This window comes from Hymenobacter sp. R533113 (genome assembly GCF_056835965.1).
The window spans coordinates 1083276-1313961 of the sequence record NZ_JAKWBD010000013.1 but is presented as its reverse complement, the minus strand read 5'-3'; the positions used below and the strand labels follow the sequence as shown (position 1 = coordinate 1313961).

194 protein-coding genes, 5 tRNA genes and 7 pseudogenes (2 of these 206 only partly in view) are annotated in these 230686 nt (G+C 55.6%); 106 read left to right on the top strand and 100 right to left on the bottom strand.

Translation table 11 applies throughout. The features are described from left to right. Window positions 1-546, bottom strand: partial view of a dihydropteroate synthase gene (folP, locus tag MKZ35_RS15010; RefSeq protein WP_482514764.1) — the 5' portion only. 15 nt of this gene lie to the left of the window's left edge; 546 of the gene's 561 nt are visible here — the first part of the coding sequence; its start codon is at window positions 544-546; the stop codon falls past the left edge of the window. Further along, the gene (locus MKZ35_RS15005; protein WP_482514032.1) at window positions 516-869 is read right to left on the bottom strand and encodes a dihydropteroate synthase; all 354 of its coding nucleotides are present in this window, start codon (window positions 867-869) and stop codon (window positions 516-518) included. Before MKZ35_RS15005 ends, folP begins: the two co-directional genes overlap by 31 nt. 189 nt (window positions 870-1058) lie before the next feature. On the opposite strand from MKZ35_RS15005, the gene MKZ35_RS15000 reads away from it, so the two are divergent. From MKZ35_RS15000 to MKZ35_RS14980, 5 genes and pseudogenes are all read left to right on the top strand, one after another. Next, on the top strand, window positions 1059-1616 hold the full coding sequence (locus MKZ35_RS15000) for a DUF1599 domain-containing protein (protein WP_482514763.1): 558 nt from the start codon (window positions 1059-1061) through the stop codon (window positions 1614-1616). Window positions 1617-1838: 222 nt separating this feature from the next. Beyond that, window positions 1839-2945 (top strand): BT_3928 family protein, encoded by a 1107-nt coding sequence (locus MKZ35_RS14995; protein WP_482514031.1) that lies wholly within the window; start codon window positions 1839-1841, stop codon window positions 2943-2945. Window positions 2946-3112: 167 nt separating this feature from the next. Next, entirely contained in the window at window positions 3113-4171 is a 1059-nt protein-coding gene (locus tag MKZ35_RS14990) for an ABC transporter permease (protein ID WP_482514030.1), read from the top strand. 65 nt (window positions 4172-4236) lie between these two features. Then, window positions 4237-4766 (top strand): annotated as a pseudogene (locus MKZ35_RS14985) (shikimate kinase). A gap of 70 nt (window positions 4767-4836) precedes the next feature. Continuing rightward, the gene (locus MKZ35_RS14980) at window positions 4837-5514 is read left to right on the top strand and encodes a sterol desaturase family protein (RefSeq protein ID WP_482514029.1); all 678 of its coding nucleotides are present in this window, start codon (window positions 4837-4839) and stop codon (window positions 5512-5514) included. Between the two features lie 78 nt (window positions 5515-5592). On the opposite strand, the gene MKZ35_RS14975 is transcribed toward MKZ35_RS14980, so the two are convergent. The 5 genes from MKZ35_RS14975 to pheS form a co-directional block, all read right to left on the bottom strand. Then, window positions 5593-5763, bottom strand: coding sequence for a hypothetical protein (locus MKZ35_RS14975; RefSeq protein WP_482514028.1), 171 nt, complete (start codon window positions 5761-5763; stop codon window positions 5593-5595). A gap of 134 nt (window positions 5764-5897) precedes the next feature. Then, a tRNA-Asn gene (locus MKZ35_RS14970) sits at window positions 5898-5974 on the bottom strand. Window positions 5975-6069: 95 nt separating this feature from the next. After that, window positions 6070-6522: a hypothetical protein gene (locus MKZ35_RS14965; RefSeq protein ID WP_482514027.1), complete on the bottom strand. Its 453-nt coding sequence runs from the start codon at window positions 6520-6522 to the stop codon at window positions 6070-6072. Next, window positions 6506-7420: a 3-hydroxyacyl-CoA dehydrogenase NAD-binding domain-containing protein gene (locus MKZ35_RS14960; RefSeq protein WP_482514026.1), complete on the bottom strand. Its 915-nt coding sequence runs from the start codon at window positions 7418-7420 to the stop codon at window positions 6506-6508. Before MKZ35_RS14960 ends, MKZ35_RS14965 begins: the two co-directional genes overlap by 17 nt. 84 nt (window positions 7421-7504) lie before the next feature. Beyond that, window positions 7505-8551, bottom strand: coding sequence for a phenylalanine--tRNA ligase subunit alpha (gene pheS, locus MKZ35_RS14955; protein WP_482514025.1), 1047 nt, complete (start codon window positions 8549-8551; stop codon window positions 7505-7507). 204 nt (window positions 8552-8755) lie between these two features. On the opposite strand from pheS, the gene MKZ35_RS14950 reads away from it, so the two are divergent. The 4 genes from MKZ35_RS14950 (at window position 8756) to MKZ35_RS14935 (ending at window position 10795) form a co-directional block, all read left to right on the top strand. After that, window positions 8756-9310, top strand: coding sequence for a hypothetical protein (locus MKZ35_RS14950; RefSeq protein ID WP_482514024.1), 555 nt, complete (start codon window positions 8756-8758; stop codon window positions 9308-9310). Between the two features lie 138 nt (window positions 9311-9448). Next, window positions 9449-9763, top strand: coding sequence for a hypothetical protein (locus MKZ35_RS14945; RefSeq protein ID WP_482514023.1), 315 nt, complete (start codon window positions 9449-9451; stop codon window positions 9761-9763). A 94-nt stretch (window positions 9764-9857) separates the two neighbouring features. Then, window positions 9858-10238, top strand: a complete 381-nt coding sequence (locus MKZ35_RS14940; protein WP_482514022.1) for a hypothetical protein — start codon at window positions 9858-9860, stop codon at window positions 10236-10238. A 137-nt stretch (window positions 10239-10375) separates the two neighbouring features. Beyond that, the gene (locus tag MKZ35_RS14935; RefSeq protein ID WP_482514021.1) at window positions 10376-10795 is read left to right on the top strand and encodes a hypothetical protein; all 420 of its coding nucleotides are present in this window, start codon (window positions 10376-10378) and stop codon (window positions 10793-10795) included. A gap of 87 nt (window positions 10796-10882) precedes the next feature. Here MKZ35_RS14935 and MKZ35_RS14930 read toward each other — a convergent pair whose 3' ends face one another. Both MKZ35_RS14930 and MKZ35_RS14925 read right to left on the bottom strand, forming a co-directional pair. Next, entirely contained in the window at window positions 10883-12151 is a 1269-nt protein-coding gene (locus MKZ35_RS14930) for a M16 family metallopeptidase (RefSeq protein WP_482514020.1), read from the bottom strand. A 72-nt stretch (window positions 12152-12223) separates the two neighbouring features. Further along, a complete protein-coding gene (locus tag MKZ35_RS14925) occupies window positions 12224-13714 on the bottom strand; it encodes an ArnT family glycosyltransferase (protein WP_482514019.1) in 1491 nt (496 codons plus the stop codon). Window positions 13715-13983: 269 nt separating this feature from the next. On the opposite strand from MKZ35_RS14925, the gene MKZ35_RS14920 reads away from it, so the two are divergent. The 4 genes from MKZ35_RS14920 to ytxJ all read left to right on the top strand — a co-directional run bounded on the left by MKZ35_RS14920 (window position 13984) and on the right by ytxJ (window position 17413). Beyond that, entirely contained in the window at window positions 13984-15984 is a 2001-nt protein-coding gene (locus MKZ35_RS14920) for an alpha-ketoacid dehydrogenase subunit alpha/beta (RefSeq protein WP_482514018.1), read from the top strand. A gap of 342 nt (window positions 15985-16326) precedes the next feature. Continuing rightward, entirely contained in the window at window positions 16327-16608 is a 282-nt protein-coding gene (locus MKZ35_RS14915) for a hypothetical protein (protein ID WP_482514017.1), read from the top strand. A gap of 129 nt (window positions 16609-16737) precedes the next feature. Next, window positions 16738-17112, top strand: coding sequence for a hypothetical protein (locus tag MKZ35_RS14910; RefSeq protein WP_482514016.1), 375 nt, complete (start codon window positions 16738-16740; stop codon window positions 17110-17112). Next, entirely contained in the window at window positions 17069-17413 is a 345-nt protein-coding gene (gene ytxJ / locus MKZ35_RS14905; protein ID WP_482514015.1) for a bacillithiol system redox-active protein YtxJ, read from the top strand. Before MKZ35_RS14910 ends, ytxJ begins: the two co-directional genes overlap by 44 nt. 70 nt (window positions 17414-17483) lie before the next feature. Here the strand turns inward: ytxJ and MKZ35_RS14900 are convergent, their stop codons facing one another. Beyond that, window positions 17484-17726, bottom strand: a complete 243-nt coding sequence (locus tag MKZ35_RS14900; RefSeq protein WP_482514762.1) for an OsmC family protein — start codon at window positions 17724-17726, stop codon at window positions 17484-17486. Window positions 17727-17752: 26 nt separating this feature from the next. Next, window positions 17753-17887, bottom strand: coding sequence for a hypothetical protein (locus tag MKZ35_RS14895; RefSeq protein ID WP_482514014.1), 135 nt, complete (start codon window positions 17885-17887; stop codon window positions 17753-17755). A gap of 150 nt (window positions 17888-18037) precedes the next feature. Between MKZ35_RS14895 and MKZ35_RS14890 the strand changes: the two genes are divergently transcribed. Together MKZ35_RS14890 and lipA are read left to right on the top strand one after the other, a co-directional pair. Continuing rightward, on the top strand, window positions 18038-18787 hold the full coding sequence (locus MKZ35_RS14890; protein WP_482514013.1) for a hypothetical protein: 750 nt from the start codon (window positions 18038-18040) through the stop codon (window positions 18785-18787). A 214-nt stretch (window positions 18788-19001) separates the two neighbouring features. Continuing rightward, window positions 19002-19895 (top strand): lipoyl synthase, encoded by an 894-nt coding sequence (gene lipA, locus MKZ35_RS14885; protein WP_482514761.1) that lies wholly within the window; start codon window positions 19002-19004, stop codon window positions 19893-19895. Between the two features lie 82 nt (window positions 19896-19977). Here the strand turns inward: lipA and MKZ35_RS14880 are convergent, their stop codons facing one another. Then, complete coding sequence (locus MKZ35_RS14880) at window positions 19978-20586, bottom strand: DUF4136 domain-containing protein (RefSeq protein WP_482514012.1); 609 nt, start codon at window positions 20584-20586, stop codon at window positions 19978-19980. A gap of 217 nt (window positions 20587-20803) precedes the next feature. Between MKZ35_RS14880 and MKZ35_RS14875 the strand changes: the two genes are divergently transcribed. After that, a complete protein-coding gene (locus tag MKZ35_RS14875) occupies window positions 20804-21103 on the top strand; it encodes a hypothetical protein (RefSeq protein WP_482514011.1) in 300 nt (99 codons plus the stop codon). Between the two features lie 79 nt (window positions 21104-21182). Here the strand turns inward: MKZ35_RS14875 and gcvP are convergent. Continuing rightward, a pseudogene (gene gcvP / locus MKZ35_RS14870) lies at window positions 21183-24099 on the bottom strand (aminomethyl-transferring glycine dehydrogenase). A 177-nt stretch (window positions 24100-24276) separates the two neighbouring features. Here gcvP and MKZ35_RS14865 point away from each other — a divergent pair. Continuing rightward, entirely contained in the window at window positions 24277-25449 is a 1173-nt protein-coding gene (locus tag MKZ35_RS14865; RefSeq protein ID WP_482514010.1) for an NAD(P)-dependent oxidoreductase, read from the top strand. 160 nt (window positions 25450-25609) lie between these two features. Here MKZ35_RS14865 and MKZ35_RS14860 read toward each other — a convergent pair whose 3' ends face one another. The 5 genes from MKZ35_RS14860 to MKZ35_RS14840 form a co-directional block, all read right to left on the bottom strand. Beyond that, window positions 25610-26446: a DUF1206 domain-containing protein gene (locus tag MKZ35_RS14860; RefSeq protein WP_482514009.1), complete on the bottom strand. Its 837-nt coding sequence runs from the start codon at window positions 26444-26446 to the stop codon at window positions 25610-25612. Window positions 26447-26490: 44 nt separating this feature from the next. Beyond that, entirely contained in the window at window positions 26491-27072 is a 582-nt protein-coding gene (locus MKZ35_RS14855; protein ID WP_482514008.1) for a hypothetical protein, read from the bottom strand. Window positions 27073-27205: 133 nt separating this feature from the next. Then, the gene (locus MKZ35_RS14850) at window positions 27206-27409 is read right to left on the bottom strand and encodes a CsbD family protein (protein ID WP_482514007.1); all 204 of its coding nucleotides are present in this window, start codon (window positions 27407-27409) and stop codon (window positions 27206-27208) included. 80 nt (window positions 27410-27489) lie between these two features. Continuing rightward, the gene (locus tag MKZ35_RS14845; protein ID WP_482514006.1) at window positions 27490-28104 is read right to left on the bottom strand and encodes a hypothetical protein; all 615 of its coding nucleotides are present in this window, start codon (window positions 28102-28104) and stop codon (window positions 27490-27492) included. A 38-nt stretch (window positions 28105-28142) separates the two neighbouring features. Then, complete coding sequence (locus tag MKZ35_RS14840) at window positions 28143-28892, bottom strand: hypothetical protein (RefSeq protein ID WP_482514005.1); 750 nt, start codon at window positions 28890-28892, stop codon at window positions 28143-28145. Window positions 28893-29093: 201 nt separating this feature from the next. Here MKZ35_RS14840 and MKZ35_RS14835 point away from each other — a divergent pair, with 201 nt between their 5' ends. Further along, on the top strand, window positions 29094-30647 hold the full coding sequence (locus MKZ35_RS14835) for a hypothetical protein (RefSeq protein WP_482514004.1): 1554 nt from the start codon (window positions 29094-29096) through the stop codon (window positions 30645-30647). Window positions 30648-30718: 71 nt separating this feature from the next. On the opposite strand, the gene MKZ35_RS14830 is transcribed toward MKZ35_RS14835, so the two are convergent. Beyond that, the gene (locus MKZ35_RS14830; RefSeq protein ID WP_482514003.1) at window positions 30719-31003 is read right to left on the bottom strand and encodes a hypothetical protein; all 285 of its coding nucleotides are present in this window, start codon (window positions 31001-31003) and stop codon (window positions 30719-30721) included. A 231-nt stretch (window positions 31004-31234) separates the two neighbouring features. On the opposite strand from MKZ35_RS14830, the gene MKZ35_RS14825 reads away from it, so the two are divergent. Continuing rightward, window positions 31235-31636 (top strand): hypothetical protein, encoded by a 402-nt coding sequence (locus MKZ35_RS14825; protein ID WP_482514002.1) that lies wholly within the window; start codon window positions 31235-31237, stop codon window positions 31634-31636. Between the two features lie 160 nt (window positions 31637-31796). Continuing rightward, entirely contained in the window at window positions 31797-32813 is a 1017-nt protein-coding gene (locus MKZ35_RS14820) for a hypothetical protein (RefSeq protein ID WP_482514001.1), read from the top strand. A gap of 43 nt (window positions 32814-32856) precedes the next feature. Here MKZ35_RS14820 and MKZ35_RS14815 read toward each other — a convergent pair whose 3' ends face one another. Then, window positions 32857-33375 carry a hypothetical protein gene (locus MKZ35_RS14815; protein WP_482514000.1) on the bottom strand — a complete coding sequence of 173 codons (519 nt, stop codon included), beginning with the start codon at window positions 33373-33375 and terminating at the stop codon, window positions 32857-32859. A 408-nt stretch (window positions 33376-33783) separates the two neighbouring features. On the opposite strand from MKZ35_RS14815, the gene MKZ35_RS14810 reads away from it, so the two are divergent. The 5 genes and pseudogenes from MKZ35_RS14810 (at window position 33784) to odhB (ending at window position 40648) form a co-directional block, all read left to right on the top strand. Further along, window positions 33784-34968, top strand: a complete 1185-nt coding sequence (locus MKZ35_RS14810; RefSeq protein ID WP_482513999.1) for an L-dopachrome tautomerase-related protein — start codon at window positions 33784-33786, stop codon at window positions 34966-34968. Between the two features lie 217 nt (window positions 34969-35185). Beyond that, entirely contained in the window at window positions 35186-38047 is a 2862-nt protein-coding gene (locus MKZ35_RS14805; RefSeq protein ID WP_482513998.1) for a 2-oxoglutarate dehydrogenase E1 component, read from the top strand. Between the two features lie 48 nt (window positions 38048-38095). Then, window positions 38096-38422: a nucleotidyltransferase domain-containing protein gene (locus MKZ35_RS14800; protein ID WP_482513997.1), complete on the top strand. Its 327-nt coding sequence runs from the start codon at window positions 38096-38098 to the stop codon at window positions 38420-38422. 31 nt (window positions 38423-38453) lie between these two features. Continuing rightward, window positions 38454-38810, top strand: a complete 357-nt coding sequence (locus tag MKZ35_RS14795) for a HEPN domain-containing protein (protein WP_482513996.1) — start codon at window positions 38454-38456, stop codon at window positions 38808-38810. Window positions 38811-38849: 39 nt separating this feature from the next. After that, a pseudogene (odhB, locus tag MKZ35_RS14790) lies at window positions 38850-40648 on the top strand (2-oxoglutarate dehydrogenase complex dihydrolipoyllysine-residue succinyltransferase). A 102-nt stretch (window positions 40649-40750) separates the two neighbouring features. Here odhB and MKZ35_RS14785 read toward each other — a convergent pair. The 3 genes from MKZ35_RS14785 to MKZ35_RS14775 all read right to left on the bottom strand — a co-directional run bounded on the left by MKZ35_RS14785 (window position 40751) and on the right by MKZ35_RS14775 (window position 42431). Continuing rightward, on the bottom strand, window positions 40751-41104 hold the full coding sequence (locus MKZ35_RS14785) for a group III truncated hemoglobin (RefSeq protein WP_482513995.1): 354 nt from the start codon (window positions 41102-41104) through the stop codon (window positions 40751-40753). A gap of 347 nt (window positions 41105-41451) precedes the next feature. Beyond that, window positions 41452-41892: an EamA family transporter gene (locus MKZ35_RS14780; RefSeq protein WP_482513994.1), complete on the bottom strand. Its 441-nt coding sequence runs from the start codon at window positions 41890-41892 to the stop codon at window positions 41452-41454. Continuing rightward, window positions 41817-42431, bottom strand: a complete 615-nt coding sequence (locus tag MKZ35_RS14775) for an EamA family transporter (RefSeq protein ID WP_482513993.1) — start codon at window positions 42429-42431, stop codon at window positions 41817-41819. The genes MKZ35_RS14780 and MKZ35_RS14775 overlap by 76 nt, the downstream gene beginning before the upstream one ends. A 214-nt stretch (window positions 42432-42645) precedes the next feature. Here MKZ35_RS14775 and lpdA point away from each other — a divergent pair, with 214 nt between their 5' ends. Beyond that, window positions 42646-44052: a dihydrolipoyl dehydrogenase gene (lpdA, locus tag MKZ35_RS14770; protein ID WP_482513992.1), complete on the top strand. Its 1407-nt coding sequence runs from the start codon at window positions 42646-42648 to the stop codon at window positions 44050-44052. 86 nt (window positions 44053-44138) lie between these two features. After that, a complete protein-coding gene (locus MKZ35_RS14765; RefSeq protein WP_482513991.1) occupies window positions 44139-45257 on the top strand; it encodes a PD-(D/E)XK nuclease family protein in 1119 nt (372 codons plus the stop codon). Between the two features lie 76 nt (window positions 45258-45333). Here the strand turns inward: MKZ35_RS14765 and MKZ35_RS14760 are convergent, their stop codons facing one another. Further along, window positions 45334-46101, bottom strand: coding sequence for an IS5 family transposase (locus tag MKZ35_RS14760; RefSeq protein WP_482513990.1), 768 nt, complete (start codon window positions 46099-46101; stop codon window positions 45334-45336). 105 nt (window positions 46102-46206) lie between these two features. On the opposite strand from MKZ35_RS14760, the gene MKZ35_RS14755 reads away from it, so the two are divergent. Then, complete coding sequence (locus MKZ35_RS14755) at window positions 46207-46578, top strand: HEPN domain-containing protein (RefSeq protein WP_482514760.1); 372 nt, start codon at window positions 46207-46209, stop codon at window positions 46576-46578. After that, complete coding sequence (locus MKZ35_RS14750; protein WP_482513989.1) at window positions 46557-46895, top strand: nucleotidyltransferase family protein; 339 nt, start codon at window positions 46557-46559, stop codon at window positions 46893-46895. Before MKZ35_RS14755 ends, MKZ35_RS14750 begins: the two co-directional genes overlap by 22 nt. 98 nt (window positions 46896-46993) lie before the next feature. Here the strand turns inward: MKZ35_RS14750 and MKZ35_RS14745 are convergent, their stop codons facing one another. Continuing rightward, window positions 46994-50071: a type ISP restriction/modification enzyme gene (locus MKZ35_RS14745; RefSeq protein WP_482513988.1), complete on the bottom strand. Its 3078-nt coding sequence runs from the start codon at window positions 50069-50071 to the stop codon at window positions 46994-46996. A gap of 208 nt (window positions 50072-50279) precedes the next feature. Between MKZ35_RS14745 and MKZ35_RS14740 the strand changes: the two genes are divergently transcribed. Then, window positions 50280-51410, top strand: coding sequence for a putative sensor domain DACNV-containing protein (locus tag MKZ35_RS14740; protein WP_482513987.1), 1131 nt, complete (start codon window positions 50280-50282; stop codon window positions 51408-51410). A gap of 294 nt (window positions 51411-51704) precedes the next feature. Continuing rightward, entirely contained in the window at window positions 51705-52949 is a 1245-nt protein-coding gene (locus MKZ35_RS14735; RefSeq protein WP_482513986.1) for a PQQ-dependent sugar dehydrogenase, read from the top strand. 94 nt (window positions 52950-53043) lie between these two features. On the opposite strand, the gene MKZ35_RS14730 is transcribed toward MKZ35_RS14735, so the two are convergent. The 4 genes from MKZ35_RS14730 to MKZ35_RS14715 form a co-directional block, all read right to left on the bottom strand. Further along, window positions 53044-53802: a hypothetical protein gene (locus MKZ35_RS14730; RefSeq protein ID WP_482513985.1), complete on the bottom strand. Its 759-nt coding sequence runs from the start codon at window positions 53800-53802 to the stop codon at window positions 53044-53046. Window positions 53803-54035: 233 nt separating this feature from the next. Continuing rightward, window positions 54036-55013, bottom strand: coding sequence for a 23S rRNA (adenine(1618)-N(6))-methyltransferase RlmF (gene rlmF, locus MKZ35_RS14725; RefSeq protein WP_482513984.1), 978 nt, complete (start codon window positions 55011-55013; stop codon window positions 54036-54038). A gap of 262 nt (window positions 55014-55275) precedes the next feature. Then, complete coding sequence (locus MKZ35_RS14720; RefSeq protein ID WP_482513983.1) at window positions 55276-55734, bottom strand: cold-shock protein; 459 nt, start codon at window positions 55732-55734, stop codon at window positions 55276-55278. 191 nt (window positions 55735-55925) lie between these two features. Then, the gene (locus MKZ35_RS14715) at window positions 55926-56522 is read right to left on the bottom strand and encodes a pseudouridine synthase (protein WP_482513982.1); all 597 of its coding nucleotides are present in this window, start codon (window positions 56520-56522) and stop codon (window positions 55926-55928) included. A 289-nt stretch (window positions 56523-56811) separates the two neighbouring features. On the opposite strand from MKZ35_RS14715, the gene MKZ35_RS14710 reads away from it, so the two are divergent. Further along, window positions 56812-57480, top strand: coding sequence for a T-complex 10 C-terminal domain-containing protein (locus MKZ35_RS14710; RefSeq protein WP_482513981.1), 669 nt, complete (start codon window positions 56812-56814; stop codon window positions 57478-57480). A 291-nt stretch (window positions 57481-57771) separates the two neighbouring features. On the opposite strand, the gene MKZ35_RS14705 is transcribed toward MKZ35_RS14710, so the two are convergent. Then, window positions 57772-58938, bottom strand: a complete 1167-nt coding sequence (locus MKZ35_RS14705) for a hypothetical protein (protein WP_482513980.1) — start codon at window positions 58936-58938, stop codon at window positions 57772-57774. Window positions 58939-59190: 252 nt separating this feature from the next. Here MKZ35_RS14705 and MKZ35_RS14700 point away from each other — a divergent pair. From MKZ35_RS14700 to MKZ35_RS14665, 8 genes and pseudogenes are all read left to right on the top strand, one after another. After that, window positions 59191-60644 (top strand): annotated as a pseudogene (locus MKZ35_RS14700) (aldehyde dehydrogenase family protein). Window positions 60645-60899: 255 nt separating this feature from the next. Beyond that, a complete protein-coding gene (locus MKZ35_RS14695; protein ID WP_482513979.1) occupies window positions 60900-62945 on the top strand; it encodes an FAD-dependent oxidoreductase in 2046 nt (681 codons plus the stop codon). 139 nt (window positions 62946-63084) lie between these two features. Further along, the gene (locus MKZ35_RS14690; RefSeq protein ID WP_482513978.1) at window positions 63085-63480 is read left to right on the top strand and encodes a hypothetical protein; all 396 of its coding nucleotides are present in this window, start codon (window positions 63085-63087) and stop codon (window positions 63478-63480) included. 494 nt (window positions 63481-63974) lie between these two features. Beyond that, the gene (locus tag MKZ35_RS14685) at window positions 63975-64691 is read left to right on the top strand and encodes an ABC transporter ATP-binding protein (RefSeq protein WP_482513977.1); all 717 of its coding nucleotides are present in this window, start codon (window positions 63975-63977) and stop codon (window positions 64689-64691) included. Between the two features lie 80 nt (window positions 64692-64771). Next, complete coding sequence (locus tag MKZ35_RS14680) at window positions 64772-65266, top strand: hypothetical protein (protein WP_482513976.1); 495 nt, start codon at window positions 64772-64774, stop codon at window positions 65264-65266. A 116-nt stretch (window positions 65267-65382) separates the two neighbouring features. Further along, window positions 65383-66624 carry an ABC transporter permease gene (locus MKZ35_RS14675; protein ID WP_482513975.1) on the top strand — a complete coding sequence of 414 codons (1242 nt, stop codon included), beginning with the start codon at window positions 65383-65385 and terminating at the stop codon, window positions 66622-66624. A gap of 108 nt (window positions 66625-66732) precedes the next feature. Beyond that, window positions 66733-67974: an ABC transporter permease gene (locus tag MKZ35_RS14670; protein ID WP_482513974.1), complete on the top strand. Its 1242-nt coding sequence runs from the start codon at window positions 66733-66735 to the stop codon at window positions 67972-67974. A 238-nt stretch (window positions 67975-68212) separates the two neighbouring features. Then, the gene (locus MKZ35_RS14665; protein ID WP_482513973.1) at window positions 68213-69328 is read left to right on the top strand and encodes an efflux RND transporter periplasmic adaptor subunit; all 1116 of its coding nucleotides are present in this window, start codon (window positions 68213-68215) and stop codon (window positions 69326-69328) included. A 61-nt stretch (window positions 69329-69389) separates the two neighbouring features. On the opposite strand, the gene MKZ35_RS14660 is transcribed toward MKZ35_RS14665, so the two are convergent. Then, a complete protein-coding gene (locus MKZ35_RS14660; RefSeq protein ID WP_482513972.1) occupies window positions 69390-70304 on the bottom strand; it encodes a DUF5694 domain-containing protein in 915 nt (304 codons plus the stop codon). A 224-nt stretch (window positions 70305-70528) separates the two neighbouring features. Here MKZ35_RS14660 and MKZ35_RS14655 point away from each other — a divergent pair, with 224 nt between their 5' ends. From MKZ35_RS14655 to MKZ35_RS14630, 6 genes and pseudogenes are all read left to right on the top strand, one after another. Further along, complete coding sequence (locus tag MKZ35_RS14655) at window positions 70529-71557, top strand: sensor histidine kinase (RefSeq protein WP_482513971.1); 1029 nt, start codon at window positions 70529-70531, stop codon at window positions 71555-71557. A 238-nt stretch (window positions 71558-71795) separates the two neighbouring features. Then, window positions 71796-72512, top strand: coding sequence for a LytR/AlgR family response regulator transcription factor (locus tag MKZ35_RS14650; RefSeq protein WP_482513970.1), 717 nt, complete (start codon window positions 71796-71798; stop codon window positions 72510-72512). Window positions 72513-72521: 9 nt separating this feature from the next. Then, a complete protein-coding gene (locus MKZ35_RS14645) occupies window positions 72522-73019 on the top strand; it encodes a DUF3616 domain-containing protein (protein ID WP_482514759.1) in 498 nt (165 codons plus the stop codon). After that, window positions 72913-73418, top strand: a pseudogene (locus tag MKZ35_RS14640) (DUF3616 domain-containing protein). The gene MKZ35_RS14645 and the pseudogene MKZ35_RS14640 overlap by 107 nt, the downstream one beginning before the upstream one ends. Window positions 73419-73541: 123 nt before the next feature. Then, window positions 73542-74060, top strand: coding sequence for an acyl-CoA thioesterase (locus tag MKZ35_RS14635; protein ID WP_482513969.1), 519 nt, complete (start codon window positions 73542-73544; stop codon window positions 74058-74060). A 140-nt stretch (window positions 74061-74200) separates the two neighbouring features. After that, a complete protein-coding gene (locus MKZ35_RS14630) occupies window positions 74201-74770 on the top strand; it encodes a type 1 glutamine amidotransferase domain-containing protein (RefSeq protein WP_482513968.1) in 570 nt (189 codons plus the stop codon). A 138-nt stretch (window positions 74771-74908) separates the two neighbouring features. On the opposite strand, the gene MKZ35_RS14625 is transcribed toward MKZ35_RS14630, so the two are convergent. Both MKZ35_RS14625 and MKZ35_RS14620 read right to left on the bottom strand, forming a co-directional pair. After that, the gene (locus MKZ35_RS14625; protein WP_482513967.1) at window positions 74909-75439 is read right to left on the bottom strand and encodes a DUF6992 family protein; all 531 of its coding nucleotides are present in this window, start codon (window positions 75437-75439) and stop codon (window positions 74909-74911) included. A 74-nt stretch (window positions 75440-75513) separates the two neighbouring features. After that, complete coding sequence (locus tag MKZ35_RS14620; RefSeq protein WP_482513966.1) at window positions 75514-76194, bottom strand: porin family protein; 681 nt, start codon at window positions 76192-76194, stop codon at window positions 75514-75516. A gap of 201 nt (window positions 76195-76395) precedes the next feature. On the opposite strand from MKZ35_RS14620, the gene MKZ35_RS14615 reads away from it, so the two are divergent. Next, window positions 76396-76470 (top strand) — tRNA-Val (locus MKZ35_RS14615). Between the two features lie 187 nt (window positions 76471-76657). After that, window positions 76658-77563, top strand: a complete 906-nt coding sequence (locus tag MKZ35_RS14610; protein ID WP_482513965.1) for a histone deacetylase family protein — start codon at window positions 76658-76660, stop codon at window positions 77561-77563. Between the two features lie 234 nt (window positions 77564-77797). Here MKZ35_RS14610 and MKZ35_RS14605 read toward each other — a convergent pair whose 3' ends face one another. The 3 genes from MKZ35_RS14605 to MKZ35_RS14595 form a co-directional block, all read right to left on the bottom strand. Next, complete coding sequence (locus MKZ35_RS14605) at window positions 77798-78496, bottom strand: methyltransferase domain-containing protein (protein WP_482513964.1); 699 nt, start codon at window positions 78494-78496, stop codon at window positions 77798-77800. 244 nt (window positions 78497-78740) lie between these two features. Next, complete coding sequence (locus MKZ35_RS14600; RefSeq protein ID WP_482513963.1) at window positions 78741-79859, bottom strand: type III polyketide synthase; 1119 nt, start codon at window positions 79857-79859, stop codon at window positions 78741-78743. Window positions 79860-80013: 154 nt separating this feature from the next. After that, a complete protein-coding gene (locus MKZ35_RS14595; RefSeq protein ID WP_482513962.1) occupies window positions 80014-81123 on the bottom strand; it encodes an NAD(P)/FAD-dependent oxidoreductase in 1110 nt (369 codons plus the stop codon). A 168-nt stretch (window positions 81124-81291) separates the two neighbouring features. Between MKZ35_RS14595 and MKZ35_RS14590 the strand changes: the two genes are divergently transcribed. After that, on the top strand, window positions 81292-81669 hold the full coding sequence (locus tag MKZ35_RS14590; RefSeq protein ID WP_482513961.1) for a T9SS type A sorting domain-containing protein: 378 nt from the start codon (window positions 81292-81294) through the stop codon (window positions 81667-81669). Between the two features lie 390 nt (window positions 81670-82059). Here the strand turns inward: MKZ35_RS14590 and MKZ35_RS14585 are convergent, their stop codons facing one another. Further along, window positions 82060-83166, bottom strand: a complete 1107-nt coding sequence (locus MKZ35_RS14585) for a flavin-containing monooxygenase (RefSeq protein ID WP_482513960.1) — start codon at window positions 83164-83166, stop codon at window positions 82060-82062. A 351-nt stretch (window positions 83167-83517) separates the two neighbouring features. Here MKZ35_RS14585 and MKZ35_RS14580 point away from each other — a divergent pair, with 351 nt between their 5' ends. Together MKZ35_RS14580 and MKZ35_RS14575 are read left to right on the top strand one after the other, a co-directional pair. Continuing rightward, window positions 83518-84330 (top strand): DNA/RNA non-specific endonuclease, encoded by an 813-nt coding sequence (locus MKZ35_RS14580; protein WP_482513959.1) that lies wholly within the window; start codon window positions 83518-83520, stop codon window positions 84328-84330. Window positions 84331-84679: 349 nt separating this feature from the next. Next, window positions 84680-86428: a lysophospholipid acyltransferase family protein gene (locus MKZ35_RS14575; protein ID WP_482513958.1), complete on the top strand. Its 1749-nt coding sequence runs from the start codon at window positions 84680-84682 to the stop codon at window positions 86426-86428. Window positions 86429-86501: 73 nt separating this feature from the next. On the opposite strand, the gene MKZ35_RS14570 is transcribed toward MKZ35_RS14575, so the two are convergent. Continuing rightward, the gene (locus MKZ35_RS14570) at window positions 86502-87086 is read right to left on the bottom strand and encodes a DUF4468 domain-containing protein (protein WP_482513957.1); all 585 of its coding nucleotides are present in this window, start codon (window positions 87084-87086) and stop codon (window positions 86502-86504) included. Between the two features lie 726 nt (window positions 87087-87812). Between MKZ35_RS14570 and MKZ35_RS14565 the strand changes: the two genes are divergently transcribed. The 13 genes and pseudogenes from MKZ35_RS14565 to MKZ35_RS14505 all read left to right on the top strand — a co-directional run bounded on the left by MKZ35_RS14565 (window position 87813) and on the right by MKZ35_RS14505 (window position 102795). After that, entirely contained in the window at window positions 87813-88841 is a 1029-nt protein-coding gene (locus tag MKZ35_RS14565; protein WP_482513956.1) for an amino acid--tRNA ligase-related protein, read from the top strand. Window positions 88842-89041: 200 nt separating this feature from the next. Next, window positions 89042-89920: a dihydroorotate dehydrogenase gene (locus tag MKZ35_RS14560; protein ID WP_482513955.1), complete on the top strand. Its 879-nt coding sequence runs from the start codon at window positions 89042-89044 to the stop codon at window positions 89918-89920. Window positions 89921-90006: 86 nt separating this feature from the next. Beyond that, window positions 90007-90774, top strand: coding sequence for an orotidine-5'-phosphate decarboxylase (pyrF, locus tag MKZ35_RS14555; RefSeq protein ID WP_482513954.1), 768 nt, complete (start codon window positions 90007-90009; stop codon window positions 90772-90774). After that, on the top strand, window positions 90767-91399 hold the full coding sequence (gene pyrE / locus MKZ35_RS14550; RefSeq protein ID WP_482513953.1) for an orotate phosphoribosyltransferase: 633 nt from the start codon (window positions 90767-90769) through the stop codon (window positions 91397-91399). Before pyrF ends, pyrE begins: the two co-directional genes overlap by 8 nt. 116 nt (window positions 91400-91515) lie before the next feature. After that, entirely contained in the window at window positions 91516-94551 is a 3036-nt protein-coding gene (locus tag MKZ35_RS14545) for a phosphoribosylformylglycinamidine synthase subunit PurL (RefSeq protein WP_482513952.1), read from the top strand. Next, window positions 94548-95314 (top strand): annotated as a pseudogene (locus MKZ35_RS14540) (phosphoribosylformylglycinamidine synthase subunit PurQ); the annotation flags it as partial. The gene MKZ35_RS14545 and the pseudogene MKZ35_RS14540, both read left to right, overlap by 4 nt. Window positions 95315-95323: 9 nt before the next feature. Then, window positions 95324-95884, top strand: a complete 561-nt coding sequence (locus MKZ35_RS14535) for an endonuclease domain-containing protein (protein WP_482514758.1) — start codon at window positions 95324-95326, stop codon at window positions 95882-95884. A 142-nt stretch (window positions 95885-96026) separates the two neighbouring features. Beyond that, window positions 96027-97427, top strand: coding sequence for a phosphoribosylaminoimidazolesuccinocarboxamide synthase (locus MKZ35_RS14530; protein WP_482513951.1), 1401 nt, complete (start codon window positions 96027-96029; stop codon window positions 97425-97427). A 3-nt stretch (window positions 97428-97430) separates the two neighbouring features. Beyond that, window positions 97431-97817, top strand: a complete 387-nt coding sequence (locus MKZ35_RS14525; protein WP_482513950.1) for a hypothetical protein — start codon at window positions 97431-97433, stop codon at window positions 97815-97817. Between the two features lie 7 nt (window positions 97818-97824). Continuing rightward, window positions 97825-99120, top strand: coding sequence for a phosphoribosylamine--glycine ligase (gene purD, locus MKZ35_RS14520; protein WP_482513949.1), 1296 nt, complete (start codon window positions 97825-97827; stop codon window positions 99118-99120). 12 nt (window positions 99121-99132) lie between these two features. Then, entirely contained in the window at window positions 99133-99891 is a 759-nt protein-coding gene (gene purN / locus MKZ35_RS14515) for a phosphoribosylglycinamide formyltransferase (protein WP_482513948.1), read from the top strand. A gap of 1 nt (window position 99892) precedes the next feature. Continuing rightward, on the top strand, window positions 99893-101395 hold the full coding sequence (purF, locus tag MKZ35_RS14510; protein ID WP_482513947.1) for an amidophosphoribosyltransferase: 1503 nt from the start codon (window positions 99893-99895) through the stop codon (window positions 101393-101395). 299 nt (window positions 101396-101694) lie between these two features. After that, window positions 101695-102795, top strand: coding sequence for an AIR synthase-related protein (locus MKZ35_RS14505; protein ID WP_482513946.1), 1101 nt, complete (start codon window positions 101695-101697; stop codon window positions 102793-102795). A 235-nt stretch (window positions 102796-103030) separates the two neighbouring features. On the opposite strand, the gene MKZ35_RS14500 is transcribed toward MKZ35_RS14505, so the two are convergent. The 7 genes from MKZ35_RS14500 to MKZ35_RS14470 form a co-directional block, all read right to left on the bottom strand. Further along, entirely contained in the window at window positions 103031-103249 is a 219-nt protein-coding gene (locus MKZ35_RS14500) for a heavy-metal-associated domain-containing protein (RefSeq protein ID WP_482513945.1), read from the bottom strand. Window positions 103250-103395: 146 nt separating this feature from the next. Beyond that, the gene (locus MKZ35_RS14495; RefSeq protein WP_482513944.1) at window positions 103396-103656 is read right to left on the bottom strand and encodes a hypothetical protein; all 261 of its coding nucleotides are present in this window, start codon (window positions 103654-103656) and stop codon (window positions 103396-103398) included. 216 nt (window positions 103657-103872) lie between these two features. Continuing rightward, window positions 103873-105357 carry a nicotinate phosphoribosyltransferase gene (locus tag MKZ35_RS14490; RefSeq protein WP_482513943.1) on the bottom strand — a complete coding sequence of 495 codons (1485 nt, stop codon included), beginning with the start codon at window positions 105355-105357 and terminating at the stop codon, window positions 103873-103875. A 264-nt stretch (window positions 105358-105621) separates the two neighbouring features. Then, window positions 105622-106023 carry an STAS domain-containing protein gene (locus MKZ35_RS14485; protein ID WP_482513942.1) on the bottom strand — a complete coding sequence of 134 codons (402 nt, stop codon included), beginning with the start codon at window positions 106021-106023 and terminating at the stop codon, window positions 105622-105624. Window positions 106024-106468: 445 nt separating this feature from the next. Further along, on the bottom strand, window positions 106469-107986 hold the full coding sequence (locus MKZ35_RS14480; protein WP_482513941.1) for an FAD-dependent oxidoreductase: 1518 nt from the start codon (window positions 107984-107986) through the stop codon (window positions 106469-106471). A 152-nt stretch (window positions 107987-108138) separates the two neighbouring features. Continuing rightward, window positions 108139-109059, bottom strand: a complete 921-nt coding sequence (locus tag MKZ35_RS14475; RefSeq protein WP_482513940.1) for a cyanophycinase — start codon at window positions 109057-109059, stop codon at window positions 108139-108141. Window positions 109060-109546: 487 nt separating this feature from the next. Further along, complete coding sequence (locus MKZ35_RS14470) at window positions 109547-110194, bottom strand: response regulator transcription factor (RefSeq protein WP_482513939.1); 648 nt, start codon at window positions 110192-110194, stop codon at window positions 109547-109549. 611 nt (window positions 110195-110805) lie between these two features. Between MKZ35_RS14470 and MKZ35_RS14465 the strand changes: the two genes are divergently transcribed. Further along, window positions 110806-111456 (top strand): response regulator, encoded by a 651-nt coding sequence (locus MKZ35_RS14465; RefSeq protein WP_482513938.1) that lies wholly within the window; start codon window positions 110806-110808, stop codon window positions 111454-111456. A gap of 195 nt (window positions 111457-111651) precedes the next feature. On the opposite strand, the gene MKZ35_RS14460 is transcribed toward MKZ35_RS14465, so the two are convergent. Further along, window positions 111652-112386 (bottom strand): TIGR04283 family arsenosugar biosynthesis glycosyltransferase, encoded by a 735-nt coding sequence (locus MKZ35_RS14460; RefSeq protein ID WP_482513937.1) that lies wholly within the window; start codon window positions 112384-112386, stop codon window positions 111652-111654. Between the two features lie 122 nt (window positions 112387-112508). Next, window positions 112509-112583 (bottom strand) — tRNA-Arg (locus tag MKZ35_RS14455). 128 nt (window positions 112584-112711) lie between these two features. On the opposite strand from MKZ35_RS14455, the gene MKZ35_RS14450 reads away from it, so the two are divergent. Beyond that, complete coding sequence (locus MKZ35_RS14450) at window positions 112712-113893, top strand: DUF2652 domain-containing protein (protein WP_482513936.1); 1182 nt, start codon at window positions 112712-112714, stop codon at window positions 113891-113893. A 264-nt stretch (window positions 113894-114157) separates the two neighbouring features. On the opposite strand, the gene MKZ35_RS14445 is transcribed toward MKZ35_RS14450, so the two are convergent. Beyond that, on the bottom strand, window positions 114158-115384 hold the full coding sequence (locus MKZ35_RS14445; protein ID WP_482513935.1) for a Pycsar system effector family protein: 1227 nt from the start codon (window positions 115382-115384) through the stop codon (window positions 114158-114160). A 326-nt stretch (window positions 115385-115710) separates the two neighbouring features. On the opposite strand from MKZ35_RS14445, the gene MKZ35_RS14440 reads away from it, so the two are divergent. The 3 genes from MKZ35_RS14440 to MKZ35_RS14430 all read left to right on the top strand — a co-directional run bounded on the left by MKZ35_RS14440 (window position 115711) and on the right by MKZ35_RS14430 (window position 121815). Then, window positions 115711-119589 carry a bifunctional metallophosphoesterase/BamA family protein gene (locus MKZ35_RS14440; RefSeq protein ID WP_482513934.1) on the top strand — a complete coding sequence of 1293 codons (3879 nt, stop codon included), beginning with the start codon at window positions 115711-115713 and terminating at the stop codon, window positions 119587-119589. Between the two features lie 167 nt (window positions 119590-119756). Continuing rightward, window positions 119757-120863 (top strand): DUF6268 family outer membrane beta-barrel protein, encoded by a 1107-nt coding sequence (locus tag MKZ35_RS14435; protein WP_482513933.1) that lies wholly within the window; start codon window positions 119757-119759, stop codon window positions 120861-120863. A gap of 172 nt (window positions 120864-121035) precedes the next feature. After that, window positions 121036-121815, top strand: a complete 780-nt coding sequence (locus MKZ35_RS14430; protein WP_482513932.1) for a hypothetical protein — start codon at window positions 121036-121038, stop codon at window positions 121813-121815. A gap of 122 nt (window positions 121816-121937) precedes the next feature. Here the strand turns inward: MKZ35_RS14430 and ppk1 are convergent, their stop codons facing one another. After that, window positions 121938-124085 (bottom strand): polyphosphate kinase 1, encoded by a 2148-nt coding sequence (gene ppk1 / locus MKZ35_RS14425; RefSeq protein ID WP_482513931.1) that lies wholly within the window; start codon window positions 124083-124085, stop codon window positions 121938-121940. A gap of 122 nt (window positions 124086-124207) precedes the next feature. After that, window positions 124208-124702 (bottom strand): SixA phosphatase family protein, encoded by a 495-nt coding sequence (locus tag MKZ35_RS14420; RefSeq protein WP_482513930.1) that lies wholly within the window; start codon window positions 124700-124702, stop codon window positions 124208-124210. 468 nt (window positions 124703-125170) lie between these two features. Between MKZ35_RS14420 and MKZ35_RS14415 the strand changes: the two genes are divergently transcribed. Next, window positions 125171-127294 carry a T9SS type A sorting domain-containing protein gene (locus MKZ35_RS14415; protein WP_482513929.1) on the top strand — a complete coding sequence of 708 codons (2124 nt, stop codon included), beginning with the start codon at window positions 125171-125173 and terminating at the stop codon, window positions 127292-127294. Between the two features lie 215 nt (window positions 127295-127509). On the opposite strand, the gene hflX is transcribed toward MKZ35_RS14415, so the two are convergent. Together hflX and MKZ35_RS14405 are read right to left on the bottom strand one after the other, a co-directional pair. Beyond that, window positions 127510-128832, bottom strand: coding sequence for a GTPase HflX (gene hflX / locus MKZ35_RS14410; RefSeq protein WP_482513928.1), 1323 nt, complete (start codon window positions 128830-128832; stop codon window positions 127510-127512). A 147-nt stretch (window positions 128833-128979) separates the two neighbouring features. Then, complete coding sequence (locus tag MKZ35_RS14405; protein ID WP_482513927.1) at window positions 128980-129372, bottom strand: c-type cytochrome; 393 nt, start codon at window positions 129370-129372, stop codon at window positions 128980-128982. Window positions 129373-129481: 109 nt separating this feature from the next. On the opposite strand from MKZ35_RS14405, the gene MKZ35_RS14400 reads away from it, so the two are divergent. After that, window positions 129482-130603, top strand: coding sequence for a glycosyltransferase family 4 protein (locus MKZ35_RS14400; protein ID WP_482513926.1), 1122 nt, complete (start codon window positions 129482-129484; stop codon window positions 130601-130603). Between the two features lie 119 nt (window positions 130604-130722). Continuing rightward, window positions 130723-131211 carry a dTDP-4-dehydrorhamnose 3,5-epimerase gene (gene rfbC / locus MKZ35_RS14395; RefSeq protein WP_482514757.1) on the top strand — a complete coding sequence of 163 codons (489 nt, stop codon included), beginning with the start codon at window positions 130723-130725 and terminating at the stop codon, window positions 131209-131211. Between the two features lie 201 nt (window positions 131212-131412). Here rfbC and MKZ35_RS14390 read toward each other — a convergent pair whose 3' ends face one another. Together MKZ35_RS14390 and MKZ35_RS14385 are read right to left on the bottom strand one after the other, a co-directional pair. Next, complete coding sequence (locus MKZ35_RS14390) at window positions 131413-131718, bottom strand: glutamate ligase domain-containing protein (protein ID WP_482514756.1); 306 nt, start codon at window positions 131716-131718, stop codon at window positions 131413-131415. Beyond that, entirely contained in the window at window positions 131621-132658 is a 1038-nt protein-coding gene (locus tag MKZ35_RS14385) for a UDP-N-acetylmuramoyl-tripeptide--D-alanyl-D-alanine ligase (protein ID WP_482513925.1), read from the bottom strand. The genes MKZ35_RS14390 and MKZ35_RS14385 overlap by 98 nt, the downstream gene beginning before the upstream one ends. Window positions 132659-132715: 57 nt before the next feature. Here MKZ35_RS14385 and MKZ35_RS14380 point away from each other — a divergent pair, with 57 nt between their 5' ends. Next, window positions 132716-135013, top strand: coding sequence for an FG-GAP-like repeat-containing protein (locus tag MKZ35_RS14380; protein ID WP_482513924.1), 2298 nt, complete (start codon window positions 132716-132718; stop codon window positions 135011-135013). Here MKZ35_RS14380 and MKZ35_RS14375 read toward each other — a convergent pair. From MKZ35_RS14375 to msrA, 3 genes are all read right to left on the bottom strand, one after another. Then, window positions 134951-135862, bottom strand: coding sequence for an amidohydrolase (locus MKZ35_RS14375; protein WP_482513923.1), 912 nt, complete (start codon window positions 135860-135862; stop codon window positions 134951-134953). The two genes, MKZ35_RS14380 and MKZ35_RS14375, sit on opposite strands and share 63 nt — an antisense overlap. Window positions 135863-135976: 114 nt before the next feature. Then, the gene (locus MKZ35_RS14370) at window positions 135977-136852 is read right to left on the bottom strand and encodes a methionine aminotransferase (protein ID WP_482514755.1); all 876 of its coding nucleotides are present in this window, start codon (window positions 136850-136852) and stop codon (window positions 135977-135979) included. 500 nt (window positions 136853-137352) lie between these two features. Beyond that, window positions 137353-138018, bottom strand: coding sequence for a peptide-methionine (S)-S-oxide reductase MsrA (msrA, locus tag MKZ35_RS14365; RefSeq protein WP_482513922.1), 666 nt, complete (start codon window positions 138016-138018; stop codon window positions 137353-137355). A gap of 616 nt (window positions 138019-138634) precedes the next feature. Between msrA and MKZ35_RS14360 the strand changes: the two genes are divergently transcribed. Together MKZ35_RS14360 and MKZ35_RS14355 are read left to right on the top strand one after the other, a co-directional pair. Further along, the gene (locus MKZ35_RS14360; protein WP_482513921.1) at window positions 138635-139057 is read left to right on the top strand and encodes a hypothetical protein; all 423 of its coding nucleotides are present in this window, start codon (window positions 138635-138637) and stop codon (window positions 139055-139057) included. A gap of 121 nt (window positions 139058-139178) precedes the next feature. Next, window positions 139179-139598, top strand: a complete 420-nt coding sequence (locus tag MKZ35_RS14355; RefSeq protein WP_482513920.1) for a hypothetical protein — start codon at window positions 139179-139181, stop codon at window positions 139596-139598. Between the two features lie 18 nt (window positions 139599-139616). On the opposite strand, the gene MKZ35_RS14350 is transcribed toward MKZ35_RS14355, so the two are convergent. Next, window positions 139617-140060: an META domain-containing protein gene (locus tag MKZ35_RS14350; RefSeq protein WP_482514754.1), complete on the bottom strand. Its 444-nt coding sequence runs from the start codon at window positions 140058-140060 to the stop codon at window positions 139617-139619. A gap of 254 nt (window positions 140061-140314) precedes the next feature. On the opposite strand from MKZ35_RS14350, the gene MKZ35_RS14345 reads away from it, so the two are divergent. Both MKZ35_RS14345 and MKZ35_RS14340 read left to right on the top strand, forming a co-directional pair. Beyond that, window positions 140315-143221: a TolB family protein gene (locus tag MKZ35_RS14345; RefSeq protein WP_482513919.1), complete on the top strand. Its 2907-nt coding sequence runs from the start codon at window positions 140315-140317 to the stop codon at window positions 143219-143221. Window positions 143222-143628: 407 nt separating this feature from the next. Further along, window positions 143629-143790 (top strand): hypothetical protein, encoded by a 162-nt coding sequence (locus MKZ35_RS14340; protein ID WP_482513918.1) that lies wholly within the window; start codon window positions 143629-143631, stop codon window positions 143788-143790. An 82-nt stretch (window positions 143791-143872) separates the two neighbouring features. Here the strand turns inward: MKZ35_RS14340 and MKZ35_RS14335 are convergent, their stop codons facing one another. Next, window positions 143873-144274 carry a hypothetical protein gene (locus MKZ35_RS14335; protein ID WP_482513917.1) on the bottom strand — a complete coding sequence of 134 codons (402 nt, stop codon included), beginning with the start codon at window positions 144272-144274 and terminating at the stop codon, window positions 143873-143875. A 692-nt stretch (window positions 144275-144966) separates the two neighbouring features. Here MKZ35_RS14335 and MKZ35_RS14330 point away from each other — a divergent pair. Further along, the gene (locus tag MKZ35_RS14330) at window positions 144967-147426 is read left to right on the top strand and encodes a TonB-dependent receptor plug domain-containing protein (RefSeq protein WP_482513916.1); all 2460 of its coding nucleotides are present in this window, start codon (window positions 144967-144969) and stop codon (window positions 147424-147426) included. Window positions 147427-147665: 239 nt separating this feature from the next. Here the strand turns inward: MKZ35_RS14330 and MKZ35_RS14325 are convergent, their stop codons facing one another. Beyond that, window positions 147666-148172 carry a hypothetical protein gene (locus MKZ35_RS14325; protein WP_482513915.1) on the bottom strand — a complete coding sequence of 169 codons (507 nt, stop codon included), beginning with the start codon at window positions 148170-148172 and terminating at the stop codon, window positions 147666-147668. Between the two features lie 256 nt (window positions 148173-148428). On the opposite strand from MKZ35_RS14325, the gene MKZ35_RS14320 reads away from it, so the two are divergent. Next, entirely contained in the window at window positions 148429-149118 is a 690-nt protein-coding gene (locus MKZ35_RS14320) for a DsbA family oxidoreductase (RefSeq protein WP_482513914.1), read from the top strand. Window positions 149119-149337: 219 nt separating this feature from the next. After that, complete coding sequence (locus tag MKZ35_RS14315; RefSeq protein WP_482513913.1) at window positions 149338-149946, top strand: DUF4136 domain-containing protein; 609 nt, start codon at window positions 149338-149340, stop codon at window positions 149944-149946. Between the two features lie 285 nt (window positions 149947-150231). Here MKZ35_RS14315 and MKZ35_RS14310 read toward each other — a convergent pair whose 3' ends face one another. The 3 genes from MKZ35_RS14310 to MKZ35_RS14300 all read right to left on the bottom strand — a co-directional run bounded on the left by MKZ35_RS14310 (window position 150232) and on the right by MKZ35_RS14300 (window position 151598). Then, complete coding sequence (locus MKZ35_RS14310; RefSeq protein ID WP_482513912.1) at window positions 150232-150672, bottom strand: DoxX family protein; 441 nt, start codon at window positions 150670-150672, stop codon at window positions 150232-150234. Between the two features lie 39 nt (window positions 150673-150711). Next, complete coding sequence (locus MKZ35_RS14305) at window positions 150712-151089, bottom strand: VOC family protein (protein ID WP_482513911.1); 378 nt, start codon at window positions 151087-151089, stop codon at window positions 150712-150714. An 80-nt stretch (window positions 151090-151169) separates the two neighbouring features. Then, window positions 151170-151598, bottom strand: coding sequence for a DoxX family protein (locus tag MKZ35_RS14300; RefSeq protein ID WP_482513910.1), 429 nt, complete (start codon window positions 151596-151598; stop codon window positions 151170-151172). Window positions 151599-151731: 133 nt separating this feature from the next. On the opposite strand from MKZ35_RS14300, the gene MKZ35_RS14295 reads away from it, so the two are divergent. After that, window positions 151732-152241 (top strand): GlxA family transcriptional regulator, encoded by a 510-nt coding sequence (locus MKZ35_RS14295; protein WP_482513909.1) that lies wholly within the window; start codon window positions 151732-151734, stop codon window positions 152239-152241. Between the two features lie 5 nt (window positions 152242-152246). After that, the gene (locus MKZ35_RS14290; RefSeq protein WP_482513908.1) at window positions 152247-152714 is read left to right on the top strand and encodes a GlxA family transcriptional regulator; all 468 of its coding nucleotides are present in this window, start codon (window positions 152247-152249) and stop codon (window positions 152712-152714) included. A 9-nt stretch (window positions 152715-152723) separates the two neighbouring features. On the opposite strand, the gene MKZ35_RS14285 is transcribed toward MKZ35_RS14290, so the two are convergent. The 3 genes from MKZ35_RS14285 to MKZ35_RS14275 all read right to left on the bottom strand — a co-directional run bounded on the left by MKZ35_RS14285 (window position 152724) and on the right by MKZ35_RS14275 (window position 154524). Beyond that, entirely contained in the window at window positions 152724-153272 is a 549-nt protein-coding gene (locus tag MKZ35_RS14285; protein ID WP_482513907.1) for a GNAT family N-acetyltransferase, read from the bottom strand. A 66-nt stretch (window positions 153273-153338) separates the two neighbouring features. Beyond that, window positions 153339-154061 (bottom strand): DUF6624 domain-containing protein, encoded by a 723-nt coding sequence (locus MKZ35_RS14280; RefSeq protein WP_482513906.1) that lies wholly within the window; start codon window positions 154059-154061, stop codon window positions 153339-153341. A gap of 64 nt (window positions 154062-154125) precedes the next feature. Beyond that, complete coding sequence (locus MKZ35_RS14275; RefSeq protein WP_482513905.1) at window positions 154126-154524, bottom strand: hypothetical protein; 399 nt, start codon at window positions 154522-154524, stop codon at window positions 154126-154128. 224 nt (window positions 154525-154748) lie between these two features. Between MKZ35_RS14275 and MKZ35_RS14270 the strand changes: the two genes are divergently transcribed. Continuing rightward, a complete protein-coding gene (locus tag MKZ35_RS14270) occupies window positions 154749-156371 on the top strand; it encodes an amidohydrolase (protein ID WP_482513904.1) in 1623 nt (540 codons plus the stop codon). 219 nt (window positions 156372-156590) lie between these two features. Here MKZ35_RS14270 and MKZ35_RS14265 read toward each other — a convergent pair whose 3' ends face one another. Continuing rightward, window positions 156591-157217 carry an OmpA family protein gene (locus tag MKZ35_RS14265; RefSeq protein ID WP_482513903.1) on the bottom strand — a complete coding sequence of 209 codons (627 nt, stop codon included), beginning with the start codon at window positions 157215-157217 and terminating at the stop codon, window positions 156591-156593. Further along, on the bottom strand, window positions 157214-157783 hold the full coding sequence (locus MKZ35_RS14260; RefSeq protein WP_482513902.1) for a hypothetical protein: 570 nt from the start codon (window positions 157781-157783) through the stop codon (window positions 157214-157216). The genes MKZ35_RS14265 and MKZ35_RS14260 overlap by 4 nt, the downstream gene beginning before the upstream one ends. 601 nt (window positions 157784-158384) lie before the next feature. Between MKZ35_RS14260 and MKZ35_RS14255 the strand changes: the two genes are divergently transcribed. Next, window positions 158385-159191: an SfiI family type II restriction endonuclease gene (locus MKZ35_RS14255; protein WP_482513901.1), complete on the top strand. Its 807-nt coding sequence runs from the start codon at window positions 158385-158387 to the stop codon at window positions 159189-159191. On the opposite strand, the gene MKZ35_RS14250 is transcribed toward MKZ35_RS14255, so the two are convergent. The 5 genes from MKZ35_RS14250 to mfd form a co-directional block, all read right to left on the bottom strand. Beyond that, window positions 159188-160498, bottom strand: coding sequence for a DNA-methyltransferase (locus MKZ35_RS14250; RefSeq protein ID WP_482513900.1), 1311 nt, complete (start codon window positions 160496-160498; stop codon window positions 159188-159190). The genes MKZ35_RS14255 and MKZ35_RS14250 overlap by 4 nt on opposite strands. 42 nt (window positions 160499-160540) lie before the next feature. After that, window positions 160541-160696 carry a hypothetical protein gene (locus tag MKZ35_RS14245; protein WP_482513899.1) on the bottom strand — a complete coding sequence of 52 codons (156 nt, stop codon included), beginning with the start codon at window positions 160694-160696 and terminating at the stop codon, window positions 160541-160543. Between the two features lie 25 nt (window positions 160697-160721). After that, on the bottom strand, window positions 160722-161093 hold the full coding sequence (locus MKZ35_RS14240) for a helix-turn-helix domain-containing protein (RefSeq protein ID WP_482513898.1): 372 nt from the start codon (window positions 161091-161093) through the stop codon (window positions 160722-160724). Between the two features lie 17 nt (window positions 161094-161110). After that, a complete protein-coding gene (locus MKZ35_RS14235; RefSeq protein WP_482513897.1) occupies window positions 161111-161434 on the bottom strand; it encodes a hypothetical protein in 324 nt (107 codons plus the stop codon). A gap of 74 nt (window positions 161435-161508) precedes the next feature. Further along, on the bottom strand, window positions 161509-164982 hold the full coding sequence (mfd, locus tag MKZ35_RS14230) for a transcription-repair coupling factor (RefSeq protein WP_482513896.1): 3474 nt from the start codon (window positions 164980-164982) through the stop codon (window positions 161509-161511). 170 nt (window positions 164983-165152) lie between these two features. Between mfd and MKZ35_RS14225 the strand changes: the two genes are divergently transcribed. From MKZ35_RS14225 to MKZ35_RS14215, 3 genes are all read left to right on the top strand, one after another. Continuing rightward, window positions 165153-165494, top strand: a complete 342-nt coding sequence (locus tag MKZ35_RS14225; protein WP_482513895.1) for a hypothetical protein — start codon at window positions 165153-165155, stop codon at window positions 165492-165494. A gap of 70 nt (window positions 165495-165564) precedes the next feature. After that, window positions 165565-166305 (top strand): metal-dependent hydrolase, encoded by a 741-nt coding sequence (locus MKZ35_RS14220; RefSeq protein ID WP_482513894.1) that lies wholly within the window; start codon window positions 165565-165567, stop codon window positions 166303-166305. Between the two features lie 536 nt (window positions 166306-166841). Beyond that, window positions 166842-167837 (top strand): NYN domain-containing protein, encoded by a 996-nt coding sequence (locus tag MKZ35_RS14215; protein WP_482513893.1) that lies wholly within the window; start codon window positions 166842-166844, stop codon window positions 167835-167837. Between the two features lie 384 nt (window positions 167838-168221). Here MKZ35_RS14215 and MKZ35_RS14210 read toward each other — a convergent pair whose 3' ends face one another. Together MKZ35_RS14210 and MKZ35_RS14205 are read right to left on the bottom strand one after the other, a co-directional pair. Next, the gene (locus MKZ35_RS14210; protein ID WP_482513892.1) at window positions 168222-168689 is read right to left on the bottom strand and encodes a PaaI family thioesterase; all 468 of its coding nucleotides are present in this window, start codon (window positions 168687-168689) and stop codon (window positions 168222-168224) included. Window positions 168690-168807: 118 nt separating this feature from the next. After that, on the bottom strand, window positions 168808-169251 hold the full coding sequence (locus MKZ35_RS14205; protein WP_482513891.1) for a GNAT family N-acetyltransferase: 444 nt from the start codon (window positions 169249-169251) through the stop codon (window positions 168808-168810). 240 nt (window positions 169252-169491) lie between these two features. Here MKZ35_RS14205 and MKZ35_RS14200 point away from each other — a divergent pair, with 240 nt between their 5' ends. Both MKZ35_RS14200 and MKZ35_RS14195 read left to right on the top strand, forming a co-directional pair. Continuing rightward, entirely contained in the window at window positions 169492-169983 is a 492-nt protein-coding gene (locus MKZ35_RS14200) for a YajQ family cyclic di-GMP-binding protein (RefSeq protein ID WP_482513890.1), read from the top strand. A 131-nt stretch (window positions 169984-170114) separates the two neighbouring features. After that, complete coding sequence (locus tag MKZ35_RS14195) at window positions 170115-170879, top strand: TerC family protein (protein WP_482513889.1); 765 nt, start codon at window positions 170115-170117, stop codon at window positions 170877-170879. An 80-nt stretch (window positions 170880-170959) separates the two neighbouring features. Here MKZ35_RS14195 and MKZ35_RS14190 read toward each other — a convergent pair whose 3' ends face one another. The 3 genes from MKZ35_RS14190 to MKZ35_RS14180 form a co-directional block, all read right to left on the bottom strand. Further along, window positions 170960-171781: a J domain-containing protein gene (locus MKZ35_RS14190; protein WP_482513888.1), complete on the bottom strand. Its 822-nt coding sequence runs from the start codon at window positions 171779-171781 to the stop codon at window positions 170960-170962. After that, window positions 171778-172236, bottom strand: coding sequence for a hypothetical protein (locus MKZ35_RS14185; RefSeq protein WP_482513887.1), 459 nt, complete (start codon window positions 172234-172236; stop codon window positions 171778-171780). The genes MKZ35_RS14190 and MKZ35_RS14185 overlap by 4 nt, the downstream gene beginning before the upstream one ends. An 88-nt stretch (window positions 172237-172324) precedes the next feature. After that, window positions 172325-172804 (bottom strand): DUF6438 domain-containing protein, encoded by a 480-nt coding sequence (locus tag MKZ35_RS14180; protein WP_482513886.1) that lies wholly within the window; start codon window positions 172802-172804, stop codon window positions 172325-172327. A 143-nt stretch (window positions 172805-172947) separates the two neighbouring features. On the opposite strand from MKZ35_RS14180, the gene MKZ35_RS14175 reads away from it, so the two are divergent. After that, the gene (locus MKZ35_RS14175) at window positions 172948-175518 is read left to right on the top strand and encodes a T9SS type A sorting domain-containing protein (RefSeq protein ID WP_482513885.1); all 2571 of its coding nucleotides are present in this window, start codon (window positions 172948-172950) and stop codon (window positions 175516-175518) included. Between the two features lie 265 nt (window positions 175519-175783). Here MKZ35_RS14175 and MKZ35_RS14170 read toward each other — a convergent pair whose 3' ends face one another. Further along, window positions 175784-176320 carry an RNA methyltransferase gene (locus MKZ35_RS14170; RefSeq protein ID WP_133271541.1) on the bottom strand — a complete coding sequence of 179 codons (537 nt, stop codon included), beginning with the start codon at window positions 176318-176320 and terminating at the stop codon, window positions 175784-175786. Between the two features lie 147 nt (window positions 176321-176467). Here MKZ35_RS14170 and mutS point away from each other — a divergent pair, with 147 nt between their 5' ends. The 7 genes from mutS to MKZ35_RS14135 all read left to right on the top strand — a co-directional run bounded on the left by mutS (window position 176468) and on the right by MKZ35_RS14135 (window position 186340). Next, on the top strand, window positions 176468-179005 hold the full coding sequence (mutS, locus tag MKZ35_RS14165; protein WP_482514753.1) for a DNA mismatch repair protein MutS: 2538 nt from the start codon (window positions 176468-176470) through the stop codon (window positions 179003-179005). 41 nt (window positions 179006-179046) lie between these two features. Beyond that, window positions 179047-179178: a hypothetical protein gene (locus tag MKZ35_RS14160; RefSeq protein WP_482513884.1), complete on the top strand. Its 132-nt coding sequence runs from the start codon at window positions 179047-179049 to the stop codon at window positions 179176-179178. 184 nt (window positions 179179-179362) lie between these two features. Continuing rightward, window positions 179363-179438: transfer RNA gene (locus tag MKZ35_RS14155), tRNA-Gly, on the top strand. Window positions 179439-180046: 608 nt separating this feature from the next. After that, window positions 180047-180129: transfer RNA gene (locus MKZ35_RS14150), tRNA-Leu, on the top strand. A 146-nt stretch (window positions 180130-180275) separates the two neighbouring features. Then, complete coding sequence (locus MKZ35_RS14145) at window positions 180276-184310, top strand: PAS domain-containing protein (protein WP_482513883.1); 4035 nt, start codon at window positions 180276-180278, stop codon at window positions 184308-184310. 137 nt (window positions 184311-184447) lie between these two features. Next, a complete protein-coding gene (locus tag MKZ35_RS14140) occupies window positions 184448-185446 on the top strand; it encodes an AAA family ATPase (RefSeq protein ID WP_482513882.1) in 999 nt (332 codons plus the stop codon). A gap of 78 nt (window positions 185447-185524) precedes the next feature. Continuing rightward, window positions 185525-186340 carry a class I SAM-dependent methyltransferase gene (locus MKZ35_RS14135; protein WP_482513881.1) on the top strand — a complete coding sequence of 272 codons (816 nt, stop codon included), beginning with the start codon at window positions 185525-185527 and terminating at the stop codon, window positions 186338-186340. 46 nt (window positions 186341-186386) lie between these two features. Here the strand turns inward: MKZ35_RS14135 and MKZ35_RS14130 are convergent, their stop codons facing one another. The 4 genes from MKZ35_RS14130 to MKZ35_RS14115 all read right to left on the bottom strand — a co-directional run bounded on the left by MKZ35_RS14130 (window position 186387) and on the right by MKZ35_RS14115 (window position 193489). Continuing rightward, a complete protein-coding gene (locus MKZ35_RS14130) occupies window positions 186387-187661 on the bottom strand; it encodes a lipopolysaccharide biosynthesis protein (RefSeq protein ID WP_482513880.1) in 1275 nt (424 codons plus the stop codon). A gap of 17 nt (window positions 187662-187678) precedes the next feature. Beyond that, complete coding sequence (locus MKZ35_RS14125; protein WP_482513879.1) at window positions 187679-188932, bottom strand: glycosyltransferase; 1254 nt, start codon at window positions 188930-188932, stop codon at window positions 187679-187681. 91 nt (window positions 188933-189023) lie between these two features. Then, a complete protein-coding gene (locus MKZ35_RS14120; protein ID WP_482513878.1) occupies window positions 189024-190586 on the bottom strand; it encodes a hypothetical protein in 1563 nt (520 codons plus the stop codon). A 44-nt stretch (window positions 190587-190630) separates the two neighbouring features. Beyond that, a complete protein-coding gene (locus tag MKZ35_RS14115; RefSeq protein WP_482514752.1) occupies window positions 190631-193489 on the bottom strand; it encodes a TonB-dependent receptor in 2859 nt (952 codons plus the stop codon). Window positions 193490-193765: 276 nt separating this feature from the next. Here MKZ35_RS14115 and MKZ35_RS14110 point away from each other — a divergent pair, with 276 nt between their 5' ends. Beyond that, complete coding sequence (locus MKZ35_RS14110) at window positions 193766-194656, top strand: YicC/YloC family endoribonuclease (protein WP_482513877.1); 891 nt, start codon at window positions 193766-193768, stop codon at window positions 194654-194656. Between the two features lie 330 nt (window positions 194657-194986). Next, window positions 194987-195526: a hypothetical protein gene (locus MKZ35_RS14105; protein WP_187309761.1), complete on the top strand. Its 540-nt coding sequence runs from the start codon at window positions 194987-194989 to the stop codon at window positions 195524-195526. A 3-nt stretch (window positions 195527-195529) separates the two neighbouring features. Here the strand turns inward: MKZ35_RS14105 and MKZ35_RS14100 are convergent, their stop codons facing one another. The 14 genes from MKZ35_RS14100 to MKZ35_RS14035 all read right to left on the bottom strand — a co-directional run bounded on the left by MKZ35_RS14100 (window position 195530) and on the right by MKZ35_RS14035 (window position 215940). After that, window positions 195530-196237: an IS630 family transposase gene (locus tag MKZ35_RS14100; RefSeq protein WP_482512256.1), complete on the bottom strand. Its 708-nt coding sequence runs from the start codon at window positions 196235-196237 to the stop codon at window positions 195530-195532. Next, window positions 196137-196694 (bottom strand): helix-turn-helix domain-containing protein, encoded by a 558-nt coding sequence (locus MKZ35_RS14095; RefSeq protein WP_482511251.1) that lies wholly within the window; start codon window positions 196692-196694, stop codon window positions 196137-196139. Before MKZ35_RS14095 ends, MKZ35_RS14100 begins: the two co-directional genes overlap by 101 nt. 267 nt (window positions 196695-196961) lie before the next feature. Continuing rightward, window positions 196962-198176 carry a M28 family metallopeptidase gene (locus tag MKZ35_RS14090; RefSeq protein WP_482513876.1) on the bottom strand — a complete coding sequence of 405 codons (1215 nt, stop codon included), beginning with the start codon at window positions 198174-198176 and terminating at the stop codon, window positions 196962-196964. A 189-nt stretch (window positions 198177-198365) separates the two neighbouring features. Continuing rightward, window positions 198366-198773 (bottom strand): VanZ family protein, encoded by a 408-nt coding sequence (locus MKZ35_RS14085; protein WP_482513875.1) that lies wholly within the window; start codon window positions 198771-198773, stop codon window positions 198366-198368. Window positions 198774-198791: 18 nt separating this feature from the next. Beyond that, window positions 198792-199172: a glycine cleavage system protein GcvH gene (gene gcvH / locus MKZ35_RS14080; RefSeq protein ID WP_482513874.1), complete on the bottom strand. Its 381-nt coding sequence runs from the start codon at window positions 199170-199172 to the stop codon at window positions 198792-198794. A gap of 124 nt (window positions 199173-199296) precedes the next feature. Then, window positions 199297-206685 (bottom strand): T9SS outer membrane translocon Sov/SprA, encoded by a 7389-nt coding sequence (gene sov / locus MKZ35_RS14075; protein ID WP_482513873.1) that lies wholly within the window; start codon window positions 206683-206685, stop codon window positions 199297-199299. Window positions 206686-206780: 95 nt separating this feature from the next. Next, window positions 206781-207386, bottom strand: a complete 606-nt coding sequence (gene ruvA, locus MKZ35_RS14070) for a Holliday junction branch migration protein RuvA (RefSeq protein WP_482513872.1) — start codon at window positions 207384-207386, stop codon at window positions 206781-206783. A gap of 87 nt (window positions 207387-207473) precedes the next feature. Next, a complete protein-coding gene (locus MKZ35_RS14065; RefSeq protein WP_482513871.1) occupies window positions 207474-209285 on the bottom strand; it encodes a DUF885 domain-containing protein in 1812 nt (603 codons plus the stop codon). Between the two features lie 95 nt (window positions 209286-209380). Continuing rightward, window positions 209381-211651 carry an NADP-dependent malic enzyme gene (locus tag MKZ35_RS14060; RefSeq protein ID WP_482513870.1) on the bottom strand — a complete coding sequence of 757 codons (2271 nt, stop codon included), beginning with the start codon at window positions 211649-211651 and terminating at the stop codon, window positions 209381-209383. Window positions 211652-211816: 165 nt separating this feature from the next. Continuing rightward, entirely contained in the window at window positions 211817-212314 is a 498-nt protein-coding gene (locus MKZ35_RS14055) for a LysM peptidoglycan-binding domain-containing protein (RefSeq protein WP_482513869.1), read from the bottom strand. 125 nt (window positions 212315-212439) lie between these two features. Next, window positions 212440-213864 carry a lytic transglycosylase domain-containing protein gene (locus tag MKZ35_RS14050; RefSeq protein ID WP_482513868.1) on the bottom strand — a complete coding sequence of 475 codons (1425 nt, stop codon included), beginning with the start codon at window positions 213862-213864 and terminating at the stop codon, window positions 212440-212442. Then, the gene (gatA, locus tag MKZ35_RS14045) at window positions 213864-215303 is read right to left on the bottom strand and encodes an Asp-tRNA(Asn)/Glu-tRNA(Gln) amidotransferase subunit GatA (RefSeq protein WP_482513867.1); all 1440 of its coding nucleotides are present in this window, start codon (window positions 215301-215303) and stop codon (window positions 213864-213866) included. The genes MKZ35_RS14050 and gatA overlap by 1 nt, the downstream gene beginning before the upstream one ends. 13 nt (window positions 215304-215316) lie before the next feature. Next, a complete protein-coding gene (tatA, locus tag MKZ35_RS14040; RefSeq protein WP_482513866.1) occupies window positions 215317-215709 on the bottom strand; it encodes a twin-arginine translocase TatA/TatE family subunit in 393 nt (130 codons plus the stop codon). Window positions 215710-215718: 9 nt separating this feature from the next. Then, a complete protein-coding gene (locus MKZ35_RS14035) occupies window positions 215719-215940 on the bottom strand; it encodes a Sec-independent protein translocase subunit TatA/TatB (RefSeq protein WP_482513865.1) in 222 nt (73 codons plus the stop codon). Window positions 215941-216280: 340 nt separating this feature from the next. Here MKZ35_RS14035 and MKZ35_RS14030 point away from each other — a divergent pair, with 340 nt between their 5' ends. Together MKZ35_RS14030 and MKZ35_RS14025 are read left to right on the top strand one after the other, a co-directional pair. After that, window positions 216281-217249, top strand: coding sequence for a LytTR family transcriptional regulator DNA-binding domain-containing protein (locus MKZ35_RS14030; protein ID WP_482513864.1), 969 nt, complete (start codon window positions 216281-216283; stop codon window positions 217247-217249). 444 nt (window positions 217250-217693) lie between these two features. Next, complete coding sequence (locus MKZ35_RS14025; protein ID WP_482513863.1) at window positions 217694-218596, top strand: S66 peptidase family protein; 903 nt, start codon at window positions 217694-217696, stop codon at window positions 218594-218596. Window positions 218597-218674: 78 nt separating this feature from the next. On the opposite strand, the gene MKZ35_RS14020 is transcribed toward MKZ35_RS14025, so the two are convergent. The 3 genes from MKZ35_RS14020 to MKZ35_RS14010 all read right to left on the bottom strand — a co-directional run bounded on the left by MKZ35_RS14020 (window position 218675) and on the right by MKZ35_RS14010 (window position 222785). After that, window positions 218675-219694: a M28 family peptidase gene (locus MKZ35_RS14020; RefSeq protein ID WP_482513862.1), complete on the bottom strand. Its 1020-nt coding sequence runs from the start codon at window positions 219692-219694 to the stop codon at window positions 218675-218677. 166 nt (window positions 219695-219860) lie between these two features. After that, complete coding sequence (cysS, locus tag MKZ35_RS14015) at window positions 219861-221366, bottom strand: cysteine--tRNA ligase (RefSeq protein ID WP_482513861.1); 1506 nt, start codon at window positions 221364-221366, stop codon at window positions 219861-219863. Between the two features lie 309 nt (window positions 221367-221675). After that, window positions 221676-222785 (bottom strand): endonuclease/exonuclease/phosphatase family protein, encoded by a 1110-nt coding sequence (locus tag MKZ35_RS14010; protein WP_482513860.1) that lies wholly within the window; start codon window positions 222783-222785, stop codon window positions 221676-221678. Window positions 222786-222966: 181 nt separating this feature from the next. Here MKZ35_RS14010 and MKZ35_RS14005 point away from each other — a divergent pair, with 181 nt between their 5' ends. The 5 genes and pseudogenes from MKZ35_RS14005 to infB all read left to right on the top strand — a co-directional run. Further along, a complete protein-coding gene (locus MKZ35_RS14005) occupies window positions 222967-225615 on the top strand; it encodes a DUF7948 domain-containing protein (protein WP_482513859.1) in 2649 nt (882 codons plus the stop codon). Further along, the gene (locus MKZ35_RS14000) at window positions 225528-226427 is read left to right on the top strand and encodes a T9SS type B sorting domain-containing protein (protein WP_482513858.1); all 900 of its coding nucleotides are present in this window, start codon (window positions 225528-225530) and stop codon (window positions 226425-226427) included. Before MKZ35_RS14005 ends, MKZ35_RS14000 begins: the two co-directional genes overlap by 88 nt. Window positions 226428-226643: 216 nt before the next feature. Continuing rightward, window positions 226644-227117: a ribosome maturation factor RimP gene (locus MKZ35_RS13995; protein WP_482513857.1), complete on the top strand. Its 474-nt coding sequence runs from the start codon at window positions 226644-226646 to the stop codon at window positions 227115-227117. A gap of 170 nt (window positions 227118-227287) precedes the next feature. Then, window positions 227288-228571, top strand: coding sequence for a transcription termination factor NusA (nusA, locus tag MKZ35_RS13990; protein WP_482513856.1), 1284 nt, complete (start codon window positions 227288-227290; stop codon window positions 228569-228571). A 122-nt stretch (window positions 228572-228693) separates the two neighbouring features. After that, window positions 228694-230686, top strand: a pseudogene (gene infB, locus MKZ35_RS13985) (translation initiation factor IF-2); it runs 1111 nt beyond the window's last position.

Genomic DNA, 230686 nt, shown 5'->3' with positions numbered 1-230686 from the left:
AATGAGGGTTTGCTGCACGAGCCGCACAGTGTGCACGGCTTCCGCTACATCATGTACGCGCAATAAACGCGCACCGTTGAGTAGAGCGACAGTATTAACGGCAATTGTGCCGGTAAGTGCGGTATCAGGCGAGAGGCCTAGTGGCTTGTATACCATCGACTTGCGTGAAAGCCCAGCTAATATCGGCAAGCCCAGCAGCGCTAGCTCGGGAAGGCGGCGCAGTAGCTCATGGCTTTGAGCCGGGGTTTTAGCGAAGCCATAACCAGGATCGAGGATTACATCCGTCACGCCGACGGCATATAAGGCAGCCAGCTTGTCGCGGAAGTAGCGCACGAGTTCCACTACGATGTCGCCTTCATAGTGCGTTTGCTGAGCCATGTTTTGGGGCGTGCCGCGCATGTGCATGAGCACGTAGGGAACCCCAAGCCGGCCCGCCGTAGCAAACATATCGGCATCGAGTGTGCCCCCGCTCACGTCGTTGATAATATCGGTGCCAATGGCTACAGCCTCGGCGGCTACATCGGCCCGGAAGGTATCAACGGACAGAAAGGCTTCGGGAAAAGCCCCCGCACTGCCTCCAGGGCCGGCAGTACGCGGGCTTTTTCTTCTTTGGTCGAAATATCCTCGGCGCCCGGCCTCGTAGAATAGCCCCCCAGATCGAGAATAGCCGCCCCTGCCCGTAGCATCGCTTCGGCCCGCCGCAGCAGGTCGTCGGTGGTGGCGATGCGGTTGCCGGCGTAGAAAGAGTCGGGGGTCAGATTCAGAATGCCCATGACCTGCGGCCGGCCCAGATCCAAGACGCGTCCGTCGCGGCAACGCAGGGTTTGCCTCGGGGAAAAACACGTATCTTTCGCGGCGGTCTGGAGCATGATAATCTAGGGTCTGAGCGCTTAGGGACTTGGTTTTAAGCAAAAAGCTGCATGGTTTCGGGCTTCTTTCAGCAGAAGTCAAAGCGAAACAAGCTTGCGCCACACTTGGGCCTAGTTCTCACTGCCCACCTACCTTCCAGGTGCCCACGTTTCCACGATTTGAAGTTCCTTAAATCTAGAGTGAAAATCTTGCAAACCCAAACCCAGCAGGAATACAACCAGATTATTGAGCAGTGCCGGGCGCTGTTTCTGGCCAAAACCCACGACTACGGCACGGCCTGGCGCATCCTGCGCTTACCCTCCGTCACTGATCAGCTGTATATCAAAGCTCAGCGCATTCGCTCCATTCAGGAAAAGGGCAAGCAGCTGGTGGCCGACGGTGTGAACGAGGAGTTCATTGCCATCATCAACTACTGCGTTATTGCCCTGATGCAGCTGCACTTGCCCGCTGAGTCGCCCCTGGATTTGCCCCCCACGGAAGTGGCCGCTGCCTACGACCGCGAAATACAAGCCAACCGGGATTTACTGTTCGCCAAAAACCACGACTACGGCGAAGCGTGGCGGCAAATGCGCGTGCCCAGCATCACCGATATTATCCTGATGAAGCTGCACCGTACCAAGCAGATTGAGGATCTGGGGGGCAAAACGCAAGTGTCGGAAGGTGTGGAAGCCAACTACCGCGATATGCTGAACTATGCCGTCTTTGCTTTGATTAAGCTGGAAGGCGAGAAAGTTGAACGAAAATAAAAGAACGTCATGCTGACGAAGGAAGCATCTCGCGTGCTGATGTAGAAGTACTATTCTTAACTACCGCGAGCGAGATGCTTCCTTCGTCAGCATGACGTCCTTTCACTTATTTCAGTTGCTACTTCCCCACCCTTTTTGTTGGTGTATGGGCTTTTAACTCCCAACTTAGTAGCCGATACCTAGCCTCTTAGCACCTTGAAGCCTGCCAGATCCAACCAATTCATGAAACTTCTCACGCGTATCTGCTGGGTGCTGCTCGGCGCTGTCTTTATTTTTTCGGGATTAATAAAGCTCAACGACCCGGTGGGCATGGGCTTGAAGCTGGAAGAGTACTTCGACGTATTTGCCCAGGATTTTGGCTCTTTCTTTCTCGCTTTCAAAGGCTTTGCCCGCACCATGGCCATTCTGCTCAGCTCCCTGGAAGTGGTGCTGGGCGTGGCCTTGCTGCTGCGCTGGCACCTGCGCAAAACCCTGCTCACGCTGCTGGTCCTGCTGGTTTTCTTCGGCTTTCTGACATTCTATTCTGCCGCCTTCAATAAGGTAACCGACTGCGGCTGCTTCGGCGACTTTATCAAGCTCACCCCTTGGCAGTCTTTCTCTAAAGACTTGTTTTTGTTGGGTTTATGGGCCGTCGTGTTCTTCAATATTCGCTACTTGCGGCGGGTGTTTGCCAAAGGCACCCTAGGCGTAATGTACATTACGGTAGCTTCGGCCGTGGCTATCGGTATTGGGGTGCGGGCTCTGGGCCACTTGCCTTACTTCGATTTTCTGCCTTATAAAGTGGGCAGCGACATCGGCGCCCTGATGAAACCGAAGGAGCAGGCGCGCTACAAATACGTGTTGGAGCGCAACGGGCAAACCCAGGAGTTCGACCAATACCCCACTGATACCACCTGGAAGTACAAAAGCATGGAGGTGCAGAACCCCGAGGCTTCCCGGCCCATCATTACCGACTTCGCCATCTTCGACGCCGACGGTAAGGACCACACCCAGGAAATACTGAAGGGCAATAAGCTGCTACTGATTGTGCAGAACACGAATAAGTCGGACCGCGACCGGTACGACCTAATTAACGCGTTGATTGCCAGCGCAAACAAGTCGTCTAATAAGCTTGAGCCGCTAGTAATTACCAGCAGCAGCCCCGCCGATATCGACGATTTTCGTCACGATGTAAACCTGTCTGCTCCCATTTATTACGCCGACGCTACCGTGCTCAAGTCCATGATCCGCTCCGATCCGGGCATTATGATTCTGCAAAACGGCGTAGTGAAAGGCAAGTACCATTACCACGACATCCCGGACCAGGAAACCGTCGATCATCTCCTGTAAGGCCGGTACTACCTTGCCACTACTCCTTGTCATCCTGAGCTTGCGAAGGACCTTATCGGATACGAACGCTTAGCGTCACAACTACTTGTTCAAGCGTGAGAAGGTCCTTCGCAAGCTCAGGATGACAAGGAGCACTCTGCACAACCTTCAAATTTTGCCCCCAGCCTATGGTTTCCTTTATACTGCGCCGTTTAGGACAAGGGGTGCTGATACTGGCCGGCGTAGCGCTCACCGTATTTTTCCTGTTCGCGGTACTGCCCGGCGACCCGGTAGCGCTGCTCGCCGGCCAGCGCTCCGACGTGGCCACCCGCGCTGCCATTGCCGCCGACCTGGGCCTTGATCAGCCACTAGCTGCGCAGCTCGTCGGGTATCTCAACGATGTGTCGCCCCTGGGCCTGCACCCGCGCGACTCGGCGGGTATAGCCAAGTACGGCGGAACGGCCTTGGTGCCGCTGGGGGGCAAAAATGCGCTGGTGCTTAAAACGCCCTATCTGCGCCGCTCGTTTCAAAGCAACAAAGACGTACTGAGCATTCTGCTCGACCACTTTACCGGCACGCTGTGGCTGGCGCTGGCTGCCATGCTGATTGCGGCCGTGCTGGGTATTCTGTTTGGGGTACTAGCCGCCGTGCGCCCCCATTCCTGGCTCGACCGCACGCTGATTACTACTTCTGTGCTAGGCATCTCGGTGCCCTCGTTTGTGGCCGGTATCCTCATCGCCATGACCTTTGGCTTCTACTGGAGCCACTGGACCGGTCTCAATCTGACCGGTCAGCTCTACGAAACCGACCCGTTCACGGGGCGCCATTTGGTACTGCGCAACTTGCTGCTGCCGGCCTTTGCGCTCGGTATTCGTCCCCTGGCCGTGATTACCCAGCTCACTCGTTCCTCTATGCTGGACGTATTAAGCCAGGATTATATCCGCACGGCGCGTGCCAAAGGTCTTTCCAGCTACCAGACTATCGTGGGCCACGCGCTCAAAAATGCGCTCAATCCGGTTATTACCGCTGTGTCGGGCTGGCTGGCTTCCCTGATGGCGGGGGCCTTTTTTATTGAATATATCTTCAACTGGAAAGGCTTAGGCACGGTAACATTACGCGCCGTCGAAAACCTTGATTTTCCGGTTGTGATGGGTGCCACCATCTTTATAGCCTTTCTCTTCGTCGTCATCAATATCGTCGTCGATGTGCTTTACGCAGTCCTTGATCCACGGGTACGATTGTCCTAAGGGGTGAGGTATCGCTTTGCTTGGGATAGTCCGATGACTATTCTCTGTATTACTTCCTTCGCTGCATGATTTCAGACACTAGCATTTACCTGATTGGCATGCCGGGCGCGGGCAAAACAACGTTGGGTAAGGCGCTAGCTACGCGCTTAGAAATGCCCTTCCGTGATCTGGACCAGGAAATTGTAGAACAAGAGGGGCGCAGTGTTCCGGAGATATTCGCAGCGGAGGGGAGACTTACTTTCGAGCCACCGAAGCGGCAGTCCTGCGGTCCTTGATAGCCGCGCAGCCGCGCATGGTGCTGGCTACGGGTGGTGGTACGCCTTGCTTTCATCAAAACTTAGACGTGCTTCTTGCCACCGGCACTACCTTTTACTTGGCTGTTCCAATATCAGAGCTGGTGCAGCGTTTGCTGCGAGCAGCTGGTACCCGTCCACTTCTGGCAACTATTCCTGACGAAACAGCCCTTTTCACCCGCTTATCTGAAACCTTAGGTTCCCGTAGTCAGTTTTACGGCCAAGCGCCATTGCGTTGTGAAGGTGTCTGTTCTGTGGATGCTGTGCTGAATATGTTGGTACGCTACCACACCACGGGTTAATCGACTGCCAAACGCGCTTTATTTGCGTTGTGGTTTGTACTTTTGCTCTGAATAAGAAGCTTATTTGTATATGAATACCGCACCCGCTACCCCACCTGATTTGAAGCCTACGCCGGTGAAAACCCCGGATGCCATCAAGCCCAAGCATAAGGGCTCGGCTCGGTTGTTTGAGAACCCGGTACTGGAAAGGCTTACGCATACCCACATTGCCCTGCCCGTGTCTATATTTATGATTACGGCGCTGGGCAGCCTGTACTACGGTCTTACGCACAACCTGATTGCGGGCGTTTCAGCCTTTGGCCTGTTTCTGCTAGGCTGGTTTCTGTTCACCTTCGCGGAGTATGCCATGCACCGCTACCTCTACCACCTGCCGGCCACTACCCCTAAGCGGGCGAAGCTGCAATACACCATGCACGGTGTACACCACGAGTTTCCGAAGGATAAAACTCGCCTGGCTATGCCGCCCATTGTGTCGGTTTTTGTGGCTTCACTGCTATTCTTCGTGTTTCGATTTGTGTTTGGCAATGCTGCTTTCGGCATCTTATCGGGCTTTATCTTCGGCTACGCCCTATACCTGTTTGTGCACTATGCCATTCATGCCTATTCCCCACCCAAGAACTTCCTGAAAGTGTGGTGGCATCACCACGCGCAGCATCACTACCGGCAAGATGAAATTGCCTTTGGCGTGAGCACAACTATATGGGACCACATCATCGGGACCATGCCCGAGCAGAAAGCCAGCAAGTAGCGTCCTTAACGATAGCTTCATCACAAAAAAGCCCCCCAATTAAACACTGGGGGGCTTTTTTGTGTAAATAAAAGACGATTAACGGCGCATCTTCCGCACCAGAAAGGCGATGAGAACTACCACGATAAACACGCCGATGAGCGCAGTCCAAGCACCGGCTTCAAAAATATCGCCTATCAGGTCGCAGCTGCTTAGTGAAAAGGTGAGCAGAATGAGAAGGCCGAAAAGAAAAGGACGGAAAGTTTTCATAGAACATTAGGCAAAAGAGGAGGAAAGCCAGCGCAAGGCCGGACCGTCTGATGATACTGTCTTAACCCGCAAAAGGTTGAGAGGTGGCCTGAAAACCAAAAATGCCCGCCGGTAAGGGCGGGCATTCTAGGTAGTGGCGCTCCCTCCTGGGCTCGAACCAGGGACCCTCTGATTAACAGTCAGATGCTCTAACCGGCTGAGCTAAGGAAGCGGTTATGGCGACTTAATCAGTCGTTGCGGGTGCAATGTTAGGGCAAAGCCATAGAAATCGCAAATGCTTTCTGCTTTTTCTTTCAGATGAATTTGCTAATTCGTGATTGTCAGCAAATTGCCAGAGAGCGAAGTAGCATATTGACGGAGCGGTCGCGGAGCGGGGCCGCCACGCACCTGGCCTTGCAGCGTGAATTGTGAGCCGCAGCAGTCATCGACCAGAAATAAGCGCGAGGCATCTACGCTCACTGTAGCGCACGCGGCATCGTAAGGACGATAAGGGCAGTTGCGCTCAAAAGCTAAGTACGTGCTGGCATTCTGGCGCACAATAATAAGCCCTCGTACGCCGCCTGGTATTTCTACGGCGCCGTTGTCGGTGCGCAGCTGTGGGTAACGTTGGTCCAGAACGCTTATGCTCTCAATAAAGCTTACAAATGGGATTAGCGGCTCCGCGCTGCTGGAATCACCGCAGCCGCCCAAGCCGAGCACAACGGTAAGCGCTAAGCTCATAAGGAGGCGCTGGGGGGCTTTTTTAGCTTGAATAGTCATAGAATCCCTTCCCCGTTTTGCGACCATGATGGCCCGCGTCTACTTTCTGCTGCTGAATACGGCTAGGCCGAAACTTGGGGTCGAAGTGAAATGCCTCGAACATAGCGCTAGTCACCGAAAAGTTGGTGTCAACACCAATCAAATCCATAAGCCGAAACGGCCCCATCCGAAAGCCGGTAGCTTCCAGCAGTTCATCTACTACGTCAAACGGTGCCACCTGCTCCTCGACCAGCTTCAGGCTCTCGACATAAAAATGCCGGGCCACCCGATTCACAATAAAGCCAGGGGCGTCGGCGGCCCGCACGGGCTGTTTGCCTAGCTTTTCAGCCAGGGCCTGCACGGCATCAGCCACGGCTGGGGCCGTAGCCACGCCGCTAATGACCTCCACAAGCGCCATAAGCGGCGCCGGATTAAAGAAGTGCATGCCCACGACGCGCTCCGGATGAGGAACTGCCGCCGCTAGCCGCGTTATTGGCAGCGATGAAGTATTGGAGGCCAGAATGGTTTGAGGGGCATTTTGGGTAGCTAGTTTCTGAAAAAGCTCATGCTTTATATTCAGCTTCTCCACCACGGCCTCAATAATTAAATCGGCCCGTACAATGGCTAAATCGGTGGTAGGACGGAGGCGGGCCAGGGCAGCTTCGCGTTTTGCGGGGGGCATTTTTCCTTTCTCCACCAGCTTGCCCAAACCGGCCGCAATGGCTGCCTCTGCCTTAGCCAGAATATCGGCGTTCAGGTCAAATAAGATGGTTGGGAAGCCGTGCTGTACGCAAAGCTGCGCGATGCCCAGCCCCATCGTGCCCGCCCCCACTACTGCTATTGTCCTGATCTGCGGCGAAACCGATGCGCTGGCCACCGGCTGCGTGGATGCTGCGGCATTTTCGGGGGAAGTTGTCATAGCGAGTCGGGCAAAAGTAGGGGAGAGGCGGGCGTACAATCTGAGCGGATATTACAGCCCAACGATTTAGAAGTCAGTAGTTTACTAAGAGATGATTCCCTCAAACTGTCGCAGAAACCGCAGGTCATTCTCCGTGAACAAACGCAAATCCTTGATCTGATATTTTAGCATCGTAATGCGCTCAATGCCCATGCCCCAGGCATAGCCAGAGTACACTTCGGGGTCGATGCCGGAGTGCTGGAGCACGGCGGGATCGACCATGCCGCAGCCGCCAATCTCAACCCAGCCCGAGCCTTTGCAGATGTTGCAGCCCGTGCCTTTGCAGATCAAGCAGGTGATATCAATTTCGGCACTGGGCTCAGTGAAGGGGAAAAACGACGGCCGGAAGCGGATATTGATATCGGCCCCAAACATCTCCTGCACGAAGTAATACACGGTCTGCTTCAGGTCGGCGAAGCTTACGCCTTCGTCAATAAAAATACCCTCCACCTGATGAAACATCATATGAGCACGGGCCGAAATGGCCTCATTGCGGTACACGCGGCCGGGCATGATGCTGCGAATCGGTGGCGCCTGCGACTCCATCACGCGCACCTGCACGGTGCTGGTGTGGGTGCGCAACAGAAAATCCTCCTTCGGCTCGGCGGGGTTGCGGCGCACAAAGAATGTGTCCTGCATGTCGCGGGCCGGATGGTTTTCGGGGAAATTCAGGGCCGTGAAGTTGTGCCAGTCATCTTCAATTTCGGGGCCTTCTGCCACGTTGAAGCCAATGCGGGCAAAGATGCGCACCATTTCCTCACGCACCAGGCTCAGCGGATGCCGCGTACCCAATGCTTGTGGCACGGCGGGTAAAGTATAGTCGAATTTAGGGTTCTGGGGGGCATTTTCGCGGGCCGCTTTCAACTCCTGCTGACGCTGGGTAAACCGATCCTGAGCTAATTGCTTAAGCTGATTCAGCTCCTGGCCAACGGCGCGGCGCTGATCCTGGGGCACGGTTTTGAGCTGGTCGAACAGATCGGCCAGCTGGCCCTTACGGCCGGTGAAGGCCAAGCGAAACTGCTCTAGTTGCTCGGGCGTGGAAAGATCGTGGGCTTCAATGGCCGCCCGCAGCTGGGTGATGGTCTCCTGCATAGTATAGCAAAGGTACGCGTCCGGCTCAAAATCCGGTAGGTCCTATTTTGCGGCGTATCAAATCCGGGCTTCGCGAAAATTGGTACGATTGCTGCAAAAAGCTAGACAGAAACGGTATAAGACTAAACGTGGGGCGCCACCCGTTTGTCTTCCGACGGTGGCCAGAGGTTCTGGTCCGATACTCATCGCCAACTCACCCTTCCTATGAAATCTCTCTTGTTATCTGCCCTGGCGCTGGTCGCCATCTTCCATACTTCTGCCCAAGCGCAAACCAAGAACAGCACCCAGTCAACAACCAATGAGTGGTTTGAGCCAGAGGCTCCGGCTGCTCCAGTCTCTGCCGATGATGATGCTTGGGGCAGCACTACGGCCGCTCCGGCAGCCGCTGCTGAGGAAGTAACTGGCTACCGTACCGGCTGGATGAGTGCCCCCGGCATTAGCTTGAGCACCCACCAAAAGCCCACTACTGATTATTGGGGCCGTCCCTTGAAAAAGCAGGCGAAGGCCGCGAAAAAAGCCGCTACTACCGTTGCTGCCAACACGGAAACGGAAGCCGCTGCTGAAACCGACCCAATGATGCGCTCTTCCGGCGTAATGGTGGCGCCTGGTATGAGCAGCTCGCCTTACCGCGGCGTGAGCACCGATTATTGGGGTCGGCCGCTGAAGCGCAAAATTCGTCGCTCGGCATCCTCCTCTTTGGCCGCTCAGCCTGTTCCGACTCCCGCCAACGCCGACGACGATACGCCTGCTTCCTGGTAAGAATGGCAGCGCTTAAGCTTGTTGGGATTTAAGTGAGCGGAGGTTTTTTTAAATTTAATAATCCGTAGCAGCGAAGATGACCGTATAAAGAATATTATCAACTGTTTATGCGCGATGTTGCTCTCGGTCAAATCCCTTTTGTCTGTTGGCTTAATCGTGGCGCTAGGAAGTTTGCCTGCTGCTGCCCAAGCCACTAAACCCGCTAGCAGGGTGGCCGCTCGTGACACAACGCCCGCGGGGCTGAGCGAACAACCGCCCCTGCTGGATACGCAGGGCGCCTACGTGGCCCCCGGCATGACCGGCGCACCTAAGCAGGATGTGCTAACAGACTATAGGAACAGACCAATCAAAAAGAGGATTCGGGCACTGAAAAAAGAGCGTGCTATGCACAAAAAGGAAGGTTCAACCCTGTCTTCGCCCGATGCCCCCGCAGGCGGCGCGCCGCGAGAATGATAGTTTGTATTGAACCGTAATTTGAAGTGGCAGGGTGGAGTTAAAGGCTACTGTCCTGCCACTTTAAAGTATAGTCACTCTTATCCCTTGCCCAATGAAAATCAGTTTACTTACCGTCGTGGCCCTCGTGTTTATGTTTGTGGCTGAACCCACCCAGGCTCAGACTCAGACTCAGACAAAGAAGCGCACAACTACAACCACCAAAAAAACCGCCAATGGCTACCACCGTACCAGCAATGTGCGCGCGAAGCCCCGCTCCGGTGCCTACTCCCGCTACGACCGATCGGGTCGGCGCAATGAGGAAACGACAAAGCTGGCTCCCGGCATGCGCCTGAACATGCCCAGCCCGCCCACTACCGATTATATGGGACGGCCATTGAAAAAGCCCGTTGCGAAGACTGCCTCCAGCTCCTCAACGCTTTCTTCGGAGAAGACACCCGTGAAAAAAACGACGAAGGCTACTACAAAAAAGTAGCGCCAATCGCCTGATTCTCAAAGCTAAAGTTGAAGGTGTCTGAATGGTTTTTCGAATAATCGGTTACTATTCAGGCACTTTTGTGCGCGAAATCGTATTAGGGCCGTTACAACCTGTAACAGCTAACCACCTTTGCCATGCTTCGACTTGCTTTTTCAGCCCTGGTTTTAACTGCCTGTTTGGGTGGAACCAACGCGTTGGCCCAACAGCAGCCTGCTCCGGCCGCGCCCCAACCTGCTCAGCCGGCACCTAAAGCCGATGCGCCTCCCGCCACCTGGATTGCGGCGGCGGCTTACGTAGATGAGGCCGAGAGCGACCCAATATCGCGTAGTGGGGGCCAGCAGATAGCCCCAGGTTTCACGGCCGCCCCATCCCGCCGCGTAACCACTGATTACATGGGTCGGCCACTGAATAAGCCATTTAAGCGCGTACGCCGCGCAGATGCTCAACCTGCGCCGGCACCCGCCCCGGCTACCAACACGCTGGGTAACCAAACGACCACTCCGGCTCCAGCCCCCGCTCCCGCTAAGGCAACGCAGTCGGGCAGCGACTGGTAATAGCCGAAATAATTTCACAAAAAAGCCCCCCAGTGATGTATCTGGGGGGCTTTTTTGTGAAATTATTCTCTATCATCAACTAAGCATCTATTCAGCCACCGCCAGTTCCTCAACGGCTTTAGGCTGAGCCCGATAATACAGCGTGCTACAGTTCTCAGGCCGTAGAGTTTCGCGGGCGGCTTCCAGCACATGCTCGGGCGTAACGGCTTGAATACGGGCGCTTTCCTCGTTTACTAAGTTGGCATCGCCTATAAGCTTGCTGTAGGCTAGGTTCATGGCGCGATTGAGAAGCTCAATTTCGCTGAATACAATGCTGGCTTCGGCCTGGTTCTTAACTTTCTCCAGCTCCTCGGCCGTTACAGGCGTAGCTTGCAGTTCAGCTACTACGGCTTCCACGGCGGCATCGGCTTCTTCCAGGCTCACCCCGGCGTTGAGTTTGCCACTAATAACAAGCAAGCCAGGCTCCAGTGAGCCCGTGCAGGACGCGGAAATGCCATTAAATAACTGCTGATCCTTGACCAGCCGCTGATAGAGGCGTGAGGACTTGCCCCGACCCAGCACATCCGAAAGCAAATCGGCGGCGGTGTAGGCCTCATCGGCGCGGCCAGGCATGTGGTACACTTTGTAAAAAGCGCTCAGCGGCACATCGGCCGTGATTTCGAGAAAGCGCGCTTCGGTCTGGCGAGGTTCAGCTGGCAACTGACGCTCATAGCGTGGGCCGCCGGGAATGGGGCCAAACCACTTTTCGGCCAGTCGTTGAGCTTCGGCCAACGACACGGCGCCCGCAACCACCAGAATAGCGTTTTGGGGGGCATAATGCTTGGCGAAAAAGTTGCGCACATCGTCCATCACCGCGTTTTCGATATGGCTGATTTCTTTGCCAATAGTCGACCAGTTATAGGGGTGGTGCTGATAAGCCAGCGGACGCAGGCGCAGCCACACGTCGCCGTAGGGCTGGTTGAGGTAGTTTTGCTTGAACTCCTCTACTACCACTTTGCGCTGCACTTCTAAGCCATTATCGGAGAAGGCCAGGCCCAGCATCCGGTCTGATTCGAGCCAGAAGCCGGTTTCGATGTTGGCGGCGGGCAGGGTAAGGTAATAGTTGGTAATATCGGGGGAGGTGAAGGCATTATTTTCGCCCCCCACACGCTGCAAAGGCTCATCGTAGCTCGGAATATTCACTGAGCCAGAGAACATCAGATGCTCAAATAAATGGGCGAAACCTGTATGATCGGGGTCTTCATCGCGGGAGCCCACATTATAGAGCACGTTGAGCACGGCCATCGGCGTGGAGTGGTCTTCATGCACGATGCAACGGAGGCCATTGGCGAGGGTAAATTCCTGGAAGAGTATCATTAAAACCTAAGCTAAAGTCGAGTAAAAGGTAAATAGCAAACCACCAGCTGAGCTATTCGGTTCGGGTGGCTATCAGCGGCGGGCTTCCAGCCGAAACGTTACGCAGGAGTCGGTGCGGAATAGAACGCGGGTTTGGTAGTACTGTTGCCATGGCCGCCAAGCTTTCGTTCCGCAAGTCGTGACTACGCGGGGCGGAGTGGCCCACCCAACCTGCCAGGGACCCACCCGTGTAATGCGGTGGCCGTATTGCATCGTCGTGGCAGCCATATAAAACTCGGGGCTATCGTTAAACACACCGTTGTCGCCCAAGATGTACTCGCGCAGGTGGGGAAGCTGCTTGGCCTGGGCCCGCAAATGACGACCATATAACAGGGATGAATCACGCAGGGTCATATCCGTGGAGCGCCGGATGAGCATCACTTGTACGCCGTAGGGCTGCGCGGCTACCAGCAGCACCGCAGCCAGGCGCGCCGCTGCCGCAGGGCGACGGTGGTAATGAGCCGCCACGATGCGGCCCACCCAAACCAAGCCGCCGGCAGCCAGTAAGGCCAGCAACGGATACACCGGCGCATCGTACCAATCAAGCTGCGTTTTTACAAGTGATATAACCAACAAAAACATTCCGGCCACAGTGCTCAGCACCCGACTCAGCCACCAGCCTCGACTGCGGCGCGGTAGCCACCAACCTAGCCCTATACCGCCTAGCGCTGCCACCAGCCAAGCTCCAAATTTGGTTTCGGCCAGCTTACTTATATACCAGAAAAAGTGGTGGCCGTGGCCTTCCAGTTCTTCCCCGGCTGGCCCACCTACCTCATACTGCCACACGCCAGCCAGATAGCCAGGCGCAACCAGCTCACGCACAGTATACCAGGTGACACCAACCCCGATAATCAGCAAAAAAGCCCCCCAGGGAGCCACCTGGCGCAGGCGGCGGACTTGGCCTGTCAGCAAAGTAGCTAGGATGATACCCGGCCCGAATAGCAGCCCCGCAATGCCCTTCGTCAGGACGGCCAAAGCGAAGGCGGCCCCCGTTCCCCAGGCGTGGCGGGCGCGGCCGGTAGCCAGATAAGCCAGCCAACTCAGCGTGCCCAGGGTAGTCCAGAGAGTGAGCAGTGCATCGAAGTCGCCGGTGCGCGAGACGTGCAAGGTAACGTAGCCCTGCGTGGTCAGCAGAACTAAGGCGGCAAGCAAGCCTGCCCGCCAGCTGCCCAGCCAGCGGCTGCCAGCAAAGTACACGACAAGTACCGTAGCCAGGGCCGCAAGGGCGGAAGGCAGCCGCAGGGCTACTTCTGTGGCCCCTAGCAGCTTAAAGCTGAGGGCCATGAGCCACGGAGCTAAGGGCGGCTTGCTGTTCCAGAGGTCGGGCTCGCCTCGGTGGGTGAGCACCAGCCAGTTGTTGCTCCGTAGCATCTCGAGGGCATTAAGGCCGGTGCGGGCCTCATCCCACTGTTGAGCGGGTAAGCTGCCCAATAACCAGAACAAGGGTAGAGCAGAAACCGCCAGCACTAGCAGGAGCCGGGCCAGTTGGTGCGGGATGGTGGGAGCGAAGTGGGAGCGTGGCAAAAAGAATAGCTGATACAGCGTTAGTACTTAGCCGGAAAGTTGGTGAAAAACCTGGAGTTGAAAATCGTGCTGTACATAAAGACACTAAAGTCCTGATACAAGCTTTGTTACTGAACAATAGCCTGCATCAGTAGCTGCTTCAGGCCAGCATTCAGGCTCAATTTGGGTGAACTGAGGGCAAAGATAAGGGAGACTAATAGCAGGATAGCGTGCTCTTGTGCCCAAACCCGTACTTTTGGCCCCCGCTATCATTCCCTCCGTTCCCTCCCATGTCAGTAGCTACCCCCGCCCTTCAGTTCGACCGGAAAGAATATACCCAAGATGTGCTGCTGCACCTGTACCAAGGCCTACTGAAACCACGCCTCATTGAAGAAAAAATGCTTATTCTGCTACGCCAGGGCAAAGTAAGCAAGTGGTTTTCGGGCATTGGGCAGGAAGCCATTTCGGTGGGCAGCACGCTGGCGCTGGAAGCCGACGAATATATTTTGCCGCTGCATCGCAACCTGGGCGTGTTTACGGGGCGCAATGTGCCACTGGATCAGCTGTTTGCGCAGTGGCAAGGCAAAACAACCGGCTTTACTAAAGGCCGCGACCGAAGCTTCCACTTCGGTACCAATGAGCATCACATTGTGGGTATGATCAGCCATTTAGGCCCCCAGCTGGCCGTGGCCGATGGTATTGCGCTGGCCGATGTGCTCGATAAAAACCCCAAAGTGACGCTGGTATACAGCGGCGACGGTGGCGCCTCGGAGGGCGACTTCCACGAGGCGCTGAATGTGGCGGCGGTGTGGCAGCTGCCGGTCATTTTTATGATCGAAAACAACGGCTACGGCCTCAGCACCCCTAGCCGCGAGCAATTCCGATTCGGCTCGTTCGTGGATAAAGGACCCGCTTACGGCATGGAAGCCGTGCAGGTGGACGGCAATAACGTGCTGGCCGTGTACGACACAGTGCGCCGCCTGGCCGAGGATCTGCGTCAGAATCCGCGCCCGGTGCTGGTGGAGGCCCTCACCTTCCGCATGCGCGGGCACGAGGAAGCGTCGGGGACCAAATATGTGCCGCAGGAGCTGTTTGAGGAGTGGACCAGGAAAGACCCGGTAACTACCTATGAGCAGTGGCTACTGCGCGAAGGCATTCTGGATGAGGAAGCCAAGATGCGCTTTCGCGAAACCATTAAGCGCGAAATAGAGGAAGGCCTGCGCGTGGCCGATGCCGTACCCATGCCGACAGCTAACGTAGCGGAGGAAATAGCCGATATGTACCGCCCCTTTGAGGCCCCGGCCCACGAACCCGCCGAAAATGCCCCCCAGACCGACAAGCGCTACGTGGATGCCATCAGCGACGCGCTGCGCCAGAGCATGGAGCGCTTTCCCGAGCTGGTGCTCATGGGCCAGGATATTGCCGACTACGGCGGCGTGTTCAAAATAACCGATGGATTTGTGGCGCAGTTTGGCAAGGAGCGGGTGCGTAATACGCCGCTGTGCGAGTCGGCCATTCTCGGGGCCGGGTTGGGGCTTTCCATCAAGAAGAAAAAGGCGATGGTAGAAATGCAGTTCGCCGATTTTGTGACTTGCGGCTTCAACCAGATTGTGAATAACCTGGCCAAAAGCCACTACCGCTGGGGCCAAAATGCTGATGTGGTGGTGCGCATGCCTACCGGAGCCGGCTCGGCGGCGGGGCCGTTTCACTCCCAAAGCAACGAAGCCTGGTTTGTGCACACACCGGGCCTGAAGGTGGTTTTTCCGAGCAACCCCTACGACGCGAAGGGCCTGCTGAACGCGGCCATCGAAGACCCGAATCCCATCATGTACTTCGAGCATAAGCTGCTCTACCGCTCCGTGAGCGGCCCTGTGCCGGATGAGTATTACACGGTGCCCATTGGTAAGGCCAAGCTGGTACGTGAAGGCGATACGCTCAGCATCATCACCTACGGCCTGGGCGTGCATTGGGCTACTCGCCTGGCCGAAGAAATGAACCTCGACGCCGACATCCTCGACTTGCGCACGCTGTTGCCTTGGGACGAAGAAGCCGTGCGCCAGACGGTAGAAAAGACCGGCCGTGTGCTGCTGCTCCACGAAGACACGCTTACCGGTGGGCTGGGGGGCGAAATTGCGGCTTGGATAGCCGAGCATTGCTTCGAGCACCTCGATGGCCCCGTGCAGCGCGTGGCTTCTCTGGATACCGCTATTCCGTTTTCGCCGCCCTTGGAACAGGCTTTCCTGCCGCAGCAGCGTCTGCGCGAACGGGTAGAAAAGCTGTTGGCTTATTAAAGTGTATAGATAGCTGATAAAAGAACGTCATGCTGAATCTGGCGTCCGCTTGTCGAAGCATCTGGCGTGCTGACGTGGGATTAGTAACCTCTCATCAGCACGCGAGATGCTTCGACAAGCGGACGCCAGATTCAGCATGACCGCCTTTTTGCTTACAGTCCATACACACTAGGAAATCGATGGAAAAAACATAGTCGCCATGTTCATAATGGTGGCTGCGCTTCAGGGCGCGTAGCATGCTTGAGTTGCGTTGGATTAATAATTGAGAGGGAAAGGGTGAAAATCCTGCCTAGGTCGGTTGCCAGTGGCCGGCTGATAGCGAATATTCTTACGTATTTAGCCATGTTTACTCCTCGCTGCCGCTGGCTGTTTGTGCTTGCCGCTCTGACTTTTGCTACCGCCTGCCGGCCCTACCGCCTGCCTAACCCATCGGCCCCGCCGCAGCCCAAAGCGACTACCAATACGGGCGACAACGGCGGCGCAGCCCCAGTTATGGCGCTCAAAGGCCAGCGCAATAGCTACGACAAAAACGGCTTGTTAAAAAAGAAAAAGTATGAGCGACGCCGCATCAAGCGTAAAGTAGGGCAGCTCATGCTCTTTGGGCGGCCCCTGCCATTTCAGTAAGTTGGGCCCAAATTGCCTGACCAGTATTGCTTTACGTATAGTTGAATACGAATAGCAAACTCCTCGGTGCCAGCGCGTCTGGGGGGCAAATTTATCAGGTTCGACTACTGACTCTTATTAATTACTTCCATGCGTCTTGCTATCCTGTTATTCATCGGATTTGCACTCAGTTGCTCCGCATCTACCGCTTCGGCCCAGACGGTGGAAACCAGCCCGGCTAAGCTGCGCGCCGAAAACCGCAAAGCCCTGCGCGAAGCTCGTAAGTATAAATCTGAGTATAAAGAGTCGCACCTAGCCGTGAACCGGGACGACCTGCACCGCAGCCAGCCCCGGGCACTTCCTCACGATGGCAGGGGCCGTCTGCAATTCGACCACACCGGTACCGCGAAAGTAAGCGAACCATCCCGCGTGAATCTGCGTCTGGGAAAGAAGAAAAACCCATTCAACCTTCCTCCGAACTATGATTCCTTGGCAACAGCTCACCCAAGCAGACCAACTGACTGACATTGCCCGCGAGTCGCACAAGCAGCCAGTTCTTATTTTTAAACACAGCACTACCTGCTCGATCAGCGCGGCCGCGAAAAGCAAATTAGAGCGCCAATGGGCCGAAGCCGGCCTCAGCGACGCTAAAATCTACTACCTCGATTTGCTGCGCTTTCGCCCCATTTCCGGGGCCATTGCCGAAATGTTTGGCGTGCGCCACGAGTCGCCTCAGCTACTGCTTATTCAAGACGGCGAGTGTAGCTACAATGCCTCTCACATGGGCATTCGCCTCAGTGAGGTGAAGAGTATGCTCAGCGCGTAAGTAAGCATCTTAGATAAAAAAGAACGTCATGCTGAGCTTGTCGAAGCATGACGTTCTTTTTACTTGTATGCTACTCGTAAGAGAACTGAACCTGCTGGCGAATTTCAGGATTCAGACTGAGCGCCACGGGGCAAGTACGCGCTGCGTTTTCGAGCACAGCACGGTCTTTAGCCGAAAGCGTAGCGGGCATCCGAAAGTCAACATCAATCTGAGCGATGCGGCGTGGCTCGCTAGCCATGTGCTTGGTCACGGAAAAGGTAGTCGAAGTCAGGTCGAGGCCGCTTCGCTGGGCTACGATTCCCATGATGGTCATCATGCAGCTGCCCAGCGCCGTGCTTACTAAGTCGGTGGGCGAAAACCCTCGCCCCGACCGTGGTTATCAAGGGGAGCATCCGTAAAAATGACGTTGCTGGAGGCGCTGTGCGTGGCTTCGGTGCGTAATTGGCCGGTATAGCGGGCGGTGGCAGTATTCATAGTCATATAGTCAGGAAGGGTGCAATACTTTGAGCGCAAATTTACGTACTTTCGGTGGGGCCGCTGTCAGGGGGCCAATTTCGTTTGAATTTCTCAGTTGTATAGCTGTGTTGCTACCCATACGACCTCTGTTTTTTCGGCCTCGTCCTGTTGCTGGGAGTTGCCTCAGCTGCCCAGGCCCAGGATGCCACCCCCAATGAGACGCCTTCGTATCGGAAGGAGTTTACGTATGGCGTGAACTTCAACACCCGAGGCGGCCTGATTGGGGGCGTCAACGTGCGCTCTACCCGCGTGCTGGACGATAAATGGTCGCGCTTCTGGAGCCTTGAGGGCGTGGAGGTGAAGCACCCCAAAGAGCAGCGCGTCGGCAATCAGTTTACGGGTGGCACGTATGTGCTAAACAAGTCGAACTACATGTTCGTGCTGCGGCCATCCTTTGGCGCTCAGCGCGTTATCTTTCGTAAAGCCCCGGAGTCGGGTGTGCAGGTGAACGCCTTACTCGGTGGCGGCCCATCGGTGGCTTTGCTGATGCCTTATCAAATCTACTACGACTACACGACACGGGATGGCAGCGGCCGCCCCGTTGGAACAGAAGATATCCGCAACGAGCAATACGATCCTGCTATTCATGGCCAAGCCGCCTTGCTCGTCGATCGGGCCCCACTATTTAGTGGAGCCAGTAACGTGAAGCCGTCTGCTGGGGTTCATTTGCGCGGCGCCCTTAGCTTTGAGTATGGCCGCTACCGCGACGCCGTGGCGGGTATCGAAACCGGCTTTTTATTCGAGTATTTCCCCAGCCGCCCTACTATTCTGCGGGCTACCGGTATTTCGGATAAATCGCTAAATGAAACATTTTTTCCTTCCGTATATCTGACTATCTACTTGGGAACCCGCAACTAGCCCTGTTTCTGCATTTAGAATGGGTGGATAGCGGCTTAGAAAAGCCCCCCAGCGTACTGCCCTGCAACGGTAACCAAATCGGTACACCGTTGCGGGGCATCTTTATTTCCTTCTTGTTTGTTATACCGGCTGCTGTGCGCGTAGGGTGCGCGGCTCAAGCCCGATATGCGGCTAACTCCTGCCTGACCCTTACCTTTGTACTATGGACGAACTGTTGCTGACCTTACCCATTATTCAGCCCGAGCCGGCGGCTCCAGCCCGGCCGCGCAAGCCCGATTGGCTGCGCGTAAAGCTGCCCGTCGGCCCCGAATATGCTAAAGTTCGTCGGCTAGTAGATGAGCATAAGCTGCATACCATCTGCGAGAGCGGCAATTGCCCCAATATGGGCGAGTGCTGGGGAGCGGGCACGGCTACCTTTATGATTTTGGGCAACGTGTGCACGCGCTCCTGCTCGTTCTGCGCCGTGGCCACCGGCCGCCCCAATGAGTTTGATACCGACGAGCCACGCCGCGTAGCCGAAGCTATTCAGCTGATGGGCGTGAAGCACGCCGTGATTACCTCCGTGAACCGCGATGAGCTGAAGGACCGTGGGGCCAGCATCTGGCTCGAAACGGTGGTGCGGGTAAAGCAATTGTCGCCGACTACGACCATCGAAACGCTTATTCCAGATGTGAAAGCTAATTGGGAGGCGCTGGATACGATGATTGCCGGCGGCCAGGAGGTTGTGTCGCATAATATCGAAACCGTAGGCAGCCTTTACCGACTGGTGCGCCCGCAGGCCAAGTATGACCGCTCCCTGGAGCAGATTCGGCGCACGAAGGCAGCTGGTAAGCGCACCAAATCCGGCATTATGCTGGGCCTGGGCGAAACCAAAGAGGAGATGTATAAGGCCATGGACGACCTCGCCACCAACGGCCTCGACATCCTGACCCTGGGCCAGTACCTACAGCCTACCAAGCGCCATCTGGAAGTTGCCGAGTTTATTCACCCCGACCTGTTTGCACATTACCGTGAGGAGGGTCTGGCGCGCGGCCTGAAGTACGTGGAGTCGGGGCCACTGGTGCGCAGCAGCTACCACGCCGAGCGCCATGTGAACGTACCGATTTAAAGCATTGGCGTTGCCATTATTCAAGATACAAAAAAAGCCCCCCAGTTATCTGGGGGGCTTTTTTGGGCTCACGTAAGGCAGCTTAGCGCCGGGCGTTAACATTGGCGCCATCCTGGGGTGGATAGTTCTCTAAAATGCCCCCCACGATGCGGTACACTTCTTCTTCCGAAATAGTGTTCTTATCTACCTGCGCCTGGCCCTGACCGCGCCACGCCAGCTCTTTGCGCTTGGCATCAACGAAGTCGATGATAACCGTGCCGGCCTTGTATTGGGTCACGGGCGAATAAGGACCCCGGCCGTACATTCCGTAGCCACCATAGCCATAAAAGGGGTAGCCAAAGCCGCCGCCGTTGACCTGCTGCTTGTCTTCTACTTTGGCGCTGTAAGCCACAAATAAATCGGGGCTTTCCTCGGTATAAGTCAGGCCGCGCTTTTTCATTTCCAGCTCCACGGCCGTGCGCATGCGCTTGTCCAGAAAGGAATTGTAGCCACGGGCCGGGCCACCCTCGGCGTCAGCCGTTTGCTGTGGATACCACGACCAGGTTTTGTAGTTACGGAAATTAACCGAGTGGTCGTAGTCGGAGGTGACGCCTACTCGGGAAGAAGAGCAGCTGGTAGCGCCCAGCAGCAAAGACAACCCGACGGCCACCAAAGCGACCGGACGAGTAAATAAACGGGTGAGTGCGTTCATGTAAGTTGGCGAAGAGTTAGAGTGATGAGCCAAATTAGCTTCTGCTGGCTACAACGAGCGAGCAGAGCGGATATTTGACTCTGGCACTACAACGCCGCGGTGGGGGGCAATGTTCCCAAATCGGAGGGCTTGCCAAATGAGTAAAAGCAAATTTTTTCAGGGAAAAAACCTTGATCAACTTGAAATTTCTATATCTTCCCCAACCTAAACTCTACCTATGCACAAACTCTACCCTTGCCTGTTTGGCCTCGCTCTGCTTGCTTCCTGCAGCGCCGTCCGCGACGATTCCTTCAATTCTTCGCGCAGCAACAAAAAACCGGTAACTCATACTACGGTCGTGGAGTGCATTCTCTACGATGGCATGACCAAAGAATCTGCTCAGCTCACTAACCTTGGCGTAAACGCTGAGGTGCAGGTGCTCGACACGGTAGACGCCTACTTCGTGCGGGCCCGCGTGACGGAAAACGGCAAGGTATTAAATGGGTATTTGTACCGCACCTGCTTTCCGCAACGGTAGCGCCAGGTAGCGTATTACTACAAAAAAAGCCCCCCAGATCTGCATCTAGGGGGCTTTTTTGTAGTAATATTAGAACCGCTTAGTACGACGGACCTTTGTCGGTTTCAACCAGCTTCTCTTCGGCGTCCACATACTCCTCGATGGGCGTGCAGGCGCAGATAAGGTTACGGTCGCCGAAGGCGGAGTCGATGCGGCTGACGGTGGGCCAGAACTTGGCGGCGCGCACGTACTCGATGGGGTAGGCGGCCTGCTCGCGGGTGTACGGACGGTTCCACTCGTTGGCCATAATGGTAGCAGCCGTGTGCGGAGCGTGCTTGAGCAAGTTGTCCTTGGCGTCGGCGCGGCCTTCTTCCACCGCCCTGATTTCGTGGCGAATCCTGATCATGGCCTCGCAGAAGCGGTCAAGCTCCTCCTTACTTTCGCTTTCGGTGGGCTCCACCATCAGCGTGCCGGCTACGGGGAACGACACGGTAGGCGCGTGGTAGCCGTAGTCCATGAGGCGCTTGGCAATATCTTCTACCTCGATACCAGCCTTTTTGAAATGGCGGCACTCCAGAATCATCTCGTGGGCGCAACGACCCTGCGCCCCCACGTATAGCACCGGGTAGTACTCTTCGAGGCGGGCCTTAATGTAGTTGGCGTTCAGAATAGCAATGCGCGTCGCCTGCGTCAGCCCTTCGCCGCCCATCATGGAGATGTAAGCATAAGAAATAGGCAGAATGCTGGCCGAGCCCCAAGGAGCCGAAGAAACCGCGCCGGTAGCTTTCTCATGGCCAACTTCCACTACCACGTGGCCAGGCAGATAAGGCGCCAGATCAGCTACTACGCCAATCGGGCCCACGCCCGGTCCGCCGCCACCGTGCGGAATACAAAAGGTTTTGTGCAGGTTGAGGTGACATACATCGGCGCCAATGTTGGCAGGCGACGTGAGGCCTACCTGGGCGTTCATGTTGGCGCCGTCCATGTACACGCGGCCGCCGTGCTGGTGAATCGTGCGGCAGATGTCGATGATGGTCTCCTCGTACACGCCGTGCGTGCTGGGGTACGTCACCATCAGGCAGGAGAGGTTGGCAGCGTGCTGCTCCGCTTTCTGCTTGAGGTCAGCTACATCAATGCTGCCGTGCTCGTCGCTTTTCACTACGACCACCTGCATGCCAGCCATCACGGCCGAAGCGGGATTGGTGCCGTGGGCCGAAGCCGGAATCAGGGCAATGTTGCGGTGGCCTTCGCCCCGACCTTCATGGTAAGCCCGAATAACCAACAGACCCGCATATTCGCCCTGAGCACCGGAGTTAGGCTGCAGGCTGACGGCGGCAAAGCCAGTCACCTCGCACAGCCACGCTTCCAGTTCCTCAAAAATCTGCGTGTAACCTTTGGCTTGCTCGCGGGGGGCAAAAGGGTGGAGGCCGCCGATTTCAGGCCACGTCACCGGAATCATTTCGGCGGTGGCGTTGAGCTTCATCGTGCACGAACCCAGCGGAATCATGGAGTGCGCCAGGCTCAGATCCTTATTCTCCAGCTGCTTCATGTAGCGCAGTATCTCGTGCTCGGAGTGGTGCGTGTTGAAGATGGGGTGAGTCATGTACTCGCTGGTGCGGACCAAGCCTTCGGGCCAGGTTAGCTCAATGTCAGCAGGCATTTCAACTGTGCCGGCTTCTTTGCCCAGCACTTTAGCGAATACGCGCACGATATCGGCTACGTCTGAAGCTTCCGTATTTTGGTGCAGGGAAATACCTACGCGCACCTCGTCGAAGTAGCGGAAGTTCAGGCCAGCCGCTTCGGCTTCGCGCTTCACGGCTTGCTGCAACTCCTTGCTTTCCAGACGTAAGTTCAGTGCATCGAAGTAAAATTCGTTGCTCTGCTCAACACCCAGGGCCGTCAGGGCTTTTTCCAGCGTTTGCGCCAAGGCGTGAATGTTTGTAGCGAACTGGCGAATGCGCTGAGGGCCGTGATACACGGCGTACATACCAGCTAATACCGACAGAAGCACCTGCGCCGTGCAAATATTAGAAGTGGCCTTCTCACGGCGAATGTGCTGCTCGCGGGTTTGCAGCGCCATACGCAGCGCCTTATTGCCGGCCGCGTCGATGCTCTGGCCGATAAGACGACCTGGAATGACGCGCTTAAACTGGTCTTTGGTAGCAAAGAATCCAGCGTGCGGGCCGCCGTAGCCCATCGGTACGCCGAAGCGCTGGGAGTTGCCCACGCACACATCAGCGCCCATCTCGCCCGGCGACTTCAGCAACGTTAGCGCCATCAGGTCGGCAGCTACGGTTACGAAGAGGCCGCTAGCGTGGGCCTGGGTGATGAAATCGGTGTAATCGAACACCTGACCGTCGGCGGCGGGGTACTGAAGCATGGCGCCAAACAGCGCCGCATCGGTGAGGTCGGCGGTGCGGTGGTCGCCTAGTACCAGCTCGATGCCCAGCGGCGTGGCGCGGGTGCGCAGCACGTCGATGGTCTGGGGTAATACCAGCTCCGAAACAAAGAACTTCGTGGTGTTCTTTTTTGGTCTGGCTATGAAACATGTTCATGGCCTCAGCGGCGGCGGTGCCTTCGTCGAGCAAGCTGGCGTTGGCAATTTCGAGGCCGGTGAGGTCAATTACCATCGTCTGATAATTGAGCAGGGCTTCGAGGCGGCCTTGGGCAATTTCGGCTTGGTAGGGCGTGTAAGCCGTGTACCAGCCGGGGTTTTCGAGGATATTACGCTGAATAACGGCGGGCAGCTGGGTGTCGTGATAGCCCAGGCCGATGTAGTTTTTATAGATTTTGTTCTGACCGGCTATCTGCTTGAACTTAGCCAGAAAAGCGCGCTCCGTGAGGGCAGCGGGCAGGTTCAGGGGGCGCTTGAGGCGGATGGCCGCCGGTACGGTTTCGTCGATAAGCTGATCGAGGGATTCCACGCCAATGGTGCGCAGCATTTGGGCTACAGCAACTTCGTCGGGGCCGTTGTGACGGTCCACAAACACATCAGCGGGCTTGGTTTTCAGCAACATAAAGAGAAGATAGAGGTGGCGGGAAGATGGGGCCGCACGGGCAGCCGAACCTTTAACAAAGGTAAGGCGAAAACCTCTCCGGTCGATAGGATTATTAGGCTGGTAGAGTCGGTGGCGCCACTACGCCAAAATATTTAACCAGATTTGCCCCCCAATCCACCCAATCTCTTTTCTCCCATGCCTCCCCTAACTATCGGCATCATTCGCGAAGGAAAAACGCCCCCCGACCTGCGCGTGACACTCACGCCCAAGAAGTGCGTGGAAGCTCAGGCTCAATTTCCTGGTTTGCGTATCATTGTGCAGGAATGCCCCAGCCGCAGTTTCAAGGATGAGGAATACCGCGAGCTTGGCATAGAGGTTCGCCCCGAGGTAGCCGACTGCGGCATACTGCTGGGCGTGAAAGAGGTGCCGCCCGCGCAGCTACTTCCCCACAAAACGTATATGTTCTTCTCGCATACCGTGAAGAAGCAGCCTGCCAATCGGGAGCTATTGCGGCAGGTGTTGCGGCAGGATATTACCCTGATCGACTACGAGCTGCTGACCAACGAGCAAGGCGAGCGAATCGTGGCGTTTGGGCGCTGGGCCGGCATTGTGGGTGCTTATAACGGGCTGCTGACGTATGGCCGCAAGCACCGGCTATATGAGCTGAAATCAGCCTACCAGTGCGTCGACATGGAGGATATGCAGGAGGAGTTCTTCAAAGTCAAGAAATTGCCCCCCATCAAGATGGCCGTGACGGGGTCGGGACGCGTGGCGCAGGGCGCGGTGGAGGTGCTGGATAAAATGGGCATCCGCCGGGTGAGCGTGTACGATTATCTGTACTTGAACTTCAACGAGCCAGTGTATACCCAGCTTCGCAGCAGCGACTACAACCGCCGCCGCGACGGCCGTGTGTGGGATACGCCCGATTTTCACCGCAACCCCCAGGAGTACGAATCTACGTTTGGAGCCTTTTTACCCGTTACTGACTTATTGCTGGCTTGCGCCTACTGGCATCCGGCCGCGCCCAAACTGTTCAGCGAAGCCGACACGCAGCGCCCTGACTTCCGCATCAATACCATTGCCGATATCACCTGCGACGTGAATGGCTCCATCCCGACCACCAAGCGCAGCACCAGCATTCAGGACCCAGCCTTTGACTATAACTCGCGGACCGGCGAGCTGGAGCCGCCTTACTCCGGTCCCACCAACATCACGGTGATGGCTGTGGACAACCTGCCGTGCGAATTGCCTCGCAACGCGAGCCGCGACTTTGGCCGGCAGTTGCTGGATAATGTGTTTCCGTATCTAGTAAGCGGAAAGCCAGAGCCCATCATTGAGCGAGCCACCATAGCTGCGGGGGCAAATTGACGGAGCGCTACTCCTATCTGGCTGATTATGTAGCTGATTAAATTATGCTACGGTCATGCTGCCGAAAGAAAGGCCTTGTTTCATTGAGTGAGTTATTTCAACAAGATAAGGTCCTTCCTTCGGCAGCATAACAATGTGGTGGGGCAGATAATGCTATTATTTAGACACCGCGCAGCACCGGATACTTAGCCTGCACCAACATATAGACACCATAAGCCATCAGGCCCAACGCGACGATGGCAAGCACAACGGGCCCCATACTGGCCAGCAAATCGAAGGCGCCTTCAGTAGTGCCTTGGGCCGCGTTGGAGTTAGACTGCATAGCGGCCTGCAAAAAGAAGTAGCCAATGATGGCCATTACAATACCGCGGGCGGTATAGCCAACCTGGCCAGTGCGATACACTATCTTTTGCTGATCAGCCGGCAATCCGCTGCTGTTTACGTGCTTGGAAAACTTGCCGGAGTAGGCCCGGTAAATCTGGTAAAGGCCGGCGCCGATGATGCCCAGCGCAATAGCGCCCAGCACCCATTGGCCCCACGACTGATCCAGAAGCTTGGCAATCAACGATTGTTGGGTGCTGCTCCCGCCCTGATCGGCGGCCCTACCACTAAATGCAGCCCGGCCCGCCGCATAAGCAAGACCAGCGTAAAGCAATCCACTGCCGGCGTAGCCTATTCTGCGGGCCAAGCCCTTGGCATCCGAGCCCTTGTCTTCCGTATCGCGGAAGGCCTGAACTAAACGCCAGATGACATAGCCCAGCAAGCCAAAAGCAACCAGGCCCAGCAGAAACCGCCCAAAAGGCAGGTTCTGAATGGTTTGGAGTACTTGCTCTTTGTCAGCCGTCTTGCCACCCTGCACACCGGTTGTTGCCATCACGGCCAGCGTGCCCAGCACGATGTACACCACACCTTTAGCCGCAAAGCCAAATCGGGCTAGGGCTTTGATGCCTGATGAGGGCGAATGAGGTAGAGAAGATGTAAGCGAAGAAGTTGCCATAGCGGAAGGGTGGGTGAAAAGCGGAAGAAAGTAAACCAGGTGAGTTATACACTCATGGAGTAAATAAGGGGCCTGCCCAGCAAACCTCCAGGCTGATACAGCTCAGCACCCGCACGAAATAAGGGCTCGTTTGCGGCTAAGTCGAGCGTGAAGATGGGCTTGTTATTCAGGGTACCACTAAGCAGCAAGCGCTCTAAATTGCCCCCCATTTCCATGTACGGAATAAAGAATTGATCAGCCAACTCGGCAATCAGCAGATTGCGGATATCGGCGGTTTCTTGAGTGACGGTGGTCAGCTCTTCCTCAAAGGGCGAGAGAAAAAGCAGCCGGTTGGCCGCTAACTCCAACTCGTATTCCAGGCTCATATTAGGCCGGATACCCCGGCCCAGCGCGTACACGATGGGTTGCTGCTCACCCTGAAGCAGGTAGCGTAACACGGTCTGCTCCAGTAAGGAGTGAAATCCGGATAGCACGCAGTGGCTGTTCGCGCGTTGCTCCAGTGCCCACAGATACGTGGGGTGCTCAACGGAGCCAGGATAGTTGCGGGAACAAAGAAAAGCGGTTTTTGGAAGGGTCAGCAGGTCGAGGTTACCCAAGGTATGCAACTCTTCCGGGGCGATATTCATACGCGGAAGGTCAAAGAAAGCGACGGCTAAAATCCTTATAGCCCAGATGAAAGAAGTAGTGAACAGCGTAGAGCCAAAAAAAGCTCCGTACCAGTTGGTACGGAGCTTTTGTTAGGAAGGTCAGCCGTGAGGGCTAAAAATTGCGGTTAAACCAAGATTTTATCTCATCAGCTGTCTTGCCGGCTTTCTGCTGAAGCTCGCCCAGCCACTCGTCCTGGCGGCCTTCCTGATACTCCATATCGTTGTCGGTGAGGTTGGCATGCTCCTGCCGAAACTTGCCTTTTACTTCATTCCAGTTGCCACGGGCACGCCATTCGGTGCTTTTGTCAATATCCATAGTCGTAGGGCTTAAGGGTGGAAATGAACTACTTACCCCCTAGCTTACGCCTCCAGTGCTGTAAGGTTGAGCTTGGGCGACTAGAAATGATTAGTGTTTGCGAGGGCAATGGCAAGCCATACTGCCGCCCCGCTTACGAGCCCAACTCCAAAGCCAGCCGCGGCATTACCCAGCTTTTTTCGTTGGGCCTGCTTCTCATAGCCACGTACATAGTTTGGGTCGTTCAGCAACGCCTGATCGGGGACTATGCGGTTTTCGTCTTTAGGAGGTGAGGCGGCAATAGCAGCGCCAGCCGCCACACCACCCAGCCCACCCAGCACCGGAATGCTCACGGCAGTAGCGCCGAAAGTACCCCAAAAAGCGCCGGAAGCCCTAAAATACTTCCGGGCATCTTCGCGGCCCTGCGTAGTCATTTCTGCCGGTGTGCGCCTCAAGCCCAAAGCTGGAGCCGCTGCTGACTGGCTTATAATCTCTTTCGTGCCGTTGGCGTAGCGAATAAGAAACACCTCGGTGGCGAGCAGGTGCAGCGTGTCGGAGCTGGGCGGGTCGGTGGTGGGCACGTACGCTACCTCGGTGGGGGTGATGGCCAGCACCCGAGCCTTCACCTCGTCGCCATTGGTGCGCAGAATGGTGTCCTGGGCCTGCGCGCCTAGTGCGGCGCAAAGTAGGAAGCAGCTAAGTAGAATAGGACGCATTAGGTTCGTTATTAAACATATAAAAAAAGATACTGCACTTAGCGCCGCCGCGAGTTGAAGCCGACCAGCAGGCTGAACCGCGCCCCGCCGTTACCGGGCACCACCGCGAAGTTCACTGGAAAGTTGATGCCGTTCGAGCGGAAGGAGGTGCCGATAGCCAACACTACACCCGCACTTACAGGCGTCAGATTGGGTCCTACTCCAACTTCAAAACCTTTGGGCCCACGGATGCCGACCAGCGCATTGAGGCTCGGAATAAACTTGCCTTGCTCTAAACCACCAATCAGCGGCACTACTTCCAGCAAACCCGACGTGCCGTTGGGCATCCGAAAAATGCGGGTTTCAAACTGCCAGCCAAACTGTGTTAGAAATGGCTTAATATCGTAGTTATCGAATTGCCGTTTACCACTCAAAACGCCCCCGGTGAGAATTGTAAACCCGATACGGGGGCCGTTTAAATGAATTTCATCATAAGCCGACTCCTTATCGCCGGGCACTACGGGGCCGGGCGGCGGGGGTGATCCAGCAATGATTTGGGGGGCATTTTGACTCGTTCCCAACACTTCCTTGGTGCCGTTGGCGTAGCGAATCATGAACACATCGGCGTGGCGCACGGTGATGAGCGGGCCGTCGGGATTATCGGTGCGCTTGTAGCGTACTTCGGTGGGCGTAATTTCCAGAATCTTGACCTGAAGCTCGTCGCCATTTTGCTTGGTGAGCAGGTCCTGGGCCTGCGCTGAAAAGGCTGCGCAGGCGAGCAGCACCAGAGAGAATAAAAAACGTTTCATATAAGTAGGCTGTGGAGTGAAATCCTGTCCGAAGGTGCCTACTTCCTTACTGAGAACACGAACCAACTTTTAGATTTCTTAGACTTTTGAAATACTTGTTTTATAATATAAAAGACTGATTTACATGAGTTTTATTAGTTGAAAAATCAGACTTTATAAAAAGCCCCCCAATAGCTATATTTATCTTTTCTATCTATTCTTATGGATGACTTACGCACCACGCTGGTCACTTTCTCGCCCGAAGACCGCAAAGAGTTTGGCCGCTTCGTGCAGCGGCAGCGTAAAAAAGTGAACGGTCGCATGGATTCGCGCCTCTACGAATTGCTGCTGCATCCCAAAGCCTATTCAACGGAGGCCCTGCTCGCCAAGCTTTATCCCGATGAGGCTAACGCGGTGGCTTACTATGCTTTGCGAAAGCGCCTCATGCGTCACCTCACCGATTATCTGCTGCTGCGGCAGCGCCAGCTCGACCCCACGGCCGCATCCTCGGTGCGCGGCCAGCTCACACTGGCCCAATACCTTTTTGATGCGGGTGTGCCCCGCCTGGCCTGGAATATTCTGCGCAAAGCCGAAAAGCTGGCCCATCAAAACGAGCAGGTTGAGTTGCTGAACACGATTTATAATCTTCAGATTGCCCAGGCGGGCAGCGAGTACGCCGACGAGCTAACCGACATCGTCCGCCGCCGCAACCACAATAAAAAAGCCGCCGACGAAGAGGAGCGCGCCGGTATTGCCGACAGCCTGATTCGGGAGCGGCTGCGCCAGGTTCGGAGCCGGGGCCGGGCGGGCGAGGCCTTCGACGGTATTATGCGCGAAGTGCTGCGCGAATACGATTTGCAGGAAGCCTTTGCCCGCAGCCCGTCCCTGCTCTACCGCCTTATGTCCATTGCCCGCAACGCCATGCTGGTGCGCCGCGACTTCGCGTCGTTTGCGCCGTTTGTGCGCCGCTGCTACACGCTCATGGAGAAGCGCCACGGCTTCCGGCCCGCCCACCGCTACTACCAGCTGGGCCTGCTCTACATGATTGCCCACGCCTTATACCGCTCGCGCCGCTTCACCGAGTCGGTGGCTTACCTGGAGCAGCTGCGGACGGCGCTATACGCGGGCTCGCGCAGCTACATGGCCGATTTTTATCCGAAGTACATCTTTCTGCTGGCCGCCAACTACTCGTTTATGCGCCGCAATGCGGAGAGTATCAGCTTGCTGGAAAACCTGTTACAGGGCCATGAGGTAGCCTTATCAGCCGTTGACCAGCTCACGGCGCGGCTGGGGCTGGGCTTTCATTACTTCGCCGAAAACCAATTTGCCAAAACCAACCAGGTACTCATCGGTATCGGCCGCTCCGACCATTGGTGCGAGCAGAAAATGGGCGTGGAATGGGTGTTCAACAAGAACATGGGCGAGATGCTCGTACAGCTCGAACTCGGCAACTCCGACCTGGCCCTGAACCGCCTGCGCGCCATTGAGCGCGGCCTGCGCGAGCGGTTTGGCGAGGGCGGCCCGTATCAGTACGTGCTCTGCTATCTGAGCTTGGTGCGCGAAATTCTGGACGACCCCGCCGCTGCTAACCGGCCCGGCTTTCTGGCACGAGTCAGCCAGATGGCGGATGCGGTGCCCCTGGATAGCGAGCGGGAAGACCTGCACGCTATGAGCTTTTACGCCTGGCTCAAGGCGCGCGCCCTGGGTCGGCCCTACTATGAGGTGCTGATTGAGCTGGCTGGCGCCGGCCAGGTGAAAGAAAAAGAAATACTATAGTTGATGAAACGTGAAAAAGCCCCCCAGACTGAGTCTGGGGGGCTTTTCGCAGGATAACCTAAGACGCAAAACTAGTTTTGCTTAGCAGGTACCTCTTCTACAAGCTTGTCAGCTTCTTTGTTCTGAACAACGGCCGTGTCGCCGGGCTCACGCTTCATATCAGCGTTCATGTCGGCAGCAACATTGTCAGTAGCATTTTCAACGGCGTCGCCAGCGTTTTCAACGTTGTTAGCAGCATCGGTAGCAGCGCCTTCGGCAGTAGCTTCGGCACTCTTCTCAGTGCTCTCCGAGCAAGAAGACAGAGCGAAAGGAGCGAAAGCGGCTAAAACGAGCAGAGATTTGAAGGAGAATTTCATGGCTTGAGAATAGTATGTCGTGTGATTAGATACTGCCTTCATACCGCTACCTTCCGGAAAGTAACCCGTCTTTGAGCTAAAATTTCTAAAAAAGTGAACATAGGCTGTGCCAGGCTTGCTCAGAAGCTAACGGTAAAGTCGGCGAGTCAGTCAACACGAGTATTGGCTTAACTTTTAGGAGCCGATGCCAGTATAGCAAGGACGCTCTTTCCTGATTTGCCTCTCTGACCTATGGATTCCACAGCCCAAACCCCCCAGACACCCCTCACGCCCACCATTCCGCTCGACGTGACCGATCAGCAGAACGCCGCCCTACTCGACGATACCCTGAAGCTGCTCAACGGCGGTGTACCGGACCAAAACGACAAACACGGCCTCGCCGAAATTGACCGTTGGGTAGAGGTTCTGCGTGCTTCGGAGCGCACGGGTCTGGCCAAGATTCTTCAGGAGCTGAACACCCTGCGCGACCAGCTAGGCGATGCGGAAACAGAGACCCACGCCATAGCCGAAACGCTGGCCACGCTGGGCGCCGAATCCAATAAAGTGGCGGACGAGAGTAATAATCACTTCACTGCTTCTCTCAATCACCTGGGTAAAGTACTGATCAAGCTGGGCTCGTCGCTGTCGCGCTAAGCCCAGGATATACTATAAAAAAGCCCCCCAGAAGGTTCTGGGGGCTTTTTTTGTGGGTCGGTATTCTGCAAGAGCCATCATGCGTCGGTAGTAGCAGCGACTTCGGCGCCAAGACGCCAGACAGCGCCTATTTTTGCAGCCTCCATTCTTTTCCCGTCACATGTCTGCCATCACCCCGCCCGACCTTATGCTTTACGATCCTTTTGCCCGGATGCAGTTTGGCGCCCAGCACTGCTTTCTGTGCGGCTCGCCTACTGATCCGGCCACCGATTCGGTGCCGGTGTTTGCTGGTTGGCTACAGGAGCGTTATGGCTTGGCGGAGCGGCAGATCCTGCTACTCGATCAAAGCATCCGTGCGTATAAGGAACTCCTGATTCCTTGTTGCGCGCGGTGCCGCACCCAGTACGTGGAGCCTTTGGAGGCGCAAATGGAGAAAACAGCCACGTTAGGTTTGGCTGGTTGGCAGGCCTTGCCCGAAAAGACACTGTTTCTGTGGCTGGGCAAAATGTTCTACGGCATTCTTACCACCGAACTTCTTACGGAGCTCGACCCCTTGGTAAAGCCGCGCTACCCGCTCGCCGAAAACGCGCAAATGTTCCGCCGCTTCCAGGCGTTTTTTCAAACGTTTCAGGCCCTGCGCGTGCCCATCGAGTTTGAGGACTTCACGCCGGCCTCCGTATTTATTCTGGAAACCGCCCCGCACGAAGACACCATCGCCTTTGAGTATGACGACGACCTGACCACCATGGTGTTCAGTATTAAGCTGGATAAGGTGGTGCTGATGGCTTGCCTGATGGATAATGGCATCATTCGGCAGGCCATGCGCCAAGTGGTAGCCGACGCCCAGCGTCCGCTTCATCCTATTCAGGTGGCCGAGTTTAAAGCTCGCGTGTACTATGCGGCCTATCTGTTCGGTGTAATACCCGATTATTTTGTGCGCTCGCAGCGGCCCGGCGACCAGCACCTGACCTACGATACGCTCATCGACGATGTGACGGGGGGCATTTTTGCGCCCTGGCTAAACTCGGCCTACGCACAGTCACTGCAGGAGATGTGGAAGCGCTGGCACATACCAGATACCACTATTCTGCGCGACGCGGATGAGCCGCTAAGCTTTCTGTATCAGCCCGATGGGAAGCCCCGCGAGATGACAATCTATATGCCTGATTCAGAATAGAAACAAGTATTCTGGGGGGCAAAAAAGAACGGTTGCGGGCAGCTTAGCTGGCCTGCCATTGTAGCTCCGGCTTGGCCACGCGGCTGATGCGCACGTTGTCCCACTTGCCGTAAAGCTGTTCGTCTTTGTGCACCAGCAAATCGATGGTGCGGCGCAGGCGGCGGTTCATCGTATCGTGTAGCACGTACACGCCATCGAGCTTAGGAGAGATGCCGCTAACCTCCACTAAATCACCGTATTTAAACTTGCCGCCATTCTGCTTCAGCATATCCCGGGAAAGCGCTATCCAACGGTCTTTGCTTGAATGGTTGCGTTTGATGCGGGAGTTATCGGCTGTGATTAGCGGTTCGGAGTCGGTTTGTCCGGGTTCGGCCCAATACACGGTGGCCGTTACTTTATAACCAGGTAAGCGACGGGGCAACACAGCAGCTACCGGCGCTGGTGAGTCGAATAGTATGTGCCGGGGTGTCAGGTTGACAACAGCAGGGGTGAGCGGAAGCGGAGCGGAGGTACTGGTTTGGAGAGGAAAAAGGAGTGTTAAAATGAATAGTGCAATAGACATGACAGTTGATCTAATGACTCTTCTATGGCCCGAAGAGGATGGGCCGCCCGCGTATTTACGCGAGCGAAAAGTTTTAACCCGCACTTATTATAAAAGGTTGCAGCCTCCCTCAGTTAGTAGACGAGTAGTGGCTTGAAGGGAATGAAAAGGCTGTTTTTAGTAGTAAACAAATTAATAATTGACTAAATCTAATATTTAATGCTTGTAGTGGCGCTATTGCCCCCAAATTTTATAGGCAGTAATAGAAGAGATATTATCGGCTCCCTGCGAACAATTCTTGGCCGCTTCAGGAATAAAACAGAAACAAACCTGCCTACTCTTAAGCCGTAAGCAAGCATGTCCCGACGATAAGGTGCTGGGCACTTCTCCAAAGCATCCTGCACATTTCTACTCTTTATGATTATGATTATGGTTACTCCGTCTAAGCTGTGGCGTACCACGGCCTCACTCTGCACTTCTTTATTACTGATAGGCGGAACTAGCTGCTCTTCGCCTTCCGGTGAAACGGCCTCCACTGGCACCAACTCAGACTCTGCCGCCACCCGCCAAACGGCTGATCCCGCCAACTCGCCGCTGCAAGTGGTAGCCGAGTTTCGGGAGCCCCAGATTGTAGGGGTGGCCGTGGCGCCCGATGGGCGGGTGTTTGGCGTGTTTCCCCGTTGGGATAATAACCCCGTTAATCCCATTGCGGTCGTCGGGACTGATGGCTCCGTGAAGCCCTACCCAGACGCCGGCTGGTGCATGTGGAACGATTCCGTTCGCAATGAGCCGCAAAAGCATTGGATCTGCCCGCAGAGTGTGCACGTCGATCAAACCGGTATGCTCTGGGTGCTCGACCCAGCCGCGCCGGGCTTGTCTGCCACCGTACCGGGCGGCCCCAAACTGGTTAAAATCGACCCCAAGACGAATAAGGTTGTTCAGAACATCAGCTTTCCGGCGTCCGTCGCGCCCCGTAAGTCTTACCTGAACGACGTGCGCATAGATACTCAGCGCAACTTCGCTTACATCACCGAGTCGGGTATGGGTGCTATTGTCGTTGTTGACTTAAAAAATGGCAGTTCGCGCCGCCTCCTCGCCGATCATCCTTCGGTGCATCCTGAGCCAGGTCTGATGCTAAAAGCCGATGGCCACCCCATGGTCGACCCAACGGGCAAGCCTATGGCCCTGCATGCCGACGGTATCGCGCTAAGTCGTAATGGTGAGTACTTGTATTGGGCGCCGCTTACCAGCCATTCACTTTACCGCATCAAAACGGAGGCACTTCGCAACGCAGCCTTGTCATCAGCCGAGTTAGGTAGTAAAGTAGAGAAGGTAGGCACCATTCCTGCCACTGACGGTATGGAAATCGACGCAAAAGATAATGTCTATCTAACCTCTTTTGAGAACAACGCTATTGTGCGTCGGACGCCCGCTGGTAAGATAGAAACGATAGCACAAGAGCCCCGCTTGCAGTGGCCCGACACATATGCTATCACTGCCAAGGGCGAACTATATTTTACAACGTCCGCCATCCATAAAACGCCAACCTGGAACAAAGGCGTGGGCAAGCAGGATCAGCCCTATCGCATCTTCAAGACGACGCTTCCGCAGTAGTTTCTGGGTCTTATAAGCTTAACTTAGGAAAGCCTTTCCTCACTTCGAGGTAAGGCTTTCCTATTATTTTGAATAGATTGGCTATACCGCAAACAGAAATGTTGCGGGCATATAATTAATTTATTGAATTACAGACGTATTTGTAGAACCGAATATGAGTTTTTAGCTTTATGCTAAGCTATATACATTTGCCCTGACTCACTTAGCTCCTTTACGAATGGACGCTTACTCTTACATCGCCAATGCCCACGGCGACTACATAGACCAGCTTTATAAAACGTATCAGCAAGATCCCGAATCGGTAGATTTTGGCTGGCGTAAGTTTTTTGAAGGCTTCGACTTTTCCCAGCAGTTTGCTGATGGTGACGGCCAGGCTGGTCAGCCTGCCGGCTCGGGGGTACTAACCACACCTGCTTCTACCAACGAAGCGGAAGCGGTTCGGGCCGTCGATACGGTAGCCGCCGATAAGGAAACGCAGGTTCGTAACCTGATCCACGCTTTCCGCAGCAGGGGGCATTTACGAGCACGCACTAATCCAGTGCGCGAGCGCAAAGACCGTAAAGCCCGTCTCGATATCGCTGACTTTGGCTTAACTGAAGCCGACCTTGACACCCCATTTAAGAATGGTGAGCTATTAGGTTTGGGAACCGGCGCTAAGCTACGCGACATCGTAGCGGCGTTGGAGAAGATATATACCCGCACTATCGGCTTCGAGTACATGTACATCCGCGACCCCCAAATTCTGGACTGGTTCCGGGATAAGGTGGAAAAGGATTCCCTGAGCTTCAACCCCGGTATTGAGTACAAGAAACGTATCCTGCGGAAGCTGAACGAGGCGGTTGTGTTTGAGAACTTTCTGCATACCAAGTTCTTAGGGCAGAAGCGTTTCTCGCTGGAAGGCGGCGAAACCACTATTCCCGCTTTGGATGCCATCATCAACAAAGCTGCCGACCTGGGCGTGCGCGAGGTGATGATCGGTATGGCTCACCGGGGCCGCTTAAACGTGCTGGCCAACATCATGGGCAAGACGTATGAGCAGATCTTCTCGGAGTTTGAAGGCACCGCCGTTCCCGATCTGACCATGGGCGATGGCGACGTGAAGTACCACATGGGTTACTCCTCGGACGTAGACACGGAAGCCGGGCACAAAGTGAACCTGAAATTGGCCCCCAACCCCTCTCACCTGGAGGCAGTTAATCCGGTGGTGGAAGGCTTCGTGCGCGCCAAAATCGAGCATCAGTACAACGACGACTACCATCAGATCCTGCCTATTCTGATTCACGGCGACGCCGCTTTGGCTGGTCAGGGCATTGGCTATGAGCTAACGCAGATGTCGCTGCTGGAAGGCTACAAGACAGGCGGTACCATTCACTTCGTTATTAATAACCAAGTTGGTTTCACCACTGACTTCGAGGATGCCCGCTCCAGCATTTATAGCACCGATTTAGCCAAGATTATTGACGCGCCAGTACTGCACGTGAATGGCGACGACCCTGAGGCTGTGGTGTTTGCCGTGCGCTTAGCCACCGAATACCGTCAGCAGTTCCACGCCGATATCTTCATTGATATGGTGTGCTACCGCCGCCACGGCCACAACGAGTCGGACGAGCCTAAGTTTACTCAGCCCACGCTTTATAATATCATCTCTAAGCACCAGAACCCACGCGAGGTGTACAACACCATGCTTGTGCAGCGCGGCGACGTAGATGCGGAGCTGGCCAGCCAGATGGACCGGGAGTTCCGGGAGATGCTTCAGGCCCGCCTGGATATGGTGAAGCAGAAGCCTCTGCCGTACAACTATCAGGCACTTGAAAACGAGTGGCGTACCTTGCGCCGGGCCACGAATGAAGACTTTGAGCAGTCACCAGAGACTGGAATTAGTGAGGAAGCCGTTGCCAAAGTAGGGAAAGCGCTAACCACGCTACCCGAAGGATTCCGCCCCCTGAAGCAGATTGAAAAGCTCACGGAGGAGCGCCGCAAGATGTTCTTCGAAACGCGCATCCTGAACTGGGCTGCCGCCGAGCTGTTAGCCTACGGGTCTTTACTACAGGAGCAGCACATTGTGCGCGTAAGTGGGCAGGACTGCCAGCGTGGCACCTTCTCCCACCGCCACGCCGTACTGCACGACGCGGAAACTTCGGCACCTTATAACTCTCTGAATCACATTGAGGAAGGCCAGGAGAAACTGCGGATTTATAACTCTTTGCTCAGCGAGTACGCCGTGCTGGGTTTTGAATTTGGCTACGCCATGGCCAACCCCACGGCATTAGTAGTGTGGGAAGCCCAGTTCGGCGACTTCGCCAACGGCGCCCAGACCATGATTGATCAGTTCATTGTGTCGTCGGAAAGCAAGTGGCAGCGCATGAATGGGGTAGTGATGCTGTTGCCCCACGGCTACGAAGGTCAGGGCCCGGAGCATTCCAACGCCCGCCCTGAGCGTTTCCTGCAGCTTTCGGCTGAGAATAACATCGTGGTGGCCAACATTACCACACCAGCCAACTTCTTCCACGCCCTACGTCGGCAGCTCACCTGGAGCTTCCGCAAGCCATTGGTGATTATGTCGCCCAAGTCGATGCTGCGCCATCCGCTGTGCGTGTCGCCGGTGGAAGAGTTTACGGGGGGCAATTTCCGCGAAGTTCTCGGCGACGTATACGCCGATGCTAAAAAGGTGAAGCGTGTATTGCTGTGCTCGGGCAAAGTCTACTTCGACTTGCTGGAAGAGCAACAGAAGTCTCAGCGCAAGGACGTGGCTATCATTCGGTTGGAGCAGCTGCATCCTTTCCCTAAGAAGCAGCTTAGTACCGAGCTGGCGAAATACCCTAAAGCCAAGCTCTATTGGGTACAGGAAGAGCCCGAGAATATGGGCTACTGGAACTACATGCTCCGCTTCATGCGCCGCGAACTGGAAGATGTCATTGCCCGTAAGCCTTCGGCGTCGCCCGCTACCGGCTATAATAAAGTGCACGTAAAAGAGCAGAAGGACCTAGTAGCCCGCGCTTTTGATATCGCGCCGGCCGAAGTTGACGCCGAAAATATAAAAGCAACGGTGGAAGTGGCCGACAAGAAAGTTAGCGGCTAGCAACACCCGTCCCGCAAGACTGCGCTTGGGGGGCATTTTTCTTTGAGCATGATAACCGAAGAGCAAATTCAAGCCATTGTACGCCGTATAGTAGAAGGCTACCAACCTGACAGGATTATCCTGTTTGGCTCGTATGCTTATGGCACGCCTACGGAAGACAGTGACTTGGATTTGCTGGTTATTAAAGCCAGCGATGAGCGGAAAAAGTGGGAGCGAATTGTAGAAATCAGTGGATTAGCTCACAATGTGCCTGATGCACCTGCTATGGATATATTGGTGCTAAACGCTAAGGAAGAAGAAAGGGCTCGTCAGATTCGTTTTATTGTGGAACACAAAGCCTTACGTAACGGGCGGCAATTGTATGCAGCCGCTTAGCCCCCTGGAAAAAGACCTGCTACGGCAATGGTTGCGTAAAGCAGATGGAGATTTGCGCGTTGCTTACAAACTGGCGGACGCCCCGGAGGATTATGATGCCGTAGCCTTTCATTGCCAGCAAGCTGCCGATAAATACCTGAAGGCTCGCTTGGCCGTTACGGGCGAAGACCCGCCACGCACCCATGATTTGTTACGCCTAATAACCTGCCTCAACAGTACAGAGTCATTTTCAAATGATGAAATAAACATGGCTAAGCTGCTGACGCCGTTTGGGGTAGCAATCCGCTATCCTGGCGGAGAAGATGAGCCACCGGTAGCTGAATTATTGGCAGCGGCTCAGCATTTTCGTAATAAGCTTCGGTCAATTATAGAAGCTGAGCTTTCTTAAGTATACCTACTACCCCAAAACCCTTCAACCGTTCCACCTATGGGTCTGGAAATTAAAATCCCCGCCGTCGGCGAATCTATCACCGAAGTGACCATTGCCAAATGGCTCAAGAAAGACGGTGACGCCGTGAAGCGCGACGAAGTTATTGCCGAGCTGGAATCGGATAAGGCCACGTTTGAGCTGCCTGCTGAGGCCGATGGCACCCTGCAAATCCAGGTAGCCGAAGGGGAAACCATCGGTATCGGTACCGTCATTGCCAGCATTGGCGGTGGCGACGGCGACGCGGCGGCGGCACCGGCGGCTCCAGCCAGCGGCGCGGCACCTGCTACCGCGACACTAGCCGACGCCAAAACGGATTCCGGCGACCCAGCCCAATCGAGCACCCAGAATAATGCCGGCAGCAGTGGGACTGGCAGTTCGGGGGCAAAACCAACAACGCAGCTGACCCCATTACCCAGGGCGAGCAGAACCCCCAGGCCAGCGACCAATCGGGCTATGGCGGCTCCACTGCTGGCTCGGCCGATAAGCCGACTGCACCCGCTACGGGCGGTAGTGCCCCAACTGCGGGCGGCTCTACAGGCGGTGGCGAAGTGAAAGAAATGAAGATTCCGGCCGTAGGCGAATCCATTACGGAGGTAACCGTGGCCAAATGGCTGAAAGCCGACGGCGCTCAGGTGGAGCGCGACGAGGTAATTGCGGAGCTTGAATCGGACAAGGCGACCTTTGAGCTGCCCGCCGAAGCGGCTGGCACGCTGCGCCACGCGGCGCAAGAAGGCCAAACCATTGCTATCGGAACCGTTATTGCTCGTATTGAAGGTGGCAGCGGCGCGGGCGCAGGAGCCGCTCCGGCCGCCGCACCCGCCGCTCAGGAAACAAAATCGGCTCCGGCTCAGCCCGCCGCGGCCGCATCGGGCAGCGCTACCTACGCTACCGGCACACCTTCGCCGGCTGCTGGCAAAATCCTCGGCGAAAAAGGCATTGCTGCCACCGATGTACAAGGCACCGGCCGCGACGGTCGCATTACGAAAGAGGACGCCCAAAACGCTCAGGCTAAGCCGGCCGCTCCCGCGCCGCAGGCACCCGTTGCTGCACCAGCCGCCAGCAGTCAGCCCGCTGCGCCTGCCCAGCCCGCCGGTGAGCGGAACCAGCGCCGCGAGCGCATGAGCAATCTGCGTAAGACTGTGGCTCGCCGCTTGGTAGCCGTGAAAAACGAGACGGCCATGCTCACCACCTTCAACGAGGTGGACATGCAGCCCATCATGGACTTGCGCACCAAGTACAAAGACAAGTTCAAGGAGAAGCACCAAGTCGGCCTGGGCTTTATGTCCTTCTTCACCAAAGCCTGCTGCGTAGCCCTGCAGGAGTTTCCCACGGTAAACGCCCAGATCGATGGCACCGACATCCTGTTCAACGACTTCTGCGACGTAAGCATCGCGGTATCAGCCCCGAAAGGCTTGGTGGTACCGGTGATTCGCAATGCCGAGAAACTGTCTTTTGAAGGCATCGAGAAGGAAGTAGTGCGCTTAGCTGTAAAGGCCCGCGACAACAAGCTTACCATCGAGGAAATGACGGGTGGTACGTTCACCATCACCAACGGCGGCGTGTTCGGCTCCATGATGAGTACGCCCATTATAAATGCCCCCCAGTCGGCTATTCTGGGCATGCACAACATTGTGCCGCGCCCCATCGCCGTGAACGGACAGGTGGTGATTCGCCCCATGATGTACTTGGCCCTGAGCTACGACCACCGTATCATTGACGGCCGCGAGTCGGTGTCGTTCCTGGTGCGCGTGAAGGAGCTGCTGGAAGACCCAACCCGTTTGCTGCTCGGCGTCTAGTTAGTTGTAGTAGTAAAGCGAAAAAGCCCCCCAGCTTCACTGCTGGGGGGCTTTTTGTATGATAAGCGTACGCTGATTTGGCTGTAGGAAAGGGGCGGAAATCTACTCGGCGCTGATGGCAATGGCTTGGGCTTTTACTTTGGCTTCTTCCGCCTTATCCCCGGCAAAATTCTCCTCCACGGCTTTGCTGAACAAACCAATCCACTGGCGCTGGTAGGGGCCGCGGGCGGGCATGGCCAGCTGCTGCGGAATCGGCTGCCCATCACCGTGGACTCGCCCAAACAGGGTGCTGCTCCAGTAGTTGTAGAGCGAGGTAAGGTGGTTGGGCCAATGCACGGCGGCCACTGCGCTGAAGATGGGCGAAAGCAAAGCGTCCTGGTTAACCTTTTGGCAGAAGCAGTCTACCAAAACCTTGATGTCGCTCTCGGTACGGATATCGGGAAGAGCTGTTGGCATAAGTAGCTAGTTAGCAGTGGTGTGATACATACGTCAAGACTCCGACACCGTTGCCTCGCTACTTTAAGCGTGACGGGTGCCCAAAGTAAACATACAAAATCTTATCATGTTAATTCAATTTAATGTGAGATAAATTATAGCGTTGAGTTATAAATCAGCGTTTCATCTTCTGAAAGGCCTACTTTAATCAGAAATAAATTTTTGCTTTTCAAGCATAGTTTCTTCGGGTCTGGTACTTCGACTTTTTCTGTCGAAGTACCACTATCGTTGAACAGTACTCTGGGGGCTTTTTCGTAGGCATCAGCAGCGGTGAGTGGTGCCTACGACTTTTTTCGTCGTGGCACCACTCACCGCTCGATTACTGTTTCCGTTGTAGGCGTTTGGGGCTCGGGCTTGCGCCCGCCCAATACTACAAGCATTACAGCAATGACAATTAACGCCGCGCCGCCTATCATATTGATATTAAGTGTTTCGCCCGCAAAGGCCCAGCCCAGCAGCACCGCCACCACGGGGTTCACGAAGGCATACGTACCGGCCAGTGCCGGCTCTACGGCCCGCAATAGCCAGATGTAGGCCGTGAAGCCTACAATAGAGCCAAACGTGACCAGATAAGCGTACGCCCACCACGATTTGGTCGTCACCTGGGCCAGCTCAAACCCGTTGGCTTCCCCCCGAATCAGCCCAACCAGCAGCATAACCATTCCCCCGCAAATCATCTGCATGCCACCGGCCACGAAGGGGAGGGCGCGGCCTGCTTCTTCTTGGAATACAATGACCCAATAGACCATAATAATGCCGCTGTAAGCACCATAGTAATACCAATGCCCTGCCGGCCCGGCAGCGCCACGTGCGACGCCCCCGGATGGCTGGCCAGCAGATAAACGCCCCCCAGCCCGATAGCCAGGCCCAGCGCCACCAGCGCCGTAGGCCGCTGCGACACCCCGCTCAGCCAGCCCAGCACCGCCAGAAACATGGGCACCGTAGCCACCAGCAGCGAGGCCATACCCGTCGGAATATATTGCTCGCCCAAGGTCACGCCGCCATTGCCGAAGCCCAGCAGACAGATTCCGATAATAACAGCCGTAAGCCAGCCCTGGGCCGTCGGGCGCGGGGCCCCGCGCAACCGCATGAAGCTATAGAGCAGCACCCCCGCCAGCGTGTAGCGGGTGCCGGCCATGAGCAGGGGCGGCATAGAGTCGATGGCGAAGCGGATACCCAGGTAGGTAGAGCCCCAGATGATGTACACGGCGGCAAAGGCGAGAAGAATAGCGGCTTTGGAAGGCGCGGCTGCGGTTACGGGAGCTGAAGTAGTAGTGCTGGGGGGCATTTTTGGCGGTTTTACAACTGCAAACCTACGGCAAAGCCCGCCGCTCGTTCACCCGAATCTTGCGGAGCTAAGCAAAGCAGTGATTCTGGGCTTCCGGCGGCCCTCACTACTTGCTGCGCTGCCTGGGGGGCAAATCCGGGCGGCGGCTTTCGGTACCCGGCATTTTTGCCGACCTTCGCCCTGCTGATTTACACTGAATGAACTCACTCTTAGCATGAATCAATACGACGTAACTGTCATCGGCTCCGGGCCCGGTGGCTACGTGGCGGCCATCCGCTGCGCCCAACTTGGCCTCAAAACCGCCATCATCGAGAAGTACCCCACCCTGGGCGGCACCTGCCTCAACGTGGGCTGCATTCCCAGCAAGGCCCTGCTCGACAGCACCGAGCACTACCACAACGCCCACACCACCTTCAAGGAGCACGGCATTGAGCTGAGTGATTTGCAGGTGAATATGAATCAGATGATTGACCGCAAAAACGGCGTGGTGAAAGCCAACGTGGACGGCATTCAGTACCTGATGAAGAAAAACAAGATCGACGTGATTCAGGGCCTGGGCTCCTTCGTTGACAAGACGCATATCAAGATAACGCCCACCGGCGAGGGCGAAGAGCAGCAGATTGAGACCAAAAACGTCATCATCGCGACGGGCTCCAAGCCGACCGTGCTGCCTTTTATTCAGCAGGACAAGCAGCGCATCATCACCAGCACCGAAGCCCTGAACATCCGGGAGGTGCCCAAGCACATGGTGGTGATTGGCGGCGGCGTTATCGGCCTCGAAATGGCTTCCGTGTACGCCCGTCTCGGCGCCAAGGTGTCGGTGGTGGAGTTCATGGACACCATCATCCCGACCATGGACCGCGCCCTGGGCAAGGAGCTGAAGCGCGTGCTGGGCAAAATCGGCATCGAGTTCTTTTTCTCCCACAAAGTAACCGGCGCCACCCGCGAGGGCGACACCGTGACCGTCACTGCTACCAACTCCAAGGGCGAGGAAGTGAAGTTTGAGGGTGACTACTGCCTCGTGGCCGTGGGCCGCTCGGCCTACACCCAGGGCCTGAACCTGGAAGCGGCCGGCATCGAGCTGGAAGAGCGCGGCCGCATCAAGGTCGATGAGCACCTGCAAACCAACGTACCCGGCATCTACGCCATCGGCGACGTGGTGCGGGGGGCAATGTTGGCGCACAAAGCCGAGGAAGAAGGCGTATTTGTAGCCGAAACCATCGTGGGCCAGAAGCCGCACATCAACTACCTGCTCATCCCCGGCGTGGTGTATACCTGGCCCGAAGTGGCCGGCGTAGGCTATACCGAAGAGCAGCTAAAGGAGATGGGCAAGGAGTACAAAATAGGTTCGTTCCCCTTCAAAGCCAGCGGCCGCGCCCGCGCCAGCGGCGACACCGACGGCTTTGTAAAAGTGCTGGCCGACAAAACCACCGACGAAATCCTGGGTGTGCACATGATCGGCCCGCGCATCGCCGACCTGATTGCCGAAGCCGTGACGGCCATGGAGTTCCGCGCCTCCGCCGAGGACGTAGCCCGCATGAGCCATTCGCACCCCACCTACGCCGAGGCCATGAAGGAAGCATGTTTAGCCGCCACCGAGAACCGGGCGATTCATATGTGATTTTGCACTGGTTGGTGAAATAAAAAGAGGCTGGAGCTATTGGAGCTTCAGCCTCTTGGCTTATCAAACCTGTTCTTCTTATTTATATGAAAAAAGACGACGCAAGTCTACAAGAGCTAGATAAGTTCTTAAACGGAAATTTACCCCAACCCAAAGTTAAGTCATCTACTTTTCTGCAGATAGCAGAAATGCCTCACTATGAAAATGTTATAAGCAACATTTACGCTTTCTTCTTACGGCCAAATGAAGAGCATGGGCTTGAAACACTGTTCTTAAAAGCTCTATTGAATGCTGTTAAATCCAATATTGCCTATGCAGATTTAAGTTTTAAAAGTATTTCTGTAAAAAGAGAAGTAACAACTAATAAGGGAAATAGAATCGATATTCTAATACGTGCAGGTGATACATCACTGATCATAGAAAACAAAATATATCATCATGATAGACATAATCCTTTCGAGGATTATTGGTTGTCGGTATCAACACCGAAGAAAATGGGTATTGTAATTTCTGTACATAAAATAAAATCGAAGCACAATGGTTTCTTAAATATTACACATATAGAGTTCATGCATCATATAGAGAACATGATGCCTTCATATTTTGCTTCAGCCTCACCAAAATTCTTGGTTTATTTGTACGATCTCATAGAAAACATAAAATCTTTATACCCTATGCAAAATCCAGAAACTCTTGCCGCAGTTAAGTTTTTTATTGATAATAGAGAGAAATTTGCTCAACTTATGAAAATTCAGCGGCAAGCTGATGATTTTAAAATTCATGAAATAGATCAAGTGGCACAAATGCTACAAATGCCATCTCGCAGCACTGGGTCGGGAAGCTATAGATATATTGATTTGTATAACAAACAAGGAATTCGCCTTAGCTATGAAATCTGGATGGGACATTTATTTACAAAAAGAAGCTTTATGATTCGCCTTTGTTCTACAGGTGAAACCACGAAATTATATGAGGCCTACGAAAAAAATAAGGAGCAGGCAGTATTAGAAGGGCTTCAACCCCGAATGAAGCCTCATGAAAACTGGTTGTGTTTATTTGAAAAGGTTTATCACATTGAAAGTGACAATGGTTCAGATAGTAAATTATTAAAATTCGCAGATATACTTTACAATGCAATAGAAAAAGACTGGGCAAAGGTTGCCGATAAAATTTTAGGCAACTTGACAGCTAAAGAGGATATCTAGTATTTTACAGCATACCCTATACTCAAAGCAACCAAAGTATCCCGGCTTCCGCCGCTTTTTTGTAGCTTAGAGCCTGTTAAAATTTACGAATGAGGTGCCGAATACTGGACAAATACAAGGTGGCTTCGGCGCTGCTGGTCTCGCATTCGTAGTCTCGGCTTAAGCGTCGGTCCCAGTGCAGCCACCTGATGGAGCGCTCGACGACCCAGCGAACGGGCGCAGGCCTGAAGCCGCCGTGGCCACAGAGTCCGGGAGCCGTAGCCAGTCGCCAGCCGCAGACTTGCTGCACCCATTGGCCCAGTGCCTGGCTGGCATAGCCGGCATCCGTGAGGATGAGACAAAGCCGGTTGTAGCCCAGTAAAGCTAGTTTTTGCAACGCCTGCTGGCCGCCGATCCGGTCATTTTCCTGCGCCGGACCCACGTGTACAGCCAGCAGCCGCCCGCCCGTATCGACGACGAGTTGCCGCTTGCGACCTTGTCCCTTTTTGTAGCCATCGAAGCCTTTATCCGGCACACCTCGTTCGCTGGATTTGATGGATTGCGCGTCCACAATGGCCACGCTCGGGCTGGCCTGGCGCGAAGGGGCAGACTGCTTCCGCTCTTGCTCGACTAGCATTTTATTCAGTCTTGCCCACTGCCCCGTCTTCTGCCAGCGCCGGAAGTAGTAAAAGCAGATCGGGTAGGGCGGAAAGTCATTCGGCAATAGCCGCCATTGGCATCCACTCTTGGTCAGGTAGAGCAAGGCATTGACAATGAGTCGGATCGGATACTTGCGACGACGTTTGACGGGCAACTTTTCGGCCATAACTTGCCATTGGAAATCAGTCAGGTCCGTTTCGTACATCTTTGGTCGGATGAGGAAAAGGGAATAACCTGGCTGGTTTCTTTTTGTCTCTCAGCTACTTACATTCTTTAACAGGCTCTTAGAGCCATGACCAAGTAGCAACATATTGAGTATTGGACTGATCTTGCTGCCCGAGATTGGAAGGTAGTACAAAACCTCTTCACCACCAGGGATTACGTTTTTTGTCTGTTTTTTGCCCACCTTACTATCGAAAAGCTGAGCAAGGCGCATTGGGTGAAGGATAATGCGACCGATATTCCGCCGCGCACTCACAATATCCTCCGCTTGTGGCAGGAAACCCGGTTGGCGCCAGCAGTTGCTTATGAAAACACGGCGGCTGAGCTAAATAGCTTCCAAATGGATGGGCGTTACCAGGATTACCAGCGCGCCGCCTACCAGCGAGCAACGGAATCTTTTACCCGTGCGTTGTTAGACGACACCGACCAGCTTCGCCAATGGTTACTCAACAGTCTGTAATAGCCCAGGTTCGCCGTTTTGCCGAGGAGTTGCGCCAGCAACATGTCCCCTTGCGGCAGGTTATACTCTTCGGCTCTTTTGCCCGCAATGAGCAGCATGAATGGTCAGATATTGACGTGGCACTCGTTGCCGATGGGTTCACCGGGGCCAGTTTCATTGATATCAAGCCTTTCGTGCGTACGGTGGTTAAACACGTTGACATTGAGCCCCACACGTTCTCCCCCGAGCAGTTTACCGACTGGAACCCCTTTGTGAAGGAAATCAAGCGCACCGGCATCGTCATCGGCGAGTGGGAGCCTGCCACTGCCGAGAACTAGGTAAGTCTTACTATACTACGCAGCCAGAGTAAAAACAGAATTTGAAATCTTCGTTTGACGGATGGTTTCTATTTCGTGTTTCGCCTCTCTGCCTTAACTCACTTTAGCGGCGATTGCGCCGCTAGCCCAGCCACGATTTCCTGAGTACGGACGCTCACGGTGCAGACTTGCGCCAGCAACAGCGCCACCGCGTCGCGGTGGTCAGCGAAGCGGTAGGTGTTGAATTGGGCCCGAATGGTGGGGTCTTTCGGGGTTTTCTCCTTGTACTGGTCGAGCACCCACTCCAGGGCCGAGCGGTTGCCGAGCCGGTATTCCCAGGCCGAAGCCGGAATGCCGGTGAGCAGAGGCTCGTCGTTGTAGTAGATAATACCAGCTTCGTGGTCGGCTTTGAAGCGGGTTTTGGCGACGCGCTCTGCGGGGGTGCGGGGGTGCGGGGGTGCGGGGGTGTACGTCTCTAAACCGGCCAAAGTTGATATTGTCTCATAGTTAAGATGCAGCTCTAACAACTCCTGGCCCGCAGCAGCCCAGGTGTGAAAAGCCGGATAAAAGGGCAGACGCGGAAAGTCGCGTTTCAGGTTTTGGGCGTAGGCGGCGCGGTAGTGCGGGTCGTGCAGCACGGCGTAGGCGTAGTGGAAAATTTGCCCCCCACTGATGCTTGCGTCGTCGTAGTGCGTGCGAAATTGGGCTAAGCCCCAAGCGGTGGTGTTGGATTGTTTGTCGCCATTTTTATTGTAATAATGAAGCGGTATAACCTGCGTATCGCCCACAAAATGCAAGTCAATCATTTTGTTAGAGCCAAGCACATGAAAAGGCTTAGTCGCCGATGTGGTTGAGAAATTAAGCGTCAAATTATCTTTCTTGCCATCGGCACCAAATACGCTGGGCATTTGATACTGCATTTCATTTAAGCTACTATTGAAGTAAAGCAACGTCTTGAAGAAAGGCCGGTACAAGGTTTCAATTATTGCGCCCTTGTTTAAAACATAGCTTTTGCCTTTAATTAAATCGGCTTTTACTGCCCGCGTCCATTTAATTCCTGTATCAAAAGAAACCTTTGCAGCGGGTGTTTTGGCCTTTTTTGCGGTTTCTAAATCGATGTTATACTTGTCAATCAAATAGCCAACTTTAGTAGTTAACGCTTCTTTGTTCATGTCATACACCCATTCATCTCGATTGGTCACTACACCCAGTGAATAGAGTTTGAACAAAGCATTTTCTCCGCTCAGAGTTTTGGCGGCTTTCGTTTCCTTTGAAACCAGCGGCACCAAACTCTCCCAGTCATTATCCGTTTGCCCGAGCCAGTTGCCTTTCGCGTCGGGCCGGATGCGGTCGAAATCCAGGTCGGTGAATTTGGTTTCGTGCAGGAACGTGAGCTTTTCGGGGGCCGTTTCGTCGGCGGGGCGGCCGAGGTAATAGATGCGGGCCTGCTGGCCTTTCTTCTTGGGCTGCTTGATAAAAAAGCCCACCGCCACGCCCGTCTGAATGCCGAACACGTTGTGCTTGGTACCCGAGAGCTTGGGGTTGGCGCGCACGTCGCCGCCCAAATCCACGAGGTAGATGTCCGAAAACTCGTCGGCCACCACCTTGCGGAAACCATCGAAAGTGCGCGAGTGAATGAAGCTGCTGTTGGTGATGAAGGTGAGTACGCCCTTGTCGGCCAGCCGGTCCGAAGCCCACCGGAAAAAGCGGGCGTACATATCGTAGAGCTTGGTTTTCTGGGCCGTGCTGCGGGCTATGTACGTGTCCTTGATGCGCTTATCAACTTCCTTGTAGGTGCGGTTTTTGTTGTTGTCGTTCTCGCTTTGCTGGTTGGCGTTGTAGGGCGGGTTGCCGATAATCACCGAAATCTCCCGCTCGTTCTGCCGCTTGATGCGCTGGGCATTTTCCAGGCCCAGCCCGAAGCTCAGGCCGAGCTGCCCGCGCCGGGTTTTCTGAAAGCCCACGTTATCCAGCGTGTCCACGAAGCAGATATTATGGAACTCCTCGTACTGGCCCAGACGCTGCTTGTAGGTGTACTCAATGTTGAGGTTGGCAATGTAGTAGGGCAGAATGGCCACTTCGTTGGCGTATAGCTCGTGCTGGTACTTGTGGGCCAGCGTCTTAAGCGGCAGGTAGTCGAGCAGCTCCGTGATGAAGGTGCCGGTGCCCGTGGCCGGGTCCAGTATCTCCACGCCTTTGTCGCCCAGCAGCTTATCGAAGTGCTTTTCGGTCAGGTATTCGGTGCTCTCAATCATGAAGCGCACCACCTCGTTGGGCGTGTACACGATGCCCAGCTTGTCGGCTCCTTTGGGGTTGTAGGCGCGGTAGAAGTTCTCGTACACCACCTTCAGAAACTTCTGCTTCTCCTTGTGGCTGGCAATGCTGGCCGCCTGGGCATTTATCACCTCAAAATAGGGCCGGATGCGCTCCAGCGTGTCGCGGCGCGTGGCCCCGGTGAAGAAGGTATGAATAACCTTTTCCAGCTCGCGGGCAATGTTGTTTTCGCGGTGAAACTGCGTCTCATCGAACACCCGGTTGAAGATGTCCTCGGTGAGAATGTGCTGAATCATCATCTCCCGCGCCTCCGTTGGCCCAAACTCGGGATTGATGCTTGCTTGTCCCAGCCCCACAAATGCCGCCAGCGCCGTTTGAAACGCGGCATTCGTCTTCTCCGACTGGCCGATGCTCGCGCGCAGGCTTTCGACTACCACTGGCAAATCGTCGCGGAAGTGGCGGATGGCCTCGCGGAAGGTGCGTACCTCGGGTCGCTCGTAGTTCAGAAACTGCGTGAGCAGCCGATCAGTAGCTTCCGCCTCGGCCAGCGACACGCGCAGCACTTCCGCCCCGGCCTGAATGAGCACCGCCTGGTGCGAGTCCTCGAACAGAATATTATCCTGGGGGTAGCCTTTGGCGAATTTCTTCTCAATTTCCTCGTCCAGGTCGTCGGCTTCGTCCTTGCTTTCCCAGTAGCCCCAGGCCAGGCGCAGGGCATCTTTCACGGTGCCGTCGGGGAATACCGTTTTGCCGTTGGGCAGCTTATAATCCAGCTCTGGAATCAGCAGAAAGTCTTTCTGCTTGCAATAGTCATTCAGCAGATTCTGAAACGCGACCCGAATAGAGGTTTCCTTGCGCGAGCCGCCAAAGCGGATGATTTTTTCAACTTCGGATTGATAGTTCTGAATAAGCAGCCGCGACATGAAGGCAGAATAGGGGAATTGAGAATAAGGATTAATAAGTTAAATGTAGCGGAAGAATAAGGAAGAAAGCCGCATGGCAAACGGCTGCTCCATAAAACCCAAAAAGCCCCCCAGCGCCGCCTGTCACCGCCGCCGCCGCCACGCCAGCGTTGACTGGTTGGCGCACGTATAGTAGCTTCCTGCTTCCAACGCCCTGTACCTGCCCTGTATGCTTTCTGAACCCACCTACCTGGCGGCCCGCGTGGTGGCCCCGATGATTGAAGCGCACTTTGCCCGGCATCGGGCGGCCGCCAGCACGGAGCAGGCAGTTCATCTGGGGCCGCCGCCGCCGGCGCATCTGGTGGAAGTGATGATAGACGTGGCGTTTTGGGCCAGTCTGCGGCGGGAGGAAGGGCACCCGCCCAGGATTTCGCTGGCCCTGCTGGAGCCCGCGCAGGCAACCCAGGCGGTGGAGTTCACCAAGCGTCGACTTATTCCTTATAACCTGCTTAAGCTGGCGCCCGCCGTGGAGCAGCCGGGCATTCACCTGGGCGTGTGGCACGATGCGGAGGGCCTCTACGTGTGGGGCACCGCCACGGGCACACCGCCGCTGTGCCTGGTGCTGGAAGTAGTGGAGCCCGGCCTGCTGGTGGCCAAGCACCGCCGTGCCGATGGCTTCGGCAAGTTTGTGAATGTGGCCATCCTGCGCGGCGAGCAGCTTCAGCTCGTCGATGCCGAAAACATGGCCGTCGACGACTGTCCGGCGCTGCAGAAGTTTCTGCCGGACCCAGGTCTGCCCGATGCTGCCGGTGAGCTGGATAACGTGCTGGTGGAGCTGGCCGCCGTGATGCGCGCCCACGGTCGGGGCGGACTGGTGCTGGTGGTGCCCACCGAGTCGAGCAAGTGGCAGGAGTCGATTATACATCCCATGACCTATCCCGTGCTGCCCGTGTACACCGGTATTGCCGAAATGCGCCAGCAGGAGCAGGCCAAATGGGAGTGGCGCGAAGAGATTCAACGGGCCATTAGCATCGTGGGGGGCTTTACCGCCGTCGATGGGGCCACTATCATCACCCGCGACTACCATCTGCTGGCCTTCGGGGCGAAGGTAGCCCGCGCCAAATCCAGCGCGCCCGTCGATAAAATGGTGCTTACTGAGCCCGTCGTAGAAAGTGAGGCTAAGTATATGCATCCGGCCCAGAACGGCGGCACGCGCCACCTGGCCGCCGCGCAGTTTGTGTACGACCAGCGCGACGCCGTGGCGCTCGTGGCGTCGCAGGATGGCTATTTTACGGTTTTCGCCTGGTCAACGTCCCTGGAAATGGTGCATGCCCACCGCATTGATGTGCTGTTGCTATAGAAATTGTCTAATCCGCAACGATGTTATCATGCGGAGGAATCGGAGCATCTCTGCTGCTTCGTTGGATTACTACTCAGTGGAGATGCTTCGATTCCTCCGCATGACGCAAAATGCCATTCTTATCAATTGCCAAACAAGCTCTCAGCCTGTTTATAGGCAACCTGTGCTCGTTTTTGCGTAAGCCGATATAGCTAGCGGTTGCGCTTCTAGTTACAGTCCGTGCTCAGACCAGCTTTTACACTTCTAAAGCAACGCCTAATGAATAGACGCCAACTTGTATTTACTGCGATTCTCTTGACTGGCTTTAGTGCCAGCTGCAACCAATCTGGCCAGGAGCAGCGCACGCAGACCCAGGATACGGAAGCCACGGCGCAGGCCACGAGCCAGACAGGCCCCGCGCCGCTCGAAACCCGCGAGGCCAACGTGCCCGACCAGCGCCCCACCTTCCCCGAGCAAACCCGGGCCCGCAGCATCAGCTCCACGGCGGCCTTCGACGTGGTGGTGCTGGCCAAAGAACTCAAACACCCCTGGGCCGTGGAGCCGCTGCCCAACGGCGACCTGCTGATAACTGAGCGACCCGGCCTGCTGCGCATCGTGTCGGCTACGGGACAGGTGGGCGAGCCCATCAAGGGATTGCCCGCAGTGTACGCTGAGGGGCAGGGCGGCCTGCTCGATGTGGCGTTGAGCCCAACATTCGGCACCGACCAGATTATTTACTGGTCGTTTTCTGAGCCGCGGGGCGCTAAGGGCAACGCTACCAGCGTGGCCAAAGGTGTGCTGTCCGCCGACCGTCGGAGCCTGAGTCAGGTGCGGGTGATATTCCGGGCGCTGCCTGCCTACGACGGCAACCTGCACTACGGCTCCCGCCTGGCGTTTGGACCCGATGGTATGCTGTACGTAAGCCTGGGCGAGCGGTCCGACAAAGAAATTAGGCCCCAGGCTCAGCAAATGGATAGCCACATGGGCAAAACGCTGCGCATCACTCCCGACGGCAAACCGGCTCCGGACAACCCATTTGCCAAACAAGCCGGCTCGCTACCCGAAATCTGGACGGTGGGCCACCGCAACGTGCAGGCTACGGCGTTCGACGCGCAGGGGCAGCTTTGGACAGTAGATATGGGTCCGCAGGGCGGCGACGAAGTGAACCGGATTGAGGGGGGCAAAAATTATGGCTGGCCGCTGGTGACGTTTGGCGAGGAATACTCAGGTGAGCCCGTTCCCAACTCTGTTACCACCAAGCAGGGCTACGTGGACCCCGTGTATTACTGGGACCCGGTGATTGCGCCCTCCGGAGCCCAGTTCTACACCGGCGATGCCTTTCCGGCCTGGCGCGGCAATCTGTTTGTGGGTGCCCTCAAGGACCGGGAATTGGTGCGCCTGCAACTGGATAATGGCCGCGTGACCGGCGAAGAGCGTCTGCTTTCTGACCGCAAGCAGCGCATCCGCGACGTGCGGCAGGGACCAGATGGCGCCCTGTACGTGGTGACGGATGAGGCCGACGGCGAGCTTTGGAAAATTGCCCCCCAAGCTGGCAAATAGACGGTATACTAGCTGCTGGGGGGCAAATTGGTAGCACAAACGAGAAGAGGCGGACGCTCCCGGAGCATCAGCCTCTTCTCGTTTAACCCTTATTCTATAATTTGATTTTAACAGTTAGCTGCTTATCAGCGAAGGGTTGCAAGGCAGTTAATTCTTGGTCGATTTTTAGCGACCAAGCGGCTTGTTTAGTGTGGTCGGGGTAAATCTCGCTGTCATATTTGTCGTGCATTAGTTGGGCATCTGAGATGATTTGCCGATAAATGGTTTCGTGTTTGGCTTCTAGTTCTCTCGTATCCGCTACTTGTTCTTTGAGGGCTTTAATGAAGCGGCGCGCTTGAATTTCGGTTATATCAAAGTGGCCTTGCTCGTGCTCCAAGGTGTGCGCAACATTTTGGGTGCCTTTAAAATAAGAATCCCGGCAGTTAAAAAAGGTCTCGACGGTTAGCTGAACGTTACCCTTAAATACGCGGCCAATGTAGTTGTATCGAATATTGCTGCTGGTAGCGGCCTCGAAAGGGCGGCTCTCGGTGCTGCCCTTAAAATCAGCCTGCTTCAGCCGGCGCGCCGGATGCCACACAATCTCTTTTTCGTACCGCGACACATCGGCTACCCGGAGCGCCTTGGCCCTGATGCGGTGGCAAGTACTCCGCATATCAGGCAGCTGGTGCTCGTAGATTTGTAACACATTGGCGCCCATTTGCCTGGCCTCTTTCGTGGCCAGCTCCACTACTTTTTCATAAGTACAGTTTACTGCCAGGCCTGCGTCTTTAATGTAGATGTCGCCCAACTCTTTGGCTTGGTCATCTAATTTTTCTGTCTCCTCGATAACTAAAAAGACCTCGTTCGCGGTCAATGGGCTGGCGCTTTGGAGTGAGCTGACAACTACTGAAGGAGCGCAAGCAGTAAGCGATAAGCATAGGTATGCGGCTGTAAAAACGCGTTTCATGTAAGGGTGCGACCAGAAAAGATGGGTTTATATCCAAGAATATCTAGGCGCTACTGGTGCACATATCTGGCCAAATCAATGCTCGATTCGTCGTCAAACCCCCTAAAAGCGAGAATCAGCCCACACCCAGGAAGACCTTTCTATTTCGCCCCCCAGCGCTTCTCCCGCCACGCCTGCTGCTGGGCGGCGTCCAGAAACGTCCAGGCTACGATGCGGCTGCTTTTCTGGCCTTGCGCCATGTTGATGGTGCGCACCTCCGCAGCCCCCACCTTTTCCAGCGACTTATACAGGCCCGGCAACGTTTCCTTCTTCGATACCAGCGTCGTAAACCAGAAGATGTTGCTCTTGCTGAGGGTGCTCTCCTGGGCCATACGCCACAGAAACGTAGCCTCGCCGCCGGGGTACCACAGCTCCGTGGCCTGACCGCCGAAGTTCTGGGTGGGCGGGGTCTGGGGGGCTTTTTGGGTGTCCAGATTGTGCTCCTTGCGCCGGCTGCTGGCTTCGGCTTCGGCTTGCGAGCCATGAAACGGCGGATTGCACATCGTCAGGTCGAAGAACTCCTTGGGCTCGACGATATCGTTGAAAATCTGGACGGAGGAAGGTTGGCGGCGTATATCCACGTTGCTGGCCACAGTGCTGTTGCTGGCTACAATCTGCTTGGCCATGCGCAGAGCTACCACGTCTACGTCGGTGCCCACGAAGCGCCAGCCGTACTCCTTATGGCCGATGATAGGATAGATGCAGTTGGCCCCCACGCCCACGTCGAGTACCCGAATGCTTTTGCCCCGTGGAATCACGTCGGCATTGACGGAGGCGAGCAGATCGGCTAGGTAGTGAATGTAGTCAGCGCGGCCGGGGATGGGCGGGCACAAGTAGCCAGCCGGAATATCCCAGTTCTGAATACCATAAAACTGCTTCAGCAGCGCCCGATTCAGCGCTTTTACCGCCTCTGGGTTGGCGAAGTCAATACTGGCGTTATCGTACTTATTTACGGCCACAAACGCGGCCAACTCCGGCGAGACACTGGTTAACTGGGGAAAGTCATAGCGGCCTCGGTGGCGGTTGCGGGGGTGCAGCGAATCTTTTTCGGCAGCATCTTGGAGCGGTTCGGTGGACATTATGCGAGGGGTAAGTGAAGGCGGCGTTTAGCGCCTGTAAAGCCGGCGTACCGTTTTCAAATCTAACCAGAGTTGCGGCAGGCGTTCTTGAAGTTGCGCTGGAAGCTTTTCGCTGCGGTCCGCCGTGGACTACGACTCCTTCAGTCGTAGTACCACGCCATGCACTTGGGCCCTAAAACAAAAGCGGCGGCAGCCCCTGAAGGAGCTGCCGCCGCTTGTATGCCGAAGGTTAGGACGCTGGCGTAGATCGTTTTATCAAAAGCTAAGCCTCGGCCAATTTAACAGAAACGGCGGTTGGTCCTTTCTGGCCCATGGCCACTTCGAACGTCACCTTGTCGTTTTCTTTGATCTGGTTGATCAGCCCGTTGGCGTGCACGAAAATGCTTTCCTGGGTCTGCTGATCCTTGATAAAGCCGTAGCCTTTCGAGTCGTTGAAGAAAGAAACAATACCCTTGCGAATTACGTCGGGCTGCTCCATGTCTTCCTGCTTCATGGTCGTAATCTGGATGTCCTCCTGATTAATAACCTTCTTCTTTTTTGGATCCGGAGGAGAATCGACAATGTTGCCGTTTTCGTCAACGTAAGCCAGCATATCCTCTAAGCTCTGACCCTTCTGCGCGTTAGCTTGGCGCTCCTCCTTCTTCTCGGCCTTATCGGTCCGCTTCTTTAATCGTTTCTTCTCATTTTCTTTTTTACCAAACGTTGCTTGTGATCTAGCCATTTTTATTTTTTGATTTTAGGTAATACAAACTGTTTTTTCAGGCAGAGCCGGAAGCTCAAAGCAGGCCATCATCTTAAGACAGATGGCGAAAAACTAAAGTTCAGCACGAAGCATAAACGTCTTAGTATAAAGCTGAACCACGGGGAGCGCCTGCCTGAGGGAAGAAGAAACGGGGCAGGGAATCATCAAAGTTACAGCAATTCAACTTCTTCCTGCTGCTGAGAGATAGAAAAACTGTCAAGTGCTACTACGGTGCCGGGGGGCAAATTGTGCAGGTGAATAGCGCCAACCCGCACGCGCAGCAGGCGCAGCGTCGGAAAGCCCACCGCCGCCGTCATTTTACGGACCTGCCGGTTCTTGCCTTCCGTCAGGGTAATGGACACCCAGCTGGTAGGGCCGTGGCGGTCGTCGCGGATTTTGCGGGTGCGGGGGGCAAATTCCGGCGCCGTCTCTAATTTAAAAGCGGTGCAGGGCGAGGTCTGGTATTTTACGTCGCGAATACCGATTTCGACGCCTTGCTGTAATTGCGCAATTGCTTCGTCCGTAATTATTCCGTCGACCTGGGCGTAATATTCTTTCTCTACTTTTTTACTGCGTACCTGCTCGCTCACTTTTCCGTCGGTGGTCAGCAATAATAGCCCTTCACTTTCTTCATCCAGGCGCCCGATGGCCATCGTTCCTTCCGGAAAGTCATGTAAGTCGCCGAGCAGTTTCTTCTTTTTTAATTCACAAACGAATTGACTTAAATAGCCATACGGCTTGTGAATTATAAAGTGTTGATGCGACATGTACGATGCGAATTAAATTAACTGGATGCTTAAGCGACGGGTACTGCAATTGTTTCGGTAAGAAATAAGATCAATAAGAAGGGATGCGTTATCTAATTACTAATCAAGAATTAAGCAAATTATTCGCAAGCTAGCTCTTCCCGTGGCGTATGCACTGAGCGTTTGGTAAGACCAACGTAAATAGCGCCGCTTCGCTTACCTGACCCAACCTCGGCTCAACCGTCACCGTACAGCGGCCGATGGCAATGTATTAGCTAATGCCTATTTTTTAATTTCTGTTCCCGCGCCCATGAAATCTGCCCTGATTCTTCTTTCCTGCGTCTCCGCCCTGTCGGTGGCCTCTTGCACGCCCGACAAACAAGCCGCCGTGGATGCGGCCACCACGCCCTCAGCCGATACGGCCGTAGTAGTTGATAACGACGTGGTGATGCTCTACCGTGAGCAAGGCAACCGCGTAGCCACCCGCGTCACCACCGATCTGGGTATCACCGATACCGCCCAGGTGCGTCAGGTGCGCCGCGTGTATGATACCCGCGCCACCCGCTTGGGCGAAGTAGACACTCGCTACGCCGCCGACACCACCGGCCGCACCACGGCCCTGCGTGAAATCGACCGCACCACCGACACCGAAATCAAAGACATTGTGAAGGACAATGAGCGCTACCTCACCTACGAGGAAAAGCGCGCTACCTATTACACGGGCGAGGAATATGCCGCTGAGGCGGATGAGAATGTAATACCCACCTCAGCCGATGCGCCCGTAGCCACGCGTCTGACGCGCCGTCGCGAGCCAGGCACTGTTAAGTACGAACGGAAGAAAAACGGTGATACGAAGATCGTGTACGCCGACGGCCGCACGGTGAAAATCGACAAAGATGGCGACCGCAAAACCGAGTACCCCGACGGCACAAAAGTGAAGCGCGACGCTGATGATGGTGAGCGCAAAGTGAAAGACTAGCGATTAAGCTTCGCTTTGGCACTTAAATAAAGGAGCCCACACCATACTTGGTGCGGGCTCCTTTATTTAAGGCCCGCTTCTGGTTGTTCTCGCGTGGGCCTCACTCCCCGGCCCCCTCTCCTAAGGGAGAGGGGGAGCCTGACGCTCCCGCCTGCGCGGCCACGTCGGCTTGCGCCTCCAGAACGGCTACCAGTTCCACATGCTAAGCTCAAGATCAAAACAGCCCCTGAGTTGTTCTTGGGGGGCTTTTTTCTTTCTAAAAATCAGAAGGGGGTAACGGTTGCGGAGGCGCTAGCCGACGTGGCCGCGTAGGCGGAGCGTCAGGCTCCCCCTCTTTTTGGGAGAGGGGGCCGGGGGTGAGGCCCACGCCCGCAACTCATTCGTAATGCGCTCATTCCAGCGCGCCTGGGCGGCGTCATTGGTACCGTTGCCGGTTTCGCCGTCATATTGCTCCTGCATGCGGTTCATTTCCTGATACGACAACAGGTATTGATGCTGCAGGTGGCCGGCGTAGTAGTCGACGGACAGCGTGTCCTGCCGAATTCGGCGCTTAAAGCGCTCCACCACTAGCTTCACCACATCAAAATGGCGCTGTTCGTGGTTGAGCGTATAGGGCGTACGGGCGTGGTCGGCTACCCAGGAGGAGCTGCGCACCACAAACGTCTTCATAGTTATGCGCAGCTGCATTTTGCCCCCCACCACCTTCGTGGAGCCCTGGTACGAGAAGTTGGGAAACACCACCGCCGCGGTATTGCCACCCGATTGGCGGGTGCCCCTGAAATCGGAAAAGTCAAGGGGGCGCTTGGGGTCGTAGAAAAGCGTGTCGGCTTCCTGATTATCCGTGTAATCGGTGAAGAAAACCTGTACCCCAGTCGCCAGTTTGGCGTTGTGGGGGGCATTTTGCTTTACCCAGGTGTGCAGGTACCGCATAGCCTCGGTTAGGGCCTGGCGCAGCGTGGGCTCCACAACGGCCAGCTGACCAGCAGGGCGGCCGTAACGAGCGGCGCCCTGATACTCGGTCAACGCCACGGTTTGGCCGTCGCGCTGCCAGTCGAAGGCCATTTTTATACGAATGCGGCCGTCTACTCGGCCGGGCGCTTTGGGGTCGGATGTCTCCGTGACTTTGCACTCGCGCAGACGGATTGTAATAGGGCGCAGCTTCTTATCGGTGGGAAGCGTCTGGTGAATAAACTGCCGAATGGCGCTTAGGCCTCCGCCCTGCAAATCAACGGACTGCGCTTTGGGCGTAGGTACTGCCGTGGTAGGCGGCGGTAGCAACGAAGCTACCGCGCCGCGGCCCGAGCGCTCATCCACTACTTGAGCTACGTAAAACTCCTGGGGGGCAAAAGTTTGAGCAGGCACCAGCAAACGAATGGGTGGCACTGGCCCCACCGACTGCGCCGCCAGCAAGAGCAGAACCGAAAGCACTGCTACTGCCCAGCGCGTCGGCGGGCGCAAAAATCAGCAACATGGAGTCGTAAAAGTGGTGAGCCAGTAGCTTGTCATATAGGCTTCTACACAAGAGTATTGGCAAAACGTTCCCACTCGAAAAAAGCAAAAAGCCCCCCAGAAACTTTATGGAGGCCTTTTTTTCATAATAAAAGCGTCTGTTGCGCTAGCGTAGCAACCTGGTCTACATCACCACCTGAATAGTCTGAGTGACAAAATTCCGTACCTTAGAAGACGCTCTTTACTGCCTCGCCCTCCCGCATGGAAACGCTTGATACTCCGATTGCCGCCGCCTCTGCACCCTTTGATCCGACTGTGCTGCCGGAAATTTTTGGGCGGCTAAAAACCCGTAGCGAAGTCATGCGTCGGGAAGACGCCAGCGAGCGGATTGTGCGCCTGCGCCAGTTGAGTCAGTGGATAGAAAACAATCGCACGCGCATTCAGCAGGCCATGTACGCCGACTTCCGCAAGCCCCCTGAAGAGGTGGACATGTCGGAAATCTACGTCTCGCAGGTGGAGCTGAAGCATACCATAAAGCACCTGGCCAAGTGGATGAAGACGCGCCATGTAGGTACGCCGCTGGCCATGATGGGCGCCAAAGGCTGGGTGCAACCCGAGCCCAAGGGTGTCGTGCTCATCATTGCCCCCTGGAATTACCCTTTTACCTGGCCGTCGACCCGCTGACGTCCGCCTTAGCCGCGGGCAATTGCTGCATCCTCAAGCCCTCCGAAATGACGCCCGCCACCAGCGCCCTCATCCGGCAAATGGTGGAGGAAGTATTCGACCCCAGCGAAGTAGTGGTGTGCGAAGGCGACAAGGACGTATCCACGGCCCTGCTCAAGCTGCCCTTCGACCATATTTTCTTCACCGGCAGCCCCCAAGTGGGCAAAATAGTGATGCGCGCCGCCGCTGAGCACCTCACCTCCGTTACGCTGGAGCTGGGGGGCAAATCGCCGGTGCTGGTAGACGAAACCGCCCACCTGCGCGACGCCGCCGAGAAAATAGTGTGGGGCAAATTCCTGAACGCCGGCCAAACCTGCGTCGCTCCCGACTACTTACTCGTGCACGAAAAAGTCCGCGACAAGCTAATCAACGAAATCCGAACGGCCACCCGCCGCCTCCACGACCCCACTGGCGAAGGCGTACAGCAGTCCAATACCTTCGCTCGCATCGTGAATCAGCATCATTTTCAGCGCGTTAGCAAGCTGCTGGAAGAAGGACAGCGCCTGGGGGGCATTTTGGAGATGGGCGGCATCGTCGACTCGTCGGACAACTTCATTGAGCCCACGCTTTTAGCTGAAGTGCCGCCGGAGGCCGGCCTGTGGAAAGAAGAAATCTTCGGCCCCGTATTACCGCTGCGCACTTACAGTACCCTCATGGAAGCCGTAGATTTCATCAACGACCGGCCCCGGCCCCTGGCGCTTTACCTCTTCAGCCGCAGCGCCGAAAACCGCCGCTACGTACTAAAGCGCGCCCCCGCCGGTGGGGTTTCTATCAATGATACCATCATTCACCTCATGCACCCCGAGCTGCCCTTCGGCGGCCTCGGCAACAGCGGTATGGGTCGCGCCCACGGCCGCTACGGCTTCGACTCCTTCTCCAACCTGAAAGCCGTGCTCAAGCAGCGCATCGGCCAAACATCCATCAAGCTGCTCTATCCGCCTTACACGCCCAAGGTAAAGCAGATGATGGAGATGGTGATAAAGTGGTTTTAGCTATCCTGGTTTTATGTAGAGACGCGATACTTCGCGTCTCCCCGTTGAACAATAAACACCTGTCATCCTGAGGTCAGAGAAGCAAACGTAGAGACTCGTTCCAATATGTCTCTACACATTTAAATAAGCGTCAAACCGCAACGTTAGACGGATTTTTGTGACTCAAACTACGCGGCATGCCGAGTATATCGAAAAAAATACCGATATTTTCAGACCCGCAATCTGCGTGATCAACATTCTGCTTCTGAATTGATTATGAATCCCACTCCCGCCCAGCGTACCCTTCTTCTCGCCCTCGCCGACACGTTTATCCCTGGCATTGAAGGCAAATCAGAAAAGGCGGATTTTTGGGGCCGCCGCGGATCTGAGGGCGTCGATGTAGACAAGGCTTTTGCCGCTATTTCGGCTCAACCGGAAGGGGCTCAGCAAGAGTTTCGCCAGTTGCTGAAGCTGATGGAAAACCCGGCTTTAGGACTGACCTGGTTTGGGCCGCTCAAACCCTTTCTGCGCCTGGATGTCGCGCAGCGTCAGCAGATGCTGCAAAGTTGGGCGGGCAGCAATGTGCCCCAACTGCGCAAAGGCTTTCACGCACTACGGAAGCTGCTTACTTTCCTCTACTACGGCTCTTCATCGGCCGAAAAAGGCAACGCTACGTGGGGGGCGCTGAACTACCCTGGCCCGCTGCCCGACGCCGTGGTAGACTCATCGAAACCACTGAAAACCCTGCGGCCGACCATAGATGTTACCTACAACTGCGACGTGCTGGTGATAGGCAGCGGGGCCGGAGGTGGCGTGGTAGCCGCCGAATTAGCTGTTGCTGGCCACGATGTATTAGTGCTCGAAAAAGGCCCCTACTGCCACGGCTGCGACTTCACCCAGCGCGAAATAGATATGATGGGGCAGCTCTACGACGCGCGCGGGGCTCTGAGCACGCAGGATGGCGGCGTAGCTTTGTTGGCCGGTAGCTGCCTGGGTGGCGGCACTACCGTCAACTGGGCCGGCTCGTTTCGCACCCCCGATTATGTGTTGGAAGAATGGGCCCGCGAGCATCAGGTGCCACACTTCACCTCTGCTGAGTTTAAAGACAGCCTGGATGCCGTGAGTCGCGCCCTGAGCGTGAATACCGATTATCTGCGCCACAATGGCCAAAATCAAGCCCTCAAGGACGGCTCGGCCAAACTGGGCCAAACGACCAGGCTGATTCCAAGGAACGAAAAAGGCCTCACTGACTCCGAGGCGCACTTCCAGGGTCTGGGCTACACCACTCTCGGCGACCGGTACGGCATCAAGCAAGGCACGTTGAACACGTATTTGCCCCAGGCTTTTGCCCACGGCGCCCGCCTGCTGGCCGATACCCGCGTGGAGCGCGTGACGGTGCAGGCTGGCCAGGCCACGGGCGCCGAAGCCGTGCACACTACCTCCGACGGTCAGCAAGTGCGCGTGACGGTGCGGGCGCGGCGCGTGGTGGTGGCCGGTGGCGCCATTCAGACGCCGGCGCTGCTGTTGCGCAGCGGGTTACACCATCCGCACTTAGGTCAGCACCTGCATTTGCACCCTACGGTGGCCGTTTCGGGGCTTTATCCGCAGCTGATGAACCCGTGGCACGGGCCGAGCATGTCGGTAGTAAACGACTGCTTCACCCGCCTCGATGGCACCAACTTCGGGGTGAAGCTGGAAACGCCCCCCGCCCATGCGGGCCTGATGGCCATGGTGCTGCCCTGGCAATCGGGTGAGCAGCATAAGCAGCTGATGCTGAACGCAGCGCATTTGGGCAACTTCATTGTGCTGACCCGCGACCGGGATGGTGGCCGCGTGACTATTGATCAGCACGGCGCCCCACTGGTGAACTATGTGCTCAGCCCTTTCGACCGCAATTCCATGTTGCAGGGCGTGCGCGCGGCGGCCAATATTCATGTGGCGGCTGGGGCGCATACGGTGTATTTGCCTCATAGCACTTTGCCCACACTCCACACGCAGAATGGCGTAATGCAAAACCCCGAAGTGCTGGATAAGCTGCCGCACTTAGGCTGGAAACCGAATCAGTTCAGCCTATATAGTGCCCACCAGATGAGCACTTGCCGCATGGGTGGCGTGCGGACAACGCACCCATTGGCACCCAGCGGCGAAACCTACGAGGTAAGTAACTTATATGTGGCCGATGGCTCAGCATTTCCGGCTTGTAGCGGCGTCAATCCGATGCTGACTATTATGGCGCTGGCCCATTATACCGCCCAACAGATAAAGGCCGGGTTAGTAGCCAGCGGAGCCAAAGCCCGGCAGCAGCTGGCCGTTAGCGAGTAGGTTTCGGAGATACGGTGGGGGCAATTATGCGCGGCAGGAGGGAGAGTATGGCCATTTGCCGCTATTTCGCGTATGCAGGGCACACTCCTACATCTTGCCCCATGCGTGCTGCTCCCTTTCTTTTTCTCTGGCTTTGCTGATGGCCACTACGTTTAGCTGTGCCCGACGCAAAAAAGTCAACATTCCCAACGCTCCCACGACCACCGTTGCTCCTGCGCCCGCTCCGGCTGCGCCCGTAGAGCGCCGCGCCGCCCGCGACCTCACCGACGTGATGACCGACGAGCTAAAACTGCTCCCCGATCAGCAGGTGAAGGTGCGCGCCATTCTGACTTCTACCGTGGAGCAGGTAAATGATGCCCAGAAAAAATACGGCGCTGACCGCGCGGCCCTGTTAACCGATTTAAAAGCCATTAATGCTCGCTCGGAAGGTCAGCTGAAGCAGGTGCTCACGCCTACTCAATACCAGCAGTATCAAACCAAGAAGCGGGCGATGCAAGCCGAAATGCAGTCTCGCAAAACCGGTGGTGGACGCTAGAAAGCTTCCTGGTTATTAAGGCCCACAACTGAGAAGATGATAAAGGCCGCGCCTGTCATGCTGGGCAGAGCGAAGCATCTCGCTTGCTGACCCTGGATTACTGCCCTGACTACTGCTGGCGAAATGCTTCGCTCTGCCCAGCATAGCTCCTTGAGAAAATTCAAAGAAAAAGCCCCCTAGCGTCGTGCTGGGGGGCTTTTTCTTGGATGACAGCTTTGCTTGCCATAAGCCTTGTTAAGGTAAGGGTCTGATAAATAATATTCAGAAAATATATCTGTTTTAGTATCTGCACTTTAATCTCACGAGGCAACCGTTGGCCTGGTCTAAGCATCTTTCGGGCTACTGGATTGCCGTTGCTAAAAAGTAAAGACACTGGTTATCAGAGCTTATTCAGAAATTAATACTATGATTTCTTTGAATTCTAAATAAAAGTATTCTACTTTGTATTGCCCACTACTAGGTTAGACACTTAAGCCAGTTTTATTTTCTACACCATGATTGAGCTGCGCGATATCCGTAAAAGTTACGAAGTGGGTTCCAACCGGCTAACTGTGCTAAAGGGTATCGACCTGCATATACGGGAAGGGGAGTTGGTGAGCATTATGGGCTCATCGGGATCGGGAAAGAGCACCTTGCTTAATATCCTGGGCATCTTGGATGACTACGACAGCGGCGAGTATCGGCTCGCCGGCAACCGCATCGACCGCAACCTCTCGCAGACGCGCGCGGCGCAGTATCGCAACCAGTTTTTGGGCTTTGTATTCCAGTCGTTTAACCTGCTGAGCTTTAAAAACGCCATGGAAAACGTGGCGCTGCCGCTCTACTACCAGAAAGTAAGTCGCAAGGAGCGCAACCGCATGGCCCTCGAATACCTCGACCGCGTGGGCCTGCTCGACCGCGCTGACCACTTGCCTAGCGAGCTGTCTGGGGGGCAAAAACAGCGCGTGGCCATTGCCCGCGCCCTTATTAGTCAGCCCAAACTCATTCTGGCCGACGAACCCACCGGCGCCCTCGATACCCAAACCACTCAGGAAGTGATGGATATTTTCAAGCAGGTAAACCGCGAGGGTATGACCGTCATCATCGTGACTCATGAAAACGACATTGCTGCCCAAACTCACCGCATGATTCGGGTGCGCGACGGACTGGTGGTAGATGATGAACAAAGCACGAACGAAGAGATGCTCGCTGCCCAACGATTTATCAGCTAAACACTAGCTAAACAAGTATTTAAGGCGTTGATGCTAGTCGCTGTCCGCCTCTCGAAACCAAGCATTTAACTTTTAGTGTCATGAAAAAGAACATACTAATTTGGGTGTTACTGCTACTGGTTAGCACCGCCCAAGCCCAGGTTACGGCCAATGTTGATAAGCAGGCCTTGTCCAAGCAGATAACTCAGTTGATGCGCAACCCCAAGAAGCCGAATCAGGACTTGCAGTTCGTACTCAATAGCTGCCATGCCCAACAGATAATCCGCGATAATAAGGCGGATGTGCAGATGTCGCAGCCGGTATCGGTGAGCTACAGCAAGGGTGAATCGGGCTGGGGCGTGAAGCTCAAAGACGGCATGTTTGAAATGAAGCTGGACTTTGAATGGGCCGACGTAACGAACCTGAGCTACGAGCGGGAAACCGATGACGATGATCAGAATTACTACAGCCTGAAGATCAAGAGCCAGAAAAAAGGCAGTGGCACCACCTTCGACCTGCCCTTGTATACTACCAACGAAACAGTAGTGAAGAGCGTGATGCAGCGCCTGGAAAAAGTACGCCAAAGCTGCAAGTGAGGTCAATTAACATTTAACAGTTAACAATGAGCAATTAACAATTAAGCTGCTTCAAAATAGCTCCTCATAAAAAGGAAGAGCCTGTTAAATGATAATTGATAACTGTTAAATGTAAAATGTTCGACGTCGACAAATGGCAGGAAATTCTGGGTACCATGCGCCGCAACAAGCTACGCACCTTCCTGACCGCGTTTGGGGTGTTTTGGGGCATTTTCATGCTTGTACTTTTGCTGGGCGCGGGCAAAGGAATGGAGAATGGCATCTTCAAGGAGTTTGGTTCCGGGGCCCGCAACAGCTTGTATATCAGTGGGGGTAAAACGTCCATTCCTTACAACGGCCTGAAGCCCGGTCGCGAAATCAAGCTCACCAACGTTGATCAGGATGCTATCCGCCGCCAGATAGATGGCGTGGAGCTGCTGGCCACCCGCAACCGGCTTTTTGGCGAGTACACCATTATGCGGGGCACCAAAAACGGCTCTTACCAAGTGTTTGGGGCCAGCGCCGACTTCTTCGACCTGAACGGCGAGGTGCTCCATTCAGGTCGCTTGCTGAATCCGATGGACGTGATTGAGCGGCGCAAAGTGATGATTCTGGGTGAGAAGGTCCGCAAGGTGCTATTTGGCGATGAGCCGTCTTTGGGCCAGTACGTGCAGGTGAAGGGCGTTTTCTTTAAGATAGTAGGCACGTTCACCAACACTCAAAACCAGGGTCGTAACGAGGAGCGGGCCTACACGCCATTCAGCACCTTCCAAACGACGTTTAACCAATATAATCAGGTCCAACTCATGGGCCTGACAACGCACGCGGGCATCCCGGTTAAGCAGGTCGAAGACCAGGTGCGCGTGTTGCTGGCCGCCCGCCACAAGTTTGACCCTGCCGATAAGGAGGCGCTTGACCTGGAGAATAACGAAGAGGAAGTGCAGCGCTTTCAGGGCTTATTCACTGGTATTAAGCTGTTTGTGTCCATCATTGGCGTGCTCACGCTGGTGGCGGGCGTGGTAGGCGTCAGCAATATCATGCTCATCATTGTGCAGGAGCGCACCCGCGAAATTGGGGTGCGTAAGGCCCTGGGCGCTACGCCCTGGAGTATTATCAGCATGATTCTGCAGGAGTCGGTGGTCATCACGGGCTTGTCGGGCTACCTGGGACTGCTGGCCGGCGTGGCTGTGCTGGATGCGGTGCGCTACGCCCTGGACCAGGCCGGCGGTACTACGTCATACTTCGACCGGCCGGAAGTGGATGTTACGGTGGCCGTTAGTTCCATTCTGCTGCTGGTAATAGCCGGTGCCATAGCCGGTTTGGTGCCCGCCATGAAAGCGGCCAATGTGAAACCTATTGAAGCGCTGAGAGCCGAATAGAATGTAGCGCGAACGTTTAGTTCGCGTTTTGTTGGGGTTGTTGAAAATGCCCCACCGCCATAGTTCAACGATACGCGAACTGAAAGTTCGCGCTACAACCCTAACCCCATGTTCGACCTGGATAAATGGAGCGAAATCTGGAGCACCGTGCGGCGGCACAAACTGCGCACGGGGCTGACGGCGTTCGGCGTGTTCTGGGGAATCTTTATGCTGGTAGTGCTACTGGGCGCGGGCAAAGGCTTTCGCAACGGCGTAGAGCAGGAGTTCGATGTTGCCAAAAACGCCGTTTTTGTCTGGACCCAGCGCACCAGTGTGCCTTATATGGGGCTGAAGGCCGGCCGGTTTATTCAGCTGACCAACGACGATGTGCGGGCCATCGAGCGCGGGGTACCTGAGGCGGCTTTCATCTTGCCGCGCTGCGAGCTGCATGGCACGTTTACGGTGCAGGTGCCACCCAAAAGCGGGGCATTTACGGTGAAGGGCGAGTACCCTGGGTACCCCGCCATTCAGGCTTTGAATCTGGAGCAGGGCCGCTTCGTGAATGAAATGGACATTCGGGAACGGCGAAAGGTGGCCATTATCGGCGACCGGGTGGTGGACATACTCTTTATGGGAGCCAACCCAATGGGTAAGTATATCAACATCAAGGGCATCTACTTCCGCGTGGTGGGCGTGTTTAAGGGGACCGGCCGGCCCGAGGAAGCCCAGCAGAATGCGCAAACCATCTTTGTCCCGCTGACTACGCTGCAACTCGCTTTCAACCAAGTAAATAAGGTAGACTATTTCGCCTTTATCCCGAAGCCTGGCATTCCGGCAGCCGTTGTGGAAAACAAGGTGAAAGAAGTCTTGCGGCGTCAGCACAAAGTAGCGCCCACCGACGACCGCGCGTTCGGCTCGGCCAACGTGGAGGAGGAATATGCCCGCGTGCAGGGCCTGTTCACGGGCATCTCGGGCTTTAGCTGGCTGGTGAGCATCGGGACCATTCTGGCCGGTATTATCGGCGTGAGCAACATCATGTTGATCGTGGTGAAGGAGCGCACCAAGGAAATCGGCATTCGCAAGGCGCTGGGTGCCACGCCCTTCAGCATCGTGAGCCTGATTGTGCAGGAAAGCATCGTGCTGACGGCCGCCGCTGGTATGGTGGGGCTGCTGGCCGGCACTGCGCTGATGGCTGGCATTAATAAACTGATTGCCGGTGAGCAGATGAGCTTTTTTGCCAATCCGCAGGTGGATGTCGGCGTCGCCCTCACGGCTATCGTGCTCCTGGTTTCGGCGGGTGCGCTGGCCGGACTGGTGCCCGCTACCATTGCCGCTAGGGTGCAGCCGGTGGTAGCTTTAAAGGATGAGTAAAGTTGCCTCAACCCCCTTCTCTAGGGGAAGAAGGGGGACTAGTTCTAAAAGATAGAACCGGAATCTGCGCTACTTCCATCACCCATTCCACGGGAGAAGGGGGACTAGTTCTAAAAGATAGAATACTAGAAATGAGCTAGCAGTCCAGAAAAGCTACAAGCTAGTTCCCTTCTCCCCTGTGAGAAGGGGCTAGGGGTTGAGGCCCCACCAAAACAATAAACTCAATTACACAATACCCATGAAACGTATCTTTCTCGCTCTCTTAGTTTTACTGCTGTTGGCTGGTTTCGGCTGGCTGGGCTACTACTTCTACCGCCAAGCCAACGTTGACCCCGTCGTGTACAAAACGGAGCAGCCTTTTGTCGCTGACATTGTGAAGAAAACGGTAGCGACGGGCAGCATTGTGCCGCGGCGCGAAGTGCTGATCAAGCCCCAGGTGTCGGGCATTGTGGAGGAGCTGTACGTGGAGGCCGGGCAGCCGGTGAAAGAAGGCCAGCTCATTGCCCGCATCCGGACGGTGGCCAATGCCGCCAGCGTAAACAGTGCCCAAACCGGTATTCAGGCCGCACGCATTGCCCTCGACCTCAGCAAAACCGAGCTGGACCGCCAGCGGAAGCTTTTCGAGCAGAAAGTAATTGCTGAGCAGGAATACAACCGCGTGGAAGCTGACTACAAAGCTAAAAAGCAAGCCCTGGACGCGGCCCAAAGCAACCTCCAGATTGCCCAGCGCGGCGCCTCCCGCAACACCGGCGGCTCGCTGAACCTGGTGCGCTCTACCATCACCGGGCTGCTGCTGGATGTGCCAATCAAAGTGGGCGCGTCGGTCGTAGAGCGCAACAACTTCAACGAAGGCACCACTATCGCCTCCGTGGCCGACATGAAAAGCCTGGTGTTTGAAGGCAAAATCGACGAGAGTGAAGTGGGCAAAGTGCGCGAGGGCATGGACCTGAACCTGACCATCGGGGCGCTGGAAAACCAGGCGTTTCCGGCCACGCTCGAATACATTGCGCCCAAGGGCATCTTGGAGGAAGGCGCCATCAAGTTTCAGGTGCGCGCCCGCCTCAACCTCAAGCCCGGCCAGTTCCTGCGCGCCAACTACTCAGCCAACGGCGACATCGTGCTGGGCCGCCGCGACGACGTACTGGCCATTCGGGAGAGCCTGCTCCAGTTCGGTAAAGTGAACAAAGACAGCGTGTTTGTGGAGATTGAAAAAGCCCCCCAGCAGTTCCAGAAGCGTATGGTTAAGACCGGTTTGTCGGATGGCATCAACGTCGAAATCGTGTCGGGGCTGGGTAAGGAGGATAAGGTGAAAGTGCTGGGCCCACCGGCGGCGGATGAGAAGAAAAAGTCGTAAAAGCGTGGCGCGGACCGAAGCCCGCGCCACGTCGCTAGCGGCAAGGCAAACGCTAGCGTAGCTACTTTACGAATTCATCTAACCGCCGCAGATTAAATTCGGGAGAGTTTTCGACTAGGTGCTTGAGAATAGATACATGTCCGACGCCGACCAGTACTAATATCCTGTCGTTTTTGACGGCTAACCGCTGCACGTTAGCAAACATGCGGATGTTGCGGTTGAACCAGCGCGTGATAAAGCCATCGGCACCGGCCGGCTGGGTAGCGGTGCCAATGGGCGTGGTAATGAAGTACGCGCTGTGAAAGCGCCGCAGGGAGTTGTCACTGTTGAGGTAGAGCAGGTAATCCTTGAGGTTGGATTGGTAGGCGAGCGTGTCCTGGTATTGATAGAATGCTGCGTACCGTGCGCTCAGGCGCTGCATGGCCCGACTCTGAGGCTGGCTTTCCTGGGCCTGCATCCAAGCGGAGTCTTTGGGTGCCAGCTTAAACTGGAACGGCGGGGTATCGATGGCAAATACGCGCGGGTGGTTTAGTTGCTTCGCTAGCCGAAAGCCAATCTGCGTGATTTCGTTGCGAGTGGTTTTGAGCTTTTCGCCCGTGAAGTCAGCGTAGTTCTTGTCAAGGCGTTCTTGCGCGTCGGCGGGGTGCTCCACCATTATTTTGGTGGGTTTGAAGCGGGCAATCAGTTGGGTTAGCTCAGCTATTTCCTTCTGCCGCCCCGCCGACAGTACATCAACCTCCAGCTTGCCGCTGGTTTTGTGGGCGTCCAGGCCCGGATAATTGAAGTGAAATACGCCGAGCAGGAGAACTTCGGCTTTCTTCAGAGAGTCGGGAAAAAAGGCCTTCTCCCGGAGCTTAACAGCTTTGGTAGGGAAGCTCTGGCTCTGGCTCTGGCCCGGCTCAGCTACCGCGCACAGCAGGAGAAGCACAAACAGGATACGGGCGAGGCGTTGGGGAGTGTTGTTGGCGGTCTGCATGAGGAAAAAGTAGTTTGTTAGCTCCTCTAGGCGAGAAGAATGACCTAAAGGTGAACCACCCCGCACGCAGCCTCAACTATATTATCCCAACTTCCTCAAACCTGATACAAACCCGCGCTGGGGGGCTTTTTTGGTTTGCAACGTGAAATCGGGGCTTGCTCCCGCCAACCTCGGGGTTGGGATAAAAAACTGCCAGCGTCCAGCTACTTACAGTAGTTTTGAGAATGAAGCACTGGTCAACAAAGAAGCTACACATTGTAGGCTGGGTGGTGTATGCCGCCTACATGTGGGTGGGCGCGCGCCTCAACGATTGGCACCCCTTAGTCAGTGACTGGCGTAGCAACTGGTTGCTAGTGTCTCATCTGGTGCTGCGTAGTCTGGAGTTTTATGTGTGCTATGGGCTGCTGTATCCGCGCCTGCTGCGCCCCGGCCAAATTCCCACGCTGCTCATGGCATTGGTTGGCGTTGTAGCCTGTTATATCGGGCTGCGCTACGGAATTGAGGAGATGCTATATCCGACGCTGCTGGGGTTTCGCAACTACAACCCCGCGACTTCCACTCCCTACTATATTCTCGATAATATCTACTACGCCAGCCCCGCCATCGTGATAAGCGGCGTGGTGTGGAGCTTTGAGGAAACGCTGCGGCGGGAGCGCGAAAACCGGCAGCTGCGCCAGGAGAAAACCCAGGCTGAGGAAGCGTTTCTGCGCACCCAGATCAACCCGCATTTCCTGTACAATACCCTCAACTACTTCTATTCCCTGGCTTATCCGGTGTCAGAGCAGCTGGGCTCGGCTGTGCTCAAGCTCTCGGACCTGATGCGCTACATGCTGCACCAGCGCCCGGATGGCCAAGTGGAGCTAACCCGCGAGATTGACTACCTGCGCAACTACATCGACTTGTATAGGCTGCGCTTTGGGGGGCAATTTTTCGTCGATTTTACCGTAACTGGAAACCCCGATGGGCGGCGCCTGCCGGCTTTGCTGCTGATTCCGTTCGTGGAAAACGTTTTCAAGCATGGCGTGCTGAATTGCCCCGGCAAGCCCGTGCAAATAGCGCTAACTATCAAGCCCAAAGAGCTGAGATTTGAGGTAAACAACCAGATTGGCCAGCACCAGAAAGACGCTACCAGCGGCATTGGGCTGGCCAATGTGCGGCGGCGGCTGGAGCTGCTGTGCCCGCAGCGGCATACCCTGACGGTGAGCCAGACCCCGGAACGGTTTCAGACCTCGCTCCAGCTGCGGGAAACATAAGCTGGGGGGCATTTTGGGGAGTGTAAGTGTGTAAGCTTTAGTAAAAATAAAAGTCTGTGTCATGCCCATTAGGTCGTCATGCTGAATCTGGCGTCCGCTTGTCGAAGCATCTCTACCGCTTCGTTGCACTAACATTGAGATTAGTCACCAGTAGAGATGCTTCGACAAGCGGACGCCAGATTCAGCATGACGGCCTAATGGGGCATGACCCGAAAGTAAAATCACCAGATACGCTCTTATGATCCGTTGTATTGCCGTCGACGACGAAGCTTACGCCTCCGTCATTCTTGCCGACTATATCCGCAAGGTGCCTTACCTCACGCTGGTTGGTACCACTACCAACCCCATTGAGGCGCTGACCTGGGTGCAGCAGGGCCGCGTCGATTTGATGTTTCTGGACATCCAAATGCCGGAGCTGACGGGCTTGCAATTTCTCAAGCTCTGCGGCACCCGCTGCAAGGTTGTCCTGACCACGGCTTACCCCGAATACGCCCTGGAAGGCTACGAAAATGACGTGGTAGATTATCTGCTCAAGCCCATTTCCTTCGAGCGTTTCCTGAAAGCAACCCAAAAAGTGCTGACTTTAGCGGCCGCACCGGAGCCTACCCCGCCAGCGGAGGCTAATCCCGCCGCGGCGGATACCTATCTGTTTGTGAAAGGGGAAACCAAAAACAAGTATATCCGCATCGATTACGCCGATATTCTCTTCGTGGAAGGCCTGAAAAACTACGTTTCCATTCACCTGCCCACCCAGGTGTTCGTCACGTATCAGTCACTCACGCAGCTGGAGCAGCAGCTGCCCCGGCCGCCGTTTGTGCGGGTGCACAAGTCCTATATCATCTCCCTGAATAAGATTCGGATGGTGGACGGCAACACGCTCTATATTCAGGATAAGATGGTGCCCGTGGGCGAAACGTACCGGGAACAGCTCTACCGGTTGGTGCGCACGCCATAGCTAACTGACCTGCTCGACCTGCCTTCCGATGAAGAAGAGGAAATAGATATTGAGGGCCTGGGCGAGGCCAACAACTACCTCTGGCTGGTGGGCTCGCACAGCCTGAAGCGCAAGCAGCCCGACCACGAGGACGAGGATGTGGCCAAGCAAATTGCCCGCCTAGCCAAAATAGAGGAAGAGTCGAACCGCTACCTCCTGGCCCGCATTCCGCTGGTGCGCAACGCCGAAACCGGCGACTTTGAGCTGCACAAAGAAGTTGCTCACCCCACCCAAACGTTGTGCGCTGCCCAGCTGCACAGCAACAACGCCAGCGTAGCCAACGACCTGTTCGACATTCTAGGCCGACGACCCGCACTTGAAGCTCTTCCTCAAGATTCCCAGCAAAGACAACGGCTTCGACGTGGAAGGTCTGGCGGCTGCGCCCGATGGCCGCCTCTTCTTGGGCTTGCGCGGACCCGTGCTCCGGGGCTGGGCCGTAGTATTGGAAGTGTTGCCCGAGGAAGATAAAAAAGGCCATTTGCGCCTAGCCAAGCTGGAAGGTGCCGAGCACAAGTACTACAAAAAACACTTCCTCTCCCTGGGTGGCATGGGCCTGCGCGAGCTGCGCCAGCGGGGGTCGGTATTCTGCTGCTGGCCGGCCCCACCATGAACCTCGACGGCACCATTGCCGTGTACTGCTGGCCCGATGCCCTGGTGCAGCCCCAGGACAGCCTCATCGGCCCCGACAAGGTGCAGCGCCTCTTCGACGTGCCGCATGGCCACGGTCCCACCTCCGGCCAGGATAAAGCCGAAGGCATGGCCGTGCTCGACGACACCCACGTACTCATCGTGTTCGACAGCCCCACCGACGACCGCAAAAAAGCCCCCCACCAGGTAGTAGCCGATTCGTTTCTGCTGCCTAAGTGAGAGGCCGTAGAGATACATAGTCGTGTCTCCATGTTGGCCGATTGGCGGTCGAGTTGTTCAAGTGTCTTGTTCTATAGTGAGACACAACTATGTGTCTCTACAGCCTCTTTTACCTCCCAACCAATGCTAGTCCGCACGCCCGAAACCACCCACCGCATTCATTTTCAGGATTGCGATATGCTGGGCCACCTCAATAACGCCCGCTACCTCGACTATTTCCTGAATGCCCGCGAGGAGCATACCATCCAGCATTATGCCCTGAACCTGGGCGAGCTGGCCCGCGAGTCGCAGGCCGGATGGGTAATCACCAAGCATCATATTGCCTACCTGCGCCCCGCCAACCATAGCGAAGTCGTGCGCATTCGCACCCAGCTTATTCATTTCGACAACTCCAACCTGGTAGTAGAGATGCAGATGCTGAGCGAGGACGGCGCCCGCCTGAAGGCGCTGCTTTGGTCGGAAATGGCCTTCGTAAACGTGCGTACCGCCACCCGCACCGACCACGCCGACGCCATGATGGATATGCTCGACGCCCTGGACATCGAGGACGTAGAATATGACCCCGATGGCTTTGATGAGCGGGTGCGCCGCTTGCGCAAGCAGTTCAAGCGCGAGCGGGGCGAAACGGAGAGCGCCGAATAACCCATTGGGGAAGAAGTGAGTATTAAGAAGTGAGAGATGAGACTTCGTTCTGGTCATGCACTATGGCTGAACAATGTCTCACCTCCCATTTCTTAACACTCACCTCTCATTTCTTAATACTCACCTCTAATTCCGATATCATGTCATTATTTGGAAGCGATAAACTAAAAGGAAAGAAAATAGCCATTGTAGCCACCGACGGCTTCGAGCAATCGGAGTTGGAAGAGCCGAAGAAGTATTTGGAAAATGAAGGCGCCGAAACCCACGTTATTTCTCTGAAAAGCGGCTCTATCAAAGGCTGGGACAAAGACGACTGGGGCGATAAAGTAAGCGTCGACAAGCTCATCGGCGACGTCCGCGTCGAAGACTATGACGCCCTGGTGCTGCCTGGGGGGCAAATTAACCCCGACAAGCTGCGCGTGGAGCAAAAGGTAGTCGACTTCGTAACCGAGTTTATGCACTCAGGCAAAGTAGTGGCCGCCATCTGCCACGGCCCCTGGGTGCTGGTAGAAACGGGCTTGCTACGCGGCAAGAAAGTAACCAGCTACCCCAGCATCAAAACCGATCTGAAAAATGCCGGCGCCCTGTGGCAAGACAGCGAAGTAGTAGTCGATAAAGGCCTCATCACCAGCCGTAATCCGGATGATATTCCGGCTTTCAATAAGAAGATTGTCGAGGAAATCCTGGAAGGCGTGCACGCTACGCGCTAATCGCAATCCGGGTTACTGACAATTGAAAAAGCCCTCCAGACTAATTCTGGGGGGCTTTTCTTGTAACCCGAAGCACCGCTTCGGTCCACTAAAGCGACTATCAGCAGCGCATTATTCTGGCCGAAGCACCGCTTCAGGTTACTGAATCAGCGCCAGCAACTCGGTGGCGAACTGATGATACACGAGATAAAAACTCACGTCAAACACCAGCAAAAAAGCCCCCTGCAACCACAATGAGCGCCCAAAGCCAAGCAGGCGCTCGGGGCGGCGGTCGGTGGAGGCGGCGCGGGCGCGGAGCCAGCTGCCCGTGGCTACGTAGGCCACATCGAGGCCGGCGTTCAAGAGCAGAATTTTCTCGAAGTTGAATTGGGCCGTGAGGCTGTCGGCTAAGGTCATACCCGCGACTTGGTTGGGATGGGCACTAAGAATGCCAAACACGGCCAGCGCAACGTTTACCAGGTTCCAGCCCACATTCATCTGATGGAAGTAGTGCGCTTCGGTGCGCTTATCGGTGCGGGCCACGAAGTAGCCGCTCACCACTAAGTTTAGCAGGGCCCACGCGCCCAGCACGCCCATGCCGCGCTCGGCCAGCAGCTCCCGGCCCCGATTGAGCAGGGGCAAGGCGTCGGTGGGGTCAGGGAGGGCGATCAGCAAGGTGGCAAGTGACATGGTAAGTGGCAGGTTGGCGACACAAAAAGGAAGCCGCAGCAGGCTTCCTTTTTGAAAAGAGTGATCAGGGCAAATTAGTTAGAAATGCCAATTCCCAGATACACCTGAAACACGCCGTTTTTCACGTTGTCGTAAGCATCGGCGCCGGCGTCTTGCGGGTCGTTGTAGATGTCGGCCAGGCCGAGGTCGTAGCGAGCACCAAGGCGGGCCGGACCCACGCGAGCCTCTACACCGCCCACTACGCCGTACTCCAGGCTGTTGAGGCCCACATCCGAAATGCTGCGTTCCCGACCAGCATACTTGGCATTTACGAGCAATGACACTTGCGGACCAACGTGAATACTGATGTTGTCGACTATGTTGTAGACAAGCAACACTGGTACTTGCAGGTAGTCGAGGCGGGTTTGTTCTTTGCTGCCGGCAGGCAGGCCGGTTATCAGGTCAAACGCTTGGGCGTCAAAGCCTTTGCGCGAAAACAAAAACTCTGGCTGAATAGAGAATTTCTCGTTGAAGGCAAACTGCGCGTACACGCCGGCGTGGTAAGACTTAAGGCTTTCCAGATCCTGATAAGCGTCTTTGTCCTGGCCGCGCAAATCGGCCAGGTTGAAGCCCGCTTTTATGCCGAAGCCATTGTTGCGCGAGTCGCTGCTGCCAACGCCATAGTCCGTAGAAGAACGTACGCCGATGGGGCCATCCTGGGCGGAAGCGGAAAAAGCGGCGGCGCAGAAAGTGAAGAGGAGAAGTAATTTTTTCATAAGACAGAACAAGTGAATCGAACGGGTAAAAATCTCTAGTTAGGTTGTAGAGAAAACGAGTTGGGAGGCGCTAGCCTGGTTTTTCACTTGCAGATTACGCGCTAGCGCAGCGGAGGTTGAAAAATTTTGTTGCCTTATCGAGTAGCACCAATAGACGAGGCGTGTATATTTGGCCCTTTCCGGCCGCCGCCAGTTGGCTTTGGGGTATTAGCTCAGTTGGTTCAGAGCACTACCTCGACAAGGTAGGGGTCACTGGTTCGAGCCCAGTATGCCCCACTTAAAGCCGAGCCCCGCTACGTGTAGCGGGGCTTTTTTGTGCCCTTTTGTGTTATCAGAAAGAACGTCATGCTAAGCAGTGCGAAGCATCTCGCGTGTTTAGTAAGATTACTAATCAACCGTCAGCACGCGAGATGCTTCGTGCCGGACGCCAGATGAGCATGACGTTCTGGTAAAGACTCTAACTATGCTTTCTATTGCCTGGGCGCCGCTGTATGCCCATCCGTTACCCGCTGGCCACCGCTTCCCGATGCTCAAGTACGAGCTGCTGCCCGAGCAGCTTCTGCGCGAGGGTACCATCACGGAAGCCAATTTATTTGCCCCCCAGCCGCCCGAAGCGGCTGATATTCTGCGCACGCATACGCCTGATTACTACCGTCGTCTGCGCCTGGGGCAGCTCACGCGCCAGGAGGAGCGGGCCACCGGCTTCCCGTGGTCGGAGCAGCTGATAGCGCGCGAAATCACGATTTTGGGTGGGACCATTGAGTGTGCTCAGCGGGCTTTGCGCCACGGCGTAGCGGCCAACATAGCCGGTGGCACCCACCACGCTTTTGCTGATCGGGGCGAAGGTTTTTGTCTGCTCAACGACCAGGCCGCGGCGGCTAATTACTTGCTAGCTACCGAAACAAGCATTAAACAAATCCTCATCGTGGATCTGGATGTGCATCAGGGCAACGGTACGGCCGCTATTTTTCGGCACGAGCCGCGGGTGTTTACCTTTAGCATGCACGGGGCCCGCAACTATCCGCACCGCAAAGAGCAATCGGACCTCGACCTGCCCCTGGCCGACCACACCGACGATGCCACATACCTGAAGTTGCTCGCCGATACGCTACCGCGCCTGCTGGATGAGGTGCGGCCCGACTTCGTTTTCTACCTCGCCGGCGTCGATGTGCTGGCTACTGATAAGCTCGGCCACCTCGCCCTCACTCGCGAAGGCTGCCGCCAGCGCGACCAGTTCGTGCTCGAACTCTGTCACCGCCACCAGCTGCCGGTAGTGGTGTGCATGGGCGGCGGCTACTCCGAGCGCATCGCCGACATCGTGGAAGCGCACGCCAATACGTTTCGGCTGATGCAGGAAGTGTATTTCTGAATCGCGGATTTTGCGGATTGGTCGGATTTCACAGATGTTGATGACTATTCTATTTGGCAAAAAAGCCCTCCAAAACTAATCTGGGGGGCTTTTTGGTGCTCAATTATCCTGCTCTGAAGCTGTTTAGTGGTCCGGTCTTTTGTCGTTTGTCATCTTAAAATGGCCGAGGTGCACCCCACCTAAGAAATCGTCACCAAAATCCGTGAAATCCTATTAATCTGCAAAATCCGCGATTCAGATAATTACCTGCCACCGAAAGGCCCAGCGCCAGCTCAGCTCATATTTCTCAATATCAGCCTGCTGAAGAATGCGCCGCCAGTCAGTTCTGGTAAACGCCCGTGCCACCGACAATGGCGCATCATTTTGCACCAAGTAAGAGCCCCGAAACAAGCGGGTAAGCCACTTAATGCTGTGGTAGGCCACCGGGTGCCGATGCAAATCGTTGATAATAACCGCCAAACCGGCTTGTTGGCGCAGCTGACGCAAGAGGCTGGCCAGCTCAGCATCGGTGAAATGATGGCAGAACAAGCTGCAGGTAATCACGTCAAAGTGCTGGGCGCGAAACTCCGGCGCGAAAATGTCCTGCTGCTGAAAGCTGATTTCGGGGTAGGCCTGGCTTTTTTCGGTGGCGTACTCCAGCATAAACGGGTTAGCATCAATGCCAACCAGCTCAACTGAGATGTGCTGACGCTTGGCCCAACGGGCAATGTAGCGCAGAGTGTCGCCGCCGCCGCTGCCCAGGTCGGCGAGGCGCATTGGGCGTCTGGGGGGCATTTTGGCGCGCAGGCGTGCTAAGGCATCTGTCACCACCCCGTAGCCGCCCAGGCGGGTATTAATGGTTTCCAGCTCATCCAGATTCTGCCGCAACGCATCGGAGGCCAGGGTCAGGTCGTCCATGAGTTCGGGCTCGGTGGCGCGCTGGCGAAGGTTCATGTGGCTGGGGGGCTTTTTGGGTGAAAAAGACGACTATATCGTCTGTCATGCTGAGCAGCGCGAAGCATCTCGCTCGCTTCGTTTGATTAGTAATTTGGCATCAGCACGCGAGATGCTTCGCTACCGCTCTGCATGACCGCCTTTTACCTTTTATGCCATAACCTCGGCCCACAAAATGCTTCAGCGCTGCTTCGTGCGTTATGTATTTTATCATAATGGATGGGGCAGTGACTATAAACACCACTCAATTGTCGTCAAAAGCCACCTTCAGCAGCATAGCCTCCAACGTGAGGCCCGGCCCGAAGGCGAAGCTCAGCACCGGCGCCCCTTTATCCGCTGCCGTGAGCGACTGCAACAGCTCATGCAGCACAAAAAGCACCGTCGCCGACGACATATTGCCGTAGTCGCGCAGCACCTGGTAGGCAAAGCGGTTGTCGTGGGTAGTTAGCCCTAGCTCCTGCTCGATGGTTTCCAGGATCTTGCGCCCGCCGGGGTGAATGGCGAAGTGCTGAATATCAGGCAGCTGAATGGGTAGGTTTTCGAGCAATCCATCCGTCAGCTCCCGAATACCTTTCTGAATGAGGCGCGGCACGTACGAGGACAGCGTCATTTCGAAGCCAAAGTCGTTGATGTGCCAGGCCATATCGGCGTGCCCGTTGGGCTCAATGCCGCAGTGGAAAGCCGCCAGCGCTAAGCTCGGTCCCTGAGCTGCCGGCACCGCCCGCACCAGCGCCGCCGCCGACCCATCCCCAAACAAGGCATTGGACACCAGGTGGTCTTCCTCCCGATTTTTCTGAAAATGAATGGTACAAAGCTCCGTGCTCACGATAAGCACATTTGCGCTGGCGTCGGCTTTGCAAAAAGCGTCGGCCAGTTTCAAGGCATTGAAGGCCGCGTAGCAACCCATAAAATTGACGCAGGTGCGCTGCACATTGGACCGCAAACCCAGCTTCTGAACCAGCTCCAGATCCAGACCCGGCGCGTACATGCCCGTGCAGCTCACTGTAATCAGGTGGGTAATGCTGGCCGGCGTCACCTCCGGTACCTGCCGCAGACAGTCCTGAACCGCCCGCACCGACAAGGGCAGCGCGCACTGCCGGTACACCGCCATGCGTTGCCCCACCGACGGAAAAGGCTCTAGATCAGGCGTATTGGGGAAGAATTCAAACTCGCCGTTGGGACGGCTATAATCAGCAAGCACTGAGTAGCGCTGGCCAATACCCGTGACGCGGTAGAGGGCGCGCAGCTTGCGCGCCTCGTGTTCATCGAGTTGCAGGGCCTCGGCCATAAAAGTGGCAATTTGGGGCTGCGGAATAACATGGGTTGGGTTGGCCGTGCCGATGGCACACAGGTAGCTGCTCATTAAGCGAAGTATACGCAAATAACTGCTCCGGCGCCGGTGCAAGTTTTTGCCTGATTAGGAGCTCAGGTAGAGAGCTTAGCTATGCTTACGTAGGAGATGAAGAATCAGGTTTTTTTGGCTTGTTTCCGTCTGCTTTCTGGCAGCAGGACTCGCCTCAGAATACCTCTCCGTGGGTTTGCCGCATAAGGGCGCGCACGGCTCCGGGCCAGTAGCGCAAGCTGCCCACCGCCGCTTCGCTCAGAAAAGGTCGGCCAAACAGCCTCTGCACGGCCCTTCCCACCCGCAAACGCCCCCCAAAGTGGTTTTGCCACGCACGACGATACGTAGCTTCTAACGCTGGTCTTGCAATACGGCCCGCCAAAAACTCGTGGACATGGGTGCTGGCGATCTGGGCTCCGTGAATGGCCATGGCCATGCCGTTACCGCAGAGCGGCGTAATCAAGCCCGCCGCGTCGCCGCACATCAGGATGTGGTTTTCCACGCAGTTTTTGGGCGCGAAGGATATCTCATTGATGACTTCCGGCTGCGGATACAGAAACTCCGCCTCGCGCAAAATGCCCCCCAGCCGCGGGTTGCGGGCCAATACCTGCTCTTCCATCGCCGGAATAGTGCCGTGGGTCTTCAGGTTCTGGCGAGTGGTAAGGTAGCAGAAGCAGTATTTATCCTCCTCAATGGCCGAAATGCCCGCGTACCCGTCGGCGAAGTTGTGCAGGGCAATCAGGTTGCGTGGAAAGTCGAGGCGCAGGTGGTATTTCACGCCCAGGTAAGGCGAGCGTTGGGTGAAAAAAGGACGTTGGAGCTGGCGGTCGAGGTTGGCGCGCTTGCCGTAGGCGCCCAGCACGGTGCGGGCCTGCAACACCCGGCCGTCGGCCAGCGTTACCTGGTGCTGGTCATCAATAAAGGTGACATCCGTTACCGTCGCTCCCTGATGAAACTCGACGCCCCGCGCTTCGGCCTGCTGAAACAGATAATAATCAAGGGTATAGCGGCTCACCCCAAAACCGCCCAGGTCGAGCGGGGCGGTGAGCGTGCGACCCGCCGGCGAGCTAAGCAAAAACTGCGTGATGGTGGCCGGCGCCAGCACCGCCGGGTCTACGCCGAGCCGCCGCAGGTAAGGCAATACCTCATTGGATATATATTCGCCGCAGACCTTATGAAACGGGTAGCGCTTGCGCTCCACCACCGCCACGCGGTGTCCCCGGCCTACTAGATCCAAAGCGGCCGTAAGACCCCCCAAACCCCCGCCAATAATGAGAACATCCAAATTTTTTTCAATTATAAAATGGTGAAAAACAGAGCGAAACCCTTTATTTATAGAAGATAAGTTATATTTTATGTATCTTGTTAAAATTGAAGGACTACCTTTGCAAACCAAATGGAGCGTCTGCCGTTAAGAAATTTAACCGATGCGCCAATCGCCTAACGGTCTGATATGATGAAAACTCTACGCTTATTATTGTGTTTCTGCGTCGGGGTGCTTGGACCGCTGGCTACCAGCGTGCCGGCCGCCAACGCCCAGCCTGCTCCTGCTAGTACCGCCAGTCGCCCAACTACGGACGAAAAAAACGTACTGGTATACCCTAACCCTAGCACCGGTATTGTACACATCGATATCAACGGCTTCAACGGTCGCAGAACGGAGCTACGTATTCTGAACGTTATCGGCTCCGTAATTTACCGCGAATCGTTGATTGAGTTTAATGGGCGTTTCACCAAAACCCTTGACCTGAGCAAGTTCGCCAGCGGCCTTTACTATGTAAAGCTCGAATCGGATAACGCCAGCCAGATGCGTAAGCTGGTAATCCGATAACTTGATTGCTTCATTGCTCATAAAAAAAGCAGTCTCGCTATGGTGAGGCTGCTTTTTTTATGAGCAATGAAACAAAAAACGGCCCTTACTAGTGCATAAGGGCCATTTTTACAACTTTAAAATCAAGAGCTGCCTAGCGATTTGGAACCCGAATCGGCTGGGGCTTCAGCATATCCTTGAGATTATCCAGAGTGTTGAGGGCGATGAGGGCAGTAGCTATCAGCAACCCTACAAAAAGAAGGAAAGACATACGAGTGGGAGTTTAGGGCGAGAGAGGAATAAAACCGGGGTCGACACGCCAACGCAACAGTACCGGTTAGTAAAGGTACTCTCTTGAACCTCAGAACCCGGCATCAGGTTTCAGCATAATTATGTGCTTTTTGATCTTTTCTAAGGATTTTGCGCAGCTAGCATCGACTCGGCCACTTTATACTGGAGCTGATCTTTAAGCAGCTGCTCTACTACGTAGCGGGCATCAGGGCCAACGCCGCCCATCAGGGCAGAGCCTCGACTGTTGAGCCACGGTAAGCCAAGGAAGGCCAGGCCCGGCGCGGCGGTAAGGCCACGGTAGTGTTTGGGGTAGCCATCAGCGTCGAAAACGGGGGCTGCAATCCAGCTGAAATCCGGGCCGAAGCCGGTGGCCCACACCACGGCTTCCAAGGGAGGCGTACTGGCGTGGTGCCCGCGCAAAATGCCCCCCGGCTCCACGCCCAGCGCCCGCCCGATGAACTGAGCATTGGAGAAAGTACGCAGTCGGGCCAGGTCGCCGCTTACAACCGGCTCGGGCTGCTGCATCATGTGCTTTCCCACTAGTGCGTGGCGCGAGGCCCGGAGCAGTCGGGTGGCGGTGAGCATTGCCCACATCAGCATGTTGTTGGGCATAGCCGGCGTGCGCTCGTCGAAGGCAGCGTACACGGGGCGGCCGGTGGTGGCTAAGTCAGCCGCAATTTGCAGGGCTGAGTTGCCACTACCAACTACCGCCACTGGGCCAGTGCCGGCCACTTGCTGCGGCTGTTGGTAGTCGCGGCTGTGGAGCTGAGTGACGCTTGGAGGAAGCTGGGGGGCAAATTCGGGCCGACGTGGCGCGTTATAGGCGCCCGTGCACACCACTACCCGCCGCGCCTGATATTGCCGCCCCGCCGTGGTGCTGATTGTATAGCCATTGGGGGCCAGCGACACGCGGGCAACGCGCTGGGAAAGATGAATAGGAAAGTGAAAATGTTCGGCGTAGGTGCTCAGGTAAGTGGCGGCTTCGTCTTTGGTGGGGTAGCGAAATTTGCCCCCCGGCCACTCCAGGCCAGGCAAGCCGCTGGCCCAGGCCGGTGAGAATAAGCGCAATGCCTCAAACCGCCCAGCCCAGACGTCGCCCACGGCGGCCCGCTCGTCCAGGATGACGAATGGTACGCCCCGGCGCTGCAAGTAGTAAGCGGCGGCTAGTCCGGCCTGTCCGGCCCCAATAATGAGGGTATCAACCGCAAAAGCGTCAGCAGAGGTCATGAAGAGTAGGGCAGGAGGTGTAAAAGCTAGCCAAATGTATTTATATGTTGCGGGCTGCTAATCAAAAAAGCCCCCCAGAAGAGACTACCTCCCGTGCTCGATTCCGATACGTAGCTGGTAGTAAGGACGAGCCACACAAATTGTTTTATAAAAGCCTTATTGAAGCAATTTTAGAGAGCTTTTGTATGCAATTCTTGCTTGAGCTCGTTTAGCTCCATCGTGAGAGCTGCTTCTAAATAGTGGCTTAGCGGGTGGTACCTGTGCTGCGCGATTTGCGTCTTTCTTCCAATCTACCTTTCTACTTTTTTCTTTCCGATGAAGCGTACTTTCTGTCGATTGCTGAGTATTAGTTTGCTAAGCTTCCTTGCTGCTTCCTGCTCCGATGAGTCTGTTTCGCCTGCCGAGGTTAGAGATAATCCCTTAGCGATGGGCAATCCCAGCGGTGCGGTTGCCGACCCGGCTTCTTATACTAATTACCTGCTGGAGAAGCCCCAGTATGCCCTGTCCTATCACCGCGACCGGGGCACACCCAACTGGGTAAGCTGGCACTTGAGTAAAGGATGGTTGGGCGATGCTCCGCGCCAAGACAACTTTGTCGCCGACAATGCCCTGCCCACCGGCTGGTTTCGGGCCACGAGCGCCAGCTATACCGGCTCAGGCTTCGACCGCGGCCACAATTGCCCTTCCGCCGACCGCACTGGCTCCGTAGCCGATAACTCGGCTACCTTCCTGATGACCAATATTATACCGCAGGCGCCTAATAACAACCAAGGCCCCTGGGCCGACCTCGAAAACTACTGCCGCACCCTCGCAGATTCGGGCAACGAACTATATATCATTTGTGGAAGCTACGGTAGAGGAGGTACTGGCTCTGATGGCGCAGCAAATACTATAGCAGAAGGTAAGATAACGGTGCCTAACCGCATATGGAAGGTGATTGTGGTACTGCCGGTTGGTAGCAACGATGTGGGCCGCGTCACGGCTGACACGCGCGTTATTGCTGTTAATACTCCCAATACTAATAACCTGAACCCCGAATGGGCCACTCATCGCACCTCCGTGGATGCCATTGAGAAAGCAACGGGCTACGACCTGCTTTCGGCGGTACCGACGTCGGTACAAGACGTTATGGAGGCCCGCGTAGATAATGGTCCTACGAACTAACAAAGCCTGCTAAATAGGCACCAATCGACCGCTTAGTGGAACCGTCATTTTTCGCCAGCTACTGTTAAGTATACATTAAAGATTCGTTAATTCTATCTAAGAATTTTTATATCACAACCAAGGCATTACTTTTGCACTGAGTGATACGAGTGAATGTGAAAGGAAATAGAAAGCCGCGCTGCAACGCGGCTTTCTGCTTTTCTATTCTAGTTATAATGCACTAGTACGCAGAAAGTAATAGTTTAGTAACAGCGGCATAATCTAGGGCTAATCTAATTTCCCGAAGTTTGGCTAACTGGGTAGTTAGCGTACTAATATGGTGCGAAAGTACCCGGTACTATGCTAGCCGATGGGTCTACTATTCGATACCAATTCTCTATTTTCTGGTGGTTATCTGGGGCGCTCCCGGCACTTGCTGCGGCCGCTATTTCATCAGTTTGCCCACGTTCGGGAGTTCCAGGAGTTTTATGAGCAAAGCAGCCACTTACCAGGCCCTGCTTTCGTGGCTGAGCTGCTGCGCCAGCTCCAGATTACGATCAGCTATGACCCGGCCGAATTGCGGCGCTTGCCCGCTACGGGGGCGTTCGTTGCGGTCGCCAATCATCCCAGCGGCCTGCTCGATGGGCTAGTGCTCCTGCACCTGCTCGGGCAGCACCGCCCCGAGCTGCGCGTGGTAGCAAATGAGCTGTTGTCTCCATTGTTACCGCACATCAATGATCAGCTGGTGCTGGTAAATGCCAACCGGCCGACTGGGGGGCAAAATGCGTCCGGCCTGCGTCAGATGCTACGTTATCTGCACAATGATGTGCCGTTGGCTTTGTTTCCGGCCGGTGAGGTAGCCCACCGCACGGCTCCGTTTCGCCCCAGCCTCGACCCCGACTGGCATCCCACGGCCGGTAAGCTGCTCGCTGCGGCTCGGGTGCCGGTGGTGCCTGTGTGGCTTAGTGGCCATAGCAGTGCTGTTTTCAGCTGGCTGGGCCTGGTGCAGCCGTGGCTGCGTACGATGCGCTTGCCAGCCGAGCTGCTCAATAAGCGCGGCCAAACTATTCGGGTGCGTATCGGGCAACCCATTGGCCCCCAGGAACTAGCTTGTTTGCCCCCCGACCAGCGCCTGCCTTGTCTGCGGGCCCGGGTGTATGCCCTGGGCTCCCCCGCCGAGGCGCCCGCTGTTACCTGGCCTCGCCTACCACCCCAGGCCATTGTTGCCGAAACTGCCGCCGACCTTATCGAAGCAGATTTAGCTGCTTTGCGCCCTGCGCGCTGCCTGCTGGTGCACGGGCCCTGGGAAGTGTACGTGGCGCGCAAAGCGGAGCTGCCGCACGTGCTGCCCGAAATCGGGCGGCTACGCGAGCTGACTTTTCGGCGGGTAGGGGAGGGCACCCACCAGCCCACCGATCTGGATGCCTACGACGAGTATTACCGCCACCTGTTTCTCTACCATCGAGATGACCGCCGCCTGGTCGGCGCTTATCGGGTAGGGAAGGGGCGCGCCATCCTGCGCCAGCACGGCAAACGCGGCTTATATCTGCACTCGCTGTTTCGGATGAAAAAGGAGCTGCTGCCGCTGCTGCGTGAATCCCTGGAGCTGGGCCGCTCCTTTATTCGGGCAGAATACCAGCGTCAGCCACTACCCCTAGCCTTGCTGTGGAAAGGAATTGCTGAATACGTGGCCAATCATCCCGAGTGCCGCTATCTGATTGGTCCCGTGAGCATTAGCAACACCTGCTCGGCTGCTTCCAAAGCAGCTATGGTCGACTACCTTACCCAGCACTTTCTAGCTACGGAATATGCCCAATGGGTGCGGCCGCGCAAAGCCTACCGCTACCGCCCGCTCGATGCCGGTGAGGCGCCGGCTGCCCTGCAAGCTGGCCTGGCCAGCCTCCGAGACCTACAAAACCTGATTACCCAATTGGAACCCGGTGGAATGGGCGTGCCAGTGCTGCTACGTCAGTATTTAAAGCAAAATGCTCGGCTTCTAGGCTTCAACATAGACCCCAAGTTTGCTAATGCCCTCGACGGCTTTCTGCTGCTTAAGGCCCGCGATTTACCCCTGCGCACCCTCCGCCTCCTCGACCGCGCCACTTCCGGCGGGAGCTGAAGCTATACTTCAAAAAAGCCCCCCAGAAACTATCTGGGGGGCTTTTTTGATTGTACTGAGTGCGCAGTCTGTGCTACCACCCATCATTGTCATTCGTTGGCAGGCCTACTTCGCCGTCTTCTACCACGGGCTGGCTGTTCATGTACGAGCGGAAAGCAGAAGCTACGTCGCTGGCTACCGCGGTGGCCTGGGCAGTTACACGTCGGTCGTTGCGCGTGCGGGCGTTGGTGCGCTCCTGGCTAAGCTGATGAATGTATTCATCCAGGGCAACCGTGACAGCAGGCTGCTTCGGATCTGGCACCACCCGAAATGTACCCACCGTGTACGTGTAGCCTTGCTCGGTAACGCTAAAAGTAAAGTCGAATCGTAGGGCACGTTCTTGCTCCGGACCCGAGGCCGAGGCCGCTATCGTCTTGATCTTGCTGGTACCCGTGAGTTGAATCTGATGAGTCTCTTTGTTGTTTTTTAGATCGGCTTTAGGAGTATAGGAGAACGGCCCTTCAACCCAAGACAATGCCCGTTGATACAGTGCAGTCGGGTGGCTGTTCTCGACGGTTACCTTCTCGCTGTACTCGACAGCGGCTGGGGTTTGAGCCTGGGTGATGGCAGCAAAAAAAGGAAGGACGGCTAGTAAAACAGTAGTAATACTTTTTTTCATAGCTAAACAACGAGGATGATGACAGGAAGCCCAAGGAATGGCCCGCAAAGATACCTTCCCAAAGGCTTGCACATTACCGTGAGTATTAGGAATATGTTATGATATAACTGCCACGTAGTGGGGTGTGCCGATTGGATGAAGACCAGTTCACCTTCCAAACACCAGCCCAACTTTTTACTTCCTATACTATTAATGTATAGGAGCAAATATACGATAAAGTCTTTAATTGTATTATTCCTGTAAGTTGCCCAGTTATCTTACTCTCATGCTTCTTAACAAGCGGGAATAAAGAGCTAAAGATAGCGGGTTCGGTTAGACAGTGAAAGAGAAGATTCTGGCTTTGTAAAAATTTATTTTTCAGATAGTTGCATAATTTTGGCGTAGTCATATGCCTATCCTTTTTATTGAGGCTTTTCGTAAGTACGTAACATTGCGGTAACATAAAATTAATGTGGCTTCCATTTGCTACTTGAAAAACATTAGTACTTTTGCGTCGTGCTCCACCCAAAGACCAACATCTGATGAAGCGCAGAACGCCCCATAGCGCCGTTCTGCGAGAGGACCGGAAGGTCTTTTCTCCCGTTGGTTTTTCCGTTTTTCCTGTTTTTACCCCGTTTGCCGCTCCGGTTTCCGAAGCGGTTTTTTTATGTCCGCACGAGTCGGCGGACAGCGGGAGTACTGTGCATTCAACTCTTCACTCATAACCACTTCAATCTTCACGTCAACATGCAAGACAACCTCACTCTCGCCCCGCAAGCCGTTGCTTTCGCTGCTACCCGCAATGTGAATCTGAGCACGGACCCCAAGCGCATGGCCATCATCAAAGTATGGGATGCTATGTTTCGCGGCGCCCGCAAGTACGTGGAGTCGGAAGGCTTTATGGCCGTTCATAACATGCCCCACATCGTGGGAGTAACCGGTGCCTGCGAGAACACCGACACGCTGTTCACCATCGACTGGTACGACGGCAAAAAAATGTTCCTGCCCCAGTCCAACCAGTTGTACATCGAAATGCTGACCCAGAAAGTGGAAAGCGGCCGCGTGTACGGTGAAATTCAGAGCTTCCGCAAAGAAATGAAGGCCGACGGCCGCCGCCTGGCGCAGTTCAGCCTGTTTGAAATTGAGCACATCGGTGACCTCGACGAGCTACTCGGTCATTTGTCTGGCATCGTGGCCGGGGCCGCCCGTCAAGTATCGCAGGACTGCGCTAAGGAGCTGGAGTTGTTCGGCCGCAATCCCGCTGACCTGAGCAACCTGACCTTCAAGCGCATGACCTACGCCGACTCGGTAGAGCTGCTCAAAACCAACGGCTTTCCCGACCTACAGTGGGGCGACGACCTGGGTGCTGAGGAGGAGAACCGCCTGACCGAGCTGATGGGCCCCATGTTCGTAACGCACTACCCCGCCGACATCAAGTTCTTCAACATGCGCAACAACGATGACGACCCCCGCGTGGTAAACTCGTCGGACCTGCTGTTGCCCCTGGCTGGCGAAAGCGCCGGCTCGGCCGAGCGGGAGTTCGATGCTGCTAAGCTGCGCCACAAGCTCGAAACGTCTTCGATGCTGGAAGGCTTGATCCGTCAGGGCATGAAGCTGTCGGACTTCGACTGGTACCTCGACTTCCACAAAGAAAACGAAGTGAAGCTGCACTCCGGTGCTGGCGTAGGCATGGCCCGCGTAGCGCAGTTCATCCTCGGCCAAGAAGACATCCGCGAGTGTGTTCCCTTCCTGATCAACCGCGACAACGTAATCTAACCAGCTGACACACAAAGCGCCCGGTGATGAGCCGGGCGCTTTGCTTTTAGGGCGTAACCTCACCCCCTAGCCCCCTCTCAAAAGAGAGGGGGAACTAGCTTTTAGTTTTTATAGAAAGTTAGAAACTAGTCCCCCCTCTCTTTTGGAGAGGGGGCTAGGGGTGAGGTCAATCGTCGGACTATCGTATAAAAATCAAAATCATGCAGTTAGGCGCATTCACACTTCAAAACCCTATCTGCCTGGCCGCGGCCTCCTGGCATCTGGATGGGCCGGGCTACGAGCGACTGGGGGCCATTTTTACCCGCACCGTGACCATGGAGCCCAAGCCGGGGCTGTATGAGCAGGGCATCTGGCAGGTAGCCGACCAAACCCTGCTCAACGCCACCAACATGCGCACCGAAAACGCGGAGATTCTGGTGCATGAGCACTTGCCTAATTTGCTGCGCTACGGCGTGCCGGTGCTGGTAAGTATCACGGCCCCAGGTATTCCAGGCTTCCGCAAAATCGCCCGTTTCCTGAAGCGTGAAGCTGGGGGGCAAATTGCGGGCGTGGAAGTCTACATCACCTGTTCCGATACGGCCAAGGGCGCCGAGATTACCCCCAAGTTTGTGCGCGACGCCACCGAGGCCGTACGCAACGAGCTGGGCCCGGATGCCATCGTAGTCGTGAAGCTCCCGCCTTGGCCGGATCTTATTCGGGGTTTGGCGCTGGGCGCGCAGGAAGGCGGCGCAGCGGGGCTGGCGGCTTGTAATACGCTGAAGGGATTACACTTACCCGATGATGCTACGGCGGAGCCGGTAATAGGCGGCTTGTCGGGGGAGGCGCTGCGGCCGGTGGCGCTGCGCTGCGTGTACGAGCTGGCCCACGATGCCCGCATCAAGCTGCCGATTTTTGGTACGGGGGGCATTTTTACGAGCAACCACGTCACCGATTACCTGCGCGTGGGTGCCAATGCCGTGCAAATTGGCAGCGGCGAATGGCTGGAACCCGGCCTCACCGCCCGCCTGGCCGAAGAATGTGCGAGTGTAACGCGAAGCGGTGCTTCGCTCGTCGAACGAGACGGTGGGGGGCTTTTTTAACCGTTGCAACGCAGGGCGAAGTACCGCTTCGCGTTACATCCAACCACCTGTAGCGATTCCTCAACCAGGGCCTGGCGTCACATCCCATGAATAAACTCACCACCCGCGTTCAGCAAGCCAATTCCCTGCTCTGCGTCGGTCTCGACCCCACGGGCGACGACGCCTTCGTCGCAACCCGCCTGCGCGAAGTAGTAGCGCAGACCGCTGCGTTTGCCGCCGCCTTCAAGCCGAACCTGGCGTTCTTTCTTTCCCGCGAAAACGGCGTTGCGCTCCTGCGCGAAACGGTAGCCCTGATTCCCAAGGATATTCCCGTTATCCTCGACGGTAAGTTTGGCGACATTGCTAACACGGCCGAGCACTACGCCCAATTCGCTTATGACCGCATCGGGGCCGACGCCGTGACGGTGAACCCCTACATGGGCGACGATGCCATCGTGCCCTTCGCCCGCCCCAATAAAATGGTGTTTGTGTTGGCCAAAACCTCCAACAAGCCCGCCCACTCTCTGCAGGATGTGGCTTTGACTCGTGGCGGCTACGTGAGCGACTTGGCGGCCCACATATCCTGCGAGCTCGACGAGCAGCACCATAATATCGGCCTTGTAGTCGGCGCTACTGATGCGGCGGCCGTAGCCCGCGTGCGCGAAAGCTGCCCGACGCAGTGGTTTCTGGTGCCGGGCGTCGGTACTCAGGGCGGCGACTTGGCCGCCACGCTCCACGCCGGCTTGCGCGCCGATGGGCTGGGAGTGCTGATCAACGCCTCCCGCGCCATCTGGCAAGCGGCCGATGCCGGCGCTGCGGCTCGCACTTTAGCCCAACAAATAAACGACCTCCGTCCCGTTGCCGCTCATGCCTGATTCTGCTACTAAAATGCCTGCTGAAACCCGTTTTGACGCCCCGCTTTTAGAGCAGCAACTCATACAGGAAGATGCTTTGCTCAGGGGGCATTTTCGCCTGTCTTCGGGCCTGCACTCCGATACGTACGTGCAGTGCGCCCGCTTTCTGCGCCGCCCCGAGCTGGCTGCTCCAGCAGTAGCAGAGCTGGCCGCGCGCATTCGCGAAGCTGGTTTGCAGCCCGATGTAGTCGTTGGTCCGGCCATGGGCGGCGTGGTGGTGAGCTACGAGCTGGGCCGGCAGCTGGGCGTGCCCGCCATCTTCACCGAGCGCGACGATACGGGCCAAATGACCCTGCGTCGCGGCTTTACCCTGCAACCCGGCGAGCGGATACTTATCGCCGAGGATGTGGTGACTACGGGCAAGAGTACCAAAGAAGTAGCCCGGATTCTGGAAGGTCTGGGGGGCAAAATTTTGGGTGTCGCGAGTTTAATTGACCGCACGGGTGGCAAAGCAGAGCTTTCTTTTCCGACCTTTGCCCTGCTGCCGGTCACGGCGGCTACCCACGCACCCGATGATTGCCCGCTGTGTCGGGCAGGTATTCCGGTAGTAAAACCTGGCAGTCGGCCGGAGAAAGCGTTTTCTTAAACCTACCAGCTGGCTTCGGCCGGCCGGCAAGGCATTTTCGGCGTCCCGATTGTCGGGGCGCTTTTCCGCAGCCGGTGGTCGGTGGCGGGAAGTCGAAAAATAGCAAACCTTACCTTTTGGAAAATCATCTTCATTCCATTCAGCTGCTGCCCAAGCCCGGCATTCACGACGGCGACGGGCAGCGCGTAGCGGAAGCCGCGCGGCGCCACCTCGGCCTGCGCACGGGCCGGGTGCAAAGCACGGCCGTTTACTCGGTGCGCTACCCACTCACCACCCAGCAGCTCCGCGATTTTGCCCAGCAATGCCTCCAGGACCCGGTATTGCATGAAGTGGCCCTAAACGAGTTTCGCCGCGACCCCCAGTTCCAGTCGTACATATTAGTTGCTAAAGGCCCCGGCGTAACCGACGACGAAGGCACCTCCGCCCAAAGTGCGCTCGGCGACTTTCTCAACGAGCCCCTCGACACGCGTACCCAGCATATTTTCAGCAAGCGTTTGTATCTGCTGGAAGAAAATTTGCCCCCCGCCGACCTGCGCCGCCTGGCCGAAGAGCTGCTGGGCAACAAGCTCATCAACCGCTTCGAAGTGGGCTCCGCCGACCAGATCCGCGACTTCACGCCCCGCCCCGGCACCTCCGTCGATAACACTACCCACACCATCGACCTGAATTTGTCGGACGAGAAGTTGGTGCAGCTATCCAAGGACAACCTCTACGCGCTGAATCTGGCCGAAATGCAGGCCGTGCGGGCACATTATCAACTGCCCGAAACCCAGCAGGAACGCCAGGCCAGTGGTCTGCCCGCTGCGCCTACCGACTGCGAGCTGGAAATCATTGCCCAAACCTGGTCGGAACACTGTAAGCACAAGGAATTCAGTGCTTTAATTAACTACCGCGATGTGGAAACGGGCGAGGAATACCAAGTTGATTCCCTGTTCAAATCCTACATTAAAGACGCCACCGCCGAGGTAGACCGCCAACTGCGCGCCAACGGCAACGACTGGCTGATCAAGGTGTTCTCCGACAATGCCGGCGCCGTGCGCATCAACGACGAGTCACTGTTTGTCTGGAAGGTAGAAACCCACAATTCGCCCTCGGCCATCGACCCCTACGGCGGGGCCATCACCGGCATTTTGGGCAACAACCGCGACCCGTTGGCTACCGGCATCGGCGGTGCTCGTTTGTTGTTCAATACCAACGTGTTGTGTTTCGGCAATCCCGACTACGACGGCCCTTTGCTGACCAATCAGCTGCACCCGCGCCGCATATTTGAAGGCGTGCGCAAAGGCATTGAGGACGGCGGCAATAAATCGGGGGTGCCGACGGTAAACGGCAGCATTATTTTCGATGACCGCTACGCCGGCAAACCGCTGGTGTACTGCGGCACCGGCGCCGTGATGCCCATGCAGCTGGCCGGCCTCGATTCCTGGGAGAAAAAGATCGACGACGGCGACCGCATCATCATGGCCGGGGGCCGCGTGGGCAAAGACGGTATCCACGGCGCCACTTTCAGCAGCATCGAGCTGGACGAGTCGTCGCCGGCCACGGCCGTGCAGATTGGCTCGCCGATCACGCAGAAGCTGGCCATGGATTTCCTTATCCTCGCCACCCGCCGCGGCCTCATCAAGTGCAGCACCGACAACGGCGCTGGGGGGCTTTCTTCCTCCGTGGGCGAGCTGGCTGGTATCAGCGGCGGCGCCGTAGTAGACCTGGAAAAAGTACCGCTGAAGTACCCTGGCTTACGGCCCTGGGAGATTTTTGTGAGCGAATCACAGGAGCGGTTTACGCTGGTGGTGGAGCCCGTGAAGCTAGCTGAAGTGCTGGCTCTGGGTCAGGAAATGGAAGTAGAGCTAACCGACATCGGCTATTTTACCGCTGATGGCTACCTGGATGTTCGCTTTGCCAATGCACCAGTAGCTCGGCTGAACATGCATTTTCTGCACGAAGGCGTGCCGCGCAAACTCATGGAAGCCGAGTGGCAGAAGCCCGCGGCCCAGGAGCCAACTTTGCCCCCCAGCCTCGACTACACCGCCATCCTCCACCAGCTACTCGGCTCGCTCAACATCTGCTCCCGCGAGTCCGTCATTCGCCAGTATGACCATGAGGTGAAGGGCCGCACCATTATCAAGCCCCTCATGGGTGCTACCGGTCAGGCTCCGCAGGATGCCGCCGTGGTGCGCTTCAACTTCGAAAGCTGGGAAGGCGTGGCCGTGAGCAACGGTATTCTGCCCCGCTTCGGCGACCTGGACGCCTACCATATGTCGGCCGGCGCCTTCGATGAGGCTGTGCGCCAGATTATTGCCGTGGGGGGCAAATTGCCCAACCTCACGCCCGGCGACAATATCTTCTGGTCGGTAAACGACAACTTCTGCGTTCCTGACTCAGATTTTCACCCCGTTACGAACCCCGACGGTAAACAAAAGCTAGCCAAGCTGGTGCACATGTGCCAGGCCCTGCGCGATGCCACCGCCGCCTACTGCATTCCGCTCACCAGTGGCAAGGACAGCATGAAGAATGACTTCAAGGCCGACGGCGTGAAGATTTCGGTGCCGCCCACGGTCTTGTATTCGATGACGGCCAAAATTGAGGACGTGCGCCGCACCGTCACCAGCGACTTCAAGCAGACCGGCGACGTGGTGTATCTGCTGGGCCGCACCTACGACGAGCTCGGTGGCTCCGAGTTTTACCACCTATATAAGGAGTTAGGCGCCAACGTACCACAAGTGCGCTTCGCGGAAGCCAAGGAACTATATACCCTCATCGGCCAAGCCAACGACCAGCAGCTCATCCAATCCTGCCACGACCTTTCCGATGGCGGCCTGGCCGTAGCGCTGGCCGAGGCAACGTTTGGTGATGGGCTAGGGGCCAAAATTGAGTTGAACGGCGAGCTGCCGTTGCCCGCCCAGCTGTTTTCCGAGTCGCACTCCCGCTTCGTGGCTACTGTGGCGCCGGAAGATGTGGTGGCATTTGAGAAGATTTTGGGGGCCAAAGCCATCCGCTTAGGCGTTGTTACCAATGACAACTTGTTGCTGGTAACTCACCAAGGCCAGCTCGTACTAGAAGCTGACACGGAAGCACTACGCCAGACCTGGACCAACGGCCCGGTGAATCAGACAATCGGTTTTGGCCAACACGTAATGGGGGAGGGGAAATGATAGAGAACATGAATCAATCCGCTGCCGTCCAGGCGCTTATCCTGACTGGGTTCGGTATCAACTGCGAGGAGGAAATGGCCGCCGCCTACCGGTTGGCTGGCGCCGAAGCAACTATCGTGCACCTCAACCAAGTGCTGCACGGCCAGGTCAGCATCCACGATTACGACATCCTGAACTTTCCGGGGGGCTTTTCCTTCGGCGACGACTTGGGCTCGGGCGTGGTGCTGGCCAATAAGCTGCGCTACCGCCAAACGCCCGGCGGCTTCACCCTGCTCGACGACTTGCGCGAGTTTATTGCCCGCGGCAAGTTCGTGCTGGGCATTTGCAACGGCTTTCAGGTGCTGGTAAAGCTGGGTTTGCTACCGAATCTGGGGGGCAATTTTCAGCCCGAAGTAACCCTGACGCACAATGCCTCCGGCCGCTACGAAGACCGCTGGGTACGATTGAAAGTGAATCAGAATAACCGGAGCCCTTTTTGCAGGGCCTGGATTCTTTTGAAGTACCCGTGCGCCACGGCGAAGGTCGCCTGCTCATCCCCGATGCAGCAACGCGCCAGCACATTCTCGACCAAAACCTGAACTGCCTCACCTACTGCGACGCCGCGGGCTGCGAGGTGACCCAATACCCATACAACCCCAACGGCGCGGACCTGAACTGCGCCGGCCTGACCGATACCACCGGACAGGTATTGGGATTGATGCCTCACCCGGAAGCGTTTTTGTCGCTGTATAATCACCCGGACTGGGCGCGGCGGAAGCGGGTTAATAGAGAAGTGAGCGAGGAAGGAGATGGGTTGCGGCTGTTTCGGAATATTGTGGAGCATGTACAGGTCGCCCTCCACGGCGGACCCCACCCCGGCCCCCTCCCCAAAAGGGAGGGGAGCCTTGCGGCAGTAGTGAATACTAGTACTGGACGGCAAGATGGATATGCTGCTTCTGATTTTCAGACTGCTCAGGAGCATATTTTTACCACAACTGCTCCCAAGTGGAAAGTATTAAAGCCATGGGCGCGCGAAAACCGCAAGCAGCAAACAGGTGCGGAGGCAAAACTATGGGAAGAGCTGCGGCGCGAGAAGCTAGGCGTGCAATTCCGGCGTCAACACGCCATCGATTCCTATATCGTGGACTTCATCTGCTTGTCAGCTAAACTAGTAGTTGAGGCAGATGGTGGTATCCACGAAGAGCCAGAACAGGCTGCTTACGACCAAGACCGAACCCGTGTATTAGAAGAGCTTGGCTATACAGTATTGCGCTTTGGCAACCAAGATATTCTGCATCATACTAATCAGGTGATAGCTCAAATACGGTCAATGCTGATTCAAACACAGACATAAATACAGACACGAACCACACTCTTCTTCAGATTTTCACAAAACGCCTAAAATCAGTTAGCCCCATAACCTAAAGCCGCCCCACATATCCTCGTCAGGCTCCCCCTCCCTTTTGGGGAGGGGGCTGGGGGAGGGGTCCACACACATGAACACTCTCAACCACTTCGCCACGCCCCAGCTCGAACTCCTCCACCGCGGCAAAGTCCGCGACTCCTACCGCGCCCCCTCCGGCGAACGGCTCATCGTAGTTACCGACCGCCTCTCCGCCTTCGACTCGGTGCTGGAAACGCCTATTGCCCACAAAGGTGCGGTGCTGAACGGCTTGGCCGCTTTTTGGTTCGATAGAACCCAGCACATCATTCCCAACCACGTTATCAGTCTGCTCGACCCCAACGTGACCCTGGCCCAGGAAGCCGAGCCGATTCGGGTGGAGATGATTGTGCGCAACTACATCACGGGCTCCATGCTGCGCGGCTACCAAAAGGGCCAGCGCACGTTTTCGGGCGTCGCGGTGCCCGACGGCCTGACCAAGCACCAGCAGTTTCCCGAGCCCATCGTGACGCCGACCACCAAGGAAGAGGCAGACCGCGAAATCACGCCCGAAAACCTGGTGTCGGAAGGCTGGGTGTCGGCGGAGTTATACGAGCGGATGCGGGTGAAGTCGCTGGAGCTGTTCAATTTTGCCTCCCAGTGGATGGCTGAGCGCGGCATCATCCTGGTCGATACCAAATATGAGTTCGGCTTGCTGAACGACGAGCTGATTCTGATTGACGAAATCCATACGCCCGACTCCTCGCGGTTCTGGAGCGCCGAGGACTACGCCCGCAACCCGGAAACGGCCGAGCAGATGGACAAGGAGTACGTGCGTCAGTGGCTGATTGCCAACAAAGTGGATGGCCAATACCCCCGCGCCCTCACCGCAGAAGTTGCGGCCGAAGCCAGCCGCCGCTACCTCGATATCTACGAGCGCATCACCGGCAGCCCGCTGCCTACGGGCCAGGAAATCACTACTGGCGGCGACGTGCGCGCCCGCCTGGTAGGCAATCTGGTGCGCGTTGGTATCATGAAAGATGCGTGGGTAAACATCGTGATGGGCTCACCCGCCGACAAGGAGCATTGCCTGAAAATCCGCTCGAACTTCGAAGCCTACAACATCTTTACCCAGCTGCGCGTGACCTCTGCCCACAAAAACGGCGAGGAAATTACGGGCATGGCCGAAGTGTGGAACAACTCAGTAGAGCCGGGCGTGATTATCGCCGTGGCTGGCCTCTCCAATGGCCTCGGTGGAGCCTTGGCCGCCAACGTCAACGTGCCCGTCATCAGCTGCCCGCCTTGGAAGGACTTTGCAGAGCTGACAGCCAACCTGAACTCCTCGGTTATCATGCCCAGCGCTACGCCTAACCTCACGGTAGTGCGCCCCGACAACGCCGCTCAAGCCGCAGTGCGCGCCCTGAACCTGCCCCGCCTGCGCGAGCAGCTATCAAAGGAAATTAAAGCCACTAAAGCCAAGCTGAGAGCCGCCGACGCTGAGTTGCGGGTGCTGTAATCAATGGAAGAATTGCTAGCCGGGTACGCTCTAAACGATGGAAAGATTTGCTCTCTGCAACTAGGGTTGAATTATGAATCAGCTGGCAACTATCAGCTTCGGCAAGCTTCAGTTTCCATACTGATTCGCAAGAAAACGGCAAACGGAAAGCTAGAGTCTTGCTTGTTAAAGATTCACCTAACTGGCGTTCAAAAGGTCGTTATAAACGAAGAATTTGAGTCAGTCTATTATTCTGATTTTGTTTTCAAAAAGCTAGAAAATAATATGTGGTATCTCTCCTTAGATCCCTACGGAAACTCTGGAGAACCGCAAGAAGAGGACAACCTAGTAATAGTCGCACAGTCAGTGAAAATTGAAGAAGGAGTAATTCAAGATAAATTTCAAGCATAAAATAACCTTGGCAACTCCTAAAACCATAGTACTCCTCGGCGGCGGTGCCCGTGAACACGCCATGGCGTGGAAGCTGACCCACGACGGTGCCACCGTGCACGTGCTGCCCGGCAACGGCGGCATCCCGAACAGCCACCCCGAAATAAGCCCCCTGGACTTTCCGGCCGTGGAAAACTTCTGTCGGGAGCATGATATCAAGCTGATCGTGGTAGGTCCCGAGGCACCGCTGGCGGCGGGTGTTACAGACTATTTTGCCAAGACGGATATCCGCGTGTTTGGGCCAACCCGGCAAGGAGCAGTGCTGGAAAGCTCCAAGGTGTGGAGCAAGAAGTTCATGCGTCGCCACGGCGTAGCTACGGGTTTGTCCTGGACGTTTCGCAGCGATGAAATGGAAGCCGCCCGTGCCAAAGCCGCCGAGCTGGGGGGCAATTTGGTGATCAAATACGACGGCCTGGCCGCTGGTAAAGGCGTGTACGTGTGCAGCTCCGTGGACGAGGCTAACGAGGCCCTGACCGAGTTGCAGGACCAACATCCCGAATGGTTTTCATTTTTATTAGAAGAAAAGCTGACCGGCCCCGAAATCAGCATCATCGGTATCACCGATGGCAACCGCATCCGTTTGCTGGCCCCGTCGCAGGACCATAAGCAGCTGCTGGCCGGTGATAAAGGCCCGAATACGGGCGGAATGGGCGCTTATTGTCCCGTGCCCTTTGCCGACGATAACGTGCTGGCCGCTATCCGCCGCGACATTGTGGACCCGACCATGCGCGGTCTGCAAGCCGAACCATTTGACTTTAAAGGGTTTATCTACTTCGGAATCATGCTCACGCCGCAGGGGCCGAAGCTGCTGGAATACAACGCCCGCCTCGGCGACCCCGAAGCGCAGGTGTTGCTGCCAGCTCTGAAAAGTAGTTTGCTGGAGTTGATAGAAGCCACGCTCGACGGCAACCTGGCTCAAACTACGGTATGGCAGCGCAACGGCACTTTTATAGGTGTGGTACTGGCCTCAGACGGTTATCCGGCCGCGACGTTCTCGACCGGATTCCCCATCACTGGCTTAGAAAATTCGGCCAATTTTGCCCCCCCGACCTTGGTTTTTCACGGGGCGACGCGCCGCCAGCCCGATGGGCAACTCACCACCAGCGGCGGCCGGGTTCTGACGGTCGTGTCGCGCGGCCATGATCTGGAAGATGCTGTGCAGCAAGTGTATGCCGGGTGCGAAAAGGTTACCTTTGAGAACGTTTACTACCGCTCCGATATCGGCCAACGCCCCATCCCGGAGCTGACGGCCGCTAAATTTTAGTCCCCACCTAAAATGAGCCACTCTCCTTCCCCCAGCGAAAACCAGCCGCCGTCCTTCCTCCCCGAGGGCACGCGTGCTGAGCAGACGCGAGGACCTGAGAGAGAAGGTGAGCAGCCCAGCACCAAGCGCAAGCAGCGGCTGGCTATTTTGCTGTCGGGGCGCGGCTCCAACATGGTGGCGCTGGTAGACTCTATACAAATGGGTGCCCTGCGCGAACTTGCGGAGGTGGCCGTGGTATTCAGCAACAATCCTGACGCGCCGGGCTTAGCCACGGCCGCCGCGCTGGGCTGCCAAACGGCGAGTCTGGCACCAACTGGACAAAAGCGGGCCGACTACGACGCGGCAGTAGTACAGATTTTGCGGGAGTATGCGCCTGATTATCTGGTGTTAGCCGGGTATATGCGCATTCTCTCGCCGGTGTTGGTACGCGCCTACGCCGGGCGCATTCTTAATATTCACCCCGCTGATACGCATCAGCACCAAGGCCTGCACGCCTACGAATGGGCGTTTGAAAACAAGCTTTCCGAAACAAAAATCACCGTCCACCTCGTGGATGAGGGCCTCGACACCGGCCCCGTGTTGGCCCAGCGCCCCGTTGATCTGCGGGGGGCAAATACGCTGTCCGAGGTAGAGCGCCGCGGCCTGCTCGTGGAGCACGAGCTGTACGCCGACACGTTGGTGCGCTTATTTCGCGGCCAGATTTCCCCTTCCACCCTCGCTAGCTGCCCGGCCGCCCCGCCTGACAACCGGCAACTGACAACAGAGAATTGATATGTGCGGAATAGTTGGTTTTTACGGTCCTGAGCCAGTAGCGGCGGACATTGTAGTCGGCCTGACCGCCCTGCAACACCGCGGCCAGGATGCGGCCGGAATTGTCACTTTCGACGACACGTTTCACCTCTGCAAAGGCAACGGCCTCGTCAATGACGTGTTCAAGCCTAAGCACGTGAAGAAGCTGAAAGGCAACATCGGTATCGGTCACGTGCGCTACACCACCCAGGGCTCCAACGATTCGGAGCTGGCCCAGCCCTTTACCACCAGCTACCCTTTCGGGCTAGGCATGGTGCACAATGGCAACGTGATCAACTTCCGGGAAGTAGCTCAGCGCCTGCATGATAAGTACCACGTGCTGCCCAAAACCAGCAACGACCTGGAGCTGATTATGTATACCTTTGCCTCCGAGCTGCGCATTAAAGACCTTGACCACCTCTCAGTAATCGACATTTTCGACGCCGTCGAGACGACGCAGGAGCTGGTAAAAGGTGCCTACGCCACCATCACCGTTATTGCCGGTCACGGTCTGCTGGCCTTCAACGATCCATTAGGCATTCGCCCGCTAGTGCTAGGCTGCCGCCAAACGCCCGACGGTCCAGTTTACGCCTTTGCTTCCGAGAGCACCTGCTTCGATTATCTGGGCTTTGACTTCGTGAAAAACGTAGGACCAGGGCAGGCGGTGTTTATTGACAAAGACCTCAAGGTTCATTACAAGAACCCATACAATGTGCCCAAAGCGTTTTGCGTATTTGAGCACATTTACTTCGCCCGCGAAGACTCCGTTATTCATGGTCGCTTAGTGGCTCGGGAGCGTGTTCGGCTAGGGAAGATGCTGGCTCGCAAGGTTATGGCAGCCGGAATTGAGCCTGACATGGTGATTGATGTGCCTTCATCCGGCTACTTCGCTGCTTCTGGTTTGGCCGAAGCCATCGGCGTACCCTACCGGCGCGGATTAGTGAAAAATAACCATATGGGCCGCAGCTTCATCGTGAGCAGCCAGAAGGGCCGCGAAGATGTAGTACGGAAAAAGCTCAATCCCATCCGCGAGTTTGTGGAGGGCAAAAAAGTGGCTGTAGTCGATGACAGCATCGTGCGCGGCACTACGTCGCGGCGCATCGTGCGCATTCTGCGCGAAGCCGGGGCGCTCGAAGTGTACTTTATCTCTTCCGCGCCGCCCATCGTGAGTCCGTGCATCTACGGCATCGATATGGCCATGAGCACCGAGCTGATTGCTGCCAACTATACGGAGGAAGAAATCTGCCGCTACATCGAAGCTGATAAGGTCATCTATCAGGATTTGAGCGACTTGCAGGATCTTTTTGCCGAGGAGCGCGGCCACGGTGGCTGCTTCGCCTGCTTCTCCGGCCGCTACCCCACCGGCGACGTGACCAAGTACCTGCGCCACATTCAGGAGGAGCGCGAAAGCCACCGCACTAAAAAGGAGCGTCATCACGTAGTGTCATCAGTAAGCGCCAAGGCTCCTGAGCCGACCGAGCATTAGAACGACAAGCTCCCCTCCTCAGATGAGGAGGGGACGCGACAGCTTTAGCTGACGCTGGGGTGGTTGACCAGCATTGCTGATGTTGTTTAGAAGAATGTTATGCTGACGACGAGAAGCATCTCGCGTGCTGTGATTACTAATCTTACTACCGCTGGCGAGATGCTTCGCTGCACTCTGCATGACACGCTAAACAACTAAACAACGACCTCAACCACCCCAGCCCCCGCTTTGCGGTGGCATCCCCTCCTCATCTGAGGAGGGGAGCTTGTTGATTACTACCACAACGACTAACACGACGCATGTCAACTGCTTCCCCCAAACCTGCCGGCTACGATATCGACCTCGGTAACGCTTGCTCCCGCAACGCCTACGCCTGGGCCAAGAAAACCTTCCCCAACCGTGCAGGCCAGCCTGGCGAGCCGGCTCAGGACTTGGACGGTGGATTTTCTAATGAAATTCGCTTTGGTCAGGAGCGCCTGGGCATCAGCTCCGACGGTATTGGTACCAAGATAGAGGTAGCCGAGCGCGTGGGCCGGTTTGATACCTTGGGCTATGACTTGATTGCCATGGTGGCCGACGATCTGATTGCCGGTGGCTTCGTGCCCAGCAATTTGTCGAACATCATCGACGTGAATACCCTGGATTACGACGTAATTGACGAGCTGATGCGCGGCCTGCACGACGCGGCCAACTTCAGCCGCATCGCCGTGACGGGGGGCGAAATTGCCGAGCTGGGTAACCGCATCGGTGGCTGGCCCGGAGCCCGCATGAACTTCAATTGGTGCTCCACGGCCGTAGGTGCTTTGCATCCGTCGCTAAAAAGCCCCCTGAGCGGTGCCACTGCCCACGCCGGCCACGCGGTAGTCGCGCTGCGCTCGCCCAGCTTCCGCTCCAACGGTTTTTCCCTTGCCCGCCGCACCCTGCAAAGCCTCTACGGCGACAACTGGCACACGGCCCCCTACACCGGCTCCGATGCCGTTGAGCTAGGCAATACCTGGGGCGAAGTTCTATTAGCGCCTTCCCTCATCTATGCGCCCGCCGTGGCCCGTCTCCTCAATGCTGGCTTAGTCCTGCACGGTATCGCGCACGTCACCGGCGGCGGCATTGCCGATAACTTCCAGCGCGTACTCAAAAACAACGGCGTTGGTGCCGAATTGGATAACCTATTCGAGCCCCTGCCCGCCATGCAGAAGCTCACCAAGCTAGCCGGCATCTCGCCCGCCGACGCCTACCTCTACTGGAACATGGGCAACGGCATGCTCCTCGTAACCGAAGAAGCCCAAGCCGCTGCCGTGGCAAGCCAGCTGCAAGCCGATGGCTACCAGGCTCAAATAGCCGGCCGCATCACCGCCAAGCCCGGTATTAAGCTGAAAGTAGCGGCCGGAGAGTTGACGTATTAACTGACGCAAATCACCAGCCTAGCGAGTCGTTGGAATGTAGCGCGAAGCTTCCGCTTCGCGTGTCGTTGTTTAGTTGAATAAGGCGTTGAAGAATTCTCTGCTGTATTGTTCAACGATACGCGAAGCGGAAGCTTCGCGCTACATGCAGGCGCTCCTATCTCCACCATCACAAAAAAGCCCCCCAGAACTATTCTGAGAGGCTTTTTTGTGATGAAAAGTTTAAAAGTAACCGAACCTAAGCGGCTTGCTTGGGCTCAATATCAAAGCCGGCCTGCGACACGGCTTTCATCACCTGCTCAGGAATGACGTTTTCGCCCTCCACAGTCAGGATTTTGTCGGGGTTGTTGGTGTCCACGCTCCACTTCTGCACGGTGGGTTCCGCATCCAGAAAAGGCGTGACGGCGCGCAGGCAGTTAGCGCAGTTGATCGAGGTTTTGAATTGTAGGGTAGGCATAGGAGCAAGAGTTGAACCGCCGAGGCAACTAAAGCAGCTTCAGCGGCGGGTGAAACACTGATTTAGCAGTGAGGATACTACAAAAGTAGCAACGGGAATAAAGCCGAGAGGTATAGGCTTTGGCTGATGAAGTGTAGAGTTTTGGGTTATTTTACGGCAACATTCCAATCTGTTGACTCTAATTCTTCAAGTGAAAGCGATATTCTTTTAAAAAGCTTCTTGCTGTTCAGACTATCCATATCATGATAAATTCGCACTGAATCAGGATTATAAACAAACAAATTCAACTTCTTATTGACACTACCTTCTACTTCAAAAATCCAAGCATTTTTAGAATCTGGTATAGTTTGAACAGCTGTATCACCCGGTAGAATAATGTTGCTCAGGTAATATTCTGGCTGGTTCATGACTTTTTCTGGAAGCGTATCTTTAAATGTTTCGATACAGATAGGAGAAGCAGTTGAGTTTACAACTTTAAGACGCGAGTCATAATAATCACACCCACTTAGTAAGACTAGAATAAGAATGATTATCCAAGATAGTCGCATCGCTAAGTGAATAGATGGTTTTAGGATAGGGCTAGTTATTAATAGATTAATGACCAATAAGTAACCCTATTTCAATCACGCCGGCCGCACCGCGCGCTTCTCCAGAATCAGCTGCATGCGGAAGCTGTTCAGGCTCTCTTCCAAGCCCACCGGGTACACGTGCGGGTTGAGGAAGCGGCGGATGCTGGGGTCGAGGGTGGCTACTTCATGCTGGGCTTTGGCGCGGCTCTCCTCTAGGGTGGGCAACTCAGCGACCAGCTTGCCGGCCCGAAATACCGGCTCCAGCAGCTCCCGAAACTGGGTGGAACGGATAGGGCGGCGGCGCGTGGGGTCCAGCGGGTCGATGATGGTGAGCTGCTCGGGCAGGGGCTCGGCCGTGTTGTAGAGCATGTCGGCGCGGGGCTGGCCTTTTTCGGTTTCGTAGCGGCGCACCTGCAGGATGCCGGGAATGCTGGTTTTAGCGAGTTGCTCAGAAAGCTTGATGGTGTAGTTCCAGTCGTCTGTCGCGTTGGAGCGCAGGGCGGCGAGCTTATAAACGCCCCCCAGGGCCGGCTGATCGTGGGCCGTGACGAGCTTGGTGCCGATGCCCCAGGTATCGATGCGGGCGCCTTGCTGCTTGAGGCTGGTGATGAGGTGCTCGTCGAGGTCGTTGCTGGCCACGATACGCGCTTTCTGAAAACCGGCTTCGTTGAGCAGGGCGCGGGCTTCGCGGCTGAGGTAGGCCAAGTCGCCGGAATCGAGGCGAATGCCCCCCAGCTCGTGGCCGTTGGCCCGCATTCGGCGGGCCACACTAATGGCGTGGCGCACGCCCTCCAGCGTGTCGTAGGTATCAACCAGGAAAACGGAGTCGTCGGGAAAGGCGTCGCCGTAGGCGGTGAAGGCCGCTTCTTCCTCCCCAAATGCCTGCACCCAGCTGTGGGCGTGGGTGCCGCGCACCGGAATGCCAAAGCGCTGCCCGGCCAGCAGGTTAGACGTGCCATCGACGCCACCCAGATACGCGGCCCGGCTGGCGCTCAGGCCGCCATCAAAACCCTGAGCCCGACGCAGGCCAAACTCAAATACCTGATCGGAGCCGGCGGCCTCGCGGATGCGGGCGGCTTTGGTGGCAATCAGGGTTTGGAAGTTGACCAGGGTGAGCAAGGCCGTTTCCAGCAGCTGGGCTTGCAGCAGGGGGCCTTTTATGCGCAGCAGCGGCTCGTTGGCAAATACTACCGTGCCTTCGGCTATGGCATCGATGTCGCAGGTGAGGCGTAGGGTACGCAGGTATTCGAGGAAAGCCGGCTCGAATAAAGCCGTGTCGCGGGTGCCGCGCAGGCTGCCCAAATACGCCAGGTCGTCTTCCGAGAAGTGAAAATTTCTGACCCAATCCACTGCGTAGGCTAAGCCCGCGGCTACGGCGTAGCCACCCCCAAACGGCGGCTTGCGAAAGTATAAGTGAAAAACAGCTTCCTGATTCTGCTTGCCCTGCTTCCAATAGCCGTAAGCCATGGTGAGCTGATAGAGGTCGGTGAGCAGGCTAAGCGAGGGGCCGTAGAGGCCGGAGAGAGGCGCGGAGTTCATGCGCCCAAAGTACGACGAACCCGGCAGTGAGTTGTGATTTGAAAATCCTATCCTGATAGAGCACAACAAGAGAAGCAAGGCCATTGGGCCACTGCGTGGGTAACTCAATAGCCTTGCTTCTTACCATAATAGGGCAAACCGTGGTTAAGGCAGAACCCTTGAAATACAAATAGCTATCGAAGGAGCAGAGGCGGCTGAAGAAACTCAAAAAAGCCCCCCAGGCGCTGGTAAAGATGTTTCGCGGCAACATCCGTAGTTGCCCTACTATGATAGAGCAACACCCCAGCCAGCGGTGGTGGTGGAAGGCGATGGGCTGGTAGATTGGTGAGCGGCGTGACAGTACAACTCCGCATCAAGCAACGTAGAAACAATGGGAGGACAAGCTGTCTCCGGTGTTTCTTTTAAACTGTCCTGCACATCATCGGCCAGGTGGCAGAGTACAAGTTGGGTATTACGCCGCCGCAGGCGATGGTAATAACTGCTCAGTAAAGCCATGGCGCGGCCCGAAATGTGCTGCAATGAGCTGCAATCGACCCAAATGCTGGGCTTGCCGCTCCGAGCGGCTTGCTGTAAGGCTCTGGCTAACCCGTATTCTTCAGGATGGGTGTGGTCTTCAGCTAAAATGAGCAGATAGCTCTCTGGCAGAATCTCGCGATGAATCTCCATAAGGAGTTGATAGGGTCATTTGTTTTCAGGCCGCGAAACATGGTTACACGGAAGGTCGGGAGCAGCAAAAGGCCACAACGAAGTGGCGACGGGGAGCCAAGGGAGCCAGACCACTTCGTGTGGCACCACTTACTTACCTACTATGGTCCGCTAAACCTGGGTCGAGGCAGTTCTGGCGGGAAACTGCCCGAGCGGAAAAGGAAAAAGCTATCTGGCCTAGAGGCCGGTATACTAATGACACACTGTCAACGGGAACCGATGCGTATTCTTACAAATCTAGGAACAGCAACTAACTAACTACTCAGGCAATATACTGGTTTTCAGTACAATTCTCCTTATCGAGCGCTAAGTATTTATAACGCGCGTATCTATACTTAGACCGAATTATGGGTATAAAAAAGAGTGACAACATTGCTGCGTCACTCTTTTTTTGCTCTCCTGGCCTTTAAGCCGAAGCCAGGTCTTGGTTGGCTGGACCGATGAGTAGTTTGCCCAGCGCATCAAACCGGGAGCCGTGGCAGGGGCAGTCCCAGCTGCTTTCCAGGCCGTTCCAATGCACTACGCAGCCCAAATGCGGGCAGATGGCGGAGCACTCATGCGTCTGGCCTTGGGGGTCGCGGTACACGGCTACTTTGGTGAGGCCGCGCCGCATAATGGCTCCGGAGCCAGGCTCTATAGAGTCTATGCTGGATACGTCGCCGCTGGTAAGCAGCTCGGTATACTCGGTGGCGACGTTCAGGTTTTCTTTTACAAACTCATAAGCCGAGGCTGGCCGCAGCGTCACGCGGCCGGGGTCGTAGAGGTCGGCCCAGGGGTTTGAGCGGCCCTGAATAAGGTCGGTAACCAAAATGCCCCCCAGCGTGCCGTGCGTCATGCCGTGGCCCGAGTCGCCGGTGATGATGTATACGTTATTCTTATCCAGCGGATTGTGGCCGGCATAGCCGAGGCTGTCGCTGGGTTCCTGCACCTGCCCCGACCACGCGTAGTCGATTTGCTGCACCATGGGAAACCGCTCGCGGGTCCAGTCTTCGAGGTGCTGCAAGCTGAGTTCGGGGTTGCCCTGGCCTACTTTATGGTCTTCGCCACCTACGATGAGCAGGTCGTAGCGGGGCGTGCCACCGCGGGGGCCTTCCGTTACTTCCTGCAACCGGATATAGTGGTACGGATCAGGCGTATCCCAGTACAAGGCCTGTGTCACGGAGCCCTTTGGAATGCGGGCCGCAATAACGTAGGTACGATACGGATGCTGCTTGGTGTGCATCACCACGCGGTCGTTGACGGGTGTGTTGGTGGCCATGACTATGGCTTTGGCGCGCACCGTGTGGCCGTCGGCCGTCGTCACGCTGGCCTCGGAGCCGCCCTGTACCTCCGATACGTGGGTGTTCGTGAAAATTTGCCCCCCATGGCCTTTAAAACGCCCAATGGCCTCAGCCAGACCATAGAGGTACTTCAGAATATGGAATTGCCCCTGATTGGGAAATACAAGACACTCGCCGGTGCGAAAGCCTTGAGTAGGCGAATCGGGGAGGCGCTCTACTCCGGTAAGACCGGCGCGGTGGGCGGCTTTCAGCTCTTTGTCCAGCTCGTTGGGGTTGCCATCTTCGGGCAGAAACAGGTAGCCAGGCAGGCGCACGAGGTCGCAATCAATCTTCTCTTCCTGCACAATCTGCTCAATCTGGTCGATGGCGGCACCATGGCTTTCGGCCGCCAGGCGAGCCCCTTTTTCCCCAAACAGATGCTCCAGGCGCGTGTAGCGGTCATCGAGGGCATTGGAGAGGTGAGCCGTGGTGCGGCCCGATTCGCCGCTGGCCAGCTCCCCACTTTCCAGCACGACTACTTTTTTGCCTTCGCGCAGCAAGAGATAAGCAGTGGTAAGCCCCGCAATACCCGCGCCTACTACTACCACATCGGCGGTAATATCTTTCGTAAGGGGGGAATTCGGGGGCGAGGGCAGTGGTGCCAAACCAGGAAGATTGAGTAGCGGCAGAAGTTTGTTTCATAGTAGAGAGTGGGCGTAGAATACAGTGTTCTGTTTGTACGCCAAGAGGCTAGGTCAAGTTAGAGAAAGGGAGCACCTTTGAAAAACAGGACACTACGCAACCGCGTAAGGACGGACTACAAGTGCAGCTCCGGCGGAACAGGCAGCTGGTATCTTTCTCCGGCACTCAGGAAATGCAGGCGCAGGTCGCGGATGGTGAAGGGCGTATTGGGGCTGATCTCATAAATATTATTCCTGGTGCATTCATTAGCTTCCAGGATGGTAACCAAACCGCTGCCAGTTACTTCTAAATCGTAGCCGTCGCGCACTAATACCGCTGTGTCTTCTTCCAGTCCTAGTCCCAAACAGGTAGGATTGGTGGCAATAATCTGGGCCATACGGGCGATACGGCCCCGCGCAATAAAGTGGGTGTCAATGGCTACATCGTGCATAAACTGTAGCCCGGTGGTGATGGATATTTCGCCTTTGCGGAAGCCGGCATCATTGAGACCCTGATATATCATGGGGGTAGAAAGGGCCGCCGCCCCGGCACTGGTGCCCCCGATAAGAATCTCTTCGTAGGTGTAGCGCTCCTTCAGGCGGGTCAGCATCTTGGTGCCGCCGAGCAGGCCCGTCAGGCGCAGCTGGTCGCCGCCCGTAAAGTAGAAGCCCGTAGCTTCATTAATCAAATCCATAGTAGCCTCGCTGTTGGCCTCTTCCCGCTCGCGTATATCCAGCACCTGAACCCGGTTGATGCCCAGACGGGGAAATACCTTCAGGTAGTCCTCGGCGGCTTCCTTGGGCTCAGTAGAAGCGATGGGCAGCACCAATACCAAAGGGTCCTTGCCTTTTAGCTCCTCAGAGAAGCGGCGGAGAATGGCTTTGGGCGCGAAATTGCGGTTTTCGTCTTGGTTGGAGCCTCTTTCGGGGGCTTCACCTTTGTTTTCGTGGCCCCCTACGGCTAGCAGCATCCCTTTGGGTGTAGGGCAGGTGTCTCTGTGGTCGTTGCGTAGCTTCTCGGCGGGAGCAGGAGCGGCAGATTTCTTTTTGGTGGGCATAACAGAAGGTGGTGTAAGGGACGGCACTTGTGCAGTTATTACGCTTCCTGCATGCGTAATTTGGCCCCCTTAAGTTGTCTGCCTTCTCAGCCAGCTACTAGCTCCAAGCGAGATCTGGCTGGAGGCTTTTTAATCATTTTTATGATTAACATATGATAATCAATATATTACCTAAATCGTGGCCCTCGTTGATTCTAGCAGGCAGCTCCACAGTTGTTGGTATATACCTATCTAAAAATACGTACTACTCCCACCCAAAATAGGTATGTGTTCGGTAGCTCCTCCGTGCTTATTCTCGTTTATTCATTACTACAATAAGCCCCCTAGGTCGCACAAACGTACTGTAAGGGCTTATCACCGACCCCCACTACCGCAGACTCTATTTATAGAGGCCTTTCTGCGCTATGAAAACAACCAATACCCCTTAAAACGGGAAGGGCCGCCAGATATCTGGCGGCCCTTCCCGTTTTAAGGGGTACAACGTGCGTTATTCGATTAGCCCTTCACTAACGGCGAACTTGATGAGGGCGGCGGTATTTTTGGCCTGGGTTTTCTCGATGATGTTCTGGCGGTGGGTCTCGATGGTGCGCTTGCTGGTGAAGAGCTTGTCGGCAATCTCGGCGTTGGTCAGCCCTTCGGCAATCAGGGTCAGCACCTCCAGCTCCCGCTTCGATAATTCATTGGCTTTGCGGGTCCCAGTCTCAGGTGTTGGGCCACCAGCCGTTACCTGCTGAAGCAGATTCATGCCTATCTCAGTGCACAAGTACTGCCGACCGGAGGCTACGGTACGGATGGCATGAGAGATTTCGGCTATATCGGCGTTTTTAAGCACATAACCCGCAGCGCCCACATTCATCATACGCACCACATAGTTGGGGTGGTCGAGCATGGAAAGAACGAGCACTTTCACCTCCGGAAACTCCTTTCGTAGATGAGGCATTGCTTCAAACCCGTCCATAACGGGCATGTTTACATCCATTAGTACTACTTCGCAGGGCGTGGTAGCTAGCATCTCGAGCAACTCCTGGCCATTACTGACCTCCCCTATAATTTCCAGCCCAGCATCTTTAGTAAGCAGCGCGCGAATACCATCCCGGATAATGGCGTGGTCGTCGGCCAGAATTAATCGAATCATAAGGCGATAAAGTAGTTGGCAAACTGGGCCAATGAGGGAGAACTGTTCAAGAACAACGCCAACTAGAACAAAATCGGTTCTCGATTTGGCCATTCTCTCGCGTGTAGAAAGAACACAGTCAGGGAATGGGTGAAGCCCGGCAAAAACTAACGCACGAGGCTTTCACTCCTGCGGTGTGTACTTGTTTAGCCGCTAATGAGTTTAAGCGGTGAGAGCATTAGCAACTCTCCACATACGCTAGAGGGTTTCTGGCTTTGTTAAAGCCGTCGGGTTAGGCGAATGTTCGGTCCTTGTTTCGCTCTCGCTACTTACAGGCTACCAAAAAGCCCCCCAGGGCGGATCGTTGGATGGCAGCAGTTGCCGCAGAAAAATATAGGACGAATAATAAAGAAGGCAGGCCGCTGAGCTATGCGTATTTCTAACGAGCCTGTAAGGTGCCGACAACCCTTTAAGCCATGATAAGTGCGGTTTTTACCAACCGGAAACGAATACTCGAATAGAAGCTTTATCTTGTAAAAACTTGCTGCTGAAGCCCGGTATTTGAATTAAAACAATAGCGGATTCTTTCGGTTGTGTTTTGCAGTTTAATTATTCAGCCCTAGTTATTATTCATGATTCGCATCATTCTAATAGATGATCACGCCATTATCCGCGATGGTATCCGCTCCCTGCTGCGCGAAGAACCTGGGCTGGAGGTAGTGGGCGAGGCTAGTAGCGGCCAGGAACTGCTTGAGAAGCTGGCTACTACGCCCTGCGATGTAGTGGTGCTTGATTTGAATATGCCCGGCAGCGATGGCTTTGCTACTATTCCGTTGCTGCGCGAGCGCTACCCCAATGTGCGTATCCTGGTGCTGTCGATGCTGGATAACGAGCGCTACGTGGCGCAGGCCATTAGCTTGGGTGCTCTGGGTTATGCCCTCAAAAGTGCTGGTCGCGCCGAGTTGGTTTACGCTATCAATACTGTAGCAGCCGGGCAGCCGTACTTGTGCAGCGTTATTGGACTGGCGCTGCTGCGCAAGATGCACTCCCTGGATACGACTAATGGAGCCGCCGCCAAGGCCGCCAGCGGCTTATCGAAGCGGGAGTTGGAGGTGCTGACCCTGATTGCCGAGGGCCTGACCAACGCCGAGATTGCCGACAAGCTCTTCACCAGTAAGCGCACCATCGAGACCCACCGCCAGAACATCATCGAGAAAACCCAGGCCAAAAATACCGCCGCCCTCATCAAGTTCGCCGTCAGCCAGGGCATGCTGACCGATTAAAAAGCCCCCCAGCGGCAAGATTTACGATTGCCTTACCAGCTTAGCTTAAGGCCTTTCCACTGGGAAGGTCTTTTTCGTTAATAAAAGCCCCCCAGACCAAGCCTGGCCTACTAAAAGAGTTTCCTGCTGAATTGGGGCGCAACGGTAAAAGCTAACCTGCATGCCTGAAGATGAAAGCCTACTTAAAGCAAAAGGTCAGAGCTTATCCTGCCGGATAAGGCCCCGATATAGTTGCAGCAGCCGAGGCTGCGGAATACCCACCCAATAGAGCAATGTAAGCAGGGAAAACACCGCCTGAAGCCGAAATACGCCATTTGCCAGGTACTTGCGGGCGGAGGTCGTAACGGTGGAGGGCAGCAGCCGGAAGGGGCCGTACTGCCGCAGGCGGCGCACTATTTCCTGATCTTCCAGCATTAGCATATGGGCGCGGTAGCCGCCGGCCTGCTCGAATACCGTTCGCCGCACAAACAGGCTCTGGTCGCCGAAGCGCACGGCATCTATGTCGAAGCGCGTGAACCAGCCGCTCAGCCGTAGAAACCAGTGCCGGTGGTCGAACGCCAGGCGGTAGCAGCCGCTGCCGTAGCCTGCTGGTCCCAGCGCGTGCCGGATATCAGCGAGAAAGGCGGGTGGCGGATACGTGTCGGCGTGCAGAAAATACAGAATTTGCCCCCCAGCCGCTGCCGCCCCATAGTTGAGCTGCGCGGCGCGCCCCTTGTGGGGGCAAAGCACTACGCGGGCCCCGGCTTGCCGCGCCAAAGAGGCCGTATTATCGGTGCTATGCCCATCCGCCACAATGATTTCTGTGCCCGTATCCGGTTCGCACACCTTGCCCAAGTACGCCAGTAGTGCCCCGATGCACTCCGCTTCGTTGAAGGTGGGAATAATGACGCTGACCGTTTCGGGAGGGTGGTTAGCGGAGCCGTTGGTCATGGTGGGCTGGAGCGCGGGTTAGATGGTAGGGGACGTCTGAAGCGCATGAGTGTTGAAACTTGACCTCGTGCATGACCATACTAACTATAAAAACCCGTTTTCTGTTTCAGAAAACGGGTTTTTGGTGGCCCCGGCGAGAATCGAACTCACATCTAAAGTTTAGGAAACCCTTGTTCTATCCGTTGAACTACGGGGCCAGATGCGCTACTTGGGCAAAGGTAGCCCCAAACCATCGGCTCAGCCAAACCCGGTGCCGGGGTGCCTGCGTATAGGCGGCAGGTGCGGCGACTGTCGCGCCGGTCGTTTCAAGCATTTCTGTTTTTGCATGGGCTTACTGGAGGATTTGCGCGCGTCGCGACGGGCAGCAGGTAGCGGGCGAAATTTGCCCCCCGGTGCCGATGATGATGGGTTGCAGCCGGCTCTGCTGTTCATTCCGGATATCAGCGGTTTTACGCGGTTCATAGAAGCCTCAGAAAGCCCTCTGGCCCCGTTTCTGATTGCCGATCTGCTCGAAATCCTTATCGAGGCGAATACCCTAGATATGGAAGTGTCGGAGATTCAGGGCGATGCTATTCTGTTTTATCGGCTGGGGCCGCCGCCCCCGGTGCAGGAGCTGGTGGCGCAATGCCGCCGCATCTTCCTCGATTTTCAGAATTACCTGCGTTTGGTGGAGCGCGACAACGCCTCAGAATTAGGCGCCGCGCTGCGTGCCCACGACCTGACCCTGAAGATAGTAGTGCACTACGGCCGGGTGAACGTGGCGCAGATCCGGGAGTTTACCAAACTCATGGGCCGCGACGTGATTGTGGTGCATCGCCTGCTCAAGAACAACATAACCGGCGGCGAATACCTGCTGCTGTCGGAAGGTTACCTGAAAACGCAGACGCTCACTGATTTAACACGCAGCTTTTCCTGGACGCGCCTGCTGGGGGGCAAAACCACCTACGAATACCTCGGCGACATCAACTACCGCTATGCCCACCTCACGCCCCTGCGCCTGTTGCTTAATGGGCATCACTCACCCGATGGGGTGCCGAGCGGCCGCGGCAATTCGCTGAAAGTGCGCCACACCGTGCGCGTACCCGCGGCTTACGCCCTGCGGCTGGTGCGCAATCTGCGCTTGCGCTACAGGTGGCTGGAAGGCGGTACTGCCGTGCACTACGACCTCAGCAAAGCCGACCGGCTGGGCACCAGCTACAAGGTGGATATCAATAAGGGGCAGATTGACTTCCAAACGGTGCAGAGCTTTCAGGGCGAAGAGCGCATTGAGTACGTGGAGAAAATCTCGCACTTCCGGCTGTTCCCCAATTCCCTGCTATTTTTCTTTATTGAAGCCGTAGACGAGCATTCGTGCCTCATCACCATCGATTTCCGCTACGGCTACGTGGCTAGTCCTCACCCCCTGATTCGCTTCGGGCAGCTGCGCCGCGTGCAGCGCTTCTGGGGCCGCTCCATCCGTAATTTGGCCGCTTTAGGCGAACGATTGGCCAGAGTGTCAGCCAAATAAGGATGTTCTTTAGAAGCTGTTGGAGTTAACTAAAGCGCGGTAGAGATGCAACATCTGGCGTCTTATCGTTGGACGGCAGGTGCTAAATACTACTAAACAACCTCAGCAACCGAAGGTCAGCGAAGCTAACGGAGAGACGCAAAATCTTGCGTCTCTACTACGGCTCCAGCAGCCCAAAGCTGAACATCTTCTAAGTGTTTACCCACAAAAAAGCCCCCCAGGCTGAGTCTGGGGGCTTTTTTGTGGGTAAATGGAGCGTCAGGCTCAAGCCTTATACAACAGTACAATACCAAACGACAACGCCGTCAGAATCAGGCCGACCATGAAGATGGTGTAGCTGATGCGCAGCAGCCGATACTTGCGACTAAGCACCTCGCCCAGATAGTAAATGTCGGTTATCATGTTGGTGTACATGAGGTCCTTGTCGCGCATCAGCTCGTTCATGCCGCCCTGAAACGCATCGAGGCTGAGCTTAGTAAAGTTGCCGAAGAACAGGATGTTGATGCGGCGGTTGGTGGCAATAGCCGGGCTTTTTTTGAGCCACTTAAAGGTCGTCACGTCGGGTTGGGCCGAGAGAATAGCCGACACCACCGAGCCCAGCGCCGTGGCTACCAGCAGGCCCATGGGCACGGTCAGAATAGGATTGCTGGTGAAGGCCGGCCCGATGGCCGACGTCTTGGCCCCCAGATACGTAATCAGGATAGACAGAATAACGGCATTCAGGCTGATCATCATGTTGGCCTTATTATCAGCCATTTGCGAGAGCGAAACGTGGTTGTCGTACGTCGTTCGAAACATTGTTTCCACGCCGCGCTTGCCCTCAGCGAAGTTGCCTTGTACCTCTTCTTTCTTCTTCTTTTCTTTTTTCCCGATCTTCTTCAGGCGCTGCTTCTGGTCCTTTATATTCTGCTTGTACTGCTCGCCGTAGCGCTCCTTGGCCGCTTGCGAGCGAAACTTGGAGGTCACCAGAAAATCAAGCTGAGTTTCGGCCCATTCGGTGTTCGAGTGGCTGCGGCCTAGCATAGCCTCCCACTCGGCGCGCAGCAGCTCGCCGGAAGCGCAAAAGTCTTCCCGGCCCAGGCTGCACAGATCCGCGTCCACGAGCAATTGCTGCATCTCCGTTTCGCGGGGCTCATTGCGGTGCGTAGCCCTGATCAGATCCTGAACTACCGCAATCCGGTCGGCGGGGTAGCCTTGCGCCTGCAGCCATTGTCCGGCCCGCTCCATGCTGCGGTACTCGTGGCCATCGTAGGTATCCAAATAGCCCGTGTCATGAAACCAGGCGGCTAGCTCCAGCGCTTCCTGGTCGCGCTGGTCCAACTCGGAGGCCGCCCCCAGCGCCCGCACCTCCTTCACCGTGAGGGCGGTATGCTTGAGGGAGTGATAAACAAGCTGCTGGGGCAACTTTTCCTCGAAAAGTGTCGTGATATACGCCTTAGCCTGCCGCAGAATCTCGGCTTTGGCCTTTTTAATAACAGGGGTTGTCTCCATGAGGGAAATTGAGATGCCGGGCTGACGGGATGTACCCAAAGCTCCTGATTGGCTTAAAACGCGAATTGGTTCCTGAGGTTTTTAGCAATAGCTCAACCGCACCGCGCCTGGCTGCGTAGGGCAGGCCATTGCAGTGTCTCCTGACGAGCTAATTCTGTAGTCAGTTGCTTGAATTTTAAGTTTACCAATTCTCAATTAAACTTTTAGTGGGGGTTTTTTAACTTCGGTAAACCTCCGATTATAGGCTATTTTTGTTTTCAAATCTTTACAATAGCTGTTTATACTTCCTTATGAGAAGGTTTACTCTGTCTTGTTATCTGCTGCTCATGAGCTCGTTTGGCTTGCCCATGGCCATGGCGCAGACTACTCAAGCTCCTCATCCCGAACGCCCCAACTATAATCATGGAGGGGAGAACTGGAAAACAAAAACGCCCCCCGATAGCAGTACCCTGCGCTATTCCGTGTTTCTGATTGGCGACGTAGGGGCCCCCGAGCTGAAAGCGCCCGGCGAGCCTTCCCTCAACTTCATGCGCCGCCAGATGCTGGCTGCGGGCCCAAAAAGTTCTGCTATTTACCTGGGCGATAATATCTACGAGTACGGTTTGCCCGAGGAAGGTGCCTACGACCGCAAAGTTTCAGAGCAGCGCATCACCGCCCAGCTCGATATTCTGCGCGATTACGAGGGTGAAAAATACATGATTCCGGGCAACCACGACTGGAAGCAGGGGCGCACGGGCAGCGTGGAGCAGGTAAACCGGCAGCAGCGCTTCGTGGAGGACTATATGATGCGCGACTCGACGGCCTTCTCCTATACCGGCGACTTTTTTATTCCACGCGATGGCTGCCCCGGCCCGTTTGAGGTGCGCCTGCAGGATGAGTTGGTGATGATTGCCATCAATTCGCAGTGGTTTTTGCAAACAGCTGAGCGCCCTTACGGCTCCAATAGCGGTTGCGGCGTAGCCAACGAAACGGACTTCTACACCCAGCTCGAAGACATTATACAGCGCCATAAAGACAAGAACATCATGGTGATTGCCCACCATCCGCTGTTCTCAGATGGTATTCATGGGGGCTATTTCACCCTCGCCGACCATATTTTTCCGCTGTCTATCGTCTATAAATACGCTTTTGTTCCCCTTCCTATTATTGGCTCGGTTTATCCCTTTGCCCGCAAGTACGGCGGCATAAGTCAGGATATTCCACACCCTTTATATCAGGCCTACAAAAAGGGCCTGATGGATATCTTTCAGAAGTATCCGAACGTGGTATACGCCAACGGCCACGAGCATAACCTGCAGTACTTTAAGGTAGATGCCACGCACTTTATTACGAGCGGCTCGGGCTGCAAAACCCAGCACGTGCGCACCGGCCGCGATGCCGGGGCCATGTTCTCCGATAAGGAAAAAGGCTTTGCCCGCGTGAATTACTACGCCAACGGCGAGGTCTGGACGGAGTTCTGGGTGCCCAACGGCACCGGCGAAAGTGGCCGGTTAGTGTTTCGGAACCCTATGTATGCCAAGCAGTCGCTGCAAGCGCTGGCGCAGGCCCAGACCGATTCGACAAACGCCTCGAATGCGCTGGGGCCGCGCCGCGACTTTCGCGATAGCACCATAACCGTGGCCGCAAACCTGCGCTATGCCCAGCGCAGCGGCTTTTTCCGCACCTTCTTCGGCGACCACTACCGCGCCGAATGGGCCACGCCCGTGCGCTTTCCCGTCCTCGACCTAGCGACTGAAAAAGGCGGCCTGACGCCCTACCAGATTGGGGGCGGCAAACAAACCGCGTCGCTGAAAGTACGCAACGAAGAAGGCCGTAACTACACGCTGCGGGGCATTAATAAAGATCCGTCGGCGGTATTGCCGGAGTCGCTGCGCGATGGGGCGGCGAAGGACATTTTGCAGGATCAGATTTCGGCTCAGCACCCGTATGCCTCCTTTGTGCTGCCGCCGCTGGCCTCGGCCGCTGGTATTTTGCATACCAATCCGGAGATGCGCTACATTCCGCAGGACCCGCTGCTGGGGCAGTACTACGAGCGTTTTTCGAATACACCAGCTGCTCTGGAAGAAGACCCCAAGGACGACCAAAGCAACGTAGCCTCGCTGGGCAATGCGACCAACCTGGTGGGCAGCGACCGGGTGCTGGAGCGCCTGATTGAAGACAATGACAATAAGGTGAAGGAAAAGGCCTTCGCCCGCTCCCGCCTTTTCGATATGTGGATAGGCGACTGGGACCGGCATGAGGACCAGTGGCGCTGGGCCGAAAAGAAAGACGAAGAGGGCGACCGAACCTTTACCGCCGTGCCCGAAGACCGCGACGTGGCCTTCTTTAAGGGCGACGGCCTGTTTCCTTACCTGGCCAGCCGCAAATGGGCCATCCGCAACTTTCAGAACTTCGGGAAAGACTACGCCGACTATAAAGGCCTTAACCTGACGGCGCTGGCTAACGATCGGGTATTTCTGGCCTCGGTGACCAAAGAAGATTGGGTAAAGCATGCCCAGGAAATGAAAGCTTCTCTCACCGATGAGGTGATTGAAAAGGCGTTCCGCGAGCGGTGGCCCGAGCAGATTTATAAGCTGCACGGTCCCGAAATTATTGCCAAGCTCAAAAGTCGCCGTGATTTGCTGCCGGAGCTGGCGGCCAACTACTATGAAGTTGTTTCCAAGATTACGGAGGTGAAGGGCAGCAGCAAGAACGAAAAATTCGTGGTCGACCGCCTGCCCGACGACAAAACCCGCGTGACGGTGCAGAAGATAAACAAGGACGGCGAGTTCACTAAGATGCTCTACGACCGCACTTTTGATAATAAAGTCACGCAGGAAGTGCGCCTCTACGGCTTTGCCGGCAACGATATTTATAACATCAATGGCGACGTGAAGGATGGCTTGAAGCTGCGCATAATTGCCGGCACCGACCGCGACTCCATTGTAGACCGGTCTAACGTACGTGGCCTGGAGCACCAAACCCACATCTACGACGCCGACACGGGCAACGTCATCATCGCGGGCCGCGACGCCCGGTTGCGCCTGGAGCCTGGTACCGATGTGAGCCGCTACGACAATCCGAACCGCGCCGACCGTAAAGATTACCGCCTCGATTATCTGGGGCCAACGCTGTACTTCGGCTATAACGTAGATGACCGGCTGTTTTTTGGCGGTGGTGTCACTTACCGCAAATACGCTTTCCGCAAGGAGCCTTTCGCGTCAGATCAGTCACTGGTGGCCAACTATTCGCCTTCGCAGAAAGCGTATAATGTGCGCTACCGGGGTCAGTTCACGGATATGTTTGGCAAATTCGACCTGAACGTGACCAGCCAGCTTTACGGCCCCCAGCTGCTCTATAACTACTTCGGTCTGGGAAACGACACGGACAACACGCTGGCCAGCCAGGAAGGCCGCGTCCGCAACCGCGACATCAATGAAACCTATCGTATCCGCTTCTCGCGCTTTTACTTTTCGCCGGTGCTGGAGAAGGATGTGTTTAGCTTCCTCAAAATCGGATTTGGTCCCCAGTACGACCAGTTTCGGGTGGAGCGCGATCAGCTCGGTAGTCGGATCGCGGCCGGCCTCGACGAGAACACCAACAATGGTGTGAGCGGGGCCGCCGTCGGTATTCGGTCCTCCGATTTTGGCCTAAACCGCTACGCTGGGGGGCGTTTTTACCTGAACATTGATGCGGCCAGCTCGCCCAAGAACCCGCGCATTGGTCTGCGCTGGTACAACTCAGCCGAGTATAACTTCCAGATGAATGGGGAGCAGCTCAACTTCGGGCGCCTGGCCTCCGAATTCCGGTTTTATCTCACCCCTAATTTCCCCTTCCAGATTACCTGGGCCGGCCGCATCGGCGGGGCGCGCAACCTCGGCGACTACCGCTTTTATCAGGCCAATACGCTGGGGGGCACTACCAACCTGCGCGGCTACCGCCGCACGCGCTACGCGGGCCGCAGCTCGGTATTTGCCAACGCCGAAGTACGCCTTCAGCTCTTTACTTTCAACGCCTACCTCTTCCCGGCTAAGGTTGGCGTAATGGGCTTAGCCGATGCGGCCCGGGTATTCACCCGCTACGATCAGGACACTGGCCTGGACGCCTTCCACACGGGCGTGGGCGGTGGCGTGTGGGCCGATATTCTCAAGCAAGCCGTTATCAACGTTACCTACTCAGTAGGTGAGGAAAACCTGGTGTTTGTCGGCTTCGACTTCCTGTTCTAACAGAAGAATTGCTGAACGAAAAAGTGGTCAACCGGGCGGCTGGAACAACCGCCCGGTTGACCACTTTTTCGTTTAATGCTAGCCACTGTTGGCCATTTTTTGTAAAAAGACGTTAAGCCCAGAATTGAGGAATTGTGGGTTTCTGGAGATTATATTTTCGTTTTAACATGACATCGATTTCCGCCTTTTTGCGCCGTGGGGGGCAAATTTTAGCTCTGGTAGCTTTCTTCCTACCTGCTCGTGGTGCGCAGGCGCAGATCACGCCGCCCCGCACGCCCGTGTACCCGCGCCCCGCGCCGTTGCCTACCGATTCGACGACTTTGAAAGAGGCAACGCAGGAGAAAGAATTTGCCAACCCTTCCGTGCTGGGGCAGGGCCCGAGCAAAGGCCTGATTTTGCATTATGAGCGCACCAGCGGCTTCGATATTACTTCCAAATCGCGGAGCGACGACTTCACTGATCGGAAAGGTCATGTAGAGCGTAACAGCCGCTTCATCGTCAAAGGCTACATCCCGGTCTGGAACCGGCCCCACCTCAAGATGGTGGTTGGGGTGAACTACGAGCGCGAGAAATTCGTGTTTGAGGACCAGCCCACCAACTATCAACTCTATGAGGAGCTACGAAACAAGGGCCTCAAAACGCTGGGTACTCAATTGGTGGTGTTGCGGCCCATTAATGAGGATAACTTCGTGCTGGGTCGGGTGAAAGGCGAGCTAAACGGCGACTACACTTCTTCGGAGCTGCGGCTCAAAGATTATCTGCGCATGTCATATGAGCTGATATATGGCTGGAAGAAGTCGCCCACGTTTGCCTGGGGCATCGGGGCGCAAGTAGGCTACACTTTTGGTCGGCGCAGTATATTCCCGGCCATCATGTACAACCGCACTTGGAGCGACCATTGGGGCGTAGAAGCGCTGTTTCCGGCACGTGTACTGGTGCGCCACAATGCCTCGGCCAAGTCGCTGCTGTTTGCCGGCTACGATGTGAATGGCCTGAGCTACATCCTCAAGTTCCGGGAGCCCTTGGCCATCGATCCCACCCTTACGACCGTGGAGCTGCGCGAAACCGAGCTGAAGCTGCGTGGCCGCTGGGAGCGTGAAATCTATGACTTCCTGTGGTTTGGGGCCGAAGGTGGCTACCGCTACAACAACTCCTTCGACGTATTTGACCGCCGCAACGGCCGCACTAAGGTTATCGACAACAAGCTGGCCGGCGCTCCTTACTTCAGTTTCGAGCTGTTTATCGTGCCGCCGCGCCGCTTTCTGAAGCGGTAGTAGATAAAATCTTAGAAAAAGCCCCCGGCTATGTAGCTGAGGGGCTTTTTGCGCTATTGCGCTAAAGGAGAACAGCGGCAACTGCCGCGAAACGCGGCCTCGGTCGTGGTATGCTGACATAAATTATATTTATTTTTAATATATGCGGTCAATCACCTTTATTTTTCTAGTTATGAGTCTCTTAGCTATGCATGGGCGTAGCCAAGCCCAAGCGCGACTGTACCTGGATTTGAAGCTAGGCGCGAACCATACATTTGCCGAAGGGGCCTACTTCGGCAAAGGCACCCGCCCGTTCAAAGCCTACACTAGGTTGAATTTCGACGAGCAAGGAGTAGTGATGCCGCGCTTGCAGCTAACCGATAACTTCGGCATCTCGGTGGGTTACAGCGGCAGCGCCTTGAGTTGGGCTTATAGCTTAAAAGTGCCTCGTGAATACACCAATAACCCGTTTGAAGGGGAGTGGCTTGGGGCGGGTGCCGGCGTGTATATGCACCAGATTCCATTGCTCTTCAACCAGACGATTGGACGATATAATATTCGGGAAATTGACACGGTACGCCACCTATATCTAGCTAGCTTCAAGCTGGATGTGGTGGTAGGAGGCGGACTAAACCGCATTGGGAATAATTGCTTGGATTGTGGTGGTTTGGGGGCTGGGGGTGGATTATACGACACGATTGAGTTCAGGGAATCTATCCTCGTACGGCGCAAGTGGGGCGGCTTTCTCATCGGCGGGGTCACGGCGCGCTTTTACCGCCTGGGCAAGGAGCGCCTGAACCTGAGTATCTACTACACCCAGGGCCTGACGGATATGCTGCTCGTGCCGGTGGAGTATCGCTACAACTCCCAGCGGGGCGCTACCACCCTGCATGTGCGCGGCTCGGGCCTGAGCGCCACGCTGGGCATACCTATTCGGCTTACAACCTTTGGTAAAGCTCCACCAAGTGGGTAATCATCCGTAGCACCTTGCCGGGGACACCCGCGGTTGGGGCTCGTAACATTTGCTACTTACCGAACCGAAAAAAGCCCCCCAACTATACGTTGGGGGGCTTTTTTAATTGCTACATATAGGCATTAAGCAGCTGGCTTTTTACCCGCCGACTTCTTGCCGGTCGGGGCCGGCTTGGCGGGCTTAGCCGGGGCAGTCTTCGCACGGGTGCTTAGCTTTTTCAAATATTCATACGTGGCAACCTGCGCCCGTACCTGGGGGGCTTTTTTGTCGTCCTGGCCAATAAAGTTGTTGTGAAAGTCCCGCGACTTTACGTTGTCCTGGCGCTGTAAGTCGAGCAGGTGGCGCACCTCGGCGCGGATCTTGGGGTCGAGGATAGGGAAGCCGACCTCCACCCGCCGATCCAGGTTGCGGGCCATCCAGTCGGACGACGCTACAAACACTTTTTCGTCGCCGTCGTTGCCAAATACATACACGCGGGCGTGCTCCAGGTAGCGGTCCACGATGCCACGCTGCTCGATGTTCTCGCTCTGACCAGGCACCTGCGGAATAAGGCAGGAAATGCCGCGCACCAGCAGCTCCACGCGCACGCCGGCCGCGCTGGCCTCGTAGAGCTTATGAATCATGCGCTCATCCTGCAACGCATTTACTTTTAGAATGATATAAGCTTCCTTGCCGGCTTTGGCCAGCTTTATCTCGTGGTCAACCAACTCATTGAGCCGGTCGCGCAGCTCGAAGGGCGCCACCAGCAAGTACTCAAAGCCGTCTTTGGCCTGCCGGTCGAGGAAGTAGTCGAACACGCGGCTTACCTCATCGGTCAGCCGATCGTCGGCCGTGAACAGCCCGTGGTCGGCATAAATCTGGCTGGTTACTTCGTTGAAATTGCCGGTGCTCAGGTAGGCGTAGCTTTTGGCCTGCCCGTCCTCCGTGCGCGTAACCAGGGCCAGCTTACTGTGAACTTTTAAATCAGGAATGCCGAAAATGACGTTGGCCCCGGCCTTTTGCAGCTTCTCGGCCCAATACATATTCGATTCTTCGTCGAAGCGGGCCTTCAGCTCCACCACAACCGTTACTTGCTTGCCCTGCTTAGCGGCTTTTACCAACGCTTTGGCTACCTCACTTTTGGCCGATACCCGATACAGAGTTACACCAATGCTGGTAACGGCCGGATCAAGGGCGGCCTCCGTGAGGAAGCGCGTAACGTACTCGAAGGACTGGTAGGGGAGGTGAAGCAGGTGGTCGCGCCCGGCAATAGCGGCTAGCATACTGCCCGCACCGCGCGGCAGCGAAGGATGAGGCAGCGGCGGCTGGGCCGGATAGGTAAGATCGGGGCGGCCAACGTCTGGGAAGCCAAAAAAGTCGCGGAAGTTGTGGTAGCGGCTGCCCGCCACCAGCTCGCCTTTGCCGATGCCGGTTTTGTGCATTATGGCCCGCAGTACTTCCTGGGGCATGGCTGGGTCGTAGAGCAGGCGCGCCGGATAGCCCGTTTCGCGCTTTTGCAGGCTGCTCTTAATCTTGGCCATCAGGTTGCCCGACACTTCCTCCTGAATATCCAGCTCCGCATCGCGCGAAATCTTGATGGCATGCACCTGCACGCGCTGGTATTGCGGAAACAGCTCAGTCGCGCAGCACCGAATCACGTCGTCCAGAAACAGCACGTAGCGGTCTTCGCCCTCAGCGGGCAACTGCACAAAACGCCCCCCATGACGCTTGGTGGGGAGTTCTATGACCAATATTCGCTCGTCGGGCTGATGCTTTTTCTCCTTTATCGGCTCGGTGAGCAGAAAGGTAAGGTACACGCTCTGGTCCTTGAGAAACAGGTGGTGCAGGTTGTCGTCGAGACTGACGGGCGAGAGCAAATCGCGCACATTTTCGCGGAAATAGTCGCACACCCACTCCAGCTGCGTCTCGCTCAGATCGTGGTCGGAGAGCAGGTGAATATGCTGGCGGTGCAGTTCCGGCAGAATGCTGCCCCGAAACGTGTCGCCGAAGGCTTCCTGCTGCTTATTCACCTCGGCCAGCAGGTTTTTGAGCTGCTCCGCCGGGTCTTCGCCCAGCTTGGCGCGGGTTTTTTTCTTGAGCTTTACCAGGCGGCGCAACGTGGCCACGCGCACCTTGAAGTATTCGTCCAGATTCGACGAAAAGATGGCCATAAACTTCAGCCGCTCCAGCAAGGGTACTTCCGGGCTCTGGGCCTCCTGCAGCACACGGGCATTGAATGCCAGCCAGCTCAACTCCCGGTTCAGCAAAGTGGGGTAGGTCTTGGGGGGCATTTCCATGTGTTTTTAAGGGTAGATGATTAGTGATCAGGGCAAAACGATACATCGGTGCCTGCCTTATACGGCCAGTTGCCGCAACTTGAGGCTTTGACTCGTCATTTCCTTATCAGGTAGGGCTATTCCTTATCCCGTGGGTAGTCGTAAAAATAATACTCCGCATTGGTGCGGTCAGCATGAGCCCAGTGGTCGGTATCGAAGTGCAGGCACACAATAGCGGCCGTAGTCATATCAGGTATTTGGCTGGGAGAAAGCAAGTTGGCGAAATCAGTAATGGTGTTATTGTGGCCCACCAGCAACACCGAGCTGGCCTCCTTGGGCAGCTCATGCACCACCCGCATAAGGTCGTTTACATCGGCCTGATATATTTTCTCAAGCACCTGAATTTGGTCGTGCGGGTACTTCAGTACACTGGCCACCAGCGCCGCCGTACTGAGCGCCCGCACCGCCGGCGAGCTGATTAGCAAGTCGAGCTGAACGTGGCGCCGGGCCAGCGCCTCGCCCATCGCCGGCGCATCCTTCCGCCCCCGGCCGTTCAGGGGCCGCTCCCGGTCGCTCAGGTCGTCAAAGCTCCAGCTCGACTTCGCGTGCCGCATCAGATATAAGGTTTTCATAAACAAGGAAGGGGTAGAATGAGGATTCTAACCTACAAACGTTACGCGAGTTTTGGCCAAGCGACACACAGAAATAGCATACGGATTTTGAGGCGTAAGGCTGTCCTAACTGCTGTCATAACATAGTTATCGGGTGAAGTAACCCCAAATCAGCAACCCGGAATTTATATAAGTCTTTCTTTTTAATATTTAAATAAACTAATGCTTAAGAACTAATTTATGTATATGCTAGTTTCGGTATAATACAATTTCAAGACGTCATTAGTAAGGTTTTAAATAGATTTAACCCGCATTGTTTTCTAAAATCGGATGAATATCTTTATTTGTTTATAAATTTTATAACGCTGCCTATTTGCAATAAAATGAGAAATAGCAAGTTGAAAAACCAAAAATAGTTTGATATTTGATATTGAATAAAACGAATATAGGGTAAAGACGCTTTAGCTCTTAGCTCAGCAATAACTCATTTTGACTTTTGACCTTATGACGATGACGCAATTCTTCTCTTTTTGGGGCCAGGCTAAGCACCTTCTAAGTGGGCTGGCACTGTTGGGCCTTACACTAGACGCCCAGGCTGAAGGGTCCAAAAATCTGACTCCGGGCACCGGCAGCCGTGGTACGGCTAACGGATCCAACAACTATATCGGCTACCTGCAGCACGACGACGGAGCCGTGACCAGCGCTACTTCCAACTCGAAATACTTTTTGAAGTTGGGGGCACCCGCTAATCAGCGTTTATACATTCGAGTAAAGGCCGGTGAAACGTTGTACTACGGGGTCCGGCGTGTTCGGTCAAATGCAACTGATAATGGTCGATTACGCCTGGAGCTTAAGTACAGCACTACCAGCGCAACGGAGACGCTTGTTAAAACAGACTACCTTGAGCCCCAGGCACAACCAACGGAGCAACGGCCTAACTTGGCGGCCGGACCGGGGGTTATTGCTACGCCTGAGGAGGCTGCGGCCGGGCCGCGCCTCGTTACGGGTGGCGCGGGCTACAATGCGCTGAGCTATACGAATACTACTGGCGCTGACCAAGACTTCTGGATTGAATTTACGCAAGTGGATGCCAGCAACGCTGTCACTGCTACGCAAACCAAAGCCTGGTACGACCTCTGGGACTTTACGGTGCGCGACGCTACGGGCGAGAAAACGGGCCGTTTGTACTCCCAGCACTGGTCGTTCACGGCCGCCGCGGGCACCAACCGCTTATCTGATAACTTCAAGCTGTTTACCCTAATCCCTAACCCTAACTTCAACGGGGAAAGCTTTTTTATCAAGCGGGTGAGCTACGCGGGTATTGAGCCTTTTGGCGTCATCCTCGTAGCTAATAGTCAAGGCACAACTGCCGCGGGTGATTTTAAGGAAAAGCGCAAAAGCCGGTCGACAAATAGCGGGTACCCTGAATACAAGCTCTTTGTCAACGACCCAGATCCTAGTATTTATCCGACTACCATACGCCCCGGTACGCCCACCGTGACCACTTCCTGCAATAGCGGCACCAACACTACTACCTTCACCCTCAATGTAGATCAGGCTGGCTTTGGTGTGGTATTCATCGACGGCGATAGCGACGGCCAGTATGATCGAACCAAAGACCGGGTGCTGGAGCAGAACACCATTATTGGCAACAATGCCTTTGTCTGGGATGGCAATTCCGATTCGGGAGCCAAGATGACCGCTACCACGCTGAGCGTTACCTTCTCCAGTGGCGTTGGCCCCGTCAACTTCCCTATCTGGGACTGCGAACAGGCACCAAACAATGGTATTTCAGTGCAGGATGTACGGCCCGGCAACAACGGCGCCACCGACTATATATTCTGGGACGATAGCCCATTAGGTACCGGTTTTTCCACGCCTCTTACCAATCCCATTGGCAGCAACACGGAAGCTGGCAGCCATAAGTGGGGCTCAAATTTGGGAGATGAAAAGCTGGTGAACTCCTATGCTGTCGGGCTGCTGGCCCGCGGCAATGCTATTCAGATTATTTATGACCCTACTACCACCTGCGCCACGGCACCCGAAATAAAGCTCCGAGTGCCGCTGCCCGTCGAGCTAAGCAGCTTTACGGCTCGCTTCCAAAACGAAAACGTACTCGTGAACTGGGAAACCGCTTCGGAGAAGGACTGTGCGTATTTCCTGGTGGAGCGCAGCACCGATGGTAAGATCTTCAACTCATTGGGGCAGGTGACTGGCAACGGTACTACCAACACCCGCCACCGCTACGCCTTCATCGACGGCTCGCCCGTGCCAGGCATGGCTTATTACCGTCTGCGCCAGGTAGATACTGATGGCAAGGCGCACCCCAGCCCTATTGTGGCCGTGAAGTCGCCGGTGCGTGTGATTCAGGCGGTGCTATATCCTAATCCGGCTACTACCACTGTTACCGTGCGCTTCGCGGAAGCCATTCAAGGACCAGTAAATCTGCGCATTGTGGATGCTACGGGCCGCATTCTGTGGAAGCAGTACCGGCCCCTGAGAGGCGCAACCAATTTGCTCGACATTCCAACCCATCAGCTCCCAACGGTGGGTTTGTATTTGCTGCAAGTAACAGGCAACGGCTTTAGCGGCACGTATCGCTTCACTAAATAAGGTGGGGAGTTTTGATTACCGTCTCTATTGTTAGGTAAGCTGTATCCTCAAAAAAAGCCCCCCAAACTTATTTGGGGGGCTTTTTTGTCTATAATTAACTGATGTTACGCGGCAACTGCACCTCTGCCTCAGAAAGAAGCTATTGCTGCTTCAGGAAACATCCTTTCCAAGCAATCGACTAATATGCCGCGTAACATCAGTAATTAAGATGCAGGTTATTCCTCCGGCACGGGTTGCTGATTGGGGTAGCGCTGGTAGTGCAGTTTGGCGACATGGCGGCTCAACAAGCTCCGCAGCTCATCGATGTTGGTGCGTTCCTGGGCCGAAATAAAGATAACCGGGTCGTGCATTTTGGCCATGTACGTGGCCTTTAGCTGCTCCAACGACGGCCGCACGGGCGCGTCTTCGTCAGCATTCATCCCTTCAAACTGCTGCTCCGAGGCGTTGGCCGTGTCGGTGCTGTACTGGTCTATCTTGTTGAAGACCAACAGCATCGGCTTATCAGCAGCGTTAATGTCTTTGAGCGTATCGTTCACCACCGCAATCTGCTCCTCAAACGACGGGTGAGAGATGTCGACCACGTGCACCAGCAAGTCAGCCTCGCGAATCTCATCCAGCGTTGATTTAAAGCTCTCGATCAGGCGCGTGGGCAGCTTGCGGATAAATCCTACCGTGTCGGAAAGCAGAAACGGCATGTTCTCCAGCACCACCTTCCGGACCGTCGAATCGACGGTAGCGAAGAGCTTGTTTTCGGCAAACACATCGGAGCGCGACAGCATGTTCATGATGGTGCTTTTGCCCACGTTGGTGTAGCCCACCAGCGCCACGCGCACCACGCCCGTCCGCGACTTGCGCTGGGTGTTGCTTTGCTTGTCGAAAGTCTCCAGCTTTTCCTTCAGAAAGTCAATCCGGTCGCGCACTACCCGCCGGTCCGTTTCAATTTCGGTCTCACCCGGTCCGCGCTGCGACACGCCCCCACCCCGCTGCTTGTCCAAGTGAGTCCAGAGGCCAGTCAAGCGCGGCAGTAAGTACTGATACTGAGCCAGCTCTACCTGCGTGCGCGCCGTAGCCGACTTCGCTCGCCGGGCAAAAATGTCGATGATCAGCAGTGAGCGGTCCACGATTTTAACCTTCAGCTCCGCCTCCAGGTTGCGCAGCTGCGACGGCGACAGCTCATCATCAAAAATGACCATGCTGGCCTTGGTATGATTCACGTAGGCCTTGATTTCGGCCAGCTTGCCCTCGCCCACGAAGGTGCGGGTATCCGGCTTTTCGAGGCGCTGCACGAAGCGCTTAGTAACCTGCGCCCCAGCCGTTTCGGCCAGAAACGCGAGCTCATCCAGATATTCCTGGGTGGTTGTGTCGGGCTGGCGTTTGTCAGGTACCGCTACCAGAACGGCTGTTTCGGCTACTACTGCGGTATTGTAGGTGCCCGTAGCCGGGTCGCGGGCGGGCTGATTGCTGTCGGCGCTATCGGTGGTAGTGTGCCGGTTGCTGGTGGTCGGGTTCCAGCTATGCGAGTTTGTTTTTTTTGCCATGTGAGTTAAGAGTAAGTCGTCTGGACCTAAATGTTCGTTGAACGTCATGCTGAGCAGCAGTGAAGCATCTCGCGTGCTGACGCGGGATTACTGTGGCAACATCAGCACGCGAGATGCTTCGCTACCGCTCAGCATGACCGCCTTTTATCAGCGCAAGGTGAGGGAATACGCGGCTACCTGCTCAATTTCCTGTTCGGTGAGCTGATCTTTAAAAGACGGCATTTTGCCCATGCCCTTGGTAACGATGTACACGCGCCCATTGATGTTTAGGTTGCTTTTGGTGAGGTTGTGGGCGCCATTATTTCCCAGCTGCCCATCAGGGCCGTGGCAAACCACGCAACGCTCCGTGAAAATCGCTTGCCCCGCGGCCAGCGCATCCGTTTCCAGGGTGCCCAGAATAGCAGCCGGCGCGGCCGGATCAGGCTCGGGCAGCGCCGTGGGGGCCGACTGCACCGGATCAGCGGATTGGCAGGCCGCTACACTCAACAAAAAGCCCCCCAGCGCCAGTTGGCGCACTAAATAAGCAGCAGATAATTTCATTTCCTGACCTATAACACACAAACGCGGTGCAAAGTACCATCGGTAATGTCCTTAGTCGCAATCTTTTCGGGTAAGGCCCTCTACCTTTGCGCCAAATTTTGCCGGCCTGATGCGCGTTGCTATCGTTATTAATACCTCCTGGAACATCTGGAATTTTCGCCGCAGCCTGGTGAAAGCGTTACAGGCCGCCGGCCACGAAGTGCTGGCCGTTGCGCCTCCCGATGAGTACTCGGCCCGCCTCGAAACCGAACTAGGCTGCCGCTTTGTGCCCATTCGGATGGAAAATAAGGGCACCAATCCGGTGAAAGACGCTCAGCTTACGCGGCGCTTTTATAAACTCTACCGCCGCGAGCGGCCCGACATAGTGCTGCATTACACCATCAAACCCAACATCTACGGCACTTTGGCCGCTAAGCTGGCCGGCATTCCGAGCGTTAATAATGTGTCGGGGCTGGGCACGGTGTTCATTATTCGCAATATGGTTAGTCGCGTGGCGTTGGGCCTGTATCGGTTTACGTTCCGGTTTCCGCGGCGGGTATTTTTTCAAAACGACGATGACCGCCAGCTTTTTCTGCAGCACGGCCTGGTACAGCCGCACATCACGGATCTGCTGCCCGGTTCCGGTGTGGATATTCAGCGCTTCCAGCCCGCCGCTGCGTTTAGCCGGCAGCAGCCTTTTACGTTTCTGATGGTAGCCCGTGTGCTGTATGAGAAAGGCGTGGAAGAATATTTTGAGGCGGCCCGGCTGGTGCGGAGCGCCGTGCCCGGCACCCGCGTGCAGCTGCTCGGCGGGGTGGATGAGTCGGGAAATATTGGGGTGAAGCGCGCGGTGCTGGACGAATGGCTCCGCGCCGGCCACATCGAGTACCTGGGAACATCCGACAATGTGGCCGAACACCTGGCGCAGGCCGACGCGGTCGTACTGCCTTCGTACCGCGAAGGCACGCCCAAAACCTTATTGGAAGCGGCGGCCATGGCCAAGCCCATCGTCACTACCGACGTGCCTGGCTGCCGCGAAACCGTGGAAGATGGCGTGAATGGCCTGCTCTGCCAAGTTCGCGACGCCCCCGACCTGGCAGCCAAGATGCTCCAGATTCTTCGCCTCAGCGACACTGAGTTAGCTGCCATGGGCCGCGCCAGTCGCCGGCTCGCCGAGCATAAGTTTGATGAGCAATTGGTATTGGATAAATACTTGCGGGTAGTAGCTGAAGTAGACAAAAAGTATAAATAAACTACACGGAATAGCCGCCTGGCTGCCGGATAGTCTTTTGATTTAGGATTGGGTTAACTAGAAAAAATGGAAATTAAGGAGCACTCCATCAGCGGAGTTTTTGAGTTTACACCGCGCGTATTTACCGATGCCCGAGGGGCTTTTTTGAGTCATTCAGCGCCCGGCAACTCGCCAAGATTGGCATTACCGATGAGTGGGTGCAGGACAACCAGTCGTCTTCGGCGCGGGGGGTGTTGCGGGGCCTGCACTTTCAGAAGCCGCCCTATGCCCAGGCGAAGCTGGTGCGCGTAGCCGCTGGCCGCGCCCTCGATATTATCGTGGATATCCGGCCGAATTCAAGCACTTATGGTCAATCCGTTAGCGTAGAGCTGGACGCTCAGCGCTACAATGTGCTGTACGTACCCATTGGCTTCGCTCACGGCTTCGTGGCGCTGGAAGACGATACGCTGTTTCTGTATAAGTGCTCGAATTACTACCACCCCGGCTCCGAGGGCGGCCTGCACTGGAACGACCCGGCGCTCAACATCGACTGGCAGGTAACCGACCCGAATGTGTCAGACAAGGATTTGGTGCTGCCGTTTTTTGAGAGTTTCGAGAGTCCGTTTTAGAAGTAAGAATTCCAAGCTGGCTATTCAATTATTAGCCGGTCATGCAGAGGCGGAGCCGAAGTATCTTGCGTGCTGATGTTGGGTTACTAATCCAGCTAAACACGCGAGATGCTTCGGCTTCGCCTCTGCATGACCGGCTATTTTGTCAGAGGACTTACAGCAGCTCCACCAGCGTTTCCAAACCCATGCCTCTGGACCCTTTTACCAGAATCTGGGAGCCGACCGGGGGCTTTTTTGCAGCCACGCGGCCGCTTCCGCCTTGGTCGGGAAATGGTGGAAAGATGCGTTAGCATCGGCGGCATAACGCATATCGAGGCCACAGAGCACGACGGTATCCAGATTTTGCTTAGCCAGCAATTGACCTAAGGCCCGATGCTCGGCCTCGCTCGCGTCGCCCATCTCAAACATATCACCCAGAATAGCCATTTTTTGCCCCCCGCCGGGCCGGGCGGCAAAGCTGACAATAGCCGCCGCCATCGACGAGGGATTGGCATTGTAAGCGTCCAGAATAATCTCGTTGTGAGGCGTGCGCACCAGCTGTGAGCGGTTGTTGGTGGGAGCGTAGCTGGCCAATGCATCGGCTATGTCGGCGGCGGGCACGCCAAAAAGCCCCCACGGCCGCCGCCGCCGCCAAATTGGGGAAGTTATAGCCGCCCGTGATTTGCGCTTCCACCGTAGTGCCATCAGCCAACCGCATAACTACCTGCGGATCAGTGCTAAGCAGCTCGGCCGGGTAGGTGTCGGTGGGGCCAGGGTAGGTGACTACATGACTAACATTCGCCGCCAAGGCCGGCAGCTTGGAGTCAGCGGTATTCATAAAGGCCGTGCCGCCGGTAGCCGCCAGAAACGCGAACAGCTCGCCTTTGCCTTTCGCTACGCCCGCCTCGCCCCCAAACCCCTCCAAATGCGCTTTGCCAATGTTGGTAATCAGGCCGTGCGTGGGCTCAGCCAGCTCGCTCAACAATGCGATTTCGCCCTGATGATTGGCCCCCATTTCCACAATAGCCAGCTCATGCTGAGGCTGAATGCTGAGCAGCGTAAGCGGCACCCCAATGTGATTATTGAGGTTGCCCCGCGTGTACTGTACCCGGTAGCGCTTGCTCAATACGCTGTTTATGAGCTCTTTGGTGGTGGTTTTTCCATTGGAGCCCGTGATGGCCAGCACCGGAATAGTAAGCTGCCGCCGATGATACTGAGCTAGCTGCTGAAGCGCCGCCAGCGGGTCGGCGGCATACGTGTAGCGGTCAGGATCGGTGGCCGCCAGGTCGGCATCATCCACCACGGCGTAGCGGGCGCCTTTGGCCAGGGCCTGGGGGGCAAAATCGCGGCCCTGGAAGTTGGGGCCATTCAGGGCAAAAAACAGCGTGTCCTCCTGGGTTTGCCGCGAATCGGTGCTGACGGCCGCGCACTGCTGAAACCGGGTATAAAGGGCCGCTACATTTTTCATGGATGTTGTTAGAAACTTAGGGACGAAATCTGGGTTCTTACTCGTTACTTGTTCTGTATGCTGCTACCTGTTCGCTCCCGCTGGTTATTTGTGCTGTTTTTATTGCTCCCGGCATTACGAGCGGCGGCCCAGTCGGGGGTGCCGTTTGGGTTTGAGCAGCGGGCGGTGGCAAAAGTAACGCACGGCTCCCAGACGCTGGCTAACCCGTGGGTTGGGGGGCTAAATTCGCCCCAGTTCTCAGCTATCGACCTGAATAACGATGGCCAATCCGACCTCTACGTCTTTGATCGGCAGACCAGCCGCTCGCTGACCTATCTCAACGTAGCCGCGCCTAGCGGTGGCCGCGCCTGGCAATATGCACCCGAATACGAGGCATTGTTCCCAACCGATCTGCTTTTCTGGGTGCTGCTGCGCGACTACGACTGCGACAATCGCCCCGACATCTTCACCTTCGCCAACGGCGGCGACGTTCGCGTATTCCGCAACGTAGCTGGCACGTCTGGTCGGCCCGCGTTTGAGCTGGTCAGTAATCAGCTTACGTTTTTTAATAACGCCACCAACAACGGCAACATCGTAACGGGCAGCTCCAATCTGCCCGCCATTCAGGATGTAGACGGCGACGGGCGACTGGATATTCTCAGCTTCAACTTTGACGGCAGCACCCGCGTAGAGCTTTATCTGAACACGGCCACCGGGAACTGTGGCAATCTGCAGTTTCGGCAGGAAGCCGAGCGTTGGGGCAATTTCTCGGTGTGTCTGCCGGGGTGCAATACGTTCGCATTTGGCAGCGAAGCCTGTACGGGGGGCAAACCTACCCATACTACGGGCTCTAACCTGCTGACGCTGGACCTCGACGGCGACGGCGACCAGGATATTCTCACGGCTCGCGATGGCTGTCCTGAGTTGGTCAGCCTGACGAACCAGGGCACGGCCGCCGTGGCCAACATGACCAGCGCCAGCCTCAATACCAACTTTCCTTCGGCAGCCGCTCCTGCTCGGGTGACCAATTTTCCGGCCGGCTATTACTTGGATGTGACCTTTGATGGCCGCCCTGATCTGCTCGCCGCTCCGGCCCTTTTCGATAACCACGACCAGGTGAGCACGACTCAATCGGTGCGACTGTATGAGAACGGCAGTACCACCGCCGTACCGAGCTTTACGCTGCGCCAACCCGATTTTTTGCAGGCGGAGATGGTGGAAGTGAGCGAAGCCGCGGCCCCTGCTTTTGGCGACCTCAGCGGCGACGGCCTCACGGATATGGTGGTAGCTGGCACCGACCGGCGCGCCGCCGGCTATGCTGCCTATTTGCACTACTACCGCAACATTGGCACCGCCACGGAGCCCAATTTTCAGCGCGTCACCGACGATTATCTGGCGATGGGGGGCAAAAAATACACGGGCATCAAACCTGTACTAGTTGACTTGAACCGCGACGGTGCCCTCGATATGGCCTTTTCGGCTACCACTGGTACTACTAGTCAGGTATTTTATGTGCTCAACCAGGCAGCGGCCGGGCAGCCAGCCGTTTTCGATGTCAATCAAGCCACGGCCATAGCCAATCTGCCTAATCGCGCTCACGATGCGCCCTGCTTCACCGACGTAGACGGCGACGGCAACCTCGACTTGCTGATTGGTACGAACGTGAACACTGCTACCACGGGCACGGCGCGCTACGGTATTCAGTATTACCGCCACAATGGCAGCGCAGCGCTGGCGCTGGCCTATACTCTAAGTACGAGTACCTTCGGGCAAATTCAGAGCGCGGCCGGCAACCTGCACCCCACCGTCGCGGACTTCGACGGCGACGGCAAGCCCGATCTGCTGACCGCCGATGCCAGCGGCGAGCTACGGTTCTACGCCGATTTTCGGACTCAGCTCCTCACGCCCACCGCTCCGTTTGTTGGCCGGGCCGATATCCTATATAATGGGCTGGTGAATGCGTATCGGCCGGCTCAATTGGGCGTTCAGCGGAGCGCGGAAGCCAAAAACCGCCCTGCGCCCGTGGCGGCCGATCTTAACAGCGACGGTACGCCTGAACTTTTGGTAGGGATGGAAAGTGGGGGCATTACTGCTTTTGCGGCCCGTGGCCGGGTGCTTAGTACCAATCCGGCCGCCGAGGCCGCGCTAGGGCTGAACCTATTTCCGAATCCAGCCACCAGCACCACCAGCCTCGAAGCTGCCCAGCCCGTTCGCCTGACGGTATTTGACCTCACGGGGCGCCGCATTCGCACGGTTGCCGAGCCCGCCCGCCGCCATACCCTCGACCTTACCGATGTAGCGGCTGGGGTGTACTTAGTGCGCGCCGAAAGCGTAAACGGCGAAATGACTGCCGTCAGACGCCTCTTGGTGCGGTAAAAGTGCCACCTCAATTCTGATTCGAGTGCCGGGGGCTTTTTTTGGCTTACGCTTACTTGCCGCCACTGGCTGACCGATCGTAAATTCATCAGCGTCGAGCAGGGCGGGAAAACGCTCCCGGAAATCCTCCAGATCTTTGCGGCGTAGGGTGCGGGTGATGCCGGTTTCCTGGTTGCCGACTTCTACCAGATACTCGCCGCACATATCAAGCAGGGCCGAGTCGCCGGCATAGGTGTGGTCGTTGCCATCGGTGCCCACCCGGTTTACGCCCATGGTATACGCTACGTTTTCAATGGCGCGGGCGCGCAATAAAGTCATCCAGGCCATTCGCCGGACCGCCGGCCAGTTGGCTAAGTACAGCAGCAGGTCGTAAGGCGCGGTGGCCGGGTTCCGACTCCAGACGGGAAAGCGCAAATCGTAGCACACCAAAGGGCAAATGCGCCAGCCGCGCCACTCTTCTATCAGCAGCGCGGTACCGGCCGCGTATACTTTGTGCTCGCCTGCCATCCGAAACAGATGGCGTTTGTCGTAGTGGCTGAACGTCCCATCGGGCCGCGCCCAGATCAGGCGATTATAGTAGTGGCCGTCTTCGCGGATAATCAGACTGCCCGTCACCACGGCATTTCGGCTTTCAGCGGCGGCCAAAAGCCACGCAACGCTGGGCCCATCCATGGTTTCGGCCAGCTCAGGTGCCTTCATAGAAAAGCCCGTGGTGAACATTTCCGGCAGCACAATTAAATCAGTTGCTATCGGCAGATCCTGAATATAGCGCAGCAGCCCGCTTCTATTCGACTCAGGGTCATGCCATTGCAAGCTGGCTTGTATAAAGGAAACCGTAAGATCAGCCACAGAAGGAGCCTTATAGAGTAGGGTTAATACTAACGTAAAACCGACGTTTAAGTATGTATCAATATTACCTATTTTATAATAATGCACATATATTTTTTAATTATTTAGTGGTAGTCACAGCTTGTAGAGTCGTTCAGCAGCAGTAGTTAGGGTATCGGTCTGTTTGGCAAAGCAAAACCGAATAAGTCCATGATCGGTGCCATTGTGGTAAAAAGCTGAAACAGGAACCACGGCTACTCCCGCCTCACGGGTAAGGCGGCGGGCAAAGCTGACGTCGTCTTCGTCGGGCGCAATAGCATTATAGCGGGCCAACTGAAAGTAGGCGCCCTGCACTGGCAGCAACTCAAAGCGAGTGGGAGCCATCAGCTCCGCAAACAGGTCGCGCTTTTGCTGGTAGAAATCGGGCAGCGCTTCGTAATGAGCGGCATCAGCCAGCACATCAGCCAGCGCATGCTGCGTAGGCGTACTCACACTGAACGTCACAAACTGATGCACCCGCCGCAGCTCCGCCGTAAGAATGGCCGGCGCTACGCAATAGCCCACTTTCCAGCCCGTGGCATGGTAGGTCTTGCCAAACGACGACAGCACAAAGCTGCGCTCAGCCAAGGCCGGATACTGCAACGCGCTGCGGTGCACCTGCCCGTCAAAGGTCATGTGCTCGTACACTTCGTCGCTGAGCAGCAGCGTGGGCGTATCGGCGAGCAGCGCGGCTAAGTGTTGCCAATCGGCATCGGTGAGCACGGCACCGCTTGGGTTATGCGGCGTATTGACGAGCAGCAGGCGGGTGCACGGCGTAAGAGCGGCAGCCACTCGTTCCCAATCGGGCCGAAAATCGGGTGGCAGAAGCGGCACGTACACCGGTACTCCACCCTGCAACCGAATAGCCGGACCATACAGATCATAGGCTGGCTCCAATACCAAGACTTCGTCGCCGGGCCGCACCACGGCGGCCAGCACGGTATACAGCGCCTCCGTGGCCCCACTCGTAATCGTGATGTCGGTATCGGGACTGGGGGCAAAATCCCGTAGTGCTGCGCGGTTTTCTGGCTGATTTGCTCGCGTAGGCGCGGCAGGCCCGGCATCGGGGCGTATTGGTGGTGGCCGCTGGTGCGCGCATGGCGGGCCAGTGCCTCCGTAAGCACCTGCGGCGGATCATAATCGGGAAAGCCCTGGGCCAGATTGATGGCGCCGCATTCGGTGGCTAGCTGCGACATGACGGTGAAAATACTGGTGCCTACGTCAGGCAGCTTGGAAGCAAAGGCAGGTAAAGCCATACAGTCAATAGGGGATCTTTAATAATAGGGGCCTGCCAAATTGCTTCCAGCTGCATCCGGCAAGAAACACGGCAGGCTGCAAACCGGCCTTAAGTTTACGCAGCCCAGCCCGGATTAGCAGAGCTAAGCCGATTCTGCCCAACTGCTTCGACTACAACAAAAAGCCCCCACGCCGGACGTGGGGGGCTTTTTTGTTGTAAATAGCCAACTGCAAGCTTACAGCGGCGACTTTAGCAGCTTCGGAAACAGTTTGCGAAACTTCTCCACCTTAGGCGTCGATACCGACTGCACATACGACTCATTGGGGTGCAGGCGGTAGTAGCCCTGGTGGTACTCTTCGGCGGGCCAGAACTCCGTGAAGGCCGTCACTTGGGTCACGATGGGGTTAGAGTACTGTTTGGCGGCATTTACGCGCTGAATGGTGGCTGTAATCTGTTCTTTCTCCTGCGGGGTGCGGTAAAAAGCAACCGACCGATACTGGGTGCCCGCGTCGGGGCCCTGGCGGTTGAGGGTCGTGGGGTCGTGGGCGGCGCGGAAAAAAACGTCGAGTAAGGTTGCGTAGCTCACCTGTTTGGGGTCGTAGTAGATTTGAACTGCCTCGGCATGGCCCGTGCGCCCGCTGCCTACCTGCTCGTAGGTTGGTTTTTTCTCGGGCCCACCCGCGTAGCCCGACACTACCTCGCGCACGCCTTTTATTTCCTCAAACACCTCTTCGGTGCACCAAAAACAGCCGCCTGCCAAGGTTGCCACGGCTAGGCCCTGTAAGTTAGTCGGAGCTTTGCCAGCCGTAGAGCGGGTGGGTTGAGCGTCCGAGCGGTTCTGTGAACAGGCTGCTGCCCCTAGCAGCACACCCAATAAGTAAAATTTTAAGTGACGTATCATGCCTCAATGTACGTAGCTCAACCTGGACTGGACGCGCTGGGCTTGTTTGTTAAAGTAATAAGCTCTTAACTTTGAACACGCTATATAAGTTGCACATTATAAGCGGTTTGAGCAACTTGATGAATTTCTACCAGCCTCAGCAATTGAGGCCGATTTATAAATAAATTATAGGAATAATTTAAAATACAGCTTTGTGTGGCACATAGCTATATAGTATGCTAGCTGCCTAAATTAAAAAGCCGTATACCTTCCTAACAGACCATTCATCCCGTACAAATGATATCCTCCTTAACAGCTTGAAATTGAATTTATCTGATTCGCTTAAATATTAAAAGTTGAACTTATTATGATTACAAATCTCCCGCGTATCTTCTTTATATGATTGAATATCTAGCAAATGACAATGAAATATTGATTGTTGGAACGCGGTGTCGCCATTCGATGTGACTGCGGATAGTATGATTAAATCATTGATTATATTTTCAACATTCTAAATTATTGGCTGAAAGCCTATTTCAGCCCGTTGCCTGTTGCCGGTAATCTTTCTAATCTCGAGTTACAGGAATGGGCATTGTTATTGTTTTTACGATATTACTTTTGTTCAATAACAGATAAAATGAGTTTGTTTACGCTGCTCGACGAGCCGCACCTTACTATCTCGTACGATAACCGCAATCAGTGGCTTTACACTGATTGGGTAGGCGCCCAGAACCTGCGGACGCTTCAGCTGGGGTGCGCGCAGATAATAGCGCACCTACAAGCGGAGCATTGCCATAAGATTCTCAATGACAACACCCGCCTAAGCAGCATTCACATCCAGGCCAGAAGCTGGGTAGAGCATGGCTTTCTGCAGCAGCTGGCCGCAGCTGGCCTGGAGTATATGGCCTGGGTTTACTCGCTCGACTTCGACAGCCGCTTTTCCACCGACCTCACCTTGTTGCGCAGCTCCAAGCCGGTGGTAGTGGGCTTCAATGATTTGATGGCCGCGTATGCTTGGCTCGAAACATGTGAGGCCCACCCTTCCTCATTCCCCATCTAGTCGCGCTACTGATATAGTAATACACACTATCCGCGGGACGCCTAAATAGTGGTTCCGGTTTCGAGTTTATACCTACCTTACATTGACTTACTAGCTATCCTGTTCTGTTATTTATATGGCTATGCACTCGCTTTTCGATTCCCCTCATCTCAGCCTCTGGCACGATTGCACCAACCAATGGCTCTATGTGGAGTGGAAGGGAAAGCAGGAGTTAGAAGAAATTAAGGAGATCTGTACTTATGTGCTGGAGCATGTGCCGCTAACAGGTTTCAAGAAAGTACTGAATGACAGCACCCAGGCAGTAGGCAACTGGACGGCGGCATCTGAATGGTTGGGACGAGACCTGTTTCCCCGGCTTTCTGCCGTGGGCTTCACCTATATGGCGTGGGTATACGCCCTCGATTTTAACAGTCGATTTTCAATCGACTCTACTTTGCGCTGCGCTACCAGCCTGACTATTGTTATGTTCGATGACCTAGATGCTGCTTGCACCTGGTTGCAACACGCTGATGAGTTGCAGCCTAGTGCTATTCGTCGCTAACAAAAGCGTAGAAAGGTTTTATAAGGCGCTGCTCGCCACCTTAAAAGTAGCCAGCGGCGTTGCTTGCCTGGCCGCGTATAAGTGCAAGGTATTGCCCCTGATTTCAAAGCGGTTGGTTTGGTCCAGTGCGCTCAGATAGCGCAGTTCTACCTCTATTGCCTGATTGCTGCGCCGCATCATGGTGCTGATAACGTGCGGGATAGTTTGTAGGCGGGCGCTGATGGAATGTTGAAATGCCCCCCGGTAGTGTGGCCCTTTCGCGGGATTCGCGCCTGGTAGAACAAGCTCAGGCCGCGCTGTTGACCGGAAGTCGGGCAGGGGCTTGCCATCGAGGGTGCGTAATACCCAGCGGGTAGGCGGCGAGGCAGCTGGCTGATTACTGGTAGTGTAGCCGCCAAATCCTAGTCCCGCAGCAACACACGCACAGGAAAAAAGCGAAGTAGCATAAGCACTGCTCCTTATTATTTGGGTTTAGCAGCAGGAGCCTTAACGCTGCTGCATAGTTGCATGGCGCAGAATCTGCAAAGGTATGTTTTTCGTAAGTGGCTTGCTTTAAGTTGCTTATATAAGAACAAATGTTTGACCATACTAGCTCTCTAGGCTCCAATCAGCATTTCAGGGTAGGACAAGAGCGGCGGCAGAACGGATAAATCCAGGTAAGGACAAGCGCTTGTTTTCCGGTTGCTGCTGAAGTTTATTGCGGTAGTCAAATCTCTATGATGCTAAAACACTTTCTGGCGGCAGCCTTTGTCCTGCTAACGGCTTGCCTCACGCCGGGGCGGGCCCAAATCTTGCCGCTGCTGAACCAGAATCCGCTGTCTTTGCGCTGGTATCAGGTACGCACGCCGCACTTTCAGGTATTGTACCCGGCAGGGTTTTCGGCGCAGGCTCAGCTTACGGCGCAGCGTCTGGAGCAGGTGTATGCACCGGTGAGCGCCTCCCTGGAGCGCCAGCCCCGGCCCCTGACGGTTATCCTACAAACCCAGACTACCATCGGCAATGGTTTTGCCACGGTACTGCCCCGGCGCTCCGAGTTTTATACTACGCCCCCGCAGGATCCGTTTCTGACCGGTACCCTCGACTGGCTCGACCAGCTGGCCATCCACGAGTTTCGGCATATCGTGCAGTACGACAAGGGGTTGCAGGGTATTACGAAGCTCGCTTATTCAGTATTTGGCAACGGGGCGCTGAGCACCGCGACTATCGGTATGCCCGACTGGTTTTTTGAGGGTGATGCCGTGGGCACCGAAACCCTGCTGACGCGCAGTGGGCGGGGTCGCATTCCTAATTTTGATATCAGCCTGCGGGCAAATCTGCTGGCCGGGCGGCGTTTCAACTACAGCAAGGCCGTGGGGGGCTCTTACCGCGATAATGTGCCTAACCACTATGTGCTGGGCTATTTTCTGACTACGAACCTTAAGCGCACCACTGGGCCTAACGCCTGGAGCGAGGTGCTCAACCGCTACTACCGCTTTCCGGTCTATCCGTTTTCCTTTTCCAACAGCCTGCGCCGTACGGCTGGGGTGCGCGTAGAGGATTTGTATGCCCGCACCATGAGCGAGGTCGACTCTATGTGGCGGGCGCAGCAGCAGGGCTTGCAACTAACGGCCGCTACCACCTTTCCCGTTGCCGCCGACCCCAAAATCTTTACGCAGTACCAATACCCGCAGTATGTAACCGATAGCACCGTGCTGGCAGTGAAAACGGGTCTGGGCGATATTTCTCAGCTGGTGCTGCTTGATAAGCAAGGCCAGGAAAAAAAGGTGTTCGTGCAAGGCTTGGTGAATAACCCCGAAATGCTGTCGGTGGGCGGCGGACGGGCCTGCTGGCTGGAATTCCGGTACGATGCGCGCTGGGGGCAGCGGGTGTACTCCGAAATCAGGGTGCTTGATCTGGCGTCGGGGCAACTGACCCACCTCACCCGCCGCAGCCGCTATACTGCCGCGGCCCTTTCCAGTGATGGGCAGCGCCTGGTGGCCGTGCGTAGCGACTCGGCCTACCAGAACCGCCTGGTGGTGCTCGGCGCCCGTTCCGGCCAGGAGCAGCGCGTACTGCCGAACCCTGACAACGACCTGTACCTCCAGCCCCGCTGGCTGCCCGACCAGCGTACCGTAGCAGCCGTGCTGCTCAAGCCGGGGGGCAAAACGCTGGCTCTTATCGACACCGAAACCGGCCAGATCCGCGAGCTGCTGCCCGTAGCCAACAACAACCTGAGCCACCCGCAGCCGGGGGGCAATTTTGTGTTCTATAATTCGCCCCAGTCGGGAATTGATAATGTATACGCGGTAGAAATCAGCACGGGGCAGGTGACGCAGGTTACCTCCCGGCCGCTGGGCGCTTATCATGCCGCCGTTTCCCCCGACGGTCAGCGCCTGGCTTTTCATGATTTTCGGGTGGAAGGCGCCCGCGTGGCCGAAATGCCGTTGGAGCCTGCGCGTTGGACGGCTGCACCAGCTGCGCCCGTCACGCCGCCCGCCTACACCGACCCCTTGCTCACGCAGGAGCCCGGTGTAGCTACTATAGGCGCCGTATTGCCCGATTCAGGAACGGTGCCACCAAGCTTAGCGGTAAGTCGCTACAACCGGTTCAATCATTTATTCAACGTGTTCAGCTGGGGGCTGGTACAATCGCCGGATGGCCAAGGCGTGCGGTTGGGCGTCCGCTCCCAGGATTTGCTGAGCACTACGGTGGCCGTGGCCGGCGTGGGCTTCGACCAGACCGAACGGACCGGAAACGTCTTCGCCGACCTCAGCTACCAAGGATTTTTGCCGGTACTTGATCTAAGCGTACAGCATGGGGGCCGCCGTACTTCCGGGTTCATCGACAGGCGCGCTCCACTCGATAGCGCCAGCACCGACCGCTGGCGCTATACCCAGTTTACTACCGGGGTGCGCCTGCCGCTCAACTTTACACGCTCCAAATACCTGGAGGGCCTGACGCTGGGCGCCCACTATAGCCAGCAGCAAGTGCACGACTACGACTTACGGTCCCGCCGCCTGACGGAAGTCGGGTTTGGCGGCTCTTTGCACATCATACAGTACAGTCTGAGCTATTATCATCAGCTTCTGCAAAGCCGCCGCGATGTAGGGCAGCGCTGGGGCCAGAACCTGAGCGCGGTGTGGCGCACGACTCCTTTTGGGGACGGCTTGCAGGGCGAGCAGTGGGCGGTGCAGGGTAATCTGTACTTTCCGGGGCTGCTTAAGCACCATTCGTTGCGCCTGCGTGGCGGCTACCAATACCACGATCAGTCCCAGTATCAGTTCAACTCCCTGATAGCGTATCCTCGTGGTCAATCGTACGTGAGCTTCGATAAGCTGCAGGCAGGGAGCATAGAATATCGTCTGCCCATAGCCGACACGCACTGGACGCTGGGGCGCTGGCTGTATATTCAGCGCATCAAAGCCAACGGCTTTCTGGATGTGGCTTCCGGTCAGCGGCGCTTAGCAACGAACCAGGGGCCGCTGAACTTCCGTAGCAACTATGCCACGGCCGGCCTCGACGTGACCTTCGTGTTTAATCCGATGCGTCTGCGCACGCCGCTGGAAGTGGGCGTTCGGTCTATTTATAATATTCGTACGGGGCAGTGGGAGGTGCAGCCGCTGGTGCTCGATATTGGGTTTTAAGCGGATGGAACGACGCCTCGGGCCGACGAGCGGTGCTATAAATCCCGCTATTGTGAAAACAAACTGGGTTATGTACAGCTTTTATCTTTACTTTTCCCCCACCCACTCATTTCAGGCTCTCGACAACGTCTTGTTGCCTGGAAGTACTAACCTATTGCATTCCCGGCTATGGCCCTTCGCGTACTGTTTGAAAGTGAGCACATTATAATCTCTTATGATTACTCAAACGAGTGGCTTTATGTAGAATGGCAAAAGAGTCAAGATATGGAGTCGGTGCAAGCTGGCGCTGGAAAAATGCTGGAGTGTATGCGGCAGGAGCAGTGTCATAAAGTGCTTAATGATAACCGCTTGGTAGAAACCATGTGGTCGGATGCTGCGGAGTGGGGGGCAAAATCTGGCTGCCGGCTATGGCCGAAGCCGGCCTGCAATACTTCGCCTGGGTGTATTCGCCCAACGTGTACAGCCGGCTCTCCACTGATCTGACCTTGCAACATGCCCCGGCGGTAGGTCCGATAGTTTTTACCTTCGATAACATCGACACGGCCAGTGCCTGGCTGGGGCAGATGTAGGCGTAAGACAGATCCTAAAAGTGCATAAAAAACGCCGGAAAGCAGATTTCCGGCGTTTTTTATGCTTGTAATTAAATAGTATTTAGTTCGTGGTACCGCCAGCGCCGCCCGTCTTGCTGGCTGGCAGGGGAGCCTTGCGAATAGGCTGCTTACTGTTTTTGTCCACCATTTCCTGATTGGTAGAACCCGTAGGCTTGGTCTTGCCTGGAGCCGCGGGGCGGGTTTCCCTCAGTATGCGTCGGCTCGACTCCGACATGGTGCCGGTAGGACTAGTGCGGTCTTCGGGCTCCAGCGTGCTGTTCTGGGTCTTTTTGCTTTGAGTTTTGGTTGGAGTGGCTTTTTTGGGAGGATAGGATCTGGCGGGCGAGGTGTTGGACACGCTCGTTTCGGGGCGGGTGGAGGAGCTACCCGACGAGCTGCCCTGGGCCGCAGCCGTAGAAAGGCCGGCCGTCAGAGCCACGATGAACGCAAAAGCAGTTTTCATAGAAACATAAAAAGGGTGGGAAGTAGCAACGCATAAGCTTAAGACTATATGCAACCTATCAACAGCTTACAATGACTTGTGTTCGGCTAGAAAATGTGAAGTGGGCGGCCCTTGTTGAGCTTGAATGAAGACTTGCGCAGCCAATTAAAAAAAGCCCTGTCTGGCGAAACTAGGCACCTGCATGAGCTGCACACCGAAAGCGGGAGGCTTTCTGGAAAGGAGCAGAGATGGTAATCAAAGCGATTCGAAGGGAAAAAAGCCCCCCAGATCAGCTTTTTGAAAGGGTGACGTGCCCGCCACCCCCGCGGAAACGGGGCGTTAGGGTAAGGCACTGGCAGCGGGCGACTACTTGCGGCAGTAGTACCACCCGCGGGCCAAGCGGCCCAGATTTCGCGACATTAGCATAGGCAACGACGAAAAAACACGTCAAACTTTAGTGAAGCAACGCATTTCGGGGGACAGCTGCAAATACAATTAAGAATAAATAGAGTGCTATATGCCTCTCAGTCGCCCTTACCTAGCCAAGTGAAGTTTTTAGGGCTGGATAAAGCCTGGTAAAACTTTTATATTCCTCTATATTCGGGCGTTTTATCCTTCATATCCTCCTCTATTATCACTATATGCTTCGTATTAAAGCGTTATCAACAAGAGTTTTTGTTTTCCTGGTGATCTTAATAGCAGGAGGCTTTCAAGTGGCCCCAACCGATGAATTCGTGCGTCAGGCTATGGTTCGCCTCCAGAATTTCTACATCGGAAGCTTCCCCGAAAAAAGCTACATACACACCGATAAGGCGTTTTACGCCGTGGGTGAGACCATCTGGCTGAAGGCGTATGTGGTGGATGCTTCGCGGCACCGCCCTGATACAGTAAGCCGAGTGTTATATGTGGATCTGGTTGGCCCCGACCAGCAGGTGGTCGCGCAGCGGGTGCTGCGCCTGACCCAGGGCACGGCCGCCGCTGACTTTGAGCTGGCCGACAGCCTTGCCCAGGGCATGTACACGGTGCGCGCCTACACCAACTGGATGCGCAACTTCAACCCCGACTATTTCTTCTCTAAGCGCCTGCCCGTGTGGCAGGCGGCGACTGCCGCTACCGACGCGGCGTCAGCTTCCGACAGGCCCGGCGCGAAACCCAAGGCCCGCAAAGCTGCTCCGGCGCCTAAGCCCAAAACGGACGTGCAGTTTTTCCCGGAAGGGGGCAACCTGGTGGTGGGGCTGCCCACCGTGGTAGCCTTCAAGGCCACGGATGAGTACGGCCGCGGCGTGGCTGTGAACGGGCAGCTAACCGACGACCAGGGCCAGACGGCGGGCTCGTTCAAAAGTCTGCACGCGGGCATGGGCACGGTATTGCTGACGCCGCAGCCGGGCCGAAGCTACAAGGCGGTGGTAATGCTGCCGGGCGGCACCCGCGCCGAGTACCCGCTGCCCGCCGTTGCCGCCAGCGGATTTGTATTGAAGGTTACTCAAACCAAGGAGTTTGTGTACGTGGGCGTGCAGCGCCAGACGGCCGCGGGCACCGCCGCTCCCGCCGAAAATGTGACGCTGCTGGCCCACGTGCGGGGCATTGTAGCCTACGCCGCCAATGGCCAGCTGACCGGTAGTGAAGGCTACGCGGCCCGTATTCCTAAAGCCAAATTTCCGACCGGAGTGGCGCACTTCACCCTGTTTGATGGCCAGGGCGTGGCGCAGGGCGAGCGGCTGGCATTCATTGATGCCCAGCCCGGCCTGCAGGTGCGCATCACCCCGGACAAAGCCGCCTATGCTCCCCGCGAGAAAGTAAACCTGACCGTAGCGGTGACGGATGGTGCCGGCCAGCCCGTAGCGGCCCAGCTCTCTCTAGCCGTGACTAATGCGCTGGCAATGGGTACGAACGAAGCTCCTCAAACGACCATCCTGACGCATCTGCTCCTCACCTCCGATCTGCAGGGCTACGTGGAAGATCCTGGCTATTATTTCCAGAATAAAAATCCCGGAACAGAGCAGGCCCTCGACCATCTGATGCTTACGCAGGGCTGGCGGCGGTTTGTGTGGAAAGAGATTTTGGCCGATAAAATGCCCCCCAGGCCCTTCGCCCTGGAGCAAACCCTGAGTGTGGGCGGACAGGTGGTGCGCCCCAATGAAAAGGCCGCCGGCGTGAGCCAGCTCACCATTTTTCAGGCCGGAGCTAAGGGCGGAATGACCATTGCCAGCACCGATGCTGACGGCAGCTTTGTAATCGGGGGCTTTCAGGGAAAAGATACGGCCCGCGTGGTGGTGCAGGCCCGAAAGGAGAAGGGCGGCAGCAACCTGCTTATTAAGCTGCATCCGCGCTGGCCCGAGGTTACGGCGCTAACCTGGCCCTTGACCGTGGCCTCCGCTGAGCCGCAGCCGGCCGTCACGGCGTATCTGCAGCAAAGCCAGAAGCAGCAAAAGGCCGAGCGCCAGTACCGGGCCGATACGGCCAAAACCATCATGCTGAAAGGCGTGACGGTGTCGGGCCGCAAGCCCACGCCGCGCCCCGATGCGCGGCGTATCTATTCGCAGGCCGATGTGGTGCTTCGCACCGATGATATTCCGGGCAGCAGCGCCTTCTTCAGTGTGCTGCAGCTGCTACAAGGGCGGGTTGCAGGGGTACAGGTATCGGGGTCGGCGCCAAATTTTCAGGTTCAAATAAGGGGCGCCAACTCTATTTCGGGTAGCAGCACGCCGTTGTTTATTCTGGATGGTATTCCGGTTGACATCGACGCAATTAATACGATACCCGTCATGGATGTCGAAACTGTGGAAGTGCTGAAGGGTCCTTCCGCCGCTATTTATGGCAGCCGGGGTGCCAATGGCGTTATCGCCATCTTCACGAAGCGCGGCAACGTCAATTATGACTACTCCAAAACGCCAACTCCGGGCATTGCTACGGCCTTGCTGCCGGCTTACTATCAGGCCCGCGAGTTTTATGCTCCGCGCTACGAAAGTGCGGCCCGCCCCGCGCAACAGCGCCCCGACTACCGCAGCACCACGCTCTACTGGGCGCCCACGCTCCGCACCGATGCCAGTGGCCAAACGCAGGTATCGTTCTACTGCTCCGATGACGTCAGCACTTTTCGGGTAGCCGTGGAAGGCTTATCGAATGGAGGCGCCCCCGGCGCAGGTACGAGCGAGTTTAGAGTAGGCAACTAAAAAAGCCCCCCAGATACATTCTGGGGGGCTTTTTTAATAGAGAAGGTGTTTAGAAATTCGTCAGGCGGTCATGCTGGATCTGGCGTCCGCTTGTCGAAGCATCTCTCCCGCTTGGTTGTAATGGTAACTTCGACGAAGCGGGAGAGATGCTTCGACAAGCGGACGCCAGATCCAGCATGACGTTCTAGTCGGTTATTCTGAATTACTAAACAGCTTCGGTTATGTAGTCGGCAGTACAGCTACCGAACTACCCGGACGTAGCTGTGGGCGATAATAGGTACTTTTTTTAGCAAGTTAAAATCAGCGGCCGAGGCTGTATCCCGAACGGGTCGGCTGAGTACGTGCAGGGTCGTGTCGTTGGCCCGCAGCACGGCTACCTCGGTGCCGGTGGTGAGATGATAGGTCCTGAATCCGAGCAGGGTACTATCCGGAAACCCGCGCTCCGCCAAACTATCCAGCACGATGGCCCGGCCATCGAAGGTGCCCAGCGTCACTTGCTCAATGGGAGCCCCCTGGCGCGTCATTAGCAAAGCCGCCTGCGTAACGGGTCCGGTCGGCCTTGGCGGGGCGTAAGGAAATATCAAACCCAAAAACAGGCTGTCCGACACCACGGGCGCTCTGGTTACTATTTCTACCTCGGCTTCTGTTGGCTCAGCCGGCTCCCGCGCCGATTTCTGACACGCGACTAGCCAGCCCGCAGTGACGAGCGTTGTGAGTGGAAGGAGGCTGGGGAGAATTGGCCGCATACATACTTTTAGAAGCGATTATATAATATACGCATTGACAAATGCTTATGGCTAAGAAATAGCGGAAGTGTCTGGTCCTTAACCTGCACAGTAAGAAGGAACAGCGCAGGCTGGGCCTGATGTTCGGTAAGCGCTCAGCACCGAACTTGTTGTCAGTGTGCAGACCAATGACAAGTAGATAGATCGATGCCATTAAACTTTTTGCCCCCCAGCGCGCTTATACTCACCTACCTTTTGCTCCCTTTATTCTCTGAATATGAAAGTCGAAATCTGGTCCGATATCATGTGCCCGTTCTGCTACATCGGCAAGCGGCGGTTTGAGGCGGCTTTGGCCGAATTTGCCCCCCACGAGGCTGTGCTGGTGCAGTGGCGCAGCTTCGAGCTGGACCCTAATATGAAAACCAACCCTGACCAAAGCATCCACGAGCTGCTGGCTGAGCGCAAGGGAATGTCGGTGGCGCAGGGCCGGCAGATGAACAACCAAATGGCGCAGACAGCCGCCGAAGTAGGCCTGGAGTTTAACTTCGATAAAACCATTCCCGCCAACACCTTCAATGCTCACCGCCTCCTTCACTTGGCTGCCGTCCACGGCCGTCAGGATGCGGCCAAGGAGCGCATCTTGTACGCCTATTTCACTGAAGGTCTGAATGTGGACGACCCCGCCACGCTCACTCAGCTCGCCATCGAGCTTGACTTGCCCGCAGCCGAGGTTGCACAGCTTTTCCAAACCGACATTTACGCCCAGGAAGTGCGCCACGACGAATACCAGGCCCGCCAGATAGGCGTGCGCGGCGTGCCGTTCTTCGTTTTCGACGATAAATACGCCGTCTCCGGTGCCCAGCCGAAGGAGGTCTTTCTGGAAGTGCTGGAGAAGGTGCGGGAAGAAAGTCAGCTGGCTGTGGTTGGTGCCGACGGCCCCGCCTGTGGCCCTGATGGTGACTGCTAACCGATACCAGATTTAAGTATACACAAGGGATTTCTTGCCGCGAGAAGGCGCTTGTGTATGGCCAGGTTCCACAGATAAAACCAAGAGTGGGGGGCTTTTTAAGGAGGCGCTTACGCCCGATCCGGCTACACTCGGTGGTTGTTATGGTCAGAACTTATACGCTGTTGGGGAGTGTTATAGACTACCCTATCAGTATCACTTCATCTCACTATCTACTCTATGAAAACTACTTTGTATGCAGTTGTTGCCCTCTTTATCGGGCTACTGACCAGCTGCTCTGCCCCTGTAAACGTCCAGCAAAAAGCCGGCGTCGATTTCAGGAAGTACCGCACGTATGATTGGGCTAAAACGGACGTAAAATCGGCCGATTCGCAAAACCCCATCTACCAGAGTACCCTGAACGACCAGTTGATTCAGGATGCCATCAGCAGCGAGTTGGGCAAGCGGGGCATCCGCCAAGTGGCAGGCAATGCCAAGCCCGATTTCTACCTCACCTACCACCTCTACATCGAGGAGGCGGAGCGTACCGTAGCCAATCCGCATCCCGCCGGCTTTGCTTATCCCTATGCCATGTCGTACCGGGGGGCTTTTTTGCCCATCAACTACGGCTATTTCTACTCCTCGCCCATGTACATGAACGGCGGCTACCGCACCGAGACGTTTGACGAAGGCACCATGATTCTGGACTTCGTGGATGCCCGCTCCAACAACCTGGTCTGGCGCGGCTCCATCGTCGACCCGGTAGGCAACCCGGCCAACATCGGGACGGAATTCGCCAAATCGGCTAAGCAGATTCTGGATGAGTTTCCGGTGGGAGAAAAGCAGTAACTCTTGCTCCGCAATCAGCCAAAAAGGTCCCGCTCGCGCATCGGGCGGGACCTTTTTGGCTGGTGCCTTACGGGTACTTTAGTACACTATGTTCCGGGGAAAGCCTGCCGTCCATAAGGTTGACAGCCATCGGCTGGTAAGGAAACGGCCGGTACGGAGGGCCGCCCGCCGCCGTATTAATAACTGATGTTACGCAGCAACTGCATCCATTAGTCGGTAAGGCTGTTTCTGAGCGTAGCAAAAGCCGCTTTTTGAAGCGCAGCAGCAAGTCGTGCGTAACATGAGTTAATAATTGACCTCCGTCTTAAGCCGGTGCTGCTCGCTTGGCGGCGCCGCCGGGCTTTCAGCAGCGTCTGCTGCCTTGGTACGCAGGAGTTTATGATAATAAATATAGGAGCCCGCTAGTAAAAGGTGGCCAATAAAAATGGGAGCCCAATGCCCAGCTGGTTCGCCCACGGCTATATGCGAATATATAGCTCCTGTCAGGTCAAAAAAGAAGCCTGCATACGCCCATTCCTTTAGGCTAGGAAAGCCGGGCGTAAGAATAGCTACTGCCCCCAATACTTTGGCGACGCCCAGAAAGGGCAGCAGATAAGGCGGATACCCCAGGTGTTTGAAATAAGCCACCGCTTCCGGCGCGCTGAGCACATCGGGAATACCGGAGGTCGTCATCAGAGCAGCTAGCAGGCCGGTGAAGACCCAATAGGTGATTTTTAGCTTTTTCATTGTCGTACGTCGTTGAAGGTTGATTTCGATTGCTACTGGTTAAGCTACAGTTAGAATTTGCTGCAAAAGCCAAGAGTTACCGTCAGGGTCACGGAACGAAGCGCATTTCATGGCGCCGGGGAATTCTATCACTTCACCTACTTCGACGCCCCGGCTTAGCAGGGCCCCGCGAGCCTGGTTTATGTCGGCTACCACTAGGTGCAGCGCCTTGACGGTGCCCGGCACCATGTCGGAAATCTCCTGCATTCCGGTTCCCATCACAATGGAGCAAGCCGAGCCCTGCGGCGTGAGCTGCACCACCCGCATGGCGTCCCCAGCTCGCACATCATGGTCTAGCTGAAACCCAATCTTGTCGATGTAAAAGGCTTTGGCGCGGTCCACATCTGCGACGGGCACCGGCACGAGTTGAAGTTTCATATCCATTATTATGTAGTTGTTTAGTAGTGAGTTGAGTAAAGTAAAGGGGGCTAGCCGCAGCCCTGCCGCACCGCTATTGCTTAGGCAGCTCGGCTGGTCGCGGTTTCGGGCGTAACTATAGAGAAAGTAGCTCCTGACTTTTGCTGCGTTACTTTTTTCCAGAGGAAGTAAGTAAGAAACAGTATGCCCAGCGCCACCAGCGGCGGAAGCAGCAAACTCAGCTCGTCGCCCAAAAAGGCGCGCGAGGCAAAGGCCCCCAGAAAGGTAAAGGCGAACCCAGCGTACGCCCATTCTTTGATTGTTCGGAATCGGGTTTGCACCAGTGCCACGGCCCCCAGCAGCTTGGCCACGCCAAAAATGGTCAGTACATACATCGGATAGCCCAGATGGCGCATCACTTCCTTGCCAGCCTCGACGCGGAGCACCCCGCCTATCCCGTCGAACAGCATGGCAACAGCAAACAAAACAGTAGCTCCCCAATAAAGGGCGATGGCAGTTTTGGCTTTCATAACTTCCAGAAATTAAAGTGGATATCCCGTTTGATTACATACCAAAAGTATTAGTAATCCGGTTGGAAAATGGGGTGCAAATGCGACCAAGAAAGGGTAAATTGCGACAGCCAGCTTTGTTAGTTTTGACGCCATGAAGCACATCACCATCCTGGTTCCAAAGGGAGCTATTCTGGGCAGTATTGAAGGCCCGCGCCTCGTATTCACGGAGGTAAATTCTCTGCTCAAACGCATGGGCAAACCGCCCTTGTTCGAGATTCACCTGGCTGGCCTATCCGACGAAACACCTATGTGTGGGGGCATGTATTCAGTGTATACCAAGATTCAGATACAGGATATTATCAAAACCGACCTCGTGGTGATACCGGCGCTGGATGGGGATTTGCTACAGTCTTTAGAGACCAACCGCGACTTTATTCCCTGGATAATCAACCAGTACAAAGCCGGAGCTGAGGTAGCCAGTCTGTGCGTAGGGGCCTTCCTGCTGGCCTCCACTGGACTCATAAAAGGAAAGCAGTGCACTACCCACTGGGCGGCTGCTAATGATTTTAGGAAAATGTTTCCTGATGTGGAGTTGGTCGAAGACAAGCTCATCACCGATGAGCACGGCATCTACTCCAGCGGGGGGCTTTTTCCTACCTGAACCTAGTGCTGTACCTAATTGAGAAATACGCCGGCCGGGAGATTGCCGTCATCTGCTCTAAGGTATTCCAGATCGATATTGAGCGGGTCAGCCAGTCGGCCTTCGTTATTTTCAACGGGCAAAAAGAGCACAGCGACGAGCCTATCAAGAAAGCCCAACTCTATATTGAGGATAACTACCAGGAGAAAATAACCGTGGACCAGCTAGCCGATATGCTGGCCCTGGGGCGCCGCAACCTGGAGCGACGCTTCAAGAAAGCTACCTCCAACTCGGTGGTAGAATATATCCAGCGGGTTAAAATTGAAGTGGCCAAAACCAGCCTGGAATCGTCGCGCGAGAACGTAAATGAGGTGATGTACAACGTCGGCTACTCCGACCCCAAGGCTTTTCGCGTCACGTTCAAGCGCATTACCGGCCTGTCGCCCAACGAGTACCGCAGCAAGTACAACCGGGGAAAAATGGCGGTGGCGTAAGCAGGTGCGCTACTCCAGCACCGTCACCCGCGACTTGTCATAGAGTTGTAGCCAGTCGCGGCGCAGAATGGCGTAGAGGTATTCGTCTTCAAACTCGCCCGCATCGTTGCGGCCCGATTCGCGCATGATGCCTTCAAACGCAAAGCCCGCAGTCTTCTCAATGGAGTGTTTCGACGACAGGTTCGAGACCCGACAACCCGTCGCTATCCGGTTCAGGCCCAGCAGCTCGAAAGCCAGGTAAAACAGGTGGGGCTTGCTGCGCGGCGTGATACTCCGGCCACGCATGTGCTCAAATATATCGGCGCCCGTAGAGCCGCTGAGCTCTTCCCAGCTATCTACCGTCAGCAGCGTCATGCCCGCCAGCTCATCGCCAAGAAAGGAGTAGAAGCCGAAGTTTGTCCGCTTGCCTTGCTCGTAGCGGGGCAGGTAGTTGCGAAACAGCTCCTCTAGCATCGCCTTTGAGTCGGGAAAGCCCTGAAACAGGGCGTATATCTCCGCCAGGTTGTCCTCGTTGATGAGGTGCAGGGTGATAGAGTCGGATTGCAGGGCCTTGAACATCGGAGTGCCAGTCTGAAAATAATGCGTGGCCGAGGCAACTGCCGGCTGGAAGTCCGCGCTAGGAATTTAGTAGCGCTCCGCCTCTAGGGCGCGTTGCTCTATGCGCCGGGCTTCTTCTAGCGTCAAGGGCTTATAGTCGATGTTAAGTTGCCTGGCATTGACTTCCACAGTCGTTTTAAAGCCGGCTTTTTGGCGGCGCTCATTTACGCGCGCCGCCTCTTTAATGGGCCAGATAAATGAAACGTCCTCCCGTTTGCCGGTCTTCGGATTCAGCACGCCGTAGCTGCGGCCCTGGGTGCCATAGAGCTGTTCCTTGCCTTCGTACATCAGCTGGCGGTCTACCATCCGAGCGTAAAGGGAATTAGGAATTTCACCCCGAAGGGCAGCCTTTTCTATCAATGGCAAATACTGCGGAATACGGGTGGAGTGCTGAATCACGTCCAGCGCCACTTGGTTGGTAGGCGTCCCGACCATGGTTTTGCCAGGGTAGCCCACTTGCTGAATAATCTGGCCGATGCGCTTGATATTCAGCGAGTCGATAGCCACCATGCGCTGGCTCACATATTCGCCCACTTTGTCCGGCGGTAGCTTGGCGGCCCGCGCCACGGAGTCGAGTTTAGGGGATTTGCCGTTCAGCATCGGGGCCATTATTAGAATGCGGTACTTCTGATCCTCGACTCCTATGCTATCCAGCTCGCGCTTTAGGCGTTGGTTGAGCTTGCTTTGCCCGTGGGTGGCAAACGTGAAGACCAAGGCAATAAGCGCGAGACAATAGCGGGTTAGTAGCATGCTGATTTAGATAGAAGTTGAGATTTGCTTACCAAGCTAAATTCTACTGAGTGCCCATTAAAAACTAGACACGGGGCTGATGTTCCTGCTCCAGGCTTGCCGGCTTCTCGTTCAGGTAGCGCCGCACGTCGCTGGAGCAGCATAAAATGCCCAGGGCCGCCAGATTCAGGGTATTCGTAAGCAGATGGCCCACGATAGGATCATCATCGGCGATATTGTGATACACGATAAACGCGCTGAAAAAGAAGCGCAGGACCAACCAGCCCAACATAAGGTAAAAGGCATTGCGCCAGCGCTTAAATAAGCCAATCACCAATACCAAGCTGACAATGCCACTGATGCTGAAGTTGCCACTCTCGGCCACAAACCACAGCTTGTGCCACCTGGGCAGAAAGTCGGCGACAAATAAGCACCCGGCTATCAGGTATAAGTGTAGCTCAGCGGTTTTTTTGGAATACATCATGGGTAGAAATAAGGGCAATCAAATCAAGTCGTTACGCATAGCATTAAGCCTTTCAATATACAAAATATCAGAAAAAGCCCCCCAGCAACTACAAGTGCAGAGTGGCAATTAAGTATGGAAGGCAATTGAATTAATCTTGAAATATATATCATTTAAAACATTTACCTTGGGGGTCAAGCAAGCAGCAACGATGCTGCTTCTAAAGTCGCCGGAGGAGCTAACCCATGAAGCAGATTCTACTCATAATTGGGCTGAGTGTGGGGCTGACACTGGGGGCGCGGGCCCAATCGGGACCGGCCGACATGGTGCTGCTGAACGGAAAAATCTTTACCGCCGACCCTGCCCGCCCGACCGCAGAAGCCCTGGCTATTCGGGGTGAGCGAATAATAGCCGTGGGCACGGTAGCAGAAGTTAGTAAGCTGGCCGGCCCCAAAACCCGCCGCCTCGATTTGCAAGGCCGCCTCGTGACACCCGGCTTCAATGATGCCCACAATCACTTCGACCCTGCGCCCACCGCAACCCGGCTGGCCTTCACCAGCATGGAGCCCACCTGGGCCGAAACCAGTCAAGCCATTAAAGCCGCCGCTGAAAAGGCGCCCGCCGGCACCTGGATTATTGGCACCGTGGGGCATACGGTGGTGCTGGATACCTTAGTGACCCGTGCCGCCCTCGATGCGCTGGCTCCCAATCATCCGGTGCTGCTGGGGGCTTTCTACGGCCACGGACATATCATAAATACGAAGGCCCTGCCGCTGTTGCAGCTCACTGCCGAGCAGCCCGACCCGCTGGGGGGCAAATTTGAGCGCGTGCGCGGCTCCCGCCAGCTCAACGGCCGCATGCACGAGTACGCCGAGTGGCGCCCCAACCTGTTGCTGGCCGAGCAGGTCCCCGATACAGCCGCTATTCGCGCCCTGCGGGCCTTGTCTGCGGAAGCTACTGCCTACGGTATTACCTCCATCCAGCTATTCTCCACCATGCCCGCCGCGCGGTTTGTGCGCCTGCTCGCCCAAGCCAACCTGCCGGTGCGGGTACATGCGCGGCCGTTTCCGCTAACTACGCCCCAGGGGCGCGAAACTACTGCTTTGCGGCAGCTAAGCCAACTCCAAAAAGCCCCCCGCGTGCAGGTAAGCGGCCTGAAATGGGTGTTGGATGGCACACCCTACGACCGCTCAGCAGCTCTGCGCACGGCTTACCGCGACCAGCCAGGCTGGCAAGGGGAGCTGAATTTTACGGAAGCCGAAGTAGCCAAAATGGTACAGGAAGGCCTCGACTTCAAGCAGCCCCTGCTCTTCCACTGCGCCGGCGACCGGGCCGCCGAAGTAGTGCTCAATGCCCTCGACGCCAATAAAAAGGTGAGTTGGCCCACCCAGCGCGTCCGCATTGAGCACGGCGACGGCGTAATTGGCGACCTGATACCCAAAGCCAAGCGCCTGGGCGTGGTAGTGGTTCAGAACCCGACGCACTTCTCTGAGCCGGCTTTGTTCGCGCCGCGCTGGGGTACCCAGATGCAGCCGCTTCGGTCCTTGCTGGCGGCGGGCATACCCGTGGCCCTGGGCTCCGACGGACCCATGAATCCCTTTCTGAACATCATGTTTGCGCTGCTGCATCCCGCCAACCCGGCCGAGGCCATCACCAGCCAGCAGGCGGTGCAGGCGTATACCGCTGGCTCGGCCTACGCCGAGTTTTCGGAAAAAGACAAAGGCACGCTGGCCGTGGGCAAACTCGCCGACCTGGCCGTATTGTCGCAGGATATTTTCGCGGTGCCTCCGCCCGAGCTGCCCAAAACGACCAGCGTGCTCACCATCGTAGGCGGCAAAATAGTACACGATGCCAAAGTGCTGAAGTAGGCTGGGGGGGCTTTTTTGTTTAAAACAACGGCATGCCAAGCGGTAGCGAAGCATCTCGCGTGCGGTCGTTGTGGTGGCATTCACCCACCAACAGAACGTCATGCTGAGCGGAACAGAGTGAAGCCGAAGCATCTCTACCGCTTCGTTGAAGTTACCATTGCGGTAGAGATGCTTCGCTACGGCTCGGCATGACGTCCTTTTTGTCTGCTGAAATATGCGCTAGGAGATAATAACCTCCACGCGGCGGTTCTGCTGGCGGCCTGCGGGGTTGTCGGTGCCGTCGGGCTTGGTGTTGGGCGCTACGGGGTTGGCCTCGCCGAAGCCTTTTACCTGAAACTGCCCGGCGGCACCGGCCTGGTGCTGGGTCAGCCAATCGGCAATGGCCTGGGCGCGGCGCTGGGAAAGCGACAGGTTGTAGGCGTCGTCGCCTCTGGCGTCGGTGTAGCCATTTATCACCACGCGGCTCTTAGTGTACTCCTTCACCACCTGGGCCAGCTTGGTCAGCGTAGGCGCGGCCTCCGGCTTGATGTCGGCCTTGTCGAAATCGAAGAGCACATCGGCGTCGAAGTTGATGACCAGGCCCATGTCGGTCATCTTGGCATCCAGGTCGTTGGCCGCCCCCGACAGGTCGCTGACCTGGCCGGTGAGCTTCTGGCCCTGATCAGGCACCGGGGTGGAAGGCGCTGGCGCAGAGGCCGCGGGGGCTGGCGCCGCGCCCGTGGCCGCCGACGCCTGGGCGGTGCCCGTCAGCGGCTGACCGGCATCGGGGGGCGTTTTCTGCTCTGAGCAGCTACTAACCAGCAGTCCGGCAGCCAGCAGCACACCAAAGGGAAGGACGCGGCTCATCGCTGCACCGTTATGCCGTCAAAGGAACCAACCTCGGGCATACTCAGCGAGATAGTAGTGCTTTCGGCGGGTGGGGCCGGGAATTTTAGCGTGACAATGCTGGGACCGGACTTGCGCGCGGTTATGTCAAGGCGTCTGCCATTGGAGTTGGCCGGCATGGCCATCCAGCCACCTTGTTGATCCTTGAGAATATTGTACTTGCGCGAAGTCGCGTCGTCGATATAGTTGATCTGGTCAATATCAGCGTGGAGATACTCGGAGTTGTTATCGACTGCGGCAGGCAGCGTATAGTGCAGCTCCACATTCAGAATGTCGCCTACTACGCGGGCTTTGGTAAGGGCTACCTGGGTACCTCTGGGGCCGGGCTGGGTAGATAGGGCTGCTACCGCCGGAGCAGCCGTTACTGGCTCGGCGCGCTCAACCCCAGCAGATGCTTCGGCGGGGGCGGAAGCCGGCGCTGCGGTAGGCGTAGTGGGGGCACTAGTGGTCGTGTCGGCGGCCTTTTCCTGGCTACAGGCAGTTAAGCCTAAAGCGAATACACCAGCTACAAAGAGAGACTTTTGCATAGGGAAAACTATATAGATGAGTTACGCAATACGAGCGGGCGGTGCTGGAGGTTAAATTCCTGCCTTGAAGCCACCTTGCCACACTGGCACGCTAGTGCAACGAATACATCTTTGCGCTACACTGGCGCGAGCTTGTAGCTCGTGCCCAGCCCTGCCGTGAGGCTGTGCCTCACCCGGTAGAATGAGCGGCGCGGTTACGGCTTGCCGCGTTGTGGCAGATGAGGTGCAACCTCATCGTCATGGCTGGGCACGAGCTACAAGCTCGCGCCAGGTGGGCTAAATCCGGGGGGCTTTTTAGTCGTTACGGCGGTTTCAGTCGGCGGGAGGAGCATGGCGCCGCTACGCTGGCTACGGCAACCGGAGGCGACCGAAGCTTCTGAAACTGAAGTTACGCCGGGCCGTCAGCTTTTGCCGCCGGAAACTGGGCGGTAGCGTCGACTTTAAGCTCCAACGCCCGCTACTGTGAAAGAAAAAGCTGCTTCTGGAATAACTTTACATCAGAGAGCTATAGAGCAATTAACAAACATGCTGGCTAAGCCTTTGCGAATTCACACCTTTTGTTTCGTAACCTTGTATAAAGTCTCATTTATCTAATAGTATCATGAATCAGGATTATCGCCAAATAACAGATGATGAAATTGAGTTAATAGAGAAACAAACTCTGCGCATCTTAGTGCAAGCGATGCAAGAGTATTCTAAAGAATCTCGTGAAATTTTTGAAAATACATTTGCAACAAGTAAATCAGAAATAATTGTATTAGCCGAAGACCTTGTTCAATATGCATTAGAAGTAGCGGAGTTATATCCAATAAATAAAAGATTTGCAGGATTTATTGACTATAAACGTGTTAGGTGGCTGCCAACTTCATTCGGTTTATTTCCACAGGTACTACTTGTAGATGCAAAAGCGTCCACAGAGAATAATAGAGAAACCCTTCAAAAATCTCAATTGCCTATGGACGCTGAATTTATTTCTAACGAACAAGTAATTACTTTAGAAGCAGGTGTACCTCCTTTTATGGAAGTTGATACACAGTCTGAAAATAAACTAGTAGCTGTTACTACTTCAGTATTTATACATTTCTATTATAAAGAAATTTCAAACGCACAATCTGCTCCATATAGAAAGCTGAAATCAATTTTTTTGATGTCAATTCCTCACCAGAGACTAAAGCACAAATATAATCCAAGCCCTGAAATTAGTTTTTGGGGCCAGGGAAAACACTCATCCGCTAGGCAAGAAGATCCTAGAATAAGAGTTTATTTTGGTCAGTTAAAAAGAATGTGTCCTTGGCGTTTACAAGAATTATCGTTTATTGATGGTCAAACTTATACAAAAGCGAATTGGCGCGACATAGATATAGCAGGAAAAGAAGTTACAGTACCTTTCGACTTTATTGGACGTTAATTTAACTGAGGAGATGCGAATAGGGGCATTTTGGACTTCTCTTTCTTATTAGTCTTTTGAGTTTTTTTAGCCTTATTAGGTTTGGGAATATTTAATGAACGTACAGCATCAATGGCGTAATCATCACGCAATTCAATACCAATAAATCGTCCTCCTTGCTGTAATGCAACTCTGCCTGTCGTACCGCTACCCATGAATGGATCGAGGCATATACCCTGTGGCGGAAGAGTAGCACGTATACACCAAGCTGCTAAATCATCTGGCATAACAGCAAAGTGAGCTGATGAAGAGCCTTTCAATGAAAAGCTTTGCATATCTCCGGGGTTGCGACCATTGGGATGATTTCTAAATATATTATCGCCAACAGCAACCTCCATTGCATCATCAAATTCAGTCCCCAGATCTAATAGATCTTTTAATTGCTCCCAAGTATTTTCTGGTGGTACTCGCGCTCCTATTTCATCAGTGCGAAAATAATGACGAACTCTTTCAAATGGTTGCTGCAACTGCGCAGCAACCCATTTAATAGAAACGCCCTTTATTTTAGCTGCCGCTTGTAAATAAGCTGCTAATTCGGTTGCTACAGGGGCGTTAGGCCGTCGCCTTACTTCTTTAACACCATCAATAGTAGCTCTATGACGAGGAGAGTTTAGCCATTGGCGTAGCTCTTGTTGTCCTTGTGCTTTTCCTTGCACATCACCTGCTAATGCACGGTCCTTTTCGATCGCATCATCAGTTTTATGAGGCACTCTTATTTCATCAAGGTTAAAATAATATTGCTCCTCTTTTGTAAGGAGAAACATAGGCTCCCAGGTATTAGTTAGCCTATCCCTAACACTAGCCGGCATTGCATTTGGCTTATGCCATACCATTGTATTTCGAACAAGCCATCCATCATCTTGAAGAGCAATAGCAACTCTAAATGGTAATAGCGCTAACTGTTTATTACGTTGCCATGCAGGCGCATTTGATCCTGCTTTGTGCAAATAGATATCACCTAAATTGAGCCATACAGCCCCCTCAGGTGTCAAGACTCTCTTGACTTCAGACATGACAGTTACGAGGGCCTGTACGTAAGATTGTATATCATCCTCAAGGCCAATCTGACCTTCTCTGCCATAGTCACGCACACTCCAATAAGGCGGGGACGTCACACAAGTATTAACGCAGTCTGCAGGTAACTTTTTGAGCGTACTTAAAGCGTCACCTATAAATATTCCATGATCAATACCGGCATGCGTTGATTTTGCTATGATGGTTTCCCATCTATCAGAACCGAATATAGTCGGTAGGACTTTCTTTCTCATAATCTCAAAAATACACAGCAAAGTAGGAAATTGCTAATTATATTAGGCAATATTCTCCTGCACACCCACCTTCTCCTCACTCCCCAACTCACTTAAAATCCACTTGGCGGCCTGCACGCTTTTCACCTCCTCAATGCTGACGATGAGCTGCTCCTTGCGCTCCTTCAGGGAGGCCGTGCTCGGGTGGGTTTGCAGCACGTAGTTGAAGAAGGAGGGACGGAAGCTACGCGGCTTGGGGCAGAGCCAATAACGACTCAGCAGGAATACCCAGTTTATGATGCAGCACTTGCATCATCTTCACCGTCAGGCCGCGTTTACCAGAGAGGATTTCTGAAACCCGACTCTTGTAACCCAGGTATTGAGCCAAAGCGGCGTTCGTCATGCCCAACTGCTCCATACGAAACTTGATAGCTTCAATAGGATCGGGCTTTGGAATAGGATGGTACTTGCTTTCGTAGGCGGTCACAAGGGCAAAGAGAATTTCTAGTTCCTCTTTTTCGGGGTCGGCATTAGCATCCCACAACTCTTGGATGCGGTTAATGGCTTGCTGATGGTCGTCAGCAGTACGAATGGCTTTAATGGACTTCGTTAGCATGGGTCCGGGGGCATTTCTTACGCGGCTCTATTGTCTTCGAGCTTCTGGATGCGGCCGTCGTGCGACTCCAGGGCACGGAATGACGCGGCCAGGTTTTCGGACTGCTGCATGAGCAGGCGTAGGGTGGCATCCTGGCGCTCTTCAGACCGCCGAAACCGCTCGTCGTGGCGCAACAGAATTTCCTCCACCTTTTCAGATCGTTGGTCGGCTATTTTTATCACTTCCACTATGCTATCCATAACCTGATTGGTGTGTTGCAAAGCAGTATTAAACTGGTCCATGCGACGAAGCATATCGGCCATGAGGCTTTCCAGCTGGTTGAACCGTTCGTTGTGATCCATTGGTGGCGTTATATTTATAAATAGGGGTAAGCGAAGATAAAGCTTTTCGGAAGGTGCGAAGCAAAGGCTGCGCGCTACACGCCCACCTTTTCCTCACTACCCAACTCACTGAGAATCCGCTTGGCGGCCTGCACGCTTTTCACCTCCTCGATGCTGACGATGAGCTGCTCCTTGCGCTCCTTCAGGGAGGCGGTGCTCGGGTGGGTTTGCACGTAATTGAGGATGGTACCGAAGGTGTCGCCCTGGAAGTAGGCCTCGTTGTCGGCGGCCGGGATGTAGCCTTTCAGCAGGTTCTTCTTCAATGTCAGCTTCTCGAAGCCCACGTGGCAGGCCTGCCAGCGCAGGCGCACGATGTCGGCCAGTTGCTCCACCTCGGGCGGCAGCGGGCCAAAGCGGTCCACGATGCCGGCCACGATTTTGCGCAGCTCCTCGGGGCCTTTCACCCTATCCAGCTTGGAGTACAGCTGCAAGCGCTCCGATACGCTGCTCACGTAGCTATCCGGAATCAGGATTTGCAAATCTGTCTCGATGTTGCACTCCTTGGGGCCTTTGGTGCCGGCCGCTTCCTGGAGGCGGCCGGTGGTATCGCCCAAAAACAGGTCGCGGAACTCGGTTTCCTTGAGCTCCGTCACCGCGTCGTCGAGGATCTGGTGGTAGGTTTCGAAGCCCAGATCATTGATAAAACCGCTCTGTTCGCCCCCCAGCAGGTTGCCGGCCCCGCGAATGTCGAGGTCGCGCATGGCCACGTTGAAGCCCGCGCCCAGGTCCGAGAATTCTTCCAGGGTGCTCAGGCGCTTGCGGGCGTCGGAGGGCAGCGTGGCCACCGGCGGGGTGAGCAGGTAGCAGAAGGCCTTCTTGTTGGAGCGCCCCACGCGGCCCCGCATCTGGTGCAAATCGCTCAGGCCAAAGAGGTGGGCGCGGTTGATAATGATGGTGTTGGCATTGGGAATATCAAGGCCCGACTCGATCAGGTTGGTGCTCACCAGCACGTCGTACTCGCCGTCGATAAACTTCATCATGCGCTTCTCCAGCAGGTCGCCCTCCATCTGCCCGTGGATGTAGGTGATGCGGGCGTCGGGCACGAGGCGCAGTACCATGGCGGCCATTTCCTCAATGTCCTTCACGCGGTTGTGCACCAGGAAAATTTGCCCCCCACGCTTGATTTCGCGGGCCACCGCGTCGCGAATCAGCAGCTCGTCGAATACGTGCAGCTCCGTTTGCACGGGCTGGCGGTTGGGCGGCGGCGTGGCAATCACGCTCAGGTCGCGGGCACCCATAAGCGAGAAGTGCAGGGTGCGCGGAATGGGCGTAGCCGAGAGCGTGAGCGTATCCACGTTTATCTTCAGCTCCTTGAGCTTGTCCTTGGTTTTGACCCCAAACTTCTGCTCTTCGTCAATAATGAGCAAGCCTAAGTCCTTGAACTTGATGTCTTTATTGGTGAGCCGGTGGGTGCCGATGAGAATATCGGTTTTGCCGTCGGCCACGCGGGCCAGGGTTTCTTTTATCTGCTTGGTACTCTTGAAGCGGTTCACGTACTCCACCGTCACGGGCAGGTTCGAGAGCCGCTCGCGGAAGGTTTTGTAGTGCTGCATGGCCAGAATGGTGGTGGGGACCAAAATGGCGGCCTGCTTGCCGTCGGCTACGGCCTTGAAGGCGGCCCGGATGGCAATTTCGGTCTTGCCAAAACCTACGTCGCCGCAGATGAGGCGGTCCATGGGGTGAGGCACTTCCATGTCGCGCTTCACGTCCTCGGTGGCCTTGGCCTGGTCGGGCGTGTCTTCGTAGATAAAGCTCGATTCCAGCTCGGCCTGCATGAAGCTATCCTTGGCAAAAGCGTGGCCGGGGGCCGTTTTGCGCTTGGCGTACAGCCGGATCAGCTCGGCGGCAATGTCCTTTACCTTCTTCTTTACCGACTTCTTCTTATTCTCCCACTCCGGCGAGCCCAGCTTGCTCATGGTGGGCGGCGTGCCCTCAGCTCCCGAGTACTTGGCAATCTTGTGCAGGGCGTGAATGCTGACGGTTAGCACATCGTCGTCGCGGTACACCAGCCGGATGGCCTCCTGCAAGTGCCCGTTTATCTCCACCTGGGTAAGGCCCGCGAAGCGCGCGATGCCGTAGTCCTGGTGGGTCACGTAATCGCCAGGCGAAAGCGTGCGTAGCTCCTTGAGGGTCAGCGCCTTTTTCTTGGAAAACTTGCGCGCTTCCTGAGCCCGGTAAAATCGCTCAAACAGCTGGTGGTCGGTGTATACGGTCAGGTTGAGGACTTCATCAATGAAGCCCTCGCGCAAGGCCAGCAGCATGTGCTGAAAAGTCACATTATTATCGAGCTCGTCAAAGATGGTACGCAGCCGGTCGGCCTGCCGCACCGAGTCGGCCGCAATAATGCAGGTAAAGCCCTTCTGCTGGTTTTCGCGCAGGTTTTTGACGAGGCGCTCAAAGTCCTTATTGAAGCTCGGCTGAGGCCGGGCCGCAAACTGAAAATCCTCGCCGTTTTTAAAGCTAAATCGCTTGCCAAACTCCACCACAGCGAAGTTCTCCAGCAGCTTCTTAAACGACTTGCCCGACTCAAACAAGTCTTCCGGCCGACTCACAATCTGCATGCCACCCGCCGATTGCAGCATCTCCTGGAATCCCTGGTCGGCCTTTTCAAACGACTCGCTCACAATGTCGATGGTCTGGCGCACGTCCTTGATCCAGAGGGCCGTATTGCGCGGCATAAAGTCCAGAAAAGCCTCCCGGGTTTCCTGCAACAGCTTGGTTTGCACATTGGGGATGATGCTCACCTGCGGCTTCTGCTCCACCGACAGCTGCGTCTCCGGATTAAATGTCCGAATAGTCTCCACCTCGTCCCCGAACAGCTCAATGCGGTAGGGCAGCTCGTTGGCGTAGCTGAAAATATCCACGATGCCGCCGCGCACGGCAAACTGGCCGGCCTCGTACACAAAGTCCGTTCGCTCGAAGTCGTACTCTGCCAGCATCTCGCTGATAAAGTTGACATCCAGCTTCTCGCCCACTTTCACCAGGAAAGTGTTGGCAATCAGGCTTTTCTTGTTGATAACTTTCTCAAACAGCGCCTCCGGATAAGTCACAATCAGCTCGCCACGCACCTCCGCTTTGGAAGCTTTGCCATTGGCGCTTACTACGGCGCCACTGCGGCTGCTGCTGAGGCGGTTGAGCACCTCGGCCCGCATGAGCACATTGGCGTTTTCCGTCTCGTCGAACTGGTAGGGGCGCTTATATGAGCTGGGGAAGATGAGCGGGTCGGCCTCGGGCAGCAGGTGCTGCAAGTCGGCCAGGAAGTAGCTGGCCTCATCTTTATCGTGCAGCACATACAGGTGATGCTGCTCGGGGTAGAGCGTGTGCGCGGCGGCGGCCAGCACCGCATCCTGGCTCCCGACCAGCCCGCGCAGATGCAGGCGGGGCGGCCCATCGGGCGCGGGCTCACCCGTAGCGCGCAGCGACCGGGCGGTGGCCGGATTCAGGCGGGCCGCCACGGTCATTACAGTGGGGTCGAGGCGGTATAGCTGGAGGAAGTCGGTGACTTTCAAAAGACAGAGAAGGCTAGGAGGGAGGCAAAGGTAGAAGCCCGGCCGGATGGTTTTCCGGTCGGGCTACTGCGCGTTAGGCAATACCACGCCAGCGGGCCGAAAGTTTCCGGCCAGGCCGCGTATATTCGTTGTGGTGTAACCAAGGCAGAAGATTAGCGAATACTACGTTTATGGACGATAAGAATAAAGATCTGCCCCTGGTGGTATCCGAAATCCTGATCGAGATGCAGCAGATGCGGCAGGAGATGCGGGCGGACCGGCAAGAAGACCGCGAGGAGATGCAATTACTTAGAGAAACATTCAGGCAAGAAATGCGCGATAACACCGACCGCTTGGCTGATACCATGAGTAAGCTGATAGGTACTTTAACCGAACATCTCATCGAAACCCGTGATTCTGTAAAGCAGATTGATAAACGCTTAGCCAACGTCGAGCAGAAAGTCACCGAGTTTGTGGACTTCGACAAGCGCCTGCGGGTGCTGGAAGATATTGTCTTGAAAAAAGCCTCCTAAAAAGCCCCCCAGACCGAAGCAGCCGCCCGCGCCGGTATCTTCGCCTTCCTGTTCTGCTAAAATTCATAAAGTGCGCGGTTCATCTCACCTGGCCATCGGCCTGATTACGGGCGTGGCTATTGCCGGCCTGGTGCCCGGTATTCCCTTCTCGCCCGCCGGTATTGCCCTGGCCGGCTTCTCCTCCCTGGCCCCCGACCTCGACCACCCCGAAAGCCGCCTGAGCAAGCGGCTGGGTTTCTCCCACAATTATGTGCGCTGGGCCTTTGCTGCCGCTGGCGCCGGCCTGGCCGCCTACACTCATTTTCTGCTTCCCATTGGCCCCGACCGGCGCATGGGCTTCACGGCCGCGCTGGCTTTTGGCTTGCTGGGCCTGGCTATGCAAGGCGGCTCCGTGCGGAAGCTGGCGCTGCTGTTTACCGGCGTGCTCACCGTACTGGCTGGTTTGTACTTTGAGTTTCTGTGGCTGAGTTTGCTGGGAATCTTCGTATCCGTGGCGCCCTTCACCAGTCATCGTTCCTGGACACATACCATTTGGGCCACCATCCTCTGGACCTACATTGGCTACTTGGCTAATCAGGCGCTGGGCTGGCACGGCGTGGCGCACTTCGCGGGTGCCGGCTACCTCTCCCATTTGCTGGCCGATTCGCTTACCAAGCAAGGTGTGCGCTGGTTTCTGCCATTCTCTGATACCAGCCTGAAGCTTCCGCTTATCTCTACTGGTTCGGCTACGGGCAATGTGCTGGAGGTGGCCATTTGCGCCGGCTACGCATTATTGGTCCTGGGGTTGATAGTTGGGCGGTTGCAGTTTTAGTAGCTTATCAAGACTACTGAATATAAGCAGTAATAAGCTCAAGCAACGACGAAATAGTTACTACGTATATCACGTAGGTACTAAAAAAAGATTGTTGGACAAAAAGATGCAGCACCAAAAGTTTGTATTCTTAAAATGATGAACTTAGCTTCGCAAGCAGAAAGAAACCAGTAAGCAAATTATCTGGGGTAAACTACGTAGCATTAAATATATTTTATTTAATATTACATTTATATTAAATCAGTTAGTTATACTGCAATCCCTGCAGCGCCTGCCGGCTTTCTACTTTTAGTTTTGTTAACCTACTCTTTTTTCGAGCTGTTTTATTAGCGTCGCCCCCGCAGTAATTTGTGGCGATTGGCTCATCCAGCAACCTGGTACTCAAGTAATGCTTTAACTATTCCAAGTAGTGCGAGCAGCGTGCTTTGTATCTTTGGCCGGGCCATTTCTTACCTCCTGATTACCCTGCCGAACTTATTTACCCGCTCCTATTTCACACCTCACTTGCGCACAAAAATTTATTTAGTATGAACCAGATGAATAGCCCTCTGATTCGGATAGGCGTCTTCTACGACGGCAATTATTTCCTGAAAATCAGTGATTACTACTACTTCCAGCATGAGCGTAAGGCTCGTATCAGCCTGGAGGGCCTACACGAGTATATACGCCACCAAGTAGCCGAAGAAGAAGACGTAGACGTGCGCCTGAGCCAGGTGACCGACTCGCACTTTTTTCGGGGCCGCCTGAGCGCTACCGAAGCCCGCGATAAAGACCGCCTTTTCCACGACCGTCTGCTCGACGATATTCTGATGCACTTGGGCGTAACTACGCACTACATGCCGCTGAAAACCCGCGATGGCCGTTTGCAGGAAAAAGGCATTGATGTATGGTTGGCCCTGGAAGCCCTGGAACTAGCGCTGCACAAAAGCTTCGATGTGCTAGTGCTCATCGCCGGCGACAGCGACTACGCTCCCCTGATCAAGAAGCTCAACACCATCGGCACCCGCGTGATGCTGCTGAACTGGGACTTCAAGTACGTGGATTTCAAAGGCGAAAACCGCGTAACGCGCGCTTCCCAGCAGCTATTGGAGCACGCCACGTACCCCATTGCCATGCACGACGTGATTGACGCCGGCCTTGCCAGCAACGACGAATTGATCGAAAATCTGTTCGTGACTCAGCCCGAGCCTGCTCCTTTCCCCATTGTGAAGCCTGCGCGCCCAACCGGCCCTACGGCCGCCGGCCCGGTAGGTACGGTAGGTATGAGCACCATTAAGAACCTCAAAAACGGGTTTGGCTTCGTGGTAATGCCCCCTAACAACCTCTTCTTCAGCTACGCGGATATGTCGGAAGGCGACTTCAACGACCTGCACGAGGGCGACTGGGTTGAGTTCACCGTGGGCCGCAACCACCGCGACGAGGACTGCGCCCGCAACGTGCGGAAAGTGCAGCCCCCACAGGAAGGCGACGGATACGACGACGAGACCGAAAACGAAGAGCACGAGGCGGCCAACACCCCGGAGCACTTATAAACTATTCTATTCCGCTCTAGCTCCAACTTGTGGTTCGGCGACCCTTCACTTTCGGCCCTCACGCTCTCACAACAAGAGCGTGAGGGCCGAATTTCTTTGCAAAAAAGCCTCCCGCATGACTGTGGGGGGCTTTTTTGCAAAGAAGCTGTATTTAGGAAGCCGCCAAAATTTTTAGAACGTCATGCTGAGCGGAGTCGAAGCATCTCTACTGAGTAGTAATCAATGCCATTGCAACGAAGCGAAAGAGATGCCTCGACAAGCGGACGCTAGATCCAGCATGACAGTTACCTTGGCAACGTACGTCAGCACGCGATATGCTTCGCTGTGCTCTGCATGACCGCCTTGCAACTAATAGTTGCTACACTAATCGGCGCAGTAATCTCATTACTCCTCTTTCGGAAACAGCAGCTCGTGGAAGTCGCGCTTGTCGGCGGGGTAGCGGTTGAAAGTGCCGAGGCCACGGGCCACTACAATTTCGCGGGTGGCGCAATAAATATCAGCGCTGGCGACAATAAGGGTTTTGCCGGAGTGCTCTACGTGGCCGCGCGCTAGCAGGTGGTCGTGGAGGCGAACGGGAAGAAGGTAATTTATCTTAAACTCGACCGTAGAGACTAACTCGCTGGCCGTGAAAGCCAGACTGAGCGCGGCGGCGCCCAACGCCGCATCCATTAAGCCGGCCAGCACGCCGCCGTGGCAGGTGCCGGGCGAGGACAGATGATCTTCGCGCACCCTCATGGTATAAAGCACTTCGCCGGGCCTCGTCAGGCTCAGCTCCATGCCATTGGTGCGGCCGTAGTTGTTGATTTGATTGTACAGCGCTAGTAGCGTGGCAACGTTCTGAGTAGGTTCCATAGTAGCTGAAAAGATACGGGTCCTTCTGAAAAAGCCCCCCAATGATACCTATTGGCCGCTGACGATTTCTAAAGGCGAGATGCAATAGAAAATAGGGGCTTTAACCCACTGCGAATATCTATTTGGTAAGCGACTTACGCATCAGAAAGTGTGGGATTACACCGAATAGCGTATGGGAAGGTGCCACCATTTCATAATTCAGCTTCTGATAAAACGCGACTGCCGACTCGCGGGCGTGGAGAATACACTCCGTAAAGCCTTGATTGGCTGCGTATTCCTCCAGATACGTCATTAGCTGTTGCCCTACGCCGCGGCCGTGCCAGTTGGGGTGCACGGCCATGGCACGAATCTGCGCCTGGCCCGGCCCGGACGGGTGCAGGCGGGCCACCCCGATGGCCCTCCCATCATCGGTTACGGCCATAGCGTGGCGTGTGGTAGGAGCCTCATCGTCGTCGGCGCGCTCTGAGCCGGGAGGCTGCTGCCAGGGCTGGCGTAATACCTGGTAGCGCAGGGCATAGTAGGCGGCAAAGTCGGCGGTGGTGCTGGGCTGACGGATTAGCATAGTGGCAAAAAGTCAAAAAGCGGCGCGTACATGCTGTGGCTGAGTGAACTTGCCCTCCAGCCATGTTTGCTGCTAAGTCAAGACAAGATAGCGGAAACCAGCGCTAGCTGGGGGGCAAATTTGAGCGCCCGGCATAGAGCACCACTGTGCACGAACGTTGGCAAACGCCTACCTTTGGCGCCTGCGTCACCCAGACTGCCGCTCTGACGTACAGATTACTCCACTCCTCAATCCCTACCAATGCCTTCTTTCGATATTGTTAGCAAAGTAGACCCGCAGACGCTCGAAAATGCGATAAATACGGCCAAAAAAGAACTTCAGACCCGCTACGACCTGCGCGATACCAAGGGCGGCATCGAGCTGGACAAAAAGGCCAATACCATTGAGCTGAGCTCCGAAAATTCCATGCGCGTGAAGTCCCTGGAGGATATTCTGCTGACGCGCATCGTAAAGCAGGGTCTCAATGGCACTTGCCTCGATTTCTCGGAAGAAGAGCAGGCCTCCGGGGCGCTGATCAAGAAAACGGTGAAAGTGCGGGTCGGCATTGACAAAGACACGAGCCGCAAAATCGGTAAGCTCATCAAAGACAGCAAGCTGAAAGTAGACGTGCAAACCCAGGATGAGCAGGTGCGTGTTGCCTCCAAAAAGATTGACGAGCTTCAGCAAGTAATGGCCCTGTTGCGCGGTGCCGAGCTAGGCATCCCTCTGCAATTTGTGAATATGAAAAGCTGATCACAGATTTTGCGGATTAAAACGGAATTTCGCTGATTCGGACATCAGTCATACCGGCGTAATCTGCACTTTTGTCTGCGCTTAACTGAATCTGTGAAATCTCGTTTTCAATCTGCAAAATCTGTGATTTAATGTTCGATATTTCTGTTTTCTCCGATCCTAATACCTGGATCAGTCTGCTCACGCTTACCTTCATGGAAGTGGTGCTGGGAATTGATAATATTATCTTTATCTCCATCATTGTCAATCGGTTGCCCCGAGATCAGCAGGGGCGTGGCCGTACCATGGGCCTGATGCTGGCCCTGCTGTTTCGCATCGGTTTGCTGCTGAGTATTACCTGGATTGTCAGTCTGAAGGAGCCCCTGTTCACCCTCAACCTGCCTTTCCTGGAGCCGAACTTTGGCGTATCAGGCCGCGACCTGATTCTGTTTGCTGGGGGGCTTTTCCTGTTAGCGAAGAGTACCACCGAGATTCATACCAAGCTTCAGGGCGAGGAGGATAACCACGAAACGGGTAACTACAGCAGCTTTGCCCGCGTCATTATCCAGATCATTCTCATCGACATTGTGTTCTCCTTCGACTCGATTCTAACCGCTGTCGGCCTCGTGGATAATGTGCTGGTCATGATTCTGGCGGTTATCATCGCCATGGGCATCATGCTGGTTTTCGCCAAGCTGATCGGCGACTTTGTAAACCAAAACCCGACGGTGAAGATGCTGGCCTTGTCCTTCCTCATTATGATCGGTATCATGCTGGTGATGGAGGCCTTCCACCAGGAAATTCCGAAGGGCTACGTCTATTTTGCCATGTTCTTCTCCCTGGGCGTAGAGCTGCTGAATCTGCGCTTGCGCAAGAAAGTGCCGCCCGTGGAGCTACGCGAGTCGCGCTTCGATTAGAAGCACAGAACTATAAAGCTAAAGCCCGGAATACACGTTTTGGTGTGCATTCCGGGCTTTAGCTTTATAGTTCCTGACAATCAAGTGCGTAGCAAAAAGAAAATAGTAATAAGGGCAAATAGAATAGCTGTAACGGCTGCATCAACCGTGCGCCGACGTACTGAACCAGGCCAAGTACCAACTACAGCAGCTACACACATTATAAAGGGGAAACAAAGTGCTGCCCCGTAATTGTATAAAGTTTCCTCTCGACTGTTGATGGTTTCGTGGACCGGTGCCGACGCTGGCCGGTGCGTTAAGACTTGGCGAAAAATGGCAGTTCGCGTTAGCGTCAATACTTCACCTGGCTTATATGGTATCTGGCCCCGAAATGAAGCTCGCGGTGTCTCGGTGAGGTAATAACTATCTAATACGCTACCTCGGCGACCGTATGAAATATGGTATTCTTGAGATACCACAGGCTCATTCATCAGCGCAAGTATCCATTGAGAATCAAGAACCAAAAGCAAACTGAATGCAATCAGGATGCGGCAGATAAGCCTGGCCACCGGCGTATAGCGGGCGTACTGCGCGGCATAAGGGTCGCCTTTGGGGCGGCGCGGCACTACGGGCAAAGGCCAGGGTCCCCGATAAGCCGGGTCGGGGTGTGGGGGAACAATCGGGCGCGGCACCACCGGCGGGGGCGGATTGCGCAGCGCCCACAAGCGAGCATCATAAGCTTTGCGCTTATCGGGCAAACTCAGTACTTCGTAAGCGCGGTTTACGGCCAGATAACGCTCGTGCGCGGCCGGGTCTTGGGTGCGGTCGGGGTGGGTGAGGAGTACCAGGCGCCGGTACGCCCGCCGGATATCGGCCGCCGACGCTTGCTCAGACACTTCCAGCGCCTCATAATAGGTGTTCATTTCCCCGCCACGGTTCCTTCAGCAAGAAGGGTCGCCAGGGTCGCTACATGGTCCTGCACCCGCCGAGTAGCCAGCTCCAACAGGCGCCGGTTCAGCTCCGCGCGGTTCGGGCGGTAAAAAGCCAGCTCACTCTGCGTAAACAAGCCGACCACCGTGCCTACCAGCAGGTAGCGCAGCTTCACGTTGCGCGTGAGCAACTCAGCCACCACCCGCTGCTGCTCCACCACTGACGAGTTAAGAAACGGAATGTGGTGCTCCTGAATAAAATCGGCCACCAAGAGCAGCAACAGCTCATTTTGCAGCTTCAATACAGGCCGCAGCGTGCGGTGCAGAAAGTCGCCTACGGTGGGCCCGTCGGCAGTGGGGGGCAAAAAAGCCGTTTCCACCAGCGGGCGCGAGGTAAGAATGGCCGCGTCGCGGTCGGCGGGTGTAAAGGCGGCAGAAGTCTGACTCATGATAAAAAAAGCCCCCCAGTGGCTTAAATGAGGAAGTATAGGTGGTTAAAGCCAAAATAACCAGCGAGGCGTGCGCTATGAATTTTGGTTACTTAGCTGGTATAGCACTTTGCTGCCAGCGGTCGGCTTTTATTAATTTGATTAGCTCCGCCTCCAGCGCTTTCAACGCCGCCGGGGCACCGTCATAATCCCGAATGCGCTTGCTTTTGCCTCCTTTCCAGTAGGTGATATACTTGGTGGGATAATCGAGCTTGCTGGACACGTAGCTATCCTGAAAAGCGAAAAAGTTAGCGGCGTCGAACTTGGCTATGAGCTGCTTCCGCTCGGCTGCCGTCAGGCGGCCCACATATGCTCCCTGGCGAGTTGCATTGTCGCCACCTTTATATTCCAGGCGGCCGTCGGAATACACCGTAATCTGGTCAACGGGGCAGGGCCCCATGCAGGCGGTGCGCTCCAGCTGCATGAGCTTCTCGGTAGCGGCCTGCACCGGCCGGCAAGCAGCCAGCCAGCTTATAGTCAGGAGCAAAACCAGACCGGGCAGCGCCCGCACACAAAATAGCTTTATCATAAAAAGAGCCTAAATCCAGCCCAAATGCCGATGCCAAAAAAAGCAGAAGAGTAAGAAGGGATATTTTTTCGGAAAAATGAGCGCGATGCTCTAAATTTAAGAATCTACAACCTTATTGGCTGAGTACAACCTCCATCTCATTTGTGAAAAAACTACTTCTACTCTCTTTACTTGCCTGCGGAGCGCTCGGCACCACACGCGCCCAGGAACTGGTGTCACAGGCCGAGTTGGTGCTGGAGTCCCGGCCCGCGAAGCCCGTTATCTGCTATGCCCGGCCCGAGAACATGAACACGTACGTGGAGCCCCCGGCCCAGTTTCTGAACCGAACTGCCGGCCGGCCCACCGCCGACCGGGCCCGCATTGAGGTTACCTATGTTGGTTTCCCCGCTGATGCCCGCGCGGCCTTTCAAAAGGCAGTCGATATCTGGCAATCACTCCTCTTTTCGCCGGTAGTTATTCGAGTGGAAGCCCGCTGGGAAGCCCTGGACGAAGGCGTGCTGGGGGCTGCTGGTACCACCCAGATTTTTCGGAACCTGCCTGGCGCTCCGAAGAGCAATATATGGTATCCGGTTGCTTTGGCTGAGAAAGTTGCCGGGCGGGAGCTTAACAGTGGAAATCCTGATATCAGCGCCAGGTTCAGTAGCACCTTCGATTGGTACCTCGGTCTCGATGGCCGGCCACCTGTAGGCAAATATGACTTGGTAACGGTCGTACTACATGAGCTGGGCCACGGCTTAGGCTTTGTAGCGGGTACCGACTATACTGATCCGACGCCCACAATGGGACCACTAGCAAGCTTCAATACCCCCGGCTTCCCATGGGTTTTTTCCAGCTACATCGAAAATGGTCCGGGTCAGCGGCTGGCCGGCAACAGCCTGTTTCCAAGTCCTTCCCTGACCCTTGCTGACCAATTTACCAGCAACGATCTGTATTTCGGCAGCCCCTTGGTTAATGCTGTTACTAATAATCAGCGTGCCCGCCTATTCTCCCCCGCTGAGTTTAATCCAGGCTCCAGCATTTCGCACTTGGATGAGGCTTCTTATCGGGCTGGCGACCCCAACTCCCTGATGACGCCCCAGATTGGTAGAGCCGAGGCTATTCAGAACCCAGGCCCGATTACGCTGAAAATGTTCGACGAAATGGGCTGGTTTAATACCGCCATTCGTCACGATCCTGTTCTAAAAGACACCGAAACCGCCCAGGACTTCGTGGTGCGGGCCAATGTGGTCAGCGACGGTACCATTGTGCCGGGCTCCGTGCGCCTGTTTTACCGCGTCGACAATGGCACCAATGCGCCGGGCGCCACCGATACCGAGCTACCCATGACGGCCGCCAGCGGCTCCACGCAGTACACGGCTACCATTCCTAATCCGGGTTTGGGGCGTCGGGTGAGCTATTATATCACCGCCGCTGATGCCGAGACGAACCGCACCTACACGGCTCCCGGTGTGCTGTTAGCCACGGATGCCACGAATACGCAGCCGCGCTATCAGTTCTTCGTTGGCCCCGATGTCGTGCCGCCGGTGCTGGTTCATCAGCCGGCCGCATTCATTTTTGCTAATCAACTGCCTTTGGTCCTGACGGCCCAGGCCGATGATAACATTGGGGTGGCTTCCGTATCGGTGGATTACAGCGTGAACGGCGTAGCCCGGCTCAGCTTCAACCTAACGCGTCAGGCTGGTAATATTACTACGTACCGGGGCTCCATTGCCAGCACAGCGGGCGCGCCTATTGTTGCCGGTGATGTAATTACCTACCGCCTCATAGCCCGCGATGCTTCCTCCAATGCCAACCAAATCGTGAGTCCTGCCAATGGCGTATACCGGGTGCCCGTGGTGAGCATAAAAGCCCCCCAGGCCTCTTACGTCAATAATTTTAACGCCGTAACTACGACCACGCCGCTCGATTTCGTAGGTAATGGCTTCTCCATCGCTCAGCCAACTGGCTTCAATGACCTGGCTATTCATTCTGTTCATCCATATCCTGATGATAATAACACACTGATCTATCAGTTGCTGACGCCGATAATCGTCGAAGCTGACCCAGCGAAGTCCACCATTACCTTCGATGAAGTAGTCTTGGTGGAGCCCGGAAAGAGAGGTGTTCCTTTCCCCGACCCCGAGTTCTTCGACTATGTAGTCGTAGAAGGCAGTAAGGATGAAGGTCGGACCTGGCAGCCAGTGGCCGATGGCTATGACTCGCGTGATCAAGAAGAGTGGATTGCCGCATACAATAGCAGCGTCGAGGGGGACAATTCTACGGCCGTGGGTACGCCGGCGCTCTTCTTCCCGCGCGCTATGAACCTGCGCGCCAACGGCCTTTTCCTCGCCGGCGACGTGGTGCGTCTGCGCTTCCGCCTTTTCGCCGATCCGGGAGCGCACGGCTGGGGCTGGGCCATCGACAACCTGCGCATTCAGGATAACACCGTCACCAGCCTGGCTTCCGAGCTGAAAAAGACCGGCGGCCTGAACGTGTATCCTAACCCGAGTGAAGGCAAATTCACAGTGCAGGCTCGCTTTGCCAAGCCCACCACCGGGTTACAGATCATTGTGCGCAATAATCTGGGCCAGGTAGTGTTGCGTCAGCCACTGGTTGGTGCTCAGCGCGACCTCAAGCAAGCAATTGACCTGAGTACCCTGTCGGCGGGTATGTACATGGTAAGTGTCGGCACTGAAGGCGACGCTGCCATGCGCAAAGTGCTGATTACGAAGTAAGTACTTGCTTGTTGGAAAAAGCGGCAGCTCCCCATAGGAGCTGCCGCTTTTTTGTGAGGCTGAGGGGATTAATGAACGGGAAAAAGCCCCCCAATGATGAAGGCGGTCATGCAGAGCACCGCGAAGCATCTTGCTCGCGGTAGTGGGATTACTGATCTCTCATCAGCACGCGAGATGCTTCGCGGTGCTCTGCATGACGTTCTGGTTTGTTCGTTCGGATCAAATTTATCCATGTCCACACAAGGAGGACCTATAGATGGTCTGGCTAGTTCCCAAAACCCATCTTCCGCATAAAATCCCAGAGGACCACACCCGCCGCCACTGATACATTCAGCGAGTGCTTGGTGCCGAACTGCGGAATCTCTACGGCCGCGTCGCAGAGGGCTAATACCTCATCCTCAACGCCAAACACTTCATTGCCCATTACCAGCGCATAAGGCTTCGTTGGATCAGGCTGGAAAGCGCTGAGCGACTGGCTGCTATCCGTCTGTTCCACGGCAATTACCACGTAGCCAGCGGCTTGCAGTTGGCGCACCACATCGGTGGTCTGGGGGGCAAATTCCCAGGCTACCGACTCCGTGCTGCCCAAAGCCGTCTTGGTAATCTCGCGGTGGGGTGGGCGCCCCGTGATGCCGCAGAGCCAGATTTTCTCTACCGCAAACGCATCGGCGGTCCGGAAGGCGGCGCCCACATTATGCAGGCTGCGCACGTTATCGAGCACGAGGGTAAGGGGGATTTTTTGCGTATTTTTGAAGTCTGCCACCGTCAGTCGGTTCAGCTCTTCCATCGAAAGTTTGCGCATAGCGCAAAGGTAGCAGCGCGTTCCGGCGCGCTGGCCCAGGGTGGCCCAAAAGCACAGAAACAGTTGAAAACAAAAGTCAAAAAAGGCCCAGGTCCGCGCTCCGAAGCATACGCCGCCGTGGCGCCGACCCTCGAAACGACGCCCCTTATGCGTCAGTATTACCAGCTGAAGCAGCAGTACCCCGGTGCGCTGCTTTTGTTTCGGGTGGGCGATTTTTACGAAACCTTCGGCGAGGATGCCGTCACCACGAGCCGCATCGTGGACATTGTGCTCACCAAGCGCGGCGCCGGAACCTCGTCGGAAGTGGCGCTGGCGGGCTTTCCCCACCATTCGCTTGATACGTATTTGCCTAAGCTGGTGCGCGCCGGGCAGCGCGTTGCCATCTGCGACCAGCTCGAAGACCCCAAGCAAGCTAAGGGCCTGGTGAAGCGCGGCGTAACGGAGCTGGTAACGCCCGGCGTGTCGTTTCATGATAACGTGCTGGACCGCAGAACCAATAATTATCTCTGCGCGGTGCATTTTGGCAAACAGGAAGCCGGCATTTCCTTCCTCGATATCAGCACCGGCGAGTTTCTGGTGGCCCAGGGCGACGTGCCGTATCTGGGGAAGCTGCTCCAGAACTTTGGTCCGGCTGAGGTGCTGTTCTGCAAAAAAAGCCGCCAGGAATTTGAGCAGCATTTCGGCCCCGACTTCTGCCACTATGCCCTCGATGAGTGGGTATTCGGCTTCGATTACGCCCACGATACGCTCACGCGCCACTTCAAAACCACCTCACTCAAAGGCTACGGTATCGATGGCCTGCGCGAGGGCATCACGGCCGCGGGCTGCATTCTGCACTATCTGGCCGAAACCAAGCACACCAACGTGGGCCACATCGCCGGCATTGGGCGCTTAGAGGAAGATAAATACGTGTGGCTGGACCGCTTCACCGTGCGCAACCTAGAGCTGGTGCAGCCCCAGCACTTGGGCGGCGTGCCGCTGATTGATATTCTGGACCAAACGGTGACGCCAATGGGCGCCCGGCTTCTGCGCAAGTGGGTGGTGCTGCCGCTGAAGGAAGCCGCCCAGATTCAGCGCCGCCTGGATACGGTGGAAGCCCTACTGGCCAATACCGATCTGCTGGGCGAAATAACCCAGCACCTGCGGCAGATAAATGACCTGGAGCGCTTGATTTCCAAAGTGGCGGTGCGGCGCATCAATCCGCGGGAGCTTATTCAACTCAGTCGGGCCCTGGAGGCCATCGGGCCGATTCGCGCCGTGCTGGCTGGGTCCGGTATTCGGGCGCTGCAGAAGCTGGCCGACCAGCTCAACCCTTGCGAAACCCTGTGCACCGACATTACCACCAAAGTTCGGCCCGACGCGCCCGTGCTCACCAACCAGGGCCACGTGCTGAACGACGGCGTGGATAAGGAGCTGGACGAGCTGCGCAGCATTGCTTTTTCGGGCAAAGACTACCTGTTGCAGCTGCAGCAGCGGGAGCAGCAGAATACCGGCATCTCGTCGCTGAAAGTAGCTTACAATAAGGTGTTTGGCTACTACCTGGAAGTATCGAATGCTCACAAAAACAAGGTGCCCACTACCTGGATTCGCAAGCAGACGCTGGTAAATGCCGAGCGCTACATTACGGAGGAGCTAAAGACCTACGAAGAGAAAATTCTGCACGCTGAGGACCGCTTGTTCGTCATTGAGCAGAATATCTACAATGAGCTGGTGCAAGCCGCCGCCGACTATGTGCCGCAGATTCAGCAGAATGCCCGCGCCATTGGCGTCCTTGATTGTCTGGCCTCATTTGCGGCCACCGCGCGCCAGTACAACTACGTAAAGCCGACGGTGAATGACGGCAGCCTGCTCGATATCCGCCAAGGCCGCCACCCGGTAATTGAGCGCCAGTTGCCCCCCGGCGAAGCCTACATCCCCAACGACATCTGCCTGGATCAGGACGACCAGCAGATTGTGGTCATTACGGGCCCAAATATGGCAGGTAAGTCGGCGCTGCTGCGCCAGACGGCCCTTATTGTCTTGCTGGCCCAGATCGGCTCCTTCGTACCCGCCGATGCCGCCACCATCGGCGTCATTGATAAGATTTTCACCCGTGTAGGTGCTTCTGACAACCTCAGCAAAGGCGAAAGTACCTTTATGGTGGAGATGACCGAAACGGCCAGCATCCTGAACAACCTTTCCGACCGCAGCCTTGTGCTCATGGACGAAATCGGGCGCGGCACCAGCACCTACGATGGGATCAGCATCGCCTGGGCCATCGTGGAGCATTTGCATAACAGCCCAAAGGCGCGGGCTAAAACGCTGTTTGCCACCCACTATCACGAGCTAAACCAGCTTGCCGACGACTGCCCCCGCGTGCGCAATTACAATGTGGCCGTGAAGGAAGCCGACGGGCGCATTCTGTTTATGCGCAAGCTGGTGGCCGGTGGCTCGGAGCACAGTTTTGGTATTCATGTGGCGCGCATGGCGGGTATGCCCACGTCGGTGGTACTGCGGGCCAACGAAATCATGCACCACCTGGAGCAGGAGCGCGCCCACGCCGGCGATAGCGAAGCGAATGCTCCCACGGAGTTTGATGAGCTGTTAGCCGGCCTGGAGCCCGAAGAGCAGGGTGGCAAAGTGGTGCTCCTCAACGGCCATGCGCCCGAAAAAGCCCCCAGCGCGGGCCGCGGGCCCAGCCGGTAGCTGCCGTAGCTACGGCCCCGCGTCCGAGCCTGCAGCTCAGTATGTTCGAGCCCGCCGACCCAGCTTTGGAACGCGTGCGCGAATTAATTCAGCAGCTGGATGTGAATACGCTGACGCCTATTGAAGCGCTGCTGAAGCTAAATGAGTTGAAGCTGGCGCTGGGGGGCAAATAGGGCCAGGTGTATTAAGACAAGTGAGTGAGGTAATTGAAATACCAAGTAAAAAAAGTGCCTGACAATGAGGACGAAGCAACATTTTTGCGCGCTAAATCAAGAAAAATGTGGCCCCGCCTCTTGACAAAAGCGAAAACCGTTGTACTTTTGTCGCACCATTCGCTGCTTCGGCGGCGTGTCTCAAGCGAGAGTAGCTCAGTTGGTAGAGCGCGACCTTGCCAAGGTCGAGGTCGCGAGTTCGAACCTCGTCTCCCGCTCCACATTAAAAAGACGCTTCCGAAACGGAGCGTCTTTTTTTATGCCTATCGGTCGAATTTAACTAAGGGTAGGCATAAATAAGTAGATGCAAGTCGTGCCTTCCTTTAAATAAAAGACTATATTTGAGGCAAGTAGCTCTAGCATGAAAGCCAAAGTCACCGATGCGTATTTTAGCGATATAGTAGCGCAAAGCTTATCGGTAGCGCAGGTAATCGTGCGGTTAGGATTAATACCGGCGGGGGGCAATTATAAGACGGTGCATAATCGTATCAAAAAATTAAGCCTGAATACAAGCCACTTCACTGGTATTGGCTGGAATGTAGGATCTCGGTATCGGAACTTTGGCCGAAGTCTTATGCTCACTGATATTCTGGTGGAAAACTCTACCTATACTTCTACTTATTCCCTACGTAATCGCCTGATAAAGCAAGGGTTAAAGCTTCACCAGTGTGAACAGTGTCACTTGCGAGAATGGCACGGCCAACCTATCCCGCTGGAAATGCACCATTTAAATGGTCGTAATAATGATCATAGAATTGAGAATTTACAGTTATTGTGCCCAAATTGCCACGCACAAACCCCCAGCTACCGGGGGAAGAATAAAGTAAATGCCGGAGTGGTGGAACTGGTAGACACTAGGGTCTTAAACACCCTTGCTGAATAGGCGTACGGGTTCGATTCCCGTCTCTGGTACTTTAAAAGCCTTCTGCCAACCGTGCAGGGGGCTTTTTTGCTTTATATTAGAATCTGTGAGTTGAATTGCGGCCGGCAGCGTACCTTACTTTGTATGATTAATGTTGGGTGCCTTACTTGCGCCTAAAGGCTATTGCTACGCTTCTATGACCCCAGATCCAGTCGATTATCAAGCCTTGTTCGAAACGCTGCCAGGTAGCTACTTGGCTTGTAGTCCCGATTTGGTTATCGTAGCGGTTTCGGCTGGACTGGAGAGGGCAGTTGGAAGAGCAAAGGAGCAGCTACTGGGTAAAGCAGTTGAAGAGGTGTTGCCCGAGGAAGGCAGCGCACGGCAAAGTCTGTATACGTCATTGCGCCACGTGCTGGAGCATCATACTGCCTATGAGCAAACACTGGCTTTAAATCCTGTGGCGGCACCAACCGCCAATACGCCGGGTACGACGACAGGTCATTGGCATAGTCGGGCGTGGCCAGTATTTGGTGTGGGGGGCAAAATTCGCTACGTTCTGTATAGTGTAGAGGCTCTGCCCGCTACTACTCCCGTAGCAACTTCGCCGGAAGCCGCGGGTCAGGCGCTGCGCTGGGCTTTTAGAATGGATAAAGAGGATGGAGAGCAAGCCAAGCGTCAACTCATTGCCTCTGACCAGCAGCTCCAGCTAATCTTACGTCAGGTGCCCGCCCAGATAGCAACTCTTTTGGGGCCTGATCATGTGTATGGCTTCATTAATGAGCAAGCCCAGCAATTACTAGGCGAGGCAGCAAAGCTTGGTATGCCCGCCGCCGTAGCCCGTCCTGCGCTGGTCGATACCGGCTATATCCGTCTGGTAGACCAGGTGTATCAGACAGGAGTGCCGTTTGAGCTGAGTGAAATGCCTACCGAGCAGCCTGCTTCAGCAACCAACTCCCCCGGCGAAACCTTGTATTTTGATGGCGTGCTGCAACCCTTGACCAATGAACAGGGACAAACCCAAGGGGTGCTGGTATTTGGAGTGGACGTAACCGAGCGGGTACGGGCCAAGCAGCGAGCGGCTGAGTTGATGGAAGAAATTCGCCTCCAGGATCAGCAGTTTCAGCAGGTAATGGAAGCTCTGCCCCAAATGGCGTGGGTGGCGCGGCCTGATGGGGGCGTAACGTATTACAATAAGCGCTGGTACGACTTTACGGGGAGTAATTTTGAGCAGATGCAGGACTGGGGCTGGGAAAGCCTTCTTCACCCCGACGACCTTGCGACGACGTTGCAGCGCTGGCAAACGGCGCTAAGCCAGGGAACGGTGTTTGAAACCGAGCACCGCTGGCGCGATCAGCAAGGCGGCTACCGCTGGTTTCTGGCCCGTGGCGAAGCTATTCGGGCTGCGAATGGCACCATCCTGCGTTGGGTAGGAACCAATACCGATATCAATGAGCAGAAGCGCTTTCAGGAACAATTAGCGGCGAAAGATGAGCAGCTTCATCAGATTCTGCGTCAAAGCCCGGCGCTTATTGCTACGGCGGAGGGCCCGGAGCACCGCTTCGCCTTCACCAACCCCGGCTATGACCGGCTGGCGGGGTACAGGGCGCGCCTGGGTCAGCCGGTAGTTGAGTGCATGCCTGAGCTGGCAGACCAAGGCTTTATCGACCTGCTCGACAATGTATACCGCACGGGCGAGACCTTCGTAGGGCACGAAATCCTGATTGAGTTGCTGGACCCAGACAGCGGCCAGCGACGGCCAGCCTACCTCGACTTTACGTACCAAGCCCTGCACGATGCTGGGGGGCAAATTCATGGTATTCTAGCCTTTGTAGTAGATGTAACGGAGCAAGTGCGCGCCCGCCAGCAAACGGAGGCGCTGTTGGAAGAAGTTCAGGCCAGCTCCTTGCAGCTGGTGCAGCAGCGCGAAACGTTTTATCAGCTTTTCCAGCAGACGCCGGCCAGCATCGCTATTCTGCGCGGCCCCGAGCACCGCTTCGACTACTTCAACCCCCGGTATCAGGCGCTGTTTCCCGACCGGGAACTAATGGGCCAGCCGATGGCTGAGGCGCTGCCCGAAACGGTGGAGCAGGGCTTCGTGGAGTTGCTAGACCGGGTGTACCGCACGGGCGAAACTTTCTTTGGGAACGAGATGCCGTTTCAGGTGCAGGTGGGGAATGGTAACGGCTCCAAATACCTGTATTTCAACTTCACCTATCAGGCTTTCCAGGAAAATGGGGTCACGGTGGGCGTCACTATATTTGCCTACGACGTAACCGAACAAATAAAATCGCGCCGGCAAACCCAGGTGCTGCAAGCCAAGATAAGTCGGCGCGACCGGGAGCTGCGCATGATGGCCGAGAGCTTGCCGCTTATCACTTTCGTGACCGAAACCGACGGCCGACTAAGCTATATAAGCCCGCAGTGGTACGCGTATACAGGCAATAAGCTTAACACAAATTCGCAGGCTGCCTGGACCGATACAGTCCACCCCGCCGACCTGGAGGCGTTGCAAGCAGAAATAATAGCTGCTGCCAATGAGCTGCGGCCCTGGCGCTGTGAGTTTCGGATGCTCCGCCACGATGGGCAGTACCGCTGGCATCTGGGCCAGGGCGTGCCCGACCTAGACTTGACCACGGGCCGTCCGCGGCGCTGGTTTGGCTCTAACACAGACATTCACAAGCTACGTGAATTGCAGGAGCAGTTACTAATAAAGGACCAGCAGCTACAGCAGATTCTGAGTCAGGTGCCGGCCTACATTGCTACCGTAACGGGCCCTGAGCACCGCTACGCTTTCACTAATACCAGCTATAATGCCCTTATGGGCGGGCGCATTATATTGGGCCGGCGGGTGGCCGACCTGCTGCCGGAGCTGGTAGAGCAGGGCTTCGTAGCGCTGCTGGATGAGGTGTATAATACCAAAAAGTCGTATGTAGGGCGCGAAACTCCTATTCATCTTCTCGATCCTGAGACTGGCGGCACGCGGGAGTACTACCTGGACTTTGTGTATCAGCCGTTGTATGATGCGAAAGGTCAGCCGCAGGGTATTCTCGTCTTCGGTATCGATGTAACCGAGCAAGTACGGGCCCGCCAGCAAACCACGGCGTTGCAGGCCGAGCTGCGAGGCCGCGACGAGCAGTTTCGCTTCCTGGCCGAGAGTATCCCCCAGATTGTGTGGACGGCTGCGGCCGACGGGCAAGTAGACTACTTCAATCAGCAATTGTGGGAGGCTACGGGCCTTCATCCAAGTGAAAGCCTGGGTGCGGTAGCGTGGCTCAATCTTATTCATCCCGATGACCAGCAGCGCTCCCGGGCGGCCTGGGAAGAAGCCGCCCGCACGGGGGGCAAATATGAGATAGAGTACCGGTTTGTGTCGCGTCTGGGAGGCTACCGCTGGTTCTTGGGCCGGGCCGAGCCCCTGCGCAATACCGCTGGCAAGATAATAAAGTGGTTTGGCTCGTGCACCGATATCAATGATTTTAAGCAGGCCCAACAGCGCTTGCAAACGCAAAATGCCCAGTTGGTTCGTATCAATCAGGACCTGGACAACTTTGTGTACACCGCCTCGCACGACCTCCGGCAGCCCATCTACAATATGGCCGGCATTTTTGAGGAGCTGACCCGCACCACCCATTTTCAAGACCCCGATACGGCCGAGCTCATCGCTATGTTTGAGGAAGCCTTGCAGCGCATTTATGGCACCATTCAGGACCTGGCCGACTTGGTGCAGGTACAGCGCCGCCACGAGCAGGTGCCTGCCGAGCCGGTCGATGTTAAGGTACTCGCGCAGTCGGTTATTCGCGGTATGCAGGAGCAGGTAGAGGAGGTGGGGGGCAAATTTGAATTGAATACCGATGCCCTGCCCACGTTGTGGTTCGTGCGCAGCAACCTGCAAAGCGTGCTCTATAATCTGCTCAGCAATGCGCTGAAGTACGCCATGCCTGGCCGGCCGCCTTATATCCGGGTGCGCACCGATCTGGTCGACGGCGTGCCCGTACTCACGGTGGCCGACAATGGATTGGGAATTGATATGGCCCGCCACGGCGCCGAGCTGTTTCAGATGTTCCGGCGATTTCACGACCACGTAGCGGGCTCCGGGATGGGCCTGCACCTCGTCAATCGGATTGTGCAGCAGGCCGGTGGCCGCCTTGAGGTAGAAAGCAGCGTGGGAAAGGGCACTACCTTTCGCATATATTTCAGCCCGCAACAACAGGTGCACAGCGCCAATACGTAAGGAGCCCAAGTGAAAATATGGTCATCAACAGACTAAGGTCGCAAAACGGGAGTCGTACTACGCTCCCGGCCGCAACCTGCGCCGGCCGCTAAGCATCGTATTCACTACTTTTAAGCCTCTCCTCCTTGCTCTCCCGTATGGCCGCTCCCGATTCTACCGCCTCCGCCGCCGATCAGCTCGCTTATTACCAGGATAAAATAAAGCAGGTATTCGCCGAAGTAGGCAAGGTGGTGGTGGGCCAGCAGTACATGGTCAACCGCCTGCTGATCGGGCTGTTCACTGGGGGGCATATTTTGCTGGAAGGTGTGCCGGGCTTGGCCAAAACGCTGACCATCAGCACGCTTTCCAAAGTACTCCACCTGCACTTTCAGCGGGTGCAGTTCACGCCCGACCTGCTGCCCTCCGACCTGGTCGGCACCATGATTTACAATCAGAACCAGTCGGAGTTTCAGGTAAAAAAAGGACCCATTTTCGCCAACCTGGTGCTGGCCGACGAGGTAAACCGTTCCCCGGCCAAAGTGCAGAGCGCCCTGCTCGAAGCCATGCAGGAAAAGCAGGTCACCATCGGCGAAACCACCTACCCGCTCGATCTGCCCTTTCTGGTGCTGGCTACCCAAAACCCCGTGGAGCAGGAAGGTACGTACCCATTGCCTGAAGCCCAGGTCGACCGCTTCATGATGAAAGTGTATGTCGACTACCTGAAGAAAGCCGACGAGCTGGAAGTGATGCGCCGCATGGCCAACCTGAGCTACGTGGGCGAGGTTAGTCCCGTGCTCACCAAGGAGGATGTGTTTGGGGTGCGCGGCCTGATCAATCAGGTCCAGATTTCGGAAACGCTGGAGAAGTACATCGTGGAGCTGGTATTTGCCACCCGCAAGCCCGCCGAATACGATTTGGCCGAGTTTGCGCAGTACGTGCAGTTTGGGGTGAGCCCCCGGGCCAGCATTGCCCTGCACCGTGCCGCCAAAGCCGTCGCCTTCTTCGACAGCCGCGACTACGTATTGCCCGAAGACATTAAAGAAGTAGCCACCGACGTGCTCAACCACCGCATTCTGCTCAACTACGAAGCCGAAGCCGATGGCATCCGCACCCAGGATCTGATTGAGGCTATTCTGAAAAAAGTGCCGATCAGCTGAGCAATTAACATTTAACAGTTATCAATTAACAAGAAGGTATCAGTGTAATATTGCTCATTGTTAATTGATAACTGTTAAATGTTAGTTGCCAAAACCCTGCGGGCGCTGGGTAGCCTCGTGCGAAATCCCTGGTTGCTCAACCACGTACTGGCCGCCGACGAAGTGGCTTGGCAGCGCCGGGCCCTGTCTCACGCCGCCGGCCGCCACGGCCTGACGTCGCACGGGTTACCGGCGGTAGCGCTCACGTCATTTTTGCCCCCCAGCGGTGATATCGTGCAGCCGTTTGCCTTTCGCGAAGGTGGCTCGCTGCCCACCGACCTAGCCCTGCTGCGTGGTTTGGCCCGTTCTATAGTGGGTTGTCGCTACTTCGAAATTGGGACGTGGCGGGGCGAAAGCGCCGCCAACGTAGCGCAGGTGGCCAAGTCGGTACACACGCTCAACTTATCAGCCGCCGAAATGCGGACTATGGGCCTGCCCGCGCGCTACGCCGAGCAACATGGGTTTTTCTCGAAGGGCTTGCCAAATGTGCAGCACCTCTACGGCAACTCCGCCACTTTTGACCTGATAGGACTAGGCCAGCCGTTTGATTTGATTTTCATCGACGGCGACCACCACTACGAAGCGGTGCGCACGGATACGCGCCGCGTGTTTGAACACTTAATGCATCCCCGCACAATCGTCGTGTGGCACGACGCGGCCCGGCAGCCGGGGCAGCCACGCTGGGAAGTGCTGGCCGGCATCCTGGCCGGGTTGCCCCCCGACGCTGGGGGGCAATTAGTGCAAGTGTCGAATACGCTTTGCGCTATGTACTCACCTGCACCGCTGCCTGCCTTTCCCCCCGATCCGCTGGCAGATCCGGTGCCCGCGTTTTTGGTGCACATCCAGCCTCAGTAATTCGGTGAAGAAAGCGCAGTGGTGGCTAATGGGCTTGGCAAGAGAGCTACTTAACCGCTACTTCTCTTACCGGCTCAGCTTTGCTTTTCTGAAGACCCAGCAGCTGAATGAGATAGTGTAACTCTGCTTTTCCGGGTAATAATTCATTAAGCCATATCGCATTAGCTTTTCGGAAAGCCTGCAGTAGATAGGCTGCCGAGACAAGGTAAGACGAGGTAGCTGCCGCCGCTGCCCCCTCAATACCCCACTGGGGAATAAGTAACCAGCACCCCGGAACTGTGACGAAAAGCCCCGCAATGGCCGCCGCCGTGTTGACCTGATAGCGTCCTAAGCCGGCAAAGTAGGAGTTGAGAATAATGCTGACCGCCATAGCAATAACTCCCGGAGCCAGCAGCAGAATAACGGGCCGCGCTTCCCCAAAGTCTGCCCCGAATACGGCGGCCAGCACGCTGGCCGGCAGCAGACATAACCCCAGCACCATAATGGTTGTGCTCAAAAGTGTGAGGCGAACACCGCGCAGAGTAGGGGCCAGCTGGGAGCGTTTGTCGGTTGCGTATATCAGGTCGACATATTGGCTTTGCGAAGCGCTACGCGCAATCACCCAAACCGCCTCCGTTAGCGCTACGCCCACCGACAATATACCTACGGAATGGGTGTCAGCATAATAGGCTACGAAGTAATAGCTGAGGCGAAAGTTGATGAAGGATAAAATGTTGGATAAATGGGCGGCGCGGCTGTGGCGCGCCAGCTCACGGGCTGAGGCCCGGAGTCGTCGGCTCATCTGCCAACGGTCGGCGAGGCGGTAGAGTAGCGCCAGGCTCAATAGAAAAGGAATGCCCTGGGCGATGTAAGCGGCGTAGTAATACACCTCGACTGCGTGCCAGCGCCCCAGCGTAAACGCCAGCAGGAGCAAGCCGCCCTGCAAGCCGGTGGCTAACAGTAGCAGCGAGTTATAGGTGCGCTCCTGCCGCCGCCCCAGCAATAGCCCGGCGTTTATCAGAAAAAATGACTGAAGCAGACACACGCCCCACAAATGCCCCACGTAGCTGAAGGACACTGCCCGCCACACCCAAATGCCCGCCGCTCCTACCGTACATACCATTGCGGCCCACAGGTAAGCCGGTATCAGCAGGTTCCAGACGTTGCGGCGCGGCGCCAGATAGATAAGCGAAACGCCCCCTACCAGCCCGATAAACAGCAATAGCAAGGCACAATCGGTCACGAAAAGGCTGATGGCGCCGCGGCCAGCCGCACCCAGATAGCGGGCCGTGAGCCACACAATACCGAAGCTGCCGCCGGCTGTAGCCAGTCGAGTGACCATATTTTGAAAAACCCGCTTCAGCATGAGACAAGCGCTGAATGTGTGCTGATCTGCACCGGATTTTGCCCCCCAGCGGGCGGCAGTATGCTCGCGTAAAGAGCCGCAAACTGGCTACCCACTCGTGCCGGACTACAGCGAAGCTCAGCATCAGAGCGGAGCCGGTCAGGCTCAAAAGTTGCGCTGCCACGTAGCACTGCCGACAGGGCCGCCGCCAGCGCTGCTTCGTCATCGGGCGCTACGAGTAAGCCAAAGCGACCGGCTGGTTCAAATAGCTCTGGTACCCCACCCGTATGCGTGGCTACCACGGGGCAGGCGCAGGCCCGGGCCTCCAGCAATACACAGCCAAAGGTTTCGGCGCGGCTAAAGGAAACCAGGGCCGTAGCGCGTTGCATCTCGGTAGCTACGGCCGCATGCGGCAATTTGCCCAGAAAAGTAACCGTACCGTCGGCCAGCAAGCCCAGCTCTTGGGCTACGTGCCGTAAGCGAACCTCATCGGGGCCGTAACCAGCCAGGCGCAGGCGCAGATCGGGCCACGCCGGGCGCAGGGCAGCCACTACACGCAGGATGCCCGTCAGGTTTTTGATGTCTTCGTGAAAAGCAGCTACGTGCAAAATTGTATGCGGCGCGCGCGGGGCGTCTGGGGGGCAAAAAAGGTCCGTATCGACCACATTGGCAATGACTACGCTGGCGTCATTGCTGAATCTTAGGTTCCTCATGGCCCCTTGTAGCGCCTTCGATACGGTATGCAGCGTAGCGGCGCGGCGAACGACGACCCGCGTGAGCTGCCGTCGGAGCCAGCTAATGGTATGGGCCCGAAATGGCAGATACAGCGTCCAATGCTCCGTAACGATGTAAGGAACTCCATCGCGCCAGCGCCACCACAGGGCAGCCAATCCCGTGCGCAGTAGTACGTGCACGTGTACTAAGTCAGGATTTGCCCCCCAGCGCTGTACCACCTGCTTGTAGCCTTGCCCCACGCACCAATAGTAGAGTAGCAGCTTCAGCAACGTATCGAGTAGGGGCACCCCGCTGGGCCGCGCCCGATAATAGTAGCGCAAGACGGGTACTGCGCCATCCGTAGATTCCTCGTATTCGGTCCAGGCTGCTAACGGACCTCCGGCTACCATCGCGAATACGACCGCTACGTTTGCGTGAGGCGCAATAGCCGCTACGTGACGCGCCACGAAGTCGCCATCCTGGTCATCGTAGCGGTTGGGGTACCACTTGGGCAGCATAAGTACGCGCGGCTTCATGGTGACTAAGCTAAGCATGATTTGGCAGCATAACGCCATAAAAAAAGAAGCCCCTTGCGGAGCTTCTTTGTCACATAGAATAATGATAACCTAACGATAAAGAATAAGCCTAGTAGTCAGTGTTCTGAGGGTCAAAGTTTGTCCAGCCAGCCATCCAGTTATCGGCTGATGCACCTGAGCCAGAGAACGCGCCGATGTAGTTCACTTTGGTGAAAAAGGCGTCGGTTACTTTGGGATGGGTAAAATCAGCTGGGGCTGCCGGGGCCGTAGCCGGGCTTACAATAACAATAGGCGATGCCGTGCGGGGGATAAAGCTGGGGGCAGTCAGGTTGAAGGGGTTCAAAAGCTGCACATTGTCGGCGGTAGTATAGCGGCGGTTGTTGTTGGCTTTCAACCAAGTTAGCGGACCAACAGCCGAACCCCAGGCCGCGGAGTCGGAGCTCATCACGCTGTTAGGTGTCAGGTTGCTGGGTCCACCGGCCGGACCAACATAAATAATGTCGCGCTGACCCCGAACAGAATTGGAGTTGGTAAGTGAGCCGGCAATAATGTTGTTTTTGAATACCAGTTCACCAGCGGCGATGCGGGCAGCCGTTACGCCATTATCAACCAGTAGGCCGGTGGGGTAGCCCACAATCACCGAGTTCAAAATACTGGTGGTCGTATTGCGGCGCAGGTGCGCTCCGGCCGTGTATTGGTTGCTGATATTAGCCTGAGGCGAAGGATTCAGCAAAGGGCCAATAGCAGTAATGTTAGAGAAGACGGCCGAAGTGCGGGGTGAATTGTTAGAGCTATTGCCATCATTATCTGATTCAAACGCCTTCGAACCTGACTGGTCGGCTTGCAGCGGGTCGCGGAGCGATACGCCAAACTGTACTTTGCCAGAGTAGCCAAAATCCGTGTCGAAGTCGTCGTCGAAAGCCCGGTGCGATACCAAGTATTTGGCATTCACGCTACCACCAAACCATTCGAAGGAGTCGTCGCCGTTATAGCTTACCTGAATGTGGTCGATGGTAGTGCCGCTGCCCACACCGGCCAGCGTAAGACCATTAATTTCGCTGTTGGGCAGAAATGCAATACCACTGAACTCGATGCGCACGTATTGAAACGTACCAGAGTTATCAGCATAGAGTGCAGAATTGGGGTCAGTGACGTTAGCAGTACCGTATTTAGTAGTTAGGCCACCCTCAACTGTAGGCTGCTCCGTAGGGTTTACAGGGGCTTTACCAGCAATGATAACACCACCCCAGTCGCCGTAGTTACGCGAGCCTTTAGGCTGGTTGGAGGTAAATACGATAGGCTTCTCGGCTGTTCCTTTCGCCTCAATTTTGGCCCCCGGCTCAATAATTAGCGAGCCTTTCGTATCCTTATCACCCTTAATGATAGTGCCTGGCTCGATGGTGAGCGTGGCACCGCTACGCACGTAGATGTAGCCTTTGAGTAGATATTTATTTCCTGCGGTCCAGGTCGTATTGGTTGTGATTGGGGCTGATACTTCAATAACCTGTCCGCCAGTGGGTGGGGTAACGGGCGGCGTGGTGCCACCAGTCGTGCCTGTGGGCGGTGGTGCGGGCGCGGGAGTAGTATTTTCCTTATCACAGGCAGCCAAACCCAGCATCAGCGCCGTCGAGCAAGCCAGTGGGGTAAGACGAAATAAATTCTTCTTTTTCATACAACAACAGGTGAAATAGGGTTGGTGGAAGCGTAGTCGAAAGCCTAGGGCAGCGGCGTGCGAGGGGCGGTGCCATCTAAGTTGAAGCGCAGGCCTACAGTATAGTAAGTGCCGCGGCGGTAGCTGGTCAGGGAAGGATCAACCTTCGCCTCGTAGTTCTTATCGCCGTTGAAGTCCTGAAGCAGGTTCACGCGCTGATTGAACAGATCCTGGATACCGGCATTAACAGACCACCGGCTGGAGACCGTCTTGGTCAGGGTAAGGTCCACGGTGTGGCGGGGCATTTCCACCACGTCGGGGTACTGGTCGCTGCCGGCAAAGAGAATCCGGGGACCAAAGACATTGTAGAGGGCTGCAATCTGCCAGGTATTTTCCGGCGTCTGGTAGTACAGACCCGTGTTTATCACGTAAGGCGACTGTCCCTGCAAAGCCCGTTTGCGGTCCCAGGCCAGGGTGCCTTCGCTGAGCTGCACCTCACTTCTGATCAAGGAAGCATTGAATACTGCCGTCAGGTTGGTGAAAGCCCGGGTGCCAAAGGCTTTATCCAGGAAATTTAAATTCTTCTTAATGTCCAGCTCCAGGCCGTAGGCATAAGCGCTGGGGGCATTAGCGAAGGAATAAGCCAGATTGGAAGTTGATACTACCACGTTCTCAATCGGGTCGCGGAAGCGCTTGTAAAAGGCCCCCACGTGGATCAGCTCCCCATCGGAGGGATAAAATTCGTAGCGCAAATCCAGGTTGTCGATGGTAGCTACCTTCAGTGGCGTTTCCGGGTTTAGGTACAGCGACCCATAGTTGACGACGCTAAAGTCGAAGTCATAGTAGAAGAACGGTGCCGACTCCCGGAACTCCGGCCGGTTCAGGCTCCGCCCGTAAGAAGTACGGAGCAGGCTCTTATCTGTGAAGTTGTAGCTCAGATTGGCCGAAGGCAGCAGGAAATTCGTCGTGTAGTTCAGGTTTACGGGCTGGCCATTCACGCCGGATTCAATCTTCTGCACGTTGCGCTCGAAGCGGGCACCCGTCAACAGCTTGATCTTGGGTGTCACTGGTACATTCACTGAGAGGTAGCCAGCTTCCAGCTCGTTAGAGGCCGTGTATTGGTAGGTTGAGTTGATGTCCTCATCAAGGCGGAAGCCGCCGGGTGCGATGTTCTGGGGGGCAAATATGTTCCCGATGTTCTGGTTGCGCAGCGTCTGGTCGGTGGCCGCGCTGTTCAGCGAGTAGCCAAAGGCCCGCGCCTGAAAGCTACGGTCGCGATACTCCAGGTAGGTGCCCGCGCCCAACTCTACCTCCCGTTCACCTACCGTCAGCTTGTGCTTGCCATTGACGTTGATGGTATAAATGTCTTCGTTCAGCTTCTGAAACAGGCGACCCGCGTTGTTCACGTCGACCAAGCCAGGAGCCGGCGTTAGCACTGTTTCCAGCGTGGCTGCGCCTTCCGATGAGCTGGTCGGCTGCGAGGAGAAGGCCACGCGCCGCAGATCTGGCTCGTTGCGGTTGGAGTAGCCGTAGCCGCCCACCCAGTCGAGGCTGGTTTTTTCGTTGTTGAAGCTATGCGTACCGGCTAGCTGACCTGTATACGTTGTGCGGCTCTGATAGCCCATCGCATAGCTTTTGCGCACCTGCCGGTTATCGTTATCAAAGCCATCGCGAATGGTTAGCTGGTTGCGTCCAAATTGGTTGAAGAGGTTGCGGAACTCCAGCTTATCGCCATTTTTCAGCATCAGGCTGAAGTTCTGTACTGCCCCCAACCGAATGTTATTGGTTGATTGGTCGTCGCGCGCTATTTCCGTGCGCTCACCGCTGGCATCATACACATTGCGGTCGATGTTGAAGCGCGTAAACGTGTTGGTATAGTTAAGCGAAGAAATACTGCCAATCTCCAGTTCCCCTACCCGAATCTGATCCAGATACGACGCATTGAAGCGCACGTCAGGCATGGCCTGCGTCTTGAAGACCTGGAAGGTGTTGTCTAGCTGCTTGGCGTAGAAGTCGCGCTCATACTGCTGATACGCTGAGCCTAGCACCGGGAAGCCCCCCGGCAGGTCGCGCTGCCACCCACCAAAGCCTAACCAGTCCGTATTGCTTCCTTTGTCCGTAAAAAAGGTCTTGCCCGTGGTGCCTTCGCGGTAGCCGCTGGAGTAGTTTACCGTCAGCAACCGCTCATTGAGCACGGGCTTGCGGAGGTAAACCTTCACTAAGCCACCCGCGAAGTCACCCGGCAGTTCCGGCGAAGGGTCTTTAAACACCAGCACCCGGTCAAGTAGAGCGCTAGGCACGATGTCAAAAGAGAAAGACTTCTTATCCGTTTCGGAGCTGGGAGCGGTTACATCATTAAGCCACACCGTATTGTAGCGCTCACTCAGGCCCCGCACCTGAATGAAGCGGTTGTCGACAATCGTCACGCCCGGAATGCGGCGTACTACCTCAGCCGCGTCGCGGTCTTGGGTTTTTGCAATTTGCTCCGAGGAAATGCCGCTCACAACCACATTCGCTTCCCGGATTTCATTAATTACTGAGACTTCCGTATTGGTCCGTCGCACCCCCCGCACTACTACTTCGCCGAGTTGCTTGGTATCCTCCTCCAAAGTCGAGTTTACGGTTACCGTTTGCCCCGCCTTTACTACTACTTGTGGTATCTCGCGGTTTTTGTACGAAACCGAGGTAATAATAACGGTGTAGGTTCCAGCCGGGACATTAGAGAGGATAAAGCTGCCGTCCAAGTTGGTTTGTTCTGCCAGCGTTGTGCCCGCTAGCCGTACTGTCCCGCCAATTATACCTTCCTGGGTGGTGGCGTCCTTGATAGTGCCCTTCAGAATTCCGTTTTGGGCAAACCCTACTGTAAAGGAGAGAAGGGTGAAAAAGAAGGCTGAAAGAGCCGTTTTTGAGCAGATGTTTCCCATATCGAGCACAAAAGTACCGGTGGGCTATTAGCTCAATATTTCCTGGATGTTACATAATCGTTAACCGCTCTGCCCTTAGCTAATGAGCGGTTTTGAGGGCTCGCTATTACTCATAATTCAGAGGTAAGCTACTGAGACAAGTGTTGTTGCTTATAAAGTATTGTTTAGAAAATCAACTAGTTACGCGGGTAAGTGGGGCGCTAGCGGCCGGCTAGGCGTCAATAGTGAGTTCTTTACATTTGTACTTGTTCATATTTTCTTTCCGACTCTCTGTCTATGCTTCAATCCATGACCGGTTATGGTATCGCGCACCGCGAAACCGACCGCTATTCGGCTACCGTTGAAATCAAATCGCTCAACTCCAAAACCCTGGACCTGAGCCTGCGCCTGCCGCGCTTTCTGCAGGACCGGGAATTAGAGATTCGCAATCTGGTAACCAAAAGCCTGGTGCGGGGCAAAGTGAATCTGAACTTCGACTTTGCGCGCCCTACCGCTGCCCGTACCAGCTCAATGATCAGCCGCCCAGCCCTGACGGCGGCCTTTCAGGAGTTAAAGGCCGTGGCGCAGGAATTAGGCCTTCCTACAGGTGAAGATACATTTCTAGCGGCCTTGCGCTTGCCGGGAGTGATACTAACAGCCAGCGAGATGCAAGCCGAGCCAGAGGAGGAAGTCGCATGGGAGGAGTTGGTGCCCTTAGTATATGAAGCACTGGAGCATCTAAACCAGTTTCGCCACAATGAAGGCCAGGCACTGACTACTGAAATCGTCAGCTATGTAGACCGAATCCGCATCCTGCTCGCCGACATAGACCGTCACGATCCTACACGCATCGAAAACGTGCGCCAGCGCTTGCAAACCCATCTGGGCGAGCTAACCAAGCACGAGCAGTTTAATGCGACCCGCTTTGAGCAGGAGATACTCCATTATATAGAGAAGCTCGATATCGCCGAAGAGAAGGTTCGTCTTATTAGCCACCTGCACTACTTCACTGAAACAGTCTACTTGCCCGAGCTCAGCGGTAAAAAGCTCGCATTTATTGCTCAGGAAATGGGCCGCGAGATAAATACTATAGGCTCCAAGGCGAACGACTCAACCATACAGCATCTGGTAGTGAGTATGAAGGAAGAGCTCGAAAAAATTAAGGAACAGATCAACAACATTCTTTAGTCTGGCAGGTGTCATATCATCTGCTAGATGAGCTAATTGTATTTTAATAATATTAATTGGTATATAATTTTACTAATAAATTTCTGAAGATTAAACGTTGGTTTTAAATAGCACGAAAAAATTTGATTATGCCTGAATATGCGTTTGGGACTTGTTTTTGAAGATTGTGTGCTAAAATAAGTTCTAATACAGGTGTTAATAAAATTATTTTTCCATGAGAGACTTGCGTATTAAGAAATGGTTCGTAAATTGTGTTATCCAAACAGAGCTACTTCGGTTTTCATGGATAAATGCTCTATTCTGAGTTTCACATTTTTTCGGTTCAAGGCTATGAGAAAAGTCTTACTATTACCTGTTCTGTGCCTCTTCCTGCTTCTAACTGCAGCCCGGCCAGCCGCTGAAGTTGAGCTAATCAAGAAGCGTGTATTAAGTGAGCGAGTTGAGATCCTGATTCCGAAAGGATTTGAGGTGATGAGCGAGCAGCAGATGGAGTTCAACTACGCAAAGTCGCAGAGCCGGCCGAGCATGATCTTCACGAACAGCAAGGAAGCTAGCTTAGCCTTCAACTACACCGACAACGCGGCCGATCAGGATATGATTGATATGTACGCGGCCACATTCTACAAAACCTATACGAAGCAGTTCAAAGACGCGAAGTGGTTTGAGAACGGCGTAAAGGAAATCAACGGCCGTAAGGTTGGCTATATGGAGCTGATGAAGCCCGAGCTTGGCCACGAGGTATACACCCTGATTTTCTTCACCGACGTTGAAGACAAACTGCTCATGTGCACCTTCACCTGCGCTGACCGTCAGAAGCCTGAGTGGGAAGCAGTAGCCAAGCAGATTATGGCTTCCGTAAAAACCAACTAGTGCTTAGTCAGGGGAATTAGGCACCCTAATTTTCTGGTAATGTCGGCCGAGTTTGGTGCGGGCTTTTTCGAGGGAAAACTGCCAGTTGACCGTGGCCCGGCGCTCATTTCGCTCGGCTACACAAGCGGCCACGTGGGCGGTGAGCTCGTCCTGGGTGGGGATGCGCTGGTGGAGACACTGGCGGGCAATGGCCGAGAGTTCAAGTTCGACCATGTTGAGCCAGGAGGCATTTTTGGGCGTGTAATGGAGCTCGAAGCGCGCGGCCAGGGCGCGGGCCTGCGCGGCGGGCAGGTGCTGGTAAAAGACGGCATCGGTGTGGGTGTTGAGATTATCCTGCACTAACACGATTTTCTCCGCCTGCGGGTAGGCCGCCGCCAGGCGCTGCATAAAACGGCAGTAGTCCGCCCCGGTCCGGCGGGCGGAAACCTCGACCAGGCGCTGGCCGGTTGCTGGTTCAAAAGCGGCCAGCAAACAGGCCGTGCCCTGGCGTACATAGGTGCTGCTTTCGCGCCGGGGCCGGCCGGCTTTGGCGCGCTGGCCGTCGTGGGCGGGTTGGGCCGGCACAGGCGGCAGCGGCTCGACGGGCTGGCCGTGCAACACGCAGGGCCGCTCATCGAAGCAGACAACGGGAAAGCGTGGATCGTGGGCCCGCTCGTAGACGGCCAGCACGTCTTCCATCCGCGCCACAAAGGCCGCATTCACCGCCCCCAGGCACCAGTGCTGCTGGCGGTGAGGCTGCAATTCGTTTTTTGAGCACCTGCGCCACTGTTTCGTGGGAAATGGTTTCCACCAGGGCCAGTTCCACGGCTTTGTCGGCCAGCAAACGCAGGGTCCAGCGGCTGTGCCCCACCGGGGCCTGGGTGCAGGCCAGGGCCGTGATAGCGGCCCGGTCTGCCCCGTCGAAACGCCGCGGGCCGCCGCTCCGTGGCGCTTCACTGAGGGCGGCTTGCCAGCCGCCTTCTTCGTAGCGGCGGCGGAGCTGACTCACCGCCTGTCGGCTTAAGCCCACGGCTTGGCCGGCGGCCTGCTGGCCGATACCGGTGGCCAGCGCCAGCAGGGCCTGGGCGCGACGCACCGCCCGTACCGACCGGCGACCAGTGCGCGTAAAATTTTCGAGGGCGGCTTGGTCAGCAGCCGGCAGGGGAAAGGGAGTGATTGGACGGGCCATAGATTCCCAACGCTAACCCGCTTGTTTTGTTAACCAATCCCCCTGACTAAGCACTAGTACGTCCTTTCGGCTTACTTAGCAAAACGCTTCCGCCCGGCTAGATTCGCACTATGTGAGTCCAGCCGGGCGGAAGCGTTTTTAGTTCTGACAACCGCTGACATGAATATACTCGGCTTCTAATGGAACACCGGCTATACCGTACTTAGTAAGAAGCCAGACACCACGCGGCTATAACTCTCCTTTACCCAACTTGGGTATACTCCGCAATTAGTGCGCTGACGCAGCTCCTAGGCTATTCAGGAACGCGCTAACTAAACCATAAACACTGGCAAAAGCAGAGAGGGGCAGCGTCTCAGCACGGTCTTGTACATCATGGTAAGCTTTGATGCCGCCACGGGTATACAGGAAGAAAGCCGGTACTCCACGCTCTGAAAAAGGGAAATGGTCGGAGTTGGCTGCCCGGCCGCGGGCTGCGATGTCAGGGACGAAGTGATGCTTTTCGTTGAGGCGAGTCAAAAGCTGGTAGGCAGCAGGTAGCAGACGGCCGTTCACTACGGTCAGGCCTTCATCACCGGTGCCCAGTAAGTCCAGGTTAATCAGAAACTTGATTTGCGTGAGTGGCACCAAGGGATGATCTACGAAGTAGCGAGAGCCTATAAGTCCGGCTTCCTCCGCCCCAAACGCAATAAACACGACGGAATATGCGGGCCGATTGGCTGGTTGTGCGTAGTGAGCGGCTAGCTCTAAGAGCATAGCTGTGCCGCTGGCGTTGTCATTCGCACCCGGAAAGTAAGCCTGCTTACCCATGTGCCCCAGATGGTCGTAGTGAGCCGTAACGACGAGAAATGAGTCGGGCTGAGTGTGGCCGCGCACGTAGCCTACGAGGTTTTGGCTGAGATAGTCGCGCTGGAGGCTTGCTTCTACTTGTATGGTAGCTTGGGGGGCTTTTTGAGGCCAGCGGTCAACCAGAACAAGCAGCCGTGGTTGCGCATCCTGGGAAGCGGCCAGCGATGCTGTCAACTTAGGAACCAGTGTCAGGCGGGCGGCGGCTTGGTTCAGATGTTGTGCGAAGGCGTCAGGCAGAGTGCGCAGGCGGTCGGCATCGCGCTGGCGTAGCGCCACAATTTTGCCCCCCAGATTCTGTTTAAGCCAACGCTGCCCGGCGGTTTCGTTGGTGAAGATAAGGGTATCTAAAACCAGAACGGTGCCCGAGACGCGGCCTCCGCCGGAGGTGGACTCAGCAATAAAATCGACACCAGGTCTTAGATTTTGCCCCCCAGTCTGAAGGCGTAGGGCTCCGGGGAAGGTATTAACATCAAGGGGAAATTGCTGCGTAAAGTCAGGCGCTAACGGCTGAAGAGCAAGCTGCCGGAAGCGCTGGCGCAGGTAATTGGCGGCCTTTTGATCACCCTGACGGACGTAGCCTCTGCCGTGCATAGCGGGCGCCGTGAGGTGGCGGATATTCTGGCGGACACGTTCCATGTCCTGCGCCAGTCCCGATACGCTTAAGCACAACCAGCAACCTGTCAGCAACCCCAGTTGCCGTGTAGCCGCAAAAAAAGAGTAGGCATTTACTCGCCGATTAGCCAGCATAAGTAGCGTTTAGAAGCTGCTCGGGTAACGCCTTGGGCTCCGTTCCCTTCTCTTTAGCTGAAAGGAATGGCAGTGCATTTATTTTATCCAACGACCAGCAAAGTGCGCAAAAAAGCCCCCCAATAGCGCCCCAATGCCGTCGCTGAGCAAATCCGACCATTCGCCGTGGCGACCAAGGTTCATACTGGATTGCAGAAGCTCAATTAAACCGCCAAACAGTGTGCTTCCAATAATTATGAAAGGCACCGCAGCAGCGCGCAGCCCCGGAAAGCGACTCTGACGCCGTATCGAGAAAAAGCTGAGCACTGCCAACACCGCGAATACGAAAGCATGAGCGGCCGTATCGAAGGAGAGCAGCTCCCAACTCGGCGTGACCGGCATATCCTTGCTCGGTGTGAGGGTCAAAAGCAAAACGAACGCCGCCCACGCCCCCGGCAAAGCCACATAGGCCCGACGCGGAGAAGCAGGCGGCGCTGAGGTAGACACTGCCAATGTTCAGATAAATTAAGCGCCTACTAGTTCGCCGTACGCTTCAGCTGTCAGGAGCGAATCTACTTCAGCAGGGTTGGCAACAGATATTTTAATAATCCAACCGTCGCCGTAAGGGTCAGAGTTTACGGTTTCGGGGCTGCCGTCGAGGTGGTTGTTTATTTCCAATACGGTGCCGGAAATAGGGCTGAATAGGTCAGAAACCGTTTTTACGGCTTCTACTGTTCCAAATACCTCATTCTGCGCTACCTCTTTGTCGAGCGTGTCAATGTCCACGTACACGATGTCGCCAAGCTCTTTTTGGGCGTGGTCGGTGATGCCGATGTAGGCTACGTCGCCTTCTACACGCACCCACTCGTGCTCTTTGGTGTACTTCAGGTTTTCGGGAAGATTCATAGGGGACAGAATTGAAGAGGTAGAGACGGCAAAAGTAAGGGTTAAATGCTCAAATGGCCAGAATGGTTTTAGTGCTACTTCGCTGTATTCATTCTCGTCATTTAACGCGTTGGCTCTTGGTGAGCTATTGCCCTAAGCTGTAGCGCAATTGTATGCCACCCTCCGTAGAGGACGTTTTGAAGGCGTTTTCTACGCGTGGATCTGAGATGTTGCGGGTAAAGAAGAACTGCAGATTCAGGCGCTGATTAAGCACATAATCGATGGTAGGGCGAAGCTGCACCTGGCGGTTGCCATTGGTAGTTAAGCTCACCGGCCGCCCGATGCTGGGTGTCAGGCCAGGGTCGCCGGGGTCAACCACATCCAGAATGGTACGCTGGATGGTAGTGTTTTCGCGAATGGAAAGGTCAAGGCGGGCAGTCAACTCATTGTTGAGTACGCGCTGATTATTGCCCGAGCCGAAGGGCAGCTTAAGCCCATTCGTAACGTAGCCGAAGCCAATCACCAGCTCCTGCGTGTGGAGCTCCGTGATTTGCGCGTTAGTCGTATTCAAGCCGATGTCACGCTCAGTGCGGTATTCTACCCGACCCGTAACTTTCTCCAACGTCTGGAAATCGACACCGATCAGGGGGCTCAACCGCTCGGAAATGGTTGCTTGTCCAATCACATAATACGGAATAAACTGTCCTAGCCTGTTAATCTCCGTTGACAAATCTTCGGGCTCTAGTCTGTTCTCGTATTGGCTGGCGGTGCCGTAGCTGCCCACGCTATAAACCGAGCTATACGCATGCCGCAGGGTGATGGAGCGGAAATAACGCTTCACAAAGGGCAGCTCAGCTAGCCCGTTGTAATCGATGCGCCAGTTCGGAATCGGTATTTTGATAAAGGGAGTGAACTTCCCATCATTCGTATTACTCGATGATCTGCCACGATACGCGTCCAGGAAAGCGGGTAAAAGCACGTCTTGCGAATTGTAGCCGTATGTGCCCGTGTTGTTATTCGCTGCCGTCAGCCGCTGCTGAATTGCCCCCCGATTCTCTACAAAGCGGTTGAAAGCTTTCGAAATGGTGCCATTAGCTGTACGGTCGCCGAAGAAGGTTTGAATTGTAACAATGGATGTGCTGAAGGAACCTGTGCCTAAGCGTCGAACGCGCGCCAACGAGTCCGTTATACCTGTTAGTGGGTTTCGGATGCGAATGGGTAATAGCGTCACAGTATCTGCCGCCAAGCGATAAAATACGTCCTCATTTTCTACTTTCTGCCAACGGGCATCCAAACGAATATTGAAGTCACGGAAAGGCTCCAAGGCTGTTTGTAAGGTCAAGTTTTTGGTGCTCAAGGAACTCAACGGCGTGTTCAATAGGTCGCTGCGCTGGGTGTACCAGCCCCGGCCAGCCGCCCGATCATATAGCGCGTCGAGGTCGTACTGACGACCTAGTAGGAAGGGCACACCAGGCGCATCGAAGTCGCTGTTCAAGCCGAAAAATTTGGTTCGAGGCAGGTAGCCCGGCAGCAGCGTGCCATTGCTGAGCGTGTAAGTGAAGTTGATGGAGCGCGCCGTCATCAGGGAGCGCAACACGGCCTTCAAGAAGCGCAGCTCAGGCCCTTTGGCCGAATCGGCGGGGGCAGGAACGGCTCCATTAGCCGACTGGGGGGCATTTTGGCCAGTGGCGCGAGCCGTTGGTGGCTGCGCATTATTGATGATATTCAGGAAGCGCACTTTATTGTACAGCTTCACCAGATCGATACGGCCGTTGGCGCTAAAGGCCCCATTGTTTTGTATGGTATTGCCCAGGTTGAGCGGTATGGTCGTCGTATCGGCGAAGTTGGATGGGTTGACCGGGGCCCGCAAAGCAGTAGAAGCCGCCTGCCACGAATAGTTGGCTTCGTAGCGCGTATCGGCAGTCAGCCAGTCGGTAAGCGGGAACTTGTCCAGCGGCAGCCGGTAGGTGAGGGCTATGGTCTGGTTGAAGTTGGTAGTGCGGCCTCCTCTCTCAAACAGGTTGCGGCGCAGCAGCTCCCGGTTTCGCTCCGCCTCGGGGCTGTCGCCCAGTGTGGCGCCAGGTCCTTCATCAATTACCCCGCGGTTGGTGGCCGTGTAGTCCAGAATGAGGCTTTTGGTCAGATCCCACTTCAGATCATAGATCCGATTGAAGAAGAAGCTTTTCAGGAATACACCCGGAATTCCGTCTGTAGTTGGTACCTGACCGGGTACCTGCGTACGTTGAAGGAAGCGCTCATTATAACGTCTGTCCAGATCGGCACGGAAGGCGAATCGGCTGGGAGTCGGCGTAAAATTCAGTTCCTGAAAAATTTTCAGATACGGTGAATCCAGCGCTTTTATGTTGGCCAGCGGTGTGTAGTTGCGGGGCGTTGTCTGATAGATGTAGGCCAGCGCTCCGTTGTAGGTGCGCGTAAAGTCGCGGTCCGTTACGATGTCGGTATGCTTGCGTTCCGTGAGCGAATAGCTCAGGGCAAGGTTCTCAATATCGTAGGGACGCACCTTACGCTCCGTGTTGGTGCGCTCTTTCCGCACGTTCAATACACTAATGCTTTTGCTGGTAGTTTGGTCAATTACCTCGTTGCGGTACTTTGCGCGCTCCGTCTCACTATCAAACTTTTGCAACGACTGCGTGAGCTCCGTATCCGGATCAAGCGGGTCATACTTGGGTACACGGCTTTCAGTACCAGCCTGAAGCAACACAGGCACACGCAGAGCAAGCTTTTCAGGGAAAAACTTCTCCGCTGCTATGGTTGCATTCAAGTCGCCGCGGCTTACATTGTCCAGGGAGCGTTGGCTGGGCCGGTCCTGCAAGCCACCAAAGCCCACCGACGTGAAGCTGCCCGTAGCCGTGATATTAGCCAGATCGGCCAGCTTAGTATTAAAGCGCGCCGTGGCGGCGTAACCGGATTCGCGGTCAAAGTCAAACACCCGGAACTCATCGGCCCAGATGCAGAGCGACTTGGGAGCATTGTCGTCGGTGGGGTTAAGAACACCAATCATTGCTCCCTGCACCGCGCTAAAATCGGGGTTGCCCACAATGGTGATTTGAGCCTCTACCCCGTTTTGACCAATGACAGTCTTCACGTACGGTACGTTGAACGCCACGCCGGCGGCATTACGCTCTGCTTTGGCATCAATGAACTGCTGCAAAGAAATCTGGACCTCATTTTCCAAAGGCCAGATATCGCGCTGACCCGTGAGGCCGGGGCGGGTTAATTTCAGGGGAACAGCGTATTCGTAGTAGTTCTGGGTGTAGTCGGTGCCGATGCGAATAAAGCCGCGCACCTGACCATCCTGAACACTCTGGCCCTGGCTTTCAGCGTGCAAAAACAAGCGCAGCTGCTTGTAGCGCAACATATTGATGCTAATATTCTTGTACGCTGCTTTGCCGTAGCCATCGCGCAGGCCTTCCACGCACAAGCGTAGCGACTGCTCGTTCTGCTGACGATTCACGGTGCTGGAGCCGTACTCCCGGTCACGCTCGATGCCGGGGGGCAAAACGTAAGGAATCTGGTCGGCACCCGCGGCCAGGCCGTTCTCTTCCAGGCTTACCGTAGAGATGTCGAAGGCGTCGGCGTCGGTATCGGTGTTGATATTTGGGCGGCCAGGCTCCGCAATAGTCGTCAGGAAGCGGCGCCACTGATTCGCTACAAATTGAAGCTGCACCAAGCGCAGTACTGCGGGCTGCTGCCACTGGGTCATGTACATGCGCACGAAGCGGATGGATTTGAACCCGAACGGCTGCCCATTCTGCGTGCCCCGTACCGCCGAATACTGCCGCACCGGCACCCGAAACTGGTACCACGACACATCGTTGCCGTTCACCTGTTTGGTGATCTTGTCGATGATGTAGTTCTGGCCTACCGCTAGCTGCCCCGGCTGCAGCCGAATACGATACTCGTAGTAGCGCTCCTGGTCTGAAATAACATTATCGCGGTTTAGGTCTTCCTTGTCGGGGAAGGCGGTGGAGCTCTGCTGGCTGTCGCCGTTCGAGTTGCCTTCCATGCCGTTGAAATTCTTGTAGCGACCCAGAATCTTCACGTCGCGGCCCCCCGAGTTGTAGTAGCCATCGAGGTGGTGACGGAATCGGTCGGCCGAAGGATCGTCGAACTGAGAGTATACCCCCTGGAAGAAGGCTCTCTCGTCTGTATCGTTCAACCCATCAAGACCGATATCCTGTAAGCCGCGCCCGCCTGGAGCTGAGCTAAAGGCATCGGTGATAAACTGCTGGCGCGTCACGCGGCCCCAAATGTTCTGCTCAACATCCCGCCGCGTAATGCTAGCACTATCGGGGAGGCCGTTTTCAAACTCGTGCCGCCCGTCCTTAAGCACGTCTTCCGACACCGAGCCCAGGTTCAGATATAGATCACCACCCGTGGTATTGTTTTGGGGGGCATTTTCAGAGTCATTAATCTGTCCGTTGGGCCCGGCAATAAAGGGGTCCATCAGCCAAAACTCCATGTACTCCACGTTGGCGTTATCGAAGTCCGTATCGAAGGTGATTTCCCGGCTGATGCCGCCATACCGCGCCGCATTGGCCGCTGGCGCCTGGTTGGCAAACTTGCGCTCATCGGTCGTTGATACTTCCGGCGTGTAGTTATACTGGCCCCGCTCGCCCGGATAATACGCCATGTCGAAGCTGAACTCGTAGCTGTTGCCGGTGGCACCTAAGTCGCGGTTAGGAAATATCTCGCTACGCTCTATACCGCGGGTGTAGTGGTTGCTCAGGCTTGGGTCGTTGCTGGAAATGTTCTGGGGCTTGCTCGGACCGCTCGTGTAATAGGTCTGATCGATGGTGTACCAGGCCAGCTTAGCCCGGCGATACGCCGACGAAAGCCCGTCCGGATTTGCCCCTTGCAAGGGCAAGGGAGTAGATGCCAGGCGCCAGGCTGTAGTACCATTCAGGCCACCCAGCGAATAGGGCGTGCGGGCCGTTTCGAAGTCGTCGATGTAGGAAACGCCGTTTTCGCCGCGACCTAGCTGTGAGCGGCCAGGTACTAGTCGGGCAAACTCCCCGCTGAACGCTACCGACGAAGGCTCCTTCGTAGCAATCAGGGGCAACATATCCAGGTACTTGGTTAGCACCCGCGAGTCGCGGCGCAGGTTCACGTCGAGGCCGTAGATGGTATTGTTGCCCGGCTCGTCGCCAATACTCACGCGGTTAATGCCAGGCGCCTGGTTCTCGCGCAGGTGCAGCACCGTAGCGCCAAAGTTTATGTCCTGGTTCAGACGGTAGTCGAAGCGGGCACCAACCAAGCGGCGCGGCTGAATCTGCACTACGGCGTCCTTCTCAAACTCCACCCGCAGCTCATTGGCGGAGTTCAGGTAGCTAGGATTGAGAATCTTAACTTTCGCCTGATCGTAGAAAACCTGGTAGTCTCGGCCTTCTTCCAGCAAGGTGCTACCCGAGCGCACCCGCACCGAGCCCGGCGCCACCCGAATACCGGGCAAAGCGATTTCATCTGTCGCCGTGGCCTGAAAACGCCCCTTGAGGAAGAACTTATCCTTCACCTGCACCTGCTGGGCGTCACTCTGAGTTTGGGTGTACAACTCATTGTACACGTATTTATCAACTAGCGCAGTCTCGGTGGGCGTGAACTGGGCTTGTAAATAACTGCCAAAGGGTTCCACCACTGGAAAGATGATCTTGCCTTGCTCCGGGTCGATGGTAATACCGGGGAAAAAGTCAAAGTTACCGTCGGGGTTTTGGTCGTTGTTTGGATTTACGTTATCCAGATTCAGCACCTCAATCAAGGGCCGATTGGCAATCCGCGCACCTTCCTTGAGCGAAATCAAATCGACGCCCGTCTGGTCGTCCTTGTAGACTACCTGAAGCTGAAAGTTGTCGCGGTTGAGCTGGCTCGCGTTGAGAGGATAGATGTTTTTCATCATCAAATCCCAGGTAGGCAGGTTGCCGCTGGCCAGGTTAGGGTTATTCGGATTCGCAGCCGGATCGGCCAGGCCCACGCCGGGGTTAGTGGCCTTCAGCATTTTCAGGAAAATAACCTCGTCCTGCCGCACGTTGGCGTAATCCTCCACTAACTCACCTACTTTGTATACCTCGCCGTTGTAGAGGTATTCATACGATACCCCCAGTACCTGCTCGGGTAGCAAGGCAGTATTCAGGCTTAAGTAGCCAAGCTGAGCATTGAAGGTGTACTCCCGCGGGTCGAGCTTGCGGGCGCGTACTCGCTCAAAGTCCACCGTTTTTACCAGGTTCCGCTGGGCTAAAAAGTTATCCACCGTTAGCTCGTTACGAGCTTGAGTGCCTCCACTTATAAGAGTAGTAAATTCACTGTTGGCGTTGTTCGTAGCTACAACCCGCGGGCTGGGGTTCTGAAACTGTGACCGATATACTCGCGTTGGCTCCGCTAAATCCATCAGAGTCAATATATTGCGTAGGTTGTCCGTGGTGCGGTTGTCGTTGGTCACGTACACCTCCAGACGCCGGATTTCTATACCCGACTGTACTGTAGGCAGGTTGCGTAGCGCCGCATCGTAGCGCTCGCGGAAAAAGTGCGACAGGAAAAAATGGCGGTCACGCTCATATTGGCTGGCTTTCAGCTCAAATATGCGACTCTGGGCCCCGTTCTGAACCCGCACCTCATCGGCAGTGCCGCGCAGGGTGCTCGCCACCGCCGTTATGCCCAGCTTACCAAACTGTAGCTGGGTTTTGATACCAAACAAATTTTGCCCCCCTTGCACCAGGGAGTTGTTCAACGGCAAGCTTACGTTGCCTAGCTCCACCTTGCGGATGATGTCGGTTTCGTAGCCCGTGTAATCGAGCTTCATGTTGTTCTCGAAGTCGAAGGCCGCCTTGGTGTCGTAGTTGAACGTGAGGCGCATCTTTTCCCCAATCTGGCCCGTCACGTTAAGGTTCAGGTTTTGATCGTACTCGAAGTCGCCCACGCGCTGCTGGCGCAGCGTAAGCGAGGGGTTACGGTTGCGGTTGAAGCGCGCCCCAGCCCGCAAGGTCACGGCGCCTTGGGGCTTGATATCCACGTAGCTGCCGCCAAAAATGCGGTCAGCAATTGGACCCAGGTAGATGCGCGGAATAAGGCGGCGCGAGCCCGTTACACTTTCGCCATCCAAGCCCGCCGAGCGCGTGCGGAAATAATCGCGCACTACCCGCTGCTGTTGATAGCGCGAGTATTCCTCAAAACTGACTCGCGTCGGGTCACGGAAGTCAATATCTGACCCGATACTCTCCCGGATATCATAGTTTTGGAGGCTGTCATCGGGCGTCACTTCCACGTTCACGTTGGCCGGCAGGTCCAACAGCAGCGGCGACTGCCGCCTCTGGGGCGAAAGACGCGAGCCGACACGATCCTGGGGGGCAATTTTGGGTCGCCGACTGGAGCGGTAGATGCTCGTATCAGGCAGAACGGTGCGGGGCGTATCGGGTACTATTGCCATCGCCGACCGGCTAGCCGCCGGCAGCCAGCTCCAGAGCTGGCGCAGGGCAAATGGGTGGGCGCCGGCAGGTTCAGCCTGCGATAACCAAGTCAGCAATGACGCGACAACGACTATAGAGGCGGCGAGAGACTTCTTACCGTGGGTCAAGGGAGACTAAGAAAGACGGGCGGGCGAGCAGCCGGAGAGTAAACCTAATTCGACTTCAAGGCAAATTTAATCAATTCCTCCACGCTCAGGTCATTACCGTGACGGTGCTGAATAGTCTCCAGCGTTTTTTCCGCTGCCGACCGGGCAAATCCCAACGTGACTAGAGCGGCTAACGCTTCGCTGCGGTTGGTATTGTGCGCCCGCGCCAGCGGCACGGTATCGATACCGGCTTTAGCCAGTAATTCATCCTTCCGAAGCTTGTCTTTCAGCTCCAGCACCACGCGCTGAGCGGTTTTCGGCCCTACTCCCTTAATGCTCTGAATAGAGCGAACATCCTCTTGGATAATGGCCTGTCGGATAGCACCCACGCCCATGCTTGACACCATCACGATGCCCGTGCCGGGCCCAATACCCGACACCGAAATCAGCAGCATAAACAGCACTTTTTCGTTTGGGTCGAGGAAGCCGTAGAGGGCTTGGATGTCCTCCTTGATGTGCTGATACGTATAGATTTTTGCTTTTTCGCCTTCGGCGGGCAGCTTGGAATAAGTAGCCAGTGAAATCCTTACTTCATAGCCTATGCCGCTCACATCCATAATGGCTAAAGCGGGGTCTTTGTAGGCGAGAGTACCATCGAGATAAGCAATCATAGCAGTTGATTTTTAAGTTGTTTGGAGTGCGTCATGCTGACGCCAGATCAAGCGTGACATTCTTTTTTAAATAAACTCTTATTATTCTCACGCTGCCCGCTTCCCGGCAATGTACTCGTTTACCACCTGTTCGAGAATTTCCAGCGGAAGCGCGCCGTTTTTCAGCACCACGTCGTGAAAGTCGCGCAAGTCGAACTTCGGACCGAGCTGAGCTTTGGCTTGCTCACGCAGCTCCAGAATCTTGAGCATCCCGATTTTGTAGGAGCAAGCTTGGCCAGGCATCACGATGTAGCGCTCAATTTCGGCCACCACTTCCGATTCGGTCATGCCTGTGGTTTGCTGCATGTAGCGGATGGCCCGCTCGCGGGTCCAGCGCTGATCGTGCAGGCCGGTATCCACCACGAGGCGCACGGCCCGAAATAGCTCTGCTTGCAGGCGGCCTAAATTGTCGTAGGGGTCTTTTTGAAAGCCCAACTCCCAGGCCAGGCGCTCGGCATACAAGGCCCAGCCTTCAGAATAAGCGGTGAAAGGCACCAAAGTGCGGAACGTAGGCAGGCCTTGCAGCTCCTGTTGAATGCCAATCTGGAAGTGGTGGCCCGGAATGCCTTCGTGGTAGGCCAGAGTGCGCATTCCGAAGCGGGGCGTGGCCTTCACGTCGTAGAGGCTGGCGAAGAATACGCCCGGCCGGGACCCGTCGAGGGCGGCGGGCTCGTAGTAGGCCCCGGCCGAGGTTTTCTCCTTGAATACAGGCACCCGGCGCACTTCGAGCGCTGCCTTTGGCTTAATGCGAAAAGCGCTGCTCAGGCCCCCGTCAACCTCCGTGAGGATGGTGCGGTAGTCGGCCAGAATCTGCTGGCGGCCCGTGTCGGAGTCGGGGTAGAGGAAGCGCGACTCCTCGTTGAGGCGGGCCAGGGCCGGGCCAGCGCTGTCGGCACCGGCCACTTTTTCCCGGCGCAGAATGGCTTGCATCTCGGCCGTAATGCGGGCCACTTCGCGCAAGCCGATCTGGTGGATTTCCTTGGCACTAAGGTCGGTGGTGGTGCTCTGGTGCAGGCAATGCGCGTAGTAGGCCGCACCATTGGGGAATTTCCACACGCCTGCGTCGGTAGTGGAGCGGGGGCGCAAGGCCGTGAAGTAGTCAATTAAGCCTTGGTAGGCTGGGTACACACTGGTTTGGATCTGCTTTTTAGCCTCGGTCAGCAATTCTTGCCGCGCGGCAGCGTCAAGGTCGTCGGCTTTTTTCAGCTTCTCAACGAAAGACGTGTACATGATGCTCTGCTCGGCGGGCTGCGCCACGAGGCCTTGCATCTCTTTCAGCACCTTATCGATGACAAACGTGGGCGGGATAATGCCTTTCTGCTCCCGGATTTTCAGGCCCGCCAGCACTTGGCTGAACTTCAGGCGCACGGCCGCCAGACGCTGGTTGTAGTAGTCGGCGTCGCGGCGGTTGTGCACTTGGTGCACGTCGGCCATGAAACCGGGAAAATCATTCTGCACCCCAAAAAGCTGATTAACAGGGTAATTATGGTGGCGAAAATCCGCGCCGGCCGCCGCGCCGCGCATATACCAGTCCAGTACCTGATAGTTCAGCAGGTCCTGCCCGCGCATCCCGGTGGTGTCGTAGCGGTGCAGGGTGGCCAGATCGGTGCGCAGGCGGTCAACTTGCCGGCTGGCCGTTTCCTCGGAGGCGTCGTCCAGCTTTTGGTTGTGGCCCTCAATGCCCAGGCTCTCCACCATCCGCAGCCGCGAAAGCAGCTCCGGCGAGTCGAGGGCGACTTGCACAAACACCTTCTCATAGAAAGCTCGGATGAAAAAAGGCTTGAACCAGATGACGTTCACAATCAGCACTACTCCGATAAACAGCAGCACGGCCAGGGTGCGAAGTACCAGTTTTTTCATAAAAGGGAGTGAGGAGTAGGTGCTGTGAATGGTAAGAGCTGATCCAGCATAACAGATGCTTTAGCTAACTGCTTTGCATTCAGGTAATAACTCCCTCACAGCGGCTTGTTATAAGTCTGCGCGTCTACCACGGCAATGGCCGACATATTCACGATTTCGCGCACGGATGCGCCCAATTGCAGCACGTGCACGGGCTTGCGCATCCCCATCAGGATGGGGCCAATTACTTCCGCGCCGCCTATTTCCTGGAGAACTTTGTAGGCAATGTTACCCGACACTACATTGGGGAAAATCAGCGTGTTAGCGCCCTGCTCAGCTAGTTCTGAAAAGGGGTAATGCTCGCGCAGCAGCTGCGTATTCAACGCTGTGTTGGCTTGCATCTCTCCATCCAGAATCAGGTCTGGATAGCGCTTTTTGGCTAGTTCCGTGGCGCGACGAGCCTTGCCCGGCAACTCACCGGTATTTGAGCCAAAGTTGGAGTAGCTGAGCACAGCAATGCGCGGCTCCGCATCGAAGAAGCGCACGGCCCGGGCCGTTAGCCCGATAATATCTACCATTTCCTCGGCCGTCGGGTCGATGTTCACGGTGGTGTCGGCGAAGAAGAAAGGGCCTTTGCGGTGCTGGATAATGTACATACCCGCTACCCGCTGCACGCCGTCCTCCACCCCAATCACCTGCAACGCGGGCGTGATAGATTGGCCGTAGTCCTTGGTCAAACCGGTGATAAAAGCGTCAGCTTGGCCAGTTTCGAGCATCATAGCCCCGTAGTAGTTGCGCTCCCGTAGCAGGCGACGTCCTTCGTACAGAGTGATACCCCGCCGCTTTCGCTTCTGATACAGCAACTCGGCAAACTCGGCCCGTTGATCATTTTCCTCCAGAATATCAATGATCTGACAGCCTTCCAGGTCCAAGCTATTGGCGCGGGCTATCTCGTCGATTTTCTGGCGGTTGCCGAGCAGAATGGGAAAGGCAATGCCCTCATCATGCAGAATCTGAGCGGCTTTAAGCACTTTATACGTATCGGCTTCCGCAAATACCACGCGCTTCGGATTGGAGCGGGCGGCACTGGTAATGCGGTTCATCAGCTTCTGATTCACGCCCAGGCGGGCCCGCAAATCATCCTCGTAGGAACTCCAATCGGTGATGGACTGACGAGCTGAGCCGCTTTCCATGGCGGCCCGCGCCACGGCCGGCGAGATGGTCGTAATCAGACGAGGATCAAGGGGCTTAGGAATTAGATACGTACGCCCAAAAGCCAGCGTATTGTCGCCGTAGGCTTTGTTCACCATATCCGGCACGGGCTCTTTGGCCAAGTGAGCCAGCGCCTGCACCGCAGCCAGCTTCATGGCTTCGTTTATTTCGGTGGCGCGCACATCCAGCGCTCCCCGGAAAATGTAAGGGAAGCCGAGCACATTGTTCACCTGATTTGGATGGTCGGAGCGACCAGTAGCCATAACCAGGTCGGGACGGGTGGCCATGGCTACCTCGTACTCAATCTCAGGATTAGGATTGGCAAGGGCGAAGACAATTGGATTGTCGGCCATGCGCAGCAGCAGCTCGGGCGACAGCACGTTGGCGGCCGAAAGACCCAGAAACACGTCGGCCCCTTCCAGGGCCTCCGCCAGCGTAGAGATAGGCTGATGAGTAGCGAACTGCATTTGCAGATCTGCTAAATCAGTTCGCTCCGCATTGATAACGCCTTTAATATCAAATACGACGACGTTTTCTATTTTCAATCCTAGCGCTACATAGAGCCGCAAGCAGGAAATAGCGGCCGCGCCGGCACCGCTTACCACTAGCTTAATCTCGTCAATTTTTTTGTCCACGATCTCCAGCGCATTCAGCAGCGCCGCCGACGAAATAATGGCCGTACCGTGCTGGTCGTCGTGCATGAGCGGGATGTTCATCTTCTCCCGCAATTCCGTTTCAATACGGAAGCACTCCGGCGCCTTGATGTCCTCTAAGTTGATGCCGCCAAACGTGGGCTCCAGGGACTTTACAATGCGAATAAATTCATCGGGGTCGGTAGCGTCAATCTCAATGTCGAAGCAGTCGATGCCCGCAAATTTTTTGAATAGTACACCTTTACCTTCCATCACGGGCTTGGAAGCATCCGGCCCGATGTTGCCCAAACCCAGCACCGCCGTACCATTCGAAATTACGCCTACCAGGTTGCCTTTAGCCGTGTATTTATAAACGTCCTCTTTGTTGGCGGCAATGGCTAAGCAGGGCTCTGCCACGCCGGGCGAGTAAGCTAAGGCCAGGTCGAGCTGCGTGCTAAGCGGCTTGGTGGGCACTACTTCAATCTTGCCCGCTGGGGTGCGGGAATGGTAGTCGAGGGCTTCCTGTTTGTTGATTTTCAGCATTGCCAGAGGGGGTCGGGTAAGAGGTGCTGGGCGGGGCAACCAATAAGCAAGTTGGCGCGAATTTGCCCGGAATCAAAGTCGGGGCAAGACAACTATATTCAAAAAAGCCCCCAGCGCACGGCCTGGGGGGCTTTTTTTAGATAATGTCACTCAAGATTATGGCGCTTAGCGGGCCACAATGAGTTGTTGTCCGGGCTTCACCGCGTCTGACTTCAGGTTGTTGAGCTTGCGCAGCTGGTCGACCGTTACGCCCTCGTAGCGGCGCGAGATATTATAAAGTGTATCACCAGGCTGCACCAGATGAATCCTCTTAATAGCGGCGCGGCTGGGTGACGCTTTAGGGCTAGGCTTGGTCGAAGCTAGGCGCGGGGCTGGTTCCTCGGCGGGCTGGGGGGCATTTTGAGCTGATGCTTCCGCATTGGTGGGCAGATAGAAAACCAGCTTCTGGCCCGGTGACAAGCCTACTGACTTCAACTGGTTCCAAGCCATTAGCTGCGCCACGCTTACACCTTTGGTACGCGCCAGCTTCTCCAGAAAATCACCCTTACGCACGATGTATTCGGTGGGCAGGCTGTCCTGGGCCACTTCGGCAGTAGCATCAAACGTGGTTCCGCTGGCTATTATTCCTGAATCAGCTTTAGCCGTAGTAGCCGCCGGTTTCAATGTTACCGCCTTACTGTCAGAAACTGTTACCTTCTGCTCCACTGCAGCTATAGTAGCTGGAGCTTCTTCCTCCTCAGCTGCTTCGGCTACTGCGGTTTCAACGAGTTTTGCAGACGCAGCTTTAGCTACCGTGGGGGGCTTTTTACACTTAGTAAAGGCAGCTTCTCGGGTACCATCAGCCTGTTAGCTGCCACCATTTTTTTGCTCGGCGTGGCCTTTTCAGTAATTGGCAGAAGAACAACCAGTTGTTGCTTGGGCACCAATGCCTTACCGCGCTGCAAACCATTCCAGCGGGCCAACTGACTAGTCGTTACATCATAACGGGCAGCTATGCCTCGCACCGTCTCGCCGCGCTTCACCGTATGACGCACTTTGCGTTGGCCTGGCTCAGCCGGCGCGGGCGTGTTAGTTGCTGCTACAGCCGTAGAAGTGAAACCAAATCCTTGAAACACAGGCAGACGTGGCGTCAGCGGCGAGGGAGGAGGGACGGATACTTTGCAAAAATCCAGGAATAGATTTCGGTCTTGAGCAGCCAGCTCCTGCCGCACCCGCACGGGTACTTTCAGGGAATAGTTGCGGAGCGTTTCGGGGATGTAGGGCTTGCGCAACTCAGGGTTGTAGCGCGAAACTGCCGCCGAATCAAGCCCAAACTGCGCCGAAAACTTGCGCAGATCCAGCGACCGGCCAGAGATGAGCAACGTGTCCATGACCTCGGGGTACTGATACCGCAGCGAGTCTGAGTGGAGCCTGTGCTCACGCGCGTACTGCAGGGTGTAGAATGTAGCCGTGAATGTGGGCACGTAGTTGCGCGTCTCCTTCGGCAGATACGAGTAGATAGCCCAGAAATCCCGCTTGCCGCCGGCCTTCGCAATGGCCCTGCGGATGTTGCCGGAGCCATAATTATAGGCAGCTAACACGAGTTCCCAGTCGCCAAACATCCGGTATAAGTCGCGCAGGTATTTGCAGGCTGCTTCCGTCGATTTCTCGGGGTCCATACGCTCATCTACGTACTCATTGCGCGCGAGCCGCAGGTCGCTGGCGGTGGGGCCCATGAACTGCCACAAGCCCAGCGCTCCTACCCGCGACTTAGCCTGCGGCAGCAGCGCTGACTCCACTACGGCCAGATATTTCAAGTCCTGCGGCAGGTTGTACTTCGCCAGATACTTCTCAAACAGCGGAAAATACAGGTTCTGGCGTTCCAGAATGCGCTGCGTATACGTTCGGTTGCGGATGGTGAAATAGTCCACAAAGCTCATTACCGAGCTGTTGAACGTATGCGGCACGTCGGTTTCCAGACAGGCAATACGATCTGCCACGAGGTCGCGAACGGCGGGGGGCTTTTGTAGCCACCGTAGCCGGGCTGTATCCGGTAGTAGGGGCTCAATGAACGCTAGCGTGTCGGGCAGTAGCTCGATAAGCACGCGAGTTGTATCGTCGTTGGCGCGCTGAACGTCCGGTTTCGGATTAGCAAGCTTTTGGGCCGCCGCTGGGCGGGCAACAGCAAGGGTCAGCAGAAATAGAACGGCAGTGCGCAACAACGATTTTTTCATCAGGGCAAAACAGGCGTGAGCGATTCAGCTACAGATTTGGCGAAAGCCAGTAGATGCTCCTCGCGGAAAGCTCCGCTCAGAATTTGCAGCCCAATGGGCAACCCCGCCGCGTCGTGTCCGGCTGGTACCGATACCGCTGGCACACCGGCCAGCGAAGCCTGTACCGTAAAAATATCAGCCAGGTACAGGGCTAAGGTATCCTTTTCATTCTCTCCAATCCGGAACGCCGTGGTTGGCGTAGTCGGAAGTACCAGAAAATCATATTGGCGCAGCAGTTCGTCTGTTTTCTCTTTTATCAAACGTCGAACGCGCTGCGCTTTGGTATAGTAGGCATCGTAATAATCAGCTGATAATACGAAGGTGCCCAACAAGATACGGCGTTGAACCTCAGGGCCAAAGCCTTGCGACCTGGTTTTTTTATATAATGACTCCAGATCTGTCGCGTCAGGCGCGCGATAGCCAAACTTTACCCCATCGTAGCGGCTCAGGTTGGAGCTGGCTTCAGCAGTAGTCAGAATGTAGTAGGAGGGAACGATATAGTCGAGGTAAGGAAACTCTACCTCCTCCACTACATGCCCCTGGCCACGCAGTACATCAAGAGCAGCTTCCGTCGCTGCCTTTATCTCCGGGTTTAACCCAGGGCTTTCCAGGCAGTCCCGGATGTAGCCAATGCGCACATGGGGAGCGGGCTCTAGCAGCTCACTGTACGCTGGCACTGGCTGCTGACTAACGGTGCTATCAAAATTATCAGGGCCAGCCATTACTTCCAGCAGCAAAGCCGCGTCGTCAACGGAGTTCGTTAGCGTGCCAATCTGATCAAAGGAAGATGCGTAGGCAACCAACCCATAGCGCGAGATCCGGGAATAAGACGGCTTAAATCCTATTATTCCGCAAAATGCCGCCGGCTGACGTACCGAGCCACCCGTATCAGATCCAATAGAAGCCAGGCACAGATCGGCCTGCACGGCAACGGCTGAACCACCGGAGGAGCCGCCGGGTACCCGGTCAGGGTCAATGGCATTGCGGGCGGGGCCGAAATAGGATGACTCGTTGGAGGCGCCCATCGCAAACTCATCACAATTTTGGCGACCAATGATGATGGCATCCGCGTCGAGGAGGCGCTGCACGGCCGTACCCGTATAAAGCGATTTAAACCCGTCGAGAATATGGCTGCTGGACTGGAGCGAGTGGTCTTTGTAAGCCAGCACGTCCTTCAGGCCGATAACCATACCCGCCAGCTTCCCGGCCGTACCAGCCGCCAGCTTGGCATCCACAGCGTCGGCCTGGGCCAGCGCCTCATCCGTGAATACTTCTAGGAAAGCATTCAGGTAGCTTTGCTTCTGAATGTTATCCAGATAATACTCCACGAGCTGACGACAGGTGGTAGTGCCTGCCGTCAGCTCGTCGCGAACTTCGGTAAGTGAATTAAAACGTCTCAAGGGATGCGGGCAATCAATTGGATGACTGATCGAGGCGAGGCCGCTCGGAAGCAGGCTGGGGGGCAATTCCGCCGTCCATGGGCGGTGCTACGATCGTTTCTGCAACAGGCTCTGTCGATGACACCGACGTGATGGTAGGTTGGTCAATAGCAGAATGCTGAGGCGTCGTGTCATAGCTGGACGCGCTAGGCTGCTGATAGGGCTGGTTCTGCTTTGGCAGACCCGCATTCTCAATCTCGCTGCGAATTTCGCTGGAGGCATCCTTAAACTCACGAATGCCTTTGCCCAGACCACGTGCCAGCTCTGGAATTTTATTAGCACCAAAGAAAATGAGAATGACGAGCACAATCAGCATAATTTCGCCGCCGCCAAGGTCGCCCAAGAACAGGAAGGTAGGATTATTCATGATCGAGACTTACAGGCGAGGTTGGGTAGGATCGTTCGGATTTACGGGCCGGTCCTGAAACTCTGGCTTGTCTTCCTTTGAGGCATCTTTAAACTCACGAATGCCTTTGCCCAGACCTTTTGCCAACTCGGGGATCTTGCGGGCGCCGAACAGCAGAATAATCACGAATACAATCAGCAAAATCTCGGTCGTGCCGAAGTTGCCGATCAGAAAAAGCGAACTAAATGTCATAGTAGGGGGCGCTCAGGCCGTTTGGTAGGAACAAACCAAGTATACGCAAGTCGATACGCGACAGGATTGGTAAAGGTACCGGTTAATTTTAAAAATTGTAGTAAGCAGGCGTCTTAGCCTAATGATTGGTAGTCCTTTTAAACAAACCTGAATCCGTTGCCTGTGGTTTTGCCGTAATAATACTCTGCATATTATGAACTCGAAGTTGGTTTAACGCGCAAAATCTTAATTTCATCGTTTTAAAATGCCGGTTCATAGTTTAGCTATAACTGCTTTATAGTAGCTAATTGCGCTTGAAATCAAAGGCTTATCGTTGCTCTTTTAGCTTTTTCCTATCCCTATGTCTGTTAAGCCAGCTTCATCCACTAAAGCTCCTTCACTTCCCTTTGCTGCCTCGGGTAAAGAGAGCGAGGCCGTTCGGCTGGAAGTGCTGCGCAATTATCAGATTTTGGACACCCCGCCCGAGCAGGTATTCGACGATTTAGCTCAGTTGGCGGGCTTTATTTGTGAAACTCCCATCTCACTGGTTTCCCTGATTGATGCTGACCGACAATGGTTTAAAGCCAAAGTGGGGTGGGATACGAGCGACAGCACGAAGCGAGATGTAGCCTTTTGTCAGCATACGATACTGGGAGAAGATGTCTTCGAGATTGAGGATACCACGAAGGACCCAATGTTTTGCGATAACCCTTTGGTAAAGGCTGCTCCAAACATTCGCTTCTACGCAGGCGCTCCACTCATCACGCCCGAAGGAATTCCTCTCGGTACCATTTGCGCCCTCGACACCGTACCGCACCGCCTCACCGAGGCCCAGCGTAGTGCCTTGCGCATCGTGGCCCGTGAGGTAGTTTCACACTTGGAATTGCGCCGGGCGCGCCAGCAGCTGGAGCAAGAGCAGCGCAAGCTGGATGGCTTGCTGCGCATGGCCAACGATGCGGCTGAGTCCTTGTATATGGGTAGCCGCGCCGAGATTTTTATTAAGCAGGATAATAAGCTGCTGCGGGTGGAAACGGTTGATATTCGCTACGTGGAAGCCCTCGGCGACTATGTAAATATCTATGTGGCCAAAGAGCGCTATACCGTGTACAGCACCATGAAAGAGCTGGAGGCCAAGCTGCCGGCTCGCGATTTTGTGCGTGTACACCGCAAATACATCGTGCGGCTCGATTGCATTGCGGCTATTGAAGCTGATTTCGCTCTTATTGAGGGGGCGCGCAACTGGCATTCTGACAGTGGGAGCAATACGCTGTCTATTCCTATTGGCAACTCTTACAAGTCAATTCTGATGAGCCGGCTTAACCTAGTGTAGCGCCGGTTGACTCTGTCAAACTGCTGTAGCATAGAAGTTGTGCCCTGAAACATAGTATTCACCGAGTAAATAAGTGAGTTCGGCGAATAGAATTTTTATGCAATTAAAAATGACTTACCTTTCGCCCTGTTATCGGAGGGTTTATACTGAATGTAGGGCTGGAATACTCTTCTTGACTTACTATTCAGCTTGGGTTTTTCGATAACTAAGTTTGTTTTCATAGCTCAGAAAGGCACCGTGCACTGCATGGTGTTTTTTTATGCCTGTTATTTTGCTGAGGTAAAATTAATGGCCATAAAAAAATAGTTGTCCACTGCTCTCTTGCTTAAGTTCAAATAAGGGCATTGCGGAGATGTCGCTGGCTAAGTAGAAGTAGAGGGGCCATAACTCTGGCAAGCGCTGGATTGTCCGTAGGTTTGTGGCCGGCCAAATTTGCCCCCAGCTATGCCTACCCCGTCACCTGCCTTGCGTCCCGGCGACCGAGTCGCTATTGTGTGTCCTGCCCGTAAAGTTGCCTATGAGGAATTAGAAGCATCCATTGCAATCCTAACTGCGTGGGGCCTGGAGGTAATCCTAGGAGCTACCGTTACGGCACAGCACCATCAGTTTGCTGGCCCCGATGAGCTGCGACGCCAAGATCTTCAGCAGCAGCTCGACGACCCCAGTATCCGTGCCATTTTGTGCGCCCGCGGCGGCTATGGCACTACCCGCATCATCGACCAGCTCGATTTTTCACGCTTTGCTGATAATCCCAAATGGATTGCTGGCTTCAGCGACATCACTACGCTTAATTGCCACTTGCTGGCGCTGGGCCACGAAAGTATTCATGGCGTGATGCCTTTGCTTTTCAATCAGGCTGGGGGCGAAGAGGCGCTGGAGAGCCTGCGACGGGCTTTATTCGGTGAGCCGATCAGCTATTTTGCCCCCCAGCATCCTTTTAACCGCTTGGGCACCGTGACCGGCGAGTTGGTTGGTGGCAACCTGAGCTTGCTGCAAACCATTACCGGCACTGCATCCGACTGCTCGCTAGCCGGTCGGATTCTGTTTATTGAAGATATTGATGAGTATCTCTATAATATCGACCGCATGATGGTGCACCTCGACCGCACTGGTAAGCTTGCTGGCTTGGCCGGTTTACTCGTGGGACATTTCACCGATTCCAACGACAACGCTATTCCTTTCGGCCAAACGCCCTACGAAATCATTCAGACCTACGCCGCCAAGTATGATTTTCCGGTTGCCTACGGATTTCCTGTAGGGCATGAGCCGCTTAATATGGCCTTGATTTGTGGCCGCAGCTCGCAGATGGTGGTAGACGAAACTGGTGTGAAACTCAATTATATTTAATGACACTAGTAATAACCACTGCATAAAAAAGCCCCGCCTGATCAGGCGGGGCTTCCTTCTTTCAAATTTTTCCAGTTGCTATTCAGCGTACAGCGTCTGCAACACCGTTTGCCCCACAGCTTTGAGCGTACGCCGGTCAATGATATTCATATTATCCTGAGTGGTGTGGTGATAGGCAGGGAAATAGTCGTCGCCGATAGGCAAATGGTCAATAATATCGATGGTGCGCACGCCAGCCTGATTGGTATAAACGTGGTCGTCGGTAATGCCGGGGCTATCCTGAAACAGGAAAAAATCGGAATAGCCGAGGCGGGCGGCCGTGTTCCATACTTTGTCTACCACGTCGCGGGCTACTTCGCGGGAGAGCTGCTCGCGGCTAAATTTAGCGTTTTGGGCACCTACCATATCCAGCAAGATGCCGTAGCTGGGCTTATAGCCGGCGGGCAACAGGTTTTTGGACCAGTATTGCGAGCCTAAGCACCAGCTATCAGTGCCCTGAGCGGCCAGTTTATTTTCGAGTTTGCCTTGCGTAGCGGTGTCATAGCCATAATCCTCCGCGTCGAAGAGAATAAAATCGACCCCCACAGCCGGAGCCGTGCTATCCGACTGCTGGCTCAGCACGCGGGCCATTTCCAGGGCTACGGCTACGCCGCTGGCGCCGTCGCTGGCGCCGTCGAGCGGGGCGTTCGGAGTTTGTTTGTCTTTGTCGGCAAAGGGGCGCGTATCCCAGTGGGCAAACACAGCTACGCGGCGGGTCGCCTGGGGGGCGAATTGAGCCACAATATTGCGGGCACGCAGCATTTTGCCATCCCAGGCCATTGCCTCAAATGGCTGCTCACGCACGGTAAGCCCCATTTGCTTGAACTCGGCTACCAGCCAATCGCCACACGCTGTATGGGCCGGCGAACTGGGCACCCGCGGGCCAAAAGCGACCTGCTTGGCCGTAAAAGCATAAGCCGAATCAGCATTAAAAGTGGGAGCAGCACGCATGGCGGGCTCTTCTTTAGTGGTGGCAGATTCCTGTCGGCTTCGGTCGGGGCAGCCAGTGAGCACCAGCAGCGCAACTACAGCAACAGGAGCAAAACGAAAGAGCTTCATAAAGTGCGGCTAAATAATGTAACGCTAAGCTCCAGCTTGGTGCGTTGTTGCAGTTGTTGAAAATGCCCCCCGATGCGAGTCGTTCAACGATACGCGAAGCGGGAGCTTCGCGCTACATAACAACGGCCTCAACGATTCACCAAGCTGGAGCTTGGCGTTACAGACTTTATTCCTCGCTGTACGCCCAGTCGACACCGGTTTTCAGGTCTTTAATCAAAATGCCCTGCTCCTTAAGCGCGGCCCGAATCTGGTCTACTTTATCGTAGGCTTTCGTGGCCTTGGCTTCCTGGTAAAAGCCTAAGGTAAGATCCAGCAGCTGCTCAGCATTGGCGCGGGGCTCATCCTGCAGACCCAGAATGTCGCTTACCAACGTGTGGTAAGCAGTAGTTGCCTCTTCCAGCGCCGCTTCGCTTACCGTAGCCAGGGTTGGCAGATTAGCAAAGAATCCGTTGAGTTTGCGCAGTAGATTAAACAGACTGGCTATTGCGCGCGCCGTATTCAGGTCGTCATTAAGCCCCACAAAGCAATCGGCGACGAGCTTGCGCAACTCGGCGTCGGCTTTCTCGGTGTCCTGTTGGCGCTCCGTTCCCTCCGGCAGGTGCAGCTTGTCCAACAGGCGCAGACCATTCATGAGCTTACGGTAGCCTTTGCGAGCTGCCTGCATCGCCTCATCCGATACATCGACGGGGCTGCGATAGTGCGCCTGCATCAGGAAAAAACGCACTATCATGGGCGAGTAGGCCTGCGTAAGTGTCGCTGTCGGACCCTTGAACATATCACCCAGCAGCACGAAGTTGCCCAGGCTTTTGCTCATCTTGGTACCGTTCACAGTTATCAGGTTGTGATGCACCCAGAAGCGCGACTCGTCGGTGTGCGTATGGCTGCCCTGGCACTGCGCTATCTCGCACTCATGGTGTGGAAACATAAGATCCAAGCCTCCGCCATGAATGTCGGACAGCTGGCCTAGGTATTTGCGGCTCATGGCTGAGCACTCGAGGTGCCAGCCGGGAAAACCTTCGCCCCAGGGCGAGGGCCAACGCATAATGTGCTCGGGCGACGCTTTTTTCCAAAGGGCAAAATCCAGAGGGCTACGCTTTTCGTCCTGTCCAGCCAGCGTGTCGCGGGTACCGGCCAGTTGGTCATCAATGCTACGGTTGGATAGCTTACCGTAGCGGTCCTGCTCGGCATTATAGCGGGGCACATCGAAGTACACGCTGCCATTCACTTCGTAGGCGAAGCCGTTGGCAATGATTTCCTCCACCATGCTGATCTGCTCGGTGATGTGGCCGCTGGCCTGGGGCTCAATATCGGGTGGTAAGCAACCCAGCGCCAGCATATTCTGGCGGTAGAGATTTACGAAGTGCTGCGCAATCTGCATGGGCTCCTGCCGCTGAGCACGGGCAGCCTTGGCCATCTTGTCCTCGCCCTCATCGGCGTCACTTTCGAGGTGACCTACATCGGTGATGTTGCGCACGTAGCGCACGGTGTAGCCGAGGTAGCGCAGGTAGCGCGTGAGCACGTCGAATACTACGGGGCCACGGGCATTGCCCAAGTGAGCTTCACTATACACAGTAGGACCGCATAAGTATACGCCAACGAAAGGCGAATGCACGGGTTCGAATGCCTCTTTGCGGCGGCTGAGAGTGTTGTAGAGGGAAAGCGGGTGGTGCATGCAGCAAAAGTAAGTACTTACAGCTTGGTAAGCTTAGCGGATAGCAACTGGTACGTGGTTTACCAGTTATTAATCAATCCGAAATAAAAAGCGCATTTCCTGCTCAAAAGGCTTCTGTTATTAGTATAAAACTCTTGTGAGTAGTATATAAAGTTCAATGGGTAGTTTAAACTCAGAGCGGATAGTAATAAAATAGTTGTCTGTTGTTGATTCGTTTTTAGGTTAAAAAAGCCCCCCACATCGCTGTAGCTCTATAAAGTCCATTGCGCTTGCTAGGGGCGAACCCGGTTCATCGGGTTGTCGGCAGTGTTACTGCAAGCGGTAAGTACCCGAGGTAGGAAAATGGTCGGAGTAAGGAATTTCGTAGTGCACCTGAAATTCTTCTACCAGCCAGCGCGGGCCGGCAAACTGGTGGTCGATGCGCACGAAAGGCAGGCGGCCATTATAGGTAGCGCCTACGCCTGTACCGACCGTGGTCCAGGCGTTTTGAAAGCGGTCGGCGAGCTGGTCGTAGGTGTAGCTGTACGGCACATCGTTGAGGTCGGCGCAGAGCAGAATGGGGTAGCGGCAGCGCTCAAAACGGCGGGTCAGCGTGTCGATTTGCACACTGCGCGCAATGAGGCCGCGCTTGTAGCGGCGCAGCAGTCCGCGGCCCTCACGCTTCAATCCTTCCCGGCTCGAATAGCTATCGACAATGGCTTTTTCCTCCATGCTCATGCTCTGGAGGTGAAAGTTATACACCCGAATCGTGTCGCCGGCGGGCAGACGAACGTCGACGAACATGGCGTGATTCTGCGTGAGTTTGCCGAAGAAAATAGTGCCCCGATTTACAATCGGAAAACGAGAGAAAATAGCCAGACCAAACTCCGCTCCAATTCTATTGGTCAGCGTTTTGGATAAAAAAGCCCCCCGCCCGGCTTTCTGCCCAATCTTATCGACTGACCGAAAAACCTGACCATTCTCACGCGAGCCGCGGGGCTCGTTATAAAACTCCTGCAGGCACAGTACATCAGCTGAGTTATCAGCCAGCCATTGAATCATCTTTTTGGATGATGCCAGATCAGGGTCGCGCAGCTGCGGGTACACATTGAAGATGCGCACGTTGGCACTCAGCAGCCGCACCTGTTTGTCCGCTTTGCCAGTAGGAGCCAGAGCTGTATGCAACGGGTGCAGCGCCACGCCCCGCTGGAAATGTGGCCAGGTAAGCAGGGCAGCCAGCAGGGGCAGGGCCGCTACACGCCAGTCGCGCAAAAGCCAATAAACGGCAGCTAAGAGGTTCAGCGCCAACGCAACGGGCAAGGTAAGCGCTACAAAAGACGCTGGCCAGAACGTATGGGCCGGAATCTGCACGCACCCAATGGCTACCAAAAGCCACAGCAAAACCAGCAGAGTACACTTGAAAGCGAAGGAGCGACGCACGAATAATTAACCCTTAAGGACGGAGCCTGGCAAAGGTAGCGCATGCACCGGGAATGCCACCGCCGCTCATTCGATGATAAGGGGTAAGCCGGGGGCAAAATTCCGCTGCTTCACCTACTTTGAACTAACTGAAGCAGCCTCAATAAATCGTAGCTTGCGCTATCCTTATTTAGCTGTCACTATGCTGTATTCTACCCTACGTTTGCTGCTATTTACCATTCTGCTTGCGGCTTCTGTCTTAGCGCAAGTGCAGGCAAAGCCCGCAGCATCGGCCCCGACTACCAAATCCTTAGAGTTTGTTGAAAACAAGGGCCAGTGGGATGCCCGGGCCCGGTACATGGCCGAGCTGCCCGCCGGACGGCTCTTCCTCGAAAAGACAGGCTTCACTTACGCCTTCGTTGATCCCAAGGCCTTGCGCAGTCACCAGGAGCACTCCAGCCCCGACGGCCCCATCTCGGAAAAGCTACGGGCGCATGCTTACCGCGTCACTTTTGAAGGCGGCAGCTCAGCCACCAGCCTTACTCCGGACGAGCCAACGGCCGGTTTTCGCAATTACTTTCTGGGCAACGACGCCAAGCACTGGGCCTCCAGCGTGCGGGGATTTCGGCAGGTAAACTATGCCAATGTGTACCCACGCATCGGTGCCCGCGTGTACGAGAATGCGGGGGGCAATTTGGAGTACGATTTCACCGTGCAGCCAGGCGGCAAGCCGTCTGCCATCCGACTGCGCTATACCGGCGCCGAGCGCCTGAGCCTGGAAAACGGTCAGCTAGTGGTGCAAATCAGCGTGGGCACCGTCACGGAGCAAACACCACAGGCGTGGCAGGAAATAAAGGGGCAGCGCGTACCGGTGGCGTGTGCGTTTGTGCTGGAGAAAAACGTGGTCAGCTTCCGCCTGGGCACTTACGATTCCCGCCAACCTCTCATCATCGACCCCACAGTCATTTTCTCATCCTATACCGGCTCCACAGCTGATAACTGGGGCTACACGGCTACCTACGACGCGCAAGGCAATATGTACTCCGGCGGTATCGTGTTTGGGCTGGGCTATCCGGCTTCTCCGGGGGCTTTTAGCCAAAGCTTTGGGGGTGGAGTTGATGTCGCTATTATTAAATACAACACGAGTGTGCGAGGTAGCGCCGCCCGCTTGTACGCCACTTACTTGGGGGGCAATTTGATTGACGCCCCACATAGCCTGGTGGTGAACAGCCAGAACGAGCTGGTTATTCTGGGCTCCACGGGTTCCAATAACTTCCCCGTTTCCCGCACTACATTCGACAATTCTTTCAACGGTGGCCCACGGATTGTGCCCCAAGCAACCGGTCCAGGCATGGATTATGACGCTGGGGCCGACATATTTGTGGCCAAGCTCAATAGCACTGGCAGCACGCTAGTGGCTTCCACTTTTATTGGAGGGAGCGGTACGGACGGCATTATTCCCGGTACTACAGGCCTGACCCAAAACTACGGCGACGAATTCCGGGGTGATGTAATTACCGATACGGAAGGAAATGTGTACATCGCCTCAACCACCACGAGTACGAACTTTCCTGCTCGCAATAGTTTTCGTAATGCTCCATTGGGGGGCAATTCTGATGCGGTAGTCGTAAAGCTATCAGCCGATTTCCGCACGGTATTGTGGGCCAGCTACTTGGGCGGCTCCGGGTCAGATGGGGCTTATTCTATCCAAATAGACGACGACCGAAACGTATATGTAAGCGGCGGAACCACTAGTACTAACATTGCCGCTACCAGTGGTCGGTATCAGCCTCAGCTGCGCGGCGGCGTCGATGGTTTTGTGGCGCGTATCAGTAGCGATGGCTCGGCTTTGACGCATGCTACCTACGTGGGCACCCCCGAAACGGACCAGGCTTACTTCCTGCAATTAGATGCCGTTGCCAACATCTATATATTAGGTCAGACTCGTGGTGCTTTCCCCCGCACGCCTGGTTTGTATGGGGTAGCTAATGGCCGACAGTTCGTGCAGAAGCTTGATAATACGCTCACTACGAGCTTGTACTCAACCACCTTTGGCAGCGGCCGCGCCGCACCCGACTTGTCGCTGACGGCTTTCTTGGTTGACGACTGCGAGCGTATCTACGTGAGTGGATGGGGAGGCAGTACCAACTCCAACGGCGGCAATACGCAAGGCCTGCCTACCACCGCCGATGCAGCGCAGCGCACCACCGACGGCTCCGACTTCTATATTGTGCAGTTCACGCCCGGCATGACGGCTATAGAATATGCCACTTTCTTTGGCCAGAATGGCGGCCAGGGCGAACACGTAGACGGTGGTACTTCCCGCTTCGATAAGCGCGGCGCCATCTACCAGGCCGTCTGCGGGGGCTGTAGAGGCAGCTCGGCCTTTCCAGTGCCACCGGGAGCCAATTATTACAGTACCACCAACAATTCTACTAACTGCAACAACGCCTCTTTCAAGATCGACTTCGCGGCGCAGGTTGTTAATCCGGGACCCAATCGTACGGTGTGCTACAACGCTGGGCCGCAACGCTTAGGTGGTACCCCGGCTGGTGGCATCTGGAGCGGCCCTGGGGTTACGGCCATTGCTGGCGGAGGCTATCAGTTCACGCCTAGCGCTTCCTTGGTGGGCCGCACTACGCTAACCTATACCGTGAACACGACTGGCGTGTGCCTGAGCACCAAGCTCCTGCGCATGACCGTAACTCCCGAGGCGGTTATCACATTTGCCCCCCGGCCACCGTGTGCAGTAATACCGCTGCTGTGCCACTCACGGCTACGCCCGCCGGCGGTACTTTCAGTGGGCGAGGTGTCACGGGGAGTACGTTCAATCCGAGTGCGGCTGGTGTAGGCACCCATGTACTAACCTACACGCTGGCCGATACTCTCGGCTGCGGTACCCTTTCCCGCACGATAGTAGTTGACGCCCAGCCCGCCGTATCAGCCGGCCGCGACACCACGCTGTGCTCCGACGAAACGCGGGCATTCCGGCTCTTGCGCGCCTCACCGGCCGGCGGCGCCTGGAGCGGTACCGGCGTCACGGCTGATGGGATGTTCACCCCACCTAACACGAATAATCTGGGGGGCATTTTTACCCTGGATTACACCGTAGTTATAGGCTCCTGCAAAATAGTATCGACTCGTAAAGTAACCATTGCGCCCACCTCGGCTACCAACGTAAGCCTGAATACGCCCGAGTGTCAGGCCGCCCCGGAGTACACCGGTCTGGCGCCCTTCACCATGCAGTTTGCGCCCATATTAGCTGGTGGCAGCTTTAGCTGGGATTTCGGCGACGGTACTACCTCCAACGAGGAGGCGCCTAGCCATGTATATGAAAACCCTGGCACGTACCCCGTGCAGCTTACGGCCCGATACGCTGGTTGCACCGTGGTTACACAGTTCGCAGCCGTAAAAGTAGGGAAGGTGCAAATGCCTAATATTTTCACGCCCAACAACGACAACCTGAACGACACATTTGCCCCCCGGATAAGCTGCAAGAACGCCCACCTGACGGTGTTTACCCGCTGGGGCAGCAAAGTGTACGAAGTGGATAACTACCAGAATGACTGGGGCGGCGACAAACTGCCCGATGGGGTATACTACTATCTGCTGCGCGACACGGAAGGCAAGTCAACGAAGGGTTGGGTAGAGATAAAGCGGTAAGCTTTTCCCGGTCGCGTGGCACGATTACCTAATCAGTATAACTAGGGGCCAGCTGACACGCAGAAAGCTGCACGCAAGGCTGGCCCAAAGACACAAAGGGAGCTTTCTGGCCAGCCTTGCATTCAGCCGAATATTGTACTATCTTTGCACCAGCAATGAAGTTAAAAAGAGGGGACGAGTCGTCCCCTCTTTCTTTTGTCACCTAGTTCAGTCTCTATGCACTTTGACCGTACCCAGCTACTCGAAATGCTCCAGGAAAGCCTATCCGGCCCGGAGTTGTTCGTTGTGGGCCTTACCGTGTCCGACTCCGCCGTTCGTCCCAAGATTACGGCCATCCTGGACAGCGAGCAGGGCATGGGTATTGAAGAATATGCTCGCGTAAGCCGCCGCCTGGCCCACCGCATCGACGAGGCGTACGGAGAAGAAGCCAGTTACACGCTGGAGGTTACCTCCCCCGGTGCCGACCAGCCTTTTACTGATTCACGCCAGTACACCCGCCACGTGGGCCGCAAGCTGCAAGTGAAGTTCGCCGATGGGACTGAGAAAACCGGCACCCTCGAAGCGACCGAAGCCGAAGGCATTCAACTCGTTGAGGAAATAAAAGAAAAGAGTAAAACCAAAACCCTGCCCGCCGCATTTATCCCCTTCTCAACTATCGTGGAGGCCCGGGTCGTGATTTCATTTAAATAGAAATGCAGGTTTTGTTGGACGAAGCCGATTATTCGGATTCATCCAACCTCTGGGGGGCAAATTTCCAGCCCTGGCAACTGCTGCTCAACCAGTAATATCTGCTTAAATTGTAACTGCTGCTTGCTTTTCGCATCTGCGCAATCTCTTTAAATCTGCAAAATCTGTGATTTATGAACAGCAACGTGCTAATTGAATCGTTCGCCGAGTTTGCCCGCTCCAAGAACATCGACCGTCCCACAATGATGAGCATTCTGGAGGACGTGTTTCGCACGATGATCCGGAAAAAGTATACCACCGACGAGAACTTCGACGTAATTCTGAACGTGGACCAAGGCGACCTGGAAATTTGGCGCAACCGCGAAATCGTGGACGACAACTCCGAGGATATTTGGGATTTCGATAAAATTCCGTTGACCGAAGCCCAGAAAATTGAGGCTGACTTTGAAGTAGGTGAGCAAGTAGCTGAGGAAGTGAAGCTGGAGGATTTCGGCCGCCGCGCTGTGCTGATGGCGCGTCAGACGCTGATTCAGCGCGTGAAGGACCTGGAGCGCGACCACCTCTACCAGCAGTACAAAGATCAGGTAGGCGAAATCGTGACCGGCGAAGTGTACCAGGTGTGGAGCCGCGAGGCCCTGATTCTGGACAAAGAAGAAAACGAGCTCGTACTACCCAAGTCGGAGCAAATACCAAAAGACCGTTACCGCAAAGGCGACAGCGTGCGTGCCGTAGTCCACCGCGTTGAAGTTATCAACGGTACTCCTAAAATCATTCTGTCGCGAGCAGCACCGGCGTTCTTGGAGCGTTTGTTCGAGCAGGAAGTACCCGAGATTTACGATGGCTTAATCACCATCAAAAATATCGTGCGCGAACCGGGCGAGCGAGCCAAAGTAGCTGTAGAGAGCTATGATGATCGCATTGACCCGGTAGGCGCTTGTGTAGGAATGAAAGGCGCTCGTATCCACGCTGTTGTGCGAGAATTAGAGAATGAGAATATCGACGTCATCAATTATACGGATAACTTAGAGCTATATATTCAGCGGGCTTTATCGCCAGCGAAGATTGGCTCGATGAAAATCAATGAACAAACTGGTAGGGTTTCGGTGTTCTTAAAACCCGACCAAGTTAGTCTGGCCATTGGCCGCGGCGGTGCCAACATCAAGTTGGCCAGCCGTTTGGTAGGAATGGAAATTGATGTGTTCCGCGAAGCTGGTGACTACGACGAGGATATCGCCCTCGACGAGTTCCAGGACGAAGTAGAGCCCTGGGTATTGGCCGAATTGAAGAAAATCGGTCTTGACACGGGCCGCGCCGTACTAGCCGTCAGCAAGGAAGATATCGTGCGCCGCACGGAACTGGAAGAGGAAACGGTCGAAGATCTCTTCCGCATTATCAAGCAGGAATTCGAAGACAACGAAGAACAGGAAGAACAAGCAAATTCCGGCGACGCGCAATGAGTGCGCGGCGGCCGGTCCGGCAAGGGCGTTGAATTGTGCCAAGCGGCGCTATTCAACGCCGTTCGGCAAGATTTAATGTAGTACCTTTGCACCTCAATACGAGTATCGTTCGCGAGCATAGAATGGCGGAAGTAGCAACTAAACGGCTGAATCAGGCGGCCAAAGACCTGAACGTTGGCTTGTCCACTATCGTGGATTTTTTGGCGGGCAAAGGGCACCAGATCGAGAATAAGCCGACAACAAAGCTGACGGCCGAGCAGGTTTCCCTGCTCGACAAAGCTTTTGAGTCATCGGCTCAGGATAAGATCGAAGCTGACAGGCTCAGCCAAGCTAAGCGCCAGAGCGAGCACGAGGCTTCTGCCCATGCCCGCCCCGAACCCGTAGCTCCTAAGGCCAACGGTGCCCCTGCTGCGCCCGCCCCAGTTGAAGCACCCTCAAAGCCAGCCGAGGAAATTCGGTCAGCCGCCCCAGCTCCTGCGGTTGCAGAAGTTGCGCCTGCCCCGGCTCCACCTGCTACGTCGTCTCCCGTGCCACCAGCCGAAGCTCCGAAGGTGCCCGGCTTAAAGGTGATGGGCAAGATTGAGCTAGACGCGAAAGGACGTCCTGTGCCTCCTCGCCCGGCTGCCCCTGCGCCTCCAGTTCAGGCTGCTGCGCCAGTAGTAGCGGCTGCCCCCACGCCGCCAGTAGCGGTTGCACCGACTCCAGCCCCTGCGCCAGAGCCAGTGCCAGCACCCGCCGCGCCAAAAGAAGTGGCAGCGCTTACTCCCGAGCCAATTCCAGTAGCGGAAGTAAAATCCGCACCGGCTCCAGCACCAACTCCAGTTCCGCCAGTGGAAGCTCCAGTTGCTGCTGCTCCTGTTGCTCAGACTCTGCCTCCTTTGACTCCAAGTGAACCAGTGGCACCGACTGTTGAAGACAGCACAATCGTAGCCAAAGCTGATCAGCTGAAAGGTTTGACGGTGCTGGGCAAGATTGAGCTACCCACGGACGCTTCGCGCCGTGGTGGCCGGGGCGCCCGCCCCGTGGCTTCGTCGGATGTGCGTAAGAGTGGTATAAACCAAGATAATAAGAAGAAGCGCCAGCGTATTGCTATGCCCGGCTCGCCTGCTCCTGGCCAGGGAGGTCAGGGCGGTCAAGGTGGACAGCAGGGTGGTGGTTACCAGGGTAACCGTCCTAATACTCCCGGTCAGCCTCGTCCAGCCGGCGGCCAAGGACAGGGTGGCCCACGTCCCGGTGGTCCCGGCCCGCGCCCAGGAGGCCAACCAGGGCAAAACCAAAATGCCCCCGGCCTACTCCCGCTGCTAATAGCCCAGAGCAGAACGATAAGCAGATTCAGGAGCAGATCAAGGCTACGCTGGCTAAGCTAAGTGGCGGCCGTGGTGGCAACCAAAACAACCGTGCTAAGTATCGCCGCGACAAGCGGGCAGGCGGCGCAGAGGATCGTGAAGCCCAGCGCGCTCAGAACGAGCTGGATGCTAAAACGCTGAAAGTTACTGAGTTTATTTCGGCCAATGACTTGTCCTCGCTCATGGACGTGTCGGTGAACGAAGTAATCAAGGTCTGCCTGAATATGGGCATGTTCGTTTCCATCAATCAGCGTCTTGACGCGGAAGCTATCACTGTCGTGGCCGACGAGTTTGGCTACGACGTGGAATTCCTATCAGCGGAAGAAGAGGAAACCGATGTTACGGTTGAAGACAACGAAGAAGACTTAGTACCTCGTGCGCCGATTGTTACCATCATGGGCCACGTCGACCACGGTAAAACGTCGCTGCTTGACTATATCCGAAATGCTACGGTAGCTAAAGGCGAAGCCGGCGGTATTACCCAGCACATCGGTGCCTACGATGTAATGACCGCTTCTAATAAGCGCGTTACCTTCCTTGATACACCAGGTCACGAAGCATTTACGGCCATGCGTGCCCGTGGTGCCAAGGTGACGGACATCGCTATTATCGTAATTGCGGCTGACGATTCTGTGATGCCGCAAACGCGGGAAGCCATCAACCACGCGCAAGCTGCTGGTGTGCCGATCGTTATTGCGATGAACAAGATTGACAAGCCTGGCGCTAACTCCGAAAAAATTCGGGAGGAGCTGTCGGCTATGAACATCCT

Coding starts and splice junctions, on each gene's coding strand:
- MKZ35_RS15005 (WP_482514032.1), bottom strand. CDS start 869: ATGCTCCAGACCGCCGCGAAAGATACGTGTTTTTCCCCGAGGCAAACC.
- MKZ35_RS14995 (WP_482514031.1), top strand. CDS start 1,839: ATGAAACTTCTCACGCGTATCTGCTGGGTGCTGCTCGGCGCTGTCTTT.
- MKZ35_RS14990 (WP_482514030.1), top strand. CDS start 3,113: ATGGTTTCCTTTATACTGCGCCGTTTAGGACAAGGGGTGCTGATACTG.
- MKZ35_RS14980 (WP_482514029.1), top strand. CDS start 4,837: ATGAATACCGCACCCGCTACCCCACCTGATTTGAAGCCTACGCCGGTG.
- MKZ35_RS14975 (WP_482514028.1), bottom strand. CDS start 5,763: ATGAAAACTTTCCGTCCTTTTCTTTTCGGCCTTCTCATTCTGCTCACC.
- MKZ35_RS14965 (WP_482514027.1), bottom strand. CDS start 6,522: ATGACTATTCAAGCTAAAAAAGCCCCCCAGCGCCTCCTTATGAGCTTA.
- MKZ35_RS14960 (WP_482514026.1), bottom strand. CDS start 7,420: ATGACAACTTCCCCCGAAAATGCCGCAGCATCCACGCAGCCGGTGGCC.
- pheS (WP_482514025.1), bottom strand. CDS start 8,551: ATGCAGGAGACCATCACCCAGCTGCGGGCGGCCATTGAAGCCCACGAT.
- MKZ35_RS14950 (WP_482514024.1), top strand. CDS start 8,756: ATGAAATCTCTCTTGTTATCTGCCCTGGCGCTGGTCGCCATCTTCCAT.
- MKZ35_RS14940 (WP_482514022.1), top strand. CDS start 9,858: ATGAAAATCAGTTTACTTACCGTCGTGGCCCTCGTGTTTATGTTTGTG.
- MKZ35_RS14935 (WP_482514021.1), top strand. CDS start 10,376: ATGCTTCGACTTGCTTTTTCAGCCCTGGTTTTAACTGCCTGTTTGGGT.
- MKZ35_RS14930 (WP_482514020.1), bottom strand. CDS start 12,151: ATGATACTCTTCCAGGAATTTACCCTCGCCAATGGCCTCCGTTGCATC.
- MKZ35_RS14920 (WP_482514018.1), top strand. CDS start 13,984: ATGTCAGTAGCTACCCCCGCCCTTCAGTTCGACCGGAAAGAATATACC.
- MKZ35_RS14915 (WP_482514017.1), top strand. CDS start 16,327: ATGTTTACTCCTCGCTGCCGCTGGCTGTTTGTGCTTGCCGCTCTGACT.
- MKZ35_RS14910 (WP_482514016.1), top strand. CDS start 16,738: ATGCGTCTTGCTATCCTGTTATTCATCGGATTTGCACTCAGTTGCTCC.
- ytxJ (WP_482514015.1), top strand. CDS start 17,069: ATGATTCCTTGGCAACAGCTCACCCAAGCAGACCAACTGACTGACATT.
- MKZ35_RS14900 (WP_482514762.1), bottom strand. CDS start 17,726: ATGACCATCATGGGAATCGTAGCCCAGCGAAGCGGCCTCGACCTGACT.
- MKZ35_RS14895 (WP_482514014.1), bottom strand. CDS start 17,887: ATGAATACTGCCACCGCCCGCTATACCGGCCAATTACGCACCGAAGCC.
- MKZ35_RS14880 (WP_482514012.1), bottom strand. CDS start 20,586: ATGAACGCACTCACCCGTTTATTTACTCGTCCGGTCGCTTTGGTGGCC.
- MKZ35_RS14875 (WP_482514011.1), top strand. CDS start 20,804: ATGCACAAACTCTACCCTTGCCTGTTTGGCCTCGCTCTGCTTGCTTCC.
- MKZ35_RS14865 (WP_482514010.1), top strand. CDS start 24,277: ATGCCTCCCCTAACTATCGGCATCATTCGCGAAGGAAAAACGCCCCCC.
- MKZ35_RS14860 (WP_482514009.1), bottom strand. CDS start 26,446: ATGGCAACTTCTTCGCTTACATCTTCTCTACCTCATTCGCCCTCATCA.
- MKZ35_RS14855 (WP_482514008.1), bottom strand. CDS start 27,072: ATGAATATCGCCCCGGAAGAGTTGCATACCTTGGGTAACCTCGACCTG.
- MKZ35_RS14850 (WP_482514007.1), bottom strand. CDS start 27,409: ATGGATATTGACAAAAGCACCGAATGGCGTGCCCGTGGCAACTGGAAT.
- MKZ35_RS14845 (WP_482514006.1), bottom strand. CDS start 28,104: ATGCGTCCTATTCTACTTAGCTGCTTCCTACTTTGCGCCGCACTAGGC.
- MKZ35_RS14840 (WP_482514005.1), bottom strand. CDS start 28,892: ATGAAACGTTTTTTATTCTCTCTGGTGCTGCTCGCCTGCGCAGCCTTT.
- MKZ35_RS14835 (WP_482514004.1), top strand. CDS start 29,094: ATGGATGACTTACGCACCACGCTGGTCACTTTCTCGCCCGAAGACCGC.
- MKZ35_RS14830 (WP_482514003.1), bottom strand. CDS start 31,003: ATGAAATTCTCCTTCAAATCTCTGCTCGTTTTAGCCGCTTTCGCTCCT.
- MKZ35_RS14825 (WP_482514002.1), top strand. CDS start 31,235: ATGGATTCCACAGCCCAAACCCCCCAGACACCCCTCACGCCCACCATT.
- MKZ35_RS14820 (WP_482514001.1), top strand. CDS start 31,797: ATGTCTGCCATCACCCCGCCCGACCTTATGCTTTACGATCCTTTTGCC.
- MKZ35_RS14815 (WP_482514000.1), bottom strand. CDS start 33,375: ATGTCTATTGCACTATTCATTTTAACACTCCTTTTTCCTCTCCAAACC.
- MKZ35_RS14810 (WP_482513999.1), top strand. CDS start 33,784: ATGGTTACTCCGTCTAAGCTGTGGCGTACCACGGCCTCACTCTGCACT.
- MKZ35_RS14805 (WP_482513998.1), top strand. CDS start 35,186: ATGGACGCTTACTCTTACATCGCCAATGCCCACGGCGACTACATAGAC.
- MKZ35_RS14800 (WP_482513997.1), top strand. CDS start 38,096: ATGATAACCGAAGAGCAAATTCAAGCCATTGTACGCCGTATAGTAGAA.
- MKZ35_RS14785 (WP_482513995.1), bottom strand. CDS start 41,104: ATGCCAACAGCTCTTCCCGATATCCGTACCGAGAGCGACATCAAGGTT.
- MKZ35_RS14780 (WP_482513994.1), bottom strand. CDS start 41,892: ATGGTCTATTGGGTCATTGTATTCCAAGAAGAAGCAGGCCGCGCCCTC.
- MKZ35_RS14775 (WP_482513993.1), bottom strand. CDS start 42,431: ATGCCCCCCAGCACTACTACTTCAGCTCCCGTAACCGCAGCCGCGCCT.
- lpdA (WP_482513992.1), top strand. CDS start 42,646: ATGAATCAATACGACGTAACTGTCATCGGCTCCGGGCCCGGTGGCTAC.
- MKZ35_RS14765 (WP_482513991.1), top strand. CDS start 44,139: ATGAAAAAAGACGACGCAAGTCTACAAGAGCTAGATAAGTTCTTAAAC.
- MKZ35_RS14760 (WP_482513990.1), bottom strand. CDS start 46,101: ATGTACGAAACGGACCTGACTGATTTCCAATGGCAAGTTATGGCCGAA.
- MKZ35_RS14750 (WP_482513989.1), top strand. CDS start 46,557: ATGGTTACTCAACAGTCTGTAATAGCCCAGGTTCGCCGTTTTGCCGAG.
- MKZ35_RS14745 (WP_482513988.1), bottom strand. CDS start 50,071: ATGTCGCGGCTGCTTATTCAGAACTATCAATCCGAAGTTGAAAAAATC.
- MKZ35_RS14740 (WP_482513987.1), top strand. CDS start 50,280: ATGCTTTCTGAACCCACCTACCTGGCGGCCCGCGTGGTGGCCCCGATG.
- rlmF (WP_482513984.1), bottom strand. CDS start 55,013: ATGTCCACCGAACCGCTCCAAGATGCTGCCGAAAAAGATTCGCTGCAC.
- MKZ35_RS14720 (WP_482513983.1), bottom strand. CDS start 55,734: ATGGCTAGATCACAAGCAACGTTTGGTAAAAAAGAAAATGAGAAGAAA.
- MKZ35_RS14715 (WP_482513982.1), bottom strand. CDS start 56,522: ATGTCGCATCAACACTTTATAATTCACAAGCCGTATGGCTATTTAAGT.
- MKZ35_RS14710 (WP_482513981.1), top strand. CDS start 56,812: ATGAAATCTGCCCTGATTCTTCTTTCCTGCGTCTCCGCCCTGTCGGTG.
- MKZ35_RS14695 (WP_482513979.1), top strand. CDS start 60,900: ATGAATCCCACTCCCGCCCAGCGTACCCTTCTTCTCGCCCTCGCCGAC.
- MKZ35_RS14690 (WP_482513978.1), top strand. CDS start 63,085: ATGGCCACTACGTTTAGCTGTGCCCGACGCAAAAAAGTCAACATTCCC.
- MKZ35_RS14685 (WP_482513977.1), top strand. CDS start 63,975: ATGATTGAGCTGCGCGATATCCGTAAAAGTTACGAAGTGGGTTCCAAC.
- MKZ35_RS14680 (WP_482513976.1), top strand. CDS start 64,772: ATGAAAAAGAACATACTAATTTGGGTGTTACTGCTACTGGTTAGCACC.
- MKZ35_RS14675 (WP_482513975.1), top strand. CDS start 65,383: ATGTTCGACGTCGACAAATGGCAGGAAATTCTGGGTACCATGCGCCGC.
- MKZ35_RS14670 (WP_482513974.1), top strand. CDS start 66,733: ATGTTCGACCTGGATAAATGGAGCGAAATCTGGAGCACCGTGCGGCGG.
- MKZ35_RS14665 (WP_482513973.1), top strand. CDS start 68,213: ATGAAACGTATCTTTCTCGCTCTCTTAGTTTTACTGCTGTTGGCTGGT.
- MKZ35_RS14660 (WP_482513972.1), bottom strand. CDS start 70,304: ATGCAGACCGCCAACAACACTCCCCAACGCCTCGCCCGTATCCTGTTT.
- MKZ35_RS14655 (WP_482513971.1), top strand. CDS start 70,529: ATGAAGCACTGGTCAACAAAGAAGCTACACATTGTAGGCTGGGTGGTG.
- MKZ35_RS14650 (WP_482513970.1), top strand. CDS start 71,796: ATGATCCGTTGTATTGCCGTCGACGACGAAGCTTACGCCTCCGTCATT.
- MKZ35_RS14635 (WP_482513969.1), top strand. CDS start 73,542: ATGCTAGTCCGCACGCCCGAAACCACCCACCGCATTCATTTTCAGGAT.
- MKZ35_RS14630 (WP_482513968.1), top strand. CDS start 74,201: ATGTCATTATTTGGAAGCGATAAACTAAAAGGAAAGAAAATAGCCATT.
- MKZ35_RS14625 (WP_482513967.1), bottom strand. CDS start 75,439: ATGTCACTTGCCACCTTGCTGATCGCCCTCCCTGACCCCACCGACGCC.
- MKZ35_RS14620 (WP_482513966.1), bottom strand. CDS start 76,194: ATGAAAAAATTACTTCTCCTCTTCACTTTCTGCGCCGCCGCTTTTTCC.
- MKZ35_RS14610 (WP_482513965.1), top strand. CDS start 76,658: ATGCTTTCTATTGCCTGGGCGCCGCTGTATGCCCATCCGTTACCCGCT.
- MKZ35_RS14605 (WP_482513964.1), bottom strand. CDS start 78,496: ATGAACCTTCGCCAGCGCGCCACCGAGCCCGAACTCATGGACGACCTG.
- MKZ35_RS14600 (WP_482513963.1), bottom strand. CDS start 79,859: ATGAGCAGCTACCTGTGTGCCATCGGCACGGCCAACCCAACCCATGTT.
- MKZ35_RS14590 (WP_482513961.1), top strand. CDS start 81,292: ATGATGAAAACTCTACGCTTATTATTGTGTTTCTGCGTCGGGGTGCTT.
- MKZ35_RS14585 (WP_482513960.1), bottom strand. CDS start 83,166: ATGACCTCTGCTGACGCTTTTGCGGTTGATACCCTCATTATTGGGGCC.
- MKZ35_RS14575 (WP_482513958.1), top strand. CDS start 84,680: ATGGGTCTACTATTCGATACCAATTCTCTATTTTCTGGTGGTTATCTG.
- MKZ35_RS14570 (WP_482513957.1), bottom strand. CDS start 87,086: ATGAAAAAAAGTATTACTACTGTTTTACTAGCCGTCCTTCCTTTTTTT.
- MKZ35_RS14565 (WP_482513956.1), top strand. CDS start 87,813: ATGCAAGACAACCTCACTCTCGCCCCGCAAGCCGTTGCTTTCGCTGCT.
- MKZ35_RS14560 (WP_482513955.1), top strand. CDS start 89,042: ATGCAGTTAGGCGCATTCACACTTCAAAACCCTATCTGCCTGGCCGCG.
- pyrF (WP_482513954.1), top strand. CDS start 90,007: ATGAATAAACTCACCACCCGCGTTCAGCAAGCCAATTCCCTGCTCTGC.
- pyrE (WP_482513953.1), top strand. CDS start 90,767: ATGCCTGATTCTGCTACTAAAATGCCTGCTGAAACCCGTTTTGACGCC.
- MKZ35_RS14530 (WP_482513951.1), top strand. CDS start 96,027: ATGAACACTCTCAACCACTTCGCCACGCCCCAGCTCGAACTCCTCCAC.
- MKZ35_RS14525 (WP_482513950.1), top strand. CDS start 97,431: ATGGAAGAATTGCTAGCCGGGTACGCTCTAAACGATGGAAAGATTTGC.
- purN (WP_482513948.1), top strand. CDS start 99,133: ATGAGCCACTCTCCTTCCCCCAGCGAAAACCAGCCGCCGTCCTTCCTC.
- purF (WP_482513947.1), top strand. CDS start 99,893: ATGTGCGGAATAGTTGGTTTTTACGGTCCTGAGCCAGTAGCGGCGGAC.
- MKZ35_RS14505 (WP_482513946.1), top strand. CDS start 101,695: ATGTCAACTGCTTCCCCCAAACCTGCCGGCTACGATATCGACCTCGGT.
- MKZ35_RS14500 (WP_482513945.1), bottom strand. CDS start 103,249: ATGCCTACCCTACAATTCAAAACCTCGATCAACTGCGCTAACTGCCTG.
- MKZ35_RS14495 (WP_482513944.1), bottom strand. CDS start 103,656: ATGAACCAGCCAGAATATTACCTGAGCAACATTATTCTACCGGGTGAT.
- MKZ35_RS14490 (WP_482513943.1), bottom strand. CDS start 105,357: ATGAACTCCGCGCCTCTCTCCGGCCTCTACGGCCCCTCGCTTAGCCTG.
- MKZ35_RS14485 (WP_482513942.1), bottom strand. CDS start 106,023: ATGGAGATTCATCGCGAGATTCTGCCAGAGAGCTATCTGCTCATTTTA.
- MKZ35_RS14475 (WP_482513940.1), bottom strand. CDS start 109,059: ATGCCCACCAAAAAGAAATCTGCCGCTCCTGCTCCCGCCGAGAAGCTA.
- MKZ35_RS14470 (WP_482513939.1), bottom strand. CDS start 110,194: ATGATTCGATTAATTCTGGCCGACGACCACGCCATTATCCGGGATGGT.
- MKZ35_RS14465 (WP_482513938.1), top strand. CDS start 110,806: ATGATTCGCATCATTCTAATAGATGATCACGCCATTATCCGCGATGGT.
- MKZ35_RS14460 (WP_482513937.1), bottom strand. CDS start 112,386: ATGACCAACGGCTCCGCTAACCACCCTCCCGAAACGGTCAGCGTCATT.
- MKZ35_RS14450 (WP_482513936.1), top strand. CDS start 112,712: ATGGGCTTACTGGAGGATTTGCGCGCGTCGCGACGGGCAGCAGGTAGC.
- MKZ35_RS14445 (WP_482513935.1), bottom strand. CDS start 115,384: ATGGAGACAACCCCTGTTATTAAAAAGGCCAAAGCCGAGATTCTGCGG.
- MKZ35_RS14440 (WP_482513934.1), top strand. CDS start 115,711: ATGAGCTCGTTTGGCTTGCCCATGGCCATGGCGCAGACTACTCAAGCT.
- MKZ35_RS14435 (WP_482513933.1), top strand. CDS start 119,757: ATGACATCGATTTCCGCCTTTTTGCGCCGTGGGGGGCAAATTTTAGCT.
- MKZ35_RS14430 (WP_482513932.1), top strand. CDS start 121,036: ATGAGTCTCTTAGCTATGCATGGGCGTAGCCAAGCCCAAGCGCGACTG.
- ppk1 (WP_482513931.1), bottom strand. CDS start 124,085: ATGCCCCCCAAGACCTACCCCACTTTGCTGAACCGGGAGTTGAGCTGG.
- MKZ35_RS14420 (WP_482513930.1), bottom strand. CDS start 124,702: ATGAAAACCTTATATCTGATGCGGCACGCGAAGTCGAGCTGGAGCTTT.
- hflX (WP_482513928.1), bottom strand. CDS start 128,832: ATGGCAAAAAAAACAAACTCGCATAGCTGGAACCCGACCACCAGCAAC.
- MKZ35_RS14405 (WP_482513927.1), bottom strand. CDS start 129,372: ATGAAATTATCTGCTGCTTATTTAGTGCGCCAACTGGCGCTGGGGGGC.
- MKZ35_RS14400 (WP_482513926.1), top strand. CDS start 129,482: ATGCGCGTTGCTATCGTTATTAATACCTCCTGGAACATCTGGAATTTT.
- MKZ35_RS14385 (WP_482513925.1), bottom strand. CDS start 132,658: ATGAAAAATGTAGCGGCCCTTTATACCCGGTTTCAGCAGTGCGCGGCC.
- MKZ35_RS14380 (WP_482513924.1), top strand. CDS start 132,716: ATGCTGCTACCTGTTCGCTCCCGCTGGTTATTTGTGCTGTTTTTATTG.
- msrA (WP_482513922.1), bottom strand. CDS start 138,018: ATGATACGTCACTTAAAATTTTACTTATTGGGTGTGCTGCTAGGGGCA.
- MKZ35_RS14360 (WP_482513921.1), top strand. CDS start 138,635: ATGAGTTTGTTTACGCTGCTCGACGAGCCGCACCTTACTATCTCGTAC.
- MKZ35_RS14355 (WP_482513920.1), top strand. CDS start 139,179: ATGCACTCGCTTTTCGATTCCCCTCATCTCAGCCTCTGGCACGATTGC.
- MKZ35_RS14345 (WP_482513919.1), top strand. CDS start 140,315: ATGATGCTAAAACACTTTCTGGCGGCAGCCTTTGTCCTGCTAACGGCT.
- MKZ35_RS14340 (WP_482513918.1), top strand. CDS start 143,629: ATGGCCGAAGCCGGCCTGCAATACTTCGCCTGGGTGTATTCGCCCAAC.
- MKZ35_RS14335 (WP_482513917.1), bottom strand. CDS start 144,274: ATGAAAACTGCTTTTGCGTTCATCGTGGCTCTGACGGCCGGCCTTTCT.
- MKZ35_RS14325 (WP_482513915.1), bottom strand. CDS start 148,172: ATGCGGCCAATTCTCCCCAGCCTCCTTCCACTCACAACGCTCGTCACT.
- MKZ35_RS14320 (WP_482513914.1), top strand. CDS start 148,429: ATGAAAGTCGAAATCTGGTCCGATATCATGTGCCCGTTCTGCTACATC.
- MKZ35_RS14315 (WP_482513913.1), top strand. CDS start 149,338: ATGAAAACTACTTTGTATGCAGTTGTTGCCCTCTTTATCGGGCTACTG.
- MKZ35_RS14310 (WP_482513912.1), bottom strand. CDS start 150,672: ATGAAAAAGCTAAAAATCACCTATTGGGTCTTCACCGGCCTGCTAGCT.
- MKZ35_RS14305 (WP_482513911.1), bottom strand. CDS start 151,089: ATGAAACTTCAACTCGTGCCGGTGCCCGTCGCAGATGTGGACCGCGCC.
- MKZ35_RS14300 (WP_482513910.1), bottom strand. CDS start 151,598: ATGAAAGCCAAAACTGCCATCGCCCTTTATTGGGGAGCTACTGTTTTG.
- MKZ35_RS14295 (WP_482513909.1), top strand. CDS start 151,732: ATGAAGCACATCACCATCCTGGTTCCAAAGGGAGCTATTCTGGGCAGT.
- MKZ35_RS14285 (WP_482513907.1), bottom strand. CDS start 153,272: ATGTTCAAGGCCCTGCAATCCGACTCTATCACCCTGCACCTCATCAAC.
- MKZ35_RS14280 (WP_482513906.1), bottom strand. CDS start 154,061: ATGCTACTAACCCGCTATTGTCTCGCGCTTATTGCCTTGGTCTTCACG.
- MKZ35_RS14275 (WP_482513905.1), bottom strand. CDS start 154,524: ATGATGTATTCCAAAAAAACCGCTGAGCTACACTTATACCTGATAGCC.
- MKZ35_RS14270 (WP_482513904.1), top strand. CDS start 154,749: ATGAAGCAGATTCTACTCATAATTGGGCTGAGTGTGGGGCTGACACTG.
- MKZ35_RS14265 (WP_482513903.1), bottom strand. CDS start 157,217: ATGAGCCGCGTCCTTCCCTTTGGTGTGCTGCTGGCTGCCGGACTGCTG.
- MKZ35_RS14260 (WP_482513902.1), bottom strand. CDS start 157,783: ATGCAAAAGTCTCTCTTTGTAGCTGGTGTATTCGCTTTAGGCTTAACT.
- MKZ35_RS14255 (WP_482513901.1), top strand. CDS start 158,385: ATGAATCAGGATTATCGCCAAATAACAGATGATGAAATTGAGTTAATA.
- MKZ35_RS14250 (WP_482513900.1), bottom strand. CDS start 160,498: ATGAGAAAGAAAGTCCTACCGACTATATTCGGTTCTGATAGATGGGAA.
- MKZ35_RS14240 (WP_482513898.1), bottom strand. CDS start 161,093: ATGCTAACGAAGTCCATTAAAGCCATTCGTACTGCTGACGACCATCAG.
- MKZ35_RS14235 (WP_482513897.1), bottom strand. CDS start 161,434: ATGGATCACAACGAACGGTTCAACCAGCTGGAAAGCCTCATGGCCGAT.
- MKZ35_RS14225 (WP_482513895.1), top strand. CDS start 165,153: ATGGACGATAAGAATAAAGATCTGCCCCTGGTGGTATCCGAAATCCTG.
- MKZ35_RS14215 (WP_482513893.1), top strand. CDS start 166,842: ATGAATAGCCCTCTGATTCGGATAGGCGTCTTCTACGACGGCAATTAT.
- MKZ35_RS14210 (WP_482513892.1), bottom strand. CDS start 168,689: ATGGAACCTACTCAGAACGTTGCCACGCTACTAGCGCTGTACAATCAA.
- MKZ35_RS14205 (WP_482513891.1), bottom strand. CDS start 169,251: ATGCTAATCCGTCAGCCCAGCACCACCGCCGACTTTGCCGCCTACTAT.
- MKZ35_RS14200 (WP_482513890.1), top strand. CDS start 169,492: ATGCCTTCTTTCGATATTGTTAGCAAAGTAGACCCGCAGACGCTCGAA.
- MKZ35_RS14195 (WP_482513889.1), top strand. CDS start 170,115: ATGTTCGATATTTCTGTTTTCTCCGATCCTAATACCTGGATCAGTCTG.
- MKZ35_RS14190 (WP_482513888.1), bottom strand. CDS start 171,781: ATGAACACCTATTATGAGGCGCTGGAAGTGTCTGAGCAAGCGTCGGCG.
- MKZ35_RS14185 (WP_482513887.1), bottom strand. CDS start 172,236: ATGAGTCAGACTTCTGCCGCCTTTACACCCGCCGACCGCGACGCGGCC.
- MKZ35_RS14180 (WP_482513886.1), bottom strand. CDS start 172,804: ATGATAAAGCTATTTTGTGTGCGGGCGCTGCCCGGTCTGGTTTTGCTC.
- MKZ35_RS14170 (WP_133271541.1), bottom strand. CDS start 176,320: ATGCGCAAACTTTCGATGGAAGAGCTGAACCGACTGACGGTGGCAGAC.
- mutS (WP_482514753.1), top strand. CDS start 176,468: ATGCGTCAGTATTACCAGCTGAAGCAGCAGTACCCCGGTGCGCTGCTT.
- MKZ35_RS14160 (WP_482513884.1), top strand. CDS start 179,047: ATGTTCGAGCCCGCCGACCCAGCTTTGGAACGCGTGCGCGAATTAATT.
- MKZ35_RS14145 (WP_482513883.1), top strand. CDS start 180,276: ATGACCCCAGATCCAGTCGATTATCAAGCCTTGTTCGAAACGCTGCCA.
- MKZ35_RS14140 (WP_482513882.1), top strand. CDS start 184,448: ATGGCCGCTCCCGATTCTACCGCCTCCGCCGCCGATCAGCTCGCTTAT.
- MKZ35_RS14135 (WP_482513881.1), top strand. CDS start 185,525: ATGTTAGTTGCCAAAACCCTGCGGGCGCTGGGTAGCCTCGTGCGAAAT.
- MKZ35_RS14130 (WP_482513880.1), bottom strand. CDS start 187,661: ATGGTCACTCGACTGGCTACAGCCGGCGGCAGCTTCGGTATTGTGTGG.
- MKZ35_RS14125 (WP_482513879.1), bottom strand. CDS start 188,932: ATGCTTAGCTTAGTCACCATGAAGCCGCGCGTACTTATGCTGCCCAAG.
- MKZ35_RS14120 (WP_482513878.1), bottom strand. CDS start 190,586: ATGAAAAAGAAGAATTTATTTCGTCTTACCCCACTGGCTTGCTCGACG.
- MKZ35_RS14115 (WP_482514752.1), bottom strand. CDS start 193,489: ATGGGAAACATCTGCTCAAAAACGGCTCTTTCAGCCTTCTTTTTCACC.
- MKZ35_RS14110 (WP_482513877.1), top strand. CDS start 193,766: ATGCTTCAATCCATGACCGGTTATGGTATCGCGCACCGCGAAACCGAC.
- MKZ35_RS14105 (WP_187309761.1), top strand. CDS start 194,987: ATGAGAAAAGTCTTACTATTACCTGTTCTGTGCCTCTTCCTGCTTCTA.
- MKZ35_RS14095 (WP_482511251.1), bottom strand. CDS start 196,694: ATGGCCCGTCCAATCACTCCCTTTCCCCTGCCGGCTGCTGACCAAGCC.
- MKZ35_RS14090 (WP_482513876.1), bottom strand. CDS start 198,176: ATGGAACGTGTCCGCCAGAATATCCGCCACCTCACGGCGCCCGCTATG.
- gcvH (WP_482513874.1), bottom strand. CDS start 199,172: ATGAATCTTCCCGAAAACCTGAAGTACACCAAAGAGCACGAGTGGGTG.
- ruvA (WP_482513872.1), bottom strand. CDS start 207,386: ATGATTGCTTATCTCGATGGTACTCTCGCCTACAAAGACCCCGCTTTA.
- MKZ35_RS14065 (WP_482513871.1), bottom strand. CDS start 209,285: ATGAAAAAACTGGTACTTCGCACCCTGGCCGTGCTGCTGTTTATCGGA.
- MKZ35_RS14060 (WP_482513870.1), bottom strand. CDS start 211,651: ATGCTGAAAATCAACAAACAGGAAGCCCTCGACTACCATTCCCGCACC.
- MKZ35_RS14050 (WP_482513868.1), bottom strand. CDS start 213,864: ATGAAAAAATCGTTGTTGCGCACTGCCGTTCTATTTCTGCTGACCCTT.
- tatA (WP_482513866.1), bottom strand. CDS start 215,709: ATGAATAATCCTACCTTCCTGTTCTTGGGCGACCTTGGCGGCGGCGAA.
- MKZ35_RS14035 (WP_482513865.1), bottom strand. CDS start 215,940: ATGACATTTAGTTCGCTTTTTCTGATCGGCAACTTCGGCACGACCGAG.
- MKZ35_RS14030 (WP_482513864.1), top strand. CDS start 216,281: ATGTCTGTTAAGCCAGCTTCATCCACTAAAGCTCCTTCACTTCCCTTT.
- MKZ35_RS14025 (WP_482513863.1), top strand. CDS start 217,694: ATGCCTACCCCGTCACCTGCCTTGCGTCCCGGCGACCGAGTCGCTATT.
- MKZ35_RS14020 (WP_482513862.1), bottom strand. CDS start 219,694: ATGAAGCTCTTTCGTTTTGCTCCTGTTGCTGTAGTTGCGCTGCTGGTG.
- cysS (WP_482513861.1), bottom strand. CDS start 221,366: ATGCACCACCCGCTTTCCCTCTACAACACTCTCAGCCGCCGCAAAGAG.
- MKZ35_RS14005 (WP_482513859.1), top strand. CDS start 222,967: ATGCTGTATTCTACCCTACGTTTGCTGCTATTTACCATTCTGCTTGCG.
- MKZ35_RS13995 (WP_482513857.1), top strand. CDS start 226,644: ATGCACTTTGACCGTACCCAGCTACTCGAAATGCTCCAGGAAAGCCTA.
- nusA (WP_482513856.1), top strand. CDS start 227,288: ATGAACAGCAACGTGCTAATTGAATCGTTCGCCGAGTTTGCCCGCTCC.